Source organism: Streptomyces prunicolor, from assembly GCF_045162825.1.
Taxonomy (GTDB): Bacteria; Actinomycetota; Actinomycetes; order Streptomycetales; family Streptomycetaceae; genus Streptomyces; species Streptomyces prunicolor.
Window position 1 is genome coordinate 4894881 of the sequence record NZ_CP108676.1, and the last position, 226103, is coordinate 5120983.

Consider the following 226103-nt stretch of genomic DNA (forward strand, 5'->3'; position numbering starts at 1 on the left):
ACGGCGGCCTCGGGGGGCAGGCCGCGGCCGGCGCGCACGCCGGGGTAGAGGGCGAGTTCCATCAGGCTCCTTCAGCGGGGGGATGCGGCAGGCGGTCAGGCCGGGAGCAGGGTCACCGCGCCGCAGCGGGCGGCGCGCAGCAGGTCGGCGGGGGCGCCGACGGCGTCCGGCAGGTCGGCGAGGGGGATCTCGCCGATGGGCAGCGGGTCCTGGCCGAGGAAGGCCGTGGTCGCGCCGAGCAGCATGTCGGCGCCGGGCAGGAAGCGCCGCCGGACCGGGTCGCCGACGGGCTCCACGGTGAGGGTCGGCGGGTGTCCTTCACCGGCGACGGCGTGGACCTCGGTGAGCAGGGCGGTCAGGGCGGGGGCCAGCGGGCCGGCGTCCTTGCCGGCGAGCGCCTCGGAGACGGGGGCGCGCAGCGCGTCCACTGCGGCCACCACCGGCTCGCTGCCGTGCAGTTGACGGAAACGGGTCCACCGCAGCAGGAACCACTTGCGGTTGGAGTACACGTCGAGGTGGTGCGAGAGCACGGCGTCCATCAGGTGCAGCAGCGCGTTGACCGCGTACCCCACCCGCCCGCGCCGCTCACCGGCCGCCTCCGCCAGCCACAGGAACAGCACCTGCTCGGTGGCGGTGTGCAGCGCGGACCACTTCCACAGCCGGGCCAGCTCGGGCAGCCGGTCCAGATACGGCAGACTCCGGTCCAGGGCAACGCCGTTGACGATCCGCTCCAGATGCTTGCGGCGCAGCTCGTGCCCCTTGTCCCAACCCCGGTACGCGAGGACGGCCTGCTGCGGATCGGCGTCCGCCAGCGCCCGTAGGTCGGCGAGTGCCGCGCGGACCTCGTCCTCGGCGAAGGAGATGGCTTCGAGGTGGTTGGGCCCCTCGAAGAGCTGGGTCGCCATGCGGGCGCCCGTCATCGGTTCGGACTGGATCCGGATGAAGTCGACGTCGCTGGTGGCGTTGGCGAGTCCGTGCACGGGTGAGCTGGTGAGCAGGAAGTGCCGTGCGGGGCCGGTCCGTTGGGTCAGCAGGCGTTCGATCGCGTCGGGGGTGAGTCCGCGCGCGGCCAGGAAGGTGTCGACGTTGCCGACGCGGGTCTCAGGCGTGATGGCCATCGGGCTCCCTGTTCGGTGTGGTGGTGGCGTACTTCAGCGCGCGGGCCTCGGCGACGTGCCGCAGCACGCTGGCAGGCCCGAAGAGGTACGACTTCGAGATGCGGGCGCGGTCGCGTACGGCCTGGTGCTGCATGAGCCGGCGGTGCAGGTCGGCGAGGTTGTAGCAGGGGACGCTGGGGTAAAGGTGGTGCGCCAGGTGGTAGTTGATCCGGCACGGGGAGAACAGGGCGCGCTCCACGGCCCCGGCGAGCACAGACCGCGTCCCGCCGATCCCGGCGTCCTCCTCGCACCCCACGTGTTCGGCCATGTCCCGCAGCCGCAGGATCATGCTCAGCGCGGTGATCATCGGCACGATCCACAGCAGCAGATACGCCAGCCACCACCCGGTCGCCACCAGGACCACCGCGAGCGCCGCGAGCCCGCCGAGGAACAGCGCGCACCGCGCCCGGCCCATCGCCCGCGCCACGGTGCGGTCCCCGCGCAACACCGGGAGCAGCGAGAACTGGTCCAGGGTGCCGACGGTCTTGACGATGTTCAGGGCGACCGCGTCGGCGGCGAACAGCCGGACCCAGTCGCGGGTGGTGTTGTCGATCGCGGTGGGGTCGTAGTCGGGGTCGCGCGCGGTGTTGAGATAGCGGTGGTGTTCCAGGTGGTGGCGTCGGTACAGGGTGGTGCTGATGAACAGCGGGAAGGCCAACAGGAGGTCGCTGACCAGGTCGTTGACCCTGCGGTCGGCGAACAGCAGCCGGTGTGCGCCGTCGTGCATCAGTACGGCCAGCGCGTGCTGCCGGGTGGCGATGACGACGATGGCGAGCGGATAGCCGTACCAGTGGCCCCAGTACACCGCGCCCGTCGCGGCGGCGAGGATGACCGCCCACTGCCGGGCGATGGCGAGTGCGGCCCGGCCGGGCCTGCGGCGGGAGAGTTCGCGCAGTTCGTCGATGCGCAGCAGACGCCCCGGGATGCTCGCGCCTGACGCCATGTCAGCTGCCTCCCGTCGAGGGAAGGGTGGCGAGATCCTCGCTGAGCCGGGAGGCGACGGCAGCGGTCGATCCCGTGTACTTGCCCTCGTAGAGGAGTGGTTCGCCCTGCATGGCCCAGAAGGCGAGCTTGCCTATGCACATCCCGGGGTAGAGGCGGACCGGGTTGGCGACGGTGATCTCCAGGGTCCAGGGGAAGAGCGCGCCGCTGTGTCCGAGCGGGGCGGAGAACTGGATCCACACGCCGAGGGTGGAGACCGAGCGGCAGGCATAGAGGGTGGCCGCGTAGTGCGGGCTGCCCATGACCTCCATGGTGGAGCCCAGATAGAACCGGCCGGGCTCCAGCACATGTCCGGCCGGGTCCATGGTGATGCCGGTGCAGTCGGGTGCGTGCCGGCTGTCGAGCATCTCCCGGTCGTACGACAGGAGTTGGGGGGCGAGGCGGAAGCCGTAGGAGTTGGGTTCGAGCCGGGTCGGGTCGAAGTCGTCGATGTGGATCTCGCCCTCGGCGACGGCGCGGGCGATCTCGGGACCGGTGAGGATCACAGCGCCCAACTCCCTTGCAGCGAGCGGACGGTGGCATGGATCGCGGCCCGATAGGCGGTCAGGTCCCCGCTGTTGTCGAGGACGGCGTCCGGCTCGATCAGGTCGAGGTCGCGGGTGGAGGCGTCGGCGCGGGTGAGGTCGGAGCGCGCGGTCAGCCGGGCCAGGCGCAGTCGTTCGTCGCAGGTGATCCGCAGGATCGTGAAGCCCAGGGCGCGCAGTGCGGGGGCGTCGATCAGGGGGTCGCGCAGGTCGTCGTTGACGACGAGGTCGGCCGGGCAGTCCGCGAGCCGGGTCGCGAAGTCGTCCGCCAGGGCACGGGGGTTGAGGCGGCGGAGGTGGCCGGCGAGGTCCTCCATCAGCACCTGGTCCTGGGCGCCGGACCGGAGGGGGGCGCCGGCGGTGGCGTAGACGCGGTCCTGGAGTTCGTAGAGCGGACGCGCCAGGGCGATGCGGGCGAAGGTGAGTCCCTGGTCAGCCGCGTAGGTGCGCAGCGCGCTCGCGCAGGTGGACTTGCCGCTGCCGGAGTGGCCGATCACCGCGATCCGCAGCTGGGGCGCGCTCATGAGCCGGCCGCCAGGGCCGCGTCGAGGTCGACGTCGAGGGTGCCGGTGAGGCGGAGCATCGCGAGTCCGGCGAGGTGGGGCCGCATCGCGGACAAGGTGGCGTAGAAGGCCGCGTAGTCCGGTACAAGGTAGTGCTGCCAGCCGAAGAAGGTGGTGTCGATGGAGCGGTCGACGATGCGGTTCAGTTCCATCCAGCGGGCCGGTTCCTCCGTCACCGGTTCGACGGCGTACGGGTCTCCGGGGCGGACCTCGGGGAGCAGGATCCCGGCGAGGCGCAGCGGCTCGGGGCTGAACTCCGAGCCCAGCCAGGCCTCGAAGGCGTCGGCGTCCAGCAACAGCTTGGTGCGGTCGGGGAGTTCGGCGGGGTCCAGGCCCGTGTTCGCGCGCACCCAGTCGACAAGTGCCGGGTGTCCGCGCAGCGTTCCGGCTCCTACGTAGGGGTAGTCGCGCCAGGGCGTGGCGGTGATGCCGCCGTCCGCCGCGATCCGGCAGAACAGTTTGTCGCCGGTGAAGTACTCCCAGCCGGGCCTGCTGAGGACCGAGACCAGGGTGGTGGTCTTGCCGGCGCCCTTGGGCCCTGCGATGGCGTAGGCGCGTCCGTCGCGGCGGACGCCGGAGGCGTGCAGGACGACGGTGCCCCGCGTCTCCTCGGTGCGGATGATCAAGTCCCGGAGGAAGTCCATCAGTTGGCAGACGGATCCGTCGGTGATGCCGACCTCGAAACGCCGGTCCGTCGAGGCGTCGACGGGGACGTCGAGGCGGGTGTTCTCGTTGGCGTAGACGAGGCGGTCGCCGTGCCGGGACAGCAGCGCGTCGAAGGTGAACTCGGGGGCCGTGCTCCGGCGGATCACGGCGGGCCGGCCGGCCGGGGGCTGCGCGGCGGGGTCGTAGGGGACGAACGTGATGTGGAAGGCGGGTTCGTTCGTCGGCTCTTCGGCGATGGTGTGCCGGAAGAAGCGGGCCACCGGTGCGAAGGACTTCTCCACCTCGGTATCGATGTCGAGGTGCAGGGTGGTGTCGAGGAAGTTCAGGTAGCGGTGCACACACGCCTCGCAGGGGTGTCGGGGAGTAACGGACGGGCACGGTCGGCGGGGCCCAACCCGAGCTGGTGCAGGGCGACTTGGGCCGGAACGGTGTTGTCGACGGTGCCGAGGTCGGCGCCGGGCGTCAGGCCGGGGCCGCGGGCGGCGAAGATCGCGTGCAGTCGGGGGTCGCCGTTGTTGGTGATGTGGGCGCCGGGTTTACGGGAGGGCGCGATCACCGCGTGGTCGGGACGGAGCTGGGCCGTCGGCAGGAAGTCGGGGTCGAACAGCACATGGCGGACGACAGCCGGATCGCCGCCCGGTGAGGGGGCGAAGCCGGCCGTGGCCAGGCGGCCGCCGCCCGGTTCGGTCATGGCGCGCAGCACGGACTCGGCGCGGTCCAGGAGTGCTCCGGCGTCCGAGCGTGGGACACAACCCCCGGGCAGATCCTGGTGGTTGACCCACAGCGAGCCGTTGTCCGCCGGGTGGTAGAGCACCGAGGAGCGCGCGGGGTCCAGGGCTCCGTCGGGGGTGCGGGCGGCGAGTCCGGCCGAGATCAGTACCTCGTTGGGGTGCACCGTCCAGGCCGTACCCGCGATTCCGTGGTCCGCGCCGAGCAGGACCGTGTCCTGCCCGCGTGCGCGGTCGAGTACCGCTCCCAGCAGCCGGTCGGCCCAGCCGTAGACGGTTCTGACGTGCCGCCAGATCCGGTCCGCCACGTCGGGGCGGTGGGCGGCGCTCTTCGGGTCGCACCAGCCGATCAGTTCGTGGCCGAGGTCGTCGGTGGTGGGCAGGTAGATCACCACCAGGTCGGCGGTGTGCCGCGCGAGGACCGTGCGGGCCGGGGCCTCGAAGGAGCGGTGCACACAGGCCATGGAGGAGACGAACAGGTCCTCCGCCGAGCCGTCGCCGCCGTCCACGAGCCGGGGTCCGAGCCCCCCTGTCCGGTAGGTGGGGCCGATGCCCTCCCCGGCGAACACGGGAAGCGTCTCGGCGACCGCGTCGGTCAGCGCTCGGTCGTGACCCACCACGCGCGGGCGCCAGGCGCCGGTCCGCAGCAGGAACCGTCGGCCGCCCGACACGACCGTACGCAGCCAGACCCCGCTGTCCGTGCCGAACCTCAACTGGCGCCAGTCGGCGTCCTGTTCGCCCAGGGCCACGGACCGGGCCCCGCTGCGGACCCGGATCCGGTCGCCCTCCGGTGTCACGTCGAGCGGGTGCGGTCCGACGGCGAAGTGTTGCGGTCCCCCGTCGAGCGGCAGGGCGGCCTGGCGGTCGATGCGGTCGCTGTAGGCCTCGACCGCCACGTCGAGTCCCGGTTCGGCCTCTCCGTCGGCGCCGATCGTCCAGGGGACGTGCACGGCCGCCGTACGCAGTCCGGCCTCGGCCGCCGTGCGCCACACGGGCGGTGCGGCGCAGCGGCCCGGTGCGAAGGCCGCCGCCGACTCCTCGACCCGGCCGCCGGTGCCGGGGATACGGAAGCCGGTGACGCCGTGCCGCTCCGGCCAGGTGCCGGTGAACAGGGTGGCGAGGGAGGGCGGGGTCTGGCAGTTGGGGGCCGGTGGGCGGGCCGCCGCGGTGATGCCGGCGGCCCGGAGGCGGGCCGTGTGGGGCAGGGCGCCCTCGGCGGTCAGCCGTTCCACGATCCAGTGCGCCGCCGCGTCCCAGACCAGCCAGTACACGGTCACCGGCCCGGCTCCAACTCGGGCCGGGCGGCGAGGACATCGCGCAGGAAGGTGCGCTTGGAGTAGAAGGTGCGCTCCTTGGCCCAGCCCCGGTCGGCGAGGAATCCGCGTACCCACGCGTCGACGCGGTCCATCTCGGCCACCACCTCGCCCTCCTCCGCGTCGAGGAGGTTGCGGGAGCGGAGGTACTCGATCTCGCACTGGGACAGCACCACGTCGGGTGCGTCGAGGAGTTGGCAGTGGTCGAAGAAGACGCCGTAGATGTGTCCGGTGCGCAGCGACTCGCACTGGACGTCGTAGCGGACGCGTCGGAAGGGTGGCATCGCCCTTACGGTCAGGCCGAGTTCGGCGGTGAGGTGGTCGGCGTAGCCGTCGGGGGTGACGTCGACGCCGTGGGTGAGTTCCTCTCGGCGGGCGAAGGAGTCCTCGGCGAACCACTTGCGCTTGAGGATGTTCTTGCCGTCGGTGGAGGGGATGAAGGAGGCGTAGCCGCGCTGCGACTCGGGGCCGAGGACGTCGAAGAGGTGGTTGTCGTAGTACCAGATCTGGAAGTCCTCGCGGTACTCCGGCCGGCAGCCCGGGAGTTCACCGGCACGCAGTGCCCGCAGCACCTCCATGCCGGCCTCCCAGATGTCGGGGGCCGGGTCGAGGGTGTACTTGTACTCCAGCTCGGTGCCCTTGAAGTGGTTGCGGAAGTAGAGGTGGTGATTGCCGAGCGGCAGCACGTATTTCTGATGTGCCGTCAGCACACCCTCCAGCCAAAGGAGTTGGTCCACTTCCCCATGGCCGACGGGTTCCGCCGTGCTGCGGACGAAGCAGGCGTCCTCGGCGTGGGCGCGGATCTGGGCGTAGCCGTGGTAGCCGCCGCCGGGGTGTTCGGAGAGGTAACACAGCGGTACGAGAGCGGAGTTGGCCGAGCCGACCAGGGGGCGTAGCGCGGGACCGGCGAAGCCGTCCTCGAAGAGCTGGTCGCCCTGGACCAGGACCCGGCCGAGGAGTCGTCCGCCGGTGGTGAGGGCCACCGCCTCGCAGGTGCCGAGGTCCGCCCAGCGCACGACCACCGTGGTGCTGGGCCGGACCTCCTCCAGCGGGGGCACGCGCACCAGGACCAGTGGGTCGTCTTCCGTCCGGGTGCGGGTGCCGTTGATCAGGTGGACTCCGCCGAGGACGACCCAGGCGCCCCGTCGTTCGTCACTCATTCCCGACGCTCCTTCCGGCGACGGTGATGGTGCCGTCGCTGATGACGGCCTCGCCGCCGTCCGGCAGCGCGCCCAGGGCCGCGACCAGGGCCGGAACCTTGGCCTCGCGCAGGAGGATGGCGAGGTGGCAGAGGACGGAGCCCTCTTCGAAGACGAAGCCGGCCACCGCCCCGATCAGGATGGAGAGGACCGCGTAGGGGCGGGCGACCCGCACCAGCGGCGGGGCGGGCATGGCCTGGATCTTCTCCAACAGGCGGGTGATCTCGGTGTGTTCGGTGACGTCCTTGCTGCGGTCCACGCTCACCGCGGGGCCGACCGAGAGCCGGCCGAGCAGGGCGTCGTCGGTCAGCGACAGCAGCGGCCCCCGGGCGGACCCGGCGGAGACGAGCGTGCCGCGCTCACCGGACAGCATGTCTCCCGCGAGCAGCGAGTAGTCGACGAAGTAGGGCACTCCGTCGGCGAACACCCACTCCACCGTGGCGTCCCCGTACCGGTCGTGCATACGGCCGGTGAAGGCCGCCATCCGTTCCAGGTGGGGGGCGAGGCCCGGTGGAACGTCGCCTTCCGTGCCGTCGGGGTTCCAGACGAACGAACGGGCGCCTGCCGTACCGCGGTTGAGGGCGAGCAGTCCGTCGGGGGTGTGCTCGACGAGCAGGTCGGTGCCCGACCGGCGGGTGATCAGGCCGAGTTCGCCTCGGATGAAGTCCCTTACGACCACGGCCTGTTGGCGGTCGGGGGCGGCGGCGCCCCGGGTGATCTCCGCCAGCCGGTCCGGGACCTGCTCCTTGGGGAGGACGATCTGGCGCAGGGTGGCGCCGAAGTCCAGGACACATTCGGTGCCGGTACCGGTCGCCAGCAACTCCCTTACACGGTCCCGGCCTTCGGGAGTCGCCAGGTCCTGTGCGGTGAAGCCGATCAGCCAGCCCGCGCCGACGGCGAGGCCGAGTTCCTCCGCCAGCCGGTGCGCGGGACCGCGCTTGGCGGTGTATCCGGCGTAGACCTCGGCGACGTCCCCGAGGTGGGCCCCGGACGGCGAGTCCTCGAAGTAGAGGCGGCTGGACCAGATCCCTGCGGGCACGCCGTCCGGGTCGGCCGAGCGGTGGGCGGTGACCGGGCGCACCTGGACGATGTGCACTCCGTCCGCGTCGGCGGCCCACTCCACGTCCACGTCGTGACCGCGCAGGGCACGCAACTCCCGGCAGGAGTCGGCCACTTCGAGCAGAACCGATTCGTCGGGGCGGGCTCCGGGCAGGGCCGGTTCGCCGGGGCCGGCTCCAGAAAGAAGCTGCTCGCCGGTGAGAAGCCGTTCGTCGAGGCTCGCGCCGGGGAGGACCGAGGCCCGGCGGGGCACCGCGACTCCCGCGACCAGTTCCTCCGCCAGCCCCTCCGTGTACTCGATTTCCACCGCGTCCGAAGCACTGTCGAGCCCGGTGAACGCGACTCCGGCCAGCGTCGGCCGGACCAGCCGCTGGACGATCACCGCGAGCCGGGGTTCCGGGTCGAAGTCCCCCGCCCGTACCCGGGCGGCGACCGCCGAGCCCGCGTAGTAGGCGCGCCAGCACTCCTCGACGGCCGCGATCACGCCGTCGGTCCCGCGCACGCCGAGGACACTGACGTGGATCCCGGCGAGGCTGCTGCTCGTGCCGTCCTCGGCGAGTCCGGAGGAACGGACCGCGAACTCACCCTCCATCGGGTCGCCGAACACGTCGGCCAGCCGGGCGGCGAGCAGATCCCGCAGGTCAGGGGGCATGGCCAGGTCTGCCACCGCCGTCTCGATCCCGGCCGTGACCTCGGTGAAGAAGGCGCCGACCGTGGCCCGCATCTCCTCGAAGAGGGCGGCGAGCGTGGCGCGGGCCTCGGGGGCGAGGGCCCGGGTGAACTCCCCCGCCGGTACGGCGAACGCGGTCGGCACCCGGAACGCCCGGGAGACCGCGGCGAGGGAGGCGAACTTGTGGCCGACCTCCGCCGGGTCCGCGCCGGTGCCGAGGCCTGGCAGGCGCTGCCGGGACAGTTGCCGGTCGAAGTCCTTGTGGATGTCACTGGAGCGGGGGCCTACCGCGCCCTGGTACTTGCCGTCGTACAGCTCGATCTCGCCCTGCGGGCGCCACCACATCATCTGGCCGATGGTCATGCCGGGGTACACCCGGACCCGGTTCATCGTGTAGAGCTGGAGGGTCCACTGACCCTCGTAACCGATGTCCCCGAGGCTGGCGGAGAGGTTGATGAACAGCCCGAGTCGGGCGACGGAGGAGCGTGCGGCGAAGGTCGGCGCGTAGTGGCGGCTGCCCAACACCTCCTGGGTGTGGGCGAGATAGAGCCGGCCCGGCTCCAGGACATAGCCCTCGGCGCTCATCTCGATGTCGACGCAGGCGTTCTCCCGGCGCGGGTCGAGCGGCATCTCGGAGTAGACCCGGAGCCGGCTGCCGAGCCGGAAGTTGTAGCTGTTCGGGTTCACCTGCTCGGGGGTGAACGGCTCGATGGTGATGCGGTCGTTCGTGCGTTCCCGCGCGATCTCGCTTCCGGTAAGGATCATCAACGCTCCTTGCTGGAGGTGGTGGGGGGGCGGCACAGGGCCGGACCGGGACTCGGAAGAGGCCGGACGATCAGAAGAGGAACCGGTACAGACGTGGGGCCGGTTCAGAACATGAAGCAGTGCTGGAGCATGGGGAGTTCAGCGCAGCGGAGCACGGTGAACTCCTTACGTGCGGAGTTCAGCGCAGCGGAGCACGGTGAACTCCTTACGTGCGCAAGCGCCCGGCGCGTGGGCGGCAGTTCGGGCGCTACGTCGTCCCGGGTGGCCCGGGTGACGAAGTTCAGCGAGCCGACGGCGGGCACGCGGCCCTGGACGCCGAACACGGGCCAGGGCACGTCCGGTTGGCGGGCCGGGACGGAGGCCTTGCCGTCGCTGGTCCGCACCCAGGCGATCTGACCGCTCTTGAGCAGCAGGTGGGGCCTGATGCCGAAGAACTCCGGGTTCCACACCACCGGTTGGGCGAGCTTGCTGACGGTGGTCGCCTTGCCGCCATCGGCCGGTCCGGTGCTGCCGACGATGATGGTGGCGCCGATCCTGTGGCCGGGGCCCGGGTCGCGCTCCGCAGGCAAGCGAAGTGGATGTGCGCGATGGTCAACGCACGCCCATCACAGAAGTCCCGATCGTCCATCGTTGGCCGCATCGCCCCCTGCTCCGTCATCGACGCCCCCCTTCGCCTCGCGCACAGTCCCAGCACCTCGCGGCGCCCGCCCAGCGGGACGAGCTCGCTCCTGCCGAAGGACAGGCCCGGGTTCACTTCCGCGAAGTGCCCGTGCGCCCCGGCCCGTGCCGGCCGCTCCGCCACCGCTCGGCCAGGGCTCAGTTCCCTGCCTCCCTCACCGATCACGATCCCGCCCGGCACCACCAGCCCACCGCCCGCGCTCACCCGACAGGCCAGTGCAGGATGACGAGCTGCACGTCGACCGGAAGGTGCGCTCCGGCCGGGTGTCGTGACGCGTCTCCGCACTGCCCTGCCTCACATTCACCCTGGTCAGCGCCGTGCTGCTGGACTTCATCAGTTCGCCCACCGTCCATCCGCCGCTCACGCAGGAGCGCCACCTCGGTGGCGGTGCGGGTGAGCGGATGTTCCCGCTCGTGTGCGGTCAGTCGCATAGGTGCACACCCGTCCTCGATCAGGAGTACTTCCCCCAGAAAGTATTTGTCCGTCCGAAATAATGTCAACGATTCAAGGGGACTCTCAGCAAACGTAACTTCCTGGAAACTTGAAGCTTGTTGACAGTCGCCCCCCATCGAGAAAATAGTTCCCCCAGGAAATATCTCTCCCTCGCCAGCCCAGGGCCAACCGAGAGGCACACATGGCGCACATCGCATTCCTGGAGACCAACACCACCGGAAGCGGCTACGAGGCGATCGCCGCCGCCAAGCGCGCCGGACACCGCGTCACCTTCGTCACCCGCGACATCGAGGCGTACCTCCTGCCGGGCCAACTCCAGCTGGACACCGCCCTGATCGACGACGTGGTCAGCACCGAGACCAACGACCCGGACCAGGTGGTCGCCGCGCTGCAGCCGCTGCTCCCCGGCCTCGCGGCGCTCATCTCGATCGGCGAGTGGCACATGATCAGCGGCGCCGAGTCGGCGTATCGCCTCGGTCTGCCGGGGCAGGCGCCCGACTCGGTGCGCGCCGCCCGGATCAAGTCCCTGCAACGCGCGGCCTGTTCGCGCGCGGGCGTGCCGGTGCCGGCCTTCGCCGTGGCCCTGACCCCGGAGACGGCCGCCGCCGCTGCCGAGGCCCAGGGCTTCCCGTGCATCGTCAAGCCCGTCGACTACGGCGGGAGTTACGGCGTGCGGCTGTGTACCAGCGCCGACGAGGTGGCGGAGCACGCCGTCTGGCTGCACTCGGTCACGCACAACCAGCGCGACCAGCGGATGTCCGAGGAGATCCTGGTCGAGGAGTACCTGGAGGGCCCGGAGATCAGCCTGGAGACCCTCACGTTCGACGGGGTCACCCGTTTCCTGGCCATCACGCAGAAGCAGACGGTGCCGCCGCCCTCGTTCTACGAGACCGGGCACGCGCTGCCCGCCGTACTGGATCCGGCACTTGAGCAGGAGTGCCGCCGGATCGCCACCGACGCCCTGGACGCCATCGGGTACGTCTTCGGGGCAGGGCACATCGAGCTGAAACTCACCACTGACGGGCCCAAGTTGATCGAGGTGAACTGTCGTCCGGCGGGCGACCGGATCACCCATCTCCTCAACCGCGCGCTCGATATCGACCCGACCGAGCTGCTGATCGAGATGTACCTCGGCATCGCCCCGGACCGGATTCCGGAGCCGGCCCGGGGCGCCGCCATCGTCTTCCTGCCGAGCCCCGGCGGGCGCGTGGTCGCGGTGGAGGGCGTCGAACTTGCCCGTTCCGTAACGGGAGTCGAGGAGGTCGAGCTGTACGTCGGTCCGGGTGACGTCCTGGCGCCGCCGACCAACAACAACGACCGGCTCGGCTATGTCACCGCGACCGGCCCCGACAGCGTCGCCGCGCTGGCCGCCGCCACCACGGCCGCCGGGTCGATCCTGGTCAAGCTGGAAACGGAGTGAAACTCGGCGACTACACCGAGGGGATGACCCGGCCGATCGCGCTGGTCTGTCTCGGCATCTTCGTGAGCCGGCTGGGCGGTTTCTTCGTCCTGTTCCTCACCCTCGTCCTGGCCGAACGCGGTTACGGAACACGGCAGATCACCCTCGCGCTGATCGTCGTAGCGACCGCGGGGGTGCTCGGTGCCGCGGCCGCCGGGCCAGTCGCCGCGCGGCTCGGGGTGCGTACGGCGCTGCTGCTGGCCGGTTCGACGACCGCGGTCTGCGCGTTCGCCTGCTCGGGACTCCAGGGCTTCGGCCCGACCGTCGCGCTGGCCGCCGTGGTCTCCGCCGGGGTGCAGGCCTACTCGCCGCTCGCGCAGACGGTGGTGGGCACCTCGGCGACCGCCGAGCGCAGGGTCGCGATGTTCGCGATCTACCGGCTGTGTCTCAACGTGGGCGCGGCGGTCGGTCCCGTGTTCGGCGCGCTGCTGCTGTCCTGGTCCCCCGCCGCCGTCCTGATCGGCAACGGTCTCGCCGCGACGGTGGCGACCCTGCTGGTCCTGCCCCTGCCGCGCAAGGCGCCGAGCCCGGTCCAGGGACCGAGGACGGCGATCGCCCGGGCGCGGGTGGGCCGCGACTTCGCCGCGGCGGCCGTCGTACTGAGCGTGGCCTCCCTGGTCTACGCCCAGCAGACCGGCGTCCTGGCCCTCGCCGTCCGCCAGGCCGGGTATACCACCGATGTCTACGGCTGGCTGCTGACCCTCAACGCGGTGCTGGTGATCCTGGTCGAGGTGCCGCTCTCCCGGTACACCGCCCGCTGGCCGCGCCGCACCCCGCTGATCCTCGGCACGGTCTGCGTCTGCGCCGGGTACGCGGTCAACCTCGCCGGGATCTCGCTGCCCGTCCTGGTCGTCGGGGTGCTGGCCTGGACCCTGGGTGAGGTGCTGATGTCCCCGGTCGCCGCGGCCTTCGCCACCGAGGCGGCGCCGCCCTCCCAGGAACCCGTCTACCTGTCGTTCCTCAGCATGTGCCAGACCGTCGGGTACGCCGTCGGCCCGGCCGCGGGCGTGTACGTCTACGGCCAGAACCGGACGCTTCCCTGGCTGCTGTGCGCCGTCCTGCTGGTCCTCAGCGCACCGGCTCTGTACTACCTGTTGCCCCGGGCTCAGCGGGCCGGACAAACCTCCGATGATTGTCAAGTTCCGTGTGCCGGTCTAGGCTCCGTCGACGCGGGAGATCCTCTGCAAGGGCGCCGGGGCTGAACGCGACGTCACTCATGAAGACCCCCGGAGGCGCCTGTGCACTCGCCGACAGCACGACCGCGTTCGGACCGACGGGACGCACTGCTCGTCGCACTCGTGATCCCCCTGTGCGGCCCGGCCGGCATCTTCGGCCCCTCCTGCGAGCTCTCGGCACAGCTCGCCGTGGAGGAACTCAACGCCGCGGGCGGGGTGTTGGACCGGGAGTTACGCCTGGTCGTCGTGGACGGCGGGGCCGAGCCGTGCCGGGTCGCGGACGAGGTGGCGGGGCTGGTCGAGCTGGGCGCGGTCGACGCGGTCGTCGGCTGGCACACCTCCGCCGTACGCCAGGCCCTGGCACCCCGGATCGCGCACCGGGTGCCGTACATCTACACCGCGCAGTACGAGGGCGGCGAGGAGACACCCGGGCTGTTCCTCACCGGGGAGACGGACATCCAGCAACTGGCCCCGGCGATGCGGCTGCTGGCCGAGGCCACGGGCGCCCGCCGCTGGTGCACCGTGGGCAGCGACTACGTCTGGCCACGGGTCACCGCGCGCACGGCCCGGCGGTTCGCCCAGGACTGCCGGGGCCGGGTCGTGGACGAACTGTTCGTCCCGCTGAACACCGAGGAGTTCGGCCCCGCTCTGCGCAGGATCGAGGCCAGCGGGGCGAACGCGGTGCTGATGCTGCTGCTCGGGGACGACGCGGTGCGCTTCAACCGCGCGTTCACGGCGGCGGGCCTGCATCAGCGCTGCGTCCGGCTGAGCAGCCACATGGACGAGAACCTGCTGCTCGCGACCGGTGCGGAGGCGACCGAGGGACTCTGGGCGACGGCCGGGTACTTCGACTCCCTGATGACCTCGGAGAGCCTGTCCTTCACCGACCGGTACCTGCGGAGGTTCGGGCCCGCCGCGCCGCTCGCCGGGAGCCTGGGCGAGTCCTGCTTCGAGGGCATCCTGCTGCTCGAAGCGCTCGCGGCCCACCATCGGTCGGTGACCGCGCCGACTCCACCGGGGCCGGAGGACACGATCGTCTACGAGGGTCCCCGTGGCGCACTGCGGTTACGCGGCAACCATCTCGAACAACGGCTCTACCTCGCCCGGGCCGACAACCTGGACTTCGACATCATCGCTCAGCTCTGAACCGGCTCCGGTGCCCGCGTCAGCTGGAGCTTGAGCCGTGCCAGTCCGTCCGCCAGGTCCCGCGCGCCGACCAGCCCCGCCCACATCTGCTCCTCGGCCCGCTGCACCGGCACGGCGAGAGCCCGGTGCCGGCTGCGGCCGCGGGAGGAGAGATAGACCAGGACCCGCCGTCCGTCGCCGGGGTCCTTGCGGCGGTAGGCCAGGGCGCCCGAGACCAGCCGGTCGACCAGCTTGGTGAGGCTCGGCGCGGGCATCAAGGCGTACTCGGCGACATCGGACATGGTGTGTCCACGTCCGTCCGAGAGCAGCGAGAGCACCCGCCACTCCTCGACGGAACAGCCCTCGGCCTCCAGTTCGGCGGCCAGTCGGCGGGTCATCGATCGCTCCACGCTGCTGAGCAGTTGTGGGAGATCGCGGGGCAACTCCGGAGACACGGTCATCCTCTCCTCCACACGCAACTCACAGCGGCGACACTACCTCCCCCGCACAGTACTTTCCAGGGAAAGGTCTAACTACGGGCGCCTCGAACCGCCCCAGCACACGGTCAACCGGGTCCCGCACCCACCCTGTCGGGAAATTTCCTTCCCTCAGGAAGCATTTAACGAGCCGTTCACAGGCCGAAAGACTTCCGGGAAACATGCGATTTCTAGCGTGCGACCTCTGAAAAGCCGCACCCGCACCCGCACCCGCATCCCCGGAAGGGCCGCCGATGAGCACCACCGAGTCCCCACAGACAGCCGCAGAGCCGGACTCACCGACGAGTGAGGCGACCAGCCAGGCGACCAAGGAGACGCTGGAGGACTACACCCTCCGCTTCGCGCCCCGCAGTTACCGCCGCTGGACCCCCATGGTCGTCGCCACCACCGCCCTCGGCGGCATCGCCTACATGGCCGACTTCTCCATCGGCGCCGGCATCGGCCTGGCCCACGGCACCGGCAACGCGCTCGTGGCGATCGCCGTGGCCGCCGTCGTCATCTTCATCACCGGCTTCCCCCTCGCCTACTACGGCGCCCGCTACAACATCGACCTGGACCTGATCACCCGCGGCTCCGGCTTCGGCTACTACGGCTCGGTGCTGACCAGCGTCATCTTCGCCAGCTTCACCTTCATCTTCTTCGCCCTCGAAGGCTCGATCATGGCCCAGGGCCTCAAACTGGGCCTCGGACTCCCGCTCTGGATCGGCTACCTGGTCTCCACGCTGATGGTGATCCCGCTGGTGATCTACGGCATGAAGGCGCTCAGCAAGCTCCAGGTGTGGACCACCCCGGTCTGGCTGGTGCTGATGATCGCCCCGCTGGTCTACCTCATCTCCAACGACCCCGGCACGGTCGACCGCTTCCTCGACTACGCGGGCACCGACGGCGACGGCGGCGTCAACACCGCCTCCGTGCTCCTCGGCGCGGGCGTGTGCCTGTCCCTCATCGCGCAGATCGGCGAGCAGATCGACTACCTGCGCTTCATGCCGCCCAAGACCGAGGCGAACAAGCGCACTTGGTGGACCGCGGTCGTCATGGCCGGACCCGGCTGGGTCGTGCTCGGCGCGCTCAAGCAGGCCATCGGCGTCTTCCTCGCCGTCTACATCCTCGCCAAGGTCGGCCCGGACGTCGCGCCCGAGCCGATCCAGCAGTTCAAGGGCGCCTTCGACGCGATGATGCCGTCCTGGCTGGTCCTCCCGCTGGCCGTCGCCCTCGTCGTGATCAGCCAGATCAAGATCAACGTCACGAACGCGTACTCCGGCTCCCTCGCCTGGACCAACTCCTTCACCCGCGTCACCAGGCACTACCCCGGCCGCATGGTCTTCGTCCTGGTCAACCTCGGCTTCGCGCTCGCCCTGATGGAAGCCGACATGTTCAGCTTCCTCAACAACATCCTCGGCTTCTACTCGAACTGCGCCATCGCCTGGATCGTCACCGTCGCCACCGACATCGGCGTCAACAAGTACCTGCTGAAGCTCTCCCCGCTCCAGCCCGAGTTCCGCCGCGGCATGCTCTACGCCGTCAACCCGGTCGGCGTCGTCGCGTTCGTCGCCGCCTCCGGCCTCTCGATCGCGATGTACTTCCACGCGCTCGGCGACACCCTCCAGCCGTACTCCCCCGTCGCCGCGGCCGTCATCGCCTTCGCCCTCACCCCGCTGATGGCAATCGTCACCAAGGGCAAGTACTACCTGCGCCGCACCGACGACGGCATCGACGAGCCGCTGCTCGACACGGACGGCAACCCCAGCGCGACGACGTACGACTGCCACGTCTGCCACCAGCCCTACGAGCGCCCGGACCTGGCCGCCTGCCGGACCCACGACGCGCACGTCTGCTCCCTGTGCCTGAGCACCGACAAGATCGGCGACCACGTACTGCCCGCACAGCCGTCCGCCGCCTGAACCGGCCGCCCCCGCCGCCCACCGTCGTTCAGGGCCGGTGGACCGTCTCCCCTGCCGGGGCTTGGCAGAGGCGAGCGGTCGGGACCGCAACACGCCCGGAAATCGGCGGACGACCACCATGGTCCTCAGGTGTCCGGGATCCCTGTCCCTGAGATGACAGCACCGCTGCGATGTCAGCGAGGTTGAATCACCCGCCGCTTACCGGCAAGTCCTGGCCGGGCCAAGCCGGGGCGGGTGACATGGCGAAGTTCTACCAGCAGCTCGGGCGGCGCCCGGCGTACAGCGACGACACATGGATGGTGCCGACCGGCACCATCCATGTGTGCAAAGGAAGTACCCGAGGACCGATCGGACCACCCACTCCGGGACGAGCCTCTCCATGATCGGTGTCCTGTCACCCCAGCGCTTCGGCCAGCTCTTCTCCATCCGCGAAGAAGACGGTGAGGTCCGCCTCCGTGGCGAGACAGGCCGCCTCCTTTCCAGGCTCTCGATCAAAACGCTCCGAGCGGCCGAGAGCTCACGGAACCGCTCTGCGGACGGCGTCCCCGCGATGCAGTAGTCCGTCTCCAGCGGTTCGCGTCGTCCCTTCGCCGCATCAAGTCCGGCCATCAGATCCCTGCGCTGGGCGTCTCGCTCCGGATCGTAGAACCGGATCGGCGGCAGCGAGTCGTCGCCGCACACCACGTTGATCTTCCTCCCGCAGCAGGTCCCCGACCGTGTCCGCACTCATCTTGTGCCCCTGACGGGTGAGCTCTGCGGCGAGCCTCCTCGTCGACTTGGTCGTCCAGCGCAGCGGCGATATCGGATCCCCACGTGTGTCCGGCGCGACCAGTGCGAGCAGGGCCGGCCGCAGCCCGGGTCCACCTCGGCGGCCTTCTTGCGCCCGCCGCCGGGACGGCGAACCCGCCCCAGCGGTCCCTCGCCCGCCTCCCACTCGTCCACGCCCTCGCGAACTGTGGTCTCGCTGACCTGAGCCGCCTGCGCGACCATCCGGACACCACCGTGCCCCGGGACCCGGGCCTCGGCCCCCATCAGCAGCCGACGCTGCCGCTCCTCCGGATGCGGGAACAACACCCCTAACTTGACAGCCAGTTGCGTCGCGTCAGGGATGCCCGTACCAGGTGAACGAGCCCGGATGCGGGAAGCAGCACGTTGATTCTCTGCGAGCCCTCAGCGGCAGACGACCCCCAATCCATCCGTCAGCCGCCCGAACGGGTTCGCGGCCGTCAGCTCCGCCGAACCGCTCGTCACGCCGAAGAACGCCCGGCGTACGCGGAGTCCGGCCTCGGCCGGGAGGGTGAAGCTGGCGCGGACGGCCTCGTCGACGTCCATGACCAGCTTGGCGTCCATGTCGATGGTGTCGCCGTTGCCCAGGACCGCCTGGCACCAGAAGTCGCCGACCAGTTCGCGGAGCCGGGCCGCGTACGGCGTGTCCCGCGCCCGGCTGCCGTCGAGTGCCGCGTCGAACACCGCCTGCCAGTCCGCTGCCAGGGACAGCAGCGTTTCGCGGCCGGCTGCCGCGTCGCATGCCGTCAGGACCGCCAGGGCCGCCGTCGTGCACGGCTCCGGGTCGGTCGGGGCGACGAGCGCCCGGCGGGCGATACGGGCCGCTCGGTCCGCCGCCTCACGCTGGGGTGCCGCGTGCCAGAGCGGAGTCCAGTCCGGGGCATACAGGTCCGCGCCCGGCAGCAGTCTGCACGTCGTACCGGTCGTGCCCAGGGCGTACGCCGACCGCATGGCCTCGTCGCCCCCGGGGCCGGTGAGCGCGGCCAACTGGCGCCGGACCTGGTAGCGCGGCGTCAGCAGATACCACAGGCAGGCGCCCATCGACAGTTCGGCCGCCTCGTGGTGGCCGGTTTCGCCGCAACCGCATTCCAGTACCGCGTCGGTGACCTCCGCGAGCGCGGCACCGTACCCGGTGGCTGTCTCGGAGCCGCGTACGGACAGGGCCAACAGGAGCTGGTTGAAGCACTCATGGGCCGAGTAGTCCGCCACGGCGTCGGTCACATCGTTGTACCGCATGATGTTGTCGATCGCGCGCTGGATCGCATCGCACTTCGCCGCCGAGGTCAACTCGCCCTGATCGTCGGCCACATGGCGGTAGTGCGCGGAGGCGAGCATCACCCGGTAGTACGGGGCGATCGCACCGTCCCACGAACGGGCGCCCATGTACTCGTCGGGAGTGACGGAACCCATGTCGCCTTCCACCGAGGCCAGTTCGGCGGCCATGGCGTCCTTCACCACCATCAGACCACCGACAGCCACCATCTCCCGTACCGCGAGCGCCGCCGCCTCACCCGACAGGTACTCCAGTCCCTCGCTGGCGGCGGCCATGTAGAGGACGTGGCCACCCGCGCCTGAGTCGTCGAGGGCGTCGCAGAAGTCCACCGCGGACGTCAGCGACAGCATCGACGCGCACAGGTCGTGCAGGCGGGCGTCGTCGCCACGGATGAACTGCCAGGTGTAGACGCTGCCCCACAGATCGCGCATGGCCACGATGGGGTCGGTCGCTCCCGGTACCCGGCGCTGGTACTCGGCCCACAACTCCCGTGTCTCGCCGCCCTTTCGGGGCACCACCCGGGCCAGCCGGGCGAGCCCGTTCGCGGCGGGCGTGGCGTCCGTACGCCAGAGCCGGTCCGCCTGTACGGCGGTGATCCGGCGGGCGATCCCGGCCAGCGGGCTCGCTTCGACGCTGCGGATCACCTCGGGGTCGTACACCGTCCGCATGACCTGCTCGGCCATCCGGTAACCGTCGCTGGGACAGGGCATCTTGAGGGTTCCGTAGGGGACGTACGACGGCGTGCCGACCAGGTACGTCGTCGCGCCGTCGGGGGCGGTGGGGCCGTCGGTGACCGTACCGACGGCAGCCGCCAGGCCGAGCGCGGCGCCGGTGAGCAGCCCGCAGCGCTCGGCATCCCAGATGTCGGGCTTGCCGACGGCCGTGGGGGCTGTGGCATCAACTGTCATGGTCAGCTGCTCCGTTCGGCCTTCTCGACCCGAACGAGGGTGCGCGGCGGGATGAGCAGCGCGGTGACCGACGGCTTGTCGTTCTCCGATCCGGGGCGGTGGTGCAGCTTCCAGCGGCTGAGCACGGTGGTGAGGGCGATGGTCGACTCGACCGTGCCGTAGACGTCACCGATGCACTTGCGACGGCCCGCGCCCAGGCTGAAGTAGGACTGCCGCTGCGCGGTGGTGACCCGGTCGGGACCCCACCGGTCGGGGTCGAAGGCCTCCGGGTCCGGGAAGACCTCCGGGTCCCGGTGGGCGATGTACGGGCTGAAGAACACGCCCGCGCCCTCGGGTATGTGCCCCTCCTCCCAGGCGACATCGGTGGTCGCGACCCGGCTGACGATCCAGGCCGGCGGGAACAGCCGCAGCGCCTCGGTGAGGACGTTCTGGGTGAAGCGCAGCTTGCCCACGTCCTGGTAACCGGGCAGCCGCAGTTCGCCGTCCGCACCGCCCTCGCCGTCGCCGAGCACCTCCTCGATCTCGGCGAGAACCCGGGCGGTGATCTCCGGGTGCTGGTCCAGCAGCCGCAGCGTGTAGACGAGGGAGGACGCCACCGACTCCAGACCCGCGGTGAGGAAGGTGACGACCTGGTCGTAGACCGCCTTGTGCGGGTCGGGTTCGTTCTCGCAGGCCGCGACAACCATCGACATCAGGTCACCGTGGTCGATGCCGTCGGCGCGGTAGGTGTCGACGACGTCGTTCACGACCTTGCGAACCCGCGCGTCGACCTCCTCGTAGCGGCGGTTGACCGGGATCGGCAGCTTGGGAAAGAAGCGACCCGGGATGACCATCCGCCAGTACACGCCGCTCATGATGTCGGGCACCGACTCCGCGATGCTCTCGGCGGCGGGACCCGCCACCTCCGCCGAGATCAGCGTGCGGCTGATGACGAGCGTGGTGAGCCGGTGCATCTGCTGGTAGAGGTCGACCTCCTCGCCCGCCTTCCACGAGTCGGCGACCTCCGCCGCGGCCACCGTCATCACCTCGGCGTAACGCTCGATCCGGCTGCGCTGGAAGGCCGGTTGGAGCGCGGGCCGCTGTCGGGCGTGGTCGTGGGCCGGGCAACTGGCGAGACCGTTGCCGACGTAGTGGCGGACCTTCTCGAAGAGCGGACCGCCCTTGTCGAAGGAGTCCAGCTCGGAGACGTGCAGCCGGCGCACCAGCTCCGGACTGGACACGACGTACGCCGGCCTGCTGCCGATCCGGATCCGGACCACGGGGCCGAGTTCGGCCAGCTTCTTGAAGAACTCCAGCGGGGAGCGCGCCATCTGGGGGATGTGGCCGACCAGGGGCAGGGCGCCGGGGGCTTCCGGAACCGTCGCGGGCAGCGGGGCGGGCGGGCGAATGGCCTCGGTGGTCATGATGTCCTCTCGGTGCTGGATAAGGCGATCTCGCGCAGGGTGTCGGTCGCGACGGGCGGCAGCGCGGCTCGGTCGAGGGCGCGACGGGCCTGCTCGTAGCGGGTGCTGATGAGTCGTTCGATCGTGGCGCGGGCGCCGGTGTCGTCGAGCACCGCGCGCAGCCGGACGGCCTGTTCCTCGTCGAGTCCGGGACTGCCGAAGAGGGTGCTCAGCGTGTGCCGTTGGGCTTCGTCGGCGCGGCTCATGGCGAGGGCGACCAGCAAGGTTCCCTTACCGTCCCGCAGATCGTCCAGGCACGGTTTGCCGGTGGTCCGCGGGTCGCCGAAGGTGCCCAGCAGGTCGTCGCGGAGCTGGAAGGCCTCGCCGAGCGGCAACGCGTAGGCGGAGAGGGCCGCTTGGAGTCCAGGACCGGCCCCGGCGAGGGCGGCTCCGAGGTGCAGCGGGCGTTCGACGGTGTACATCGCGGTCTTGTAGCGGGCGATACGCAGCGCCTGCACCTCGTCGTTCGCGGGGTCGCCGGTGGCGACGAGGTCCAGGTACTGCCCGAACATCACCTCCCACCGCATGGCGTCCACGACCTCGCGCACTGCGGCGAGGCGGGAGTGCGGGAACTCTGCCGTGCAGAGCAGCTCGTCCGACCAGGAGTGCGCCAGGTCGCCGAGCAGGATGGCGGCATGCTCGCCGAGCCGGTCGGCATTGCGGCGCCCGGCGTGGTGCGCGGCCAGCGCCCGGTGCACGGTCGGCGCGCCGCGGCGCAGGAGGGTGCCGTCCATCACGTCGTCGTGGATCAACGCGAACGCGTGGAACATCTCCAGCGACGCGGCGACCTGCACCACCCCAGCCGGGGGTACGCCCTGACCGCCGGCCGCGTACCAGCCGACCACGCACAGCAGGGGGCGCAGCCGTTTTCCGCCGGAGAGCACGAACTCGCGAAGGAGACAGGTGACTTCGGCAGGGAGTTCACGGTCGGCGGCGGCGCGGGCCTTGGCGTCCAGGAAGACGGCGAGAGTCCGGTCCACGTCGTGGCGTATGGCGGTGAGGTCGATGCCTTGCGGCTGGGGCACGTCGCGCACCGTGAGCTCGGGCGCCGTCGCCGGGGGAAGCGACAGCGGTACAGGCGGGGCGGCGAACAGTCGGGGGTCGGTTCTCATCCGCTCCTCCAAGTGGCTTACGTGAGAGTGGCTTCGGTGGGGATGGGCATGGGAATGGGGCGCCAGTGGGCGGCACGGGGGCAACTCATGCGATGCCGTGCCTGAGGACGGCACGGGCAGGTGCGGAAGCGCATACGGAATGACGTGCAGGCAGGCCGAAGGGGCCGCGGGCGCGTGGGGTGGGGTGGGGGAATGCGGCCGGAGTCGAGGGTTCGATGAGAGAGCGTGGGGGCTCACATTGGGGTCTGCCCGGCGGGGTTGCCCGAGATGTCGGGTGACCGGGTCATGGCCACTGATAGCCGGTCGTAGTGGTCTTGTGACTGGATGAGACCATAATGGCGCCTTGATCTATGCGACAAGAGGACTTCCGTTGAGCAATTCTGTGAACGCGGCAGATCGCGACGTCCCCATATGTGACTAGTTGCGACTGGTCCGCGATGAAAAAGTGGATGCAACTTCACACCTCGCACGCCTTTCCATATCCTTCTCTTCATATATGTGAAGATTGATTCTCCCTCGCTTCACGAAATAAGTACGTATGTTCGACATTTCGGACACCTTCAATTCGCGCACAGCTAGTCGTGGCGATCGGGATGCCCCGGGACGCCGGCAGCGGGCCTGGACTGAAGGCGCAGGTCGCGGGGCTGGGGTGCTCGTGGATGCGTAGTCCCGCGGAGCTGCTGGACATCGAGTGGCCCATTCAGCCCTCGCACCCGAACTGACGTCGGCTACAACAAGGGCACGTTGGCGTCGAAGCCAGCCGTACAGTGCGGTTTCTCGGCACAGCCGAGCGCCGATACAGCTGGCCTGGCGGGAGTCCGCTCGGGACTGACGCGAGATCAGGCCACAGGCAGGCAATGAGTGATCTTGTGTCAGGTGGACTGCTGGGCCCTCGCCGCGTCGTACGCGCTGTGCCGATGCTCGATGGACGCGTGCGCGGCGAAGGCGAGAGTCCTGCGGCTGGAGTCCGCTGAATGACGTCAGGGCAGCGGGGATGTCGCCTTCGCAGCTGTTCCGGTTGGGCGCCCTCGGGAACAGGTGACGCCCTGCCCCGGCAGTCGGGGCAGGGCGTCACAGGTGGGCCGTACGGTCAGGTGGTGGCCGTGGCCGTCGAGCCCGGTCAGGCCATGTCGAGCTGGAACCTGCAGGTGAGGGTCTGGTGGTAGGTCCGTCCGGCCCGGGTGTAGTCCGCCTCGCAGCCCGTAATGGGCTTGGTCACCTTTCCGGTGACCTTGAGCCGTACCACCGCGTACTTGTCGCTGAGCACCCCCGGCTTGATGGTGTACGGGTGCCCCGCATAGTTCGGGTACTTGTCGAGGTCCACGTCGCCGGCGGTGGGATGTGAGGTCTCCTGGTAGCCCAGCCGGTAGCCGGGCGTGTCCTTCACCGAGTAGACGGAGTAACCGAGCACCTTGCCGCCCGCCGGGATGCTCAGGAGCCTGACCCCGGTGACGGAGACGGCCTGCTTGGAGATGTTCCTCGTCAGGGGGAAGGCCATGCGGTAGATGCCACCGACCTTCACGTCCGAGAAGCCGATGGCCCCGGTCGTAGTCGGCCCCTCCCCCTGCAGCGCCGTCCCCGTGGCAACCCCGCCGCCCGTCGAGCCCGCGCAGCCTGTCGCAAAGGCCAGCAGGGACGCTACGGCGAAAGAGCGGGCGCGAACGCGGCCGCTAGTACGAGTAGATGACACCGGGGTTCCCCGAAATCTTGCCCTTGGCGCCCCAGATGTCGTGCTCCTGGCCACCCGATCCGGCAGAGATCTTCTGGTAGTGCGACGCGCCGTACTCCGTGTCGAGGCTGAGCGACACCCCGAACGCCTTGACCGCGACACCGTAGGTGATCGAGTTTCCGGAGGTGATGGTCGCGTACGTCTTCTTTGCGAGAACCGCGCGGTAGGCCGGGTTGGAATTCCGGTAGGGGGTCGGTCCGTCCTTGTAACTGACATCGTCTCCGTACCTCGCGACAGCGCCCCCGGACGGAATGTCGTACTTCACCGGAACGATGGAGTACGTATGCGTGGTCTTGTAGGGACAGGCGACCTGGTGGTCGACGTCCTGGTATTCGATGGGAATCTGGAAGCGCTTGGCCCAGCGCGGCCCTTGGTTCGAGAAGCCGACCGCATGGCCGGTGGTGTTCTTGCGGGAGATCTTTCCGGTGACCGACCAGTGCGCCCCGTCGACGCTGGTCGCGATGCCCCACGTGCTGGACAGTGTGTTGTTGTACTCGAAGGAGGCGGTGGTGTCGTAGAAGGCGTGCCCCTCACCGATGGTGGTGTAGTAGTCGTGCTGCTTGATGATGTGTTTGGTGGGTATGCAGCCACCGCCCAGATCGGGTTTCACGGCGCTGTAGTCGACGCCGTCCACCTTGTCCGGGTTGAAGTCGGCGGTCGACGCGCCGTCCGCCGACTGCCAGGTGTTCGCGGATGTGTCGGAAGCACTGTCCTCGCTGTCGACCAGAGTCGAGTCCGCGGGTGTCACCTGCTTCTCGTCCACGTCGGGGTGGATCGCCACGGTCTGCGGCGTCTCGGTGCGGGCCGCGACCGACCCTTCCGTCGTGGCGGAGCCGGTGGCCACGCCCGCGTCCACGTAGTCGGTACCGGTCAGCAGTGTGCCGTCCGGGGCCTGGCCGTAGAAGGACGCCTCCAGGGAGAGCACACCTCCGTTGTCGTCCGCATAGGTCTGCAGCTTGCTCGACAGGGTCGAGGGCAGCGTGAACGACCAGCTGCCGTCCGACGCCGTCTTCGCCGTGCCCACGGTCGTCGGTGTGATCGTGCTGCCGTCCTCCGGCACCTCGTCGACCGGCGTCAGGGTCACGGTGGCGCCGGCCAGCGGTGAGCCGTTGCCCAGGGTGAAGACCCCCTTGACCGTGGCGGCGCCGGACACCGGAGTCAGGGTGCCCGGGCTGGGCGCCGCGGTGATCGTCGGCCCGCTGGAGGGCAGCGCTGCCCCGTCCGTCGGCTTGACGTCGGTGGGTGTGGGCGAAGGGCTGCTGGTGCTGCCGCAGCCCGGTGAGTCGCTGGTGCTCTGCGTACAGACGGCGTGGGCCGGTGCCGAAAGCCCCAGGCCGATCACTGCCGATGTGGCAACGACGCTCAAAGCAGTGGCCAGAGTCAGACGTCTGCCAGAAGTCTTGGTCATGAAAGGAAAACCCCGTTTCCCCGATTTTACCGGCGTTCCCCGATTTCCCGGGTCGCTCGGCGGGTCCAGTGAAGCCGCATGAAGTGCGGCTGTGGAATTCGGCGGGGACATGGCAGATCGCCTTTGATTTCGCCCCCCGCTTGCACCGCGCTGGTCTGGTCGTTTGCGGCGTGAGTGGAAGCTAGCGCGGCGAAACTTGAAAGGTCAATGATCTTGAAGATTGCTTTACCATCCAGCTCAACTCGCATAGACGCAGAGCTCAAGTCGGGCTCAAGTCTTACGAAAGCCGCCGATTTTCGGGGCGGCCTCAGGAGTCCTCCGGGGGGAGTTGCGCAGGGGTTTTCCGGTGACCCCCCTCCCGTGTCCCGCCAACATTTGGACCGTCAATTGATAATCGCCGCAAGGGCGTTGGCCGTCCTGGCCCGGAAGCCGAACCCCACCACCGGCGCCCGGCTCCCGCACGGGTGGCGGGGCGAGCAATGCTGCCGATCCCGCAACCGCAGCGAGATTCCCGACGAGGCCGCCTTGGCCGGCAACTACCGCAAGATCCCGGTGATCGTGCGGTCCGCCGACGGCCCGGTGCAGGCCAGGGGCGTCGGCGAGGAGCCGGGCCTGGAAGTGACGGCGCGCGGCGAGTTGGAGCCCTTGCGCGCGAAACTGACGAAACTCGCCGACCGCCGCTGGCTGCAGCACACCCGTAGCCGCGTGATGGGTGCAACGCGCCGTAACCGGCGGGTCCCCAGCGGCAGTTGAGTTTGGTGTGAAGAAAAACAACCACGCCGTCGAGGGTCCTGACTGGCTTGGACCGGGTCTAAGGGCAATGCCGTTGCTTTACTGGGCTGTTTGTCTCGGTGGGCGGAGGGTGACGGCGTCGTCGGGTGTTCTGGTGGGCTGGGGCCAGGCACGGTGCTCGGCCCGTTTGAGCAGGTAGTTGGACATCTTGCGCTTGACGACACGGGGCTGGCTGCGGAGCCGGCGCGGTGGCAGCAGCGTGGTCAGCAGGTCGTCGCGGATCCGGACCAGCGTCGTGATCAGGTGCTCAGGGGGAAAAGATGCCGGGCGCGACGGTGACGCTGCGGCGGGCGGCACGCAGGGTGTCGGTGAACGAAAGCCGGTCCGGGTCGATGCCGTGGACGGCAGCGGTTCTGGACATCAGGGACCTCAGGGCGTGGTGGACCAGCAGGTGGGCCCAGATCTGCTGGCGCACGCCGTCGGGGGTCTTGCCGGCCAGGACGGTGCGGGGGCCGCGCTGATGGGTCTTGATCTCGTCGAAGACCGACTCGATCTCCCACCGCCGGGCATACAGGGCCGCGAGTTCGGCCGCGGGGAGGCGTTCCGGATCGAGGAGGTCGGTGACCAGGCGGTAGTGCGTGTTCTGGGTGCTCGCTCCGCCGCCGGACAGCTGATAGGCAAGCACCCTCACGCGCACCGGATCGCGCTTCTTGCCGTCGGTGCCTGCGTGCAGGCGACTGAGCCAGGAGCCGTCGGGAAGGAGTTCCTGCACGGGCAGGACCCGGTTGGCCGACACCGCCACAGCAGGTGGGCGCCGGTGGCGGTGAACGCTCTCCACAACGGCACCCCCAGGAACTCCCGGTCGGCCAGGACCAGCATGTCCGGCCCGGTGGAGCGGACCAGGCAGGCGGCGAGGGTGAGTTCACCGACCCGGCAGCCGGCCAGTTCCGCATCCAGCACGGCATGGGTGCCGCACTCGACCAGAGCGGCCATCCGCACCTGCGGGAACGCTGACCTGTCCGGGCCGCGGGTGTTGCCGGGACGGCCGAACTCCTGGTCGTTCGCGGCAGTGTCGGCGGCATCCCAGCAGGTGCCGTCCACCGCCGTCAGCCGCAGTCCCCGCCAGAACGCACCCGGTGTCTCCTCATCCGCCAATGGACGGACGGTGGCCGCGAACAGCACCCGCAGGGGCTCGGATCCCAGTCGGCCACGGGCCCTGAACAGGGAGGACTTTGCCGGGATCCGCCAGTTGCCCCACAGCCCGCCCGCACGCAGCCCGTCGGTCAGATGCCGCGGCACCTCCAGATACGGAGCGGGAGAGAACAGGGCCAGACCGAGGACGAAGTACACCACCACCCGAGCGGGAAGCAGCCGTCTGCGCTGCTCGGTCCGGCCGCACGCAGCGACCACCCTATCCACCAGACCCGGCGGATACACCCAGGTCAACAATCCAAGACCGGATAACTCCGGGACACTCTCCGCCACCGGCACCACCCCCGACGTCCTGCCAGCAGGCTACGCCGCCAACTAAAGCAACGGCATTGCCCTTAGGGCTTGCAGAAGAACAACACGCTGATGTCCGATTCGCGTGCGCCGTCATGTGGTATCCGGCTCGCTGAGCTGCAGGATCTGCCTGACCGCCCTCACGGACGCCACGCTCTGCAGCGACGACTGACGCCGCATCCTCCCTGGTCGCCGAGGCCTACCACACGGTCGGCCCCAGGATCGAAATCAGCGTGTTGTTCTTCTGCAAACCCTTACTCTCGGACGTCCGACTTCAGCACCCTCCGACCAGAGTGGCGGCTATCGGTGCGTGACCTCCCGCGGCCAGTCGGTCGAGACATCGAGGCTTGCGGACATCCTGAAGTGGCGCCAAGGACGGCTTGCGTCGGGACCACGTGAGGCGTCCTACCGCTGTGGCTGCCAGCGGAATCCCTCGTCGTCTCGACAGACCAAGAACGCGGCGCTTGCCAGCAGGACACGACCGTTGACGGTCGCGGGATTCCGCAGTCGGACAGCCACTTGAGCCTGAGCAGGGTGCGCCGGGCCGCCGAGGTCGCCCCGGTCAACCGGCGCACTGTCACCGTCACCGCGGCCCTCACCCAGTACACCTGTTGCGGGTCAGGACGTTGGTGACGGCGCGGCCCTGTCGAGAAACCGATCTGCGATGAACTGAGCGCGCAGCGGATCTCCCGGAAGCAACACCCTGGGCGCCACCGCGCCGGGTTCGGCATCGATGTGGAGGCTCATAGCCGAACGCTAACCATACGCCGATCAACCTCCAAACACTTTTCACCTCACGGAAACTCCACTCATCACCCACACCTCACCATGTGCTAAAGTCTGGAAAGTTTGTCACGACATAGAAGAGGTGGTTGAGCTGAAGTCATCGGGAATTTCCGCAGGCCGAGTCGGCGACGAGGACAAGGCGGCACTGGGAAAGAAAATCGTCGACGTCGCTCTCTTGCGCGGAGACTTCGTACTCAGTTCGGGCGAGCCAAGCAACTTCTATTTCGACAAGTACCTCTTCGAAACCCGCCCTGAGCTTCTGGCGCACATCGCGGACTTTCTGGCGGAACGCGTTCCGGAGAATGTCAACATGCTGGCCGGCCCCGAGCTCGGCGGCGTCGCGCTGGCCACCGCTCTGTCACTCCGTACGGGACTGCCGTTCGTGATCGTGCGCAAGCAGTCGAAGGACTACGCCACGGGCCGGATCATCGAGGGGCGCCTTGAGAAGACGGACCGGGTCCTGGTGGTCGAGGATGTGGTGAGCACCGGCGCGGAGTCCATTCGCTCGGCCCGCAGGATCGCCGAATTCGGCGCCACCGTCATCGGCGTACTCGCCGTGCTCGACCGTGAACAGGGCGGGGCGCAGAACGTCAAGGACGCGGGATTCTCTTTCGACGCGGTGTATCGCCGCAGTGAACTCAATATGTGACGGTCGGCCACCGTGTTCGCGGCAGCCATCCGAAAAGTCATGAGAGGTGAACGGTGTGCGACTCCCATTCCAGGAGAAGGACTATCCGGGACTGCTGATAGTGAGGGAAGGGACCTCACGGTCGCGGTGCAACAGCAACTTCAAGCGCGAGGAATATCCATGTGACGATGAAACTGGCGAATGTCTCCTGATCGATCCAAGCGTGGACGATCCGGCTGACCACCTCGAACTACTCGTCGCCGTCGGCGAGTATGAGGCCAGAACCCGCAAAGGCAAGGAGAGCATTAGGATCTTCGGCCTCAACCGAGAGGATCTGATCCAAGGGCGCTTCGACGCATATGTCACTTCGTGCGATGTCCTAAATTCCTGGCATCGCAAAGTAGGCAGAGGCGACCTGGCAGGAGCAGCGCAGTCCGCGGCCGCTCTTCGCCGTGAGCCCTTCGGTGACTTACTGCGCGCCCTGGAGAAGCTAGGAGGCTCTTACGCAGCAGCGGCGCTCGGCGAAGAGCTGGCCGAATCCCTGGCGGCGTGGATCCACCCCGCGCATTGCGGTCGCGAAACCGCGTGAAGGATAGCCATCGGTTCTGTGCTCACCGGCAGCCGTCCAGCGAGACTTGTTGCCCACTATCCAAGTAGTGGTGAATCGCCCTACGAGCTCGTAACAGAATCTTGCTGAACGGTCCTGGTCGGGCGTGGCTATTTGTGACGATCTGATCGTTCGGGTGGGTGTGACGACTCGGCCGCGGATCGTGGACGACGGCTTGTGGGCAGTGATCGAGCCGCTGCTGCCGCCCTGGCTCAAGCAGTCGCCGGGGCCGAAACCTGTGCCAGACCGGTTGTCCCTGCAGGGCATCCTGTACGTCCTGCACCAGGACATCGCGTGCCAGTTGCTGCCTCTGAAGCTAGGGTTCGGTTTTGGACAGACCTGCTGGTGGCGTCTGGACCGCTGGCAACAGGCAGGGGTTTTCGACCAGTTGCACCGCGTCTTCCTCTCGGAGCTGAACGCGGCCGACGAACTCGACTGGTCCCGCGCGTGCATGGACGGCTCCCACGTCCGCGCGAAAAGGGGGAGCCGCGACCGGCCTATCGCCGGTCGACCGGCGCAAGACAGGCAGCAAGCATCACTTGATCTGCGATGGGAAGGGCGCCCCGCTCAAAGTGGTCACTACCGCGGCAAACGTCAACGACGTCACGCAGGCGATCGCCCTCGTCGATGGCATCCCGCGGGTGGCTGGCCGTCCGGGCCATCCCCGCCGACGCCCCGACGCCGTGCTGGGCGACAAGGCGTACGACTCCCGGACCGTCCGTCGTGAACTGCGCAAACGCCGGATCATGCCGGTGATCTCATGCAAGGGCACTCCGAACATCAAGGGCCTGGGCAAGCTCCGCTACGTCGTCGAGCAGACCTTCGCCCTGCTCCACCGGTTCAAGCGCCTCGCCGTCCGATGGGAACGGCGCCTCGAACTCCACGACGCATTCGTCTCGTTGGCCTGCGGCCTGATCTGCTGGAGGCGCCTCAAGAAGGCTCACTCGTGATCCCGTCACGAGCTCGTAGGTTGTTTCATGAACGCTCGTTACCAGGCCGCTCGGGTGTCCTTTCCGCCTCATTCCGCCAGTGGGCGAGGTTGTGCCGGATCAACGACACGTGCGGGTGTTCTTCGCCCAGCAACTGCACCATGTGCTCCAACAGTTGCTCGGTCACGGTGATGGCCCCCGCAACGTCCCCTGCTTCTCCCCGCCAATGAGCGAGGCTGCCCCATGCTGCAAGTGTTTCTGGGTGATCCTCTCCCAAGAAAATTCGGCGAACCTTGAAGAGATGCTCATACGCTTCCGCGGCTCCAGAGGCGTCTCCAGCCTCTCCCCGCCAGAAGGCGAGGCTGTCCTGTGTGTCGAGTGTTTCGGGGTGATCGGTACCGAAGACTCGGATTTGGTCTGCCAGCACGTCGGCCAGGGCATCCGCTGTTCCTGACGCGTCATCCGCCTGCGCCCGCCACAAAGCGAGGCCGACTCGGGCGCCAGTCACGTGGGGATGGTGGGCGCCCAACGATCGAACCTCGTCATCCACCAACTCGGCGTAGGCCTCTGCGGCCCCAGACGCATCTCCCGCCTCTCCGCGCAAATCGGCTATGCGACTCCGTGTCTCGAAGGTGTCGGGGTGTTCCTTGCCCAACACTCGGATCTGGTCAGCCAGCAACTCGGCGAAGGCGTCCGTGGCCCCGGGTGTGTCCCCCGACTCTCCCCGCCAGAAGGCAAGGTCACTCCTTGTGCTGAGGGTGTCGAGGTGGCTATTGCCGAGCACCCGCGCCATGTGCGTCACCAGGTCGGTGAGGGCGTCTACAGCCCCGGATGCATCCCCTGACTTGCCCCTCCATAAGTAGCTGTTGTCGTTCCGATCTTGAGGGGTGTGCGTCGAACGGGAGTCTCGATCGGGTGGTTGACGCCGGCTGCGGGCATGAAGACAGGGCCTCCTGGTAGCTCGGGGTTGCGAAGCCAACCGAGATCCAGGAGACCCTGTTGCCGCAGTTGTATGTGCTTACGCCGGTGGAGTTCAACTCGGCTGCACCGACGTGTGATTGTGTCGCTCACCGGTTCGGAAACGCGGCCGATCACCCGGAACGTGTTCGACGGTATCCCTCGGACATGACGGACGCGGAGTGGGCCGTGGTCCGGCCGCTGCTGCCGGTGCCCGGCTGGCTGCGCGGCCGGGGCGGACAGCCGGAGGCGTACTGCCACCGGGCAATACTCGATGCGATCCGCTACCTCGTCGACAACGGCATCAAGTGGCGGGCCATGCCCGGCGACTTCCCACCGTGGGACCGCGTCTACGCGTTCTTCCGCCGCTGGCGCGACCACCTGCTGGTCAAGGAGTTCCACGACCGGCTGCGCGCCAGGGTCCGCGAGAAGTCGGGCCGTGACGTGGAGCCGACAGCCGGGGTGATCGACTCACAGTCCGTCAAGGCGGACGCCGTCGTCGGATCGGACAGCCGCGGCTTCGACGGCGGCAAACTGGTCAACGGCCGCAAGCGGCACGTCGTGGTCGACACCCTCGGTCTGCTGCTGGGGGTGATGGTCACCGCCGCGGACACCGGCGACCGCGCCGCCGCCCAGGTCCTGCTCGGGCAGGTTGCCGACGCACACCACCGGTTGGAGCTGGTCTGGGCCGACGGCGGCTACACCGGCCCCCTCGTCGAGCACTGCCTCACCGCGCTCGCGCTGGTCCTGGCGATCGTCAAGCGCAGCGACGACATGCGTGGCTTCGTGGTTCTGCCCAAGCGGTGGATCGTCGAGCGTCTCTTCGCCCACCTGATGCGCACCCGCCGCCTGGCACGCGACTTTGAGCGCGGCACCACCAGCGCCGAGGCGATGATCTATTGGTCGATGACACTGCTCATGACCCGCCGCCTGGCCCGGCCACACCCGCAGCGAGCATGAACCGGCCCGGCTGCCGCTCGGCCAGCCAGCCAGCCCCGCGCGACCAGACGTTTCGCCTTCGACCGCAACGCCTCCACCTTGGACGGCACCGCGTCCAGACCGAACAGCACGGCCAACTCCTGGCAGGCCAGTGGCCCTTGATGGAGCCGGTCCCGGTCCGCGAGCACGGTGAGGATGCGCTGATAATCCACCGACAGCACCGACCAGGCCAGCCCCTCACGCCACACCGGCACCTGGGACTTCGACTTCGCCGCGGTCGGTGCTGACGATGTCTCCTCGGCCTGGGCGTGGCTTTGCCCTGGCTCGTCCACGGGGGCCAGTACCTCACCGACCCGCGAGCGGGCGATGGCCCACTCCCGCCATTCCCGCTCGGCCACGGCCAACTCGGCCTGGACGCGGTCGGCTTCTTCCCTCAGCCCATCCACGCGACGGCGGGCGGCGACCTCGCGCTGTTCCAGCAGCCCCACAACCGACGGCATCCACGACCTCCACCGGAGCGACGACACGACACGCCATCACTCCCAACGAATCATCGGCCCTATGCCTGACCAGCGAAAACGCAGTCCTCAAGTCCGGAAAGACAACAGCTTCTCAGCGAGATGTTCACCGCCATCACCGACGCCAACGCCGAGATCCTGGAGCAGAACGCCCAACGGCGTGCAGCCGTAGAGGAGTTGGCGGCCGTGCCGTGGAAGGGCGTGGAGAGCCGGGCCCGCCGCAAGGCCATGAGGACGGCGATCGACGCGATGCCGCCCTTCCGTCGCGTCACCGGGCCGTCCACGCGCCAGCACGTCAAGGCCACTCTGCGCGCCGCTCTGAACGAGGCGATCGGCCAGCAGATCATCACGTTCAACCCGGCGGCCCACGTCAAGATCGACCCCGTCCGCAAGCCGAAGGCCCTCGTCTGGACGGACGAGCGGGTCGCGCGATGGCAGCAGACCGGCGAGAAGCCCTCCCCCGTCATGGTCTGGACGCCCGAACAGACCGGCGCCTTCCTCGACTTCGTCGCCGCGGACCGGCTGTACGCCATGTGGCACGTGATCGCCTTCCGCGGCCTGCGTCGGGGCGAGGCGTGCGGCCAGCCTTGGTCGGAGACCAACCTCGACCGGCACTCCCTCACCGTCACCGGCCAACTCGTCCAGGACGGTTGGGACGTCGAAGCGTCCAAACCGAAGACCGACAGCGGCTTCCGCGTCGTGGCCCTGGACGACGACACGGTCAACGTCCTGGAGCGGCACCGCAAGCAGCAGGAAGCGGACCGCGAGGAATGGGGACCGCCCTGGGTCGAGACCGGCCTCCTCTTCACTCAAGAAGACGGCTCCTGGCTGCACCCCGGCAAGGTCACCGATCTCTTCGAGCGACTCGTCGCCGCCTCCGGCCTCCCGCCGATCCGGCTGCACGACCTGCGCCACGGCGCGGCAACCCTCATGCTGGCCGCCGGCATCGACGTGAAGATCGTCTCGGACACTCTCGGGCACAGCGACACCCGCATCACGCGGGACATCTACCAGAGCGTCCTCCCCCACGTCGGCAAGAGCTCAGCCGAGGCCACCGCCAAGCTGGTCCCGCTCCAGCGCAAGTCCGAGGCGGAGAAGGCCCGCAAGGCCGCCCACAAGGCCGCTCAGAAGGCGAAAGCCCAGGCCAAGGCGAAGAAGAACAAGGCGCGGAAGAAGCCCAAGAAGTAGGCCACCGAGCCGCTCCGCTCACGCATCGCTCACGCAAGCCGTCCCACGGCACCCCAGCCGTGTGACACGTCATGCCCCGAGCAACACAAAAGGCCAGGTCACGGGCTATGTGACCTGGCCTTCGCCGGAGCCCCCTGTCGGATTCGAACCGACGACCTACGCATTACAAGACCACGAGGGATCATGCTCTCTGGTGCCGCGCCGTGCCGCTGAGTGACGTTCGGCCTGATCAGAGCATGTGCGGCCGGTTGTCCTGTGCTGCCTCGTCTCACGTCGTCCAAAGGCGTCCGGCCACCGGGCGGCCACCGCGAGCGCGACTGGCACGAGCGGTGCCGCCTTCAGGTGCCCGCCACACAGGTTGTTGCAGCTCTATAAGTCTCCGACGATCCGCGCTCCGGCGCGCCCTACGAAACCTGCGGCAAGCGGCACCGACGGGCACTCACCGAACGTCGACGTAGTCGGTGACCCGGGCGCTCTTCAGGTACCGGCTTCCGGTCTGGCGGTTGAAGGCGACGGCCCAGGTGCCGTCCTGTTTGGCGGTCACCATGCCAATGATGTGGCCGTGCTTGTCGGTGTCCAGGTCGGCGACGAAGTGGTAAGTAGTGGAGCCGCGGGGTCGGAAGTAGAGGGCGGGTGATTCGCCGCTGAGCGGCTTCCAGGTGGTGCCGTTCTCGTACTGGAGCGTGCCGGCGAACCGGATCGGCTGATTCTTGCGGACCGGGTCGGGTGAGGCGTGGAAGCCGGTGATGCGGGTGGCGTAGCGGACCAGGTGAACGGGCTTGGTGGTGCTGGTCGCCAGGTCGGGGTTGCCGTTGAACTGGGCACGCCAGTAGGCGTTGGTGTTCGGTTTGGTGAAGGTGTGGGCGAACACCTCCTGGAACTGGGGCTTGTTGTAGCGGACCTTGACGGGGATGGTGGTGGCGTTCTTCCAGCCGCTCTTGCCGTCCTTGGAGTACTGCAGGGTGACGGTGGGCTTGGTGGGCCAGTGCGCGCGTGCGTCTTCGTAGTAGACGTAGCCGGAGACCTTGAGGGACGAGTCGTCGTTGAGCTGCGCGCTCGTCTCGATGTGGGTGGTGTAGGCGACGTGGAGGCCGAAGGGTTCGGTCGCGAACTGTTGGAAGGGCATGTCGGTGGTGCCGACCATGAGTTGGGCTGTCGGTGCGGCATTGTCCGAGGAGACGTGCAGCGTGTAGGAGCCCTGGCTGTCGGTGGTGGTCTGACCGGCGACAACGTCCGAACCGGTGGGTGTGGTGCCGAAGAGACCGATGCTGGTGTGCGGCAGCGGTTGCCAGCCCGAGGCGGTCTGGATCTCGGCGCGGCCGGTGACAGTGCCGGTGGTGCCCTGCTTGAGGTTCAGGGCGTGGGTGCTCGCCGTGAAGCGGACCGGTGCCTGGGTGGTGTGCAGGTGCTGCTTGGGCGTCAGCAGGTCGATCGCACCCGGGTAGGTACTGGAGGCCTCGGGTGCGGCGGTCAGGTCGATGGACGTCCGGGTGGGGACGAAGGCGGCGGTGAAGCGGCCGTCGGCCGTGGTGGTCGCGGGCACCCGACCGCGCCCGGTCTCGATGTCGACGGGTACGCCGGCGGCGGGGGTGGGGGTGTTCGGGTGGCGGGGGTCCGTGGCGAGGGCGGTGCCGCTGACGGAGACCTGCTGGTGGAGGTAGTTCGGCGCGGCGGGCGTGGCGGTCAGGTCCGGGATCGTGACAAGGGTCTGGTACCGCAGGGTGTGCGGGGAGAGGGCACCGGTGACGGTGGCCCCGGAAGCGTCCTCAAGGTCGACGGTCACCCGGTAGTCGCCGAGGTCGGCCAGGTGGACCGGTGCCCGCCAAGTGCCGGATGTGGCGTCCTGTCCTGAGTACTGGGTGAAATCCTCGGTCGATCCGGCTTCCGGTCCGGCTTCCGGTCCGCCTGCCGGCGCGTCCAGCGGATAGAAGTGCGCCGTGATGTGGGTCAGAGGACGGTCGGAGTGCGCGGTCACGAAGATCAGCCCCGGCTCGTACCAGCCGTCCGCGTCGGACAGGACAGGGCCGCCGGTGGCGTTGTCCGCATGGGCCGGGGAAAGGCCCGTGAACAAGGTGGCGGACAGGGCGGTTGCCGTGGCTGCCGCCAAGAAAGTGCTGCGTCTCAAGATGGTTCCCCCAGGGAATCGGACGACTTCGAGCGTGAGCTTGAGGATCGAAAACTTAGTGACGTGCTCTGACAGGGCGGCACTTGGGAGCGCTGCGGGGTCGGTTGGGCGATCTGACAGCCCATCAACGCAAGGCGCTCGCCCGGAATGTGCTTGAGCGAGCGCCTGAACGCCCTTTGTGGATCAGCCGAGTTGGCTGACAACAGGGTTGTCGCCCTTCGCTGCGGCGTCAGCCGTAGGCAGGGCTGTGTCGTAGACGTGAACGTCGCTGACCTTGCCGTTGGCGTACTCGCCGTAGGTGCCCTGGTAGAGGCGACGGCCGATCTGGACGGGACCGGCGGCGTTCCAGGAGGTGCCGCTGTAGGTCTTGGTGCCGGACTGGCGGCCGTTGACGTAGAGGGTGAGTTGGTTGGTGGAGGCGTCGTAGACGCCGACCAGGTGGGCCCATTGGCCGACGGTCGGGGTGCCGCCGTAGACGGCCGTGAAGGACGTACTGGTGGTGTCGTCGTTGTGGCGGCTGAAGGCCCAGGCCTGTTTGGCGGAGGAGTAGTACAGCTGGAGTCCGTTGGCCTTGCCCGCGCTGTCGGACTGGGAGACGAAGGTCGAGTTGGCCGTGAGAGAGGCGGGGTTGACCCACGCCGAGACGGTGAAGCTCTTGGACGTGTCGACGGCCGGCCCACTCGTGGCGGCGTATCCGGTGGTGCCCGTGAGGTTGAGGACCTTGCCGCGAGTGGTGTCGGTGGCCCAGGAATAGGCGCCGATCAGGGTGCCGTCGAGGGTGCCGACGCTGTCCTTTGTGCCGGTGCCGGTGCCGTCGTCGAGAGTCCATCCGTGAGTGGCGGTGTTGGTGACCGTGCCCAGGGAGACCGGGTCGCCGAAGAGGTACTGGGGCGGGGAGACCAGGACCTTGCTCCGGATGTACGGGTATTCCGTGAGCTCGCCGTGGGTGTCCACGGCGTACAGGTCGGGGTTGCCGTCGGGTCCGCCGGTCGGGCTGTTCAGGTCACCCGGCGAGGCCACGACGGGGTAGGTGCTCGGCGACAGGGTCAGCGGCAGCGTGGTGTGTATGGAGGGGTGCAGGAGTGCGGGCAGCCCGTTGGCGTCGACAGTGAGTGAGTAGCTGTAGAGCGCCCCGGTGGAGTTGTCCCGTGCCCACAGGGTGGGCGTGCCCTGGAACTTGCCGGGCGCGATCAGCGTGAGGCCTGACCAGTCGCCGTCACCGAGAAGGATCGGGTCGGTGAGGTGTTTGCCGTTGTCGGACTGGTAGATCCACAGCTTGCCGTTCTCCACCGTGATGACGGCGGGGTGGTGCTGCTGGTTTCCGTAGACGTCGCCGGGTGCGATGAGTTGGGTGATGTTCCAGGGCGTGGTCGGGTCGTATCCGGCGCCCGCGCAGCGGCTGTCGGGAACTGTCGGCTGGCAGGGATCCTTCGACACGGGGTCGCTGGCACGCTTGCCGATGTAGCCCGGGAAGCTGGACCAGGGGACGAGTTGGGCGGCGCTGTCGTCCGCGGGATCGAGGTCGTTCGGGACGACGTACAGTTGGGATGTCTTGCGGTTGTAGGCGAAGAGGTCGTCGACGTCCGCGCCGTGCAGATTGCCGCGGTGGGCGACGAGGTAGTTGTTCCAGCTGGTTCCGTCGGGCGAGTCGGCCGGGGTGGAGACGAGCGCCGGGCCGTTGATCGCGGGAGTCGTGCCGGTGACCTGTCCTGTCTGGGCGGGGGTGACGCTCTGGGCGGGATCGGTGTCGCCGGGAATCAGTTCGAGGTCGCCGCTCTTGGTGGTGGCGAGCAGGTCGGGTACGCCGTCGCCGCTGATGTCACCGGGGGTGATTCTGGTGTCGGGGTTCCACGGCACGGTGAAGGTGTAACTGGCCGGGGCCTGCGAGATGTTGCCGGCCGCGTCGACGGCTGCGACGTACAGGGTGTGCACTCCCCAGGTGGGCAGGGTGACGGGGATCTTGCCGGTCGCGGTGCCCTGGCTGTCGGTGCTGGTGAGCGCCGCCGGTGTGCCGGTGGTGGCGGTGGGCTGGCTGTCGAGAAGCCACAGGAAGTGATCGACGCCGCTGGACAGGCATGCGGTGGGCGTGCAGCTGCTGTCGGAGGGGGCGCCGTCCGCCGCGGTGACGGTGAAGGTGGTCTGGCTGCCGGTGTAGATACCGCTGGCTGTGGAGCCTGTACCGACAGACGGAACGTCGGAGTTGTCAGCGACCGCAGGAGTGTCCGGTGGGGTGAAGTCGGTTTTGAACCAGCAGTGGTCGCTCTTGTCGGAGGCCAGACTCAGGGTGGAGTTGTTGTCCTGCGCGTAGGCGTCCCAGCCGTACTCGTGGCCGTCTTTGAGGGTGAAGCCGATGGGCAGGTTGACGTCTCTGGCGGTGTCGGCCGCCACGTAGGCGGTGGCGGGGCTTCCGTCATCCTGCGCGTTGCCGCTGGAGTCGAGCACTGTCCGGTCCCAGACATGGAAGATCGCCTTGACGTTCTCGCCGGAGACGTTCGACTTGACGGTGGAGTGCAGTTGGACGTTGCTTCCGGCGTTGGAGTAGGTGACGGCGCCGATCCAACCGTCTCCGCTCGTGACGCAGGCGCCGTCGGCTCCGGTGGCGCCCGGCACGGTGTGCAGGCTGGTCGGGACGTCCGGCGGGACGTCGAATTTCACGGTCATCGTGAGGGCACTGGACATCCGCAGATAGTCGTCGTTGCTGGAAGATGTGCTCTCGTTGCCGTAGAGGGCGACGGTCCAGTAATCGCCGCTCGCGCTGTGGTACTTCGCTATCCGCTGGGCCTGGTCGGGGACCTTGAAGGACGCGGTGTGGTTGCTGCAACTGCTGCCGGAGTTGGCCGCGCTCGGGATCGTGGTACTGACGGCCGCGTAGCTGTCGTCCACAGTCCCGGGTTTGTTGTTCCAGTCGGTGCCCGAGTCGATCGCCCCGGTGGTGTGCAGGGTGATCGGCTGGTCCTGTGAGCAGTCCCAGCTGGCCGCATACGTGGAGCTCACCGTGATGAGCGCGTCGTAGACCTGCATGGAGGGATCGAGGCTGCTGGTGGGGATGGCGTAGTAGGAGCGTTCCAGACCGGTGCCGCAGATGCCGCCCCAGCGCTGGTAGCCCACGCCCTCGCCATCGGGCTGCGGCTTGTCGTACTGCGGGCTGTCGGAGCAGGTGGAGCTGGAGTAGACCTCGTCGTAGTGACCGGAAGTCTTGGTGTCCGGATTGTCGAACGGGTCGATGAACACCGGGTAGGTGGTGCCCGGATCATTGAGCACAGTTGTGTCCGGTGCCAGCGTGAGGCCGCCGGATGTGGTGGTCATGGGGACGGTGACCACATTGGCTCCCACGCCGGGCCCGTCGGCGGAGGACGTCGTAAGCGGGTCGCCGGTCGTGGTGCTGTCTGTCGCGGGCGCGTTTTCCGTCAGTGCGTCCGGAAGGGTGCTGGAGTCCCACATCAGCGGGCGGGGGCTGGTGTAGGCGACGGTGCCGTCGGCGGCGGTGGCATTCATACCGCCCGAATCCGTGGAGGAGAGCGTGAGGCCCTGGGTGGCGGCTGCCTCGGTCAGCTTCTTGACGTGCGGATCAGCTGCGGCGGTCGCGTCATGGAGGATCAGTACGTCGCTGACGCCGCCCTGATCCGTGACCGACACGGACAGATCCACGCCAGGCAGCACCGACTTGTACACGGCCGTGTCATCGCCGACTGTGGGCGCGGGCAGGGTGAAAGGCATGGTCAGGGCCATGCTGTGCCCGTCCTCGTTGGTGAGGGTGACCAAGGGACCGTTGCCGCCACTGGACAGAGCGACGTCGTTCGGCGTGGCCTTGGGCGACAGTGTGCCGTCCGAATTTTCGGCGAGGGTGGCGTCCACTGGCGTCCAGACGCCGTCCTTGAGGACCCGTACCGGCATGACGTTGGTGGTGGAGGTGAACATGCCGTCGGGGTTGGCCGTGACGGTGGAGGTCTCCGTCGTCAGCGACTCGACGGACACGTCCTGGCCACTGGCGACGGCCTCGGTCTGGGCGGCCAGCATGGGATCGCTCGGAGCCGGATCGTCGGCACTTGCCGAAACGGCGGGAACGGTGAGCAACAGGCCTGCCAGCGCGGGTATCAGCGCCAGCCGCCGTATCAGTTCTCTTCGCTTACCCGGCTTTCGGGCGTATCCGGACAACACGAAACAGCTCCCCCTCTATTTGCCAACACTTTGCATTCGTGATCTTCGTCACGTTTACGGGTGTTGAGGATGTGACGGGCAATGCACGTGGTGTCTGGTTTGTCGCTAGGTGATGATGTTCGCCCCTTCATGGAAAGGGCACACCAGGCACTCAGTTGGCATACGTGATCGCCACATGGTCGGCACAGGGTATTGAGTTGCCCCCTTCCCATCAATAGCCTCCCGTCGATCACGCTTCCCGTGTGATCGGGGTGGGGACGGTCTGTCAAGGCCGCTGGTCATGGGGGAAATGAGTGAGCGGCAAGCGGCGTTGGTTCGCGAGCGTCCAGTACCGGATCTGGGGCAGAGCACTGACTCTTGCCACGGCGACCGTCGCGCTGACGGCGCTGTTGGTGCCCATAGCTGTGGCCCAGGGCGCTGTAGTGGGGCCCTACCGTTTCAAGGGCACGGTGTGGAACCCGAAGGCCCTTCCGAAGACTCCGGCGGTCGGCAGCCATGCCTTGCACCAGCCAACTGCCGCTCACCCCAAGGGCTACAAGGCCGTCAGCAAGTATCAGGCCGTCAAGCCGACGTGGCCGACGGCCGGCACGAAGACGGTGTCCCTGACGCACACCACCCAGTCCGGCAACACCGCGTCCACCACCGCTGCGTCGCCCAGTTCGTCATCCAGCCCCGCCGATGCTTCCACCGCGGCCACCAAGTCGGCATCCACTCCTCCGTCGAGCACGCGCGTCGTCCCGGTGACGAAGCCCGTCAAGGCAGGCGCCCTGCCGGTGTGGATTGGGCCCGCGCCGGCATCCGGCCAAAAGTCCGGCTCCGGCACGGCAGTTGGCCCGGCTTCGGTACAGGTGAAGGTGGCATCACACACCCAGGCGCTGAAAGCCGGCGCCGACGGAATGCTGCTCGCTTTCACCCGCGCCGACGCGAAGTCCGGCAATGGCCGGGTGCGGGTGGTCATCGACTACGCGTCGCTGGCCAAGGCGTATGGCGGCGGCTTCGGTTCACGGCTGCGGCTGTACCAGGTCCCGGCCTGTGCGATGACCACGCCTCAGCTGAAGCAGTGCGGGACGCGGACCCCCATCCCCTTCACCAACCGGGCGACCGCGGACCAGTTGGCCGCGACGCTCACGCTCGGCTCGTCCACCGCCCCGGCATCGCGTGCCGCGAGCGGCACGGCGGGTGCGACGGCGATGTCCGCGGCCACCACGGCAGTGGAGGTCACCTCGGGCAGTTCCGGCTCGCAGGGCAGCTACGCCGCGACTTCACTGAACCCGGCGGGAACTTGGCAAGCCTCCGGGACGGGCGCCTTCACCTACTCCTACCCGATCGATGTCCCGTCCACGATCGGCGGCAACGCCCCGTCGGTGGCCTTCTCCTACGACTCACAGTCTGAGGACGGGGAGACCTCGGCCCGTAACTCCCAGGCGTCCTCGATCGGCGACGGCTGGAGCTACCAGCCCGGCTTCGTCGAGCGGACGTATCGTTCCTGCAGCGGTCTCCTGGACAGCAGCGGGGACAAGATCCTCAAGGGATCTGGGGACGAGTGCTGGGCCGGTGACAACGCCACGATCTCCTTCGGCTCGCACTCCGGGCAACTGGTGCCCGACGGCGTGGACTCCAGTGTGCCGGGCGAGATCAAGCAGTGGCGGCTGACGGGCGACGACGGGACGCTGGTCCAGGAGCTGTCCGGCGCCGCCAACGGCCTGCAGGACGGCGTCTATTTCCGGGTCCTGACCACGGACGGCACCGCCGCGTACTTCGGTGCCGACCACTCCCCGACCGGCCCCGGCCCGTCCGGCGCGATGCAGTCCGGCACACCCGGCGACTCCTCGACCGATGCCGCCTGGGGCGTACCCGTGCTGCATCCGGAGTCGGATGACCCGTGCTACGACTCGGCCAAGGGCAAGGCGTCCCAGTGCGACAAGCACGAGGGCTGGCGCTGGAATCTGGACTTCGTCGTCGCACCGAGCGGGTTCGTGCAGCGCTACGACTACACGACCCAGAGCAACTACTACGACCTGGGCGGCGGACAGGCCGCGACCGGTGACTCGGGCACCCTGACCTCGTACGTCCGCGGCGGAAAGCTCGACAGCGTCTCCTACGGCTACAAGCTCGCCGACGAGCAGACGGGGCGCACCCCCGCCGGTCAGGTCACCTTCACGTCCAAGCAGCGCTGCCAGACCACGGCCACCTTCACCGACTGCTCGGCCGGAAACCTCGACGACAACACGGCCCCGCACTGGCCCGATGTGCCATGGGACCTGCACTGCGACTCCACCGACAGCACCACCCTGCCGTCCGGGTCGACCTCGGTGCCGACCGACGTCTGTATCACCGAGGGACCAACGTTCTGGTCCACCACCCGCCTGGACAGCATCACCACGAAGATCCACGTCAAGGACTCGTCGACGGACACTCTGGTCGACGTCGACAGCTATCAACTCGGGCAGGTGTACTCGGATTCCGGCGGCACGGTCGACCCGGTCACCGGAACCACCGTCGACCCCAAGGACGCGGGCTCCCTCCAGGCCGTGATGTGGCTGCAGTCGATCCAGCACACCGGCAAGGACACCTACGGCAACGGCAACAGCGACGCCAAGCTGAACCAGGTCTCCTTCACCGGTACGGAGATCGACAACCGGGTCAACGACACCTCCCCCTCCGCGCCACCGCTGTACCGGCCGAGGATCTCCTCGATCCAGACCGAGACCGGCGAGTCGATCGCCGTCGACTACAACGCCACCCCGTGCGCGAACAAGACGCTGTCGATCTCGGCCGCGGACGCGAACACCAACTCCTGCTATCCGGTCTACTGGACGGTGCCGGGGGCTTCGAAGCCGATCGCGGACTGGTTCAACAAGACCACCGTGCACACGGTCACCGCGTCCGACCTGACGATCGCGTCCCAGTACAAGCCGAACTCCCAGAACATACCGGCGGGTTCGGAGATACAGGTCTCCACCTACAGCTACTCCGGCCCCGCCTGGCACCGGGACGACTCGGCACAGACGGACGACCAGTACCGCACCTGGGACCAGTTCCGCGGCTTCCGCACCGTCACGGTGCAGACCGGGCAAGCCCCCGAGCCGGTCACCCAGCAGACCACCACCTACCTGCAGGGCATGGACGGCGACTACAAGTCCGACGGCACCCGCCGCTCGGTCAGTGTGGACGCCAAGGTTGGCGGCTCCACCGTCCAAAGCGTCACCGACGCCGACCAACTCACCGGCACAGCCCTTCAGAGCGACACCTACACGGCGGTCGGCGGCACCATCGACGCCGTAACCGTCAACGGCCCGTTCACCTACACCACCACCGCGCACGCCAACCAGACCCCGTGGACGGACTGGACCCAGGAGGACAACCCCGGCGACACGAAGCCAACTCTGTCGACGCTGCCCGACCTGACCGCCTACCGCATCAAGACCGCCCAGTCGCACGGCTACTCGCTGCTTGCGAACGGGACTTGGCGCCACACCCGGACCGACACCGCCTACGACAGCCAGGGCCGGGTCTCCACCGTCGACGCACACGGCGACGTCACCGTGGCCGCGCAGGAGAAGTGCGCCACCACCACCTACGCGACACCGTCGTCCAGCAACACCATGACTCTGTCCTACCCGGACCAGGTCACCTCCGTCAGCGGACCGTGCGGCACCGCGACCTCCGCAGGCACACTGCTGGCGGACAAGAAGATCTACTACGACGGCGACGGCACCCTCGCCAACCTGGGCACCTTCGGTCAGCTCGACCAGACCGCCAGCACCGCCATCGGCCAGGCCAGCGCCGTACGCACCGCCACCGGCTACACCGGCACCACCGAGAACTGGCAGACCAGCTCGGCCATGACGTACGACGGCGCCGGCCGCATCACCGACGCCCTCGACGCCACGGGCCAGAACACCCACACGGCGTTCACCCCCGCGTGGTCCCTCCTGGGCGGAAACACCAACCCGACCAGCATTACGACCACCAACTCCCAGAGCTGGAAGGTCACTTCCACCCTCGACGCACTGCGCGGCCTGCCCACCGAGAACGTCGACGCCAACAACCGCAAGACCGACATCACCTACGACGCGCTCGGGCGACGCACGGCGGTCTGGCTGCCAGGCCGCGACAAGGCCTCGGGCCAGAGCGCGGACGAGACCTTCGCCTACTCCATCAATCCCGGTGCGGTCGCTGCCCCGGGCGGCACCGTCACCTCACCCGGCGCCCCCTCCGCGGTGACCACGAAGACGCTCCGCGAGGACGGCACGTACGCCTCGTCGATCACCATCTACGACGGGATGCTGCAACCGCGCCAGACCCAGGCCACAGCCAACGGCGACACCAACTCCGGCCGGATCATCTCCGACACCTTCTACGACTCGCACGGCTGGCAGACGGCATCGTTCGCGCCGTACTCCGAGCCGGACAACAACCCGTCCACCACCCTGTACGCGGCGAACGAGAACCAGATCCCGTCGGAGACGACGACCGCCTACGACGGCCAGGGCCGCCCAGCCACCAGCACGCTGTGGCACCAGGCGGTCCAGCAGTGGCACACCACCACCAGCTACCCCGGCGCCGACGAGACCGACAGCACCGCTCCGGCCGGGGGCCGTTCCACCGCGACCTACACCAACGCGCTGGGACAAGCCACCAAGAGCGTCGTCAAGAACACCGGCAGCACGGTCAAACTCACCCAGGGCCAGGTCATCCCGTCGGGCACGTCACTGACCTCGGACAGCGTGCGGCTTGCCATGCAGGCCGACGGCAACCTGGTGCTGTCCTCCCTCTCGACCGGTAAAACCCTGTGGTCCACCAGCACTTCGGGCAATCCGGGGGCCTTCGCCACCCTGCGGAGCGACGGCAACTTCGTCGTCTACAACGCCGGTGCCACCACAGCCCTCTGGTCGACCGGAACCACCACCGGCACGACGTTGCAGATCCAGAACGACGCCAACACGGTGCTCTACGACAGCACCGGCGCCACCATCTGGAAGACCGACACCCTGAACCAGGCCGGCGAAGCCGACGCCACCACCGCGTACACCTACACGACCGCCGGCCAGGTCGACACCATCAAGGACAGTGCCGGCAACACCTGGTCGTACCACTACAACCTGCTGGGCCAGAAGACCTCCCAGACCGACCCGAACACCGGCACCACCAGCTACGACAAGTACGACACCGTCGGCAACCTGCTGCAGACCACCGACGCGCGCGGCCAGGTCCTCTCCTACGCCTACGACTGGGACAACCGCCCCACCGCCGAGTACAACAGCGCGTGGTCGGCCACACCCGACACCTCCAAAGAGCTCTCCTCCTGGACGTACGACACCCTGGCCAAGGGCTACCCGACCTCGTCCACCCGCTACGTCGGCGGAACGACCGGATCGGCGTACACCCAGGCGGTCACCGGCTACAACACGGCCTACCAGCCGACCGGCACCACCCTGACCGTCCCGGCCACCGACGGCTTCGCCGCGGCCGGCCAGTCCACCGCACCCACCAGCGGCACGGTCACCTACACCGCGTCCGCGTTCTACACCCCGACCGTCGGACTGATGTCCACGCTCCGCTACCAGGCGGACGGCAACCTGCCCGCCGAGGACATCGACTACGGCTACACCCAGCAGGGCAACCTCGACGGCATCGGCGGTTTCATCACCGCGGCCAACACCCCCGACTACCTGGACACCGCCGTCCACGACCCCTTCGGCCGGGTCCTGCAGACCAACTACGGGACCACCGGCAAGGAACTGGCCACCTTCGCCCAGTACGACGCCACCACCGGCCGGGTCACCCAGACGTCCAGCATGCTGCAGACGTCCACCACCGCCCTGGACGTGGCCAACTACCGCTACAACCAGGCCGGCGAGATCACCGCGATCGACGACCTGCAGAACAACACCACCCACGACACCCAGTGCTACACCTACGACTCCTTCCAGCGCCTGACCGCCGCCTGGACGGACACCGCAGGCATCACCAACTCCTCCAGCGCCCCGGTCGGAAGCGTCGGCGGCTGCAACACGGGCTCCGTGCAGACCACCACCACGGCCCTCGTCACGACCGGCACGGTCGGCGGCCCGGCACCGTACTGGCAGACGTACACCTACGACCTGCTCGGCGACCGCACGGGCATGGTCAACCACGACACCACCGGCACCGCGGCCAACAACACCACGCAGACCACCGCCTACACCGGCACCGACGGCACCACCACTGCGACCCTGCCCGACCAGTCAGGCACCACGACCAGCAGCAACCCAACCACCGGCACCGCCACTTGGACACCGACCTACACCGACCCGGCGTACAGCAACAAGAACGCCGGCGACACCATGACCCGCAAGGTGTCCACCACCGGCCCCGTCAACACCGGCTTCACCCTCTCCGGCGGCGGCAAACTCTGCATCGACGACGCAGGCGCCTCCACCACCCCCGGCGCCGTGGTCCGCACCTACACCTGCAACGCCTCCGCCGCCCAGAACTGGACGATCGGCACCGACGGCACCATCAAGGTCCTGGGCACCATGTGCCTGGACACCACCGGCAACGCCACCACCACCGGCACCCTCCTGGTGCTCGACACCTGCAACAGCGACGCCACCCAGAAGTGGAAGGCCACCAGCACCGGCACCCTGGTCAGCAACGCCAACAGCACGATGTGCGTGACCGACCCCGGCGCCAGCGCCACCATCCGCACCCAGCTCACCCTCGCCACCTGCGGCAGCGCCGGCCAGACCTGGACCACCGCCGGCACCGGAGCCCTCCCGTCCGGCCAGACCCAGACCCTCACCTACGACGCCGAGGGCCGCACCGCCACCGTCGCCACCGGCTCTGGCACACACACCAACACCAGCAAGTACCTCTACGGCGCCGACGGCAACCTGCTGGAACAGACCAGCGCCGTCGACGGCACCGACAAGACCCGCATCCTCTATCTCTTCGGCGGCACCGAACAGATCACCCTGAACGTCTCCGCGAAGACCTGGACCGGCCTGCGCAACATCACCGGCCCGGACGGCACCACCATCACCCGCTCCAGCAGCGGCACCGTCACCTACCAGGTCGCCAACGCCCAGGGCACCGCCACCACCGCCATCGATGCCAGCACTCTGGCGGTCACCCGCCGCTACTACGACCCCTACGGCAACTCCCGCGGCACCAAGCCCACTTCATGGGTCGCCGCCGACGAGAACCACGGCTACCTCGGCCAGCCCACCGACACCACCACCGGCCTCGACCTTCTCGGCGCCCGCAACTACGACCCCGCCCAGGGCCGATTCCTCACCCCCGACCCCCTCTTCGAGGCGGGTGACCCGAACCAGATGGGCGGCTACACGTACGCGGGAGACAACCCGGCTTCGGGAAGCGACCCCACTGGCCTGGCCCTCGACGGCAGCGGGTCCGGTGGTAACCAAAAGGAAATCAACAACTACTGCAATCAGTTCCCCGGCTCCGACATGTGCGGCGGCGGAACGAAGACATCCAGTCATGGCGGCACCGACAACTCCAACGGCGGCACCAGCGCCTCCCCCGCACCGTCCACCACCCCCACGCCCCCCATGGGCAACACGCCCGCCTCAACGCAGACCCCCACCCCGACTCTCGGTGAAGTCCCCTGCCAGCCAGCCGACTTCGGCACGAACCGGTGCGGAAGCTGGGGCGGCCTCAAGGCTCTGGAAGTCGAGGCGGGCGCCATCGTGGCGGTGCCCTTGCTCTACGGGTGCCTGGCGAGCGGCGTCGTGGACTGTGTTTCTGGTCTGGTACTGGGAGCCGCGGACGCCGAGGCGGGCGGGAGCCTGCTCCTCGGCAGCCGCATCATCGTGGGACTCGGCGGTGCTGCGGCCGAGGCAACCGAAGAGTACGCCGACGAGTTGGCGGCCGAGAGCGGAGCAGCCAAGCAAGCCAACGAAGATGCCTCAGCCGCCAAGGCTGCCGGAGCCAAGAAGGCCGACCCACAGGCCGAAGCCGGACACGCCAACGCCGCTGCGGCCAAACCGGACAAGCCGTCATCCGGTACTTCCAACGGCGGAACAAACTCTCCGAGTCGCTGCAGCTTCTCCCCCGGCACCCCCATCCTGCTGAGCGGCGGCAAGACCAAACCGATCGGCAAGATCAAGACCGGCGACAAGGTCGAAGCCGCCAACCCCAAGACCGGCAAGCACCAAGGCGCCCGCACCGTCCAACACGTGTGGATCAACCACGACCACGACCTGCTCGACCTCACCATCCTCACCGAGGACGGCCACACGGCCACCCTCCACACCACCGCCAACCACCCCTTCTGGAACGACACCACCCACACTTGGGTCGCCGCCGGCAAACTCCACAACGGGGACGCCCTCAACACCGCTACCAACGACCACGTCTTCGTCGTCTCCACCCGGCCCACGCCCGGTGCGGCAAACCGCTGGAACCTCACCGTCCAGCAACTCCACACGTACTACGTTGTGGCAGGCACCACACCGATCTTGGTTCATAACACCGGGTTCGGGAATAATCTATGCAAAGTCTCTGGCCCCGCGCACGTACAGTCACGCGTCGAAGACTTGACGGATGCTGCTGGCAGCGGGGCTGGTTGGCGGACAATGGGAGGACTCCATGCAGATGTCCCTGGTACAGGTGGCGGAATCGACTTGTATGCAGCTGGCGCGCGCTCTGACCTGACTCCAGGCCAATTCGGAGAGCTGACAGACCTCGGCAATACAGAATTCGGCTTCCGCATTCCGCAGCCGGCCAAGCTCGTCACTAAAGAAGATCTCTGGCACACCGAAGTGAAGCTCTTCAATGAGGGGGCCGGGGTACTTCAGTTGCAGCCTAGATTCCTCGCTGTGAGTCGACCCATATGTCCGGAGTGCGAAGATTTCCTCACTCGGAGGGGTGCTACGTTGACGTCAGCGACCACGGCCGAGTGGTAGCAGGTTTCGTTGTCCTCTTTACACCTCGGAGGTCGCGATGTCGGAGTCATCGCTCAGTGGCGCATTCGACAGCCTCTCCTCGAAGGCACTGTGCTGCGCTACGGCGCTCCGGCTCGGCGGCGGCCTGTACATCCTGGCCGACGCCGCCGAGAAGGGCGATCTCTACTACCAGGTCGACGCGGGGGTGCGAGCTGGCCTTCGGGCATGTGAGGGCAGACGCCTAAACGCCGACGTGATGCGAATTGCGATTAAGGCATCTCGTCGACTGGAGAGTGAATACACCGACCAATCGCAAGCCATCCAGTTTGCACAGTCGGGCTTTCGGCTTCTCGCAGATGTCCTTGAGGTGATTGCAGCAGATGAGGCGGAAGTATCGGATGCTCACATCGAGATCTTCACGAAGGCGCTGTCGACAACTGAGTCGTGGCCCGCATCCGTCGACCTGAGCGGGTTCAGCCACTTGCCCGACTTTGAGCGGTTCTGTCAACAGGAATCGATCGATAGCCTGCGCACTGGCGGAGTTGCTGAAGTTCGGGATTCTCTAGGGCGCAGGGAGCTCGATTATCGCGGCATTGCGCGAAGGTTCAGGCAGCGCTGATCTCGTAACACAATCTTGTTGAGGTGCTCTGGTTGGACGTGACCGGTGTGACGCTTCGGCCGTTCGGGAGAGTGTGAGCGTTCGGCCGTGGATCGTGGATAACAACTTGTGGATGCTGATCGAGCCCCTGTTGCCGCCCTGGCCGGAGCGATCACCGGGCCCGCAGCCAGTGGCGGGCAAGCTGTGCCTGCAGGAGCAGATTGTCAGATGCGGCCATCGCGCTGATCTTCTTCGAGGCTTCGACACTTCAGAAGATCAGCCGGTGGCCGTTCCTCCATGCGGGCACCATCTCGATGTTGGAGCAAACCTCGGCCCACGCCAAACCTGTACACCATCCCCATGGACGCAACCCCCGCGGTTATCAACACCCGGCGGCAGGGTCCCTATCCGCTCCCACGCCGCGTCCCTCAGCTCGCCTCGCGCCACCACGAAATCAACTTTCCGGGCACGCTCGGTCCGGCACGAACAGGCTCGGTCGGCCGTGTCAGCCAGCCGTAGAACGTGTCCATGCGAGCCGTTGACCAGTCGATCTGCTCGCCTACCGTCTGCCGCCTGCTACTGGCGGAGGTAGGCACCCCATTCCGACTCGCCCTGAGCCTCGAAGACGACTTCCCAGCGGCCGACTTCAGACACGCGCCGAGCGGCTACTCGCTGCCTGTCATCCCGGTTCCTGACCCTCAGTTGCTGCGCCACCGACCCGGCATCGTTGTCCTGCCCAGCCGCAGCAAGGCGGAGACGGCTCCCCCAAACCGGCGGCACACTGATCATTCGTCAGACACAACCTTGACCTAGCCTCAGGCGTCCTGCTCCAGGTGAGTAAGGGAGGTGTGGGTGCCAGGCAGGGCCTGGACCGTCGTTCTTAGCGGTGGGAGTGCCGGGCACGTCGTGATCACGGACGTGCCGTGGGATGGCCAGACACCGGCGAGATGAGCGATGAACCTCTTCCAGCGATGGTCTGTCCCAGGCGGAGACAACAGGCGACATATCACGGAGGGGAAGGCGATCTTGTGGGACGAGGGCGGCCCGCGACATCGTCGAGTCCTGCGTCCTCGTCGACAACCCGAACCTCGCCGAGGCTGTCAAGTACCAACTGGTGATGGACTGGAGTCGCTCTACGAGAGGGTTGCCGATCGCGCCCCAGGCGGAGCGCGTTGATCGCGGGATTGTCCGGACGCCACAACCCCGCGGCCCCAAGTACGCCTGTGACCGCACGGCAGATCGGGACCCACCTGCACGATCGCTGCACACTCGGCCACCGTACGGCCACCACACCGAACTCGACAGACCCGAGCCGACCGGCAGCACGGAGCGAAAAGCCAGGTCACAGCCCTGCCAACGAAAACGGCCACTGACAGTCAATTCCAGACCTACGCATTGCGATGCGTAGGTCACAGGCACCTGATGAGCCCGGATTCCAAGGTCACCCAAAACAAGAAACCCCAGGTCAGAGCGCTGACCCGGGGTTTTCCATGGAGCCCCCTGTCGGATTCGAACCGACGACCTACGCATTACAAGACCGAGAGCAGTCCTGACAGGGGGGTTCATTAGCTGTCACGGAATGCCGATACATGCAGGTCAGAGGCATACAGCGTTCCATCGAAGTACAGGCGCTGACAGCCGGTCCTAGGCAATCCGGCCACACATCGGCCACACCGAACAGCCCCTCGGCCAGCCCGTTTACGGCTGACCGAGGGAGGCGAACCCGGGTGCCGGGCGGTCGGCCCCGCGAGGCCGCCGACAGACAAAGAGGGCCGCGCGGCATCCGCCGCGTGGCCCTCGCCGTTGTTCAGCCCTGGCGCTAGTCCTCGGAGTCGTCACGATCGGTACGGGGGGCGGCAAGTCCGTTCAGAGCCTGTTCGAGACCGGCCGCACCCGCAGGGGTGATGTGGCGCCGGTCCATGTCGATGGTCAGCTCGTCGCCGGTCGCACGAACGACTGCAATCGCCCCTGTGTCGAGTTGAGTGCGGGTTACGCGGATCAACTGGTGCCCCCCTCATGGCATCACTAGGCTCATGACTCGAACATATGCCCGAGTCAAGAGCCCGGATCAGCCTACTCCGCAGTACACGCGAGGTCACGCGCGAACTCCACGGAGTGACCGGACCACCCGCACAGCGTCAACGCCTAGGCATCGTCGGTTAGTTCCGGTGGGAGATCGCCGGCCGCATACCTTCTGAGCAGAGCCTCGACCTTGGGCATGTCCCGAGCCCCCATGCCCGGCGCATGGACGACAACGACGGTCGCCTCGTTACCGCTCGCGCCGAGCGGATCGCCGGCCACGGCCCCGCAGTACTGCATCGCCGCAGCAAGGCGCACTCTGCGCTCGTCACCCCCTATGGCTCTTGAGACGGCGCCGGCAATCCCCGGAAGCATGTGTATCGGCTGATCATGAGCGATCCGGTGCAGGGTCGTGTACCCGACCCTCGTCTGCGTCGCCGGGTCGACGGCACGCTCAGCGAGCTTGCGGTACGAGAGTCCCGTCTCTTCCTTCGCCGCGCGCAAGAGGTCCCCGAAGGGGGTGCCGTAAGGCCAACGCTCGTCCGTGTCGGTCAGCGACACGCTCTCACTCCCACTCCGTTGCAGAATTCGAACACTTCTCATCTAAGCAGCCATCGCCCGGAATCGCGGCAGCCAAAGTTCGTTGACGTGCGTCTCACCAGACTCTTACGGTTGCAGTGTTCGAATTCTGCAACAGCAGGGGTCAAGCGCCACAGGCACTCTAGGGCCCCGACTGTTCGAAATGTGGGACAACGGGGGAAGAGTGATCGCGCACAGCGAAATCACAGGATCGACGGTTTTCGGGCAGCCCGGCGCCGTTCGATACGCCCTCGCCCCACAGCTACGGAGCGCGCCGAGCGCGCCAAGCCGCAGTGTGAGGAGAGACAAGCACGTGAGCCCTGTCGAGTTCGTCGGTCCGCCGCCCAAGCAGCGCAACACCAAGCACACCCGGATCGCGAACAGCCTGCGCCAGCACCCCAAAGAGTGGGGAGTAGTCCGGACCCCGGCCACCTCCGTGCGGGCGGCATCCGCCGCTCAGGCCATCCGTAGCGCGCGGCTTCCGGCGTACGAACCTGCGGGTTCGTACGAGGCGGTCGCCCGGACGGTCGTGCAGAAGAACGGAGACGTCGAACACCGCGTCTACGCGCGTTATGTCGGGGGCGAGCAGTGACCATGCGCCCGCCAACAGCGGTGACACCTACGGACCTTGTCGCCGCATCGCCCGGCCTCGACCGCGAGCAGTGGCTGTCGAACGCCACTGACGGGAAGTGAGCGGTACGGACGGCCTGCGGATCGGCTCCCTGTGCTCCGGCTACGGCGGTCTCGACCTCGGTGTGCAGGACGTACTCGGCGGATCGGTCGTGTGGCACTGCGAGATCGACGCGAACGCCGCCGCCATCCTGGCTCACCACTGGCCCGGCGTGCCCAACCTCGGTGACCTGTCCGCCGTCGACTTCGACCAGGTCGAACCCGTCGACGTCGTGACCGCCGGTTTCCCCTGCCAAGACGTCAGCCTCGCCGGCCGCCGCGCCGGACTCACTGAAGGCACCCGCTCGGGTCTGTGGCTGCACGTCACCCGAGCGATCCAATCCCTACGCCCCCGATTGGTGGTGATCGAGAATGTCCGCGGTCTCCTCTCGGCGACGGCGCATAGCCACGTGGAATCGTGCTCGTGGTGTGTGGGAGACGCAAGCGCTGAGCCTCCTTTGCGAGCACTCGGCGCCGTACTCGGCGACCTGGCCAGCCTCGGGTACGACGCGGAATGGGCGTGCGTACGCGCGTCAGAGATCGGCGCTGCCCACCGCCGCGAGCGGGTATTCATCGCCGCGCGACCTATCGCCGACGCCAACGGCGACATTCGTGCAGGACGTGATCGATCCCAAGGTAAGGCGCGCGCGGCGTGAGCGGATGAAGCCCCGCCACCCCGGCATGGGCGACATGGGAATGCCCCTCGGCCTCGTCCGCCTGCTGCCGACCCCCCGCACCTCGGACACGAGCGGGACGGGAGCGCATGGCGATGGGGGGCCGGATCTGCGGACGGCAGTCGCCTTGTTGCCCGCCCACGCGCAGCCGCCAAGTAGCGAAGGCGCCACGAGCTCATGGGGGCCGTACGCCGCCGCTGTCGAGCGGTGGGAGGCGCTCACCCGCCCCGCTCCACAGCCTGTGGACGAACGGGATCGCCTGAACCCCGCGTTCGTCGAATGGCTCATGGGCTTGGCCGAGCACCACGTGACCGGCGTCGACGGCCTCTCCCGCGCCGCGCAGCTCAAAGCCCTGGGGAACGGGGTCGTTCCTCAACAAGCCGCCGCCGCCCTGCGGTTGCTGCTCGACCGATTCGACCAGCCACACGCCGTGAGCTGCGGTCATTGGGCCGGCGCCACCCGCCACTACTGCCACGCCATCGATGGCGTGCGCCGCTACCTCACCGGCTATCGGTGCCCCGCCCACACTCCCGCCGCCCTCGCCGGACGGCCCGAAGCCCCCGGATCACCAACACCGCTTAGGAGAAGGACCGTTGAGCCTCGACGCCATGGATTGGGTGTGGACTAAGTCCACGGCCAAGGGCATTGCCCGCATGGTGTTGCTCGCCATCGCCGACAAGTGCCCCGATGACACCTGCACCGCCTACGCCGGTACGACGATGCTCGTACGGCGGACGAACGGCGCCCGCTCGTCCGTCGTGGCCGCCGTCGACAAGCTGCTCGACAGCGACGAACTGCGCGTCATCGAGGGCTCCAAGGGGCCCAGGGGCGAGACGGTCTACCACCTCCCGCGCGCCGTCGGACACCTCCGCGCCGCGCCCGACGAGACCCGTTTCGGGGATCCGGAAACCGGACCCATACAGAATCCGGGCTGGTCCGAGAACCGGACCCCTGGGGGTACGGAAACCGGACCGGAGGGGTCCGGAGACCGGACCCCCACCGGTCCGGAGACCGGACCCCAGAACGCATATGAACGCAAGCACCAAGCAGAACAGCAGCAGCCGCGCGCGACCCGGTCGGCGCTGATTCCCGAACTCGGTCCGCTCGACAGCGCGCTCGCCGCCGCCGGCGTCCCGGTGCGCTGGTCGCTCGGCCTCGGTGAACAGCGCAACGTGTGGCGCCTCGTCCAGGCGCACGGCGCCGAGTCCCTCGTCGCGCGCGCCGCCGCCCGGACGACTCCGGGCGCCGAGCCGAAGTCCGCGCGCTACTGGCTGCGCGTGTGGGGCGACCTCGACAGCGCCCCGGCCACGCGCCCAGGACCGGCCACCGCCGCCGCGTACACGGACAACCTCGCCGCCGGCCTCGCGCTGCTGCACGCCCAGAAGGAGGGCACCCCATGATCGACCAGCACATCGCCGCCCTGCTCGCCTATGCCAGCCGCCTCGACTCCCGAGTGCGCCGCTCCCTCGCCGACCCTCAGCAGTCCGCCCGCACCATCGCCGATTGGACCGCCGCCCTCGCCGACGTGCCGGCCACCCTGCCCGAGACGGGTTGGGACGCCTCGCAGGCCGTGCGCCGCTACTACGAGCAGCGTGGCGGCGACCGCTCCGCGCAGTTCCGCCCCGTCGAGCCGCACGACGTGCTCGCCGCATGGGCGCCGCACCGCGCCGAACTGATGAACCGGCACACCGACCCCGTGCCGTCCGCCGACCCCGACAACCCGGCGGCATGGCGCGAGGAACTACTCGGCACCCGAGCCGCGGTCGCCACCGGCCACACACCGCCCGCCCAGTACCGCACCGAGATCAACGTCGCAGGGCAGAAACGTCTCGCCGCCCTCGTCTCCGGAGTCGGCCGCGGCCCGCGCCGGTACATGCCGGCCGAGGTCGCCGCACAGCTCGCCGAGCACCGTCCGGCCCGTGCCGCACGCGAGGCCGCCGTCGCCGCCGGACAGCCCGACGCCTACGCGCACAAGTGCAGTTGGTGCGGCGCCGAGCCCGAGCAGCCGTGCCGGACCGGCTACCGCCGCCAGGGAAAGGGCCGCAGCACCCGCTCGGCCCCGCACCCCTGCCGCATCGAGGCCGCCCTCGCCGCCGAGCAGGACGAGGACGAGCACGACCGCCTCGCCCGCCTCATGTCCACCCCGCCCGCACCGCGCGAAGTCCGCGCGCGCCACACCGCCGGAGGATTCCGCCGATGACCCCGCCCGCAGCCCGAGCCGCAGTCTCCGCCCACCTGACCGACGCCCTCGGACTGCCGCCGCACCTCGCCACGCATACCGCGTCCGAACTGCTCGACCGCCTCGCCGTCGAGGGCTGGCAGATCACCACCACCCCGGTCGTGTGCGACATGTCGGTGTTCACGAACACGACGAACACGACCGCGCGACCGGTCGCGCCTCGCGCGCGGGAGACCCGGCGCGCTCGGCGCCTCGTCGCCCGCCTGCTTCCCCGCCGCGTACGCCCGAACGGAGAGACCGAACGATGAACACCCGTACCCGTACCGACTCCCGCCGAGGACGCAGCCAGGCACGCGAGACCGAGCGCGACGCCCGCCGTGCGCGCTTCCGCCTCGTCCTCGCCCGCGCCGACCGCAGCGTGCTCATGCCCGAGGACTGCGCGCAGCTCCGCGCCGACGTCGAGGCCGAGGTCGCCGAGAACGACACCCACCGGCGCAGCTCCGGCGGACAGCAGGCCGCGGCCCTGCGCCTGCACAAGCGGATCGAGGCCGCCGAGGAGTGCATCACCGAGACCGAGGCAGACCGCGACGCGCACGCCGACCGGCTCGCCACCGCCGCCAAGCTCGCTGGCGCCCTCGGCGACTACCTGCCCGGCGACGGATGGCACCTCGCCGACACGATCCGGCGCCTGTGCGAGGGCGAGATCACGCCCGAACAGGCCCTCGACGACACCGCCCACTGACCACCCCGAGGGAGGGAACACCAGAGATGACGTCCGACGCCATTGCCCGACGCGAGACCGCCGACGCGCTGCGCACCGTACGGGAGTTGTGGGGCGAGCTGCTGCTCGCCATTGAGACCCCGCCCGCCGACGTGTGGCCGCCGAGGCAACTCGCGCACACCCTTCGCGCCGCCGACGACAAGCAGCTCGTCGCCGACCGCGCGCCCCTGGTCCTACGCGAGCACCCCGCACCGCTCAACATGACCGCGCTCGACACCGGCCTCGCCATCGAGCGGATGCTGTTCGGCCTCGCCGACACCCTCGCCGCCGCGGTCCAGCGCGCCGAGGCCGACGACCCCCGCCGTTGGGAGTTCCAGCAGCCAGGCGCGGCCGACGCCCGGCACGCGGCCGGATCGCGGGCGCACGGGCTGCACTTCGCTTCCGTGTGGATCGAGGGGCGCGTGCTCGACGAGGACACCGCCCCCGAGCAGCAGCTCGACGGCACCCCGACCGCCCCGCCGTTCGAGCCCCTGCCCCCGCACCTGCTGCACGAGGCCCGGCGTACGGTGCGCGTCGCTGAGGGCCGGCTGCTGCGGACCCTCGGCCTCGACCAGCGCACCATGCCCGTACCCGACCGGCCGTGCCCTTGGTGCGGCGGCGAGCTCACCCTGCACACCGACCCGGACGAGGCGCCGAGGGTGACCTGCTCGACCGGCGACGACTGCACGGCTCCCGTGCCGTTCGACGACCGCGGGCGGCGCGTGTGGGGGTGGAATGACCTCGTCGGCCTGGTCGTCGCACTCGCCGAGGCCGACCCGCTGCGCACTTCATAGGTACCGCCCAGACTGCACAGCTCTAACGGTCAGTGCGCCACCCAGTAGACGACGGCCGTCACGAGGGCGCTGCCTGCCGCTGCGGCAGCGCCCCTGACTGCCGCGAAAGCGGCTGCCCGCATGAACCGGCGTGCACCGCGTCGTCCACTGCTCCCCATTGGTTTCCTCCATTGCGTCGTCAGGACCACCCTTGTTGGGCGGCTTCAACCACTCTCGCCGGCGAAGGTGTTGGGTCGGACGTCATGCAACGGATGCCAATGTCATCGAACGTCTCGCGATGACTCCGAACGGTTGCGATGATGCCCGGACGGTTTCGAACGGTTTCAAACGGTGGGGGCACGGGTGGGGCGAGCGGGTCGTCTTCGCAAGCCGGAGTTGCACGGGAACCACAGGGAGCTCAACAGGGCTTTGCACGAGTTGCACAAGGGGGCAGGGTTGCCGTCGCTGGCGACGGTGGCGACGGAGCTGAAAGGCGCTGGGATCTCGCGCAGCACGATCTACGATGCGTTCTCCAGTACGCGACTTCCGAACTGGCACGTCGTTGATGCCCTGGTGGAAGTCCTCGCTACTCGACATCCTCGAACTGCGCCTGAGCAAGAAGTCGAGACCTTCCACGCCCTGTGGCTCCTGGCAGTTGACGAGGAGGACGACGGCGCAGACCATGATCCACGCAACGCGCCCGAGGAACCTTACGACGACACCGGGGACCGCCTAACCTTCCGCTTGACGGGCGGTAAGTCGACGATCGTGAAGCCAGTGAGCGACGTCGACATACTCGCAAGCGCAGGTACCTCCGCTCTTGTGTCGTCCGTGACGGTTGCGGCGTGGCCCCGATTGAGAGAGCAAATCGGCGCGATCTTCCACCGCCGTTACGAGGGGCGGATCTGGCTGCATGTGCCGTACGAGTTCAAAGACCGAGCCAAGGAGTTCGGCGCGCGTTGGGATGCCGACTACAAACTCTGGTTCATCGAGGAGCCGGTACCCGAGCTCATGGAATATCAGGTGCCCGGCCCTCACCCGCCCGAGATTCAGCTAGGGGAGACCAACAAGGGCTGATCCCCGAACCCTCTTGCGTCGTTATCAGTTCGTGACCTAATGTTGGTCGTGCCTCCGGCGTGCCCGGAAACGCGGGCGCCTCACTGGTCGAGCCGTTCGGCCCCTCCGACGAAGCGAAGCAACTCCGTAAGGTCCAACTGGACTTGGTTGTACTTGTCCTCGTCGAGCATGTCGTCGGCGAAGGCTCGAAGGCTGCCGCTCATCTCCAACTCCAGCTCTTGGATTTCCTCGATGTGGGCTACCTGCACGCCCTGCCAGACCTCACCGTCGTTGGCTGCGTGAAACCGCTCGTCCTTCAGGGGGGTCATCGCCAACTCTTCGGCCGCGCGCACATCCAACTCGCCGAAGATCTCGACGAGATGGCGGCGAACCGCCTTCCTGCGATGCGGCGAAAGCTGCCACGCGTGCACGACCATGTCGCAGACGAACCGCCCGCGGGCCGAGGACTGAAGGAACGTGCCCGGGTAGGACTTCTCGACCTTGGCGCGGTGCCAGTGCCACGACAGGTGAGCCCGTAGCTTCACCACCTCAACGCGCAGAGCCAACAGCGCCGCAGCACGGGCCTTGCCGATCTCCTGCTGATGACTCACATGAGGCGCCAGCCAGAAGGCAGCGCCGGCGCCACCCAGCGCGCCGGTTCCGATCTTGATAACAAGATCCAACAATGTGCTCACTGGGGAAGTATGCCGCTTGCCTGCCGGTTGATCCCAATCCGCCGAGGGGGTGCGCCTCCATGGCCGAGCCGATCACCGAGCGGGATCACAAGCAGGTGCGCCGGCTGCACGCCGAGGGCAAGTCCCGCAACGCTATCGCTCGGGCCATCGGGCGCAGCGCCGCCACCGTGAGCAAGATCGCCGGGTTGGAGGGGCTCACGTTCGCCGGGGGCGCACGCGTCGCCGCCGCGACCGAGGCCCGGCGGGCCGATGCCGCCGCGCGGCGCGAGCTGCTCGCCGACGAGTCCCTCGACGGCGCCCTGCGCCAGGTCGAGCGCGTCGGGGGCGCCGACTCCGCCCGTGATGCCCGCGACCACGCCACCGCCGCCCGCGCGCTCACCGAAGTTCACGCCCGGGTCTCCGAGCTCGCCCGCCAGACCGGCACCGGCAGCACCGGCGGCTCGATGCTCGACCGCCTCGCCGACGCCCTGCTCGGACCGGCCGGAGGTGACAGCGAGGGGGAGTGATGCCCGCACCCCTCCCCCTCTCCGACAAGCAACTGCGGTCCGTGCGCGAGTCGTTCACCTCTCGCATCTCCGTGTGGCACGGCAGCGTCCGGTCGGGCAAGACGGTCGCGAGCCTGCTCGCGTTCCTGCTGTCGATCCGGCGCGCGCCTGCTACGGGCTTGATCCTGCTGTGCGGCCGGTCGTTGCAGACGATCGAGCGCAACATCATCGAACCCCTGCAAGATCCCGCGCTGTTCGGCTCGGACGTCGCCGCCGAGGTCCGGCACACCAGGGGCGCCACCGTGGCGAGCATCCTGGGCCGCACGGTCCACCTGATCGGCGCGGCCGACGCGCGCGCCGAGGGCCGGCTGCGCGGTGCGACTGCCTGCCTGGCCTACGTCGACGAGGCAACCCTCGTTCCCGAGGGCTTCTTTGTGCAGTTGCTCGCCCGGCTGTCCGTGCCGGGGGCGAGGCTGCTGTGCACCACGAACCCCGACTCGCCTCGGCACTGGCTCAAGCGGCAGTACCTCGACCGGTCCGGCGAACTCGACCTCGGCGCCTGGCACTTCCGCCTCGCCGACAACCCGAGCTTGGCGCCGGCGTACGTCGCCGCCCTGTCGGCGGAGTACACCGGCCTGTGGCGCCGACGGATGATCGACGGTGCTTGGGTGGTCGCCGAGGGCGCGATCTTCGACATGTACGACGAGGCCGCACATGTCGTCGACACGCTGCCGACGATGCGCCGGTACTGGCTCGGCGTCGACTACGGCACGACGAACCCGTTCTCGGCGGTGCTGCTCGGCCTCGGCGACGACGACCGCCTGTATGCGGCGGCCGAGTGGCGCTACGACTCCCGCGCCCGACACCGGCAGATGACCGACGCGCAGTACAGCGCCGCCGTGCGCACGTGGCTCGCCGGGCTCGGCATCGAGCCCGAGTGGACGTTCGTCGACCCGAGCGCCGCCTCGTACTCCGCACAGCTCTGGGCCGACGGGCACCCCGGCATCGCGCGCGCCGACAACACGGTGCTCGACGGCATCCGATCCGTCTCGAACGTGCTAGACGCTGGCCTGCTGCGCATCCATCGCTCGTGCGAGGGGCTGCTCGGCGAACTGCCCGGCTACGCATGGTCGGACGAGGCCGCCGCCCGCGGTGAGGACCAGCCGATCAAGGCGAACGATCACTCGGTCGACGCCCTGCGCTACGCCGTGCACTCCACCGCGCACGAGTGGCGCCACCTTCTCTCGCTCGCCGCATAACCCCTGCCCGCCTCAGCCCCGGCCGCCGCACGGTGTCCGGGGCTCCGTCACGTCGAGGGGGTGTTCATGCCGCGCGAGTGGACCGACCGTTTCCTCGCCTACGTCACCGACGGCCCCGGCAGTTGCTGGCAGTGGACCGGCTACCTCATGCCCAACGGGTACGCCCGTTTCTCCGTGGCCGGCGAGCGCCGGTACGCGCACCGCGTCGCGTACGAGACGTTCCGCGGGCCGATTCCCGACGGCCTCGTGATCGACCACCTGTGCCGCAACCGCGGTTGCGTCAACCCCGACCACCTCGAAGCGGTCACGCAGCGAACCAACGTGCTGCGCGGCGTCTCGTTCGCCGCCACCCGCGCGCGGCAGGTCCGTTGCCTGCGTGGTCATCGCTTCACCAGGGCCAACACCTACGTTGCGCGCAACGGAACCCGTAAGTGCCGTACCTGCCGGGCAGCGTCACGCGCCCGCTCGCGCTGCCCGCGGCAGGGGGTGAGCCGTGCCACTGCCTGACAACAACGTCCCTTGGCCGCCGCCCCAACTCGCCCGGCTGTACGGCGAGTTGCGGCTCGATGCCGCGTGGTACTCCGGTGACCGCAAGCGGCTCGCCGAGGTCTACCGGGGGCAGCAGCACCGCGAGGACGGCCGACGCCGGCTGTGGGCGCGGCCCCGCCACCGGCCAGACGACAAGCGCGACGGACGCGTGCACATCCCGCTCGCCGGCGACATCGCCACGACAAGCGCCGACCTGCTGTTCTCCGAGCCGCCGACGTTCACCGTCGACACCACCGGCACGCAGGACCGGCTCAGCGAACTCGCCGAGGCCGACGGGATCGCGAACACGCTCCTCGAAGCGGCCGAGGTCGCCGCCGCCCTGGGAGGCGTGTACCTGCGCGCGACGTGGGACACCTCCCTTGCTCCGCGCCCGCTGCTCACCGCCGTGCACGCCGACGCCGCCGTACCCGACTTCCGTTGGGGGCAACTCGCCGCCGTCACGTTCTGGCGCGAACTCGCCTCGGACGCCGGGACCGTGTGGCGCCACCTCGAACGGCACGAACCGGGGCGCGTCCTGCACGGCCTCTACCAAGGGGGCAGGGACCGGCTCGGCACCCGCGTGCCGCTCACCGAGCACCCCGAGGTCGCCGCGCTCACCGACTCCCTCGGCCCCGAGGGCGACGCGATCGAGACCGGAATCGCCGAACTCACCGCCGCCTACGTCCCCAACATCAAGCCCAACCGGCGCCACCGCGGCAGCCCGTTCGGACGCTCCGACTACGCGGCCCCGCTCTATGACCTCATGGACGGACTCGACGAGACATGGTCGAGCTGGCTGCGCGACATCCGCCTCGCCCGCGCACGGCTGATCGTCCCCGACGCCTACCTGCGCGACCACGGGCCCGGCCGCGGCGCCTCGTTCGACGACGACCGCGAAATCTGGCAGTCGCTCAACATCCCGCCCACCGAGAACGCCGGAATCACCCTCTCGCAGTTCGCAATCAGGGTCGCCGAGCACCAGGCGACCACCGACTCGATCGTGCAGCAGGCCGTGCGCTCCGCCGGCTACTCCGCGCAGAATTTCGGTCTCGGCGACCAGGGCGCCGCCGTCACCGCGACCGAGGTCACCGCACGCGAGCGCCGCTCGATGATCACCCGTGACAAGAAGTCGCGTTACTGGGGACCGGCGCTCTCCCACATCCTGTTCGTCATGCTGCGGCTCGACCGCGCCCTGTTCACCCCTGGCCTCGTGCCCGAGCGGCCCCGGATCACGTTCGGCGACTCCGTCAGCGAGGACCCGACCAGCACCGCACAGACCCTGTCCCTGCTCCAGCAGGCGCAGGCCGTCAGCACCGACACCAAAGTGCGCTGGCTGCACCCCGATTGGGACGACACCGCCGTGCAGGCCGAGGTCGACCGTATCCTCACCGAGACCGGCCAGGCGGTACCTGACCCCATGCAGGCTGGCGCCCTGAGCCGACATCAGGAAGGAAGGGAACCCGCCTAACTGAACTACGCAGTCTCCTGGCGCCGTTGCGTACGAGCGAGTACAACGTCGCACACCTGCCCTGTGACACCGAGTACGACAAGTGCCCACATGGGTCCGGCCTGTTGCACGCGACCTGTAGCAATTGTGACCGCGATTCCGGTACCACTCACCGTGCTCCACCGGATGCCGAACTGAGGCAACCGGACAACCAGGTCACGTCGGCCATTTCCCACTAGACTGCTCCTGACTGAGACCGCGACGGTCCATGCGCACACACAGGAAATGCGCCGAGCTGCCACCAGCAACCCGCCTTACCAGCGTGTGGCATAGCGCTGCCCCGAACCTAGCAATCTAAGGAATTTGATCGCAAGAGCCTTAGAATAGTTGGCTAGCAGCCAGTCAATCCCATGCCTCATAGGCTCGGTCAGTGCATGGGGGTGGCGGTGATCCACCCTGGCATGGTCGAGGACCTCTCAACCGGCGTACGTGTCCTGTACGACGATGCCGAGCAGCGGCTGCTCGGCATCGTCGCCCGGCAGTTGGCCGATGGGTTCGACGCTCCGGGGTGGGCCGTCAACAAGCTGCGCGACATTCAGCCCCTGCGCCGCGCCGCGCAGGCTGTCGTCGACGCGCTCGGCTCCGCCATGCAGTTGGAAGTCTTCGACGCCGTCGCCGAGGCGTACGACGTCGGCGCCCGCGCCGGGCTCGCCGAACTCGGCGCGCTGCACGACGCCGACGTACGGCGCATCGCCGAGACCACCCCGAACACGAGGGCGGTCGACCGGCTCGCCGCCGAAACCGTCGACCTCGTCACTCAGACCCACCGCGGGATTCTGCGCGGGGTCGAGGACGGATACCGGCAGGTGATCGCCGAGGTAGCCGGAACACCGCTGCTCGGCATCGACACCCGCCGACAGGCGACGCAGCGCGCCATGGAACGGTTCGCCGACCGCGGGCTGCGCACGTTCGTCGACAAGGGCGGGCGCGCGTGGCAGATGACCTCTTACGCCGAGATGGCGACGAGGACGGCGGTCGGCCGCGCCGCGGTCGAGGCCCACGGCGACCGGCTGCGCGCCGCCGGCCTCGCCCTGGTGATCGTCTCCAACGCCCCGCACGAGTGCCCGCTCTGCGCCCCGTTCGAGGGCAAGGTGCTCGCCCTCGACGGCCCCGACGGCACGCACACGGTCGAGGCAGAGCACGCCACCGCCGACGGCGAGACCGTGCGCGTGCACGTCTTCGGCAGCGTCGACGAGGCACGGCGACGGGGCTTCCAGCATCCCAACTGCCGCCACTCCCTGAGTGCTTACCTGCCCGGTGTCCCCCGGCCGCCGGTCGGGCAGTCCGAGGACCCCGACGGTTACGAGGCGTCGCAGCGGCAGCGCGCAATCGAGCGGAACATCAGGAAGTGGAAGAAGCGGGCCGCCGCCTCGCCGACGCCCGAGGGCAGGCGCGCGGCCGAGGTACGCGTGCGGCAGTGGCAGGGCAGGATGCGCGACCACCTTGCCGCGCACCCCGAACTCATCCGCCGGCGCGAGCGCGAGAAGCTCGGCGCCGGCAACCTCGCCCCGGACGGTGGCACCGCCGGCCGCCCCGGTACTCCGAGCGGTCCGGGCACCGACCCGTTCGAGGCCGCGCGCGTCCGTGCCGGCGACGACCGCACGCTGCCCGAGATGAGCGACGAGCAGCTCGGCGCCGCCATCCGCCCCAACGTGCTAGACGAACGCGACCGCGACCGGATCGCCCGCGAGGCCGACCGGCGAGACGAGCAGGACCTGCTCGACCGCATCCGCCCGAACGGCCGCCTCACAGACAGCCTCGCCGAGTTCAGCGACGACGAACTCGCCCGCGTCTCCCTCCACTTAGACGACGACGGCATGCTGCGCGTCATGGCGGAGATGGACCGCCGAGACATCGACGCAGCCTTGCCCGGCGCACGACGTGACCTCGTCGGCATGTCCGAGCGCGAACTCGCCGACCGCGCCCGCAACGTGGCCGACGACCGCCCCGCCATCGGCGCCGAGATGAACCGCCGCGGACTGCTCGCCGAGGTGTTCCCCGGCGGGCGCCTGGCCGACGACCTGTCCGCCGTCGGCGACGACGTCCTCGGGTGGGCCGTGCGCTACGCCGTCCCCGACGACGCCGTGCGCATCGCCGACGAACTCGACAGCCGGTACCCGCCCGCCGAACTCCCCCACGCACAAGGGACGTTCAGCGTCGAGGGGCAGCTCGCCGACCGGGGCGCCCTCGATGAGATCCTCGCCCCGGCCGCCGACGCCGACACCTGGAACGGCCTTTCCGTCGACTGGTACGCGGGCATGTCCGCCACCGAGCGATGGATCGCCGAACGTGAGTACGCCGACTTGCAGATGCGTACCGCCTACACGCGCGCCGAGATACGTGAGATGTACCGCGAGCACGTGTGGTCACAGATGCTCGCCGCCGAGGACGCGACCAACGGCTACATGCTCAGCAAGGCCGCCCAGGCTGCGGGCGTCGACCCGGTCTCGCTGTTCAGCGGCCCCGCGCACGTCGCCTACGCCCGCGCCTCGGAGGAACTCAGGCGCTGGTGGCAGGACCACCCCCGCATGACACTCGCGGAGTACGAGGAGATGGTCACCGGCCTGCGCAGTGGCGCGGCCGACACCGCCCGCGCCGCCCGCAGCACCCAGAACAACCGGCTTTAGGGGGGTGGCAGTGGGACGTCGAGGCGCCCTCGTGCGCGCCCTGCTCGCCGGCATCGAGGCTGGCCGCAGCGCCACCCCCGTCACCTCGTGTCCGTATCCGCGCGGCGATCTGCGCCGCTCGACATGGGTCCGCGGATACGCCAAGGCACGCGCCCTGCCCAGTGGGCATTAGCCGACCACCGCCAACGGGCACCGAGACCCCGTCGGCACCCACTCCCCAGCACCAACCCCACATCTGGGCAACGCGTGAACGCAGCCAAGCAGACAGCACAGCAGGCATGTCATGCCAAATTCGACCAACACCGCAAGGCATGAGCAACTGGTCTGACCTGCACGTTTATTGACGCTCCCTCAACTTATTATGTGACGTCCATCACGCCTCGGCGTGGCGAATGGGGGGCTAGTGGGTGGGGGTGGGTAGGTTCGCCCTCCTCCGTACGGAGGAGGGCGAACCTACCCACCCCCACCCACTTAGAGGTCTCCGCGACCTGCGAAAACGCGGTTTGCGATCTTGATTTCCGGGTCGTGATTCTTGAGCTGTGCCGAGGCGCCCGGCACACTCACATCACGACAACGAGACGGAAAATCCACCGTGTTCACGAATCTCGGAGAGCTCACTCAGATCGTGCCCGCCTTGCTCGGACTCCTCTGGCTCGTCGCTCTCGCGTCGAGTCCGATGGCCCCGTGCGGTCCGGCCAGCAAGCACCCGGCGAAGACCATCACCGACCACCTGCGCGCTATGGCCAACCACGCCCGCGCTGTCGCGGTACTGCTCGCCCGGAAGTCCGGCGCGGGCGGCGACAAGTAGGTCATGTCCCGGCGGTAGGCGGCGCAATCCGCTGGGGCACCTCCGGCAAAGACGAAGAGCCCCACTCCACGGAGTAGGGCTCTTCGTTCGTTGGCTCAGGTGAGGAGGAGACCACCCACTACACCTACCACGCTTGCCAAGGTCACCTTAAGTACTGCGATAACCCAGAGACGCTTTCTACTCATAAAACCACCTCGTCTTTCCGAACTCATATCAGGAACCTGGCTTTGCATTGCTGTCTAGGACCAGTAGAACGAACTGAATTGAGACGGCGACCAAGGCGAGCAGAAGTAGGAGAGCCCACAGAATCGGACTGTGACTTCTCACCCCTAGCCTCAACCAACGACAAGCCGCAGTGTAGCGACTGCTGAGGCGCCTGTACTCCAGATGTTCCGAAGGGGCCCGTTAGTTGGCGGGCCCCTTCCTCATGCCCCCACACACCGCCCCGGAGGGCCGATCACGTATGACCGAACCCAACCCATCCCCTGCCCCGAGCACCGACCCAGGCACGAGCACCGGCACCCCGCCGACCCCGGGAACCACCCCGCCGACTCCCACACCCCCGGCACCGCCGCCAACTCCAGCCCCGCCCACAGTTGACCCGGCGGCCGAGCAACGCGCGACCGCGGCCGAGCAAGCTGCGCAGCAGGCCAAGACCGAGCGCGACGACCTGCTCGGCGCGCTGCGCAAGGTACTCGACCCGAGCGGCGCGGCCAGCGAGCAGGACCCGGCCAAGCTCGCCGAGCAGGCCACCAGCGAGCGCGACCAAGCCCTCTCCGAGGCTCGCCGACTGCGCGTCGAACTCGCCGCCCACCAGGCGGCCCACAAGGGCGGCGCCGACCCTGCACGGCTGCTCGACTCCCGCTCGGTGGCCACGCAGCTCGAAGCGCTCGACCCGACCGACGCAAAGTTCGGCGAGCAGCTCGACGCCGTGATCGCCGCCGCGGTCGAGGCAAACCCGCTGCTGCGCGCCGACGGCACCCTGCCGGCCGGACCACCCAAGGGCGGCGCCGACTTCACCCCGGGTGCCCCGCAGACGGTCACGCCCGAGCAGTTCGCGCGCCTGAGCTACGCCGACCGCGTCGAGCTCCACCAGTCCGACCCCGACCTGTACCGGCAGCTCTCTGCCGCAAGCGAGTAAGGAGGCTGCCGCATGGCGAAGACGACCGCGGCACAGATGATCGTCCCGGACGTCTGGGCCGACATGGTGCAAAACAAGTTCAAGGGCAAGCTAGTCATCGGCGCAATGGCGCTCAACGACTCCACCCTCGAAGGCAAGCCCGGCGACTCCGTGAACTTCCCCAAGTGGAAGGGGCTCACGGAGGCCGAGGACCTCACCGAGGGAACCCCGATGACCCCCGAGCAGCTCGGCACCGACCCGGGCAACACGGCCACGATCAAGGAGGCCGGTAAGGCGGTCGAGATCACCGACAAGGCTCGCCTTGTCGCATTCGGCGACCCGTTCGCAGAGACGCAGCGACAGCTCGGCGTACTGATCGCCCGGAAGATCGACAAGGACCTTACGGCCGCAGCCGAGGCCGCCGGCGTCATCATGGTCAACGCCGCGACCGACCCCCTGTCGTGGGATGTGATGGTGGACGGCATCGCCAAGTTCGGCGACGAGTGGGAGCCGGAGAACATGGCCGGCATCATCATTCACTCGCTCCAGCGGGCGAGCATCTACAAGGACCCGAACTTCATCAGCGCCGACAAGTTCGGCACGGGCGCCGTGATCCCGCGGGGCGTGATCGGCCAGATCGGCGGCGTCAACATCTTCGTGTCCGACCGCGTCACCACCACCGCGGCAGACGACACCAACCCGGCCACGTACAACGCGCTGATGGTGCGCCGAGGCTCCCTCGGGCTGCTCTACAAGCGCCGGCCGCTCGTCGAGACCGACCGCGACATCCTCGCCCGCACGACCGTGGTCACCACGAACGTGCACTACGCCACGCACCGGCTCGACGACGAGGGAATCGTCGTACTCAAAACCCGGGGGGCGGCTGCCTGATGCTGCTGCGCCGCTACCACTCCCGCCCGGAGGATTCTCCGGGCGACGAGGACGAGCAGACAACGGAAGGCGATCAGCAGGCCAACGGGCCGCCGGCGAAGAAGCCGACGGCCCGTTCCGCTGCCGGCACCGCGCCGAGGGGGTGATCGCTGTTCGGCAGCCATACGCCACTCCTGAGCAGCTCACCGCGTGGACCGGCCAGCCTGCCCCCGCCGACGCCGAGCGGCTGCTCGCGCGGGCCGGCGAGGACATCGACTCGGCTCTGCTCACCGCGGTCTATCCCGTCGACGACGACGGCGACCCGCTCGACACCGCGATTCAGATCGCGTTGCGCGAGGCCACCTGTGCACAGGTCGAGTACCAACTCGCCGCCGGCGACGACGGAACCGGCGCGGCCGGACAGTGGGACTCGGTCTCGATCGGCCCCGTCTCCCTGTCCGGCCGCAGCTCGCGCATCTCGACGGCGACCGGTGTCGAACTCGCCCCGCGCGCCGACCGCATCCTGCGCCGCGCCGGTCTCACCCCCGGTTGCGTGAGGCCATGGTGACCCGGGTTCCCGCGGTCCTGCTGCGCCACCGCATCCGTATCGAGCCCTACCTCGGCGAGAGCGCTTACGGGCCGCGCTACGCCGACGAGGTCGAGGGCGTGCCCGCACTCGTCTCCGAAGCGGTGCGCATAGTGCGCGCCGCGGACGGGCGCGAGGTCATCTCGACCGCGCAGGTCATCGCCGCCCCCGATCTCGACTGTCCAGCCGGATCGCGCCTGACCCTCCCCGACGGGCGCCTCACGACCGCGATCAACATCGCCCACCACACCGCACCAGGGCTTCCCGTTCCGGCCTGTACGGAGGTGAGTTGCGAATGAGTCCACAGCGCGCCCATGTTCGCTGGAACGGCCAGGCGGCAACCCGGGCGATCCGGCAGGCCGCTGCCCGTGGTCTGCTGCTCGCCGCCGAGCACACCCTCGCCGCATCGAGGCAGCGTGTGCCGGTCGCCGAGGGCACCCTCGAACGCTCCGGCGCCGCGACCGTCGACGAGGGAAACCTGACCGCCGCCGTCTCCTACGACACCCCGTACGCCGTCCGCGTGCACGAGGACATGAACGCCCGGCACCTGCCCGGACGTTCGGCGAAGTACCTCGAAAGCGTGCTGCCCGAGGTCGCCGACGAAGTGCAGGCGCTGATCGCCGCGCAGGTCCGGCGGGCTCTGCGGTGAGCTTCCTTACCGACGTCGTCGACGGCCTCGCGAAGCTGCTCGACGCCGCCGACATCGCTACCTACCGGCCCGACGGCATGTACGGGGCCGACGAGACGGCGATCACCGACACGGTCATGCCGGACAGCCCGGACCGCGCCGTCGTGCTCACCGCCTACGACACGGCCAACTCGCAGAACCTCACCGACACCACCGTCTACGTACAGGCCCGTACCCGCGCCGGACCCGATCCGCGCGAGGTGGCCGCCCTCGACGACGCCCTGTTCGACGTGCTGCACAACTCCGGCCCGTTCCTGTTCGGCACGGCCCGCGTCGTGCTGATCACCCGCCAGTCCGCCGCACCGCTCGGCGCCGACACCCTCGGCCGGTTCGAGCGGACCAGCAACTACGCGTTGCGCGCTCACCGGCCGCACCCCCGACTTGAGTAGGAGGACCGTCCCTTGTCCACCCCCGTACAGCCGACGGAGACCGAGACCGCGCTCGCGCGCCGGTACCGCCTCGAACTCGACACGAGCGCGACGAGCACCCCGTCGTGGGTGATCGTGCCCGGCATCCAGGAGTTCGACCCGGCGGTCGACCCGACGCAGCAGGATTCCACCACCTACGAGGACGGCGGTTGGGCCGACAACACCGTCACGCAACTCGCGTGGTCCGTCGAACTGACGATGCTGCACCGCTACCACCCGACGACGAAGGCGTTCAACGCGGCGCAGGAAAAGCTGAGGCTCGCGGCCGAGAGCTTCGGCAGCGGCGCGACCGTGCACGTGCGTTGGTACGACCGCGAGGGCCGCGCCGACGCGTACGAGGGCCGCGCCCTGGTGACGTGGGACCCCGACGGGGGCGCCACCGATGACCTGGATTCGGTGGGCGTCACGCTCACCGGCAAGGGCGCGAAGACCGCGATCACCAACCCGCTCGCGGGGAGTGGTTCGTAGTGGCCTTTCAGGAACTCGGCAACCTGCTCGACGACTCCCTCGTACTCCCGATCAAGGGCAAGACCTACCGGGTTCCGGCGCCGTCCGCGGCGACCGGTCTACGGGTGCAGGCCATCATGCAGGCCGCCGCCACGGCCGCCGACGGCGGACAGGCCGACCGCGAAGTCCTCGCCGACGCGGCCGAGCGCGACATGTACGCCGACGTCCTCGGCAGCGCGCACGCCGAGATGGTTGCCGACGGCGTCGAGTGGCCGATGCTCAAGCACGCCGCCGTGACCGCCATGGTGTGGATCATCCAGAGCAAGGACCGCGCAGAGGCGTACTGGAACACCGGCGGCGACCCTTCTCAACTGGCCCCGAACCGGGAACAGCGCCGCAAGGCCCCATCGGGCACGGCGAGTTCGACCCGGTCTCGGGGCTCTTCGAGTGGTACGAGGCCCCGCCCGGCCAACCGGCCCGGCGGAAAGGGCAGCAGCGGCGCGCACCACAGGTGACGTGGGCCCAACTCCTCGACGAGTGGCCGCTCGTCGAGGCAGACCTGCACGAGTTCTACGGCATCGACGCCAGCGCGCCCGGCCTGCTCGACGAGCGGTCGTGGCGATGGCTGCGCGTGCGCATCTTCGGCCTGCTCTCCGCCGACTCCCGCATTCAACGCCTGTTCAACCTCCCACCGGAGCCGAAGAAGCCCCGGCGGTCGTAACACCGCGCGCCACGCGCGGCCCCCTTGAGAGGAGGCCCGCGTATGGCGCTCACTGTCGGCGAACTCGCCGCGACGATCACCGTCGACGACAGCGAGGCCGAGCAGGGCCTCGACAGCTTCCAAAGCCGGCTACGGGCAGCCCTGGCCCGGATCACCCAGCGCGCCCGCGCGGGAGGCGAGGACGCCGGCAGCGCGCTCGGCGACGGCCTCGACGACGCCGCCGGCGACGGCGCCGAGGAAGCCGGCGACACCCTCACGGGCAAGCTCAAGGGGCTTGCCATGGGCGTGATCGGGGGCGCGCTCGGCGCCGCCCTCATGGCCGGCCTGTCCGAGGCCATCGGCCAAGGGCAGATCACGGCCAAGCTCGGCGCGCAGCTCGGCGCGACGCCGGCCGAGGCGAAGCGGTACGGCGAGGTCGCCGGCGAGTTGTACTCGTCCGCGGTCACGGAGGATTTTCAGGGCGCCGCCGAGGCGATCAAGGCGACCATGGGCGCCGGCCTGCTCCCGCCGGACGCGACGAACGCACAGATCGAATCGATATCGACGAAGGTCGCCGACCTCTCCAACACCTTCGACCAGGACCTCGGCGGGGTCACGAACGCGGTCGCGCAGATGCTGCGGACCGGTCTCGTCTCGTCCGCCGACGAGGCATTCGACGTCCTCACCAAGGGATTCCAGTCGTCCGCAAATAAAGCCGACGACCTGGTCGACACATTCAACGAATACGGGACGCAATTCCGTAAGGCGGGACTGGACGGCGCCACGGCCGTTGGCCTGATGAACCAGGCCATTCAGGCAGGCGCCCGAGATTCCGATATCGCTGCGGACGCCATTAAAGAGTTCAGCATCCGGGCCATTGATGGCTCGGCGAGCACTGCGGCAGGTTTTCAGGCTCTCGGCCTGAATGCCGACGATATGGCCGCCAAGTTCAGCAAGGGCGGCACCTCGGCGACGGCAGCACTCGACACCACCCTCGACCGGCTCCGCGCGATAAAGGACCCGATCAAGCAGTCGCAAGCGGCTACCGCACTTTTTGGCACTCAGGCCGAAGACCTCGGAAAAGCGCTTTATGCGATGGACCCGAGTACCGCCGCGAAGGGTCTCGGCGAGGTCGGCGGCGCGGCCGACGCACTCGGCAACACACTGCGCGACAATGCCGGGGCGCAGCTAACGGCTTTCAAGAATTCGATGCAACAGAACCTTGTCGAATTTCTCGGCGACAATGTCGTACCGGTCCTTACCGCGTTCTTCGGATTCGTCGGCAAGCACCGAGCCGAGTTCACCGCCGCCGCGGTGGTCATTGGCGCGGCGTTCGCCGCGATCGGTGTTGCGGCGACGATCGCGGGCGCGGAGATGGCCGCCGCCTGGATCGCCGGCCTCGGGCCGGTCGGCTGGGTGGGAATGGCTATCGCCGCCCTGGTCGTGCTCGTCATCACATATTGGGACGAGATCAAGGGGTGGACGCTCGCTGTCTGGGACTGGATCGTCGGGAAACTGATCTGGGCCAAAGACATGATGGTTCAGGCGTTCATGAACTTCACCCTGATCGGTCTACTCATAAGCCATTGGTCTTCGATCCGGGATACCGTCGTGTCGTGGTGGAACGGAATCGTGGGTTGGCTCAAGGGAGTTCCCGGGCGCCTGTACAACCTGTTCCTTAACTGGACGCTGCTCGGCCTGTTCGTCAAAAACTGGACCGCGATCAAAAACGCGACCGTCGGCAAGGCAACCGAAATGGTCGACTGGATTCGCGGACTTCCCGGTCGCCTCTCGTCCGCAATCGGCAACAACCTGTCCGGGCTGCTCGTCGGCAAGGGCAAGAACATCGTTCAGGGCCTGTGGAACGGCATCGTGTCCATGGGCAGTTGGCTCAGAAACAAGATCACTGGTTGGGCCAAGGAAGTCATTCCGGGGCCGGTCGCGAAGGCACTCGGTATCGCTTCGCCGTCCAAGGTCATGGCGCGCGAGGTCGGTCGGTGGATTCCCGCCGGCGTCGTCGACGGCATCGAATCCGGCTCCGGCGCGGTCGACCGTGCCATGTCCAACCTCGTGTCCGTACCCACCGCCGGACAGGCCACCGCGGCGAACATCGCCGCACAGACCGCAAGCGCCACGAGCGGCGGAGGCACACAGCCGGTCGTCACCTTCACCTCGGACGGCAGCCGCGTCGGCGACTTCCTGCTCTCGGTGTTCCGGGACGCGGTCAACGTCCGCGGCGGAAACGTCCAATTCGCCGTCACCGGAAGGAGTGCGTAACCGTGGCCTTCCCCGACCAGCCGCTCGGCCTCAAGGGCGAGTTGCGCATGGGTTCCGCCTGGCAGGACATCACCGGCGACCTGTACACCCGTGACCCGATCACCCACACGCGCGGGCGCCCGTACAAGTCGAACGCCGCCGATCCCGCCGCGTGCGCGGCCACCATCCGCAACCTCGACGGGACGTACACGCCCCGCAACCCCGAGGGCCCGTACTACGGCCTGTTCAACCGCAACACCCCCTTCCGCTACACGCTCCCCGGCGGCCCGCTCCACCTGGAAATGCCCGGCACCGCCGACCGCGCCACCACCCCCGACGTAACAGCCCTCGACATCACCGGGGACCTTGATATCCGGTGGGAGGGCGAGGCGAACTGGTTCTCGTCCGCCAGTCAGTTCCTGATCGGCAAGTGGGGCGCGGCCGGTAACCGCTCGTACTACCTGATCGTGCGAGCAGGGGTGCTGTACCTGAACACCACCAGCGGCGGGACCACCGTCGACGGGGGCGGGTTCGCAACGCTCCCCGCAGCTCTGCCGCGCCACGCTGCCGTGCGCGGGACCCTCGACGTCGACAACGGGGCCGGCGGGTTCACCCTGCGCCTGTACTGGGCACCCACCCTCGCCGGCCCCTGGACGCAGTTCAGCGGCGACCTGACCAGTTCGGCCCCGGTGACCATCTTCAGCGGCACAGCCCCGTTGTCCATCGCACCGGAACAGACCGACGTCACCCCGCCCCGCCGCGCGGTCACCGGCACCGTCTACCGGGCCGAGGTCCGCAGCGGCATCGACGGCACACTCGTTGCCGCGCCCGACTTCACCGCGCAGCCGATCGGCACCACCTCGTTCACGGACTCCGCCGGCCGCGTGTGGACGCTCGCCGCGGGCTCCGCGGTCACGGACCGCATCGTGCGGTTCGAGGGCGAGGTGCCCGAGTGGCCGCCGAAGTGGTCCACCTCGGAAAAGGACGCGTGGACGCCGATCACGGCCGCGGGCATCCTGCGCCGTCTCGGCCAGGGCGCAAAGCCCCTCGCGTCCGCGCTGCGCCGCCGTATCCCCTCCTACAAGCCGCTCGCGTACTGGCCGATGGAGGAAGGAGCGAGTTCGGCTCAGGCGTCCTCACCGATCGCCGGCGTAGGCCCACTGCGCCTGTCGAATGTGACGTGGGCGCAGGCCAACACCCTTGCCTCGTCCGGCCCGTTGCCCGTCCTCGCGTCCAGCGCCGGACAGTTGCCCGTCATGATGGGCCGCGTTCCGGCGCCGAGCACCGCGCTTACGTCGTGGTCGGTGCAGTGGATGTACCGGCTCGACACGCTGCCCACCACCCGGTGGACCTTCATGCGCGTACTGAGCACCGGCGGCACCGTGCGGGAATGGCTGATCCAGTTCGGTTCGACGACCAACGGGCTCAGTAGCCGGATCATCGCCAAGGACGACGACGGCAACACCCTGTCCACGCAGGACATCGCCACCGGGGCGGACATCTTCAACCGGTGGCAGCGCGTCAACTTCACCGTCGCCCAGCAAGGCGCCAACGTGAAGTTCGGCATCGTGTGGACCGACGTCGGCGGCGACCCTGGAGGCGTCTACTTCACCCTCGCCGGCACCATCGGCCGGCCGACCGCCGTCGCCTCCCCCGCCGACGGCTACGCCTCGGCCCTCAACGGTCTCACCCTCGGTCACCTCTCGGTCTGGCCCACCGACTCAACAGCCGCCTACGTCAACGCAGTTGACGCGTGGTCCGGCGAGACCGCCGGCGCCCGCATGCGCCGACTGGCCCAGGAAGAGGGCGTCTTGCTCACCATCGTGGGTGACCCGGACGACACGGTGCCCGTGGGCGCGCAGAGTCCCGCTCCGCTGCTCGACCTGCTGCGCGAGTGCGCCGAGGCCGACGGCGGCATCTTCGGCGAGACCATGGCCGGACGCGAACTGAAGTACCGCACCCGCGCCGCCCTCTACAACCAACAGCCGGCCCTCGTCCTCGACTACGCCGCCGGTCACCTCGCGCCGCCGTTCGAGCCGATCGAGGACGACACCGTACGCAACGAATGGGCCGTGCAACGCAAGGGAGGATCTACCGGTACCGCGGTCCTCGACGACGGCCCGCTCTCCGTCCAAGACCCGCCAGACGGTATCGGCCTGGTCGACGACTCCAAAACGCTGAACCTCGCCACCGACGAGCAGACCGACCCGGTCGCGAACTGGCTTCTCCACCTCTCCACATGGGACGAGAACCGCTACCCCTCGATCACCCTGCTGTTGCACAAGTTCCCCGAACTCATCCCGGCCGTCCTCGCACTCAGCGAGGGCGACAAGATCCGCATCATCAACCTGCCCAAGCGGTTCACCGGCTCGGGCGTCGTCGAGCTGCTGGTCGACGGCTGGACCGAAACCGTCCTCCCCCGCACGTGGACGATCACGTTCACCTGCTCGCCCGCCGGCCCCTGGTCGGTGGGCGTGGTCGACGAGATCCCGCTCCGGTGGTGCGACACCAGCGGCGCCCAGCTCGCCACCGCGGCGACCGACACCGCCGCCACGGTGAACGTGCTCACCAGCGCCGGGCAGACCTGGACGAGCAACGCGTACGACTACCCATGGGATGTGCGGGTCGGCGGGGAGGTGATGACCGTCGCCGCGCCCGGCCGGCTGCTGAACACCAACCCGTTCTTCGAGACGGACGCAAGCGGCTGGAGCGGGCAGGCCGCCACCGTCGGCCGCTCGACCGCGGTCCTGCACCCGCAGGCCCTCGGCTCCCTGCTGATCACCCCCGACGGGGTCGGCACCTCCGGCGGCGCGGTCGCCGCCCGCAGCGATGTGGGCGCCATCGTTCCCGGTGCGACCTACGTTGCGTCCATGTGGGCGTACTCCCCGAAGGGGTGGAGCGACGTCCGGCCGGTCATCGACTGGTACGACGCCACAAACACGTTCCTCAGCACGGGACTTGGCAGCGCGGTCGCCGTGCCCGCCGGGCAATGGACGTTTCTTCAGCAGTCGTTGACGGCCCCGGCCAACGCCTCGCGGGCGAGCGTCCGCGCCCGCCACGGAGCAACCCCGACCGCCGGCGACGTCTGGTACGTGTGGGGCGTCCGCCTCACCCAGCCCAAGGCATCGTTCCTGCTGGACAGCTTCGGCCGTACCGTCACCGGGAGTTGGGGCGTGTCCGACTCGGGCCCGTCCTGGTCCACCGTCGGCGGCGGGTCGACGTCGGACTACTCGGTTGGTTCCGGCTACGGGGTGCACACCCTGTCGACGACCGAGACCTCGCGCCGTACCGCGGTCACCGCGGCGCACGCCGACTTCGACGTCTACGCGGACATCACGACGTCGGCACTGGCCACGGGCGACAGCCTGTACGGCGCGGTCACGGCCCGGATGCTGGACTCCTCGACCATGTACATGGTCCGAGTGCAGTTCAGCACGACCAACACGGTCGTCCTGTCCCTGCGCAAGGTCGTCGCGGACGTGACCACGGAACTCGGCACGTACACCGTGCCGATCACACACGTGGCGGGGCAGTTCGTCAGGGTGCGGTTCCAGGGCCGCGGGACGACGCTCCGGGTCAAGGGGTGGCTCGCGTCGAGCGCGGAGCCGAGCGACTGGCGCATCGAGGTCACCGACGCGGCGATCAGCGGGGCGAACCAGATCGGTACCCGCTCGATCCGTACCGCCAGCAACACCAACGCGGCCACCGTGCAGATCCGGTACGACAACGTCGACGTGATCAACCCGCAGGTGTTCACGGTCGTCCGCAGCCGCAACAACATCGTCAAGGCGCAGGCCGCGGGCGCCGACGTGCGGCTCGCGTATCCCGCCATCGTCGCCCTGTAAGGAGGCATCCCCCTCGTGACCCTGTGGCAGCCCGGTATGCGGATCACCGACGACCGGCTCAACGACGGCCCGCCAACTCTCACCACCGCAACGGGACTTGTGGCCGCGACCGGGTTCACGGTCAGCGACTTCCGCGGCTACCGCACCGGCCACAACGTCGAGTTGAACATGTACCTGTTCCGGTCCGGGGCGACGATCGCCGTCTCGGGCGCCGGCAACCTCGCCGACACAGCGTGCTGCACCGTCCCCGCCGGGTGGCGGCCCACCAGCGGCACCATCAACGGAAATTGGGACGACGGCACCGCCGAGGGCGGGTTCGTCATCGGCACCGACGGCATCGCCACGCTGCGCACCACCAACGGCGAACCGATCGTCGGCGAGGCCACCACCGCCGGCAGCGGCCGGAATTTGCGCCTACACATCACGTTCATTCAGGACTAGCCCCGCCCACCACGTACGCCCGAGCGCACCGCGCCGGGCGTTTTTTCATGCCCAGGAGGCACCCCGTATGACCAGCACCTCGCACGGCCTCGACGTGTCCGCGTACCAGTCCGCACAGAACTGGACCGCGCTCAAGGCCGACGGCCTCACCTTCGCGTTCGCCAAGGCGAGCGAGGGACAGAGCACGCACGACCCCAAGTTCGGAACCCACATCAAGGGAATCAAGGGCGCCGGCCTGGTCGCCGGCGCGTACCACTTCGCGTGGCCGAACCAGTCCGCCGCCGCCGAGGCCGCCAACTACATCAGCGCCGTGAAGCCGTACGCGGGCGCTGGGTTCCTGCACTGGCTCGACCTTGAGCGCTACAGCGACGGCCGCAACTACAAGGGCCGGACCGCCGCCCAGATCAAGGCGTACGCCTCGGCGTGGATCGCCGCAGTGAAGAAGGCATTCCCCGGACAGGTCGTCGGCATCTACACGTCCGCATCGGACATCGCCGCCGGACACGTCCCGTCGGGCGTTCCCCTGTGGTACCCCGCTTACCCGTGGGGCGCCGCAACCTACGCCCGCGCCGAGGCCGCCGCGCGTCCCAAGCCGTCCAACCGCACGGTGACTATCTGGCAGTTCACGTCGACCCCCCTCGACCGGAACATCGCCTACATGTCCCCCTCGGCACTGCGCGAGTGGGCGAAGGGCGATGCCGGCGACGACGAGCCGAAGACGTACACCCCGCCGAAGTTCCCGACCGGCCTCGCCCCGGGCAAGGCCAAGCCGTCGGCCGTCACGCTTCAGCGCGCGCTCAAGGCCGCCGGCTACATGGCCAAGTCCGTTGCCGAGGCGCCGAATTACGGACCCAAGACTCAGGCCGGCGTCGTCAAGTTCCACAACGCCCACCCGACCTACCGCGCCAAGGGCAAGGCGTCCGACCCGGCCATCGGGCCGAAGGGGTGGGCCGCCCTGTTCCGCCTCGCCTACGGCAAGTAGCAGCCCTGACCCGCCCTCATCCCGAGGGCGGGCACCGTTATCCCCACCCTGTGGAAAGAGGTATTGCCCCCAATGACCAACGCAACTCGCCGCACCATCCGCACCGTTGTGCAGACCCTGCTCGGCTTCGCCGCTGGCCTCCCCCTCATCATCGACGCCGCTGGCGTGCCACAGACCGCGACCGGCGTCGGCCTCGCGCTCGCCGTCGCTGGCGGCATCACGCGCGTGATGGCACTGCCCGTCGTCGAGAGCCTGCTGCCCGCGTGGCTGCGCACCGCCCCGGACACGGACTACGAGCTGCTCGCCCTGTATCGCAAGGGGGACCGTACCGAGTGATCCTTGCCACGACCGGCGTCGACCGGGTCGACGCCCTTGTGATCTGGTGCGGCGCCGTCGTCGCGATCACCGGCACGCTCGCCATCGCGTGGCGCGCGACCCGATCCCTGCGACGGATCGGCGGGAAGGTCGAGGACTTCGTCGATGACTGGCAGGGAACCGAGACTCGCCCCGGCGTACCCGCCCTCCCTGGCGTAATGAGCCGACTCGGCGGCATCGAGAGCCGCCTCGCCAACGTCGAGCACGAACTGCACCCCAACAGCGGCGTATCGCTGCGCGATGCCGTCGACCGCGTCGACCAGCGCACCCGACGAATCACCCCCGACGACACATAGACACACCTGCGCCCCCGTTCACCGGCACGTGCCGGTGAACGGGGGCGTTCCCTTGCGTCTACTACTTCGACGAGGCGGCGCGGCTGATCGTAGTCTCAACCCATGAGTAGCGACCGTGAGCGGGTTACCGACAAGATCATCAGTGGGCTTGACGTTCTGTCGATGCGCCAGCTTGAGACCGTGGCATCAATCGTCAAGAGCCTTCACATTCCTGTTCAGTTCCTCTCAGGTTCCGGCGTCGGAATCGTAGATGCAGCGTTCGCCGAAGAAATGTCTAACCTCCTGAGTCTGCACCACTCGAATCACGAGGCGCCCCTCAACAAAAAGCCTTTTGAGTACGTAATGAAGCGTTGTCTCATTGCTCAAGGGCACGCAGAGGCTGACCTCAACCCGGCACCCGGCGAGTCCGCCTATGACGTTTTTGGAAACGGCGAGCGATGGTCGCTGAAGACGGAAGCCGCCAAGGGTCTCAGTCCTACCCAAGTGAAGATCGAGAAATTCTCTGAGGCTCGTTGGGTCAGGGAGGCGACCACACCGGAGCTATGCGCAGCCGAGATCCGCGAGCGTCTTCCACGACACATGGACGGGTACGACCGCATCTTGATGCTGCGTGCGGAGACGCGACCTGACAGCTTCGTCTACACCCTGGAGGAGGTGCCGAAAAAAATCCTGCTCGATTGCTTCACCTCGGCCACGCCCGAGATGTTCACCAAGAAGGACCGAGGAGGGAAGCCGGGGATCAGCTTCGGCGCGGACTTCCTGCACCCGACCAACGGAGACAAGGTATTCAGGATGCTCTTGGACTCCAGCGTGGAAAAAGTTCGACTCTGGTATCAGACGAAGTATTGCATTCGTCACGGCTCATGGGTCGTATCGAGGCCGGATACCGACGAGTTGACGCTCTTCACACCAGCGTGAGTTGAGCCGACTCCGTAACGACGAAGTCATCTACGCGCAGCGATGTCTTCGGTAGAACCACCTGCTCCAGGTCCGGCTTCTCACCAGTCAGGATCCAGTGAGCAACCCATGCAAGTTGGTAAGAAACCAAAGGAGGAACCGCATCTCCGATCTGGCGATACAGGTTTTTACGGCTGCCGCCGGTGAACGTGTAGTCAGACGGGAACCCCTGCAAGATACCGAGCTCGCGGACCGTGCATTGACGATCTTGCTCGGGGTGGGAGTACCGCCCGTTCCCAACATGCGAACATTCGCGCTTGATGGTGGGAGCGGGCTTGTCCCAAGCCATGCGGCCGTAGACGTCACAGTAGGAGTTCAGGCGCCCCCGCTCGACAGCCTTCCGCATGGACGGGATCAGGTACTTCTCCGTATTCGGGTTCCCCAAGAGGTCGGGCCAGCTCCCACCATCGTGAGGCATCGCCGCGATCCTTTCGAGCGACTCGCCCTTAAGCATCGTGCTCGAATGGTTGGGGTCGTCCGGGTGTGTCTCACCTGCGGCAACCTTGGGAAGGCCAGCGATGGCCCGCCGCACCGTAACGGCCTCGGGCTTAATTTTATAACCACGCCAGAGATCTTCGAGAGTGTAGAGCGGGAGATCGGAAGCCACTGCGATAACGAGAGCTCGCTCCCTCTGCTGCGGCAACCCAAAGCGTGACAGGGCATGGGAAGTTGCATAAACCTTATAGCCCATGCCCTGAAGGTTTTCCCGGAGGGCCGCGAAGTGATGGCGGAAGTTTCCGTTGAGCAGCTGAGGGACGTTCTCCATCATGAACACCCGAGGCTTCATGCGCGCCACGTGATCCGCCACGCGAGCAACAAGGGAGTTCCGGGGGTCGTCTTCTTCCCAATTCTTCGAGATAGCCCGAGAGAAACCGGTACATGGAGGGCACGCCAAAAGAACTTCAAGGTCGTCAACGTTTGCCGGCAGCTTCTCCGCCAACTCGTCTGCCGAGATGACCGACAGGTCCACGGCCAGCGGCTGCACCTTGAGGTTGGCCTCATAGGTGTCATTGCAGCCGATCGCGCCATGGCCTGTGCTCGGCTTCCCGACCTCAACGTCTGCGGCGCCGACGAGATTGAACGCGGGGTGCGCGTAGTAGCCGCAGCTCATACCTCCGCCGCCGGAAAAAAGGTCCACGACGCGGCTTGCCTGAAGGCCCACCAACATCTCCTCGCACTCGCCCCTCGACCGTACCCCCGAACTTCCACGAGAGTACGGCAACGGAAGAACTCAAGTCAAGTCAAGTCAAGGAAGGCAAGGAAGGTCATGGATCAACCGCCTGGTAGCTTCAGGTGGGTGAATGGGGTGGAAGCTCTGCGGTCGCGACTGGCTGAGGTCAGGCGCGAGATCGCGGCCACCTCCGAGCAGCTCCAGCGACTACGGGACGAAGAGTACGGTTTGTCTCTTTCGTTGGCACGCATGACAGGCGACCCTAGCCCGAGTCCGCCGGACGTCGAGTCCAGCAGGACCACTCCCACCTCAGGCAAGGCTCGCATCACACCTGCCGTGCGCGCCCTCCTAGCCGAGAGCTCTTCTCCTCTCACGCGCATGGAGATCGTCGGTCAGCTCGGGGAAGACGGGATTTCCACATCACCGGATGCCGTGAGCGCGAGCCTGTCCTATCTCCGGAAACAGGGCACAGCCATCAACGCTGGCGGACGCTGGTATCTATCCCATCAACCAACGGGTTCCCATCCAGGCGCACAAACTGGACCAGTTTGAGGCGTCGAAGCGCTCCCGTCCCGCAACTCAATGCCGGCGGACGGGGGCGCCTCCTTTGTCTGCGCATGGATGACCCCCGCCGGCCGTGGCCGGCGGGGGTCGTGGTTGGGGGTCACCGTGCAGGCGTACCTATGCGGCCACCGTCACGGGAACGGTCCCCCTCCCTCCGCCATCCGCCCCCGCGCGGGAGACGTGGTGTGGGCGGATGCGGTGGTCCTGCGGCGGTTGATCGGTGCGGGCATGACGTCCGTGCCGGGCGGCACGGCTCGACTTGGGCGCAAGGATCTTCACCCGTACCGGCTCGTAGTAGCAGTAACAGGTGTAGGTGTAGCCCGGTCGATCGACCGGCGCAGGGGCCACCGCTCGGCGCGGACTCGGCATCGACCAATAGATCGCAAGGAGCGTGCCCCCGCCGAGGCTGATGCACAGGCAGACCACACCAATCACCATGCGATCAAGTTCTGTTCCGGTCACTTGGGCACCTCCACACCGCGGAGTCGGCGCCAGGAGCCACGGACCGCAGCGCGGATCGTGGGCCAGGAACCACGGTTTGAGTGGTCGGTCCGGACGCCGGCGAACATCCCGACCTGCTCGGCAAGGTCGACGACCAGCGTCCGCGCGAGGTCGGGTTTGATCTCGACGAGCAAGTTCGCGTCGAAGTAGAGCCACACGTCGACGTCGTCACCAGAACCGCAGTTGACGGACACGTTTACTTTCTCGGGTCGGATCACACGGCCCCCCTGCCACCCTCGTCCAGGCGGAACCACACGGCCTTTGAAGTGGGGATCAACCCGCCGTAGAGCGCGGCTCCCCAGTGATCGGCGAGTTGGTCGACGATGCAGAGTCCGAGGCCGCCCTCGCGCTCCAACCCTTCGGGAGGACCGGGCAGTTCCTTCGGCAGGTCGTCGTGCACCCACACGGACACGTAACCCTCGGCAACGATCACATCGACGTGAACAAGACGGGCGGCCGTGTGGCGGTAGACATTCGTGACAATTTCGCTCGCACAGAGCTGAGCATTTCCTGCGAGTGCACCGTGACCAGTCGAGCGGCACAGAGCCACGACCAGATCACGAAGCACAGCCGGCGCAGTCGGTGTGTTCGCCGCCGAAAGGCGATACGACAACGCCGACGTTGGTGTTGGTGGTGCAGGAGGTGCTAACGCAGTTCCCATTTCATCGTCTCCCAACGCGGTTGTAGCTCGCGCTGCTCGCCACCGTGGCTCGATCCGCTCCCGGGCGACGGCGCCGGTACATGGGCGCGCGTCAGCGGCTGCACTGCGGTTTTACCGGCGCACTGCGCGGTGCTGCTGAAGACGGTAGCGGATGCGTCTCACTAGTTGTACCCGAATGGCTCAACAGTAGAACGAGGTGGATCCTTGTTGGGACACGGGCCACACTGGGAGCCGACAGGAGGGGAGCCGATGCCACCAAGGAAGGCGCCGACCGCACGTCAGCGCCGATTGGGCGTTGAACTGCGAAAGATCCGGGAACATGCCGGTCTCACGCTCGCCGACGCCGCAACCCAACTCGGCACCGACCGGACGAGCATCAGCAACACCGAGTCGGGCCGCTTCGGCGTGAGCGGTGAGCGCGTTCGCACATGGGCCGCTCACTACGGCTGCCCCGACGCTGAATACGTCGACGCCCTCGCCGCCATGGCTGAAGAACGCGGCAAGGGATGGTGGGAGGACTACCGCGGCGAACTCTCCGCCGGCGCGCTCGACCTATCCGAACTTGAGTACCACGCCACGGCCCTACGTGCCGTGCAGATCATGCACATGCCCGGCCTGCTGCAAACCGAGGACTACGCCCGCGCCGTGTTCGAGGAGGCCGTGCCACCCCTCAGTGACGTAGACCTCCGGCGCCGACTTTCGCATCGTCTGAAGCGTCGAGATGTGCTCGACCGACCGAGCGCACCCACGTGCACGTTCTTGATCCATGAGGCCGCCCTGCGCATGGAGTTCGGCGGCCGAAAGATCGCTCGCACGCAACTCGACTACCTTTTGAAGGAGTCCAGCCGGGACAACGTGACCGTGCGCGTCGTTCCGTTCTCCGTCGGCGGTTTCCCCAACGCCGGAAGTTCGACACTCTACGCATACGGGTCGGTTCCGCAGCTCGACACGGTCCAGACGGACACCCCACACGGCCCCGCGTTCCTTGACGCAGAGACGCGCCTCGCCAACTACCGGGCCGTCCTGGACCGAACCGAAGAGAGGTCACTCGACGCCGTGCAGTCGCGTGACTTCATCTACGAAATAGCACAACAAGTCTGAAGGCGTGGGAATAGTGGAAATACAGTGGCAAAAGTCCTCGTTCTCGACGGACTCAGAGGGCAACTGCCTTGAGCTCGCGACGCAGGGCGACGAGATCCTCGTACGCGAGAGCGACAACCCCAACGTGATCGTCAAGACCACCCAAGCGAAGCTGGCGGCGTTCCTCTCCGGCGCCAAGGCGGGAGAGTTCGACCACCTCATCTAGTTGGCCCACGCGACAGAGTGACCCCTCGCCCTCGGCGGGGGGTCACTTTTGCTTGCGTATCAATCATTGGCATATGCCGTATCACCCATTAGACGTCAAACAGTTGATACGGATCTGTAGCTAGCGCTACGGTCCCCATGTGACGCCGAACCGGGCCAATGCACGGCACGACGGTTCCCGGAACGGCGCCAACTCTCCCTGTTTCCACGCTTGTTGGGGAGAGCCCCCGAGGGGTGCCCCCTCCTGGCTTACACGCCTTCGCCGGGAGGGGAGTACCGGCAACACCGCGGCAGGAGGGCATACATGCGCGCGCCATCCGAGTCGGTAGAGCAGCGCGAGGGAGCAACACCACCCACGCAGCGCCCCGCCGTTGAGGTCAGACGCGCGTTCTGGTGCGAGCACACGGTGTCCGAGGCAGACCTCAAGATCAAAGGCCGTCCTGAGCGCGACATCGTCAGCACCCCGGGCGAGGCCATTCGCAAGATCCGCATGAGCGTGCGCAGATTGGCGCCCGCCCTCCCGTCATTCGAGCAAGACCGCGCACTCAACTGGACCGACAGCGGTGGCTCGTTGCAAGCCATCGGCGCCCTTCACCGCGGCGACCCCTGCGGATTCTCGATCAGCAGCCACGGAACTTGGCATGAGTGGACCGTACGGCCATTCGCCCAATTCCTCGTCCCCGACGAGCTGTTGATACACGTCGTACCGGTCCGCCCAGCATCCCGCCCTTGCAACACCGCGCACTGAGTTGTTGGAGGCTGCATGCACCAACTGATCGCAAGTCCGTTCCTCGACGAGTACCTCGTCTTACGCCCCGGGCACGACACCGGTGTGCAAATCCCGCTCGCTCGGTACCTCGAACTCAGCAAGGCGGCAAGTACCGACGATGACGCGCCGCAGTGGCTCGTCGACGCCGCGCATCAGGCATGGTCCCTCGAACTGCCCGCACACCGTCCCCTGCGCGACACCGTCCTCGTACGCGCCCTGTCCCCGTACGGCATGGCCCGCGCGTCGTACGAGATCAACAAAGGCTGTGACTACGACTGTCCACACTGCTACCTCGGGTTGAAGCGGTTCGAGGGTATGCACTGGGACGACAAAGTGCGGCTGCTCGACATCATGCGCGACGCCGGCGTGCTCTGGCTTCAGATCACGGGGGGCGAGCCGCTGATCGACCGCGAGTTCCCCGAGGCGTACGCGTACGCCTACGACCTCGGCATCATGCTGACCATCTCCACGAACGGATCACAACTCCACAAACCGAAGATCCTGGAGACGCTCGCCAGTCGGCCGCCGCATCACCTGTCCCTGAGTCTCTACGGCGCAACCGCGGAGACGTACGACGGTTTCACCGGCAACCGAGGAGCGTTCGACCGCTTCACCCGCGGGCTCGACGCCGCCCGCGAGGCTGGCCTGCGCCTGCGCATGAACGTCATCGTCGCAGCCGACAACGCCGACGAGGTCGACGCCATGGTGACCCTCGCCGAGAGGTACGGCGAGTGCTCTGTCTTCACCAACATGTCGCCCACCATCGCCGGCGACGCAACGCCCCTGCCCGAGCAGGCCGCCAAGTACCTACGCCCACGCAAGGTATTCACCGGCTGCAACGCCGGCCACACCTTCTTTCACGCCGACCCGTTCGGCCACGCGTCCATATGCAAGATCGGTCGCGATCCTCACATCCCGTTGATGCGGGAAGGCATCGAGGGACTCAAACGCCTCGGCGGCATCGCCGACGGCCTCCAACTTCGCACCGGTGGCTGCGCAGGCTGCACGTTCGGCCAGAAAGACGCCGACGGCAACCCGGGAGGCTGCACCACATGCCGCCCCATGGCCAGGCTCTACCAGGAGGCGAAGGCACCGCGAAACATGTACTGCCAGCATCCCGACCCCGAACCAGTGAGGTGACCCATGGCAACTGCCACCGAGCCCCGTACCACCGGACCCGTGCCGGTCGAGATAACGCCGCGCCCGACCACAGCCGGCCCGCTCCCCGTCACGATCACGTCCCGTCCGATCGCTGACGACGAGATCCAGATCACCAAGAATATCGGCGAGTTCACCGAAGGTGCCGACTGCTCCTGCACGGCAAGCGACGACCAGGTGTACTAAGCCGACACGCGCCAGCAAGCCGCCCCCACCCGTCATAGGGTCGGGGGCGGCTCGTCCGTCCACCCCCAGGAACCCCACATGCCCGTAGACCGCATCCACTGGGACGACCTCCCCCTCGACGCGCGCCGCGCCGTGGAGGAACAGACCGGCCCCATCCACCACACCGAGACAGTCGCAGCCGGCAGAAACTCAGGCATCGCCGTCACGGTCCGCACCGCTGGCCCCGTCCAGTTCGTCAAAGGCGTTCCCCTCGACCACCCACAGGCCCGTACACAGCAGCGTGAAGCCGCGGTCAACCCCTATCTACCGCCGTCCTGCCCCCGGCTACTGTGGCGTGTCCAGACCGCCGGATGGGACCTGCTCGGCTACGAGTACCTCGTCGGCCGGCACGCCGACTACTCCCCCGGCTCGGGCGACCTAGCACTGCTCACGCACGCGTTGACCGAGCTACAGAACACCCCGTGCCCCGACCTCGACGACCTGAAGATCGCCGAGGACCGCTGGAGCAAGTACGCCGGCCCCAACGGCGTCGAACAGCTCGCCGGCGACACGCTGCTGCACACCGACCTCGCGCCGCACAACCTGCTCATCAACGACCGAGCACACTTCATCGACTGGGCATGGCCCACCCGCGGCGCCGCCTGGATCGACCCCGCGGTGCTCATCCTGCGACTCATGGAAGCTGGCCACACAGCGGAGGCCGCAGACGAATGGGCACGCGAACAGTTCCCGTCGTGGGCAGCAGCACCACACACGTCGGTCGCCTCGTTCTCCGAGGCGAACGCCAATGTATGGGACGAGATCGCCCGCCACGACTCGGCAGAGTGGAAGAAGCGCATGGGCCGCAACGCCCATGACTGGGTGACCTACTGGCGGGCGCGAGCGTCCTAACGGTCGACGCACTAAAATAGAACGTGTGAACGATGGCTCGCTGTCCCGGCTCGACGTGCTGCGCTTCCTAGAGCGCGTACAGGCACGAGACCTCGCTCGCACCCGCCGGTGGATCGCCGACGAGGAGCGGCGCGAGGTCGAGCGGCAGCGGGGCCTCGCCGCACGCGCGCCGGATCCTGATTGGCTGATCGAGCGCGGACTCTCGGGGCGTACCGCCGTGTACATACACAAAGGGGGCTGCTACATGGTCGGATCCAGATCGAATGGTGTCGAGCTGGACCAGGCGCTCCGAGCCCTGGCCGAGGGGATCGCCCCTTGCCCACACTGCCGCCCCGACAACGCGCTCGGATTCTTCGACTGACCTCAGGCGGCCTCGACTCCATCCTCGCCTGAACCGACCCCGAGGTGCCGAAGCAGGTCGTACCGCGAGATCCGGTAACCGCGGTTGGCCGGCAGCAGTCGCACCGGGTACCGCCCTCCGCTGGCCAGGCTGTACCCCGTCGTCCGCCCGAGGCCCAATGCCCGGTTGGCCGTTTCAAGGTCGACGGTCACCGGCAGATTCATCAACTCGTCGTGCGTCATCGCTCGCTCGTCGCTGGTCACGAACTCCCCTCCAAGGTGGTCAACACGCCCTCCTAGCCGGGGCGTTCATCGAACATAACGTATCGATAACGCTAGTGACTACGCAATACGCACTGCTAACGTGTCGATATGCACAGTCACCAAACGGCAAGCGACACCATCGCCGGGCAGGTTCGCAAGCACCGAGCCCGGCTCGGCCTCAACCGGCAGCAACTTGCAGACGAGTGCGCCCGGTTGGGTGCCGTCGACCTCACGTACGCCGCGATCACGAATATTGAGACCGGCCGCAGGAACAAGGAGGGCAAGCGACGCCGCGAGGTGACCGTCGACGAGCTGCTCGTGCTCGGCCTCGCCCTCGCAGTGCCCCCGCTCCTCCTGGTGCTTCCCCTGGGGGACGAGCAGATCGTGCCCACTGTGCCCGCGGCCGATCCGCGAGACCCCTACACCGTGTGGAAGTGGTGCACGGGCGAGGAAACGCCGACGCTCGCCGGCCCCCTCGACGGGCGCCATTACGTCGACCCCCGGCCCATCGCCGGCGACGGCCCCAAGTGGTCCGCAGCATGGGGCACGGCCGCCTATCCCGCCTCGCTGTACCCCGAGTTCGAGCGGCGGCGCGAGGCAGTCCACAGGGCGTATCTGCGCACCGAGACCGCGCAGGCAACGCGCCGCACAGACAAGGAAGGTCACAGCGCAGCAGAGACCGACTATCTGCACCGACTCGAAGAACTCGCGCGCCACATCAACGACATGAGCCGCGCGGGGCTCACGATCCCCGATCTACGACCTGACTTGATCGAGGACATGCAGGGGCTCGACATGCTCGACGACCCCGACGTCATCAACCCGAGAGGGACTGAGTGAACGGCACGATCACTAAGCGTTGCGGCTGCCGTGACGCCGACGGCAAGCAGCTCAACGGCTCTTGCACCAAGCTGAGTCAGCGCAGCCACGGCCTGTTCAGCCTCACGCAGGAACTGCCGCCCAAGAAGGGCAACGAGCGCCGCCGCTTCCGCCGCAGCGGCTACGACACCAAGACCAAGGCGCAGGCCGACCTCGACAAGGTGCGCGCGCTGCTCAACATCGCCGACGAGAGCGACATCGAGGGCCGCGCGCGTCTGGCCGACATGCTCGAAACGGTGGGGGCGAGCAAAGACCCGATCCCCGACCACGAAGAGACCCGCCGCAAGTTCGCGACCGGTCAGTCGCTCACGCAGCACATGACCGTCGGCGAGTGGCTCGAACAGTGGCTCGCCGGAAAGAAGGGGCTCCGCACCAGCGGAAAGAACCGGTACGACATCGATATTCGGGTGCACCTCAAACCGCGGATCGGGCACATCCGGCTCGACCGGCTCACCGTGGCGCACCTCGACGAGATGTTCGCCGGCATCGCCGAGACGAACATCGAGATCAACGACGCGAACATTCTGCGCCGCACCGCGCTGGACGAGCTGAAGCTGATCCCGTGGAAGGGAGTTGAGAGCCGGCGCCGCCGTAAGGCGCTGCAAGAGACCATCGACGCGATGGACCCGTTCCGCCGGATCACGGGGGTGGCGACGCAGCACCACATCAAGGCGACGCTGCGGGCCGCCCTGAACGTCGCTATCGGGCGCGGGCTGGTCATCTTCAACGCAGCCGCGCACGTCGAACTCGAAGCCGCCAAGCGGCCCAAGGCACTTGTCTGGACCGACGAGAGAATCGCCGAGTGGCTGCGGACCGGCATCAAGCCGTCCGCCTGCATGGTGTGGACCCCGGAGCACGCCGGACAGTTCCTCGACTTCCTCGCCGACACCGGCGAGCGCCTGTACGGCCTGTTCCACCTGATCACCTTCCGCGGACTGCGTCGGGGCGAGTCGGTCGGCCTGCGCCGTACCGACCGGAGCCGTGCAGCGGGAACGCTCACCGTCGCGACGCAGCTCGTGCAGGACGGTTGGGAGGTCATCGAGAACGCACCGAAGACCGACAGCGGCGAGCGCGTGGTCGACCTCGACGAGTACAGCGGGCAGGTTCTCGACGAGCAGGAACTGCGGCAAGAGGCCGAGCGCCTCGAATACGGCGAGGCATGGGTCGAGTCGGGGCGCATGTTCACCATGCCCGACGGGTCGTTCATCCACCCCGGATGGCTGACGGACTACTTCGAGCGGCTCGTCGAACTCTCCGGCCTGCCGCCGATCCGGCTGCACGACCTGCGGCACGTCGCGGCCTCGCTCATGCTCGCCGCCGGCGTCGACATCAAGATCGTGTCCGAGACCCTCGGCCACAGTGACACCCGGATCACCCGGGACATCTATCAGTCGGTCATGCCGAAGGCTGCTCGCGACGCTGCCGAGGCGACGGCCGCCATCGTTCCGCGCGGCGCGGCCCGCCTTCCTGATGAGGCGCCCGCCGAGTCGGCCGCCGATCCGCGCGTCGAGCAGGTCGCGCAGCTCGCCCTCGATCACCTCGTCGCGCAGCTCGCCGCAGTCGCCGAGCGGGACGGCCGCACGGTCGAGCAGTTGGTGCTCGACCACCTCGCCGGACGGACCGGCGAGACGGCGGCCGAGCAGGATGGCCACACCACGGCCACACACGAGGGCGCGAAGATCATCGAGTTCCGCCCCCGCAGCGCCCGGACACAGGAAAACCCCAGTTCAGACGCTGTCCAAACTGGGGTTTCGTGGAGCCCCCTGTCGGATTCGAACCGACGACCTACGCATTACAAGGTCTTTCGAGGTGCCTGCTGGACCTGCGAACCATCCCGGACAGCGTCCTGACCTGCACGTTTTTCATATCCAGCTATCTCCGAGTAGCTCTTTCTGTATCCACCTCATGTGTACGGCGTGTGTACTGGACTGCATCCGGACACGTTCTCACTATCTCGTGTGAGGTATTCATTCTGGATACTTCGCGTGCTACGCTGACGTCAGTTCAGCCCGACAGCTGAACGGCCCCAACTCGGTGTCTCACCACCGTGAAGGGGCCTAACGGATCACCTGCGACTACAGGAGACCGCCATGGCACAGTCTGCCATCGCCAAGCCCACGCTGTCCGTCGACCACCTCATGGACGCGCCCCTGCCGCAGCTCATCGCCGAGCTGCACGTCGAACTCACCGAGGCTGGCATCACCGACGCGGGGTTCACCGGCTACGCCTACGTCAGCCGCGACGAGGTAGTCGTCGCCCTCCCGCCGAACCGCTCCGAGTTCGAACACGACTGCATCGCCCGGTACTTGATCGGGTCCGTGTTCCACGTCGACGGCATGCCGCCGCTCCCCGAGGCCTTCCAGATCACGGACATGACGGCGGACGTCAACCGGGCCCACCGCGACCAGGCCGCCGAGGTCGTGCGTCAGTCCCGCGAGGGTGGTGCCGTCTGATGCCGCGCCGCAACGGAAACGTCGACCGGACCCGCGACATCTGGTCGCCGGAGTGGCTGTCGAAGCGTGACTCCCGTCGTCTCGCCACCAAGGCTCGTCGCCGGCGGTGGACGGCATGAGCGACGAGCAGGAGCGCGCACAGCGCTCGGTAGAGCGGATGTTCCCGGAGGTCGCCCGGTTCCTGGGCCAGCTGCGTCACGAGCTGCCCATGTTCGGCCCGACGGACCTGTTCGACGACGAGGGCATCACACCGGACGTGATCGTGCGCGTCGACTACGCCCTGTCCCGCGAGCAGCTGCACGCGGCGCTGATGGTCGCCTTCACGGAGATCGCCGAGGGCCGCAGCCCGGAAGACATGTCGGTCGTCGAGGTGCGCACGGAGGTCGAGGGCTACCTCGCCGGGCACGGCATCGTCGCCGTCGACAACCAGATGGCGGACGACGAGCACCACGACTTCACGGCCGAGCAGCAGCGCATCATGCAGCTGCTCGCCGAGGCCATCGAGCGCGCCTACCCGCCGCGCCGTGAACCGGACCGCGTCCAGCAGCCCGTGTACGGGGACGGCACGGTGACGGTCGAGACCCAGGATCACGGCGAGATCGTCATCGACGAGCCCAGTTGGTGCCTCGGTCACGACGACGAGCCGATCGGGTACCGGGCCGACGTCACCCATCGCGGCCCGTGGGAGGCCGCGGAGTTCGCGGGTGTGGAGTTCCTGCCAGCCGGTATCTCGTGGGCGCCGTTCTCCGAGCTGCACCCCGAGCCGTACCCGGTCGCGGACGTCTGGGAGTTCCCGCCGATGGAGCCCGAGCAGCTGCGCGACCTGGCCGCGCTCGTCGGCTCGCAGGCCGGCCGCCTGTACCGCCTCGCCAACCAGGTGGACCGACTGCGGAGGGACCAGCCGTGAAGCGGTACGTGTCCGTCCCCCGCCCGACCGAGCGCGCCGCGATCCGTGCGGCGTGCCGGTCGGCACGGCCCCTTCCCCCGGTTCCGGCGATCCTCGCCGACCTGATCACCGCCAACCGTCTCGGCGACCGGCGCGGCGTGAACCTCTGCGCCCACCTGGTCGCCCGTGTCTCTGGAGAGGTTCGGGAATGATCCCCGCGAAGTGGCTTGCCCACGTGTCGCTGGCGGCCGGCGTCGTCTTCACCGCGACCGCCGAGTACAGCCTCGCCCGTCGGCTCGGCGCCCAGGAGCCGGTGGCGGTCATGCTGCCGGTGGCCATCGACGCCTACGCCATCGCCGCATTGAAGCGGTTCCGGGCGTTCGACATCGCCCTGTCGCTGCTGCTGATGTGTGCGGCGCAGGTGTCGGCGCATCTGCTCGACTCGCACGTGATGCCCGTCAACGGCTGGCTCGTCGTCATCGTGTCGCTGCTCGTACCCGTGGCGATCTGGCGTACCCACGCGCTCGCCCGCGGCGAGGACGACGTACCAGCCGATCCGATCAAGCTGGATGACATCCAGGATGCTCCGGTCGCCACGGTCGAGCGTGTACCCGAGATGGTGCCCGTGCTCGCCCCGGCTGTACTCGCCGCCGAGGAGCCCCGTACTCGCGTATCCGTCTCTGTACCCGAGGACGACGACGAGCTTCTCGCGAACGTCCGGACCGACTTCCACGGCCAGATCCCGACGTACCGCGAACTCAAGGAGAAGTACGGCATCGGGCAAGCACGCGCCCGCCGTATCCGGTCCGTACTCGAAGGGGCGACGTCATGAAGTACCTGATCCTCGGCGCCCTGTTGGGCCTGCTGCTGGTCTTCCCGCAGCTGCTCGCCCTGGTGGGTGTCATCGTCGCAGCGATCCTCTCCAAGCCCGTTCTGGTGGCGTTCGGCCTCGGCTTGGCCGTCCGGGCTCGCCTGCCCCGCGTGCGGAGGTGGGCGCCGTGAGTGAGGCCCTCGACAAGGCCGAGGCTGCGGTGACCGAGGCGTCCGTGAACACTGCGGCCGTACAAGTCGCCCTCGCTGCGGTCGAGTTGGCGAAGCTGGCCAGCGCTCAGCACCAGGCGCCGGCCTGCCAGCACCAGGCGCCCAAGTCCACGTTCGACACCCGGAAGTGGCTGACGATCGGCGGTCTCGCCATCGTCGGCGGGTGCGTCGCCTGCGCCATGGCCCTCGCGTTCGCCCTGGCCTCCGTCGCCATCGCCATCGGCGCGACCTGCGCCACCGCCTGCCTGATCGTGCTCCGCAGCATGTGGCGCGACCTCACCAAGACCCGCTGACCAGGAGGAATCCCATGCGGAATCAGTCGACCAAAGAGCAGTTCATCCAGCTGGCGTGGAACGCCGTCAGCACCGCGGAGCGCCTGGCCGAGGACGCCCAGAAGTGGGCCCGCGGCGACGAGCGGCACAAGGCCGAGCCGATCGCCGCGACCGGCGCCCTGTTCGCAGACATCGCCCGCAGTTATGCCGCCATCGCGGCCGTGCTCCCCGAGCCGCTCCCCGAACTCCCCACCGACGGAACGGAGTACTGACCCATGGCCGAAGGCATCAAGTTCTCCGACTTCACCACCGGCGAGAAGATCCACATGGCCAGCCTGGTCCTCCGCATGGGGAAGCGCGGAATGGCCGGCCCGACCGTCGACATCTCCGACCTGAAGAAGAAGGCCGAGCGCATCGAGAAGCGCGCGGAGCGCCGCAAGAACAAGCAGTAGGTACGCCACGGGGCGCCCGTACCCGGCACAGGTACATCCGGGCGCCCCGTGTTCCGTCCGCTCAGCAGAACGACCGGAGGACACAGCATGACGGATCTTCACGTACCCGCCAACGTCGAGGAGTCAGGTGCACCCGTACCCGTCGTACTCGACAAGGAGGAGAAGCCGAGTACGCCCGCACCCGAGCCCACCGTCGAGGTACGGCCGCGTCGCCGAGTCCGTATCGACGCGCTGCGTCGCGTCGTCGTTGAGACCCGCCAGAACCCCGTGTACCGGATCGCCGTCCGCCACGGCGCCTATACCTGGGGTGGCTTCCGCATTCTGACCCGCCGTACCTGGGAGGCCCGCACCACCGCCGTGCACCACCGGTTCATGCGCATCGCCGAGGCCGCGGGCAACGAGGAGATGGTGCAGAAGTGGGAGCAGCGCGCATACGCGTACAGGTTCGCCAGGCACAAGCGGCGGATGGACCTGCTACAGCTGGCCCTCAACCTGCCGAAGGCTCTGTTCACGACGGTCGTGTCCGGCGCCGGGGTGCTGCTCGTGCTGGGCATCCTCATCGCCTGGCACAACCAGAACGTCTCCGACGTGCTCGGTCCGCTCGACGCTGTGATTCAGCTGGTGGCGTGGCTGGGGTTCCTGGTCTCCGTGATCTGGGACCCGTTCCTCTACTCGATGCCGTTCCTCGCCATGGCCGGAGCCTGGGCGGTCGGCAAGAACCAGAGGACCGCGCCCATGTGGGCCCTACCCGCCGAGGGCGACGAGCGGGACGTCGTGCCTGATGAGAACGCAATCATGCGGGCGCTCGGCAAGCTGGGCATCGCCCCGCTGAACGCCTCCATCAAGGAGGGCTGGCGGCCCCGTTGGGTGCAGCCGTCGACCCGGTCGGGGAACGGGTGGCACGCGCAGTTGCAGCTGCCTGAAGGCGTTCCCGTCGAGATGATCGCCGACAAGAAGCAGATCCTCGCGCACAACTTGATGCGCCTGCCGATCGAGGTGTGGCCGACCGAGCCGCGCGACCAGGCCGGCGTGCTCGACCTGTGGGTTGCCGACCCCGGTGTCCTCACCAAGCCGGTACCGGCCTGGCCGCTCCTGACGGAGGGCACGACCGACTTCTTCAAGGGCGTCCCTGCGGCACTCAACGCCCGCGGTGAGCAGGTCATCGGCAAGTTGATGGCCGCGAACTACTTGATCGCCGGGATCATGGGTTCGGGTAAGTCGTCGCTGGTCGTCGCCCTGCTGCTCGGCGCGATGCTCGACCCGCTGGTCGAGATCGACGTGCACGTCCTGGCGTACAACAACGACTACGACGCGATGCGGCCCCGGCTGCGGAGCCTGGTCAAGGGCGATGACGATGAGCACGTCGTTGCGGCCATGGACACGCTGCGCGCCCTGGCCGGGGAGGTGTCCCGACGGGGGCAGGAGCTGGAACGCCTCGGCACGGACACCAAGGTCACTCGCGAGATGGCGGAACGCGACCCGTCGATGCGGCCGCGGATCGTCGTGTTTGACGAGGTCCACGAGCTGTTCACGCACCGGGAGTACGGCAAGGAGGCCAAGGAACTGGCGTTGAAGGTCACCAAGAAGGCCAGGAAGACGGCCATCATGCTGATGTGGATCACCCCGGACGCTGATGCGGCGAGCCTGCCGCGCGGGATCGCCAAGACCGTGTCCCACAAAGTCGCGTTCGCGATCAACGACCACCAGGGCAACGACGCGATCCTCGGCACCGGCATGCACAAGAACGGGTACTCGGCGACCACCCTCGTCGCAGGTGAAGACCTCGGCACCGCCATGGCCGCGGGCTTCGGGAAGACTCCCGGGCTGATCCGCTCCTACTTCGTGCGGAAGGAAGCGGGCATCGACGAGGTCACCCCGGTCGTCGAGCGCGCCATGAAGGCATACAAGAACGACGAGGGCGTGTGGGAGGTGCCCACCTTCGACGTAGCCGACCCGCTCACCGACATCGCGGCCGTCCTCGGACACCAGACGAAGATGCTCACCCTGGACGTGCTGCACGGCCTCAAGGACCGCAACCCCGTCGAGTACGGCAACTGGTCGCCGCAGGACCTCAAGCGCGTTCTCGACGACGCCGGACACGGCACCTACAAGACCAACGGCGGCAAGATGCACGTCGCCCTCGACCGCATCCTCGACGCCATCGCAGCCCGCGACGACGACATCGACGACGAGGGAGGCGACGAAGACTGAGGGAGTTCTCCCTACCCGCCTCCCTACCCGCCTCCCTGTACATGACCTGCGGAAATGGCCAGTCAGGGAGGCAAGGGAGGCGGGGCCGAAGGATTGCTTAGACCCCTGGAAACGGGGTGTTGGCCTCCCCTTGGCAGCCTCCCTCCCCGCACGACAAAGCCCCCGCCTCGACTCTTGAGGACGGGGGCCTTTTTGCGTTCAGGGTCAGCTGTCGAGCGCCTCGGCACCGTGCGCCGCGGCAATGCCGTCGATACGGCGTGCGAGGTCGAAGTCCGCCTCGGTCAGCTTGTGGCCGGCGTCGTGCGTGGTGATCCCGAACCGGACCTTCCCCCACCGCAGATCGATGTCCGCATGGTGACTGATGAGCCGCTCGACGTCCGCGACGTGCACGATCATCGCTACGCCCCCGTGATACCGGATCCCGTAGCTGCGAGTGATCTCGTCACCGTCCCGCCGCCAGCCCGGCACGCCCTCCAGCGCGATCACGATCTCGTCCTCGGTCAGCGGCACCGGTACGTCAGCCACGCGTCAGCTCCCCTCGGTCACGGGTGCCAGAACCCCCTCAAGGTCCCGGCCGACCGGGGCATCCTGCCACGGCCGCATCGCCCGCTGAAGAGTCACCAACTCCCGCCGCATACGCGCCGAACGGGTCTCTACCGCGATGTCGGCCACCGTGCGGGCAATCTCCAAGGCCTGGTCCGGTTCGCCCGCCCACGCCGCCGCTGTGGCGTGCCTGGCCATGTAGACGCCGCGGTCCCGCCGTGCGGTCTCGGGGACGATGTCGAGGACCTGATCCCACAGCGACACCGCCTCGGCGCCGAGCCCGAGCCGCCCGTAGCAGGTGGCCCGCTGCACTTCGAGGTAACCGGGCGTCCGCCGGCAGGCGTTGCCCCACGGAAGGTCATCGTCGACCCGCGCGAGCAGTCCGTCCGCCTGGTCGATGAGTAGGTCGACCGCGTCACGGTCACCGGTGAGACTCGCACCGTGGGCCTGCTGCTGCATGGCCATGATCCGCACCTTCGGCACCAGGCGCCCGGCATCGTCGAGGGCGGCCTCGCACAGGTCGATGACCGCGTGCCCGTCGCCCAAGTCGGTGCGCACCTGCGCCTGGTTGACAAGCGAGTAGCCGATCAGGTGCGGGTCCCGGGAACGCATCGCGATCTCCTGAGTGACGCCCCGCCAGAAGTGCGCGCCGTCCATGTCGCCTGCGTCCTGGTAAAGCCAGCCGACGAGGGCCGCGTAGGCGGCACCGACCCGGAGCAGGCCGCGGCGGGTCTCGCCCTTCGCCGAGCGGATCAGCTTATCGATCAGCTGGTACTGCGCCGACACGGTGCCGATCAGGTCGTGCGGGCCGAGGAACATGTCGGCCCGGTAGTGGCCTTCCAGCTGCTGTTGGAAGTAGTCGATCAGGGCGGGGTCGACGTGCTGCGGGGCGACCGGTCCGGCGACGAGCGCGGCGGCAGTGACGGACACGAAAGCTCGGCGCTTCACATCAGCCTCTTCGTGGTGCTCGGGCCGGATCCACCCGGGCGGAATGGTGAATCCGAGATCTTCGGGCCATCGGTCGAGCGCGTCGTGCAGAACAATCGCGGTCTCTTCCGCCGGCCAGCCGGGGCGGTCGCCCTCCCATCGCCGCCAGGTGCGAGCGGACACGGTGAACTGGCGGTCATCGAGGAGGTGTTGCCCGTGCTCGGTCAGCTTGGCTGCGGCCTGCTCGACGGTTCGCCAGCCAGCCCGGAGCCGTGCGGCCCTCAAGGCGTCGTTGCGGCCCATGCGCCCAGTCTGAGGTGTCATCGCGCCCGTTCCCGGCCATGGCCGCAACGTGGCCACGGATGGCCACAGCACGGCCTAGTTGCGTCTCAGCGTGCCCAACCATCATCGCGGTGTGAATACGGGACGTGCACGGAACGCGACAGAAGACGGTGCGGCAGAGGTCGAGAAACTCCCGCCGGACGTAGAGACCATGCGCGCCACCGGGCACCGGGCACTCGCCCTTGCCGCCCCGTCCACCGCGATGGACGTCACGCTGCTCATCTCGCAGCTGCGCGGGCACGTCGAGCTGATGGTGACCGAGGTCGAACCCCTCGCCGCCGAACATGCCGCCAGCCTGCCGGGCGCGCTCGCCGCGGCCTGCCTGGGCGAGGCTCGCCGCAAACTCGACGCCGGCGCAGAGATCCGCCCCCTCGCCTCCGCACGGCTCGCCTACGCCCGCCGCCTGGCCCGCGTCCTCGGCGCGCTGTGCGACCACCACCGCAACCTCGGCGGCACGGCATGACGGAACGCCCACACATCTGCCGCTACTGCGACGAGCCGATCGCCGACCCTGACGACGCCGTGCACCTCTGGCACGAGGAGGGCATGAGTGGACCGGGGCGGGACGTGTGGGCACACCGCGAGCACGCCGACCTCATCGAGCCGGACACCGCGCTGGTCCGGATTCTGGCCCGCGTTCTGATCGCGAAGGCCGCGCGGTCGGGCGACTGAGCCGGCGGCCGTCCCGCCTCCCCCGACGGGACGGCCGCCTCACGAACTCCCGCCCCTGTACCCCGTGAGCACGTCGGGGCGGGAAGGACGAAGCCCCGACCAGTTGGTGCATCCCGGTCGGGGCTTCGCTACGTCGAGGGGCGGGTGCAGGTACCGCTCGCCGGAAGTCGGTCCGGGTCATGGTGGTCCTTGCGCGGTGGTTGAAGCCGCGTTTCACACCCGCCCAGAGCGCCGGTGACCGGCGAGGTACCGGCGCCGTCTGGGGGCGCCGGCCGGGGACCCCGCCCTGGAGGGAAAGGGGATCCCCAGCCGGCACACGGCCGCGGCCAGGACACGCGGCCATACGGGCAGGTGCTGCCGCCGGTCCCGGAAAACGGGTAGCACTCCAGCGGCTCGGGGTCATCACTCCCCGACACACAAACCCGCAGGTCGGAGGCTTAGAAGACAGGTGCCGAGAGGCCGGTCCCGCCCAGCTCGACGACACTCGCGGGGTATCGGGCCGCCGTGAACGCGAGGTAGCCGTACACCTGGAGGCGGACCGTGAGCGTGCCCGAACCGACTTCCGGCATGACCCGGGAGCGGATGCCCGACTCGTACAGGATCAGATCCGACGCCCGGAGCACGTGGATCACGTCCTCGTTCGTGCCCGCGCCGAGCGTGGTCGGCAGACTCGGATCCGTGACTACGGGAAGCCCGTGCATCTGGCCCACCACCTGCTCGGCAGCCACGGCCCCCAGCGTGGCAACCGCGTTCTGCGGGTTACCGGCCTGCGGCACCACCAGGGGGCGGCCGGCCGAGTCGGATGCTGCGAGGAACCACGCCCAGCGCCGCGGGTGCATCACGATCACCGTGGGGGCCATGAAACGCAGCGTGTGCACGCGCTGGACCGCGTCGGCGAGCTTCGAGTAGATCCCGGCCACGGTCGGCGAACCCGTCGTGTAGGCGATCGTCGTGATCCCGGACGTGCCGCGGACACCGGTCACCTGGCCCGAGGAACCCGAACCGGAGATGACCTGCAGATCCAGCTTCGTCGCATAGTCGGCGACCAGGTCACGGAAGATGACCTCGTCGAACGACACCGGGGACTGGTCGAGCAACTGCACGGCCACGTCCTGCTGGCCAGCGATCGTGCGCACCGGGGCGTTGATGAACGTGTCGGTCGCGTCGGTCTCCTGGACCGCCGCATTGTCCGCGGTCTGGACGGCGGTCGCCGAACCCGTCGCCACCTTCGGGATGTTGATGGAGTCGGTGCCGGCTGGCATCGGCTGGTTGTTGACGACGTTCGCATACGCCCGACCGGCACGGGCCAGCGTGAGGAAGTCGTTCATCAGCCACAGCGGCGGGACCGCGTACCCGCCGTTTCCGTCCGTGCGGTTGAGGTCGCGATACTCGGGGCCCTCGTTGACGTCCTGGGCGTGCCGGCGCAGACGGTCGATGGCGGAGCCGTCGTCATCCTGGCCCAGACGCACCCGCGCCAGGTCCTGAAAGTACGAGGCTCGCGCGCCTCGCCCGTAGGTGCGCGGCTCGTTCACGGAAAGACCGGAGCTGGCCCGACGGACCGCAGCGGCACCGTCCGTGGCGCTGTCGCTCCTGGTCTGCTCGTCCTCAAGCTCCTCGATGCGCTCGTCGATGCCGCTGATGCGGCCCGACAGTTGCTCGTACCTGATGGTCTCGGCTGCCGTGAGACTGGCGTCGCCGCGCGACTCGACAGCCGACACGAGCGCAGACCGCTGGTCGACGTACTCCCGGCGCCGTTCGCGCAGACGGGAAAGGCTGGATACAGCCATGGAAAACCCCTGGTGGGTGTGCGCATCGGCGTACCCAGTGCCAGGGCTTCGGCGGTGCTGGATTGACGTGGTGTCGTCCAGTGCCAGGACTCGCTCAGTACATCTGCGCGGCCAGTGCCAGGCCTGCCAGCAACCCCCAGTGCCAGGGGTATTGCTCAGATGGAGCTGCGATCAAGAGTACGACCCAACCCCCCTCGCCCACAACGCCCGAATTCGGGGCCGCCCAGAGACATCGCGCCGTAATTTGAGGCCATTCAATGATCTTGAGCCCCTGTGGATTCGGGCCCGGGGGGAGAGGGGATTCAGGTGGGGGCGGGGTCAAACCATGATCAAATCAAAAAACGGACATCTCGGTCACGCAGGCCTCTGACCTGCGATTTCACCGCTTTTCGAGGAGATCGCAGCCCGTTCGGTGCTCGACGCGCTGGTCGATGGTTCCTGCGGTGCCCAGGCGCAGCTCGGCAGGCCCTCCGCACCGTGGACAGGTGGGGTCGATGGCGTATTGGGCGACGAGGGCGAGGAGGGCGGCGAGTTGGCAGGACTGCGCCATGGGTGCCCCGACGCGTCGGGGCTCGCCGGCCTGCCTGGCTTCGGTCTTGCGGACGCGTCGCGGCCGGGCCCCGGTGGCACCGATCCATCGGGAACGCGCCATGAGTTCGGCGTTTCTACGCTGCTTTGCTGCTTGCTGCTGCTCGTGCCTTGCCAGCCGTCCACTGTCGGTGGTGGTGGTGGTGGTGTGGGTGGTAGTGGTGGTGGTCTGTTCGCTCATGCTGCTGTCTCCTCGTCGGGTAGTACGAGGTGGGCGCACTGCCCACCGTGTACGTCGTTGCACTGGGGTAGGCGTGGTGCTCGGCAGAGCCAGGCGCCGCACCCGCGCACGCAGGGCCTGCCCTTGCCTGCCTTGAGTGGGGCGTCGCACACGGCGCACCGCCGCTGTATGCGCCTCACGCCTGCGCCTCGTCACTCGTGTCCGTCTGCGCCGTACCTGCGTTGCCGTCTGCCCCATGCAGGTCGGTAGGTTCCTGCTGCCGGGAGGCTTGGTTGCGGAGCTTCTGTGCGTGCCTGGCTGCGAGCCCTCGTCGTCGTGCTGCTGCCAGTTCGGCGCGCTGTCTCAGCATGTTCTCCGTGCGCCGCTTGGCCGCCTGTATGCGGGCCCTGACCGCTTCCTCAACGTGGGACGTCACGGTTCCTCCGGGTGGGTGGCTGGGGTGGGTTGACGTACATCTACGGGGCGGGGATGGACGTGGCCTGAGGCCCGGTTGCCGGGTGGCGGGTGGTGGGTTGTGGTGGGTTATCTGAAACTCCCACACGCACACACATGGAAGGTTTTAAGCAGACCCACCACAACCCACCACTCTCTAGGCGTTGTTGCAGGTCAGGCAGCATCGTCTTCCTCCTCGCCTGCGAGCATGAGCCCGAGCCAGACGGCCCCGATGTTGCGTGACTTCTTTTCGAAGCCGCGGGCTTTCATGGAGGCTGCGAACGCGACCTCCGTTCCGACTTCGTCGGCCTTGATTCCGGCGTGGTGGCACCAGGTGGACCATGCGCTGTACAGCTCGCGTGAGCGCACGACGGCGTGCTGATTGGTGAGGGTCCGCTCGGCCAGGAAGCGGCCGAGTGTGTCGCTGTCGGCCTTGTACTGCTCGGTTCGGATCCGCACCGCGTCCGGCGGGTTGAGCCCCTGCTGCTGGTACTGCAACCATCCGTCGTAGGCCCAGGCGAGTACGGCCGGCGCCGCCTGCTTCAACCTCTCGGGCAGTTCGCCGTCCCGGTCCTCCTCCGGGATGACGACGTCGAACGGCACGACGAGGATGCGCCGCCACACGGCCGGATCGTCGCCGCTGACAGCTGGCAGATGGTTCGTCAGCATGACCAGCGTGTGCGACGGGTCGAAGGTGATCGGGTTCTTGTGCATGTAGTTGGCTTCGATCGGGTCGCCGCCGACGAGGCGCTTCATGGTGGCCTCGGCGAACTTGCGGCCCTTCTCCGTCTCGGAGCAGAAGGCCAGACGGGCGCCACGCAGCCGCATCTTGAACGAGCCGTGCCGCTCGTTCTTGGACTCCATCAACAGGGCTGGGTCGACCTCGATGCAGTAGTCCCCGAACGCGGCGATCATGGCGTCTCGGATGGTGCCTTTGCCGTTGGCGCCGGTGCCGGTAAAGATCGGCATGACATGCTCGGTCTGCTTGCCGAGCATGGCGTAGCCGAAGAGCCGCTGCACGAACGCGCGGACTTCCTCGTCGGGCAGGATGCGCTTGAGGAACGTCTCCCACTCCTCGTTCGGCGCATCGCCGATCTCGGCCCCTGCAACCTTCGTGATCAGGTCGTTGCGGTCGTTCTCCTTGATGGATCCCTCGTGCAGATCGACGGTCCCGACGGGGGTGTTGAAGAAGTACGGGTCGGCGTCCAGTGCGCGCGATGCTGTTGAGATGGGCTTCAGTGCGCTGGCCAGCTCAAGCATGCCCTTGACGCCTGAGGCACTCTCGGACTTCTTCACGTCGGAGTACAGGGCGTCGCGCTCGGGACCCTTGGCCAGGCCGAGGACTTCGGTGAGCGCCCGTTTCGTGGTGGCGATGGCCGCCTCGACGTCGATGCGCTCCTCGTCGAGCTTCCAGCGGGCGCCGTCCCAGTGGTGCCAGCCGATGCCGTGGACGAACCGCAGCGCGTTGGCGTGCTGTTCCAGGAAGCGCTCAGCCATGCCGAGGTGACCACCGTGGGAGTTCCGTGGCAGTGGCACGACGCGCAGCCGGGGAGTTGCGGCCGGCTGACTGTATGGCTCGGTCACGCAGCCACCCCCCGTCCGGCTGAGGCCACGGTGCGCATGGCCTCGCCCTCGTTCAATCCGACTTGGACAGCCGCCGAGATCAGCTCGGCCTCGACGTCCGCGGCGGCGAGATGCCCGTCTCCTACGTGCGCCCATGCCTTGCTGGCGGCCCAGTACAGCTTCGAGTTCCGCTCGCCCTGGGGGGCCGAGAGAACGACGTTGACGAGCCCTTCGAGCGCACGGCTCGACTGTCCCTCGCGGGGTTCGTACCGGTGCTGCTGACGTACGGGCGGAGCCGGGGGGAGCATCAGCTGCAGCAGTTCGTCAGGGGCGGGCTGAGGGTCGACGTACCCGACCTTGGGGTGAAACGCGTACTCACCGGCACGCCCCGTGCTGCCCGGTCCGACGACGTACCCACCGGTTCCGCGAATGTCGACGCCGGGCCCGAGGCGACCGGCCGAGTTCGGCACAGCGATTCCGTCGGGGACGGTCAGCCACAGGTGGAAGCCACCGGAGGGCGTGCAGATGGTGACAGTCTGCGGGATCTCGAAGCCGTGCTCGAAGGCGAGCCGGTTGACGGTGGCGACTCCGTCGACGCCGTTCTTCCGGTCTAGGTCGAGACCGACGAGGCGCCCGCGGCAGGCGATCAGGTAGCCGACTGCTTTCGGGGCGAGCAGGAACAGGCGACGTACATCAGCCGCGTTGGTGGTGGCGTCGTACACGCCGTGTCCGGGCTGGCCGCACTCGCCTTTGCAGCTGTGCCCCTTGTCGTGCGGGGAGGGGATGGCGGGCGTCTTGTTGATGGTGGTGGGCGCTACGGCGTAGCCCTGGGCTGCGGCCCGGAGGGCGTTGTCGAGCGCCTTGTCGTGGTTGCTCATGCCTGCACCTCTCGGTGTGCGGGCCAGCCGGGGCCGGGCGGGAATTCGGGCAGGCCTTTCAGGGCGCGCGGAGTGTGGGCCGGGCAGCGGAAGCCAGGCAGGTAGCGGCGGATTCCGTTCTCGTCTCGGCAGTACCGGGACTCGATTCCGACCCAGTGGCCGCACTGCGTCGACGAGGGCTGTGCGCTGTCGCTCATGCCGCCCCCTTGAATTCAAGGCGGTAGGTGACTCCGCATGGGGCGCGGCGTTCGCCGAGGCCGACGTGCCTGTGCCAGTCACGGCAGCTCGGACAGCGCGCGGCGAACTCCAGCCGGCCGGATGTCTGGACGGGTACGGGTCGGGCGACGGGCAGTGCGTTGTCCGAGGGCTGCGGTACGGTGGCAACAGACCTGCCGCCGCCCGCTGCTTGGTCTTCGCGATCCCCGGGAGTTAGGGCCTCTCGGGGATCGTTGCTGTTCCGGGTCATCTCAGGCCGCCTCGCCGCCGGTCTGCACGGTGTGGGCTTCGAGGAACCTCTCGATGCTGCTCCGCCGGTACTTGATGCGGCCCCCCTTGCCGGCGGACTGCTTGATGTAGTCGGGCCCCATGTCCATCCATCGCCATTTGGCGAGCGTCTGGGTGCTGAATCCGTACTCGGCGTGCACCTCTTTCGGTGTGAGCAGTTCGTCCGTGTTGCCCACCTGTGCGACTTTCCCTGCCATCACTTTCCTCTGCTAGGTATTCAACTTAACTACCAAAGTAGCTACAGTGATCCCATGACAGAGACGACAGTAGCACCCAGGAAGTCGGAGTGGACACCCCCGGCTAATACCCTGTGGGACATGAGCGATGAGCAGCGCAAGGCCAGGCCAGCGACCCAGTACGGCCCGACTGCGGGAACGGTCGCCGAGAACGTTCAGCGGCTCAGGAAGCGGCGGGAGCTGTCCATCTATCAGTTGTCGGCGCTGCTCCGGAAGGCTGGTCGTGCGATCACTCCCGCAGCTGTGGGCAAGATCGAGCGGCAGCAACGGCAGGTGACTGTCGACGACCTGATGGCACTCGCTACCGTCCTGGGCGCTTCGCCTCAGGCTCTGCTGCTGCCGCTGCGGGACGACCCGGCAGAGACCATCGAACTGACGGGCGCCGGAACAGTTCCTGCGGATGCGGCGTGGGTGTGGATGCCGCCGGCCGAACAGCCGCTTCGGATGCCTGCGGGCATCGACCCGAATACGGCGCTGCTTGAGTTCGTCCTGGCGAACTGGCCGCCGAACGCATACCGACGGATGCGGGATGTCCTCCTCGGCCGCCTGGACGCGCTGGCTTACGAGGATGCGGACGGAGCCCGCCGACGGGATTCCGCGCGCCGGCTGGCCGCCAGCCGCCAAGACCCGCCGATCGGTGAGTTCGTGATGCGCGACGAGGGCGAGGGGGACACTGATGGCCCGGGTATGGATTGAGGACCGCGCCACCCACGCCGACTACCAGGAGGCGTTGGAGAAGTGGCAGGCCGCCAAGCGAGAGGGCAGCAAGCGGCAGCCCCCGGGGCGGTGGCGAGTCCGCTGGTACGGCCCGGACGGTAAGGGCAAGGCGAAGACGTTCCAGAAGCTGCCGCAGGCCGAGGCGGAAGTGCACGCCATCACGGCTCGGCTCGACAAGGGCTCGTACCGTGACCCGAAGTCGGGGAAGGCTGCCGTCAAGGTCGTTGCCGAAGAGTGGTTCTCGTCGAAGCGGAAGATCGGCCGGACGACGCGCCACGACTATCGGGAGCTGCTCGACAACTACGTGATCCCGAAGTGGGGTGACTGGCAGGTCGCGGCCATCCAGTGGGAAGACGTCTCCGCCTGGCTGACCGAGCTGTGCACCCAGCCGGGGAAGTCCGGTCGAATACTCGGGCCGCAGCGCGTCATCAAGACCTACCGGGTGTTCTCGATGGTCATGAAGCACGCCGTGTTCTCGAAGCGGATTTCCACCAGCCCGTGCCACGACCACGACCTGCCGCGGCCGGACGACGAGGACGAGCACGTCTACCTCACTTACGACCAGCTGGAGCGCCTGGCGCTCGCGGCCGGCGAGTACCGGCTCCTGGTCCTCACCCTGGGGTACTGCGGCATCCGTTGGGCCGAGGCGTCCGCCATCAAGGTCGGCCGCCTGCTGGTCCCGAAGCGCCGGATACGGATCGTGCAGAACTACACCGACGTCAAGGGCGAGTTGGCGCTCGGGCCGGTGAAGAACCACGAGAAGCGGTCGGTGCCGCTCCCCCGGTCGTTCGCCGACGAACTCGGCACACTGGCCCGGCCTCGGCGTGCGGATGACCTACTGTTCACGGCCCCGGAGGGCGGGCCGCTGCGGTACGCCAACTTCCGGGCCCGGATCTTTGATCCCGCCGTTAAGGCGGCCGGCCTGGAAGGCATGGGGGTAACGCCCCACAAGCTGCGGCACACCGCGGCCTCGCTCGCCATCGCGGCCGGCGCCGACGTCAAGGTCGTGCAGACCATGCTCGGGCACAAGGATGCGGCGATGACGTTGAACGTCTACGGCCACCTGTTCCCGGATCGCCTCGACGAGGTGGCGGACGCGCTCGACGCGGGCCGAAAGGCCGCACTGGCGTTGGCGGATGCGTCGCTCGCTCTGGCGTAGCGATCAAAGCAGCATGTACAAAATGTGTATGGGCCCCGGTCTGGATCTTGACCGGGGCCCATCGCGTTTCTGCCTTTGACCTGCAACTTTCCCTCTGAGCCCCCTGTCGGATTCGAACCGACGACCTACGCATTACAAGTGCGTTGCTCTGGCCAACTGAGCTAAGGAGGCCTGCGTGTGCGCGGCGGCGCGCGCGATCACGTGCCCGTGCAGTGTACCCAGGTCCCCGGCGCCCCCTGTCGAAAATTTCCTCGAAGTTCACATGGGCTCAGGTACTGACAGACCAGGCAAACGCCAGGTACCGTCCTGACCCAGTTCACTCGCGTGGACTACACCACCACCTTCCTACAACGGATCGTCCGGCACGTTCCTGCCGGTAGAAGGGGGCCCTTCATCATGGCCACTGTTTCGTTCGACAAGGCGACCCGGATCTACCCGGGCACCGAGAAGCCCGCCGTAGACGGTCTGGAGATCGAGGTCGGGGACGGCGAGTTCCTCGTCCTCGTCGGTCCCTCCGGCTGTGGCAAGTCCACCTCGCTCCGGATGCTCGCGGGGCTCGAGGACGTCAACGCCGGCGCCATCCGCATCGGTGACCGCGACGTCACGCACCTGCCGCCGAAGGACCGGGACATCGCCATGGTGTTCCAGAACTACGCGCTGTACCCGCACATGACGGTCGCCGACAACATGGGCTTCGCGCTCAAGATCGCCGGCGTCAACAAGGCCGAGATCCGCCAGAAGGTGGAGGACGCGGCGAAGATCCTCGACCTGACCGACTACCTGGGCCGTAAGCCGAAGGCGCTCTCCGGCGGTCAGCGCCAGCGTGTCGCGATGGGCCGCGCCATCGTGCGTGAGCCGCAGGTCTTCCTCATGGACGAGCCGCTGTCGAACCTCGACGCCAAGCTTCGCGTCTCGACCCGTACGCAGATCGCCTCGCTCCAGCGCCGCCTCGGCATCACCACCGTCTACGTCACCCACGACCAGGTCGAGGCCATGACGATGGGCGACCGGGTGGCCGTACTGAAGGACGGTCTGCTCCAGCAGGTCGACTCGCCCCGCAACATGTACGACCGCCCCAAGAACCTCTTCGTCGCCGGCTTCATCGGCTCCCCCGCCATGAACCTGATCGAGGTCCCGATCACCGACGGCGGCGTGAAGTTCGGCAACTCGGTCGTCCCGGTCAACCGCGAGGCCCTCAAGGCCGCCTCCGACAAGGGCGACCGCACGGTCACCGTCGGCGTCCGCCCCGAGCACTTCGACATCGAGGAGCACAACGGCGAGGCCGCGAAGTCCCTCACGAAGGACTCCGAGGACGCCCCGGCCGGTCTCGCCGTCTCCGTGAACGTCGTCGAGGAACTGGGCGCCGACGGGTACGTCTACGGCAGCGCCAAGGTCGACGACGTCCTCAAGGACCTGGTCGTCCGCGTCAGCGGCCGCTCGGTGCCGGAGAAGGGTTCCACGCTCCACGTGGTCCCGCGTCCGGGCGAGATCCACGTCTTCTCGACCTCCACGGGCGAGCGCCTCACCGACTGATCAGAACTCACCGACTGATCAGAACTCACCGACTGGTCAGATCCCACTGACGGATCAGGTCTCACCGGCTGATCAAGTCTCATCCGCCGATCAGATCTCACCGACTGATCAAACGTTCGAGGAAAGGGCCCCGCGGTTCGCCGCGGGGCCCTTTCCGTTGCGCATCGCCCCCGGACCACGCCCGGCCCTGTCGACAAATACCCCGGCAGACCCGTCATTTCGAGCAGTGTTCGTCAACGCCCTACCCAATTCGAGGCACCGATCCATCCCCCGAATTGGTGACTAAATGTCGCCAAATCATTACCGGACGCTACCCTCACACGCGTGAAGCACTCCAATAACCAACAGCCGCGACGCGGCCGGGGCCCCGCCCGCCGGGTCGGCCGCACGCTCGCCCTCGTCCTGCCCGTCGTCATGGTGCTCTCCGGAACCCTCGCGGTCACCCGGGTCAACTGGTCGGGGAGCCCCTCCAGCTCGATGCTCACCGCGACGGACGTCACGGCGGCCGGAGCCTCCTCACGGGCCGCCGCACGCGCCCCGCAGGACATCCTGCGCGACCAGCTCATGACCGAGCTCCAGGACAAGAACCCCGGCGTCGTCCTGACGCACCTCCAGGAGGCGGTGAACGGCCACCCGTCGCTCGCCACCCACTGCACCTCCATCGCCCGCGCACTGGGCCGCGCCGCGGTCCGTATCTACGGCGCCGCCCGCGCCCAGTCCTACGCCCGCCCCGTGTGCGACACCGCGTTCGCCTCCGGGGTCATGGCCGCGCACAGCTGACCGGAGCCGGTGCCCGCAGGAGCAGGTCGGAGTAGGAGGTCGGTAACGGCTGATTAAGGAACGGTTGCAGCCGAAAGACACGGTGGGGCCGCCACGTACAGTTCGGGTCATGAGCGATCCGAACGCCACGTCGCGCCCCACCCAAGCCGTGATCCTGGCCGGTGGCCAGGGATCCCGGCTGCGCCCGTACACCGACGACCGGCCCAAGCCGATGGTCGAGATCCCCGGCACGGGGACGCCGATCATCGGCCATCAGCTCGTCTGGCTCGCCGAGGAAGGCGTGACCGACGTCGTCGTCAGCTGCGGGCATCTCGCCGAGGTGCTGCAGGACTGGCTGAAAACAGCCGATCTGCCCGTCGATGTGACCACGGTCGTCGAGACGGAGCCGCTGGGCCGCGGCGGCGGCCTCAAGTACGCCGCCGCGCACCTGCCCCGGCCGGACAGCGCCTGGTACGCCACCAACGGGGACATCTGGACCCGGTTCTCGCTGCGCGACATGGCCGACTTCCACACCGAGCGCGATGCCGTCGCCACGATCGCGCTGGCTCGGCCGCGGATTCCCTGGGGGGCCGTGCAGACGGACGGCTTCGGGCGGGTCACGGACTTCATCGAGTCGCCGCCGACGCAGTACGCGATCAATGCGGGGGTGTACGTCTTCTCGCCCGAGTTCGCCGGGTTGTTGCCGGAGCGGGGGGATCACGAGCGGACGACGTTCCCTCACCTTGCTCGTGAGCGGCGGTTGGCCGGGTTCCCGATTCCTCAAGGGGCTTACTGGCGGGCCATCGATACCGCGAAGGATCTGCGGGAAGCCGCCAAGGAGCTTGCTGCGCTGGGGCGTTGACGGTCAGTCAGGTTGTGTTGCGGGTGCCGGTCCGCTGTGGCTGGTCGCGCCCCGCGGCGGAGCCGCTAATGTCACAGCCCCGCGCCCCTAGAGACAAAAGGCAAAACCGTGGGCCCGCACTCGACAAGTGCGGGCCCACTTCCTGCTCCTCGGAGGTCAGCCGGTGGGCGACCGCGTCAACAAGCCCCCCACCGGCCCAGCTACCCCAACAGGCCGCCCACCAGGCCCGGCTGGCCGGAGGAGGATGAACCCCCGGTGCTGGAGCCGCCGTTGGAGCCGGTGCCGCCGCTGGTGCCGCCGCTGGACGTGGGTCCGGAGGTGGTGCTCGGGGCCTGCCCGGCCGGGGAGGACTGCTGGGGCTGGGTGCGGCCCGCGGTGCCCTGGGTCTGGCTGGGGGCGCCGCTGGTGGCCGTACCGGAGGAGGAGCGGGTCGCGCCCGGGGTCGTCGCGGCGCCCGACGGCTTGGCCGAAGTCGCGTGCTGGGACGGGGACTTGGACGCCTTCGGGCTGCTGCTGCGACCCTTGGTCGGTTCGCCGGGGAGCGGGGTGCCCGGCAGTTCGTTGCGCGGGGCCTCGCCGGGGCCGGGGACGACCACGCGGCTGGAGTCGCGGACCGCGCCGCCGAGCAGCGAGCCGACCAGCAGGGTGAGGCCGATGGAGACGGCCGTGATGAGGGCGCCGCGGCGCAGGACGTAGCGGCGCAACTCCCAGATGTCCACGCGGGGTCCGAGGCGGCGCCAGGCGCTGCCCGCGAGGCGGCCGTCGATGGAGTACACGGGGGCGCCCGCGATGATCAGCGGGGACCAGGCGGCGAGATAGATGATGTCGGGCGCGTCGTAGGCCGGGACGGTCTTCCAGCTGACCGTGACGATCAGGGCCGCCGAGAGCAGCGCGCCGAAGATCGCGGCGACCCGCTGCCACAGGCCGAGGATCGTGAGGACGCCCACGATGACCTGGGCGAAGGCGATGACGAGTCCGGAGCCGACCGGGTGCTGGAGCGCGAACTGCCGTAGTGGCTCGGCGACTTCCCACGGGTGCAGGGTGTTGAGCCACTTGACCATGGAGCCGCGCTTGCCGCCGTCGAAGTAGACGGGGTCGCACAGCTTGCCCATGCCGGCGTAGATGGAGATGAAGCCGAGGAAGATGCGGAGCGGGAGGAGGACGACCCCGAGGTTCATCCGGCGGCCCGGGTAATAGGCGTGCCGTACGGGCTCGTTGGGGTTGCGTCTGGTGCGGCGCTCGCTTTCCGTGCCCTCGAAGTCCTCGAACTCCCCGTCCCCGTAGGCGGGTTCGTCGTAGACGCTGCCCACCGTCCGCATGGGCGGCAGGAGTCGGGTCTCGCCGGTGTCGTGATCGCCGCCGCGCTGGGCGCCGACGAGCGGGGTCTCGATGGTCTGCGCGGTCAGGTCGCCGTCGTAACCGCCGCCGTCGATACGGGGGATGACCTGCGTGGCTCCGGCGTCGCCGACCGGTTCGTCGCCGTGGCGGACGCCCGTGCCGCGCACGGCCTGGAGCAGCCGGTGGGCGCCGGTGTCGTCCGGTGCGGACTTGCCGCTCCAGACGACGGGCCGGCGACGCGCGCCGCCGGCGGGGATCCGGCCGGGGGCCTCGGTGGCGCTCAGGTGCCGTGCGATCCGCGGCGACGGGGGACGCGACGAGGCGCCCAACTGCACGCGGAAGCTCGCATGATTGACGATGATCTGCGCCGGATCGCTCGGCACCTTCACCATGCTCAGCGCGGGAGCGTCGTCGAAGCCCGACGGGCCGTCCCCCGTGGGTGTGCGGGGTGTTCTGGTGTCCACACTCATCTAACCGAGTGACGTGTGTTTAGGACACTGCTTTGACTCGCCGGAAGTGTCCGGACCGCGTCAAGCGGGTGCCCGGCGCCCAGATTGCCCCGAGTGGGGGACGGTGCCGAACGCCCGTTCAGGAGCGCTTGCGTGCCGCCTCGTAGAGCACAATGCCCGCCGCCACACCGGCGTTGAGGGATTCCCCGCCGCCGGGCATCGGGATGCGGACCCTGAAGTCGCAGGTCTCGCCCACGAGTCGGGACAGGCCCTTGCCCTCGCTGCCGACCACGATGACCACCGGGCCTTCCAGCGCGGCGAGTTCACCGACCTCGGTGTCACCGTCGGCCGCGAGACCGACGATCGCGAGGCCCGCCTTCTTGTACGCCTCCAGGGCGCGCGTCAGGTTGGTGGCGCGGGCGACGGGCGTACGGGCGGCGGCGCCGGCGGACGTCTTCCAGGCACCGGCCGTCATGCCGGCCGCGCGCCGCTCGGGCACGAGGACGCCGTGCCCGCCGAAGGCGGAGGCCGAGCGGACGATCGCGCCGAGGTTGCGCGGGTCGGTGACCCCGTCGAGGGCGACGATCAGCGGGTCCTCGCCCTTGTCGTAGGCCGCGTTGGCGAGGTCCTCGGCGTGCGCGTACTCGTAGGCCGGGACCTGGAGGACCATGCCCTGGTGGTTGAGGCCGTTCGTCATGCGGTCCAGCTCGGGGCGGGGGGCCTCCATGAGGTGGATGCCGCCGCGCTCGGCGACGAGCTGGAGCGCCTCGCGCACCCGCTCGTCGTTGTCGATGAACTGCTGGACGTAGAGCGTGACCGCCGGGACGCCCTCGCGCAGCGCCTCCACGACCGGGTTGCGTCCGACGACCATCTCGGACGTGCCCTTGCCGCCACGGCCGCGCGGCGCGGGACGGCGCTGGACCTGCTTGGCCTTGGCGTTGGCGACGCGGTTCTTCTTGTGGCCCTTGCGCGCCTCGGCGGGCGGGGTGGGGCCCTTGCCTTCGAGACCCCTGCGCCGCTGGCCGCCACTGCCGACCTGCGCGCCCTTCTTGCCGGACATGCGGCGGTTGTTGGCTGCCATGACCTACCTGTCTGTGTGACCCGTCTGGGGGTGTGGTGCGTACGTACGTCTATGCAGTGTGCCGCCCGGAGGGCCGGGCGGCACAGTCGATCTTCGTTGACCGGGTGCGATCGGGGTGGGTTCAGCGGGGGCCGAGGGTCCAGCGCGGGCCTTGCGGGCCGTCCTCGATGGTGAGTCCGGACTGGTTGAGCTGGTCCCGGATGCCGTCGGCGGTCGCCCAGTCCTTACGGCCCCGGGCGGCCTCGCGCTGGTCGAGAACCATCCGGACCAGGGTGTCCACGACACCGTGCAGGTCCTCGCCGCGGTCGCCGCCCTCGCCGACCCAGTGCGGGTCCAGCGGGTCTAGCCCGAGCACCCCGAGCATGGCCCGCACCTCGGCGAGCCGCGCCACGGCGGCTTCCTTGTCGTCGGCGGCGAGGGCGGAATTCCCCTGCCGGACCGTGGTGTGTACGACGGCGAGCGCCTGCGGGACGCCCAGGTCGTCGTCCATCGCCTCGGCGAAGGCCGGCGGCACCTCGGCGGCGGGCTCGACGACTCCCCCGGCCTTTTCTACGACCCTTTGCACGAAGCCCTCGATCCGCGCGAACGCGGACTCGGCCTCGCGCAGGGCCTCCTCGCTGTACTCGATCATCGAGCGGTAGTGCGGGGTGCCCAGGTAGTAGCGCAGGACGATCGGCCGCCAGCGCTTGACCATCTCGGAGACGAGGACGCTGTTGCCGAGCGACTTGGCCATCTTCTCGCCGGCGATGGTCACCCAGGCGTTGTGCAGCCAGTACTGCGCGAAGTCGTCGCCGTAGGCCTTGGCCTGGGCGATCTCGTTCTCGTGGTGCGGGAAGATCAGGTCGAGGCCGCCGCCGTGGATGTCGAAGGCGGGGCCCAGGTACTTGTGCGCCATCGCCGAGCACTCCAGGTGCCAGCCGGGGCGCCCGCGGCCCCACGGGGTCTCCCAGTCGGGCTCGCCCGGCTTGGTCGCCTTCCACATCGCGAAGTCACGCGGGTCGCGTTTCCCGGTGATGCCGTCCTCCGTGGGCTGGCGCAGGTCGTCGATGTCCTGGTTCGACAGCTGGAGATAGTCCGGGTACGACCGCACGTCGAAGTAGACGCTGCCGTCGGCCTCGTACGCGTGACCGCGCTCGATCAGCCCGCGCATCATCTCGATCATCTCGGGGACGTGGCCGGTCGCCCGCGGTTCGTACGTCGGCGGGAGGCAGCCGAGTGCGCTGTAACCGTCGTTGAACGCGCGCTCGTTCTCGTAGCCGATCGACCACCAAGGGCGGCCCTGTTCACGGGACTTGGTGATGATCTTGTCGTCGATGTCCGTGACGTTGCGGATGAACGTGACGTCGTAGCCGCGGTGTTCGAACCAGCGGCGGAGGATGTCGAAGTTCAGGCCTGAGCGGATGTGGCCGATGTGGGGGGCGGCCTGCACGGTGGCGCCACAGAGGTAGATCGAGACACAGCCCGCTGTGAGCGGGGTGAAGTCGCGAATCTGCCGGGCGCTGGTGTCGTACAGGCGAATGGTCACGGTACAAGGGTAGTGGGCGTGGGGCTGTGCCTCAGACGGTTGGGTTGATTGTTGTCTGCGGGCCCGGTGGGGGCTGGTCGCGCAGTTCCCCGCGCCCCTTGAGTAGGACCACTTACCCGTGTTTGACCACCAGCGCAGTCGCCACAGCCATCAAGCCCTCACCCCTGCCCGGGAAACCCAGACCGTCCGTTGTCGCGCCCGACACCGAGACCGGGGCGCCCGCCGCCTCCGACAGCAGCTTCTGGGCTTCGTCCCTTCGCTTGCCGATCTTTGGGCGCGGGCCAATCACCTGTACGGCCACGTTGCCGATGGTGAAGCCCGCCTCGCGGACGATCCTCGCCGCCTCTGTCAGGAGGGTGACCCCGGATGCGCCCGACCACTCGGGGCGGCCCGTACCGAAGTGCTGACCGAGATCACCCAGCCCAGCCGCCGAGAACAGGGCGTTGCAGGCCGCGTGGGCGACGACGTCCGCGTCGGAGTGGCCGGCCAGGCCCGGGCCCTCGCCCTCCCACTTCAGGCCGGCGCACCACAGGTCGCGGCCCTCCTCGAAGGCGTGGATGTCGGTGCCGATGCCGACCTGCGGCAGGGGGTAAGGCATCGAGGGCGTCTCAGAAGCCATCGTTCAGCCTCCTGCGGGCCAGGACCGCCTCCGCGAGGACCAGGTCCAGGGGGCGGGTCACCTTGAAGGCCTCCTCGTGGCCGGGGACGACCACGACCGTGAGGCCGAGCTGCTCGACCATGCTCGCGTCGTCGGTGACGTTGTCGGTGACCGTCTCGTGGGCGCGGACGAGCGTCGCGCGGTCGAAGCCCTGCGGTGTCTGTACGGCGCGGAGGCGGGCGCGCTCGGGGGTGGCGACCACCGGTTCCGGGTCGCCGGGGTGCGCGGCCGGCTCGACTTCCTTGACGGTGTCGGCGAGGGGCAGGGCCGGTACTACGGCGGGTGCTCCGTCCCGTACGGCCTCGATGACCGCGTCGACCGTGTCGACCGGGACGAGCGGGCGGGCCGCGTCGTGGACGAGGACGATGTCGTGGCCGGGGGGCAGCGCGTCCAGGCCGAGCTTCACCGATTCCTGGCGGGAGTCGCCGCCGGGGACGACGAGGAAGTCGGTGCGGTCGGGGAGCGCGTGGGCGTCCAGGAGGGTCTTGACCTCGGCCGCGCCGTCGGGCGGGGCCACTACGACGACCAGGGAGACCGCGCGGGACGCGGCCAGGGCGCGGATCGCGTGGATCAGCATGGGGGTGCCGTTCAGCGCGCGGAGCGCTTTGGGGGCGCCCGGGCCTAGGCGTACGCCCCGTCCGGCGGCCGGGATCACGGCGGCGACGGAGGACTGCGCCTGCGAAGAGCGCGAATCGTCAGACATCGGTTCCTGTCAGGTTTGTGTGCTCGACCTACGTGGGTATGGCCTCAGGAGTGCCGGGCGCGACGCCTTGACCGGACCCTTCCGTGACACCGGTCGAGCCAGCTGCCCGGGCCCGGCACACCATTATCGGGGGATGTCTCTCCGACGTTCGACAGAGTCACCGAGTCGGAGTCCCTGACCTCGACGGAGTCGCTCGCAGTCGGCATCTGCGTCGGAAAATTTCCCCGAACATGCCGAAGCGCCCGGCGACAAGGGAGCTGTCATCGGGCACCACGGCATTTCAGTGTGCTGAGCAGGGCGTACCAGTCGCCTGCGTCAGGACGCGAGAACCTCGTCGAGCAGGGCCTCGGCCTTGTCCTCGTTCGTGTTCTCCGCGAGCGCGAGCTCACTCACCAGGATCTGGCGAGCCTTGGCGAGCATGCGCTTCTCACCTGCGGACAGTCCGCGCTCGCGCTCACGACGCCACAGGTCACGGACGACTTCCGCGACCTTGATGACATCGCCGGAGGCGAGCTTCTCGAGATTTGCCTTGTAACGACGCGACCAGTTCGTGGGCTCCTCGGCATACGGAGCGCGCAGCACCTCGAAGACCCGGTCCAGCCCGTCCTGACCGACCACATCACGTACGCCGACGAACTCCGCATTGTCCGCTGGCACACGCACCGTCAGGTCACCCTGAGCGACCTTCAGCACCAAATAGGTCTTGTCCACGCCTTTGATCTGGCGAGTTTCGATAGCCTCGATCAGCGCGGCCCCGTGATGGGGATAGACCACGGTGTCGCCAACCTTGAACGTCATGTGACAGGTACCCCTTCCGTGGCTATCCAGGGTAACACGGAAACCGCGGGTTCTGAATGGCGTTTTCGCAGGTCAGAGCGCATCTCGGGGCTTGACAACAACAACAGGAACGTGCTGCGGAGGCCCGGCGGAAGAGGGTATTCGCAGGTCGGAGCAGCTCTCCGGGCGAGGTGAAACGCGTACGTTACACACATCCGGAGGCGCCCCCAAGCGGACGAACGTCCCCAAATGTCTGGTTCCAAGTGCTCGACTTCCGCTACTCCGTTCGGTGGGCGGAGCCCGGTGCGAGACGAATCCGGAATTGATCAACGAAGGCCGTCGAGATGCCGGTGATCAATTATCCGAGGCGCCGTGCATTCTTCACCGAAAATCCGCCGACGGACGTCTGAGCTGCTTATGTGAATGCCGGACGAGTGTCGGGCACAAGTGACCCGCGAGTCACTTGAGGCACACGGGTACCCGGTTGAGGGAGGGTCGGGTGCGGTGGTGCGGGAACGGCTCGGTAACCTAAGGCCGCTGACAGACACTTAGGGCGGCTTTATTCGGGAGTCGCCCTGCTCCGCCCACGTTCAAGGAGTAGCCGCCGCCGTGAGCAGCAGCCTTCGACGCGGCGCCCTCGCCGCCGCCACCATCGCGTTCTCGATCGCCTCCCTCGCCGCGTGCGGTGCCGGCAACGACGCACAGACGCTGGAGGTCAAGCCGGACAACGCGGCTGTCTCCGTCGGCACCATCAAGGTGCAGAACGCACTCGTCATCACCCAGCCCCTCACCGAGTCCGGCTCCGAGGCCGCGGGCCCGGCGGTGATCTCCGCGACCCTGTTCAACTCCGACATCCGCCACGCCCAGACCCTGGACTCCATCACCGTCGACGGCGTGGGTACCGCCAAGCTCACCCCCGCGAAGGGCAAGGGCAAGCTGGTGATCCCGGCCGGCGGCTCGCTCGTCCTGGGCGGCAAGGGCAACGCCTCCGCGGCGCTGACCGACCCCGCCGGCATCACGGACGGCAACGCCCAGAAGGTCACCTTCACCCTCAGCAGGACCGGCGGCGTGAGCCTGAGCGCCTTCGTCGTCCCGGCCGACAGCTACTTCACCAAGTGGGGCCCGACCTCGATCCCCTCGACGCCGGCCGCGGGCTCCACCGCGACCGGCTCCGCCTCCCCGAAGCCGGGCAAGAGCACGTCGGCCACCCCGACCGACGCGGCCTCCGCGAGCGCGACGGCCACGGAGACGGGCACCACCACCGGCTGAGCAGCAGTCGTACGGCTACGACGACGGGCGGGACCTCACGGAGAGGTCCCGCCCGTCGTCGTAGAGCCGGTGATCCTTGTGGAGCCGGTCAGACAGCGCTCGCGGTTTACGGCTCGAACTTGTAGCCCAGGCCGCGCACCGTCACCAGGTAACGCGGCGCGCCCGGGTCCGGCTCGATCTTGGCTCGGAGGCGTTTGACGTGGACGTCCAGGGTCTTGGTGTCGCCCACGTAGTCGGCGCCCCAGACTCTGTCGATGAGCTGCATGCGGGTCAGTACGCGGCCCGCGTTGCGCAGGAGCATCTCCAGCAGGTCGAACTCCTTGAGGGGCAGGTCGACCTTGGAGCCGGAGACCGTGACCACGTGGCGATCCACGTCCATGCGGACCGGACCTGCCTCGAGGGCGGCGGGGGTGACTTCCTCGGGCTCGCCGCGGCGGCGCAGGACGGCCCGGATACGGGCGACGAGCTCGCGGGACGAGAAGGGCTTGGTGACGTAGTCATCGGCTCCTATTTCCAGGCCTACGACCTTGTCGATCTCGCTGTCCTTGGCGGTCACCATGATGACGGGGACGTTGGAGCGGCCGCGCAGCTGGCGGCAGACCTCCGTGCCGGGGAGGCCCGGCAGCATCAGGTCGAGCAGGACGAGGTCGGCGCCGTTGCGCTCGAACTCGTCGAGTCCGTCGGGCCCGGTGGTCGCGATGGCGACCTCGAAGCCCTCCTTGCGGAGCATGTACGACAGGGCGTCGGAGAAGGACTCCTCGTCCTCGACGACGAGCACTCGGGTCACGGAAGGACCTCCGGGGCGGGAAGCGGTTCGTACGGGGATGGTTCAGGGGACTCCTCGACCTCGTCGTCGAGGTCGGGGTGCTGGTGGGCGCGGTCGCGGGCCGCACCCGCCTCCGGCAGTCGCAGGGTGAACGTGGAACCCTGTCCCTCGGAGCTCCACACCGTGACCTCCCCGCCGTGCGAGGCGGCCACGTGCTTGACGATCGCCAGCCCGAGACCCGTACCGCCGGTGGCCCGCGAACGGGCCGGGTCGACACGGTAGAAGCGCTCGAACACGCGCTCCTTGTCCTTCTCGGAGATGCCGATGCCCTGGTCGGTGACGGCGACCTCGATGTGGTCGCCGCCGGCCGCGTTGACCCGGCGGGCTGCTATGCCGACGCGGGTGCGGGCGGGCGAGTAGTTGACAGCGTTCTCGACCAGGTTGCCCAGGGCGGCGGCCAGCTGGCCGCGGTTCCCGTAGACGTGCAGGTCGGCGGTGCCGCCGGCGGCCATCGTGATCTGCTTGGTGCCGGCCTGGTGCCGGCAGCGGTCGATGGCCTCGGCGACGAGTTCGTCGACGCCGACGGGTTCGGCGTCTTCGAGCGGGTCGTCGTTCTGGACCCGTGACAGGTCGATGAGCTCCTGCACGAGATTGGTCAGGCGGGTGGCCTCGATCTGCATCCGGCCGGCGAAACGCTCCACCGCCTCAGGATCGTCGGAGGCGTCCATGACCGCCTCCGAGAGGAGGGACAGCGCGCCGACGGGGGTCTTCAGTTCGTGGCTGACATTCGCCACGAAGTCACGTCGTACGGCCTCGATACGGCGGGCCTCGGTGAGGTCCTCCACGAGGAGCAGGACGAGCCGGGAGCCGAGCGGCGCCACCCGGGCGGAGACCGCGAGGGCCTCCCCGCGGCCGGTGCCGCGCCGGGGCAGATCCAGCTCGACCTGGCGTATCTCGCCGTCGCGCCGGGTGTCCCGGGCCATCTTGAGCATGGGGTCGACGGAGAGTTTCCCGCCGCGGACGAGTCCGAGGGCGTACGCCGCCGAGCTCGCCTTGACCACGGCGTCCGCTTCGTCGAGGACGACGGCCGAGGAACGGAGCACCGACAGGACGGTGTCCACGCCCGGCGGAAGCACCGGGTCCGTGTGCAGGGACGTCCTCGTCGGTCGTTTCTGGTCGCGTTCGCTCCAGCGGAACGCCAGCATGGCGATGACGCCGGTAAGCACCCCGGCGATCGCTGCCGCTGCGGCGACCGCCGCGTTCACGTCCATGTCACCAGGTTAGGCATGGGATACCTCCTGGCCACAGCCATCGGAGTGCGACCTCGAACACTCGTCGCCCAGAGTTCACCTTGGAGCCAGTATTGGTTCATTTGGGTTGGCGGAAACCGTCGCGTAGGAGGGGGAACGTGGGAGCGTGGGGTGGAAGGGCCGGTTTTTAGTCACACCGACGGGCCCGGGGCCCCTGGCCCCCGAAGCAACGTAGGAGAGGGAAACCTGATGCGGGACGCGTACCACGAGGAACTTGACTCGATCGGTGACGGTCTGGTGGAGATGGCCCGGCTGACCGGGTCGGCGATCGGACGCGCCACGACGGCCATCCTGGACTCCGACCTGAAGCTGGCCGAGAGCGTCATCGAGGCCGACAAGAAGGTCGACGACCTCCAGCACGACCTCGAAGCCCGGGCCATAGCCCTGCTGGCCCGGCAGCAGCCGGTGGCGACGGACCTGCGCATCGTCGTCACGTCCCTGCGCATGTCGGCCGACCTGGAGCGCTCCGGCGACCTCGCCCAGCACGTGGCGAAGCTCGCCCGACTCCGCTTCCCGGAGCGCGCCGTACCGCACGACCTGCACGCGACCATCCTGGAGATGGGCCAGCTCGCCCAGCGCCTGATGGCGAAGGCGGCCGAGGTCATCATCACGAAGGACGTCGACCTCGCCCTCCAGCTGGAGCAGGACGACGACGCGATGGACCTCCTGCACCGCACGCTCTTCCAGCACCTGCTGGACGACAAGTGGAAGCACGGCATCGAGACGGCGGTCGACGTGACCCTGCTCGGCCGCTACTACGAGCGCTTCGCCGACCACGCGGTGTCGGTCGCGAAGCGCGTGGTGTTCCTGGTGACGGGCGAGCACGCGGACGAACTGCAGCCGGACATCCAGCCGGTGACGGGGGCGGAGGGGGCGTAGGCCACCGGGCAGGGGTCCGGGCACGGGTCCGGACGGGGGCTCCGAGCCGGGGGCTTGCCGGGAAGCCTCAATGCGCCGTTGATGCGCCCGGCGAAACGGGCATCCAATGGGCACAGGCACCAGCCTCTAGGAGGACCCATGGCCGAATCCCCCGCCACGACGCCGGACCCGACGCAGGAGCGCGAGACGCAGCAGCCCGCCGAGATCAAGAGCCTCCCGCTCTTCGGCGCCTGCGGCTGTGGCTCGGGCTGCGGGTGCGGGTGCCAGTCCGGCAATCCGTGCCAGTGCGGCTGACCGCGAACGACGTACAGAGCCGTTGATTCCGTCGAAGGGGCTCCGGGTGCCGCACGGCACCGGGAGCCCCTTCGACGTGCTCAGGGGTTGTTTCCGGCCGCGGTGAGCAGGACGTCCGTCATGGTGGGGATCTTGCCGTAGCCGTCGGGCAGCGCGACGGCGAAGTCGAACACCTGCCCCTGCGGGCTCCCGTCCAGCGCGTTCCGCCGCTTGTCGATGTACACGGAGGGCGCCACGATCTGCTTCTCCCCTCCGCACAGCCCCAGGGTCGCCGGATCCGAGCCCACGTCACCGGTCGCGTAGGGCCCGTTGGTGAGCCAGTCGACTCCGGCGGGCACGATCCCGGTCTTCCGCAGATAGCGGTCCAGGGTCTTCCCGGAGACCCGGAAGGCGACCGTCAGCGTCACCGTCCGCATGGGCTTGGACGCGTGCGTCACGTAGTGCACGTCCTTCGCTCCGGCCGGCAGCGGCAGCCGTAGGACGTCCAGGGCCACCTGCAACGGTATGTCGCTGCCCTCGCAGGCCCGGGCGTCCCCGAACGGATGCCCCTCCTCCGCGAACGCCTCCCAGAGCCAGGCCCCCGCCGCGAGCAGCCCGGCGACGACACCGACGCCGATCCCGATCCGTACCCCGCGTCGCATTCCCTCGCCCCTCCCCTTGATCGTTGCGCACGGTAGCCGAGGGCGCCGTACGGGCGCAGCATGGAAGGGGAAGTCGGAAGGGCCGAAAGGGAAGGAGGTGCGCGGTCATGGCTCAGTACATGGACGTACACCACGGGATGAAGGGCATCACGGCCGACCAGTTGATGGCGGCCCACAAGGCGGATCTCGCCGTGGAGAAGGACGAGGGTGTCCACTTCGAGCGGGCCTGGGCGGATCCGGAGACCGGGACCGTCTACTGCCTGTCGGAGGCGCCGTCGCCCGAGGCGGTCCAGCGCGTGCACGAGCGCGCGGGGCACCGGGCGGACGAGGTGCACGCGGTGCCGTACTCGATCTGACGTCCACCTGTTGGACGTCAACAGGTCGGATCGGCAGGGGTGTTCGAGTCTTTGGTGCTGTTTGGGCAAAGGGTTCGGCATCGACAGTTCAACAGTCTTGTCCTGTGCATGTCTCACTCGATGAGATGCGCGGAGACCTCTTCGTCCGGCTGAACGCCGGGCGGACTCCGCAGCACTCAGGGGGGATTCATGCGCATAGCCCGCACGAGACTGAACATGGCCGCTGCCACGGCCGCCACCGCCGGCCTCGCCGTCGCCGCGCTGGCGACCGCGCCGCTGGGCGGTGTCGCCGGCGCCGCGCCCGCCGCCGTACCGCAGACGAAGGCGATCCCGGCGATCACCGGACACACCCTGGCCCGGGACGTGCCCAGCCCGCTGACCAGCGCGCAGTGCGAGGCCAAGTGGCAGATCGCCTGCTACAACCCGCTCCAGTACCGCACCGCGTACAACCTCAACTCGCTGTACAAGAAGGGCATTACGGGCAAGGGGCGGACGATCGTCATCGTCGACTCGTTCGGCTCGCCGACGATCCAGCACGATCTCGACACGTACAGCAAGCAGTTCGGCATGAAGAGCACCAAGGTGAATGTCGTCAAGTGGGGCAAGGTCCCGGTCTTCGACCCGACGAACGCCGACATGACCGGCTGGGCCGGCGAGACCACCCTGGACGTCGAGATGGCGCACGCGGTCGCGCCCGACGCGAAGATCGTGCTGGTGGAGACGGCGGTCGCCGAGACCGAGGGCGTCACCGGGCTGCCGGAGATGATGAACGCCGAGAAGTACCTGATCGACCACGGTGTCGGTGACGTCATCACGCAGAGCTTCGGCGCCACCGAGAACACCTTCCCCGGCTTCGACCAGGGGAACTTCTCCAGCATCAAGAAGCTGCGCTACGCCTTCGAGGCCGCCAACCGCAAGCACGTGACCGTCCTCGCCTCCTCCGGCGACGGCGGCGCCACCGACTACAACGCGGACGGCTCGGCCTTCTACGACAAGCCCGTCAACTCCTGGCCCTCCTCGGACCCGCTGGTCACGTCGATCGGTGGCACGCAGCTGCACCTGAACGACAAGGGCGACCGCGTCACCCCGGACAGCGTCTACAACGACTACGGCGCGGGCGGCGGCGGCCAGTCCCACGTGTTCGCCCGCCCGTCGTTCCAGAACGGCGTGAAGAGCATCGTCGGCACCCAACGCGCCACCCCCGACGTCTCGATGGCGGCGGCGGTCAACGGCGGCGCCTGGGTCTACTCCAGCTACGACCCGACCGCGATCGGCTGGGACGTCTACGGCGGCACGAGCGAGGCCGGCCCGCTCTTCTCGGGCATCATCGCGCTCGCGGACCAGGCGGCGGGACACCGGGTGGGCAACATCAACTCGGCGCTGTACGCGCTCGCGAAGCACGGCGCCAAGGGCAACGGCATCGTCGACGTGAACGACGGCACGAACAACACGTACGCGGGCGTGACCGGTTACACCGCGGTCAACGGCTACGACATGGCGACGGGCGTGGGCACGGTGGACGCTCTGCGGTTCGTCCCGGCGCTGGCGCGGGCCAGCCGGCACTGACCCGTCCCGAGACGGCCCGGGTGCGACGCGCCCGGGCCGTCCGCTACGACGAGGACGGCGCCGTCGCTTTCCGGCCCCGATACCGGACGAACCGTCGCCCGGCCGTGCAGAGGGTGCCCAGGAGCAGCACCGCTCCCCCGACGGGCCGGCCGATGGAGCCCCCGTCGCGGTACATCTGGATCCCCTCCACGAGCGGCAGCACGCTGACCGGCGGGCCCACCAGGTCCGGTCAGCTTCCCTGCTCAAGAGCGACCGGCCCGTCCATCGGCCTAGGAACTGATGGGCAACTCCCGTGCTCGCAGACGCGCTTGGGCCCGCAGCCCCTTCAACTGGCCGTGGAAGGCGTTGTGTCGGTTCTGGTCGAGGTTCAGCGGGAGGTCGAGTCGGGAGATGAACTGTGCCTCCAGGTTCCACGGTTCGCTCCGCTCGATCCAGCACACCCGCGCGTTGTCCGCCATCCACTGGCTCAGGGTGGCTTCGCCGGCCTTGCCGAAGGTCATCCGCTTGCCGCTGCCCACGCGGCGCAGCTCAAGTCCGAGCAGGCTCCCGAGGGTGAGCCGCAGGGTCGAGCCGGCCGCGTTGCCTCGGTAGTGATAGCGCACCCGCTTGCGCAGGTTCTGCGTGCTGGTCCGGTTCGCCATGTACCGCGGGGCGATGCCGACGTAGAGCAGGCGCCCGGCGTCCAGGTCCGGGTGGGGCGACTGTTCGAAGTGCCAGCCGTAGACCCCTGCCACCGCTGGGACAGGACTCGGGCGCGCCAAGACCTCCTGCGCCGACCACAACCGGACCGGACTGACGAGAGCGACAGCTTCCACGAAGCCTCCAGACGCACCACGGCTGATCGTCGCAGGCTACTGGGCGACGCCGACGCGGCTGGCCGCGGACTGAAGCCAGGGCCTCTTGGCGGCGAGTTCAACTCGGCTGCTCCGTCGGGCGATTAACGCGCCAGCTTCTTGAGAGTCCAGTCAAGCGTCATTGCCGACCTGCTCGTAGTGGAGGCGGTGAACATGGTGCCGCCGGAATCGGTCTGCACCTCGGAAGTGCCGCCGCACTGTATGTCCGTGGCCTTTCCCCCGGTGGGCTGGACATGCACCAGTCCCTGACCCCGGCAGGTCAGAACGAGCTCCCCGGCCACCCCCGGTGTGCCATCGGCACCGAAGTGGACGGGCGTCCCGGCGACAAGGCGCAGCCCTGTCCCGGAGGCGGTCACATGCAGAGCCGATGCCGTACGGGACGGGCTGGCCGTCGCGGAAGGGTGAGCGCCGGCGGTGGCTCGATCTGCCGGATGACCGCCGCATCCCGCCAATGCCACACCGGCGGCCAGAGCCGCCCAAGCGGCAGGCGCACGCTTCATGAACTGGTCTCCCAGTACTTGATACGGATGGAGTAGGAAGGCGCGGTCAGAGTACCCGAGGCAATGGTTTTGACATTGCACGGGGCGACGATCTCGGTCTTCTTCCAGGGTATTTTGTATCCGTCCGATCCCGGCTTGGCGTTCCCGATCTTGTGCGGGCTGACCGAGTAAGTTCCGGTCAACGTCGTCGAAGCCGTGATGGAGCCCTGGAGCGTGACGGACAGGCTTGCCTCGGCTTTGGCGATCAGCCCGTTGATCTCGCTTTTCGCCGTACCGGTCACGGACGCGCCGACGGTGGCACCCGCTTGGAAAGAGACGCTCATCGTGCCGCCCTTGGGGCCGTACGGGCCGGAGCGGAAGACAGGGACGGGCGCGCCGATGAAGTAGGCCTTCTTGGCCCCGAAGCTGGTGGAGACCTCGCCCACTTCGGGGCAGACCTGCGGGCGGGCGGTCACCGCGTCAGCGGCTTGGGCGGCCGGCGCGGTAACCACACCTGCCGATGCGATGGTCGCGAGCGCGGCTATTGAAGCCCGGAGCATAAATCCCCCTGGTCAGGCATGGTGCATGGTGATCTTGGTCGACCAGGAACGTAGCCCACCCATGGATAATCGATCAACAGTTTTGAGACGAATTTGAGGCGCCTCATTTTTTGACGTTCCATCAGAGGGCATTCAATTCAGGCAGAGATCGCTCTGCGATCCAGGAAACCCTGTTGCCGCAGTTGTGCACGCTCGCGCCGATGGATTTCAACTCGGCTGCCCTGTGGGGCAATTGGGTAGTTCGCCGGTTCGGGAATGCGGCCGATCGCCCGGAGGCGTACTGCCACCGCGCAATGAAAACGCCCCCGATCCGCGCCGTGTGCGCAGTTCGGGGGCGTGATCGCGGGATCTACTTCTTCTTGCCCTGGTTCTTGACCGCCTCGATCGCAGCCGCAGCCGCATCCGGGTCCAGGTAGGTCCCCCCGGCCTTGACCGGCTTGAAGTCCGCGTCCAGTTCGTACGCCAGCGGAATGCCCGTCGGGATGTTCAGGCCCGCGATGTCCGCGTCCGAGATGCCGTCGAGGTGCTTGACCAGGGCGCGGAGGCTGTTGCCGTGGGCGGCGACCAGGACCGTGCGGCCGGCGAGGAGGTCGGGGACGATGCCGTCGTACCAGTACGGGAGCATGCGGACGACGACGTCCTTCAGGCACTCCGTGCGGGGGCGCAGCTCCGGGGGGATCGTCGCGTAGCGCGGGTCGGCGGACTGGGAGAACTCCGTGCCGTCCTCGAGGGGCGGCGGCGGGGTGTCGTAGGAACGGCGCCACAGCATGAACTGCTCCTCGCCGAACTCCGCGAGGGTCTGCGCCTTGTCCTTGCCCTGGAGGGCGCCGTAGTGGCGCTCGTTCAGGCGCCAGCTGCGGTGGACCGGGATCCAGTGGCGGTCCGCGGACTCCAGCGCGAGCTGCGCCGTGCGGATCGCGCGCTTCTGGAGGGACGTGTGGAGCACGTCGGGGAGGAGATCGGCGTCCTTCAGGAGCTCGCCACCGCGGACTGCCTCCTTCTCGCCCTTCTCGTTCAGGTTGACGTCCACCCAGCCGGTGAACAGGTTCTTCGCGTTCCACTCGCTCTCGCCGTGGCGGAGGAGGATCAGCTTGTACGGTGCGTCGGCCATGCCTCAGAGCGTAATCCACGCATTCGGGCCCCCGCCTGGCGCCTGCCTCCCAGCCCCACAGTTGACGGCTTCTGTTAATTGAGTGGTCCCCCGGGCCGTCCCGTTCGTAAGTTGTGCTCGCGGCCGTAGCCGCTTACCGGCCACCTGTCCGACCGTGGGGGATCCATCCATGTCACTCGCCGCCCTGAGACGTGCCGCCCGGGAAACCGTCTCCGGTCTGCCCCGCGAGTTCTGGTGGCTGTGGACCAGCACCCTCGTCAACCGGCTCGGGGCGTTCGTCTCGACCTTCATGGCCCTGTACCTCACCCTCGACCGCGGCTACTCCGCCACCTACGCCGGTCTCGTCGCCTCCCTCTACGGCCTCGGCGGGGTAGTCTCCTCCATCGGCTCGGGCGTGCTGACCGACCGCATCGGCCGCCGCCCCACCCTCCTCATCGCGCAGTCGTCGACCGCCGCGTCCGTGGCGCTGCTCGGTTTCATGCACGACCCCGTCGCCATCGCCGCCGTAGCGTGCCTCGTCGGGGCGGCGAGCAACGCGTCCCGCCCGGCGGTGCAGGCGATGATGGCCGACATCGTGCGCCCCGAGGACCGGGTCCGCGCGTTCTCGCTCAACTACTGGGCCATCAACCTCGGCTTCGCCATCTCCTCCATGGCCGCCGGTTTCATCGCCGAGGTCAGCTACCGCGCCGGGTTCCTGCTGGAGGCGGGGATGACGGCGGTCTGCGCGGTCGTCGTGTTCCTACGGCTGCCCGAGTCCCGGCCCACCGTCGCCGCGGACGACAGCAAGGGGGCGGCCGACGCGGTCGGGCTCGGGACCGTACTGCGCGACGGCCGTTTCATGAGCGTCGTAGGACTCTCCTTCCTCGTCGCGCTCGTCTTCCAGCAGGGCTCGGTCGGGCTGCCGGTCGCGATGGGCGAGGCCGGTTTCACGCCCGCCGACTACGGCACCGCGATCGCCGTCAACGGCTTCCTCATCGTCGCCCTCCAGATCCCGGTCACCCGCCTCATCGAACACCGCGACGCCAAGCGCCTGTTGGTCGTCTCCTCGATCCTCGCGGGCTACGGCTTCGGGCTCACCGCGTTCGCCGGCTCGGTCGGCGTCTTCGCCCTCACGGTGTGCGTGTGGACGCTGGGCGAGATGATCAACGCCCCGACCCAGACGGGTCTCGTCGTACGGCTGTCCCCCGTCCAGGGCCGCGGCCGCTACCAGGGCATGTACACCCTGTCCTGGGCGGTCGCCGCGCTCGTCGCTCCGCTCATGTCCGGTTTCGTCATCGACCGGTTCGGGGCGGAGTGGCTGTGGGGGATGTGCGCGGTCGTGGGGACAGGGGCGGCGGTGGGGTACGGGGTGTTGATGCGGGGGCTTTCGGCGAGCGGACCGGCGACCACCGAGACACCGGCTGCGGTGAAGCCTGAGGTCAGTGCGGCCTGAAGGGTGGGGTGGGGTGGGGTGCGAAAGCGTGACACTTTCCCGAGAAGTGTCACGCTCCGCGAAGTAGGGTGCGGCCTGTCGGCGTCGGCGCAGCGCGGTTCACCGAGGAAGCCGGCGTCCCCTCCGACGCTCGGCCCGCCCGGGACGGCGACCGCCGCCACCTCCCGACCGGGCCGGACCCGACCGAACCGCCGTTCACGCAGCCGAGGCCGCCTCGGCGAGGGTGAACCATACGCGTTTGTGCACGCACCCCTCCCCCGCGGCCGGCCATGTCACCACTCCCCACCCGGCAGAGAGCAGGGCGGCCAGGAGCAGGAAGCCTCGACCCCGCCCCTCATCGAGTCGAACCCCACGCGACGTCAAGGCAGAGCCTTCGGCCCACTCGTCGTCCCGGACCGCAACGCAGACATGCCCCGGACGCACCGAGACATCGACATACAGCCGAGCCGTACGCGCGTGCAGATACGAGTGCGTGATCACCTCGCTCACACACAGGCGTGCGGCGTCGATGAACGGGTGATGCCCCGTGATCGCCAGAAGCGTGGCGATCAGGTCCCGTCCGATCTTCGGAGCGAGTTCGGAGTTCGGTACGACGAACTGGTACGCCGTTCGTTTCCCTGCGGGTTCGGACGGGGCGCCCTCACCGGAGATCTCACCACACGACCCGGCACCTCGACCTGTCGGACGTCCGCTCCGTCTACTGGCGCCGCCCGAGCCCCTTCAACGCCACACAGGTCAGCAGCCGGCAGGCGGGCCGAACTCCCGCGCAGCGGTTCGGAGTCGAGCAGTCCCGCCACGGTTACACCGGCGCACTGACCGCGCTCCCTGGAGTCCTCTACGTCAACCACCCCGTGCAGAGCGGTGCCGCCGAGAACAAGGTGCTGCAGCTCGCCACCACCGCCCGACTCGGCTTCACACTCCCCGGCACCCTGATCACGAACGTACCGACGGACGCCCGGAAGTTCGCCGCCGACCACGGGACCGTGATCTACAAACCGGTTCACCGCGTGCATCTCGCCTGCGAGGACAGCCGGAACCGGACTGTCTGGGTACGCGCCGTCGAGGCCGACGAGCTCGACGACTCGATCGCACTGTGCCCTCATCTCTTCCAGGCCTGTGTACCGAAGGTCGCAGACGTCCGCGTCGCCGTCGTCGGGGAGGACGCGTTCGCGACCCGGATCGACACCGACGGCGATCATCTCGACTGGCGCCGGGACCAGAGCCTGATCACCTGCTCACCGATCTCCGTCCCCCGTTCCGTCCGCGAGGCGTTACGCGCCTACCTCCACGCGTTCGGGCTCACCTACGGCGCCTTCGATTTCGCCCTCGACCCGGACGGGCGATGGTGGTTCCTCGAATGCAACCCAGCCGGCCAGTGGGCGTTCGTCGACGAGGACACGACCCGTGCCATCGCGAACGCACTCGCCGACACCCTCCAGAAGGGCGCTCCGCATGACCGATGACCTCGCCGCCGTCCTGCGCCACCGACTCGTCGAACAGCTGGTCGCCGACGACGAGTTGCGCGACCCCGAGGTGCGGCGTGCGGCCGAGACGGTCCCCCGCGAGGTTTTCCTCGGCCCTGCGATCTACCAGCCGAGCAGCCCTCCGGGTGTCACGGTCTGGACCCCCACCCGCCGCGACGACACCCCCGTCGACGCGTGGCTGCGCCTCACCTATCAGAACCAGACATGGGTGACACAGCTCGACGGCGTGCTCGCCGAGGAAGCCGTGGGCCCCGTCACCGGAGGGAGCCCGACCTCGTCCTCGACCCTGCCCAGCGTCATCCTCGGAATGATCGAGCAAGCGGGCGTCGCCCGAGGAAAACGCGTGCTGATCATCGGCACCGGAACGGGTCTGTCGACCGCCTACGTCTGCGAGGTGGCCGGCCAGGAGAACGTGACCTCGATCGAGGCCGACGCCGCTGCGGCAGAACGCGCGCGCAGAGCCCTCGCCGAGGCCGACTACACCCCGACGCTCATCACTGCCGACGGCCTGCGCGGCCACCGCGACCGGGCTCCGTACGACATCGTGATCGCGTTCTGCTCGATGCGGTACATCCCCTACGGCCTGCTCCAGCAGATCAAGGCCGGAGGAACCCTCCTCGTCACCCTCGCCGGGTGGGGGTTCGGACACGGCCTCGTTCGCCTCACGGTCGAGGACGACGGCACCGCGGAAGGCCGGTTCCTGCCCGGATACACCTCGTTCATGATCGCCCGTTCCCATGACCGGCCACCGCACGGACCACTCGAACTACTGCCCGGAGACGAACGCCCGAGCGTGATCGACCCCGCCCTGCTCGACGACTGGAGCGGCCGGTTCGTCGCACAGCTCGCCGCGCCCTCCGCCGAACGACTCGGCACCGGAGCCGAACAGATCCTGCTCGACGTGGCCACCGGCTCCCAGGCCCGGACCCGCACAGCGGACAACGGCGAAGGCTGGACTGTCGTCCGGCGCGGACCGCTCGACCTGTGGACCGCGATCGAGAACTCGATCACCCAGTGGCAGAGCCACGGCTCACCGCACGTGTCCAGCTTCAGGATGGCGATCACCCCGCACACGCAAAAGGTCTCGCTCGACGAACCGCACGGTCCGAGCTGGACGCTCCCCATCTAACCCACCGCAAAGGGGCGCCCTCACGGATGCATCCGCGCCCCCTTCACCACCTTGTCCACCCCGTTCCGCGGCCCGTACACGGCCAGCCCCACCACATCCAGCTCAGCCGTGGCAACGGCCCGTACCGCCGCCCGGTTGTCCCGGTCGTTGCCGGTGGTGAAGAGGTCGGACGTGAAGACGGACCGGGGCAGGGCACGGGACAGTGCCCGTCCGTGGGCCGCCACCAGGACCTCCTTCGTGGCCTCGAAGACCATCACCGGCTGCCGGAACATCGGCAGATATCCCACCCCGTCGGCGTCCTCGTACGGCTCCCCGATCACCTCGGGGACCTGTGATCCCAGGCCGCTGACCAGGAACGACGTGACGTTCAGCCGCTGCCAGGGCTCAAGGTCGTCCCGCAGCAGGACGGCGATCTTGGTGTCGAAACGGATCGGTTCAGCAGTGGTATCAGTGCTCATACGTCGAGACTGCCGACCGCCCCACGCCCCCGTCTTGTACGTTCTTTGCATGGCCCCGCAGCACGGCCCGGCCCGCTCCCAGCCGGAAGTCTCCGCCTGGCGCCCCCGCATCCCCGGTGTCGTCGAGGTCTTCCACGCCCACTTCACCGAGTACGCGTACCCGATGCACGTGCACGACGCGTGGACGCTGCTGATCGTGGACGACGGCGCCGTACGGTACGACCTCGACCGGCACGAGCACGGCACCCCGCACGACACGGTGTCGCTGCTGCCGCCGCACGTCCCGCACAACGGCTCCCCCGCCACCCCGCACGGCTTCCGCAAGCGCGTCCTCTATCTCGACGGCACGCATCTCGCGGACGATCTGATCGGTTCCGCCGTCGACCAGCCGGACCTCCGCGACCCCGAACTCCGGTTGCGCGTGGGCCAGTTGCACACCGCGCTCGACCACCCCGGCGACGAACTGGAGGCGGAGAGCCGGCTCACGCTCATCGCCGAACGGCTGCACGCCCACCTGCGGCCGTCCAACAGCCCCACCACCTCGGCCCCCACGCTCGCCCGCGACCTCCGCGAACTCCTCGACGAGAACGTCACCGAAGGCATCGCCCTCGACGAGGCCGCCCGGCTCGTGCACGCCCATCCCGCCCATCTGGTACGGGCGTTCAGCGGGGCGTACGGCATCGCACCGCACCAGTACCTGATGTCCCGCCGCGTCGACCGCGCCCGCCGGCTCCTCCTCGACGGCCGCCCGCCGGGCGAGGTCGCCGCGGTGACCGGGTTCTACGACCAGTCCCATCTCACCCGGCATTTCCGGAAGTTGGTGGGGGTCACACCGGGGCGTTATTCACGCGACAGTGATCGACGCCGTAGCTAGATTCCGCGCATGGACTGGCACCAATGGCACGACGCCTACGATTCCCCCGACTCCTACCTCAGCCATCGCCTGGCCCTCATCCAGGAGCGCATCCGCCTCGCCCTCGACACCGCCCCGCCGGGCCCGCTCACCGCGATCAGCATCTGCGCCGGACAGGGCCGTGACCTGATCGGCGTGCTGGCCGAGCATCCCCGAGGTCCCGAAGTCCGCGCCCGGCTGGTCGAGTTGGACGAGCGGAACGTGGACGTCGCGACACGGGCGGCCCGCGCCGCTGGCCTCACCGGGGTCGAAGTCGTCCCCGGAGACGCCGCGTTGACGGACCAGTACGCCGAACTCGCCCCCGCCGACCTCGTCCTGGTGTGCGGCCTCCTCGGCAACATCTCCGACGCCGATGTCGAGCGCGTCCTCGACCACTGCACCGCGCTGTGCCGGACGGGCGGCACCCTCGTCTGGACCCGCAGCCGCGACCTCGCCCCCGACCTCGTCCCCCAGGTCTGCGCCTGGCTGGAGGAGCGCGGCTTCGAGCGCCTGTGGGTGTCGGACCCCTCGATCCCCCAGTCCGTCGGCGCCCACCGCTTCACCGGCGAACCCCGCCAACTCCCCACCGCCACCCGCATGTTCGACTTCATCGGCTACGACGTCCTGCGGCGCGCATGAACTCACGCGTGAGTCACAGCTCGCGCTGCGCCTCGTACAGATTCCGCGGCCGTACGACCCCCGTCGTGCCGTAGAGCTCCAGCCGCGCGTGCAGATCACCGGCAAAGTCGGGGACGTCGATCTGGTCGAACTCGGTGACCGTGTCGAGGCCCACCGTGGCGCTGTACGGGGCGAGTTGGTCGATCTTCATCAGGCCCGCGCGGCCGTTCGTGACGCGGATGTTCCAGTGGGTGAAGCGGGCGCCGAACAGCGGACCGGCGTTCGCGTCACCGCCGTGGCGGCCGTCGTTGTCGACCGTGATGTCGGTGCGGACGTTGGCGAAGGGCAGGCCGCGGTGGCTGTCGAAGGTGCCCATGCGCATGTCGCCGCGCGACCAGACGTTGTACGACGACAGGCCCTCGACGTTGATGCCGTGGAGCTGGGTGTTGGCGGGGGCCGGGACCGTGCGCTCCTCGATCGTGAAGTCCTCGATGAGGTTGTCGTGCGAACCCTCGCGGCAGAAGTAGGGGTGGTGGGAGCCGCGGCCCGCCACCGTCGTACCGCGCAGCGTGCACGCCGACGCCGCCACCAGGCCGAAGCCGTTGTCCACATGACGGACCGTCACGTCGTCCAGCCAGCAGTCGTAGGCGCACTGGAGGACGACGCCGTTGTAGCCCTTGTCGAGGAGGTGCGGTTGTTGCGGGGTCTCCATCGCCTCCAGGGTCAGGCCTTCCACCCCCGAACCCGTCAACTCCTCCACGTGCGTGGTGAATTGGGGGTTCCACTCGGGGCGGAGGTCGAGGGGCAGGGGGCGTTCGAGAGTCACCTTGCGGCCGTGGACGTGGGCGATGCGGACGGGCCATTCGTAGGGGACGTACGACAGGAGCTTCGTCTTGTCGTCCCAGTAGTACGCCTCGGGGCCGGGGCCGCCGCCCGCCATGTGCTGGAGGAGGGTGTGGGCGGTGTCGTCGGTCAGGCGGAGCAACACCAGTTCGCCCGGCTTGAGTTGAGAGGCGTCCGCCACCGTCACCGTCCACGCGCCCTGCCGGGCCGGTTCGACGGTCGTCAACTGGCACCATTCGTCACGCTTGTTGCCGGTCCAGCCCTCGAAGGGCCAGGCCTTCGCGCGGATCGCGGCGACCAGTGAGTCCCAACGAGCGCTCGGGGCAAGCCAGATGAGGCCGCCGGCCCAGGACCAGGACGACTTGTCGCCGCCGTAACGGGAGCCGTAGACGCCGATCAGTTCGGTGAGGTTCTTGGTCGCGTAGAGCTTCGTACGGTCGCTGCCGGCGCCCCTGACCACCACGTTCGAGTGGCCTACGCGGATCACGTCGTCGATGCGGAAGGTGCCGGGCGGGATGAGAACCGTGCCACCGCCGGCCCGACCGGCAGCGGCGATGGCACGGTTGATCGCGGGGGCGGAGTCGGCCGTGCCGTCCGCGACGGCGCCGTAGCGACGGACGTCGAGGACGAGGGGGTGGCCTCCCCTGTGCCGGGTGCGGCAGCCCGCCCTGCCGATGTACGGGATCTGCGGGTGGGTGAAGGGGGTGCGGGTGAACTCCCGCCAGAGGGACGGGACTTGGGCGGTGGTGGCCGCTCTTGCCGTTCCGGTCGCCGCGCCCAGCGCCACGGCTGTCGCGGTGCCGAGCAGGGTTCGTCTGGTGAAGCGGGTGGGGTGGGGGTTGCTCATGTCCGTACGCCCTCCATGCGGCTCTTCATGGATGTGAACGACGTTCATATCTGCGTCAGCCGTGAGCATGCCACGGAGCCGGGAAGCTGCGGAAGATGCCGAACAGAGGTAAGTCGGCCGGGATCAGTCAGTCGGCTGGGTCGGCCGCTGGGTCAGATTCGTGAACGCGTCGAGATTCCGCGTCGACTCCCCGCGCGACACCCGCCACGCGTACTCCTTGCGGATCGCGGAGGCGAAGCCCAGTTCCAGCAGGGTGTTGAAGCTGCCGTCGGCGGCCTCCAGGACCTGGCCGAGGAGGCGGTCGATCTCGGTCTCGGTGACGGCGGACAGCGGCAGCCGGCCGGTGACGTACACGTCGCCGAGCTGGTCGACGGCGTAACTCACGCCGTACAGCTTGAGGTTGCGCTCCAGGAGCCAGCGGTGGACGCCGGTCTCGTTCTCGTCGGGGTGGCGGATGACGAAGGCGTTGAGCGAGAGGGAGTGGCGGCCGACGAGGAGGGAGAGGGTCGTCGACAGCTTGCGGGTGCCGGGGAGTTTGACGACGAACGTGCCGAACTCCGGGCTCTCCCAGTCGAGTTCGGCACCCTTGAGGAAACCCTCGATGACCTGCGCCGCCCGGTCCTGATCCGCCGCTGCCTCACCCATGGTGCGAGCGTACGTGACGGCGGTGGGCCTGTGCCGCGGCCGCGTACACGTCGGCCGTGGCCGCGGCGGCCGTGTCCCAGCCGAAGCACTGCGCGTGCCGGGCGGCGGCCTCGCCCATGCGGGGCGCGAGGTGCGGGTCGTCGGCGAGGGTGCGCAGCACGTGCGCGTAGGCGACGGGGTCGTGGCCCTGCACCAGGAAGCCGGTCTCGCCGTCGCGGACGGCGACCGGGAGGCCGCCGACCGAGGCCGCGAGCACCGGCGTACCGGCCGCCTGCGCCTCTATGGCGACCAGCCCGAAGGACTCGCTGTACGACGGCATGACCAGCACGGACGCGGCCCGGAACCAGTCCGCGAGCTGCTCCTGCCCGACCGGCGGGCAGAACCGTACGACATCCGCGATGCCCAGCCGCGCGGCGAGCTTCTGCAGGCCCTCGGGCTTGGCGAGGCCGCTGCCGCTGGGGCCGCCGACGACGGGCACGACGATGTTCGAGCGCAGCTCGGGCCGCTCGTCGAGCAGCACGGCCACCGCGCGCAGCAGCACGTCCGGCGCCTTCAGGGGCTGGATGCGGCCCGCGAAGAGCGGGATCAGGGCGTCCTGCGGGAGGCCGAGGCGGGCGCGGGCGGCGGCGCGGCCGTCCGCCGGGCGGAAGCGTTCGAGATTGACGCCCGGGTGCACCACGGCGACCTTGGCGGGGTCGGCCGCATAGTGCCGTACGAGTTCGTCGGCCTCCTCCGCCGTGTTGGCGATGAGGCGGTCGGCGGCGGAGACGATCTGGGTCTCGCCGATGACGCGGGCGGCGGGTTCGGGGGTGTCGCCGTCGGCCAGGCTGGCGTTCTTGACCTTGGCCATGGTGTGCATGGCGTGCACGAGGGGCACGCCCCAGCGCTGGGCGGCGAGCCAGCCGACGTGGCCGGAGAGCCAGTAGTGCGAGTGGACGAGGTCGTAGTACCCGGGGCGGTGGCCGGCCCACGCCTGCATCACTCCGTGCGTGAACGCGCAGAGCTGGGCGGGGAGTTCCTCCTTGGCGAGACCTTCGTACGGCCCCGCGTCGACGTGCCGGACGAGCACGCCGGGCGCCAGCTCGACGGTCGGGGGGAGGGCGGCGGCGGTCGCGCGCGTGAAGATCTCCACCTCGATGTTGATCGCGGCGAGGCGCTGCGCGAGCTCCACGATGTAGACGTTCATGCCGCCGGCGTCGCCGGTGCCGGGCTGGTGCAGCGGTGACGTGTGCACGGAGAGCATGGCCACCCGGCGAGGCTTGCGGTGCAGCCGCAGCCGCGCGGACGAGGCCGCGGAACGCCGCCCGAGCCTGCTGCCGTACTGGCTCACGTGGCGTTCCTCCTCGCTGCGGGCATGCCTGAGGGAGGGCGTGCGGGTCCCTCCAAGGACGCCAACATCGGGAGGCCGGATTCTCATTCCGGCGCATGGGGATTTTACCCAGCCATTGCCCGCGGTCGCTCAACCGTTCGATGGGACGGTGCGTTGACCTCCTTCCGTACGTCCACTCCCGTCCGGCGGTGCGCCGGCTCCCGTCTGCCGGTCAGCGTCTGCTGGTCAACGTCTGCCGGTCAGCCCACCGGCGACGTCGCGAAGGCGTGCCAGTTCGCGGCCGTGCGGCCGGTCTGCTTGAGCAGGCGGGCCGGTTCGGGCGCGGCGGGCCATATCTGGAGCAGGTACCGGTCGTCGGTCGGCGGCTCGTCGTCCTCCCGGACGTCCTTGCTGCGGCCCGCGTCCATACCGATGGCGGAGTACCGCACGCGGTAGTCACGCTCCTCCAGCTCCAGCTCCCACCGGTTCTTCCCGTTCCACTGCCGCAGCGCCGTCTCCTTCGACACCGGCCGGAACGGGACCTCGACGATCTCCTCCCACGTCTCGTCCAGCTCGGGCCGGCTGTCGTGCAGCTCGGCGGTGAAGTCGACGCCGCCGATGCGCAGACCGGTCAGAAGTAACAGCATCCCCGCCTGCCCGCCCCCGCAGAGCCCGACGCCCTCCTGCCCGGCGAAGGCATCGTGCAGGTCGCAGTCGTCCTCGCCGCTCTCCACGAATATCTGGCCGTAGTCGACCTGCACTTCGTCGCTGACAAGCACCTTCATCGGTCCCGCCTCCCCCTCGGTCGACTTGATCTCCGATCCTGCCAGGCGGCACTGACAACGGGACGGGAGAAGGCCGAGGACAGCCACGGCCGATGCCCGTGCGGCGCCCCTCGTCCCGCGCCGCCTACCCTCGTAGGCATGACAGCCCGCGCCACGACCCGCCCCGTAGGAACGGTGACGCGCGGCACCACCAACCCCAACCGGCTGCGTCGCATGGACCGCTGGATCGCCGCGACGCACGGCGCCGAGCTGCGGCGGGCCGTCGACCCCGTCGCCGTCGACCTCGGCTACGGCGCCGCCCCCTGGACGGCCGTAGAACTGCTGGCGCGCCTCCGTACCGTCGCCCCGCACGCGCGCGTGGTCGGTGTCGAGATCGAACCGGCGCGGGTCGCGGCGGCGAAACCGTACGAGCGGGAGGGGCTCGCGTTCCGGCACGGGGGGTTCGAGATCCCGGTGCCGCAGCGGCCGTCGCTGATCCGCGCGGCGAACGTGCTGCGGCAGTACGACGAGGCGCGGGTCGCCGAGGTGTGGGCGCGGCTGTGCGGGCGGCTCGCGCCGGCGGGCGAGGGCTCCCGGGGCGGGCTGCTCGTCGAGGGGACCTGTGACGAGATCGGACGGCGGCACGTGTGGGTCGCGCTCGGGCCCGAGGGGCCGCGCACGGTGACCTTCGCGACGCGGCTCGGTTCCCTGGAGCGGCCGTCCGACCTCGCCGAACGCCTCCCGAAGGCCCTCATCCACCGCAACGTTCCCGGCGAACCGGTGCACACCTTCCTCCGCGACTTCGACCGCGCGTGGGCCGCCGCCGCGCCCTACGCCTCCTACGGCGCCCGCCAACGCTGGATCCGCGCGGTGCGGGACCTCACCGCCGACTGGCCGGTGACGGACGGACCGGCGCGCTGGCGGCAGGGCGAAGTGACCGTGGCCTGGGGGGCGTTGGCCCCACGCGGGTGAATCCCGGTGCGGGTGTCGGCTGCGGGGAACGATCTCCGGCGGCCGTTCGTCACATCCCATGACCTGGAAGGAAAGGAGAGAGGTACAGGAAGTACTGCCTCTGTCGTTTTCTGTACGGACATGGCACGATCCCCCAGGCGTCCGTAAGTTACTGACGGTCAATCAGATGTGGGGGCAGGGGTATGGGAGCGGGCAGGCGAGCCCTGATCACGACGGCCATCACGGTCGTCTGCGCGGTCACCGTACTCGCGGCACCCGGAACCGCGTTCGCGAGCCCCACACCGACCCCTTCAGCGACCCCGTCCGCGTCCGCATCCTCAACTCCCGTGACCAACAAGGACCTTGAGGCCGTACGCGAGAAGCTCGACGCTCTCTACCACGACGCCGCCGTCGCCACGGACGCCTACAACGCGGCCGAGGAGCAGACGCAGAAGCAGTCCGCGGAGATCGTCGAGCTGGCCAAGAAGATCGTCAAGGGCCAGGAGAAGCTGGACGAGTTGAAGGACCGCGCGGGCGCCGCGGCCCGCTCCCAGTACCGCACGAACGGGCTCCCGGACGAGGCGCAGTTGCTGCTGAGCGACAACCCGCAGGCGTTCCTGGACGGTACCGGCCGGGTGCTCCAGGGCCAGCGCGCCACCAAGGGCCTGATCTCCGATCTGACGCGCACCCAGCAGGACTTGAAGCAGTACACCGCCGACGCCTCCGCCCAGTGGGCGCAGTTGGAGAAGAACCGCCAGGCCAAGGCCGCCGCCAAGAAGAAGGTCACGACCCAGATCGCGGCGGCCGAGAAGCTCGAGTCCCAGCTGGAGAAGCAGGAGAAGGCACGGCTCGCCGAGCTGGAGCGGCAGGCCGCGCTGAAGGCACAGACGACATGGCTCGACTCCGGTGTCCTCAAGGACGTCGACACCAAGGCCTCCGCGGCGGGCAAGGCGGCCGTGGCCTACGCCACCGCCGCCCTCGGCAAGCCGTACGTATGGGGCGCAGAGGGCCCGTCGTCGTACGACTGCTCGGGGCTGACCTCGCAGGCCTGGGCGAGCGCCGGCGACCCGATCCCGCGCACCTCGCAGGAACAGTGGAAGCAGCTGAAGCACATCGCCGTGAAGGACATGCGCCCCGGCGACCTCATCATCTACTTCGACGACGCCAGCCATGTCGCGATGTACATCGGCGACGGCGCGATCATCCACGCCCCGCGACCTGGGCGGACGGTGACGGTCGCGGGGGCGGGCTCGATGAAGATACTGGGCGTTGTGCGCCCGGATGCGTGATGCGCCCACCCTGCTTGTTCAGCCCGCTTGCCCATCGTGCTGCGTGAGGCGTCCGTACGGCACCGGTGACCCGGGCCACGTGACCTGGCACACGCTCCCTCGGCGCCAAACGCCCGCCCGGCGTGACCTTCGTCATCCCCAGGTGGGGGCCGCCGTGCCCAACTGCGGTACAGAACACGGCATATGACAGTGGCCGCCTGCCAGGCGACCTGCCTCACACCATTCCTTTACGGCGCCCACTACCGCTATGGTCCCGGTCGGTGGGTCGAGGTCCCTCGCCCCGCCGTGCCCTCGGGGGGAGGGAAGGAACCAGGACGATGCCCGCACCCATACCGCGGCAGAGAGCGATCCCGGCCGCGGAAAGCGGTCAGGCGCAGACCGGGCCCACGATCGGCGGCCCCTCCGGAGACAGTTCCGGAGCCGTGGAGGCCCCACGCACGCAGGACACGGTCACCGACGACACGGTCACCGACGCCAAGGCCGACAGCGGCGACGGCACGGTCGACGCCGCACCCAGCGCTGCCCACACCCAGGCCCCTGTCCACGGCACCCCGACCGGTCACCTCACCCTGCTGATGATCGAGGACGACCCCGGCGGCTCCCCCGTCGTGCCCGAGCTGCTCGACCCGACCGGCAAACCGATCCGGGTCCGCACCGCCCGCAACCTCACCGAGGCCGAGCGGCTGCTCACCGACGACGTCCACTGCATCCTGCTGGACCTCGCGCTGCCCGCCCCCGGCCGCGCCGCCGACGGCACCGACGACGAGCTGGCCGTACTCAAGCACGTGCTGCGGATCGCGCCGCACCACGCCGTCCTCGCCCTCACCGCGTCCGGCGACACCGAGCGCGGCGCCGAGGCGGTCCGCGTGGGCGCCCAGGACTATCTCTTCCGCGACGAGCTGGACGGCCGGCTGCTGAGCCGCGCGATCTGCTACGCGGTGGCGCGGAAACGTTCCGACCGCGCGGAGCGCAAGCTCACCGAGTCCAAACTCCGCGCCCAGGAGAACGCCCGCCTCGAACGCGGCCTGCTGCCCACCCCCCTCCTGGAGGGCTCCCCGCTGCACTTCGCCGCCCGCTACCGCCCCGGCCGCTCCCGCGCGCTGCTCGGCGGCGACTTCTACGACACCGTGCGCACCCCCGACGGCACCGTGCACGCGATGATCGGCGACGTCTGCGGCCACGGCCCCGACGAGGCCGCGCTCGGTGTGGAACTCCGCATCGCCTGGCGCGCGTTGACCCTGGCGGGCCTCTGCGGCGACCAGCTCCTCGGCACGCTGCAACAGGTCCTGGAGCACGAGCGCTCCGACGACGAGATCTTCGCGACGCTCTGCACGGTCGACATCGCCCCCGACGGCCGCCGCGCGGGCCTGTGCCTGGCCGGCCACCCGTCCCCGCTGCTGGCCCGCCCCGGCCGCCCCGCCGAACTCCTCCCCTACGACAACAACGGCCCCGCCCTCGGCCTGCTCCCCGGCGCCCGCTGGCCGCGGATGCAGGTGGAACTGGGCGCGGAGTGGAGCCTGATGCTCTACACCGACGGCCTGATCGAGGGCCGGATCGGGGAGGGCCGCCGCGAACGGCTCGGCCAGGACGGCATGGTGGCGATGGTCCGCCGCCAGCTCGCCGAGGGCCTACGCGGCGAGGAACTGCTCCGCGCGGCGGTCAACGAGGTCCGCGACCTCAACGGCGGTGAGCTGACGGACGACGTGGCGGTGGTGATGCTGGACCGGACGCCGTGACGCCGTAACCCCAGCTTCTCGGCCTGAGTGCTTCAGCGGCCGCCGTTGTACGGGCCGTAGGGGCCGTCGCTGCTGGAGCCGCCTCTGCGGCTGCGGCCGCCGCCGGGGAGGCCGCGGAGGGCCGGGCGTACGTCGACCATGTACACGATCGTCGCGACGAGGCCGATGATCGGCAGGAACGACAGGATGTTGAAGATGAGGTTCACCACGAAGGCGAGCCCCAGGACGATCAGCCAGAACGGCTTGGTCTTCTTGTCCGCCGCGCGATAGGCGTCCTCGCGACGCGTGGCGGCGTCGACCAGCGCGAAGCCACTGAAAACGATCAGGGCGGTACTCAACAGCCACATGAACCCTGTGAAGCCCTGCATCAGCACTACGTCCACCACCCGAATCGACTCGTCCGTACGCGGTCACCGTACCCGCAACCCGATTCCCGCTACCCGAAGAACGGGCCGGGCACTCGTGGAGTGCCCGACCCGTTACTGATCACCCGTTCGTGTTACTTCGCGGGCGGAGTCGTCTTCTTGGCGGTGGTCTTGCGGGCCGCCGGGGCCTTCTTCGCGACGGGCTTCTTCGCCGGGGCGGCCGGGGCCGGGGTCTCGGCCTTCACCACGACGGGCTCGGACACGGGCGCGACGGGCGCGGGGTCGGGCTCGACCGCGACGGCGAGCTCCTCGATCTCGTCGGCGGCCTCGCCACGCCAGGTCTTCACGGCCTGCTCGCCGTGCTCGGCGACCTTCTCGTACGCCTCGCGGGCCTTGACGGCGTACTCGGCGGCGACGCCGACACCGCGCAGCGCGAAGTCCTGGGCGGACTCGCCGAACTTCTTCAGGTCGGCGTCGAACGTGCTGCTGAGCTTCTTGAGGTCACCGTCGAGGCTGGTGATGAACTCGTTGACCTTGGTCTGGAGGGTCTCCTGCGCCTCCTTGGCCTTGGCGCCGGCTTCCTTGGCCTTGGCACCGGCCTCCTTGGCACGGGCGGCGGCCTTCTCCTGCACGGCCTTCGGGTCGGTGCCGCGCACGGCGTCGATCCGGGCCGGCGCCTCGGCACGCAGCTGCTCGACCAGGCCGGGAACCTTCTTGGCCTGCTGGAGCGCGAGGTCGGCGGTGCCGGCGGCGAAGTAGAGGGGGGTGGGGTCGCTCAGGGTCTTGCGCAGGTCATCGGTGATGGCCATGGTGATGGTCCTCCCGGTTGCTATCAGCTGAGGGTTGTGTGGCGTACATCCGCTTTATGTTGTTACGTCCCGCTGGTCAGCCGGCGGTCTCGTGCGGCGCGGCACCGTCGCCGCCGTCGCCGCCGACATCGACCACGCTGGGGATACTGCTACTGCTGCTACCGCTACTGCCCTCGCCCCCGTCGGCGATCTCGAACCCGTTCTCCTTGCGGAAGGACTCGTAGATCTGAAGCAGCACCTGCTTCTGCCGTTCGGTGAGCGTGGGATCGGCGAGGATGACGGCACGCGTCTCGACCTCGTCCCGGTCCCGCTCGGCGTCGAGGATGCCGGCGCGCACGTACAGCGTCTCGGCGGAGATCCGCAGCGCCTTGGCGACCTGCTGCAACACCTCCGCGCTCGGCTTGCGCAGCCCGCGCTCGATCTGGCTCAGATACGGATTCGACACCCCGGCGGCATCGGCGAGCTGCCGCAGAGACAGCTGCGCGTTGCGCCGCTGCTCACGCAGATACTCACCGAGATTGCCGACGTTGAGCGTTGCCATGCCCCTACCTTGCATCACCTCCGCTAACTATTGCAAGCACCTGCTTGCAAAAGTGCGCCATGCCACTCGTCGTGAGGGGTTTCGCGGAAGGAACCGTTGTCGATTCCCAGCGAAGGTGACCAGACCCTCTGGATCTGATCAGCAATGTGAGCAAGTTCCGCCAAAGCTGAGAGATGACACCCAAGGACCCCTTGAACCCTGGCTACGCTCTCGCCATGAGCGCAGACGAACAGGCGAGACGCGAGGAGTTCGAGCGTCGACAGAAGATCGAATCCGCTGCGTACCACGACATGATCACGCTTGTCGGGCGGGCGGCGCAGGCTAGCTCCCTGGTGGAACTTCACCTCCGCCAGCTCATGACCGCGCTGCTAGATTCCAAATACGCGGAGTTGGTCGCGGCTGGCCTCAGCGCAAGCGATCTCATTGAGACCTGCACCGTCCTGCTCAAGGTGAACAAGGAGATTAACGACGACCAGAGAACCGAAGGATTGGCGCTGCTGTCAGGCCTGAGGGACCTCCTTAATGCGCGAAACCACCTCGTGCACGGCATCATCGCGACCATGCGTGGCGATACCGATAGTGGCGAAACGGCCCCCGAGCCCGTGATCCAGACCATGGCTTTGGTCAGCAAGAGGCGCAAGCCCGATACGCTTCTCACCATCACCAAAGACGAGGCAGAGAAGACGATCGAGGACCTCCGCGAACGTGGAACGGGCATCCTGCAATGGCTCGGCGCGACTCTCCCCGCCCAGCTTCGTCGGAACCAAGTCACCAGCTGACGTTTCATCCCAGAGGCTGTTTGTAAGTACCCCCATCACTGTGCACCGTCGGCGATGCCGCGCATGCCGTGTGAGGAGCCCGGAACCATGAGGGACGCAGAGCGCGTTCCTTGTAGACGAAGATGTGGCGAGACCGTACGGATGGGCGGGTCGCCGTTCTGGCGGCCCAGTGGGAGGACCGGCATGACGCAGGGGCGGAAGATCACGGTCATCGTGCTGGCGGCGGTAGGGATTGTCTCCACGCCGCTGATCTGGCTGCTAAACAACCCCGACGCGGGAGCGCTGGCCGGCGCCTCCATCCAAGCCGCCGTCGGCATCGTGGCCCTGGTTTGGGCCCTGTTGCAGCACCCGTCCCCGGCTGGCCCCACAGACAAGGCCAGCCGAACCGGGAAGGCCACCGGCGGCGGCGTCACCGGTATCAGACGACCGGGTGGCCGGGGGCGCGGCGCGGCCACAGCCGAGCGTACGGGAGAGGCCAGCGGCACGGACTCCGTCTCTGGCATCGACTACTCGAACTAGGACCCGCGCACCCATGGCGAAAGCATCATCAGGCAAAGCGCGGGACGAGGCGCCCGAGCCATCGGTAACCGTGGCGGACACCGGCAACGCCCAGGCCACGAGCGGAGGCACGGCCGTGACTGGTTACCGCGGTCCGGCCCCGGTAACCGACGACACTCCTCATGCCCCCGTACACCTGTCCTACACCGGGCAAGCAACTGCCAGCGGGGGCGGAATCGCCAACACCGGCTACATGCACATTGACACGCTGGTACAGGGGACCGCGGAGCCGGATCCCTGGATGAAATCTGACGACTACCTCCGCCAGGTGAACAAGGGCTCGGTCTACACGCACCGTTGGCGACTCGTCGGACGCACGCCGACAATGGCCAGCCTCGTACCGTTCGCCAGGAACGAGCAAGGACGCGTCGCGCTCCTCGTCGGCCGGGGCGGAGCCGGGAAGACGAAGATCGTGACGGCCCTGTGTGAAGCAATGGGCGACGCAGAGCCCACTGTCGAAGTACGGGTGCTCGGCCCTGGTTCCTCCATCGGCCCGGGCGCGTTCAGGGAACTGCCGAGCACCGGCAAGCTGCTGGTGATCGTCGACGATGCACACGACGACACCCTCCCTCTGGAAAAGATCGTCTCCGGGGTCCGCAGCGTCAACACGTCCGCCAATGTGCTGCTCTCCCTGCGGCCCTACGGCATGATCCATGCCCGCCGCGCGCTTGCCCGGGCTGGCCTGCACGTGAGCGAGGCCACTGTGGTCGAGATCGGGGACCTGGAGTTCGACGACGCACTCTCCCTGGCCAGCGAGATTCTGGATGAAGCAGTACGGCTCCACGCACCGAGGCTCGCCGCAGCGGCACGGGACTGTCCGCTGCTGATCGTCACCGGCGCGGCGCTGATCAACAGCGGCGCTGTGGATCCGCAGAGATTCGAAGGCGACGAGCAACTCCACTTGGAACTTACGGACCGGCTTGCTGAAGCTCTGACCGCCGACCCGGCTTCCGGCCAGGTACCCCAGGAACTGCTCTCCGCCCTCGCCGCGTTCCAGCCTGTGCGCCTCGCGGAACCGGAGGTCCGCACATCGCTGGAAGCCCTGACCAGGTTGCCGTACGATCTCTGCGCGCAGCACCTGGCGACCCTTGAGGATGCCGGGGTGGCGCTGAGCCACGGCACCGCAGTGCGCTTGGTGCCGGACCTGTTGGGCGACGCCCTGCTCATCAAGGCGGCGCGGCACTCAGGCACGGGCCTCCCCACGGGCTACCTCGCCAGAGCCATGGAAGCCAGCCAGGGCAGCGCGCTGGCCAACCTGGTGGTGAACACCGGCCGTGTGGACTGGCAACAGCAGCAACAGGGCACCGGCACCGACGGACTAATCGAGCCCCTGTGGGAGCAGATCACGGGAGCGTTCCGCGCCGCGGACACACGGGGGCGGGTGAGCCTACTGGAGGTCGTGGCGAAGCTCGCTTTCTTCCAACCACGACGCGCCCTCGACCTAGCCACGTGGGCCGTAGACAACCCCTGCGATCCCGTCACGGCAGAAGTCGGGCCCGGATTCACCCACACGTGGACTGACACAGAAGTGCGCTACGCCCTGGCCCCTGTACTCCAAGCCATCGTCCATCATCTGGAGTTCCTGCCGCAGGCGGCCACCCTTCTTTGGAATCTAGGGCGCGACGACCAACGCGGCCTGCCTCAACACCCCTCGCACCCCCTGCGGATTCTCGCGGAACGGGCCGATTACACCCGCTGGGGCCCCACCAAGTATCAGGAGATACTCATCAGCCAGGTCGAGCGCTGGCTGACCCGTACACCCGCCACTCCGTCCGTCCACCAGCCACTGAGCGTGCTCGCCCCATTGCTGGCCATAGATGGCCACGATGAGGTGTGGACACCCGCCACCTGGACCCTGACCTTCCGCCCCTACGTGCTACCCCCCACCAGGGAAGTCCTGGACATGCGAGGCGCGGTGCTGGATCTGGCGTTCGAGGAGCTGGGACACCCGCAACTCGAACGAGCCTCGGAGGCCCGCTCGTTGATCGGCAAGGCCCTCAGCCTGCCACTTGGCGGTTTCGGCTTGACGGTGACAGACGCCATGCGGCAGCCGTGGATCCCGCACCTCGCAAGCACCGTCGATCGGCTGCACCAATACATCGTCCAGCACACCCTGCCGCCGGCGATCCTGGTCGCCGTGCGCACCGAGTTGCGCTGGCTCGCACAGTACGGACCCGACGGCCTTCGCCGCCCCGCTGAGGACCTGTTGAGCGCGATTCCCACCTCGCTGGACAACGAACTCGCCCGAGCGCTGCATGGCGGACCTGCCGACCCTGCGGTTTACTCCGACATCTCGGATTGGCGCGTCGCGCAAGACTCTCTGTTCAGAGAAGTGATGGCCACTCTCGCCGACTGGACAGACGATACGATCGCCGCGCGTGTCGATGCCTTGCTCAGCGAGAACGACAGAGTCTTCGACACGGACATCGGACGGGCCCGGCCATTCATCTTGACGCTGGTCACCCACCGCCCGCCCGTCGGCGAAGCCATCTGCGAACAGGCCATGGCCGCGCCCGAGAGTTCGTTGACGTCCCTGGCGTCGGTCGCTCTCGCGGCGATGGGGCATGCCGCCGGCGACCGCGCGGTCCACTGGGGTCGGACGCTCATGGGCTCGGGGAACACCGAACTGACCCGCGAAGTGGCACACGCCTTCGGTATCCAGCGCGGTCGCGGCGATCTACTGGATGGTGAGGGGGACCTGCTCCGGGAACTCGCTGCCCACGAGGACAACGTCGCGCGAAGGGCCGTTCTCGGGGCCGTGCACGCCATCGCCGCGCAGCACAAGGACTTGGCCGTCGAACTGCTCACCGCATCGCTCGCCGTAGAGAGGGAGGACTTCGCCGCGTTCGCCCTGGCTGTAGCAGGTCCCCCGTACAGTCAGTTGTCCTGGTCGGATCTCTCCAAGGATCAGCAGAGGGCATTCCTCGCCGCCTTGGCCGCGGCACCGTCCATCAACGGCTACAAGATCGGCCAGTTCCTCGCAGAACTCGCCCGCACCGACCCCCTCGCCGTCATCGAACTACTCGAAGCCAGGGTGGAAAGCCCACTACACCAAGTGACAGGCATGCACTCCCCCCTGCCCTTCCGCTGGGACGTGACACCGCCGTTCCGCGATCACGACGACTTCCCACACCTGCTGCGACAGATTCGCGACTGGATCGCCGCCGACCCGGAGTCCATCCGCAGGCGCTACCTGGGAGTCCACATCTTTGAGCTTGTAGCTGGGCCCTACGACGGTCGAGTCACTGACGTGATCGACGAGTATCTCGATGGCAGCGACCCAGTGAAGATCAAAGTCGCCGCGACGATGCTGTCCAAGGCCCCTCGGACGCTCGTTTGGGACGTCGGGTTCGTACGCCGCTGCCTGCGTGCCGCGGACCGCCATGGAGACGCCAGCCTGAGGAGAATGAGGGGCGCTCTTTACAACGCCAGCAACAGCGGAATGCGCTCCGGGACACCCGGCCAGCCCTACCCTGAGGATGTCGAGGAACACGCGAAGGCCACTGAGCTGGCTGACGGATGTGCCAAGGGGAGCGTCGAGGAACAGTTCTACCGCGACCTCGCGGACTCCGCCCTGGAGCGTATTCAGGACGTGAAAGACGAGCTTCCTCCGGACGGCCGCGACTGGTGAGGGGCATCGGGTCGTCGCGGCTCTACCAGCCCAGCTTCGGGGACAGGCCACCAGCTGACGCTTTATCCCCCAGAAGCCGAGCGGCCTCACTGCCACAGCGCTGAGCTGGCCGACGTGCTCCGGATGTTCACTCGGATGATGGGGTTTGGTGCCGTTCGGTCCTCTCAGTCCCTATGAAACTGCACAGTGGCCGCCATGAGGCTGCGTGTGCTGGAAGGGGCGACGCCGTCGCGAGTGGACGGTTTCGAGGTCGGGTGGCGGGATGACAAGGGTGAGCATCGGCGGCCATTGGCTGATGCAGTCTCGGTGGAGTTCGAGACGGGGTTGCCGGTGCGCGGGTTCCCCTCATATCGGGGGCAGCGGCACTTCCCGGGCTTGTACTGGGCCGTGACGACCAGCGGGCACGTGGGGTTCGAGTCATGGCTGGAGCGGGATCACGCGATGCTGCTCGACTTCACGCCTCAGGTCACGGGGCTGCTGTCGCAGCCGCTGTGGCTGTTCTGGGAAGACGAGCGGGGCAAGCGGATCTCGCACGCTCCGGACTACTTCGCTCGGTTCGAGGACGGGCGGGGGCTGGTGGTCGACTGCCGACCGCTGGATCGGATCGACGCACGGTCGGCGGCCAAGTTCGCGGCGGCACGGACAGCGTGCGAGGCGGTGGGGTGGGGCTACAGGGTTGTCGGAGATGTGGATCCGGTGCGGATGGTGAACGTCCGCTGGTTGGCGGGATACCGGCATCCACGGTACGGGGCGGATGAGGGAGTCGTGACCCGGTTGTTGGCACTGTTTTCGGTGCCGTCGCCGCTGGTTGTACAGACTGCATTGCTCGGTGATCCGATCGCGGTGTTGCCGACCGTGTTCCATCTGCTCTGGCTGGGGCGGCTGACAGCGGATCTGTCGCGGCCTCTTTCGGATGCCACGCTGGTATCTCGGCCAGAGGCCCTGTGAACGGGCACCCAGGGCCACGGGCGGCGTTGAGGGTCGGCGATCGGGTGCACCTGGATGACCGACTGCACACGGTCGTCGGCCTGTCCGGGACGACGGTGCGGCTCCTCGACGAAGCAGGGGCGACGAGCCTGGTGTTGTTGTCGCATCTACTGACCTCGGAAGGCTTTGAACTCATCGGCCAGGCTGCCGATCAGGGGCGTATGCCGCCGTTCGCACTGTTGGACATCGTGCCGGCGCGGGAAGCGGAGAAGGCGGCGGCCTGGGAACGGCATGTGACCGAGGTGGAGTTCGGCAAGCCTCTGGACGCGGATCCCACGATCCCGCCGCGTCATGAATACGACCCGGCCTGCCACACGATGGAGGAGCGGGTGGCGGCCAAAGTGGCGGAACTGCGTGCTATCGGCTGGCAGGCGAGTACGGGAACCGTTCAGCGGATGCGTAGGCGCTACCGCGAGCAGGGGCTGTGGGGGCTGGTCGATCACCGAAAGACTCGGCTGTCTTCGCCGACGGGGCGGGCCGATGACCGGGTTGTGTCCGCCATCGCGGAGATCTTGGCCGCGACGACGAACGAGTCCACCGGCACCCGCGGCCGACTGCGTCGGCGAGTGGAGGCGCTGCTGGCTGAGCGCCACGGCCCGGGAACGGTGGCGATGCCGTCGAAGTCGGCGTTCTACCGGCTCGTCGAGGCGATGAGCGAGGGCACGCATGCCTTCGGCGAGGCTACGTCCCGCAGGTCAGCGGCTCGCCGCCCGCAAGGAGCGTTCACCCCTTCCTCGGCCTGCCGCCCCGGCGAGATGGTGCAGATCGACACGACACCGCTGGACGTGCTGGTGGTCCTGGAGGACGGGGTGAGCGGACGCCCAGAACTCACGATTGCCGTCGACGTAGCAACCAGGACGATCTGTGCTGCGGTGCTGCGACCAGCAGGTACCAAAGCCGTAGACGCCGCCCTGCTACTGGCCAAGATGCTGGTCCCGGAGCCTCTGCGGCCCGGCTGGTCGGACGCGCTGGCAATGTCGACGACGCTTATTCCCCATCGGAGGCTGTTGGAGATCGACGCGCGCCTGGAGCAAGCGGCCGCCAAGCCGGTGATCGTGCCAGAGAGTATCGGCATCGATCACGGGAAAGTGTTCGTCTCCAACACCTTCCTGACCGCCTGCCGGTCGCTGGGCGTCTCCGTCCAGCCGTCCCGCCCTGCGACCCCGACTGACAAGGGAATCGTTGAGCGGACGTTCTCCTCGATCAACACGCTGTTCTGTCAGCACATCCCTGGCTACACCGGTTCGAACACGACCCGCCGGGGAGCCGAGGTCGAGGCCGTCTGGATGCTCGCGGAACTGGACGACCTGCTGCAGGAATGGATCGTGGCCTGCTGGCAGCAGCGGCCACACGAAGGACTGCGCAGTCCGTTCTTACCGGGCCGATCGATGTCTCCCAACGACGCATATGCCCTGCTGGTCTCCCGCACCGGCTACCTGCCGATGCCGCTGAGCGGCCGCGACTACCTGGAGCTGCTGCCGGCACTCTGGCGTTCGGTCAACGACTACGGCATCCGCATCGACCACCGCACGTACAACTGCCCCGGACTGAACCCGCTGCGGCGCCGCTCCTCGGGGGTGACGGCCAAGGGTGGGCTCTGGGAGGTCCACTACGACCCCTACGACCTGTCCCAGATCTGGGTACGCGACGCGCGTACGGGAGAGTGGATCACTGTTCCGTGGACACACCGGCACCTGGTCTCCGCGCCGTTCGCGGACTTCACCTGGCGCCGGGCCCGGGACCTGCTCGCGATGCGGGGCCAGGACGACACCAGCCAAGCCGCCGTGGCCGCCGCGGTCGACCAGTTGCTGACGCGGGCAGAAAGCGGGCCGGACCACCGAATCGCGGCCCGCACCCGCGCCGCCCTGGAGCCCGCTCGGTCCGTCCCTGCGCTGCCGCAGGCACCGGCTCCGGAAGACGCCGAGGACGAGGACGAAACCACCGTCCTGGAGCAGCCGTCGAACGTCATTCCCTTCGGCGTCTTCGACGCCTTCACCGACGGGAGCCGCCTGTGAGCGAGGCTCCGCCACAGGACATCGCCAACCCGCAGATGTCACTGACCACGAAGGAAGGCTGGCGGGCGTTCGTCGACGAGAATCCGGATCCCCCGCCGTCGATCCCGTCCGGCACCGTCCTGGACGAGGGCGAGCTGGAGTCCTACAGGGAAGCACGGATCGACTACCACACACGATCAGTCATCGTGAACACCCCCACGATCCGTGGCGTTGTCACCACAGGCCGCAAACGCATCGTGCTCAACCGGCACCAGGTCTCCGCCCGCCGCGGCCTGATCGTGTCCGGATCAGCCGGCACCGGCAAGACCACAGCAATCACCCAGTTGGGCAAGAACGTTGAACAGATCACCCGGCGCCGCAACCCCGCTGCTGTCGGCGGACTGCCAGTCGTCTTCGTCACCGTTCCCCCGGCCGCCACCCCGAAGATGCTCGCAGGCGAGTTCGCCCGATTCCTCGGTGTCCCGCTGGAGCACCGCATGAGCCAGGTCCAGATCACCAACGCCGTCTGTGACCTGCTCGGCAAGCTCGGCACCACGCTCGTCTTGGTCGACGAGATCCACAACCTCGACTTGACGACCCGCCACGGAGCCGAGGCATCCGATCAACTGAAGTACCTCTCGGAACGGATCGCGGCCACCTTCGTACTTGCTGGTCTCGACGTCGAGACCAGCAGCCTGTTCCAGGGCACCCGCGGACAGCAGATCGCCGGCCGCTACACGGTCATCCCCTCCCGGCCCTTCGGCCACAAGAACCGCACGGACAAGGAGAGCTGGCAGGCCCTGGTGGTGACCATGGAGGACTCCCTACGACTACACGCCCATCGTCCCGGCACCTTGGTCGCCATGACCGATTACCTCCACGAGCGCACCGGCGGGCTGATCGGCAGCCTTTCCCAGCTCATCCGAGAAGCCGCAGTCGATGCCATCGACACCGGTACAGAAAAGATCACCAAGCGCATGCTCGACGAGATCGAGCTCGACCACGCCGTCCAGCAGTCGCAGCCTGATCACCGCCGCGCCAAGCGTGCCCGCAGACAGAGGGCGGCCTGAGCGATGGAGCCCTGGGAAGCCCCTGTCCGACTCCTGCCACTTCCTCTGCCACCAGTTCACGGGGAGGTCTTCGGCTGGTATCTGCACCGCCTCGCCGCCGCCAACCAAGTGACGCCGGGCCAACTGGCCAAAACTCTGACACCGTTCAAAAACGCGCAGGTCGGAAAGCGGACGGACACACTATGGCGCTGGACTCCGACGGTGCTGCCACGGCTGGCCACAATGACGGGCCTTACGCACGAGACCCTCCGGATGCTGCTACCGGCGATCGCCCGGATTGAGGCGCGCACCGCTGGTGAGGTCGTCCGCTACCGTCGGCGTCTCTACGTCGCCTGCTCACACTGCATGCACCGCCGCGGGATCACCAGGCCCGTCCTCGCCCATCGCCCGACCGATCTCCAGCTCTGCCGCCGACACGGCATCTGGGTAGACGGCAACCGCCACTACCGCGTCGGCCACCTCCCAGAGCTCGTTACCGCTGAGCACCGACACCGACGGATCGCCCGCCGCTTCCCCGACACCCTGGAAGCAGCGACGAGGGAAGCGCAGCACTTGGTCCGCTCCTGGCTCCTGAACAAGAACCAACCTCACCTGCTCTCACGCTGGAACGACCGCCTCGCCCAGCTCCCTCCCAAGGAAGCCATCTACGGGAACATCATCAGGCGACGCGTCGATGAGCGGGAGTACATCGCCACCTATCCAGAATTCGTCACGATGCTGGGCATGGTGGCCGATCCTGCTTGGCGGGCACGACGGGCGCCTCGCCGATGGGCGAACCTCAGCCAGCAACGGCACACGATCAACGCCACCTACGCAGAGGCCGAGCACAGGCTCAACGTCCCGACACTCCGCGAAAAGCTTCACTCCTGGACCTTCTCCAACGACGCGCTCTTCCGCTGGACCGACCCTTTGGGGAGATCACTGATGCTGGTGATAACGCCGGACGATCACGACGCCTTTCAGGAATCGTCGGGCGAGTCCCAACCAGCGTCCAGACGCCCTACGCAAGCCGAGTCTCCAGAACCCGCCGCTGATCGCGCCGCACGGGACGCCTGACGCAGAAACCCAAGATCCGGCTGATCAGGCCCAGGGCACGTTAGCCACGTCGCCCACCCAGCCACGGATTCGTGTGAGGTCCCTGTAACTGCCGTTGTACCCAAGTGATTTCAGAATCAGCAGCACTAGGTAATGGCGAGCGAGGAGCCATGCGTCCCTTGTCAAGCCGTCCAATCGATAAACCGGCTCCTGCGACTCTTGCGGATGCACCAGTCGATTCCTGACCCAGGTCACGACATCAGCCCCGTCAATGTCCTTGTTCTCGTTCACCTTTACATCAGCGGCATACTGTGCAGCCGCCGACAGGAGGTGAGGGTTGATGTCGACGGGGATTTGAGCGCTCAGCAGCACCTTGCGCAGCAAATCATGGGCCGGGCGTTGCTTGTACTGCTGCTTGGTCAAAACGCCGTTGAGGACGAGACTCTCCCACATGATGTGTTCCAGGCCTGCTGTACCCATGATGATCCGAGGCTCGACAAAGTCACGACTCCGCATGGCGGAGATGGCGTACATCATCTGAAAGCGCAGCGGCACGAGTCGGTCAGGGTCAGCAAAGGCGTCGATCACAAGGCTCAAGAAGTCGCCCAGCGATTGGTGATCTTGGTCGTACCACCAACCATCACTGCTCCTGCGCGCCGGGTCACAGTGGGAGGCTCCCCACTGTTCCCACGCCACGCGACCGCCGCTGTCCTCGCCGACTGACAGCATGGGAGCAGCCCATCGGCCGAGCGCGAACGAGACCCCGACGTGCAACGCTGTCAGCACGGAATCTACCTCGTCGGCTGTAAAGAGCGAGCCGTCGGTACGACGCACCTCCATTACGTGCGTCATCACGTACACATCAGTCTTGTGGAGATCGCCCCAAACCCTCTGGTAGTCGGGGCGAACATCGAGCGTGATCTCCCAGCCGCTCGATTGATGCACCCAACGGCCTGACCACTCCTGCTCTCCGTCTGCCGTCTTCGCCACCAGCCCCAGCGGGCCATGCCAATTGGGCAGGTTGAACCAATGAACCACGAGTCGAGTCAATGGGGCCCCGGGGTTCCCGAACGAGGCCCCGTTCGACCATCCTCCGTCGATGTTCCGTGGCACCCCAGGCATGATCATGTCGCCCATCGGACGATAGAGAGTCAGGGCAACCTCGTCGCGGTTCGCGAAGTCCGGCGATGCCCCATCTCCGACCTTCCACTCAAAGTTGAAGCCGTTTGCACAGATCAACTCGACGCGGCCAGGAACGTCGGTTGCTCCTAGCCCGCCGATCGGGCCGTCGTGCAGAAGGACGGCCTGGCTCGGCTCGTTGTACGGATAGATCGGCGCAAGTGGTTGGCCCGCTACGGGCATGTTCGTCGTGGCCACACAGCCACCGTAGTGATGCAGCATCCGACCGCGCCTGGATTTTGAAGCGGTTTCTCGGGAGACCTACTTACTTTGAATGAGTGATGCCGTCGTCATGGTGCGGATGGGGACATCAGGCATTTCAGTCCTGCGTACGATCTCCGTCCCGCGGGGGTTGAAGGAGCACGTGGCCGGGTCCGGGGGGTGTCACCTGCGAGGGGCCAATTGCGGGTGTGCTCGATGTACCCAGGGTTCGAGGGATCACCACCCGGTTCTCGCCGAAGTACCGCCGGATGGAATCCTGACGCGTCGTACGCATCCACAGCGGAGCCCCGATGAGGATGCGGCGGACGCCGTCCAGCTCCGGCTCCACCCGGAAGTCCCAGCGCCCCGGAGTAAGGACCACGTCCCTGTATACGAGAGCGACGTACTCGGTCGCGTCGAACCCCAGCACTGTGTAGGCACGGGTCTCGGGACGGCCCAGATGGGCAGCGGGTTCGGTGTAAATGCCCTGTGACATTGCGACCTTGAGGATCTCCACGGCAAGCTGCTCATCGTCAAACGGAAACTCGTGTCCCGTTCGCGTGCTCACCTCTGCACCCCGGAGGGCGATGAACTCCTCGATCATCGGGGCGGCCGACGAAGTCCACCCACCGACAGAGTCCTGCTCCGGAACTGCGAAACCCCTCAGGTTCTTCAGGCTCCCGAACAGGCAGAGATCGACGCGTCCCTCCCGCGTGATTGCCTGTGTGTGAATCACGGCGGTGCGCTGCTGTAGGCGGTGCTGCGGGTGCCCCCATGTCTGGAACTCCGCCACCTCGGCATGGCCTGCCCCCTGAACGAGTTGCCCAGAAGCCGGGGTGCTGAAGTCCGTGATGATGGACTTGCGGAGCTTCTTCTTGAGCTTCTCGGCGATGTCGAAGGTGGTGTTCTCCTGGTCCCTGCCGGCGAGGCTGACGCCGTTGCCCGCCAGGCCGAGATTGAGAGCGGGCTTGATGCGGGGATCCAGCCGGACCCCATTGTCGTCGATCACCTCGGTGACAAGGCGCTGGGACCAGTACACGTACCGGCCTACGGGTTGGCTCAACGCCTGCCTCCATCACGAATCGAGGCCGGTTCGGATGCCGCGGCCGCTCAGGTAGAGAAAGACGAACGGAGCTTGGCATGAGGTTCCCAAGACTCCCGTCGGTTGCCAGCCCTTATGCACGGCCTTCGGGCTAGTCCGGCTCCGCGCTGGATCTGACCGAGCAGAACGCGACGCTTCTCCCCTTCGTCTTTCGTGTGCCGCGCGGGAACAGCAGCGCCGTGCCCAGGGAACTGAACAGGGCCAGGTCACGACCGTCGCCAAATATCAGAACGTACGGGACTCCTGAGAACGAAGCAGAAGATCAGAATCGTCCCGACAACTCCGCTGGGACGCCTCCGCCGGAGACCGTCCCAGCGAAATCGACAACTCCCTGATCAGAACGGGTCCGTCTGCTCACCTCTACTGGGAATGGACAGAACCGGAAGGAACCGGACGGCGGCGGAGGAAGCACTCACGCAAGCGGTCAGGACGGCTGGACCCCGTCGAAGAGGGCGAGGGCTTCGGTGGGGTCCGGGCTCACGAGGCGTTCCAGGCCGGCCGCCGTGATCTTCGCCCACTTGCCGGCCCGTGCCCACATCCGCTCCTCGAAGGCGCGGACGGCCTCGTCCAGATCTCCATGACCGGCGGCGGCGATGGACTCGGCGAGTTCGGCGCCCTCCAGCAGTGCGAGGTTCGCGCCCACCCCCAGTGGGGGCATCAGGTGGGCGGCGTCGCCCAGCAGCGTCACCCCGGGGACGTGGGTCCAGGTGTGGGACACGGGCAGGACGTAGAGGGGGCGGTGGACGAAAGCGGTGCCGTGGCGGAGGAGGTCGAGGACGGGAGCGGCCCAGCCGTCGAACAGGGCCAGCAGGCTCGATCGCACGGCCTCGACGTCGGCCGGGTCCAGGTTCGTGCACCAGTCCAGCGGTGCGCGGAACTTGGTGTTCACCTTCACGTGGCCGCCGCTGTTGCGCTGGGCGACGAGGGAGCGGTTGGCGCCGTACACGGCCACGGAACCGTCGCCGATCAGCCGGGCGAGGTCGGGGTGGCGGGTGTCGATGTCGTCGAGGGAGGTCTCGATCGAGGTGACGCCGGTGTAGTGCGGTGTCACCGGCGAGACCGCCGGGCGGACCCGGGACCGGGCGCCGTCCGCGCCGACCACGAGGTCGAAGGTCTCCTGTCGCCCGTCCGCGAACTGGACCCGTACGCCGTCCCCGGTCCCCGGCACCACCCGCGTCACGCCCCGGCCCCACTGGACGTCGAGGGGGCCGAGCAGCAGGTCACGGAGTTGCCTGCGGTCGATCTCGGGATTGGCCCGGTCGTCCGGACGGGGTCGCCAGTCGCGCAGGACGGTCCCGTCCGTGTCCAGGATGCGCATGGCCTGCCCCTCGGGACGGGACAGCGCATGGAACTCCGCCAGCAGCCCCGCCTTGTCCAGCGCGAGCTGGCCCAGCCCTTCGTGCAGGTCCAGCGTGCCGCCCGGGGGGCGGGCGTCGGGGGCGGGATCGCGTTCGAGGACAGTGACGGGGTGGTCGTAGCGGTGCAGGACGCGGGCGAAGGCGAGGCCGGCGGGACCGCCCCCGACTACTGCGATGCGATGTCTCATGTCGATACACTGTATTGACCTCATACGACGTATCGCAACGGTACGGTGTGAGCATGACTGTGTGGGACCGGCCGGAGCCGCCGACTCGCCCCGTGACGCTCGACCGGGAGCGGATCGTCGCCGCCGCCATCGCGCTGGCCGACGAGGGCGGGCTGGAGGCGGTGTCCTTGCGCAAGGTCGCGGCCCGCCTGGACGCCGGTCCGATGCGGCTGTACAGGTACATCTCCACCAAGGAGGAGCTGTTCGACCTCATGGTGGACGAGGTCCAGGCCGAGATCCTCCCCGCGGAACAGCCCGGCGACTGGCGGGAGGCGCTGCGCACCCTCGCCCATCGCACCAGGCAGGCCGCGCTCCGCCACGAATGGCTGGCCGACCTGCTCGGCGGCCGCCCGGCCCTGGGCCCGAACGGCCTCGCCGTGACCGAGGCCACGCTGGCCGCCCTCGACGGCCTCACCGACGTCGACACCGTGATGCGCGCCGTGGAGACCGTCAGCGCCTACTTCATCGGCGCGATCAGGCGCGAGATCGCGAACCTGCGGGCCGAGCGCGCCACGGGCCTGTCCAAGCACGACTGGCAGCGCGCCCACGGCCCGCATGTGACGAACATGCTGGCCACGGGCCGCTTCCCGGCGCTGGCCAAGGCCGTGCACGAGGGCACGGACGTGGACGCCGAGACCTCCTTCGCGACCGGCCTGGACTGGGTCCTCGACGCCGTGGCCGCCAGACTCGCCCGAAGGCCGCCGGCGACCGGAGCGCCTCGGTGACGGCCGACATCCGCATCACCTGGACGCTGGGGACACATGGGTGGGCCGACTGCGTCATCGAGGACCACCGGGCGAAGGCGGAGCTGACCGCGTCCTACATCAGCGACGCGCCCGAGGAGTTCCTGACGGCGGTGGCCCGGCTCGTCGCGGGCGCGACGGAAGCCCGCGTCCAGTTCGAAGCCGAGCCGACCGCCTACCGGTGGCTCTTCCACCGCGAAACCGCGGATGTCCGGATCCGCTTGCTGGAACTACGTAGCGGCAGCGACCACGACAACAGAGGCACCGAGATCTGGTCGTCCCACCTTCCCGTCGACGCACTCGCCCGGGCCGTGCTCCGCTGTTTCGACGAGGTGGCGCGGACCTACGGCGAGAGCGGCTACCGAGGCAAATGGGGCGAGCATTTCCCCCGGACAGAACTCGAAGCCCTGAGACGTCTTCGGCACGCTCACCGCCACGACGACGGCACACGGCCACCGGCGCCGGCTGCTCAGGCTGAGTGAGCCGGAACAGCCGGACACCAGGAGACCCGCGGCGAGCGCGAGTACCGCCCGCCGCCGGGTCGTCCGTCGGTCGTTCACCCGCCCGCCCTGTTCCATCAGTGCCAGTTCGGTGGAGCGACGCGGCTAGAGCGGTTCCAGTTCGTTTCGTTCGCTGTCGAGGATCAGGTGGTCGCCGGGGTACGGCACCCACACGCCGATGCCGTTCGGCCAGGAGACGACCTCCACGGAGCCCACCGTGGCGAGGGGGGTCCGTAGGTAAATCGACTGGCCGTCGAACAGCGAGAAGGTGGTTCCGACCGGCTCGAAGCAGACTTCGACGGTCTCGCCCCGGGCCGCCGTGAACTTCAGATCCACTGTCTGCGGGCCGAGGGGACCGGTGGGACCGGTGGGTCCGATGGGTCCGATGGGTCCGATGGGACCGGTGGGTCCAGGGGCGCCGCTAGCTCCAGGCATCGATGATCTCCTGCGTCAGTGTCACGCGCCGGCGCGGTTCTGCCTCCCCGGCCCGCCAGTTGGGCGCCGCGGTAGAAGTCCTGCAGCTTCTCCGCATCCGGCTTGCTGGTGAGGCCTCGGAGCGCCGACTTCCGTGAGGGAGCCGCCGTCGAGCTTGGGGAGAGGGAGCTTGCCGCTGGGGTTGTAGGTTCCCCGGCCTACGAGAGCAGGGAGACGTCGGATGCCAGGGCCCGGGCGGAGTCGGCGAAGTACTGCTCGTCGGCGTCGGGGGCGAGGCCGAGGGTGACGCCCTGAGTGAGGCCGACGAACAGCGCTCTGAGCGCGGTGACCAGACGCCGGGCCTGATGTGGCGTCACGGTGCCGCCGTCGTACGACCTGCCGGTGAACAGCGCGATCAGGTGCTCCTCCTGCGACCGGACGGACGCGGCGAGTTGAGCCCCCAGATCCGGGTCGTGCAGAGCCATGTCCAGCAAGGTGATCTGGAGCGACAGGCGCGCTAGCGCGTCGGGGCCGTCGCAACTACGCCGGTAGTGCCGGGCGAAGGCGTCGACCGCCGCCGACAGATCCAGCCCGGCCGGTACCTCCCGCTCGATCTCTTCGTAGTACGGCCGCAGTTGATCGGCGACGACGGCGACCACCAGGCCGTTCTTGCTCCCGAACAGCGAGTAGACGGCACCGGTGGTCAGGTCGGCGCGTTCGGCGATCTCGTCGAGCCGGGCCCGGTACCCGTCCCGGGAGACGACGTGGAACGCGGCGTCCAGCAAGGCGCGGCGGTTGCGTTCCCGGGTCTCCGCTCTCGTCATTCTCATAGTTCGATTATTGCCGTAATCTCATTATGGAACCAGCCGAACGAACGATGAAACAGCTGACGAAACGTCGAACGAGCTTCGGGGAGGAACACTCATGGCCCGCGTCCCGGCACCTCCGGCACCTCCACCTCCGGTGACTCGCCTGACGGCGGGGATCATCGCCGACGGCGTCTTCAAGGTGGTGCTCGCCGCCGCCTACATCGCCGGAGCCGCCCCGCTCGGCCGCCTGCTCGGTGTGTCCGGCCTGCTGATGGTCGTCTCCGGCGTGGCCCTGCTGATCGGCGGCGGAATCGAGATCGGCTACGCACGCAGCCGACCGGTGCGCACCTGCCTACGGCTCATGGGTGCCTACGACAGCGGCTGGGGGCTGGCGGCCCTCGCCGGTCTGCTGATGGCGTGGCGGGGGAGCGGTGGCGGGGGTGAGGTGTGGATCGGGTACCAGACGGCCGCCCCGATCGTGTTCGCCGTACTGCTGGCCGCGGCCACCCCTACGCGGACGGCCTGACCTCGGGTACCCACCCCAATTGGCCACCGCCCTCCCGAACTGGCCACACTGATCACCGCAGTTGACCGTTTCGGGGCGAGGAAAGTCATGCGGGTTCGGGGTCAGGTACCGGGGCAGCGCGCGCACCGTTGGATCTTGTTCGGGGTGATCGCCTTCGGGGCGCTGTTCCTGGTCATAGGGGTGATCACGGCGGGGGTGTCGGTCTCGTTCCTGGCGGATGCGGAACGCGCCCCCGGCACTGTGGTGAGCCTGGAGTGGCGGAAGGACCACAGCAGTACGTCCCGCAAGAACCGGGCGAGCGACAAGCCCATGGCGTACCCGGTCGTCGAGTTCACATCGGCGGACGGTACGCGGCGGACGTTCCGGGACTCCACGGGGTCCAACCCGCCCGCGTACGACACGGGTGAGCGGGTCGAGGTGCTCTACCACTCGGACTCACCCGAGGACGCGCGGATCAACGGGTTCCTCTCCCTGTGGCTGTTGCCGTTGGTCTTCGGCGGGATCGGGCTGGTGATCGCGGCGATCGGGACGACGGTGGCAGTGCTGACCCGGAGGCGTTCGCGGGCCGCGAGTCCGCAAGCATCACCCCCTCGGCCCGACGCACTCCTCAAGGCGCCGTGACGACGGTCGCCGTAGTCTCCCCAGCCGCCGTAGTCGTGTCTCCGGCTCCGGGTCCGGGTCCGACTCCACGGGCACACCCCACGAGCAGGACGATCAACAGAGCCGGCGCGAGCAGCAGCGTGAACGCGGCGCCGTAGCCGGTCAGTTGGGAGGTGCCGGCGCCCAGGGCGGCGTTGAGCACGGCGGAGGACAGCGCCAGGATCGCGATCCGGCCGAGGTTCCGGTTGGTCCGCATCGCGCCGCTCGCCCGTCCCTGGTGACCGGGCGGGCTGTGCGAGAGGGACAGCACGGTCAGGGACGGGTTCAGCAGCACCGTGACCGGCAGACCTCGGGCCGCCCGCCGGGTGCCCAGTGGCAGCAGTCGCGGTGCGAGGGCCACGAGCAGACCGAGTCCACCGGCCAGGAACGGCAGATGCCGGACGTCCCAGCCCGATACGCCGTACTGACCGAGAGCGGCGCCCAGACTCACCCATCCCGCGAGCAGCGACGGGGGACGCGCCGGACGGTCGTCCACCGGCTCGACGGCACCAGCGCCGGCGCCAGCAGAAAACAGAAAACAGAAGCACCAACAGGACCTCGTAGTACGACCATCAGCGCGAGCGTCGGCAGCACGGTCAGCGCGGCCAGGCCGTAGAAGACCGCCCGCCAGGAACACCACGCGGACGCCAGCCCGGCCGGCGGAGGGCCCGCCAGTGACGGGACGATCCAGCGGGCGCTCATCAGGGCGAGTGCGCGGGGCCGCAGGCGTTCCGGATACGCCTGGCCGATGGCCGTGTTGACCGACACCGCGACCACCCCGGTCAGGAACGTCACCGCGACGAAACTGGAGGTGACGGCCGCCTACGTCCGGGACAACAGGCCCTCTTCGGCGGCTTCGACCCCCACGGGCCCGGGATCAACCATCGACGAGCACCGTCGGGTCAGTGTCCACGGCCGCACAAACTATGCGTCCGACGCACCCACGCACCACCCGTTCTCAAGCTGCACCACGCCTCACCCCCTCACCCCCTACGTCTCGCCATCGCCATACCCGTTCCACGCCCCCAACTTGTCCGGATTGACCACCAACCACAGATCGGTGATCAAACCGGCACCCCCCACCCCCACCGCGAGCACGGCGAACGTCGTACCGGCTATCCGTACCGCCACCCCGGGCGTCCCGTTCACGTCGTCCTCGACGAGTTCCATGTCGGGTTCCCGCCGCATGAGGCCGAGGAAGAGGCGGGACACCTTGTCGCGGCCGACGACCGGGCGCAGGGCCGCCCGTACCTTGCCGCCCCCGTCGCTGCGCGACTCGACCGCCGGGTCGAGCAACGCGACCAGCGCATCGAGATCCCCGGTCTCGCAGGCCTCGCGGAACGCGGAGACGACGCGCCCGTGTTCCGCCGCCGTACCACTGCCGGGCGGGCGGTGGGCCAGGCGTCGGCGGGCGGAGGAGGCGAGTTGGCGACAGGCCGCGGGCGTACGGCCCACCGTCTCGGCGATCTCGGTGAACGGCAGCCCGAAGACGTCGTGCAGGACGAACGCGACGCGCTCCGCGGGAGTCATCGAGTCGAGCAGCACCAGCATCCCCATGCTGACCGACTCGTCGAGGGTGATCCGGTCGGCGGGATCATCCGCGCCCGCACCACCCCCCGTACTGGCCCACCCCGCACCGTGCCGCACCGGCTCCGGCAGCCACTCACCGGTGTACCGCTCCCGCCGGGCCCGCGCCGAACCCAGCTGGTCGAGGCAGATCCGCGAGGCGACCCGGGTCAGCCACGCCATGGGCACGTCGATCGCCCGCTGCGCCTCCTCGGACAGGGCGTACCAACGGGCGTACGTCTCCTGTACGACATCCTCGGCGTCCTGCACCGAACCGAGCATCCGGTAACCGAGGTTGAGCAGTCGCCGCCGCTCGGCCATGAGGGAGCCGAGGGTGGGGTCCTGGGACGATGAACCGGGCGTAGATCCGGGTGAAGTGGACGACGAACCGGGTGAAGTGGACACAGCGGTGATCATCCTCCCCGTACGGACGGTCGGCCGGACGACCGACCGCCCCGCACCACATGCCGCGCGAGCCACTCGTCGAACGTCTCACTCCCCCGCGCCCCGGGTACATCGGCCGCGCCCGCGTCGGCGACCGGCAACTGCCCGTCCCCCGTCATCGCCGCCCCGACCGCACCCGGCATCCGCACCGGCACCACCAACCGCCGCTCCCCCCTCGCCCGCAGCAACCGCCGCACCATGTCGACGAGTTGCTCGACGCGCGGCCCGGCGAGATCCGGGGCCATGCCTTGCGCGGGCCCCGTCGCGAGCCTCACCAGTTGCCGCGCGACCTCCCGCGCGGCGATCGGCTGGGTCCGCATCCGCGGCACCACCGCGAACGGCCCCGGCACCCGGTCGAGGGTCTGCTCCGCGAACTCGTGGAACTGCGTCGCGCGCAGCACGGTCCACGGCAACGGACCGTCCTTCACCACACTCTCCTGGCGGAGTTTGCCCCGGTAGTAGCCGAGGCCGACCCGGTCGATACCGACGATCGACAGCACCACGTGATGCCGTACGCCGGCCCGCTCGCCCGCCTCCAGCAGATTGCGCCCGACGGCGTCGAAGAACGCGACCGACTTCCGCGCGCTCGTGGTGGTCACGTTGCTCACGTCGACGACGGCATCCACGCCATCGAGTGCGGCATCGAGCCCAGCACCACCCCCGCCCGAGACGAGGTCCACACCCCGCGACCGGCTCAGCACCACCGGTTCCCGCCCGGCCGCGACCAGCTCCTCGACCACGTACCGCCCGACCAGCCCGGTACCGCCCGCCACCGCAACCCGCATACCGACCCTCGCCTTCACTTGGTGTCACCCCGCCGTCCAGGAGACACCGGCACCAGCAGCACCGCCGCCAGCAGTACGAGCGCGGCGAGGAACACCACGTTCAGCACCTGGTCCCGCGTCCCGTACATGTCGAGATGCTGCACGTGATAGCTGAAGTGCAGCACGTTGAAGACCAGCCACACCGCGCCCGTCGTCTGCACCAGCCTGGTGTTCCGCACCTCGCGCAGCGCGACGATCGTGAGGAGGGCCAGCGCGAGGAACATCGCCCCCGCGTCCTTGACGAGGTGCTCGTTGTAGGGACCCAGCTGGGGCAACCAACTCAGCCCGAGCCCAGGGAAGTTCGCGTACCACCCCGTCGGCGAGAAATAGGCCCAGCCACCTGTGTACAGCCCGACCACGGCCAGCAGACCGAGGCTGACGTACCGGATTCGTGTGCTCATACCTGTCATACCCGTACGACGACGCAGCCCCCGCGAATGTCAGGGCGGAGGACAAAGCAACAGGTCAGGCGGCCGGTCCCCGCACCATGAACACATCCACCGCGTCCTCGGCGTCGACGACGAACCCGTACCGCTCGTACAACCGCCGAGCCGGACTCCCCTGCAACACATTCAGCCGTACGACGCCGATGCCGCCCCCGCCATCGATCCCGCCCCGATCACACCGCTCCAGCAGCTCCCCCAGCACACCGGAACCGATCCCACGCCCCTGATGTTGCGCGCCCACATAGAAATGCTCCAGCCAATGGCAACGGGCGTCCCCGTCCGGCCGTAGCGCCACGCACCCGGCGAACGCCCCGTCCACCTCGATCACCCAGGTCCACTCCGCCACGAACCCGTCCCGCAGCCGCTGCCGCACACGCCGCTCGTCGTACCGCCCGAGTCGTTCCAGATCGCCGCGCAGCACGACGGCACGCAGCTCGGCGATCGCGTCGACGTCGGCCGCCGACGCGGGCCGTATCTCCCAGTCAGCCATGATCGGCACGCTACCGCGCGTAAATCGATAGAACCCGGGCGGCCCCGCCTGCTGAAATGACCCGATGCGCGACGCCGACGACACATCGACGATCACGGACCGAGGCCGGCACGAGAACGCCAACACCCCCTGGGACCAGCCGACTTGGCGGAACGCGGCCCTCGACTGGGCCACCCGCGAACTCACGGCAAGGGGACTACGAGAGAGCGGAACGGCCGGACGGCGGGTACGCCTACGCCCCTGGTCCGTCCTGGTCCGCATCCCCGTCGAGGACGCCGACACCACCCACCACGCTACGGCCGCCTCCACCGTATGACTGAAGGCCAATCCCCCAGCCGGCGCCTTCGAGGCCCCCCTCGCCGCCGCACTCGCCCACTGGGTCCCGGAGTACGTCCTGAAACCCCTCGCCGTGGACGCCGACCGCGGCTGGTCCCTGCTCCCCGACGGCGGCGACCTCTTCTACCAGGTCCTCGACCGCAACCCCGCCGACCCCCACGCCTGGGAAGAACCGCTGCGCCAGTACGCGACGATGCAGCGCGCCCTCGTCCCGTACACCAAGGACCTCGAACAACTCGGCGTCCCCAGCGCCAGGACGACAGCACTCCCCCAAGTCTTCGACGAGACAGTGGAGTTCATCAGGTCGGTCACCGAGAAAACAGCGGCGCCGCTACGACACCCCGCCCCCGACGTTCCTGGTCCCGGCCGAGCAATTCACCGAACGCTACGGCCCCGAGTCACTGCCCCGCCTACGGGACGCCTACCTCGACCCCTGGACGTGAAACGGCCGTAGCAGCAGGGAACTTCGCCGCGCACTCACCCTGGCGGGACGGCTCGGTGTCATCGGACGTGCGGTCACCTGGGGCCGGATCTTCCCCGGCGCGTCCGACGAGACGCGGGCGACGGGCGCGGCGGGCGCGGCGGAGAGCACGAAGCGCCTGCTGCAACTGGCAACGGCCGAGCCCCCGTTCTGAGATCTGTACGTCAACTGCCCGCCGCCCGCTACCGGTTGGCGTCCAACCACGCCCGCACGGCAACGAGATCAGCGCCGGTGATCCCGTACCGGGGGTCAACTCGCTGCAACAGCGCCCGTTCCGGATGATGGGCGCTCACCCAGTCGCGGTCGGCGTCGCGGATCTCGTCGTCCACCCAGATGAAAGGCCGCCCGGCGGCCCAGGCGACGAGCGGCCGAGTCTTCCAGTGCAGGCCACTGACCGCGCTCCCACCCGCACCCGCACCCTCCTCGGCCGGGTCGGGCCAGTCCACCAGGGGGAGTTGGGGCAACCCGAGCCAGGGCGCGACGCACACGTTCGCATCGTCCATCCAGGTCGTCGCCCACACCAGTTCGCACCGCAACGCGGCGAGCCGGGGCCCGAGCGAGGGGTCGATCCGGGTCAGCAGGGGCGGGGCGGCGGCGACCGGCGGCGCGAACCCCGGCTCGTACACCGGGTAGGGCCGCGACGCACCGAAGGGGAGCAGGGTCCCGTCGACATCGAGGAAGAGAAGCATCGACACCAGGATCGGCCACTTCCCTCCCCGACGCCACGCGCATCACCCCCACTTCGCACTCCCAACTCCGCATTCCCCACTCCTACTCCGGACACGTCACCCCTCGAACCCACCCGCGCGCAGCAGCTCCTCGACCCGGGCCCGATGCGCCGCCTCCCACTCGTCAAGGCTCTCGTCGCCCTCCTGAACCAGCCGCGCCAACGCCCCCGCGAGCACCTCGGCCCGCCGCGCACCCGGCACGACCACGACCCCGTCCTCGTCGGCCACCACGACATCCCCGGCGTCGACGGCGACGCCCCCGCACCGCACCCGCTCGTTCAACGGCAGTACGGCCTTCTTGGCCCCCGGGATCGGCACGGTCCCTCGCCCGAACACGGGGAACCCAGCCGCCCGCACCTCCCCGACGTCCCGGATCACCCCGTCGACGACGAACCCGGCGATCCCGCGCCGCTGCGCGACGGCACAGACATTCCCCCCGGCGAGCGCGTACTCCACGTCACCCGACTCCACGACGACAACCGAACCGGGCTCGGCCCGGTAAATGGCCGCGTGCAGCATGAGGTTGTCGCCGGGAGGACACCGCACGGTGAAGGCCGGCCCGGTGAGACGCGGCATCGGCCCCCACAGCGCCCGGACCCCGAGGTCCAACACCTGCTCGTGGCCGAGCAGATCGGCGAGGGTGGTCGTGGGGATGTCCTCGAATTCGGTGGCATCAGTCATACGGCGGACGCTACCGGTCGTCGCCCGCCTTCAAGTCGCCGTCTCCCTACGCCAACGCCCGGGCGAGATAGGGGTTGACTCCTCGGCGGACGGTCAGGCCGAGGAAACCGAGGGCCTCCGTCAGGGTCATCGTGTACGAGTCCACGGCGCGGCGGACGTTGGGAGCGTCCAGGCTCGCGCGGGTGACGAGGCGATCCAGATCCACGTACGCGGACCGCACGATCTCGACCCACCGGTAGACGCGCCAGTCCTTCTGCCAGTCCTTCGTGCAAACGGCGGGCAGGTAGCTGTCCCAGCGTTGGAACAGGCGCTCACGGATCTCCGGCCGGGTCGGCGTGAGGTGCATGTGCCGGACCAGGTCGTACAGCGGATCGCCGACCACGGCCATGTCCCAGTCGATGATGGTCAGCGCCAGATCGTCGTCACGGCGGATCAGGTTCCACGGGTTGAGGTTCCCGTGCAGCAGCGCGGAAGCTCGGTCGCTCACTCTGTGCCGGGACAGGATCTCCCGAAGGCGTGGAGCGTCGGGGAGCCCCACGAACCGGGCCAGTTGCCACGACTCCTTCGGCAAGTTCCCCACCAGCTCGACGAGTTGTTCGGTCAGCCGGTGGAAAAACCCTCCGCCGTCGGCGACCGCGTCGATCGCGCGACAGTCCACCTCGGTCAACGCGTCGAGTTGGTCGACGAGCCCGTCCGCCTCGTGCGGCAGCAGCCCGTCCACCGGGTGGCTGGCCTGCTTGCCGAGGTCGACCGGACCCTCGTAGGTGTGGATGGCGAACGCGTCCTTGGAGTACGTCTGCGTGTCGACGGCGTAGTCGGCGTGGCTCTCGCCCAGTGCCAGCACCCTCGGTGCCGCCACCGCCACGTGCGACCGCTCGATGGCCCGCAGCACGACGTGCTCTCTGAGAAAGCCGTGCTCGCGCAGGTGGAGGTTCGCCACGCCGCGCCGCACCACGACCGGGAAGTCGGTGCCCGGTACCCGGACCACGGTATTGAGATGCGCGGTGCCTTTGAACACCCGCTCGGCGGGTGCCGCGCTCTCCAGGAAGAGGGCGTGCTTGACAGCGGAGTAGGGGAAGTCGGGATGTTCGGGCACGCGCGGGTCCGGTTCCCAGGCGATCGCCGAACCGCCGGCCGTACCGGGCCGTGCCGTCCCGCGGGCCGCGGACACCTGCCAGCGGAACAGGATCCGCTCGATCTCGCGCTCGCCCGGCACATGAGTGAGCCGTAGCGGCTCCGCCCCCGCCTCCAAGGCCCGCCGGACGACCGCCGTCGCGTCGTCCAGGCTCTTCTGGTCGAACCGTCCCTCCAGGGACTTCACAGCCCGCATGACGTCCGAGTAGACCGACTGCGCCCGCTCGAACTCGACGTAGTGCGGTAGATCCTCCGCCACACCGTTGGCGGCTGAAGGCCGGACGGCCTTCATGGCGTCCGCCCAGGAGTCGACGACCTCTGCCCACTGATGGTCGGGATACTGCATCCGGACGAGGTGGGTCGCCAGATCGTGCAACGGGTCACCGTATGTCGCCAGTTCCCAGTCGACGCAGATCAGCGGCGGATCACCAACGTACGACATGATCAGGTTGTCGCGGTGCAGGTCCGCGTGGAGCAGGCTGTACGGTCGCCGCGTCATGGCGGGTACCCGCTCGGCCAACCGGATCAGGGCGTCCTCGGCGATACCGAGGGACGCGAACAGGCCACCGAAACAAGGCCAGTTGGGTTGACGGATCTGGTCGTCCGCCAGCACGGCCAGGGTCTGCAGAAAGCCCTGGCTGTCCGTGTGGTCGGTGGGCCAGAGCGCCGGCCTGGGCGGCAACGCCCCATCGCGGACCTGGGTCATCCCGGCGAGGAGGTCCGCCAGCGCCGCGACGAGCAACGTGTCGACCGGCTTTCCGTTTCCGCAGACGCTGGAGAGCGGTACGCCTTCCACATAGCTGTGGACGGCGAAGCCGTGCCCTTCGACAAGGCACTGCGGCACATGAGGCAGCACGCTCTTGACGGCCCGCAGGATCTCCGCCTCGTTCTGCCAGGTCCTGATCACCACCGACAGGGCATCGGTGCGCGGTATCCGCACGGTCACGGACGTGCCGACTGGAAGGTCCACCAGCCGCGCCAGGTTCTCCGGCAGCGGCAGCACGTAGTTCTGGTTGTGGAAGCCACTCGTGGCCGCCTGTCCGGAATTCACCGCGCTCGTCTTCAGCGCCTCCAGACCTGCGAGGCGGGGATCACGAGGTATGCCCAACGACATGGCACTCCAAGCGTGTTCGTTCTGCCGACGAAACCACACACACATGGAAACAGGTGGTGATGCTAGCGGACGAGCGCCGCCGCGATCCGCGATCTGCTCGGAATCTCGATCAGCCCCAACGGACCCGCGGCGGCCGTGAGAACGGACTGCAGTTTGCCGACCACCGACGGAAGCTTGACCCAGTTGACTCTCGACCCGTCACGCAGGGAGAGCGACAGGCGAATGACGTCGGTGAACACCGACTGCGCTTTCTTGAAGCCGAGAAGGCGTTCCAGGTCCTGTTCCCAGCCCTGTGCGCTGCGGGGTCGTACCCTTTGGACGACTCTGAACCATTCCTCGACGACACGGCGTTCCTGATCCGCCGGATAGGACATCAGGTAGAGGTTGGTGGCCAAGTCGTAGAGCGGATCACCCAGCATCGCCAACTCCCAGTCGATGGCCCAGAGTTGGCCGAGTGGGTCGAGGACCAGATTCTCTCGGTGGAGGTCGCCGTGCAAAAGACAGAAGTCACGTTCCCTCAGCCCGGAAACGCTCTTTCTGAGCTGGGCGAACGCCTCATCGCCGATACCGAGATCTTCGAAGAGCCTCCCGAAATCCGGGCGGTTCCTCTCGTAGACCTGCTTCTCGACGAAGACGATCAGACGCTCCAGGAAGCCGTCGCAGTCACCGTCCTCGGCGCGGTCGTCGGGCTCGCAGCGCCGATTCACGTCGAGCATGTCCGGCGTGATCCGTGCCATCTCCTGGAAGAGGTCGACGATCTGGTCGAGGACCGCCTCAGGGATTCTCCGATCGCCCCAGGGGCGCGCCTTGAGGGTCCGGCCCTCGATGAACCCCTGTAGCGCCATGCCCGCGATGTCGTGAATGGCGGGGATGCGGGCGACCTTCCCGTGCAGAGCGCGGAGCAGATCCTCCTCGGAGCGGAAGCATCTGCGATCGAACCAGAGGATCTCCTCGCGCGGCTCGCGGAACTTCACGATGCGCGTCTCACCCGGGATGGTCAGGACGTACGTCTCGTGGTGGTAGCCCTTGAGAGGGCCTTTGACCACGCTGTTCACGCCGCCCAGTTCGTCGGCTCGCTGCCGGACGCCGGAGAGTTGGGATGTCATTCGCTGCGTTCAGCCCGTTCCGGTTGAGCCGATGAGGTAAGGGATGAGGCACGTTACTCCACGGACTTCGAGCGCCGGTGAAGAACCCGCCCATTGAACTGCCGCGGGCGACGGTACGTACGTTCGCTCGACGCGCCGACAGAGCCGACGGACTCGGGCGGGTACGTGCCCGGGCCGGACCCCGGTCGTTGGAACAGTGGAAAACACGCCTCTCTCCGGGACAGGCTGTCGCGACGACCTAGGAGCCCCATGATCGACGCGACCAACGCGACCGACGACCAGGACGCGTTGCCGCGCCTGCTCACCGGCGCCCGTGCCGTGCTGTTCGACTTCGACGGACCCGTCTGCGACCTCTTCCGCGGTGTACCCACGGACGATGTCGCGGAGCAGGTGAAGGAGGCGGCACGGCCGTACTGGGGCTGGCGCGATCCGGAGGGCCAGGGCCGGTTGGATCCGGAAGTCGAGTCCTGCTACGACTCGCACGGCATCCTCCGCCGCCTCAGGGACATGTACGAGCGGCCGGCCTCGAAGAAACTCTCGCCGGAGCCGCTGGTGCTGGCGGAAAAGATTGTCACCGGGCAGGAGACCGAGGCGCTCCGGACCGCCGTACGCGCCCCGCACATCGTCACTCTCGTGGACCTACTGCGCGAACTCGGCCTGCGTCTCGTGGTCGTGAGCAACAATGCCGAGGGCCCGATCAACACCTATCTCGAACACCCGGATTTCCACGACAAGTTCGAGGGCGTTTTCGGCCGCGACCCGAAGGACGCTCGCCACATGAAACCCCATCCCCATTGCGTGGGCCGGGCCCTCGAACACCTCGGTCTTCACGCTCCCTCGTGCATCCTGATCGGCGATCAGGTCACCGATCTGAAGGCGGCTCGGGCGGCCGGCACGCGCTTTGTCGGATACACCCGGGAAGAGACGCGGGCCCTCGAAATGAAACAAGGCGATGCGGACGCCGTGGTCTCCACACACCTTTCGATCGTCATCGCCGCCGAGAAGGTCCGGGCTAATCAGTGAGATGCCCCCATACGGAGTCGAACCACTCCTGCATGCCCGTCACGAACACCGTGCCCTGCGAAGGGAGTTCGGCGTCCATCACATGGTGGGTGAGACCGGCGCCCAGGCCCTCGACATCAAGGGCGCCTTCGATCACTTCACGGTCCTCCATTTCGATGGACCGCTTGTACACCTTGTACGGGCCGACCACCGCCTCTGTCCCGTTCAGAAGATAGAGCTTGAAGTGCGGCATCAGCCGGCTCCGGCGGATCTCGAGATCCACGGACGGCACGAGCCCCGTCGTCTGCAGGTCGCTCAGCGCGGTGCGCAACGACTCGGTGTAACGCCTCGTGATGTTCAGGAACCGCGCTTTCAGACGCTCGTCCTGAGCGGGCTGTCCGGTCCGCCAGTACGGGAGTTCAAGTGATTCGGAGGGCAGCATCATGCGCAGGGCGATGCGCTGCGGGGCGATCTCCTTGGCCCGTATCCGCTCCGCCTGCAGGCGGATGTGCGCGCCGAGAGACTCGGACGTCAACGTGAAGACGTCCAGGGTCACTTCACGCTGCCCGAAGGCGTGATCGATGAGCGGACGGAGCGTGACCATCCCGCTGCTCGTCGGGGAGTGGACCTGCTGGCCCTTGACGACCCTGGACCCGCTTCCCTGGCGCGTCTCGATCCAGCTCTCGCTCCGCAGCTCCCTGAGAACCTTCTGCACGGTGTCACGGGAGACCCCGAACTCGTCGGCCAGTTCACGCTGCGGAGGCAGGAACGAACCCTTGGGGTAGACGCCGTCGTTCATCCGCGCCCGCAGCTCACCCGCGACGCGCTCGAACTCCCTGCCGCCGCCATCGCCCGGGGTGCCGTCACTCACACGGCGACCGTACCTCTCATCGCCACCGAGCAAACCACTTCCAGTCAAATCACCCCACCAATCTTGACTGCCAGTTAAGGGATCAACAGTCCAGGGAACAACAGAATTACGTCAACCAGTCCAATTGGACGGGTAGTTGATCGCTTCTCGGGAAGCGGTGGTTTGGGGGAGTCGTGATCGTTCAACTGGTGTTTGAAGTCTTCACCGTGGGCCTCGGCCAACTGCTCCAGTCACGCTACGGCGCGCTCGGCATCCTGTGCCTGTTCCTCCTCGGAGTCGGCCTCCGGTCACGCGACACGACCTGCCTGTGCGCGGGAGCCGTGGTCTTCGTCCTGCTGATGACCCAGGCCTAGGAGAGCTAGTCGGTGAGCCACGTCCAGACGGACTCGAACCAGGTCGTCATGCCCTCCACGAAGACGGACCCCGGCGAGGTCGGATCGGCGTCCTTCACGTGATGGGTGAGGGTGGCACCGTAGCCCAGCACGTCGAGTGCCGTGATCTTGTCGCCGTCGTCCAGGACCACCGTGCGCTCGATGACCGTGTAGACGCCGTGCAGCACCTCGGCACCGTTGATCACGTACAGCTTGAAGGTCGGTATCAGTGGCGCATGCCGGATCTCCAACTCGACGGACGGGACCAGGCTTTCGGCCTCCAGCGCCGTCAGCACCTCGCGCAGGGACTCCGTGTGCCGCTTGGTGATGTGATGCAGACGGGCCTGCAGCCGCGGATCGTCCGGGTCGTCCTTGGCCCGCGGATACGGCAGGGTCATCGACTCGGTGGGCAGCAGCACACGCAGGGCGATGCACCGAGGAGCGATGTTCTTGGCGCGGATCCGTTCCGCCTGCGTGCGGATGTGCGCGTCCAGGGACTCCGACGTCAACGTGTAGACATCCAGGGTGACTTCGGGCTGTTCGAACGCCTCTCCTATGAGAGGCCCCAGCATCAGCGCCCGGCGTGACCTGCCGGCCCTGGGCGACCAGGACTGAATGCGCTGGTTCTTGATGACGCGGGAACCCTTGCCCTGCCGGGACTCGATCCAGCCTTCGCTGCGCAGTCCCTCAAGGACCCGCTGCACGGTGTTGCGGGAGACCCCGAACTCCGTCGCGAGCGCCGACTGCGCCGGCAGGTAGGAGCCCAGCGGATACACCCCGTCCGCCATCCGGACCCGAAGTTCCTCCGCGACCCGACGGAACTCCTTGCCGCCGGAGTCGGCCTTCCTTGTCCCCGTCACGCTCGGTATGTACCACCCGCAGGTGATCGGCGAACCGCATTCAGTCAGGCAAGAGGTCAGTCAACTCGCAGGTTAATGGGTCAGGTTGACCGAGCAATTCTGCAGGGCTGCTCACATCGCCGGCGGCATGGCTCCGCAGGCGCGGCAAGCGGTCCGGCAGGCAGAGCAGTCGTATCGCCCGGTCTATCCGCGGAGTATCCGCAGCAAGGGCTCAAGGGAGTCGACCACGTGCGCTGCTCCGCCTGCCCTCAAAAGCTTCGCCTTGCCTTCGTTACGCGCGTAGCCGAGGAACGGGACCCTGGCCTCCCGCGCGGCGTCGAAGTCCGTGGGGGAGTCGCCGATCATCAGGGCGGCGTCCGGCGCGGCCCCCATGGCGCTCAGGGCCCGGTTGAGGCAGTGCGGGTCGGGCTTGAGGCGGTGGAGGTCCTGGGTGCGGCCGTAGACGTGCGGGGCGAAGCAGGTGACGAGACCGCGGCTCGCCAGGTATGCGCGGGCCACCCGGGGGGAGTTGTTCGTGGCGATCGCCAGTCGGGAGCCCGCCGCTCTCCAGGTACGGATCAGCGGATCGGCGTAGGCGGTGGGCATCGCGGAGGCGGTGGCTCTCATCTCTTCCTGGGTGAGACGTTCTTCCAGCTCCGCCACCAGGTCGCTGCCGGGACGCCGGCGATCCACCGCGCGCAGCACTATGTGCGGGTCCAGGGACTTCCGTTCATCGTCCGTGAGCAGCCCGTGGAGACCTCGGCCCTCCAGCCACTCCACCAGTTCGCCGGCCACGCGCTCCGCCTTGTGTCCCGCGAAGAGCCGGCAGATCGGCCCGTCGAAGTCCCACAGCACCACGTGTGCACGCGTGATCAGTTCCCGCAGGTTCTCGGTCTCTTTCTCTGTCTCCGCTGTCACCGGTTCAGTCTGCGTCGTATCAGGAGTCACTAGGAGAGTGTCAGGTCCGTGGTGATGGTTTCCCAGAGGGCGTCGAACCACAGCTGCGATTGCTCCACGAACGCGGCGTCCCGCTCACCGGTCCGCCGCAGGAAAGAGAAGAGGACGGACTGGGAGCCGAGGGCGTCGTACATCTCCAGCGTCTGGGCGCCGTACTCCTCCTCCCGTCTCGTGAGCATGTAGTAACCGAGCAGCGCCTCCTGGCCGTTGAGCAGGTACAGCTTCACGGGAGGAGTGAAGGGGAGCGCCCGGAAGGTGACCTTGACGTCCATGCCGTGGGTGGCCCGCAGTGCCTGCAGGTTGTGCTGGAGAACCTGGCCCTGGGCATTGCGCATTCCCAGCCACCGCTTGTGGACCGAGTCGTCCTCGCCACTGTCTTCGACCGGCACCGGGAACGCGAGGGTGATCTCTCGGGAGGGAACCAGGATGCGGACCGCGATCGACTCGGGGCGCAGGCGGCCCTCGTGGATCTGGCGGAGGGGTTCGCCGATGGCCACCATCAGGGTCTCGGCAGTGTGGCATACGACATCCACGTGGACGTTCGGCGCCGAGAAAGCCTCTGTCAGGCGCGGTGCCAACCCCACCATCGTCGGCTGGGGTTCGCCGCGCAGCGGCGTCGGCGGCTCCGCGATCCGCGGTGGGCTCCCCTTGCTCACGTTCGTCAGGAGGCCCGCCTCCTGGAGCAGCCGCAGTGCCTGGCGTACGGCGCCGCGTTCGACCCCGAACTCCTCCGCCAGGTCGGCCTGGGTGGGCAGGCGGTCGCCTGCCTTGAGGTCGCCGGTGCGGATGCGGTCGCGTAGGGCGTCGGCGATCTCCTGGGGCGAGAAGCTTCTGCTGCCGTTCACTGCCACGTTCTCCTGGGTCACGACCAAACGGTATAACTCTGCCCCATCTAAGGGGAGTTGTTTGGAACCTGATTGTAAGTAGGTGTGAGTAGGTGCCAATCGGGAACAACTTAAGCAGAGTTGGCTGCCAACTTCTCCAAGTTGGTGGAAGTTTTGCTTCCACAGCCCGAAGGGGGAACCACCGTGCCTGCCATCGCCCTCCTCTCCGCCGTCCTCGTCGTCGGCTTCGAGCAGATCGTCCAGTGGAAGTACGGCGCCACCGGGATCATCGGTCTGCTGTTGCTCTCCATCGGCATCAAGGCCAAGAGCCCGGCCATCAGCTCCATCGGGGCCGTCGTCCTGGCCCTGCTGGTCACCGGTCCGGCCCTGTGACCCGTACGACCACCCGTACGACCCGAAGGCCGCCCCCAAGGTCACATCAGGTCAGCCACTGCGGGAGGCGATCAGCTCGTGGGTGTCAGCGTGAGCTCCGAACTGATCGTCTCCCACAGTGCGTTGAACCACAGTTGCGACTGTTCCACGAACGTCGTGTCCCGCAGCCCCGCGCCCTGCTCGAAGGCGAACAGCATCGACTGGGTGCCCTCCGCGTCGTACATCTCCACCTGCTCGTGGCCGATCTCCGCCTCGCGCTGGGTCAGCGTGTAGTAGGCGAAGAGCGCCTCCGAGCCGTTGAGCAGGTACAGCTTCACGGGTGGGGTGAAGGGCAGCGCGCGGAACGTGATGTGCACGTCGATGCCGTGCGTCGCGCGTAACGCGAGCAGGTTGTGCTTCAACACCTGGCCCTGGGCGTTGCGTTGGGCCAGCCATCGGCGTTGCAGCCGGCCGTCGGCCGAGGCGTCCACGCGGGAGGGGAAGGCGAGGTCGATGTCGCTGCTCGGCAGCAGCACCCGGACGTCGACCGTGGCCGGTTTCAGACGTCCGGCGTGGATCTGGCGCAGCGGTTCGCCGACGGCCAGCGTGAGCGAGACGGCGGTGAGGCAGAGCGCCTCGATCTCGACGTGCGGCTGCGCGAAGGCCTCCGATATGCGCGGCCCCAGTCCCACCATCGTGGGCTGCGGCGGGGCTCCGGGGCCGGTCAGGGCCAAGCCGAGGTCGGGGGCCACGGTCGCCGGGCTCCCCTTGGACATGTTGGTGAGCAGCCGCTCGGACTGCAGGATGCGCAGCGCCTGCCGTACGGCCCCGCGCTCCATGCCGAACTCGTCCGCCAGCTTGGCCTGGGTGGGCATGCGCTGGCCGGGCCGCAGTACACCGGACCTGATCCGGGTGCGCAGCTCGTCGGCCAGCTCGCGGTGTGACCACTGTGGCCGTATTGACCTCGTCCGTCCATTGACGGTGGCGTGTTCCGGGTCCACGACCAAACACTACAACTTCTCGCCATCTTTCGGCAGTTCAAGGAAAGGTGGTTATGAGACGCATCCAAGAGGAGATAACTAGAAGAGAGTTGGTCACCAACTTGGCTAACTTGGCCGCCTGGGTCTCTCTCCTGGAGGGGAGCCGAGAGCCCGGCGGCCGGCACCACCACAACTGAACAGCTACGGATGAGTCCATCGGTTCATCGGTTCCATCGGTTCCATCGGTTCCAGAAAAGATCAACCGGCCCCGCGGGAAGGAACGTTCAGAAGATGTCCGGGCACCAAGGCCGCCTGGACGTACGCAGCAGGGCGTCGGCCACACGGGCGGCGCCCGCTCGTTCTTCCCGGACCCGGCCGACCGCCGCGAGCCGTACGGCCGACTGGTCACCGAGCCACAGCGTGCCCAACTCCCCCACATCCAGCGTGAGTTCCGCGCTCTCCGTGGTCGGCACACACAACGCCCCCTGCGCCGAAGCCTCCAACCGGTAGCGCCCGCCCGCCAGTTGGGCCCCGTCGACCACCTCGAACACCAACGTGCCCTCCCCCTCGTACGACCGTGCCTCCATGGCCCGTACGACATCCAGGATCCGCACCCACAGCCAGTCCGCCTGGGTGGTGACGGTGGCCGCGCGCGGGTCCGGCAGGAGGAGGGGCAGCAGGTCGTCGGGGGCGCGTCTGCCCGACTTCACCTTCGCCACCCAGTCGATCGAGCAGAGGTGGTGCCACAGGGCGCGTTCGGCGGCCGGGGTGGTGGCGATCAGCCCCCGCACGGTGGCCGTGTCGAGCGGCTGCTTGGCGTCGGTCCAGGTGTCGTCGCAGTCGTACGTGGCCAGGCCCTGCACCTCGCCGTCGGCCGCACGGTACACGGCGTAGAACGGCTCGGTCCACGGTGCGCGCGTCAGGTGTACGGCGCCCGTGGTGACCTGCCACCAGCGGTCGTCCCGGTTGATCACGCCGGGCTGGGCGCGGCGCAGCCGCTCGTGCAGTTCCGGGCCGAGTCTGCGTACGTCCTCGCCGTCCACCAGGTCGATACGGCCGCCGTCCTCCGGGGCGGACCAGCGGGGGTCGAGGCCTGCGCGCTGGAGGTCGATCTCCCACTGGGTCATCGAGGTCGCGGGGCCGAAGCCGTAGCGGCCGTAGATCCGGTACTCGGCGGCGATGAGCGTGGCGACGACGTCACCGCGTTCCTTCGCGGCGGCCAGGTCCCGGTCCATCATCCGGGTCAGGAGGCCGCGGCGGCGGTGGGTGGCCGTGACGGTGACGTTCGTGATGGCGTCCGCGGGGACTGCCCTGCCGCCCACGGCGGTGATCTCCTGCGGGAAGGAGCGGAAGGTCGCCACGCAGCGGGGGCCGTCGAACGCGCCGAGGGTGCGGGACGGGTCGATGTAGCTGCTGCGGTCGGCGATCTCGTCGTCGGAGACGTAGGGAGTGCGCAGGAAACCGGTGTTCAGCGCGCGGATCCAGTCGGGGATCTCGGGCTCCGTGACGGGGCGTACGGCGAGGGCGTCATCGCGGGGGGTCATGGGGTCACGGTAGGTCGGTGGGGGGTGGGCGTCGCGGGGATTTTTTCGCCCCCGCCGCCCCTACCCGTCCCATCCCTGGGGGCTGCGCCCCCAGACCCCCCTTCGGCCTGGACGGCCTCGTCCTCAAACTCCCCCAGAGGGGGGACCCCCAACGGGCTGGGTGATGGCGGCCTCGCTGAAAAGGGGAACGGGTAGCCCCGCCCCTAGAACACCGCCCGGATCTCCCCCACTTCACGCCCCCCGCCCAGGACCACGGCCCTCCCGAGTTCGCCCACCGGCACCCCCATCAACCCCAACGCCCTCCCCAACACCGGCCCCAGCGCCCGCCCCGCCCCGTCCTCCACCTTGAACGCCAACGCCCGCCCGTCCGGAAGGGCGACCGCCTGGACCGCCTCCGCGCCCATCTTCGAGAGCGCGCCCGGTACCGCTCGCATCAGCAGCGTGTCGGGGCGGCGGGTGCCGGCGACGTACTCGGGGTGAGCCCTCATCGCGTCGGCGACTCGGCGTTCCGGGGAGCCGGGGTCGGACAGGACGAAGGTGTGGAACGCGCGGGCCAGGCCGGTCAGGCTGATCGCAAGGAGTGGGGCGCCGCAGCCGTCCGTGCCCACGGCTGCCACTCGCTCGCCCGACATTTCTTCCACAACCCTGTGGATAAGTTTTTGGAGCGGGTGGTCCGGGTCCAGGTAGGAGTCCAGCGGCCAGCCCCGTTGCGCGCTCGCCGCCAGCATCGCCGTGTGTTTGCCGGAGCAGTTCATGGCGATGCGGTCGCGTACGGCGCCCGAGGCCAGGTATGTCTCCTGTTCGACGGGGTCGAGGGGGAGGTCCGGCGGGCACTGCAACTGGCTTGCGTCCAGGCCGTGTTCGGAGAGAAGTCGGCGTACCAGATCGCGGTGGAAGAGTTCGCCGGAGTGGCTCGCGGCGGCGATCGCCAGGCGTTCGCCGGTGAGGTCCAGGCCTGCGCGCAACACGCCCGCCGCCTGCATCGGTTTGTTGGAGGAGCGGGGGAAGACCGGGGTCGTCACGTCACCCAGGGCCAGTTCCACCGAACCGTCCGCCGCCAACACCACCAGGCTGCCCCTGTGCCGGCTCTCCACGAAACCGGAGCGGACGACCTCGGCCAGTACCGGAGGGGGCACACCATCAGAAACCCGCGCAGAAACCCCCGTAAAACCTGCATCCTCAGTCGTCACGTCGGGCCCCTCACGTCACTCACGTCAGCAGGTCGTCCACCTGTGCCTCTCCCTCACGGTACCTGCGGGCGATCTCCGCGCTACAGCCGTCGGCCGTGTGCTGGAGGAGCTGACGGCGCCGGGACACCTGCTGTTCGTAGCGCACCAGGCGGCCCATCGCGCTGGTCAGCTCCAGGTCGGTGCGGGCCTCCAGGTCCGACAATTCGACCTCGGCCAGCATCTCCGCGGCCAGCAGCCGGTACTCCTCGCTGTGCGGGGTGCCGAGTGTGACGTGCCGGGCCGAGGAGCGGTGGCGGGCGGGGGCGTCGGTGAGGATCTCCGAGAGACGGTCCACCACCGAGGCCGCGCCTGCCGGGGAGCGGCGGGCCAGTTCGGCCCGCAGGATGTCGATCCGGCCCTGGAGGAGCCGTCGTACGTAGCTCAGGTCGGCCTCGTCGCGCTGGGCGTCGCGGCGCACCGCGCGCAGCTCCGGGAGGCGCAGTGCGGTCAGGTCGGGTGCGGGCGGTTCGGCGGGCAGCAGCGGGCTGTCGACGCGCTGCGCGGGCGGGCGGCGCGTGGCCGCTCCTCCCGCGCGGATCAGCGAGACAGGCCCATGGGGCTGCCCGGTACTCGGTGTGCTCATGTGCCTGAACCGTCCCCTCGACCGGCGTGTGGACAGCATCGTGCCACCCCCAGTGGCCGCTATGTAACCGAGTGCCCCCGAACGGCCCCAGATGGGGGGTTAAGGAGCAAAAATCGGCCCGCCGGAGGCCCCCGAAGGTCCTTCTCGCCCACACGGCATCATGGAACCCATGCGAGCAGTGGTGCAGCGAGTGGACAGCGCGAGTGTCGTGGTCGAAGGCGAGACGGTCGGGGCGATCGAGGGCGAGGGACTCTGCGTCCTCGTCGGGGTCACGCACGAGGACACCAAGGAGAAAGCGGCCCAACTGGCCCGCAAACTCTGGTCGATCCGCATGCTCCACGACGAGAAGTCATGCAGTGACATTGACGCGCCGCTGCTCGTCATCAGTCAGTTCACGCTCTACGGCGATGCCCGCAAAGGACGTCGGCCCACCTGGAACGCCGCCGCCCCCGGCGACATCGCCGAACCCCTCGTCGACGAGGTCGTGGCCCAACTCCGTGCCCTGGGCGCCACGGTGGCGACGGGCCGCTTCGGCGCCCAGATGCGCGTCTCGCTCACGAACGACGGCCCGTTCACCGTCGTCATCGACCTCTAAGACCCGACTAAGACCCGACTAAGACCCCACAACCAACTAGGGTTCTACGACTACTTCCTGGGCCGCCGCCGTCTTGTCCGCCAGCAGCGGCGCGTCCAACGGCACGTTCCGCTTCACCAGCGCGAGGGCGATCGGCCCCAGTTCGTGGTGGCGTACGGACGTCGTGATGAAGCCGATCTTGCGGCCCTCCGCGCCCTCCGCCGCGAGCCTCAACTCCGTGCCGTGGCCCGGGAGATGGACCTCGCTGCCGTCGAGGTGGAGGAAGACGAGGCGGCGCGGCGGCTTGCCCAGGTTCTCGACGCGGGCGACCGTCTCCTGACCCCGGTAGCAGCCCTTCTGGAGATGGACCGCCGTGCCGATCCAGCCCAGCTCGTGCGGGATCGTGCGGTGGTCGGTCTCGAAGCCGAGGCGGGGGCGGTGGTGCTCGACGCGCAGCGCCTCGTAGGCCAGGATCCCGGCCGGGGGGCCGGACTTCTCGGCGTACGACTCCAGGTCCTCGCGCGGGAGGAAGAGATCGCGGCCGTACGGCGTCTCGCGGACGACGGCGCCGGACGGGACCTCGGCGATGGAACCGGCGGGGACGTACACCACCGCGAACTCGCTTGTACGGTCGGTGACTTCGACCCGATAGAAGAACTTCATCGACTCCAGGTAGGCGATCAGCGCCTCCTGGGTGTCCGGTTCGGTGTGCATCCACACCGTGGTGCCGTCGTCGACGAGGTACAGGGCGTGCTCGATGTGACCGTGCGCCGAGAGGATCAGCGCCTCGGTGGCGACGCCGGTGGGGAGGTCGCTGACGTGCTGGGTGAGGAGCAGGTGCAGCCAGCTCAGGCGGTCGTCGCCGGTGACCGCGACGACGCCGCGGTGCGAGAGGTCCACGAAACCGGTGCCGTCGGCGAGGGTGCGCTGCTCACGGAACAGATCGCCGTAGTGGGCGGCGACGCCTTCGTCCACTCCTTCGGCGGAGACGGCGCCGGGCAGGGACAACAGGGGGCTCTTCATACGAGTAAGCCTACGACTCGGTAGTTGAAGACTCAGCCGACGTCTTACCGGTCGCGTTCTCGCCCGCGCCCGCGCCTGCGCAGTCCTTGCAGCGGCCGAAGATCGCGAAGTGCTTCATGTCGGTCTCGAAGCCGAAGGTGTCGCGCAGCTTGGCCCGGAACTCGGCGGCCACCTCGACATCGGCCTCGATGACGTTCGTGCAGTCACGGCAGACCAGGTGGATGTGGTGGTGCCGGTCCGCGAGGTGGTACGTCGGCGCCCCGTGCCCGAGGTGCGCGTGGCTGACCAGCTGGAGCTCTTCGAGGAGCTCCAGGGTCCGGTACACCGTGGAGATGTTCACCCCCGACGCCGTCTTCCTCACCTCGATGAGGATGTCGTCGGGGGTCGCGTGCTCCAGGGTGTCCACAGCTTCGAGCACGAGTTGCCGCTGCGGGGTCAGCCGGTAGCCGCGCTGCCGCAGATCACTTTTCCAGTCGGTGCTCACCACACTGGAAGTCTAGAGCTACTTGAAGAAAGCGATCCCGTCGTCCGGCATGTCGTCCGGGAGGGCCTTCGCCCAGCGTTCGACGTCGTCCGGGGTGACGATCTTCTTCAGGTGGGCCGACATGTAGGGGCGGAGTTCGACCTCGGGGGTCTGCTTCTCGCCGACCCACATGAGGTCGCTCTTGACGTAGCCGTAGAGGCGCTTGCCGCCGGTGTAGGGGCCGGAGGCTGCGGTGCGGGCGACCGCGTCCGTGACCAGGTCGATCTGGGGCTTCTGCTTGGCCAGCTCGCCGTACCAGATCTCGACGACTCCGTCGTCGCGGGTCATCGTGACCTCGACCTTGCGGTCGGCGTCGATGCGCCAGAAGCCGGACTCGGTCTCCAGGGGGCGGACCTTGTTGCCGTCGTTGTCCAGGACCCAGGTGTGGGAGCGGTACTCCAGGAAGTCGCGGCCGTCGTGCGTGAAGGAGACCTCCTGGCCGAAGTTGCACTTCTCGGAGCCCGGGAAGTCGTGCACACCCGCGCCGGCCCACTCGCCGAGCAGGAAGACGAGGGGGACCAGGTCCTTGTGGAGGTCGGACGGGATCTCGATCATGGCGTCAGCAGTTCCTCGATGGGGGTCAGCGCTGGCCCTGGTACAGCTTCTTCACGCTCAGTCCGGCGAAGGCGAGGACGCCGACGCAGACCAGGACCAGCAGGGTTTCGAAGAAGATCTCCAACACGGGTGCTCCTTGAGCGGTACGTACACAGGCCGGGCCCCAGCTTACGCGGCTGGGGCCCGGTGCTCACGGTGAGGTACGGCTACCCGGGCGTCAGCCCAGCAGCTGGCTCTGGAGGGTCAGCGTCTGCTTGAACGGGACCGCCTTCGCGACGCCCTTGCGGGACTGGACGATCAGGCCGAGGGTGTCGCCGGCCGAGAGGTAGGCCTGACGGACGTCCGCCGGGCCGACCGGCTTGTCCTCGACATACGCCGACGCCTTGACGTGAACGTCGAGGATCCCGGTCGAGACCGAGTCGTCGTAGGTGGTCGCCGGGGCGCCGTCCAGGGCGTAGACCGGGCTGTCGTAGGAGATGAGGCCGGGGGAGAACAGTTCGTCGGCGGCGACCGCGGTGCTGAACTGGAGCAGGTAGATCCGGGTCTGCGTGCCGTCCGGTGTGGTCCAGCCGCGGGCCGCGATGTGGCGGAGGCCGTCGTCGGTCAGTTTCTGGCCGAGTTCCTTGCGCTCGGCCGTGTCCGTGTACTGCGCGAGGAGCGTCTTCGTCGGCAGCCAGCCGTCCGTGCCGCGCAGCGACGCGTCGGCCTTCGCGCCCTTCGGCGCCGGCAGGAGCAGTGCGCGCAGGTCCGCGTAGTGGGCGTTCGTCTTGTTGTCCGTGGCGAACGGTCCCGGGCTGCCGGAGGGCAGCGGCGGCCGGGTGATCACCGGGTAGTCCCAGCGCCCGTCCGACGCGGTGGCGAGTCCGGGTACGTCGGTCCGCTTCATCTGCGTGATGCCGTACGCCGTTCCCGCACCGGCCGCCGCGAAGACCACGACGGCCGTCGTCCAGCGGAGGGCGGCGCGCAGCACCCGGCGGTCCTTGCGCACCCGGACCGGGACCGGGGGTTCCGATACCAGCGGGGGCGCCTCCGGCATCGGCGGGATCACGAACTGCTGTTGCTGCTCCTGCTCCTGCTGCTCCTGCTGCTGCTGCTGCTGCTGCTGCTGCTCGGTCATACCGCTTCCCCCGTTGTCTTGACGCGGTTGAGCTGACCGCTCAGGAACAACGCGATCTCCTTCGTGTCCATCGACTTGGTCCCGGACGCGCTGAGCGTGATCATGGCGTCGGCCTCGGACGCGAAGCAGAGCATCTCGGTGAGCTTCTCCCCGGCCACGTCCTTCGGCAGGAAGCATTTCGCGTCCTTGTGGCCCGGGACCGCGGGCCCCTTGCGGAAGATGCTCACCTGGCCCAGGAGTTCGTTCTCGTACGCGGTGAGGCTCCGCGCGGCCTTCGCGTCCATCCGGACCAGCTGGACCTTGACGGTGTAGGAGTTGATCTCCTGCGCGGCGGGATAGAGGTAGCTGCGCATGGCCAGGCCCTTGATCTGCTCCCGGTCGATCTGCTTCTCCAGCAGGAGCCGCTGCGAGCGGGGCAGCTCTCTGAAGTCCTCCTTGCGCAGGGCGGTGGCCTCGCGCCCGTTGAGCTCGGCCTCGGACCCGAACTCGTCGATGTCCGGCCCGCGGACGTACCCGTTGGCGGTGTACGGCTGGAGCACGGCACTCAGCCCCTTGGCCGCCGCGGCCTTGCGCTCCGCCGTGTCCTTGGGGAACTTCCACAAGGGGGCGCCCGCGTCCCGGTCTGCGCCGTTCACGGTCACTACGGTGTATCCGACCCCGCCGACGACGGCGAGGGCGAGCAGCGCGCTGCCGGCCACCGCGGCGATACGGCCCCGGCGTACGGGTTTCCTGGGGACGTCGGGGGTGGCTTCCGCTTCGGCGTCAGCTACGACTTCGGCTTCGGTTTCGGGTACGACTTCGGCTTCGGGAGCGGGAGTTGGCTCCACGGGGCCCACCTCGCCGACCTGGTTCTCGGTCACAGCCGCTCCATCTGACGCTCGGCAAGATCCATGATCTTCTTCTTCGGGATCGGCTTCGAGTCGTAGATCCAGATGTCCACGGCGATGTCGCCGCGCCAGGCGATGGCCTCGGCGCTGTACAGGCCCTCGTCGTCGGCGCCGTGGACGTACGCCATTCCGTCGCCCGTGCCGGGGATGGGCCAGCTGGTGGTGTCGGGCTCGCGCTCGGCCCAGTAGAAGGCGTCGGTACCGGACTCGGAGGCCCCGAGGCCGACCACCTGGCGGTACTGCACCAGGAGGACGTCGACGTCGCGCGTGCCTTCGCGCCACTGGGCGATGGCGGCGCGCCGGAACTCCTGGTCGACCTCGTAGGCGAAGGCTTCGTCCGGACCGTTGAACCTCTCGGCGTACGCGGCGAGGTCCAGCCAGCCGTCGATGCCGTCGGGGAGGACGGCGTCCTTCGCCCCGCTCGGCTTCTTGAGCAGGAGCTTGCGCAGGTCGCCGTCGACCTTGACCTGGCGGTCCTGCGCGGCGGACAGCGGCTCGGGCGCCGGGCCCTTCGCCTGCGTGAGGGTGCTCTGCGCGAGCGAGGGCAGCTTGTCGGGTGCGCGGTTCGCCTGGACGAGGAAACCGGTACAGGTACCGGCGACGACACCGAGTACGGCGGCGACGGCGATGAGGAGGGTGGTACGGCCGCGGCGACGCGGGCGGAGCGCGGGCGCCAACTCCGGCCCTGTCTCCGGCCCTGTCTCCGGGCCTGTCTCCGGGCCTGTCTCCGGGCCCAACTCCGACTCCGGCTCCAAGTCCGACTCCGGCGCGGGCTCCGGCTCCGGCGCGGGCGCAAGCTCCGGCTCCGACGCCAAGTCCGACTCCGTCTCCGGTGCCGACTCCGGCTCCAAGTCCGACTCCGGCGCGAGCTCGGGCTCCGGCTTCAGCTCCGGCTTCAGCTCGGGCTCCGGCTTCGATTCCGGCTCCGGCTCCGGTACTTCTGCGATGGTTTTTTCCGGTACTTCCAAGACGTCCCCCACGGAACATGACGTGCGCATTCCATATGCGCGCACAGGAGACTCACGGCCGACGCGGGGAGTTGTAAGGGAGTTGATTACGATTCGGTCATGTCGAAGAAGCTCGTGATCAAGGTGACCGCAGGTGCCGACGCCCCCGAACGCTGCTCACAGGCGTTCACGGTCGCCGCGGTCGCCGTCGCCAGCGGAGTGGACGTCTCCCTGTGGCTGACCGGCGAGTCCGCGTGGTTCGCCCTGCCGGGCCGCGCCGCCGAGTTCGAACTCCCGCACGCCGCGCCGCTGCCGGACCTGATCGACTCGGTGCTCGCAGCGGGCCGCGTCACGTTGTGCACGCAGTGTGCGGCCCGCCGGGACATCGCCGAGAAGGATGTCATCGAGGGGGTACGGATCGCCGGGGCGCAGGTGTTCGTGCAGGAGGTTATGGCGGACGGTACGCAGGCGCTCGTCTACTGAGCCTTAGCCGAGCGCACGAACTCCGACCAGGCCTCGACGCCGAAGATCAGGGTGCCGTGGGTGGGGTTCTTGCTGTCGCGGACGGGGACGAGGGGGAGGTTGGAGGCGACCTCGACGCAGTCCCCGCCGTCGGTGTTGCTGTAACTGCTCTTGTGCCAGTCGGCGGCGCTCAGCAAGTCGTCGGAGACCTCAATGCAGTTGCCGCCGTCCGGGTTGCTGTAGCTGCTCTTGCGCCACGTCACGTTGGTCAGGTCGATGGCTCGCACGGTACTTCCTCCAACATCCGCAGGATGAACATCCGCGACTCGGCCGGGGACAGCGCCTGGTCGCGTACCGCATCATATGCACGCTGCAGATGCTCAACCCGCTCGGTTTCCTCGATCAGTTCGCCGCGCACATCGTTCTCTGCGTAGGCCACGGTACGACCGTCCAGCAGCTTCAGGAACATGGTGTTGGTGTTCGCCAGACCGTGCACTCCGGAGCCGAACGGCAAGACGTGGATCGTGACGTTCGGGCGCTCAGCGACCTCCGCCAGGAACTCCAACTGCGCCCGCCACGCCTGCTTGTCGCGCAGCCCCATGCGCAACACCGCTTCGGAGATGATGGCGCGGAACGGGGGCGCGTCCTCCCCCTCCAGCAACTTCCGTCGGCTCACTCGTGCTTCGATTTGTTGCTCCAACTCCTCGCCCTTGGCGCTGCCAGCCGCGAGCGCTTCGCGCACGTACCCGTCCACTTGAAGCAGACCAGATGGCGCGGTCGCGGCGTAGTGCCACAGGCTCAACGCCTCGGCCTGCAACAGGAAGTACCGGCGGTACTGCTCCTTGAACTGCGTCGGATCCCCCAACGCCAGCTCCCACAAGGTCAGTAGGAACGACCCCGTCCCGTAGAACTGGTCCAGCGCCTGCACGACCTCGGGCCCACCCAGCGTGCTACTGCTCTCCATCTTCCCGAACAGCGACGGGTCCCACCCGACATCCCTCGACAAGTCCCGCAGGCTCAGGCCCCGTTCGGTCCTCAACCGGCGCAACTCCTCGGCAAACCGCTTCCTGGGCTCATGGCTCATCTCCGTGACCACCAGCCGTTGCGGCATCGCGACCTCCTGTGCTGTGGAATTTGTGGAATTTGGCGCGCCAGACGCGGAAGTTGAGCCCGTTGGCGCTGTTTTCGCCTCCGACCTGGGTCATCCTCGTAACGCACCCAGGAATGCACAGAGTAGTGCAACTGTCGCATTCTGTATGGAAGTTACATAAAAAGGAAGAGGAGGCGGGCGCCGATGGAACCCGGAACGCTGCTCTACGACCCCGCGACCAACACGGTCGGCGAGTACCAGGACAAGGCAGGGCCCTACGCGTTGTTGCGTCCCGTGGGCGGTGGGCGCGAATGGCAGGCCGACCCCGGGTCACTTCGCCCCGCCACGGACGCGGAACGCATCAGCGCCGGGGTGCGCGCGGCGAACTACCGGCCCCGTACCGACGCCCCGTTCCTCGTCGCGGCCCCGCCGCAGCCGGCCCCCGGGTGCGCGAGCTGCCGGGAACTGGTGGAACTCCGCGTAGCGGCCCGCACCGCACGGGACTACAGCGCCGAGACCGACGCGAACGTACTGCTCCGCAAACACCGCAGCGAGGTCCACCCCGTATGAAGCGTCCCCTCCCTCACCAGCTGATCCAGGCACCGTGGGTCCAGTCGATGCCGCCCCCGCTCATGCCGCCCGTGCCCTGGCCCGTCGTAGAACGGGTAGAACGGCAGGAGCCCCCGGCACCACCAGCCGCCGTACCCACTCCCCCACCTCCACCCGCCCGGCGCCGCCGACGGTTCCGCGCACCCCGAGCGCTGCGCGAGGACGCGTTCTGGACCGGCGTGCTCACCACCATGTGCATCGGCGGCCTGCTGATGGCGATCATCGCGACGACGTGAGTGCGCAGGCGTCCACATCAATAGCCGGAACGCCTCAGGACAGTTTCGCTTCAGGCGCGAACGCGGGCAGCTTCTCAAGGCTGCTGCGCACGGCCTCCGCGCCGTACTCGAACATCTGCCGCTCATAGTCGCCGACCGCGCCGAGCAGATCCCGGCGGCCTTCGTCGGCATCGATCAGGCAGCGGCGCAGCAGGTCCGCATCGCGCAGCGCGGTGTTCGCGCCGTTGCCCCCGGTCGGGGAGGTCGCGTGGATCGCGTCGCCGAGCAGCGTGACCGGGCCGGACGCCCAGCGCTCACCGGGCTTGACCACCCGGATGGACAGCAGCGTGCTGTTGTCCGGGTCGGCCTGCTCGATCAGCGCACGCAGCTCCGGGTGCCAGCCCTCCATCCTGGACAGCACGGCGTCCTGCGCGGTCAGCTCCTCCAGCGAGCCGTTCGACGGCAGGATCATGGCCCAGCGCACGTAGTCGCCGATGTCGGGCAGCGTGACGTCGGGGGCCAGCTGCTCGGCGGCATGCTTCGGCGGGGTACGGAAGCGCATCGCGCCGAGCAGCAGGCTGACGCCGTCGCCCGTGATCTTCGAGCCGTACGCCTTGGACAGGCCGGCGAACTCGTCGGTCAGCGGGGTGCGGCCGATGACGAACCGGACGCCGGTGTCGGTCGGCGTGGTCCGCGGCGACAGCACCCCGCGGACCGCGGAGGTGACGCCGTCCGCGCCGACGAGCAGGTCGGCGGTGGCCGGGTCGCGGTGGGCGAACCGGGCTTGGACAGTGCCGTCGGCCAGCACGTCGTAGCCGGTCAGCGCGGCATCGGTGTGCACGGTGAGACCCGTCAGCAACAGGTGTCGCAGCACCTGCCGGTCGACCACGATGCCGGTCCGGCCCGCGCCGAGCCTGCCGATCTCGTTCAGCCGCGGGTCAAGGATCAGCTGCTCGGCGGAGGCGTCCATGACGATCTCGTCCAGCAGCGGGTGCCAGCGCGTCGGCAGGCAGTCGCGCACCGCCCGGAAACCGGTCGGGTTCAGCACGAGCCGGTAGCCCTGGAACCGGGCGACGATCCCCGGGTCGCGCTCGAACACGTCGGCCTCGATGCCGGCACCACGCAGACCCTGCGCGAGAGCCAGACCTCCCAGACCGGCTCCGACTACGGAAACTCGCATCACACACCTCCGGGATATGGACGGCATCGTCGACATCGACGAGATCGACGACATCGACGCGAACCGAGTTCGCTTTGACGAACTAAGTTCGTTCTGACGATCTAAGTTCTACTCAACGAACTTAGTTCGTGTCAAGGTACAGTGACCGTCATGCCCGCCGATCCCCGCCAACGCCGCGCAGCCCGCAAGAAGCCGATCACCGTCGAGCGGATCACCGACGCCGCCCTGGAGGTCGTCGCCACCGAGGGATACGACGCGCTGACCATCCGCCGGGTCGCCGCCGTGCTCGGCACCGGTCCGTCGTCGCTGTACGCGCACATCGTCAACAAGGACGACATCGACGACCTGCTGATCGGCAGGCTCTACGCCGAGGTCGTGCTCCCCGAACCGGACCCGGCCGCCTGGCGCGAGCAACTGCTCGGGGTGTACACGCAGATCCGCGACCTGTACCTGAAGTACCCCGGAGTCTCGCGCGCCGCGTTGGCCATGGTGCCGACCAGCCTGGAGACGCTGCGGGTCGGCGAGGGAATCCTGGCGATCCTGCTCGCGGGCGGCATCGAACCGAGGACGGCCGGATGGGCCCGCGACGCGCTGTCCCTCTACGTCAGCGCCTACGCACTGGAACAGTCGCTGGTCCGGCAACGGCGCCGGCAGCAGGATCCGGAATGGGTGCTCAGCCACGAGGAGTTGCTGGACCGCTTCACGGCACTGCCTGCCGAGAAATTCCCGCAGACCCGACGCCATGCCGCCGAGCTGATCTCCGGCACCGGACCCGACCGCTTCGAGTTCACCCTCGGCCTGCTCATGAACAACCTGCGGCCCGCCTCTGATTGACCCGCGGCGTGCGGTGACCGCGTGACGCCCTGCGGCCGGACCGTGGATGTGGGGGTGTTGCCGGGACCACCGGGGGATCGGGCAAGCGGTCAGCTGGGGGCAGGGCCCTCCAGGAGTGCGAGCCGAGTGATCATCTCGTCCTCCAGCGGACCGGGGGGCGGCCACGGGAACCGGGGAATGCGGGCGCGGAGCAGGATGATGCCGTGCAGGGCCGCCCAGAGCGCGGTCGCAGTACCGAGAGCATCCTCCGCGCGGGACGTGCCGTCGTGCATCGCGTCGGCGACGTCGCGCAGCAGTATCGAGAACGCCTCGGCGGGCGCGAGCTGACTCGCGATGGACTCGCCGACGATGAGCGCGAGTTGGCGTACCGCCTGGTCGACGCGTTCTTCCGTGGTGGTGCTGCCCTTGGGGCGCGGCCGGGAGAACAGCAGGGCGTAGAGCTCGGGCTGCTCGGCACCGAAGACGAGGTAGGCGTGGCAGTCGGCCAGCAGCCGCTCACGCGCGCCTTCCGCTCCCGCGCGGGCGGTCTCGAGGTGACGCACCAGCAGTGAGCGGGTCTCGGTGACCACCGCCTCCACGACCTGGTCGGGCGTGTCGAAGTGCGCGTAGATCGACGGCGGCGCGATGCCGACCTTGCGCGCGATCGCTCGCAGGGTCACCGCGCTGTCCGATCCGGTTTCGATCAGCAGCTCGCGGGCCGCGGTCACGATCTCGTCGCGGAGTTGCCCTCCCTGACCTCGGGGATTGCGTCTCCGTGCTGGTGCTGGAGCCATGACGATGACTTTACGGCCGTAAGTTCTCATGCTCTACTTACGGCCGTAAGGTTACGTGGATAACGTGAGCGGCGTGAAGGAAGATGACCATGGACGTTTCCGTTCGAATACGCACCGTCCACAGGCGGTGCACCGCATGAGCGCCACGACCGCCACGACCGTCACGCCGCTCTCCATGGGCAACAGCAACGCCTACCTCCTGCGCGGCGAACAGGCGGTCCTCGTGGACGCGGGCGGACCGGAGGACGGCGACCGTCTGCGCGACGCGCTGTCGGCGCAGGGCCTTCAGCCTCGCGACATCGCCCTGGTCCTCCTGACCCACGGCCACAACGACCACAGCGGTACGGCGGCGTTGTTCGCGGAGGCCGGCGTTCCGATCGCGGTCGGCCTGGGTGACGAACAGCTCCTGCGTACCGGACGCATCGGCGTCCTCCCGATCAGTCATCCGGCCGGTGCGCTGTTGAAGCCCATGGTCCTGCGCGCGAAGGCCCGGCCGGTCGAGGCCGACATCCTGGTGGAGGACAAGCTCGACCTGAGTGCCTACGGCGTCGACGCGCACGCCGAGCGGTTCGGCGGCCACACCCCCGGCTCGCTCGTCGTCCGCGTCGGCGACGACACCCTCGTCGGCGACCTGGTCCGCGGTGGCGTACTGCGCCCCCGGAGCCCGAAGCGCCACTTCTTCACCGAGGACGCCGCGGGAGTGCGCAGGGCGCTCATGGGCGAGCTCGACCGCCGCCCGCAGCGCCTGCTCCCCGGCCATGGCGGACCCCTCGACGCGGACGAGACCCGACGACGCCTCGACAAGGTCGCTCCGGCCGCGTGACGTCCCTCGGTCACACCCCCTGCTCCTGGACCGGGGCCCTCACCGCGATGTGCGTCGGCGGTCCGCTGATGGCGATCATCGCGACGGCCTGAACGCCTGCGGCCAAGGCCTGCCCGGCGGATCATGGACGGAGCCATGATGGTCGGCCGTGCAGTTCGGGAGCGAGGGTCACATGTCGGGGATGGGGATAGGGACAGAGATCGACGCGGTCGTGTTCGACGTGCTCGGCACGCTCGTCGACGAACCCGCCGGTCTCCGCGCCGGTATGCGTGAACTCGCCCCGGCGCTCGACGAGTTCGGGGTCGAGCGGCTGCTGTCGCGGTGGCAGCGGCACATCGAGCGCGAGCAGCGTCGCGTCCTCGACGGTGACCGGCCCTACCTCACCAGCGACGTGCTCGACCTGGAGGCCGCCCGGGTCGTCGCCGACGCCGCCGGGGTCGACGACCCGGCCGCCGTAGCGGCACTGGCCCTGTCGGCGCGCAAGCTCCCGCCGTGGCACGACACCGTGGCGGGGCTCGCCCGGATCGCCGGACGGTTCCCGCTGATCGGGCTCTCCAACGCGAGCCGGACCGCGCTGCTGGGCATCAACGCGCACGCCGGACTGCGCTGGCACCAGGCCCTGTCCGCCGAGGACGCCCGCACCTACAAGCCGGACCCGGCGGTCTACCAGCTGGCCGTCACCGTCTCCGGACTGCCACCGGAGCGGCTCCTGATGGTCGCCGCGCACGCCTGGGACCTGCGGGGAGCACAGGCCCTCGGGCTGCGCACGGCCTACGTCGCCCGACCCGTCGGCGACCCGCCCACCTCCTCGGACAGGTTCGACCTGCACGCCGACGACCTGACGGGTCTGGCCGACCGGCTCGACCACGCCGAACGGTGAGACGTACGCGGAGCGCGATGATCGGGTCTGTGCCACACCGTCGTCCCACGAGGTCGGTCAGAGTTCGTCCTTGGGGTTGGGGTTGGAGCCGTCGTTGAGGGCGATGGCCAGCAGGGCGGCCGCCTGGCGGGCGTCGGAGATGCCGGCCCCGGCGACGCTCGTGCTGGCGCCGTCGTCCGTGCCGTTGACGTGGCCGACGTAGACGTGGCTGACGTTGGCCCAGTTCCGGATCAGGGCGATCTGCTGGGAGCTGTAACTGACCGAGTCCCCGCTGTCGAAGGAGGGCGCGACGCGGTCGGCCAGGGTACGGAAGCGGGCCGCCTCCGAGATGCCGAAGATGATGCTGAGCAGACCGCGGGCCTGGTTGAGCCGGGTCGAGCCGGCGTTGGCCAGGTCGTACAGGGCCTGCGAGAGGGGGCCGGGGCCGATGGTGACACCGGTCAGGGACTGGTTGGCGACCCGGGAGAGAGCGTCGTAGCCCTCCCGGCCGACGAAGAAGTTGTCGTCGGTGCTCGACTCGTTGGGGACGTTCCGGATGAGGTTGAGGACACGGTTGCCGGACGCGCCCACCGTGTAGACCCGCACCACGTACAGGTCGCTGAGGCGCACCACGGCGTGCACGGTGGGCGAGCCGAATCCCGGGGAGCTGATGACGACGTCGGCGAAGGTGTTCGTCCTCGTGTTGTCCAGGACGGTGACGGTGACGCGGTTGCCCCGGGTGTTGACCACCGGGCCGGTCAGGCGTGCGTTGGCCGTGCTGCGGGCCAGCGCTTCCAGGCCACTGAGCATGGTGCGGTAGCCGTCGGCACCGTCGTCGATGTCCCAGTGGACCTGCGGGAAGTTGGTCTGCGCCACCTCCTGCGCGTCGATCTTCACGCTGTGGGGCGCGGTGGCGGTGGCGGCCGGGGAGGACATGCCGGATACCGCGACCGCTCCCGCGAGGACGCACGGAAGGACCGCCGAGAGGCTGACACGTCGGACGACGCTGGCACGCATGAGTTGCTCCGATCGGTAGGAGGACGGGGAGGACCAGAGCCGTACATCCGGCTCGGCCCCACCGAGACTCACGCCGGCGGAGTTGATGCACACCCCCCTCCCACCAGGGGAATCAATCCCCCGACCATGAGCCCGGTCACGTCTCCTCTTGCTCCTGTCGCTCCTGCCGCCACAGGCAGAAGGGGTGCCCGGAGGGGTCCAGCAGGACCCGTACATCGTCCTGCGGCTGGTGTGCGTGGAGCGTGGCCCCTTCGCGTACGGCCCGCTCGACCTCGCCGTCCAGGTCGTCGACCTCGATGTCCAGGTGCAGCATCATCTGCTGCTCGCCGGGGGCGCGGGCGGGCCACACGGGCGGGACGTACTCCGGCTCGGTCTGGAAGGAGAGGCCGGTGCCGCCGTCGGGCGGGCCGATCAGGACCCAGTCGGGTTCCTCGGCCCGGACCACGTAACCGAGCAGGCGCAGGTAGAAGCCGGCCAGCTCATGCGCGTCCCGCGCGTCGAGCACCACGGTGGACAGTCTCGTAGGCGACATTCCCGCCCTCTACCCGCTCGCCGTGTGACTTACGGGCGGCGCTTCTTGCCGTCCAGTTCGTCCCACCACTCGTCGGACTTGGGGTCGCCGGACGGGTCGTCCCACCAACGGTCGTCGGGGCCGCGCCGGTTGGCGACCATCGCGGCGACCGGCGGGATCAACATCGCGACCACACACATCCCCACGGCCGCGGGCACCGACCAGATCCGCACGACTCCCCAGGCCAGAACGAAGAGCCCGATGCAGATGCCCATCATGACGAAGTACACGCGACGACGACGTGCCAGCATGGTTCCAGCGTAGGCCCGCAAGGATGCCGACTCCACAGATGCGAGCCCACCAGCGTCGGCCAACATCAAAGCCGCTTCGCAGACTCAGGCCCACCAGCGCCGACGCCCGGAGGCCGGCGCAGCGCTCCACAGCCTGCGAAGCAGTGCAAGGAGCGCATCGAAAAGGGGGCCACGCGACGACGACGTGCCAGCATGCGTCCAGCGTAGGCCCGCAAGGATGCCGACTCCACAGATGCGAGCCCACCAGCGTCGGCCAGCATCAAAGCCGCTTCGCAGACTCGGGCCCACCAGCGCCGACGCCCGGAGGCCGGCGCGCTGCTCCACAGCCTGCGAAGCAGTGCAAGGACCACAGATGCGGGCCCCCACCCCCACCTGAAAAAGTGTGACACTTTTCGCGAAAGTGTCACACTTTTTCAGGGTAGGTACCCGGGGCCCGCTGGATTCGCCAACAGCGTCAGACGGCGATCGCGACCTCCGCCAAGCCGCCCGTCTGGGCGACCACCGTGCGGTCGGCCGTGGCGCCCGGGACGAGGGCGCGGACGGTCCAGGTGCCTTCGGCCGCGTAGAAGCGGAACTGGCCCGTGGCGGAGGTCGGGACCTCCGCGGTGAACTCACCGGTCGAGTCCAGGAGACGGACGTAACCCGTCACCGGCTCGCCGTTGCGCGTCACCTGGCCCTGGATGGTGGTCTCACCGGGCTTGATCGTCGAGGCGTCGGGGCCGCCGGCCTTCGCTCCACACATGGTCTGTCCTTACGGGTTAGGGCTTGGGGCTGGGCTTGGGGCTTGGGCTGGGTCGGGGCTTACTTGTTGGCGCCGAGCTCGATCGGGACGCCGACCAGGCTGCCGTACTCGGTCCAGGAACCGTCGTAGTTCTTGACGTTCTCGACACCGAGCAGCTCGTGCAGCACGAACCAGGTCAGGGCCGAGCGCTCGCCGATACGGCAGTACGCGATGGTGTCCTTCGCCAGGTCGACCTGCTCGTCGGCGTAGAGCTCCTTGAGCTCGTCGTCCGACTTGAAGGTGCCGTCGTCGTTGGCGTTCTTCGACCACGGGATGTTCCGCGCGGACGGGACGTGACCCGGACGCTGCGACTGCTCCTGCGGAAGGTGCGCCGGCGCGAGCAGCTTGCCGCTGAACTCGTCGGGCGAACGGACGTCGACCAGGTTCTGCGCACCGATGGCGGCCACGACGTCGTCGCGGAACGCGCGGATCGCGGTGTTCTGCGGCTTCGCCTTGTACGAGGTCTCGGCGCGCGCGGGAACCTCCTCGACCAGCTCGCGGGCGTCCAGCTCCCACTTCTTGCGGCCACCGTCGAGCAGCTTGACGTTGTCGTGGCCGTAGAGCTTGAAGTACCAGTAGGCGTACGACGCGAACCAGTTGTTGTTGCCGCCGTAGAGGATCACCAGTGTGTCGTTGCCGATGCCCTTGCCGGACAGGAGCTTCTCGAAGCCCTCCTGGTCGACGAAGTCACGGCGTACCGGGTCCTGGAGGTCCTTCGTCCAGTCGATCCGGATCGCGTTCTTGATGTGGTTCTTCTCGTACGCGGACGTGTCCTCGTCGACCTCGACGATCGCCACGCTCGGGTTGTCGAGGTTGGCCTCGACCCAGTCGGCGTCGACCAGGACGTCACTGCGGCTCATGCTTTTCTCCTCCGGGGCAGTTACGGCGGTGCGGTGCGTGAGAGAAAGGGTGCGCGCTCGCGCGGGTGCCCTGATCAGGGTCAAGGGCACGGGGGAACGCGGAAGTCTGCGCTTCCGCTCAGAAAGTGCGACAGAGCATGGCGGCGACGCGGCACAGGTCCACTGCCCGCCGCTTCGTGAGATCCGCCTGTTGCCTCATAGGGTCGATCGTAGGGACGGATCGCCGGGCATGTCACCGGTGTGTCGTATTTTGAGACGCGATCGTCCGGGATGTGAGACGAGAGGGGTGTTGGGGCTCTGCTGCCGGGAATCCGGGGGCCGGAAGCCGTTAACAGCACTGCCGTACGGACACGGGCGTCTCGCCCCTCGGACGCCCGTCGGACGCCCGCAGCCCGCGCCCCGACCCGTCCTACCCGGCCAGGTCGACGTTCGAACCCTTCACCTTGATGTCCACACCACCCTGCGCGGCCTGCACACTGTCCAGCTTCACGCCGCCCGGCAGTTCGCTGATCGTCTGCTGGAAGTCGGTGATCGAGCGGACGCGGGAGTCGGCGAGGTTGACCACCAGCTTGGGCAGGTTGTCCGCGTGCACCTTCACCGTGTTGCCGTCGACGGTGACCGTGCTGAGCACCGGGTACGTGGTCGTCCCGATCCCCGTGACCGTGACCTTCATGTCGGCCTTGATCTTGCCGTCGCCGCCGTCGGAGAGGCCGACGATCTGGGCCGTGACGCCGGTGAAGACGGGCGTCGGCGCGGACTTGGCGGCCTTGAGCAGCTGGTCGTAGGAGATGCTCGCGGTGCCGGTCGCGCTGGTCGCCGTGGCCGACGAGGCGGTGTTGCCGCTGATCGACAGCTTCACGCCCTTCATGTGGGCCTTGAGGTCGTCGATGCGGATCGTGGTGGCACCGCCGGTCGTGTTGCCGGTGGGCGCCTCGTAGCTCTTGATGCCGATCTCGACGTCGTCCAGGTCACCGAAGGCGATCTGGGTGAGGAAGGGGAAGCCCTTGATGGAGACGTCCGGGGTGGTGGCCAGGTTCTCCGACGTCTTCACCCGGTCCGCCACCTCCTGCTCGGCGAAGTGCACCGCCACCCGGTCGGCGATGACGAAGAGCCCTCCCAGAATCACGACGACGATCAGAAGTATTCGCAGCGCACGCATGCGGTGTTCCCCACCTAGGCGGTCCTCGACGACAGCGGTACTACGACCGGGTGGCCGCTGATCGCGAGGTTAGTCCTGCCGGACGCGTGCGACGGGAAATTGTCGATCACCTGTGACAGTGCTCTTAACTGTCTCAGACAACTGCCGAGGAGCTTTTAACTACCGCCCGCAACACAGCAGTTGGCTACACCAGCGCCCGTCCCAGCAGGTACACCGCCGGGGCCGCCGCCGCGAGCGGGAGGGCCACACCGGCCGTGAAGTGGACGAAGCGGGACGGGTAGTCGTAGCTCGCCACCCGGTGGCCGATGAGCGCGCAGACCGCCGCGCCCGCGCCGAGCAGCGCGCCCTTCGCGCCCATGCCCGTCATCCCGCCGACCGCGATCCCCGCACCGGCGGCGGCGAGCAGCGAGACGATGACGGAAGCCACCGTCGGCAACGGGAGCGCGCGGGCCAGGATCGCCACCGCGACCGCCGCCGCGCCGACCGTCACCGCGTCCGGCTCGGCGGCGAGGTGACCGGCCGCGAGGATGGCAAGGGCGGCCGAGGCGACCGTCGCCATCAGGCTGGTGATCCGGGTGTCCGGGTCGGCGTGCGAGCGCAGTTGCATGACGAGGGAGAGCAGGACCCAGACACCCAGGGTGCCGAGGATCGCGGCGGGACCGTTCTCCCGCCCGGCCGCGAGCAGCGCCACGTCGGCGACGAGCGCCCCCGCGAAGGCCAGCGCGATGCCCTGCCGCGCGGGCCACATCCCGTTCAGCCGGAACCAGCCCGCGGCCGTCACCGCCTGGAGGACGACGAGCGGTACGACGAGGGCGTAGGACCCGACCTGTGCGGTGACGGAGAGGAGCAGCGCCAGTACGGCGGTGAGGGCGGCCGGCTGCATCCCGGGTTCGATGATCGGCGAACGGCCCTCAAGGCGGGCCCGCTGGGCGTCCGTGATGCGGGCGTTGCCGGCGAGGGAGGGCGGGCCGTAGCCGTCGCCGGCCTGTGCCTGTGCCTGTACCTCGGGGGCCTCGGGTCTGGGGGGCTGGGCATGGGGGTCGTGACTCTGCGCCGCCGCTTGGTAGTTCTGCGGCGGGAAGTACGCCAGGTCGGACGCGGCGGGCCTGGTCTGCTGGACCTGGGTGTCCCAGGTCTGGCCCTGCCACTGCTGGGTGTACTGCTGGGCGGCCTGCGGATCGTCGTACGCCTGCTGGTGCCCGGGCCACGCCTGCGCGGGTGCCTGCGGCTGCATCTGTGCGGGTGCCTGCTGGGGCTGCTGTTGCTGGGCGTAGGGGTCGTAGCCCTCGCCATAGCCCTCATACGGTTGGTTGCTCATCGCTTCGCTCATCCTCCTGCGAACGGCGGGAGCACCTCGACCGTGCCGCCCTCGGCCAGCCGTACCGTCTCATGTCCGCGGGTGCCCACGGGGTCACCGTCGACGAGGAACGAGCATCGCAGCAGTACGCGGGCGAGTTCCCCGGGGTGTCGCTCGCGGACGGCGGTGAGGGCCTCGGCGAGGGTGGCCGCGTCGTACGGCTCCTCGGCGATGCCGGCCGCGGCCTTCGCGGCGGCCCAGTAGCGCACCGTGACCTTTGGCATGTGCTTGCTTCCTCGGTAGACCGGTGTCGACGGATCGGGCGTCAACACCGTCAGGCTAGCTGTCCTGTGCATTGCCCCAGCGCCCGATACGGGCCAGCAGGTCGTCGGTGGCCGCGTGTTCGGCGTGGCCCATGCCCGGCTCCAGCCAGAGTTCGGCGTGGTCGGCGGCGGCTTCGGCCAGCATCCGGGGGTGATCGACGGGGAAGTAGCCGTCGCGGTCGCCGTGCACGATGAGGAGCGGGGTGGGCGCGATGCGCGGGACCGACTCCACCGGGGAGAGCGGGACCGGGTCCCAACCCCTGCGCTCGATACGGGTGTTGAGGCCGTAGCGGCCGACCAGGCGGCCCTCGGGGCGGGTCACGAGCCAGTGCAGCTTTCGCATCGGGGCTGTCCCCCTGTAGTACCAGCGGGCCGGCGCACTCACGGAAACCACCGCGTCCGTGTGCGCTTCTGTGCGCCCCTCGCGCCTCCGGCCGTCGGCGTGCGCCTGGGAGCCGTAGAGCGCCGCGTGCCGCAGCACCACCGAACCGCCCATCGAGAAGCCGACGGTGACCACGCGCGCGTGCCCCTGCTCGCGCGCCCAGGCGACCGCGGCGGCCAGATCGAGGACCTCGCGGTCGCCGACGGTGGAGCGTCCGCCGGAGGCGCCGTGGCCCCGGAAGGAGAAGGTGACCACGGCCCCGTACTGCGCGAACGCCTCGGCAACCCGCCGTACATGTGGCTTGTCCACATCGCCCGTGAAACCGTGCGCCACGACGAACACCGGATCACCGGAAGGTGACCGGGAGGCGTCGTATACGGGTGCCCCCGGTTCGTATACGGAATCGATCGTCACCCCGTCGTCGGTGTGCAGAAACGTCCGCAAAGGTGTACGTCTGATCGTCTCAGAGTTCGGACGAACGGTGGATCGTGCCACATGACCTGCCGTACCAGCGCTCATGTGGGCTATTCTGCTGGACAGAGGACTCGGGCAGCGAAGCCCCCGGGTCCTTTTGTGCTTCCGGGAGCGTTGTATACGAAGCGGTACGCCGCGGGAAACCGCAGGTGGCCGTCGGCGATACAGAGCCCCCGGGATCACAGAGCATCGCCGCAATGCCGCAGTGCCGCATACGTCCTCGCAGGGACCGAGGAGGAACCAGACATATGAGTTCTCTGCTGCTCCTGACCAATGCCCTCCAGCCTTCGACGGAGGTGCTTCCGGCCCTTGGCCTGCTGCTGCACAACGTGCGCGTGGCACCGGCGGAAGGCCCCGCTCTCGTCGACACCCCAGGTGCCGACGTCATCCTGATCGACGGCCGCCGTGACCTGCCTCAGGTCCGCAGCCTGTGTCAGCTCCTCCGGTCCACCGGTCCGGGCTGTCCGCTCATCCTCGTCGTCACCGAGGGCGGCCTCGCGGCCGTCACCGCCGACTGGGGCATCGACGACGTGCTGCTCGACACGGCCGGACCGGCCGAGGTCGAGGCGCGACTGCGGCTGGCCATGGGCCGCCAGCAGATCGTCAACGACGACTCCCCCATGGAGATCCGCAACGGCGATCTCTCCGTGGACGAGGCGACGTACTCCGCCAAGCTCAAGGGCCGGGTCCTCGACCTGACCTTCAAGGAGTTCGAGCTCCTCAAGTACCTCGCCCAGCACCCGGGCCGCGTCTTCACGCGCGCCCAGCTGCTCCAGGAGGTCTGGGGCTACGACTACTTCGGCGGTACGCGCACGGTCGACGTCCACGTACGACGGCTGCGCGCGAAGCTCGGCGTCGAGCACGAGTCGCTGATCGGGACCGTCCGCAACGTCGGTTATCGATTCGTCACCCCGGAGAAGGGCGACCGCGGCGGCGAGGAGGCGAAGCTCAAGGCGAGCACCGCTCTCGCCGAGGCAAAGCCGGAGGATGCGGACGGTACGGCCGATTCGGCCGCCCTGGACGCCGCCGAGATCCCGGCCGAGGCATAGTCCGCGTCTGGGCAGGGCAGCACTTGTGCACCGGAAGGTGTGCGGAAGCTGAGAGAAGCTTCGATACGCCCTGCCCAGAGCGGGTCCATCCGCGTAGACTCCGCGCGTGGCCAAGGTGACTCGGGATGATGTAGCGCGACTGGCAGGGACGTCGACTGCCGTCGTCAGCTATGTCATCAACAACGGACCCCGGCCGGTTGCCCCGGCCACGCGCGAGCGTGTCCTCGCCGCGATCAAGGAACTGGGGTACCGGCCCGACCGGGTGGCCCAGGCCATGGCGTCGCGGCGCACGGACCTCATAGGCCTGATCGTGCCGGACGCGCGTCAGCCCTTCTTCGGGGAGATGGCGCACGCGGTCGAACAGGCCGCGTCCGAGCGCGGAAAGATGGTGCTGGTCGGGAACTCCGACTACATCGCCGAGCGTGAGGTCCACTATCTGCGTGCCTTCCTCGGTATGCGAGTCTCCGGGCTGGTCCTCGTCAGCCACGCGCTGAACGACAACGCCGCCGCGGAGATCGAGGCGTGGGACGCCCGCGTCGTCCTCCTCCACGAACGCCCCGAGGCGATCGACGACGTGGCGGTCGTCACGGACGACCTGGGCGGCGCCCAGCTCGCCGTACGCCATCTCCTTGAGCACGGCTACGAATACGTCGCCTGTATGGGCGGTACGGCGGAGACGCCGTCCGTCGGCGACCCGGTCTCCGACCACGTCGAGGGTTGGCGGCGCGCGATGACCGAGGCAGGCCTCCCGACCGAGGGGCGTCTCTTCGAAGCGCCGTACAACCGCTACGACGCCTACCAGGTCGCCCTGGGGATCCTCTCCGGCCCGCGCCGGCCGCCCGCGATCTTCTGCTCCACCGACGACCAGGCGATCGGCCTGCTGCGGGCCGCGCGCGAGCTGCGGATCGACGTACCGCGCGAGCTGGGTGTCATCGGCTTCGACGACATCAAGGAAGCGGCCCTGGCCGACCCGAAGCTGACGACGATCGCCTCGGACCGCCCGGCCATGGCCCGCGCGGCCGTGGACCTCGTCCTGGACGACGGCCTGCGGGTCGCTGGGTCGCGGCGCGAGCGGCTGAAGGTGTTTCCGTCGCGGCTGGTGATACGGCAGTCCTGCGGGTGCGAGGGCTGAAGCCCTTCTTGAGCTGCGAGGGCTGAGCCCTTCGGCTGGGAGAGCTGGGCAGGACCGCCGTATCACTGCTACGGGGTTCGGTTCAGAACAGCAGGTTGTACTGGTTGTAGCCCGTGCCCAGCTTGATCCGCGTCCCGAAGAGGGCCGTCGTCGCCTTGTTGGTGCCCGGGTAGAGCCACAGCGTGCCGCCCGAGTCGCGGGTGATGACATCCGCGATGCCGTCTCCCGTGACGTCACCGTTGGCGACGTACGAGGTGAAGTTCCAGCCGGTGCGGGCCTGGACGCGGGTCTTCCACGGGGTGTGCTCGACCTGGGTGCCCGCGTAGAGGTAGAGGACACCGGAGGAGTTGCGGACCAGGAGGTCGGCGCGGCCGTCGCCGGTCAGGTCGCCGTGGCCGAAGACCTTGACGTTCTTCCACGCCTTGTCGACGACCTTGACCTTGCCGTAGAACTCGCCGTCGCCCTTGCCCGGGTAGAGGTAGACCGAGCCGTCGGCGTCCACCGCGACCAGGTCGGGGCGGGCGTCACCGGTCAGGTCGCCGGGGATCGCGTACGACTTGTAGCCGCCCCACACCGAGCTGATCTGCTTCCACGTGTACTCGCCCGTGGCGTGGTCCACGTAGTCGCGCCACAGCTTGCCGTCCGTCGCGTCGCGGACGATCAGGTCCTGGTAGTAGTCCCGGTCCAGGTCGGCCTGCAGGACCCAACTCGCCGTCTGCCAGCCGTTGCCCTGGTAGGCGCGCTGCGCGAGCGAGGTGCCCTTGCTGTCCTGCTGGAACAGGCCGCCCGAGGGCGTACGGCCGAGCAGGTCGGCGCGGCCGTCGTAGGACAGGTCGGTGTCGTCGATGCGCGGCTGGGCGGCCCAGGCGTACGAGCCGACCTTGGTGAAGACCGGGTAGGCGCCCTTGGCGGTGCAGCCGGCCACGCCCCAGGAGACAATGCCGATGACCTTGTTGTCGACGATCACCGGGCCGCCGGAGTCACCGTTGCAGGGGCTCGTGGTGCCCTCGTCGGCGCCGGAGGCGGGGGTGCCCGCGCAGAACATCGAGCCCTCGATGAACTCGTCGTCCCCGAGGACCGACTTCATCGCGCTGTCGCAGGTCGCGTCGTCGACGATCGGCAGCGTGGCCTTTTTCAGGTTCGCGGAGAGCTCGGTGCCGGTGCCGGAGGTCAGGCCCCAGCCGTACACCGTGGCCTGCGCGCCCGGGGTGACGTACCCGAGGTCGTTCAGGTAGGCCAGCCGCATCCACTGCTGGTCCAGGGGGCGGTCCAGGGTGAGGACCGCGATGTCGTTCTGGGCCGTGTCGGCGTTGAAGCGCGGGTGGTTCCACTGGTGCAGGACGCCCGCGGCCGTGCCGCTCGCGTCGTCGAGGCCGGTGGCGCCGGCCAGGACCGCGCCGTTCTTCGTCCAGTCCAGGCCCGCGACGCAGTGTGCGGCGGTGAGGACCTTGTTCGGGGCGACGAGGGTGCCGCCGCAGAAGTAGCCGTCGCCGGTCGTGTCGTCGTAGTAGGCGAGCTGGACCATCCAGGGCGCGCTGGAGATCGTGGTCTCGGTGCCGCCGATGATGTACGGGGACTTCGTCGCCGTCTTCTTGACTGTCGCCTGGGTGCGGGCGGCGTCGACGACTCGGGAGCGCAGTTCCTTGTCGGGCGCGGTGTGCTGCGGGAGCGCGGCCTGGGCGGCAGCGGTGGCGGAGGGCAGTCCGGGCGGGCTGTCGGCCGCGGTGGTGGACGCCGGTGGGGTCGGGCCGTCGGCCGCGGTGGCGGGCTGGGCCGCGAGAACGCCGGCGCAGCTCAGCGCCAGCGCGAGGGCGGCGGCCGGGAACGCCCTGGCGGGGCGTCTCAGCCGGCCGCGCAGGGCACGTATCCGTATCACTCGGGGCTCCTGGTGTGGGTGTCGTAGTGGGCCCGAGAAGGGCGTACGACGCGACCACGCAGGGCCGGTGACATGCTTTTGTCCAGTGGTGCATGGAGCGGTGCATGTACCGGCGCTGTTCGCGGAGCCCCCCTCCGGCTCGGAGAGCGTAGGCCTCACCTGTCACCGCACACACGTGCCGCACAGGGGTCACACAAGTATTCGTCCGGCGCGTGCCGTGCACTCACTCCCCCGCAACCTCCCGTTTCCCCGAGTTTCCGGGGATCCGGCGTCTTTATATCGGGCATACGAGGTTCTGTCGGGCTTCTCAGCGGGGACTCAGCTACCTCTCATGATCTCGCGACAGGCTCTGTTCCATGACCGAGAGCTTCCGCCGCAGCGGCGAGTACGAGACCCCCCAGGGCGACCAGCCGCAGGCGTACCCCCAGCAGCAGCACGCCTCTTCTCCCGTGAACCCGGAGTGGCCGCCCCCGCCGGCCTACCAGCCGGTGCAGCAGGCACAGCCCGTCCAGCAGGCTCAGCCCGTGCAGCAGGCTCAGCCGGTGCAGCAGGCCGAGCCTGTGTGGGCGGCCCAGACGCCCGCCCCCTCGCCCGCCCCGCAGGCCGCGTTCGGCGCCGACAGTGGCGCGTACGGCGGCGGCTACGGCGCCGGTGACGGCGGGGCTCTCGCCGCCGACGGCAGCGGCGGTCACGGGGGCGGCGACACCGCTCTCCTCACCCACGTACAGGGCGAGGCGCCCAAGCCGAAGAAGCGGCGGGGTCCGCTCGCGCTGCTCGCGGCGGTGGCGATCGTCGCGGCGGCCGTCGGCGGCGGCACGGCGTACGCCTTCCAGGAGCTGACCGGCAAGGACAGCGTCGCCACCTCCAGCACCACCACGGCCGTCGTGCCCTCCAGCAAGCGGGGCGACGTCGCCACGATCGCCGCGACCGTCAGCCCGAGCGTGGTCGAGGTCGAGGCCACCCTCAGCAACGGCTCCTCCACCGGCGCCGGCGTGATCATCACCGCCGGCGGCGAGGTCGTCACCAACAACCACGTGATCTCCGGCGCCACGTCCGTCAAGGTCAAGACGAGCGACGGCAAGTCGTACACCGCGAAGGTCGTCGGCACGGACAGCAAGAAGGACCTCGCGCTCCTCAAGCTGTCGGGCGCCTCCGGCCTGAAGGCGGCCACCCTCGGCAACTCCGCCGGCGTCCAGATCGGCGACACGGTCGTCGCGATCGGCTCCCCCGAGGGGCTGACCGGCACGGTCACCAGCGGCATCGTCTCCGCCCTGAACCGTGACGTGACGGTCTCGACGGACGAGAGCCAGAGTCAGAGCCAGGGTTCGGACTCGGGCGGCAGCGGTCAGTGGCCGTTCCAGTTCGGCGGCCAGCAGTTCAACGGCGACACCGGTTCGTCGACCACGACGTACAAGGCCATCCAGACCGACGCGTCCCTCAACCCCGGCAACTCCGGCGGCGCCCTGATCGACGCGAACGGCAACATCATCGGCATCAACTCCGCGATGTACTCGTCGAGTTCGGACTCCTCGTCCTCGTCGTCCGAGGCCGGAAGCATCGGCATCGGCTTCGCCATCCCGATCAACACCGTCAAGGCGGACCTGGCTTCGCTGCGGGCGGGCGGTTCCGACAGCTAGGTCCGTAGTCCAACGATCGGTTGTTCAGCGATCAGTGATCCGTAGTGGTCAGTAGGGAGTACGTCATGATCAAGCAGGTTTCGCACACGGTGACCGACACCGGAGCGGCCGGTCTCGGCCTGGCCCTCGGGGTGGCGTACGAACTGCACGCGCCGGCGGTGCGGGCGCCGGAGGTGGCACCCGTCCCGGAGCTGATGGGCCTGCGTACCAGCGCGGCCCGGACGCACCACCGCAAGGTGCCGCTGAACCGCCTCCAGACGATGCGGGGCTGAGTCGGAGACCGGGGGAAGCCGGTCTCACCACGAGGCGAGGCCGATCTCACCCTTTTTCTCACTTCCTCCCCTCTTCACGCACCGGCCGGGAAACATGCGAGGCTGATTGCGACCAGCCGATCGTTCAGCCGATCGTTGTCTCCCCGTCCCACCGCACCCGAGGAATCCAGCCCATGAGCCCCGCCGAAGGCGACCGTGACACCCAGCGCATCCTGATCGTGGACGACGAGCCGGCTGTGCGCGAAGCACTCCAGCGCAGCCTCGCGTTCGAGGGGTACGACACCGAGGTCGCCGTCGACGGCGCGGACGCGCTGGAGAAGGCGACCGCGTACCAGCCCGACCTGGTCGTCCTCGACATCCAGATGCCGCGCATGGACGGCCTCACGGCCGCCCGCCGGATGCGGGGTGCCGGTACGACGACGCCGATCCTGATGCTGACGGCCCGCGACACGGTCGGTGACCGCGTGACGGGACTGGACGCCGGCGCCGACGACTACCTCGTCAAGCCCTTCGAACTCGACGAACTCTTCGCGCGGGTACGGGCGTTGCTGCGCCGCAGTTCGTACGCGGCGGCGGCCGCCGCGGGGAACGCCCCCGAGGACGACTCCCTGACCTTCGCCGACCTCCGGATGGACCTCGCGACGCGCGAGGTCACCCGGAACGGACGCCAAGTCGAGCTGACCCGCACGGAGTTCACGCTGCTGGAGATGTTCCTGGCGCATCCCCGCCAGGTCCTCACCCGCGAGCAGATCCTGAAGGCGGTCTGGGGCTTCGACTTCGAGCCGTCCTCCAACTCCCTTGATGTGTATGTGATGTACCTGCGCCGGAAGACCGAGGCAGGGGGCGAGCCCCGGCTTGTGCACACGGTGCGGGGCGTGGGGTACGTGTTGCGACAGGGTGGAGCGGAGTGAAGAACGTCCTCGACCGGTTCCTGCACCGGTTCCGGACACTGCCGATCCGGTCGCGGCTGGCGATGCTGGTGGCGGCGGCGGTGGCTTTTGCGGTGGCGGCGGTTTCGGTCACCTGTTGGTTCATCGTGCAGGGGAAGTTGTACGACCAGATCAACAGCCAACTCAAGACACAGGCGAGTCAACCGCAGCAGCGCAGCGTCATGGACGCCATCAGCAACTGCGACCAGACCAACTCGTCCCCAGCGGAGACAAACGGCTTCCGCCCTCCCTCCGAGTACTACTTCCAGCTGGTGAGGTCGAACGGGAAGTCCTGCGTCCCTCATGACTCGCCCGGCACGGTGAAGGTCACCGGCTCCGACACCAACATCGCCAAGAACCCGACGCAAACCATCATCCACAACGGCACCGACACCGACGGAAAGCCCGTACGGGTCCTGACGGTGCCATTGGTCACCATCGACGCGAACAACAACCGTTCGGTGGTCCAGGGCGCCGCCCTGTTGTACGCCCTGCCCCTCAAAGGCACGGAGTCCACCCTCAACGAGCTGGCCCTGCTTCTGCTCCTCGCCTCCGGCATCGGAGTAGTCGGCGCCGGAGCAGCCGGCCTGGCGGTCGCCCGCGCCGGTCTCCGCCCCGTCGACAAACTCACCGAAGCCGTAGAACACGTAGCCCGTACCGAGGACTTGACCATCCGTATCCCGGTCGAGGAGGACAGCGACGACGAGATCGCCCGCCTCTCCCGCTCCTTCAACTCGATGACGACCTCCCTCGCCAACTCCCGCGAGCTGCAACAACAACTCATCGCGGACGCCGGTCACGAACTCCGCACCCCCCTCACCTCCCTCCGTACGAACGTCGAACTCCTCACCCGCAGCGAGGAGACGGGCCGCCCGATCCCCCCGGCGGACCGCAAGGCACTGCTCGCCTCGGTGAAGGCGCAGATGACCGAACTGGCGTCCCTGATCGGCGACTTGCAGGAACTGTCCCGCTCGGAGGGCCAGCGGGGTGAGCGCGTCCAGGTGGTCTCGCTCCAGGACACGGTCGAGGCCGCGCTCCGCCGAGCCCGGCTGCGCGGCCCGGAGTTGACGATCACGGCGGACGTCCAGCCGTGGTTCGTCCAGTCAGAGCCGTCCGCCCTGGAACGCGCGATCGTCAACATCCTCGACAACGCGGTGAAGTTCAGCCCCGAGGGCGGCACGATCGAGGTCCAGCTCACGCGCGGTGTCCTCACCGTCCGCGACCACGGCCCCGGCATCCCCGCCGACGAACTCCCGCACGTCTTCGACCGGTTCTGGCGTTCACCGTCAGCGCGCGCCCTCCCCGGTTCAGGCCTTGGCCTGTCGATCGTCGCCCGCACGGTGGAACAGGCCGGCGGCGAGGTGACGTTGGCGCGCGCGCCGGGGGGCGGGACGGTGGCGACGGTACGGATTCCGGGGACGCCGACCGCACCGCCGGAAAGCTCCGCCTCCCAGTAGGCAGGTCAGAAAAGTGTGACACTTCGGCGAAAAGTGTCACACTTTTTCAGGGAGACGTCGTCCGAGCCCGGATCCAACGGGGTCGGCAGCGCGAGATCAGCCGTCGGCATCCCGCGCCACGCGCTCCAGGCGGTCCCGGTGCCCCTCCCACCACGCCTGGTCCCCCGGTGGCATGTTGTCGTTGCCTTGCAGGTATCCGACGGAACCGTCGATGAGCTCGCGCACGATGTCGGCGTGACCGGCGTGCCGCTGGGTGTCGGAGATCACGCGCACCAGGATGTGGTTCAGCGTCACCTCCCGGCGTTCCTCCGGCCACCAGGGGACGTGACCGATCGCGTCGAGCGGCAGTGCCGCGATCGTGCTGTCGGAGTGCTCCCAGGCCTGGCGATACAGCCCGACGATGTCTTCGCGCGACTCGTCCACGGTGGCCCACATGTCCGAGTTGGGCTCCGACTCCTCGGTGTACCACCAGGACGGCGGCGGCTCCTCTTCGAAGAACGGTCGCCCGAACGTGTCGCCGAAGTACCCCAGTTCCACGCTGGCGATGTGCTTGACCAGCCCCAACAGGTTCGTGCCCGTGCGAGTCAGCGGACGGCGGATGTCGTACTCCGAGAGGCCGTCGAGCTTCCACACCAGGGCGTCACGACCGTCTTGCAGATACCGGAGAAGGTCCGCTTTCGGGTTCGGTTCGATCATGCCGGGCAGTCTCCCACCCGGCACTGACAGTCCCCGCCTGACGGACGTCTCCCGGCGTTCGAGGTCGACACCTCGGCCTGCGAGGAGATCGAGAAAGCCGCGATCACAGGACACCGCCGGTGGACCGCGACGGAACTGGTCACGACCTCGGATGTCCTGCGGGCGACTCAACTGCCGGAGCTGCTGCCGTCCTTGCTGAAGCACGGCCGGCCCACCGGACTCACCGATCGTGGTGAACGGCTGAGCGTCAGGGTCCTCGTATCCCCATCGCGTACGTGGATTAACCGGAAGCGGTCACGGAGCGCTCTGGATAGCATCCGTAGCCGTTGAACTCCCCCCGGCCCGCTGATGAAGGAGCCGCCCATGCCGCGCCGTCCGATCGCTCCGATCGCCGAATTCCCCGTGTCCGGCAGCGACGCCGGCCCCTACGGAATCACCTGCGGCCCCGACGGCGCTATGTGGTTCACCATGGTCCACCACGGACGGATCGGCCGGGTCACCACCGCCGGCGACGTCACCTCCTACCAGCTCGAATCCGCTTCCAGCGGACCGTCGATCATCACCACAGGGCCCGACGACGCTCTGTGGTTCACCGAATGGGGAGCCACCCGCATCGGCCGGATCACCCCCGACGGCAGAATCGACGAGCACGACCTCCCCAGCCCGTCCTCCGAACCACACGGCATCACCCTGGGACCGGACGGCGCGATCTGGACAGCCCTGGAGATCGGAACGGTCGCTCGACTCACACCTCGCTGAGCCCAACCCCCGGGCGGCCATAGCGACTCCCGTACCGAGAAGCTGTCGATCCACGAACTCACCCGCCGCTACCGGAGCGCGAACGAAGCCCGCCGCTGCCACCTTGTTCCGTCGTGGACGATCAGGTCGACCGACGACACGCGGGCAGTGACGGGAAGCCGGTTGCGAAGGTCGGCCTCAGCCTCCTCCAGCACGGCATCGTCCTGCCCCTGGGCGATGGTCAGATGCGGGACGATCTCGTCGAACTGCCCACCGAACGGCGGGGTCTCCGGCCACCGGTCCGCGATCGCCTCGGTGAGCCGACGGAACGGGATGTCCGGTTCGGGGACGAGATACAGGATCCCGGGGAATCGCCCGCAGTGCTCGAACCGGGTCTCGAAGGGCCGGTGGCGTCCGATCACTTCCGCGATGGCGGCGCAGGCACCGCTGTCGATGCGGCTCTCGTCGAGGAACGGGAAGAGGACGGTGACATGGGCCGGAACACCCGCACGGGCTGAGGGGTCCAGCCGGTCACGCCACGCTCGCACAGCGGGTTCTGCCTCGGGAACCCTCACGATGAGTCCCGACTGCCCTGCTTGAAACGCACCGGAGTCGTTGCCTGCCATCGCACATGTGTAGCAGCGAGCCCGGAACGGCAGCGACCCGATGACGATCGCGGGCGGACTCGTTCGAAGCCGAACGGCGGTTGTTCGGTGGCCAGTTGATCGACTAGACACCTCTGTCCTTGACTCCGTCCTTCGCCTGGCCGTCGGGGGCGGTTACGGCTCCGCCGGAGGTGGTGCGGGGAGATCGGTTCCCTGCCAGAAGACCTCGAAGACCAGGATCTGCGGATCCTCGGAACGCGGGACGAAGGTGTAGGTCAGCCAACCGTCGCCGTCGTCGAAGTACAGGATGCGTGGCCCCCTCGGATCGCTGGACCGCATCGGCTGGACGCGCACGGTCTCCGGGAGAACGGCATCGGCGTCGATCCCCCGGAAGTACGGATCCTTCGCGGTGACCAGTTCGGCACGAGCCTCGTCAACCATCTTCCGTACGTGCCCGGGTAGTGCGTCACGGCTGGCAAGAGCATCGAGCCGCCAATCCATCTGCCAAGGCGGCCCCATGAACGCGTCGGTCACTCGCCGGGTTCCAGCTTCCGCGTGCCGTAGCGGATCTTCGCCACCTCGTCTAGCAGAGCCTTGGCTTCGGCGATGTCGGTCGCCTCCGCGACGCGATGCTGGAGCTCCCTCACGTGGGCATCGAGCTGCGGATCGCGGGCGATCGCGTACTCGCACCACCAGCGCGCCATGAACGCGGGCACCGGGCCGAGGTTGTACGCGTCGGCGATCGCCCACTTCCAGTGGGCGTCGAAGTCCGGGAGGAGCACCGGCGCGTGCTCGGCGATGGCATCACGCAGCGCCCTCGGCGTCCGCTCGGGCATCGGCGGGACGGACGGCTCGGGTTCCGCAGCGTGAGCAGTCATGGCCGATGTCCTCCTTCGACGCGTCGTGTCTACGACCATAACCGGCTCGTACCTTCCCCATCAGTCGATCGTGATCCGGCCGTCCATTCGACCGGAAGGTCCACGATGAGGGAGTCACAACGCCGAACGTCAGGCCTTTCGACCCACGTCACCCGAACGTGTGCACGCCTACCTCAGCCTTGACTCCGTCCACGAACCCGGACCAGGCCGCGGCGGCAAGGATCAACGGGCGGGCGGTGGGGGTCTTGCTGTCCCGGACGGGGACGAGGCCGGTGTAGCCGTCGGCGACCTCGACGCAGTTGTTGTCTCCGCCCTGGCTGTAGCTCGACTTGCGCCAGGCGGCGGTGCTGAGGTCAGGGGTGTGCGTCATGACGTCGGTGCTCCTTCAGTACGGCCCGGATGAACGCCAGCGAGTCCGGTGGGGACAGCGCCAGGTCGCGAAGACGATCGTAGGACAGTCGGAGTCGCAGAACATCGCCCGGATCATCGTCGAGTTGGCTGCAGTCGTCGCCTTCCTCGTAGGCAACAGCACTGCCGTCCTTCTGCCAGAGCAGCGTCAGTGACCCCGTCATGTGGTGGTGAACACCCGCCGAGAACGGCAGCACTTGGAGAGTCACGTTGGGCAGCATCGCGACGGCCTCGATCTGAAGCAGCTGGTCATGCCAGGTCTTCGCGCGCGCTGCGGGGCGCCGGAACGCCACCTCGTCCATGATGATCCGGACGTCGGGCGCGGGCTTCTGCCGTAGGACGTACTGCCGCCCTAGCCGTGCCGCCACCTGTTCCTCGACCATTTCGTCAGCGTCAGCTGTTGTCCAGCCGCCAGACAACACCTCCCGAGCGAAGTCCTCGGTCTGCACGAGCCCAGGCACCGCAGGCGCGAACTTCCACATCACCCGAGCCGTGGCCTCCAGCGCCATGAACTGCTTGTACGGGTCCATGAACGCGTCCAGTCGCGCCACCCTCCAGTGACTGACGAGCAGGTCACCGGCCTCGTAATAGACGTCCAGGTCCTCCATGACCGTCACCTTGGACAGCCGCTCCCCCGACTCCAGTCGGCTCAGGTAGCTCTTGTCGTACCCGGTGTCCTCCGCCAGCTGCCCGAGTGACTTCCCCGCCTTCTCGCGCAGATACCGGAGCGTCCGTCCCAGCACCGCGCGCCCCGACTCGCCCTCCGCGTCAACCTGTTCGGTCACGTCACCCCTCCCCGTTGCCTGGGCCCGCAGACAACGCCAACCCTCTTCCGCAGCGTACGCCGCACCGGTGACCATCGAGGCACGAACGGTAATCACCGCTCGTCAACGCACCGTTGGAACAGAGGAGCGCGCCGGCATGAGTGAACGCATCGTAGGAATCTGGGAGTTACTGCTGATGGCACTCGTGCACGCCCTGCTCCCCTCACAGCGTCGCGCTCGACACAAACGGCGACTTCAACGCCGGCGGCGACATGCCCTCTGGCTCGCCGTGCACGGCATCGATGTCGGGCCCCGTCGTATCCACGGAGTGGTGGTGCGGGCATGAGCACCCCCAACGGCATCCCCAACAGCGGCCCCAGCTACATCCCCCACACCACCCTCGGCGAACGGCAGTTGAGGTTGCTTCCCTGGAACACCCCCGACGGCAAGCCCTGTTACCTCAGTGCCGACAGCCACGACAGCCGTCTCTCCCTCCTCGCCGATGACATCGAGGCGGCCCAACTCGACTCCGGGGAACAGGTGTTGGCCGGAGCCAAGGCCGTACTCGGCGACCCGAAGGCCGGCGAACGGGCCGTACGTTTCGCGCTCACCCGGGCGTCCGAGTCCCTGGAGGACGTGATCCGGATCGCGGTCAGCCGGGGTGGGCGGATCCCGGGGAGCGGACTGTGACACCCCCGTCCTGACGTGCACAGGTTGCTGCCATACGATCCCCTCTGCTGCTGACCGGGGGAGGGTCCATGAGCGGGGACAACGGGGAGTTCGGCGATGCGCGGGGGATCGAGCGGGAGTACGGACGGCGAAGAACCCTGTCCGTCTCCTGGTGGCAGATCGCCGTCACCGTGATCGTCGGCGGCAACATCGTCCTCCAGGTGACGACGAACCCCTACGCCTCCAGGCGCTGGTACGTGATCGCGCTGACAGTGATCGTGCTCGCCCGGGTCGTCCCGGTCATGATCTACCGACAGCGGGGACGCACGATCGTGGGCGCACAGGGGATCACCGCCCACGACGCCATCCAGACGAACACCCGGGCCTGGCACGACATCTACGACATCCGGGCCGAGCTGAACGCGAACGGCCGTATCGAGAAAGCCCAGTGGACGACCTACGTCTACGGCAACGACGGCCGCCGCACCCGCCTCCCCTACTTCGACGACTGGCAACTCCCCGACTTCCACGCCGAACTCGCCGACCTGCGGGCCGTATCCGCACTGCACCGGGGCATGGCCTGGGAGCTGCGGCCCGAGACGGAGGACCTGATACGGCGACGCACGCGGAACAGCAAGCTCTGGGGCGCGGTGTACGTCGCCGCCATCGTCGTCGTGTGCGTGGCGTTCGTGGTCATGGCGTAGCTCTGCGGACAACACAGGCTCTGGGGAGGGTCGATGGGCGGGGACATCGGGTACGAAAGCGACGGGCGTGGGCTCGAGCGGGAGTACCGCAGGTGGAGAAAGGCGTCCCGGGGGCGGATCCTCGCCCTGTGGATCGTCATGGGGAACTGTGTACTTCAGACAATCCTGCACAACGGCATTCCGGTGCCGTACAGACTGCTGATGCTGGCGCTCATCGCGGTGCTGAGCGGCTGGGCGTTTCTGGCCGCGCGCCGGGGGCTCACCTCCGTGGGCGCCGATGGGATCACGGTCCGCGGCGCCTTCCTCGTGCGCCGACGGGCCTGGCACGACATCTACGATCTGCGCGTCGAACGCCTGAACAACAAGAACGCCGACGCCCGCCTGTGGACCTGGCTCTACGGCAACGACGGCCGCAGGCTGCACCTTCCCAACGTCGACGACTGGCAACTCCCCGACATCCGGGCCGAGATCGACGCGTTGCGCACCAGCGCCGCCCAGCATCGGGGAATGGCCTGGGAGTTGAGGCCCGAGGTCGAGGACCTGATCGGGCTGCGGGCGGTGCGTCGTAAGGCTCGGGAGCGAGCGGCCGTCGGGGCCATGCTCGTCTTCTTCGCCGCCATCGGGTATCTGGTGTGGACGGTGTCCGTCGACGACGGTCACCGTCTCCTGGCCTTCCTCCTGCTCCCCGGGGCTCCGCTCGCCGCCTACGCCCTCCTCGTCATGTTCTTCCGCCTGTGCTCCTCCCGAACCCCAGCCCACGCATAACCCCCTGCCAGCCCCGGCACAGCCGCCCGTCACACCGTGTTCGGATGGCGCGGAAGATCCTGCTTGCCGACGACGACGTGGACATACGCGAAGGGCTCGGCCGGCTGCTCAGATTCGAGGGGTACGAGACCGTCCTCGCGGGAGACGGGCGTACCGTCCTCGATCTGGTCGGCCTGGTCGGCGTACCGGACGACGCCACCGCACCCGACCTCGTGCTGATGGACGTCACCATGCCGGAGTTGGACGGGCTCGCCGCCACGCGCCGCATCCGTGCCTCCGGGTCCACCGTGCCGATCCTGATGATCACCGGGCGGGACGCGGTCGGCGACCGGATCGTCGCCCTCGACAACGGTGCCGACGACTACCTCAGCAAACCGTTCGCCGTCGAGGAACTCCTCGCGCGCGTACGGGCGTTGCTGCGGCGCAGTGCCCCGCGGACCGCCGCCGACGAGCATCCGCCCGAGCTCGAACGGCTCGTCTTCGACGATCTCGTCATGGATCTGCGTACCCGGGTCGTCACCCGTGACGGGCGGCCCCTCGATCTCACCCGGACCGAATTCCTGTTGCTGGAGTACCTGTTGAGGCATCCGGCCACCGCGCTCACCCGGTCCCGGATCCACCGGCACGTCTGGGGCTTCGACTTCGAGCCCGCGTCCAACACGCTCGACGTCTACGTCATGTACCTGCGCCGCAAAATGGAGAGCCGCGGCGAACCGCGGCTCATCCACACCGTGCGGGGGCTCGGGTACAGCCTCCGCGCAACTCCCTCTACATGATCCCTACTTGAGGGGAAGCCGCAGGATCATCGTCTCGTCCGGTGCCTGCGGCGGGACCTGGCGCAGGGTCATCGTGTCCTCCGAACGATGCGAACGATGCCGTCCCGTTCCCGTTCCCGTGATCGCCATCTCGGGGAGCGGGCCCGCAAGTCGCGCGTATGCCCCACCCCTTGCCACCAGCTCCGCGTGCGTGCCCGTCTCCACCAGGCGTCCGCCCTCGACGACCAGGATGCGGTCCGCGTCGGGGGCGAGGCTCAGGTCGTGGGTGATCATGATGGTCGTACGGCCGGACATCAGGCGGCGCAGGGGCTGGATGACTTGCCGGGCCGCCACCGAGTCGAGGCCGGCCGTCGGTTCGTCCAGGACCAGGACCGGGGCCTCGCGGAGCATCGCCCGTGCGATCGCGATCCGTTGGAGCTGGCCGCCGGAGAGGGCCGCCGTGCCGGGGGCGATCTGGGTGTCGTAGCCCTCGGGGAGTGCGGCGATGAAGTCGTGGGCTGCTGCTGCACGTGCCGCGCGTTCGATCTCCTCGTCCGTCGCTCCGGGGCGGCCGCACTCGATGTTCTCGCGGACCGTGCCGTTGAGGATGAGGGTCTGCTGGGGCAGCAACGCGACGTTCTCCCGCAGGAATTCGAGGGGTACGTCGCGGAGGGGGACGCCGTCCAGGCAGATCACGCCCGCCGAGGGGTCGTAGAAGCGGGTGAGGAGTTTCGACAGGGTCGACTTGCCCGCTCCGCTCTCGCCGGTGATGATCACCAGCTCGCCCGGGTCCGCCCTGAAGGTGACTTCGTCGACCGAGTTCCGGGTCGCGCCGGGGTAGGCGAAGGTCACGCCGTGGAAGCTGACCCAGCCGTGGACCGGCCAGGCGGGGACCGGCTGGCTGGGGTCGCCGACGGACGGGGTGGCGTCCAGGATCTCGTTGATGCGGGCGGCACCGGCCGTGGCGGCGGTGAGGGTGAGGCCGAGTTGGCCGAGGCTGCGGACCGGCGGGTACAGGTAGCCGATGAACGCCGCGAAGGCGAGGAGTGCGCCCAGGGTCATGCGGTCGGCGGAGATCTCCCATACGCCGAGGCCGATCACCGCCAGGACGCAGAGGGTCTCCACGACCTCCACGAACTGCTCGTACATCTCGCTGAGGCGGGCGCCGCGCACCGAGGCCTTCATCCACGCGCGGGCTTCCACGTCCAGGCGCTTCTCCTCGTCCCGGCGGCGGTTGTACGCCTGGGTGAGGACCACGTTGCCGAGGGACTCCTCGACCACGGACGTGATCGCGCCGTCCGCGACCCGCTCGTCCGTCGAGGCCTGCTTGATACGGCCGGAGAAGCGGCGGGCGGCGATGAGGAAGAGGGGGGCGAGGACGAAGGTGGCCAGGGCCAGGTCCCAGCGGAGGTACAGGGCCGCGCAGGCGTAGAAGACCGCGGAGAAGGCTGCCGAGATCGTGCCGACCACTCCGGACACGACCATCTGCTCGATGGCCTCGACGTCTCCGGTGAGGCGTTCGACCAGGTCGCCCTGGCGGTGCTTCTGGAAGAAGTGGGGTGGGAGGTCCTGGACGTGCCGGAAGACGTTCGCGCGCAGGCGCAGGACGAAGCGTTCGGCGGTCCAGGTGGCCAGGGAGTTGCCGAAGTAGCCGACGAGCGCGCCGAGCGCGGCGACGCCGAGCCAGGCCGCGGCCGGGCCCCAGAAGTCGGACAGCGAACCGGACTTGAGGGCGTTGTCGGTGAGGTCCGCGAAGATCAGGATCGCGGCGGTCTCGGAGAGCGCCGACACGACGACGCACGCGATGATCACCGCGAGCCACTTGCGGTCACCGCGGGTCAGCGGCCAGAAACGGCGGAAGGCCTCACGGGCTTCCCTCATGGTCAACAACTCCCTTCAGAGCAGGCCGGGTTCAGTGGATGGCCGAGTTCAATAGGTGGCCGATGCGCGTCCATGGCCTGGACGTGGCCGAGGCGGGGCCACCGGAGCGAGTTCGCTCGCTAACCAGTGGCCCCGCCTCACGGTGTGCGGGATCAGCCCTTGTGGGCGACCGGGCGCTTCGGGGCGTGCTTCTTCGGCGCGGGCTTCTTGGGGGCCGGGGCCGGCTTGCGGTGCTTCTTGACGGGGACGATCTTGTGGAAGCTCATGACGGGTTCCCTCCCGGTAAGTGCCGCTGTGCTGCGGCGAGTTGTGAAGTCGTGCGAGTGGTGCGAGTACCGCGGGTGGTGCTGCGGGTGCTGCGGGTCTTCTACGGCCGGGTCTGCGGGTTACTTGTGACCCACGGGGCGACGCTTCGGGGCCGGAGCCGGCTTCTTCGGGGCCTTCTTGGGCGCCGGAGCGGGCTTGTGGTGCTTCTTGACCGGGGCGATCTTGTGGAAGCTCACGGTGGGGTCCCTCCCTGTAAGTGCCGCTCAGCTGCGGCGAGTTGTGGAGTGGTGCGAGTACTGCGGGTGGTGCTGCGGGTGCTCTGAGTGGTGCGGGTGGTGCGGGTCTTCTACGGCCTGCCCTGCGGCTTACTTGTGACCGACCGGGCGACGCTTCGGGGCGTGCGCGGGCTTCTTCGGCGCCGGCTTCTTGGGGGCCGGGGCGGGCTTGCGGGTCTTCTTCACCGGGGCGATCTTGTGGAAGCTCATGTCTGTGTCCCTCTCTGCTGCGGTTCTGCAACAGTTCCTCTACCGATCTGCTGCAACTGCCTTTGATTTACTTCTGAATTACGCCTGTAAATTCTTTGTCAGCCTTTGTTGGCGACCGGGCGGCGCTTCGGGGCGGGCTTCTTCGGGGCGGGCTTCTTGGCTCCCGGCGCGGGCTTGCAGGTCTTCTTGATGGGGTGAATCTTGTTGAAGCTCATGATTAATTCCCTCCCTGATCCGGAATGTTTACGTGCGACTTACTTGTGGCCGACCGGGCGGCGCTTGGGGGCGCCGAGCGGCTTGCCCAGGGGCTTCTTGGGCGCCTTCTTGGGGGCCGGGGCGGGCTTGTGGGCCTTCTTCACCGGGGCGATCTTGTGGAAGCTCATCGTGCTCTCCTTCGTCTCTTGCGTTCTCTTGCGTCTTCTTGTCGTTTGCGCTGTTCGCTTTCGACATGGAAAACACTACTGGACTTCTGACGCAGGAAAAGCCTTTTCTGCTTAGACCTTCCTGAGCAATCCCTGTGGAAGATTCTTATGGACTTTGCGGAACTGAACCCGTCCTTACACAGAATTTAAAACGGGAAAACGGAAGGGGCCCGGCGCCGACCTGCGGCTCCGGGCCCCTCGTCAGAGATGGGTCAGGGACGGGTTACTGCACGATGTTGATCCGGTTCGCCGTCGGGGGCACCAGCGGGCCGGTGGCCGACGAGTTCGCCGTCAGGTAGTCCGCCAGCGCGGTCAGGTCGTCCGTGCCGACCAGGTCACCGGTGCCCTGCCCCAGCGTCGTGAAGCCGTCACCGCCGCCCGCGAGGAAGCTGTTCGTCGCGACGCGGTACGTGGCCGCCGGGTCGATGGCGGAACCGTTGAGCTTGATCGAGTCGGTGACCACCCGGTCCGCGCCCGTCTTCGTCAGGTCCAGCGTGTAGGTCAGCCCGGACGACACCTGGAGCACCTTCGGCGCCGCCGTGTTCGTGCCGCTCACCTGCTCCTTGAGCGCCTGGATCACCTGGGCGCCGGTGAAGTCCTGGAGGTTCACCGTGTTCGCGAACGGCTGCACCGTGAAGCCCTCGGCATACGTCACCACGCCGTCGCCCTCCGCGCCGGTCGCCTTGTAGGTGAGGCCCGCCCGCACCCCGCCCGGGTTCATCAGCGCGAGGTCGGTCTCCGGGTCCAGCTTCTTGCCGTACGCGAGTTGGGCGTCGGCGATGAGGTCGCCCATCGGGGACTCGGTGCCGGTGTTGTTGACGTCCCCGGAGATGTAACCGATCGCGCGGTTGCCGATGGGGGCCGCGAGGGTGTTCCACTTGGCGATCAGCGAGGTCATGTCGGCGGCCTTGGGCACGGTCCGGGTGACCACGTGGTTCGCCGACTTGACCGCCGTACGCGCGATGTCGCCCGTCTTACGGTCGTACGTCAGCGTGGTGTCCGTGTAGAGGCGGCCGAAGGAGGCGGCCGAAGTGACCATACGGGGCTTGCCACTTGGGTCGTTGATCGTGCAGACGTACGCGTTGTGGGTGTGGCCCGTGATGAGCGCGTCGACCGCCGGGGTGACGTTCTTCGCGATGTCGACGATCGGGCCGGAGATGCCGGAGCCGCCGCCGGACGCGTCGCAGTCGTAGTTGTAGGACGCGGAGGCCGGGAAGCCGCCCTCGTGGATCAGCGCGACGATCGACTTGACGCCCTGCTTCTGGAGCTCCTTGGCGTACTTGTTGATCGTCTCGACCTCGTCCTTGAACTGGAGGCCCTTGACGCCGTCCGCGGAGACGATGCCCGGGGTGCCCTCCAGCGTGACGCCGATGAAGCCGACCTTGACGCCGTTCTTCTTCCACACCCAATAAGGCTTCAGGATCGGCTTCTTGGTCTTCTCGTCGAGGACGTTGGCCGCGAGGTAGGGGAAGTCGGCGCCCTTGAACTTCTTGTCCGTGTAGCAGCCCTCGGTGGGGTGACAGCCGCCGTTCTGGAGGCGGGCCAGCTCCTTCGCGCCCTCGTCGAACTCGTGGTTGCCGACCGAAGTGACGTCCAGGTCAAGCTTGTTGAGCGCCTCGATCGTCGGCTCGTCGTGGAACAGGCCCGAGATCAGCGGGGAGGCGCCGACCATGTCGCCGCCGGCCGCGGTGATCGAGTACGGGTTGTTCTTGCGGGCGTCGCGCAGATGCGTGGCGAGGTACTCGACACCACCCGCGTCGATCGTCTTCGTCGTGCCGTCCGCCTGGAGTTCGGTGACCCGGCCGGAGGAACCGGACGGCGGCTCCAGGTTGCCGTGCAGGTCGTTGAAGGACAGGAGCTGTACGTCCTGGTAGCGGCTGGGCTTGTGCCCCTGGCCGCCGGGGTTGCCGTGCGCGTCGGCGGGGAGCGCGGCGGCCAGCGCACCCGCCGTGGCGAGGCTCACGGTGGCGGCGAGGAGTGCCGCGGTACGGCGTCTGCGCGGGCGGTCGGGCTGGGTTGTGGCTGGCATGAGCCCCCCTGTGTGTCGGCTGAGAAGGTCACCACGTTCCGGCGCAGCCTAGGGTCAACGCGCGTAGCGTGACAGGGGGTTCTTGGTTACATCCTGGTTTCTTCTTTGCCGCCACTTTGCGGGGGGATCGGCTTACCCTCATACCCATGACCAGCGACGACACCGTACGGCCCGCGCCCGGCTCCCGTTCCATCGAGACCTACTCCGCGCTCTCCCCGGACCAGGGCGCGGCCGTTCTCGCGCTGATCTCGGAGGCCGCGCGGGCCGATGGGCAGCAGGCGGTGTCCGAGCAGGGGCGGTTGCGGATCCGGGGCGGTAAGCGGGACGGGGTCTCGCATCTGCTTCTCACCCTGGGCGAAGAGCTCGTGGGCTACGCGCAGTTGGAGGACACGGACCCGGTGGAGGCGCCGGCCGCCGAACTCGTCGTCCGTCCCTCGCACCGGGGACACGGTCACGGTCGGGCGCTCGGCGCCGCGCTGCTGGCCGCGTCCGGGAAACGGCTCCGGGTGTGGGCACACGGTGGGCATGCCGCGGCGCGTCATCTCGCGCAGGTGCTCGGGCTCACGATGTTCCGTGAACTCCGGCAGCTGCGACGGCCGTTGACCGACCTGGAGCTGCCGGAGCCGGTGCTCGCGGAGGGCGTGACCGTACGGACCTTCGTGCCCGGCGTCGACGACGCGGCGTGGCTCGCCGTGAACGCCGCGGCCTTCGCCCACCACCCCGAGCAGGGGTCCCTCACCCAGGGCGACCTGGACGACCGTAAGTCGGAGGCGTGGTTCGACCCCGAGGGGTTCTTCCTGGCGGAACGGGACGGCGAGCTGGTGGGCTTCCACTGGACCAAGGTCCACGCGGCGGAGGGGCTGGGCGAGGTGTACGTGGTGGGGGTGTTGCCGGGTGCGCAGGGTGGCGGGCTCGGCAAGGCGCTGACGACGATCGGTCTACGGCACCTCGCCGCGCGGGGGTTGCCCACGGCGATGTTGTACGTCGACGCGGACAACAAGGCAGCGGTGTCGGTGTATGAGCGGTTGGGATTCACGACGTACGAGACGGACCTGATGTACCGGTCGGAGTCGTGAGGCGCGGGTCGGGCCGCTGAGCTCGCTTGAGCCGCGTGTGCCGGTGGTCGACGCCGGTGCGGGTCGCCCTGGCTGGGGCAGGTTACGCGGTTTCCCGTTCCGTCAACCGTGATCGCTTGCCCGTCCGCCCCTCGCTCGGGAGCATCGACTCGGAAGCGGGGTGCTGGCAGCGCCACGGCGGAGGGGAACGCGGACCATGAAGGTCACCAAGCTGGTCAGCACGTGCGACATCAAGGACTGCCCGACGATCTACGCGACGGACCGCGGCACCTTCCTGGTGCAGGGCGGGACGCCGACCGATCACGGGCTTGAGATTCCCGCTCATGAAACCCTGGTCGAGATCCCGATGGAACTGATCCGGAAGGCCATCCGTGGCAACCTCGTCCAGGACTCTCGGGGACCTCTTCGACACGTTCGAGCGGGAGGCGTTCCGCCTCGAAACCCTCGACGACTACAACGCGGGCTGGATCGAAGAGCTCCGATCGCACACGGCGAAGCGTAAGCGGATCCATCGGGTGCACATTCTGCGCCGCCCGCTCTCGGACTATCTCAGGTTCGAACTCGGGTGGGGATATCAGAGGAACATGTCAGGGGGCGAAGAGTTCTTCATTCTCGACGGGACCGGGACGTTCCTGGGCGCGGAAGTCCTGTCGCCCGAACGAACGGCGGAATTCGCGCGGTTCCGCGACGTGGCACTCGCTCAGGCGGAGCCGTTCACCGAATGGTGGGCCAAGTACAGGGCGTGAACAGAGCACAGCTTGGAGCCGTGCTGCGGGCGCTGCGGATTGCGCATCCTGACTGCCATCGGAGTATCTGACGAGGTCAGCGGATGGGAGTCCACAAGGGGCAGCAGGCCGCCAGGGCTCTGGAGACTCGGATGTCGACGCTGCGGCTGTTCCAGTCGGCCCTGGTTCCCGGTCTGCTCCAGACACCGGAATACATCCGGGCCGTTCTGCGACGCCACCACCTCAGCGAGGACGCACTCACCCGCACGATCAACGGCCGACTTGAACGTCAGGCGGTCCTCTACGACAGCAAGAAGTCACTGCGTTTCATCATCACAGGGCCTGTCCTGCGGTGGCGCATCGTCCCGCCGCAGATGATGGCTGCGCAGCTCGACCGCCTCGTTTCTGTTTCACGATTCCCTCACGTGAACATCCGGGTAGTTCCCCTGCGGGTGCAGCAGCTCGATATCGCGAATCACGCATTCGTCATTCGCGACGACCGAATGGTCACGATAGAAACGGTCCACGCCGAGGTGGTCGTCACGGACCCCAGAGATGTAGAACTCTACGTCGAAAAGTTCGAGGGTTTCGAGCGAATAGCGTTGTCCGGTGACGACATGCGGAGCTTCGTCGAGAGCACCCGCGACGAATTCTTGCGGGAACAGGAAACAGGCTAGAGAAGCCTCTGCGGCGCGCCGAAGATGGCGACATGGAGAGCGAAGAAAGAACGTCCGCCTGTCCTTGTCGACGGCCCGCGAGAACGCCCGTTCCACAGGAGACTCCAGCGCCGTGATCGACGCCAACGTGAGGATTCGCCGACACCAGGCGAAGGCGCATGCGGCATGAAATCCGGCTCGGACCTCTTCGCCGACCGCCCCTTGATGACCATGCGGGTCTCGCGTGACTCCGGACGTTCCTGGGAGCCCGGCGCGCTTCGGCCTGAACGTCTGATCCGTCCCCCTCTGTCGGCCGGACCGGGCCCATCGCCTGCCCTTGGACCCGGCCCGGCCGGCTCTTCTCGAAACGGGAACGACTGGTGCACCACCACGGCTATCTGTGGACCGGCCCGAAAGACCGTTTCGACCAGGAGTCGCTACGGCGGATCTTCCGCCGCTCGAAACGGCGTACTGGCTCATCAAGCCGCGTTCGTTGGTCCGTGCCACGTGGGACGAGGCGAAGGAAGCGGCGTCATGGCTCGGGGAACAACTCGCGGAGTACGCACCCCGGTTCGTGTCCGAGGCCCCGCGCGACACCACCCGACTGGCCCGGCTGGTGAACTCCGCCGCCGAGCGGCTGGGGTCGGGGGCTGACGTCTCGCTCGGCTTCTGTCTCGAACGCCCCTCGTATCTGTCCCTGGCGCTGGTGACGTGCTCCCCGAGCCGGTCGAAGCCCGAACTGCCCTGCCCTGTGCGTTAGTCCCGGCAGAACATCACCTCAAGCCGGGTCTTCGAACGTGAGCGGTGCGGCCCTTTGCCCGTCCCCGCCGAAGGGGACCCTCCCCGCGAAAGTGTGACACTTTCCGCTGGAGTGTCACACTTCTGCGACTCGCCCCCCCTGACGCTGGGCGCCCCGCCCGCCACTCAACGTCGAAGACCCCTCAAGCCGCAGCGAGCTCGCACCACAGAGCTTCCCCCGCCTGCCGTTCGGGACACCGAGCCGCAGCACCCCCGCCGACCAGCCCACCCGCAGAGCGGCGGGCCCCTTCGCATGCCGTACGGCGTTGGCGACCAGCTCCGTCGCGAGGAGTTCGGCGGTGTCGGCCAGCCGGATCAGTCCGTGCACGGTGAGGATCAGGCGGAGGGTGCGGCGGCTGACGGTGACGGCACGCGGGTCGTTCGGGATGTAGAGGAGCACTCCCAGGGTGCGGGCGAGTTTTCGGGCATGCGTCAACTCCGGTTCGGCGGTGAGAGGTTCGGAGGTCTGCGGAAGGCTCGGGCGGTGGCAGTGCCACAGCCGCCCTGGCAGGACGGAGTGATGCGCCTGGGGATTGAGCTGCGCAGGCTCCGCGAGGCGGCGGGGCTCACCGCCGTCGAGGCAGCGGCGTTGCTCGGGGCGAACCGCGTTCAGATGAGCCACATCAAATCCGGACTCGTGGGCGTGAGTGAGGAACGGGTACGCCGTCTCGCTGCCCACGTCATTCCTGGACCTTGCCGAACTGGACCACCACGCCACGTTTCTGCAGGAGGTCGCGATCCTGCATGTGCCGGGTCTGCTGCAGGCGGAAGTCGTCCTACTCGGGCCCGGACGACGGGAGCAACTGCGTGGAGATCGCCAACCACCCCACCCACATAGCCATACGCGACTCCAAAACCCCGGCCCGAGCCACGCTCACCTTCCCCACCCCCACCTTCACCGCCTTCGTAGAGGCACTGAAGGAGAACCCCGGACCCTGAACCGCCTCGTCCTCAGACGCCGGACAGGCCGGACCCTGCCGACCGGGTGGGAATCAGCCGCCTGCGCCTGACCGGCTCCGGCCCACAAGCCGCCCACACCAGCCCCGCCCCCACCAGCACCATCGCCCAGTGATCGTGCCCCACCCCCCACTGCTTCTCCACCGGGGAGACGTACATCCCCCAGTCATTGGGCAGGCCGAGGGGGGACACCAGGGCGACGACCAGGAACCCGGCGGCGACCCGTTGGCCCGGTTCGGGTTCGGCCGTGAAGCGGAGGGCCGCTGCCGCCGCCGCGAGGGAAAGGACCGCCGCCGCTGCCGCCTCCAGGGTCATGTCGCCCACCGGAGGGCGGATCTTCGACGGGATCAGCAGGACCGCCGCGGTCCACCAGGCCGCGGCGAACGGGGCCACCAGCGCCACCCGCAGGGTCGTGCGGAGGGCGCGGCGGGTCGGTACCGAGGCGGTCAGGTCGCGGGTCGGGTCGTCCAGGACGAAGGCCAGGCCCAGGGCGAAGGTGAGGGCGGCGGCGCGCAGCGCGATGAGCGCGGACCACTGGTCCGGTTCGTCCGAGAGCAGGCGGGGCAGGGCCGCGATCAGCAACGCCACCGCTGCGGTCGCGGCCAGCGCCCTTACCGGCAGGGCGCGCAGGACGGGGCGGATCAGCTGCCCCAACACCCTTGCCGTAGAAGGGGGTTGGGCTCCCGCCTGCTCGGTCTCCGCCCCCTCTTCCCTCCCCCTCGTCATCACTCGCACTTGTCAGCCCCACCGGGAGCCTTGACGCCCAGCAGCTGGGCGACCTTTGCCGTCGTCACCTTCGGAGCAGTCAGTTCCGCCCAGTGCGCCTTCACCTTCGGGGTGACCGTGGACGGGCCCGCGGCCAGCAACTCCCTTACGACGCTGGTCTGTCCGGCCGTCATGGTCATTCCGTTGGTCGGCGACAGGACGATGGAGGAGCCGGTCACGGTGTCGCTCAGGCGGACCGCGCGGAGCTCGGTCACCGGGTCGGACGTCCAGCCCAGGGCCAGCCACATGATGGTGACCATGCGGCCGTCGCACACGTCACCGCCGGCCTTCTCGTTGCCGAGGACCAGTACGGAGGCGACCGCGGCCGAGAACTCCGGCGTCCGGGGTCCGCCCCACATCGTGCGGACGGTGACCTTGTCCGGTGTGGTGGACGGTTCGATCGCGCCGTCGGCCTCCATGCCGTAGCGGGCCTCGACGCGTTGCTGCACGAGCAGCTTCCGGGTCTGTGCGGTGCCGCCCGCGAGGGACTGGACGTGGTCCGTGACGTCGGCCCATGTCGCCGTCCTGGGGACCCACTCGGGGAACGCGCAGTACGTCGAGCGGCCGTGGCGGACGCAGGACTGGACCTTCTGCGGGTTGAGCGTGGCCACTGTGCGGGCCGCGACCGTCTCCGACGAGACGCCTGCCGCCTGGCCGACTCCGCCGACGACGCCGAGGGCGACCGCTCCGGCCAGGGAGCCCGCCAGGACCGCCGTCGCCGTCTTCGTGCGGCCCTTGCTGATCAGTACCGCGAGCAGCGCGAGGGCCAGCGCCAGGCCCGTCAGGTACAGGGCGTGCGAGACGGCCGGGCGGCCGATCAGGTCGGAGGGGATCGTCTTGCTGCTCCCCTCGCCGACGATCGGGGTCAGCCAGGCCGTGGCACCGCCGCCGCCGATCGAGACCGGCGCGAGGACGGAGAACACGAGGAGCAGCACCGCGGCCACCGGGATCGCGAACGGCTTCGGCACCAGCCTCGCCATCAGCAGGCCGATCGCCCCGCACAGCAGCACGCACAGCGGGCCCACCAGCAGTTCGCCCACCGAACCGTGGCCCACCGCCGTCGACTTGACCGCCTGCCGGCCGAACTGGGCCGCCACGCCCAGCACGACGAGTGCGGTCACCGGCAGGATCGACAGCGCGTGCGCTGCCGTACGGCGCCACGGTTCGAGGACCAGGACCCCGAACAGCCGCTCCGTGTCGTGCCGTTGGGAACGCAGCACGGCCTGGTTGACGCAGAGCAGGACCGCGAAGCCGACCAGCAGCGGGCCCATCT

The 226103-nt window shown here is 68.5% G+C and carries 229 protein-coding genes, 1 tRNA gene and 8 pseudogenes (2 of these 238 cut by a window edge); 123 read left to right on the forward strand and 115 right to left on the reverse strand.

The genetic code is table 11. The features are described 5' to 3' along the window. The 10 genes from OG588_RS22230 to OG588_RS22275 all read right to left on the reverse strand — a co-directional run. Positions 1 to 62: the 5' portion of a DUF6031 family protein gene (locus OG588_RS22230; RefSeq protein ID WP_405948827.1), read on the reverse strand. 469 nt of this gene lie to the left of the window's left edge; the window shows 62 of its 531 coding nt (coding positions 1-62); its start codon is at positions 60 to 62; the stop codon falls past the left edge of the window. Positions 63 to 95: 33 nt separating this feature from the next. Continuing rightward, positions 96 to 1118 (reverse strand): DUF6001 family protein, encoded by a 1023-nt coding sequence (locus OG588_RS22235; protein ID WP_405948828.1) that lies wholly within the window; start codon positions 1116 to 1118, stop codon positions 96 to 98. Then, positions 1102 to 2100, reverse strand: a complete 999-nt coding sequence (locus tag OG588_RS22240) for a fatty acid desaturase family protein (RefSeq protein WP_405948829.1) — start codon at positions 2098 to 2100, stop codon at positions 1102 to 1104. The genes OG588_RS22235 and OG588_RS22240 overlap by 17 nt, the downstream gene beginning before the upstream one ends. 1 nt (position 2101) lies before the next feature. Further along, positions 2102 to 2644: a dCTP deaminase domain-containing protein gene (locus tag OG588_RS22245; protein ID WP_405948830.1), complete on the reverse strand. Its 543-nt coding sequence runs from the start codon at positions 2642 to 2644 to the stop codon at positions 2102 to 2104. Continuing rightward, positions 2641 to 3207, reverse strand: a complete 567-nt coding sequence (locus OG588_RS22250) for a hypothetical protein (protein ID WP_405948831.1) — start codon at positions 3205 to 3207, stop codon at positions 2641 to 2643. Before OG588_RS22250 ends, OG588_RS22245 begins: the two co-directional genes overlap by 4 nt. Further along, on the reverse strand, positions 3204 to 4250 hold the full coding sequence (locus OG588_RS22255) for a hypothetical protein (RefSeq protein WP_405948832.1): 1047 nt from the start codon (positions 4248 to 4250) through the stop codon (positions 3204 to 3206). The genes OG588_RS22250 and OG588_RS22255 overlap by 4 nt, the downstream gene beginning before the upstream one ends. Next, positions 4235 to 5917 (reverse strand): alkaline phosphatase family protein, encoded by a 1683-nt coding sequence (locus tag OG588_RS22260; RefSeq protein ID WP_405948833.1) that lies wholly within the window; start codon positions 5915 to 5917, stop codon positions 4235 to 4237. Before OG588_RS22260 ends, OG588_RS22255 begins: the two co-directional genes overlap by 16 nt. Beyond that, on the reverse strand, positions 5914 to 7113 hold the full coding sequence (locus tag OG588_RS22265; protein ID WP_405948834.1) for a hypothetical protein: 1200 nt from the start codon (positions 7111 to 7113) through the stop codon (positions 5914 to 5916). Before OG588_RS22265 ends, OG588_RS22260 begins: the two co-directional genes overlap by 4 nt. Next, positions 7106 to 9646 (reverse strand): dCTP deaminase domain-containing protein, encoded by a 2541-nt coding sequence (locus tag OG588_RS22270; protein ID WP_405948835.1) that lies wholly within the window; start codon positions 9644 to 9646, stop codon positions 7106 to 7108. Before OG588_RS22270 ends, OG588_RS22265 begins: the two co-directional genes overlap by 8 nt. Positions 9647 to 9750: 104 nt before the next feature. Further along, positions 9751 to 10215, reverse strand: a complete 465-nt coding sequence (locus OG588_RS22275) for a hypothetical protein (RefSeq protein ID WP_405948836.1) — start codon at positions 10213 to 10215, stop codon at positions 9751 to 9753. 744 nt (positions 10216 to 10959) lie between these two features. On the opposite strand from OG588_RS22275, the gene OG588_RS22280 reads away from it, so the two are divergent. Genes OG588_RS22280 through OG588_RS22290 form a run of 3 tightly spaced genes read left to right on the forward strand, consistent with a single transcriptional unit; the run spans position 10960 to position 14558 of the window. Next, positions 10960 to 12198: an ATP-grasp domain-containing protein gene (locus OG588_RS22280; protein ID WP_405948837.1), complete on the forward strand. Its 1239-nt coding sequence runs from the start codon at positions 10960 to 10962 to the stop codon at positions 12196 to 12198. 23 nt (positions 12199 to 12221) lie between these two features. Next, positions 12222 to 13439 carry an MFS transporter gene (locus OG588_RS22285; RefSeq protein ID WP_405948838.1) on the forward strand — a complete coding sequence of 406 codons (1218 nt, stop codon included), beginning with the start codon at positions 12222 to 12224 and terminating at the stop codon, positions 13437 to 13439. A 36-nt stretch (positions 13440 to 13475) separates the two neighbouring features. After that, the gene (locus OG588_RS22290) at positions 13476 to 14558 is read left to right on the forward strand and encodes a substrate-binding domain-containing protein (protein WP_405948839.1); all 1083 of its coding nucleotides are present in this window, start codon (positions 13476 to 13478) and stop codon (positions 14556 to 14558) included. On the opposite strand, the gene OG588_RS22295 is transcribed toward OG588_RS22290, so the two are convergent. Next, positions 14549 to 14998 carry a MarR family winged helix-turn-helix transcriptional regulator gene (locus OG588_RS22295; RefSeq protein ID WP_405948840.1) on the reverse strand — a complete coding sequence of 150 codons (450 nt, stop codon included), beginning with the start codon at positions 14996 to 14998 and terminating at the stop codon, positions 14549 to 14551. The genes OG588_RS22290 and OG588_RS22295 overlap by 10 nt on opposite strands. A gap of 269 nt (positions 14999 to 15267) precedes the next feature. Here OG588_RS22295 and OG588_RS22300 point away from each other — a divergent pair, with 269 nt between their 5' ends. Further along, complete coding sequence (locus OG588_RS22300; protein WP_405948841.1) at positions 15268 to 16935, forward strand: purine-cytosine permease family protein; 1668 nt, start codon at positions 15268 to 15270, stop codon at positions 16933 to 16935. Positions 16936 to 17626: 691 nt separating this feature from the next. On the opposite strand, the pseudogene OG588_RS22305 reads toward OG588_RS22300, so the two are convergent. The 6 genes and pseudogenes from OG588_RS22305 to OG588_RS22330 all read right to left on the reverse strand — a co-directional run. After that, positions 17627 to 17967, reverse strand: a pseudogene (locus OG588_RS22305) (ISAzo13-like element transposase-related protein); the annotation flags it as partial. Positions 17968 to 18105: 138 nt separating this feature from the next. Beyond that, positions 18106 to 19902 (reverse strand): hypothetical protein, encoded by a 1797-nt coding sequence (locus OG588_RS22310; protein ID WP_405948842.1) that lies wholly within the window; start codon positions 19900 to 19902, stop codon positions 18106 to 18108. A gap of 2 nt (positions 19903 to 19904) precedes the next feature. Then, a complete protein-coding gene (locus OG588_RS22315; protein ID WP_405948843.1) occupies positions 19905 to 21305 on the reverse strand; it encodes a cytochrome P450 in 1401 nt (466 codons plus the stop codon). Next, on the reverse strand, positions 21302 to 22456 hold the full coding sequence (locus tag OG588_RS22320) for a polyprenyl synthetase family protein (protein ID WP_405948844.1): 1155 nt from the start codon (positions 22454 to 22456) through the stop codon (positions 21302 to 21304). The genes OG588_RS22315 and OG588_RS22320 overlap by 4 nt, the downstream gene beginning before the upstream one ends. A gap of 1120 nt (positions 22457 to 23576) precedes the next feature. Next, positions 23577 to 23954: a hypothetical protein gene (locus tag OG588_RS22325; RefSeq protein WP_405948845.1), complete on the reverse strand. Its 378-nt coding sequence runs from the start codon at positions 23952 to 23954 to the stop codon at positions 23577 to 23579. Positions 23955 to 24126: 172 nt separating this feature from the next. After that, positions 24127 to 25593, reverse strand: coding sequence for a hypothetical protein (locus OG588_RS22330; protein ID WP_405948846.1), 1467 nt, complete (start codon positions 25591 to 25593; stop codon positions 24127 to 24129). Between the two features lie 387 nt (positions 25594 to 25980). On the opposite strand from OG588_RS22330, the gene OG588_RS22335 reads away from it, so the two are divergent. Then, positions 25981 to 26346, forward strand: a complete 366-nt coding sequence (locus OG588_RS22335) for a hypothetical protein (protein WP_405948847.1) — start codon at positions 25981 to 25983, stop codon at positions 26344 to 26346. Positions 26347 to 26632: 286 nt separating this feature from the next. Here OG588_RS22335 and OG588_RS22340 read toward each other — a convergent pair. Next, positions 26633 to 27819: pseudogene (locus OG588_RS22340) on the reverse strand (IS4 family transposase). A gap of 877 nt (positions 27820 to 28696) precedes the next feature. On the opposite strand from OG588_RS22340, the gene pyrE reads away from it, so the two are divergent. The 3 genes from pyrE (at position 28697) to OG588_RS22355 (ending at position 30799) form a co-directional block, all read left to right on the forward strand. Next, entirely contained in the window at positions 28697 to 29263 is a 567-nt protein-coding gene (gene pyrE / locus OG588_RS22345) for an orotate phosphoribosyltransferase (RefSeq protein WP_405948848.1), read from the forward strand. A 55-nt stretch (positions 29264 to 29318) separates the two neighbouring features. After that, positions 29319 to 29831: a hypothetical protein gene (locus tag OG588_RS22350; RefSeq protein WP_405948849.1), complete on the forward strand. Its 513-nt coding sequence runs from the start codon at positions 29319 to 29321 to the stop codon at positions 29829 to 29831. A 160-nt stretch (positions 29832 to 29991) separates the two neighbouring features. Next, positions 29992 to 30799 (forward strand): IS5 family transposase gene (locus OG588_RS22355; protein ID WP_405953185.1). Its coding sequence is split into 2 segments (ribosomal slippage): positions 29992 to 30326 and positions 30325 to 30799, totalling 810 coding nucleotides; the frame shifts between segments, so codons are not numbered across the junction. A gap of 25 nt (positions 30800 to 30824) precedes the next feature. Here OG588_RS22355 and OG588_RS22360 read toward each other — a convergent pair. Further along, positions 30825 to 31571, reverse strand: coding sequence for a tetratricopeptide repeat protein (locus OG588_RS22360; protein WP_405948850.1), 747 nt, complete (start codon positions 31569 to 31571; stop codon positions 30825 to 30827). Between the two features lie 332 nt (positions 31572 to 31903). Here OG588_RS22360 and OG588_RS22365 point away from each other — a divergent pair, with 332 nt between their 5' ends. Further along, positions 31904 to 32695: an IS5 family transposase gene (locus tag OG588_RS22365; protein ID WP_405948851.1), complete on the forward strand. Its 792-nt coding sequence runs from the start codon at positions 31904 to 31906 to the stop codon at positions 32693 to 32695. Here the strand turns inward: OG588_RS22365 and OG588_RS22370 are convergent. Further along, positions 32652 to 33174 (reverse strand): annotated as a pseudogene (locus OG588_RS22370) (hypothetical protein). The gene OG588_RS22365 and the pseudogene OG588_RS22370 overlap by 44 nt on opposite strands. A 111-nt stretch (positions 33175 to 33285) precedes the next feature. On the opposite strand from OG588_RS22370, the pseudogene OG588_RS22375 reads away from it, so the two are divergent. Beyond that, positions 33286 to 34380: pseudogene (locus tag OG588_RS22375) on the forward strand (tyrosine-type recombinase/integrase); the annotation flags it as partial. 439 nt (positions 34381 to 34819) lie between these two features. On the opposite strand, the gene OG588_RS22380 reads toward OG588_RS22375, so the two are convergent. Together OG588_RS22380 and OG588_RS22385 are read right to left on the reverse strand one after the other, a co-directional pair. After that, positions 34820 to 36505 carry a hypothetical protein gene (locus tag OG588_RS22380; RefSeq protein WP_405948852.1) on the reverse strand — a complete coding sequence of 562 codons (1686 nt, stop codon included), beginning with the start codon at positions 36503 to 36505 and terminating at the stop codon, positions 34820 to 34822. 183 nt (positions 36506 to 36688) lie between these two features. Then, on the reverse strand, positions 36689 to 40663 hold the full coding sequence (locus tag OG588_RS22385; protein WP_405948853.1) for a LamG domain-containing protein: 3975 nt from the start codon (positions 40661 to 40663) through the stop codon (positions 36689 to 36691). A 293-nt stretch (positions 40664 to 40956) separates the two neighbouring features. Here OG588_RS22385 and OG588_RS22390 point away from each other — a divergent pair, with 293 nt between their 5' ends. Further along, positions 40957 to 49575, forward strand: coding sequence for a ricin-type beta-trefoil lectin domain protein (locus OG588_RS22390; protein WP_405948854.1), 8619 nt, complete (start codon positions 40957 to 40959; stop codon positions 49573 to 49575). A gap of 37 nt (positions 49576 to 49612) precedes the next feature. Next, positions 49613 to 50173, forward strand: coding sequence for a hypothetical protein (locus OG588_RS22395; RefSeq protein WP_405948855.1), 561 nt, complete (start codon positions 49613 to 49615; stop codon positions 50171 to 50173). Between the two features lie 1798 nt (positions 50174 to 51971). Here the strand turns inward: OG588_RS22395 and OG588_RS22400 are convergent. Further along, complete coding sequence (locus OG588_RS22400; RefSeq protein WP_405948856.1) at positions 51972 to 52154, reverse strand: hypothetical protein; 183 nt, start codon at positions 52152 to 52154, stop codon at positions 51972 to 51974. 143 nt (positions 52155 to 52297) lie between these two features. After that, positions 52298 to 52732 carry a hypothetical protein gene (locus OG588_RS22405; RefSeq protein ID WP_405948857.1) on the reverse strand — a complete coding sequence of 145 codons (435 nt, stop codon included), beginning with the start codon at positions 52730 to 52732 and terminating at the stop codon, positions 52298 to 52300. A 331-nt stretch (positions 52733 to 53063) separates the two neighbouring features. Between OG588_RS22405 and OG588_RS22410 the strand changes: the two genes are divergently transcribed. Next, positions 53064 to 53342 carry a hypothetical protein gene (locus OG588_RS22410; RefSeq protein WP_201050629.1) on the forward strand — a complete coding sequence of 93 codons (279 nt, stop codon included), beginning with the start codon at positions 53064 to 53066 and terminating at the stop codon, positions 53340 to 53342. 97 nt (positions 53343 to 53439) lie between these two features. Then, on the forward strand, positions 53440 to 54075 hold the full coding sequence (locus OG588_RS22415; protein ID WP_405948858.1) for a DNA cytosine methyltransferase: 636 nt from the start codon (positions 53440 to 53442) through the stop codon (positions 54073 to 54075). 193 nt (positions 54076 to 54268) lie between these two features. On the opposite strand, the gene OG588_RS22420 is transcribed toward OG588_RS22415, so the two are convergent. Further along, positions 54269 to 54538 (reverse strand): hypothetical protein, encoded by a 270-nt coding sequence (locus OG588_RS22420; RefSeq protein WP_405948859.1) that lies wholly within the window; start codon positions 54536 to 54538, stop codon positions 54269 to 54271. A gap of 148 nt (positions 54539 to 54686) precedes the next feature. Between OG588_RS22420 and OG588_RS22425 the strand changes: the two genes are divergently transcribed. From OG588_RS22425 to OG588_RS22450, 6 genes are all read left to right on the forward strand, one after another. Continuing rightward, positions 54687 to 55493: a hypothetical protein gene (locus OG588_RS22425; protein ID WP_405948860.1), complete on the forward strand. Its 807-nt coding sequence runs from the start codon at positions 54687 to 54689 to the stop codon at positions 55491 to 55493. Continuing rightward, the gene (locus tag OG588_RS22430) at positions 55490 to 56293 is read left to right on the forward strand and encodes a hypothetical protein (protein WP_405948861.1); all 804 of its coding nucleotides are present in this window, start codon (positions 55490 to 55492) and stop codon (positions 56291 to 56293) included. The genes OG588_RS22425 and OG588_RS22430 overlap by 4 nt, the downstream gene beginning before the upstream one ends. After that, positions 56290 to 56580 (forward strand): hypothetical protein, encoded by a 291-nt coding sequence (locus OG588_RS22435; RefSeq protein WP_405948862.1) that lies wholly within the window; start codon positions 56290 to 56292, stop codon positions 56578 to 56580. Before OG588_RS22430 ends, OG588_RS22435 begins: the two co-directional genes overlap by 4 nt. Continuing rightward, positions 56577 to 57014: a hypothetical protein gene (locus tag OG588_RS22440; RefSeq protein WP_405948863.1), complete on the forward strand. Its 438-nt coding sequence runs from the start codon at positions 56577 to 56579 to the stop codon at positions 57012 to 57014. The genes OG588_RS22435 and OG588_RS22440 overlap by 4 nt, the downstream gene beginning before the upstream one ends. Before the next feature lie 26 nt (positions 57015 to 57040). Beyond that, positions 57041 to 57826 carry a hypothetical protein gene (locus OG588_RS22445; protein WP_405948864.1) on the forward strand — a complete coding sequence of 262 codons (786 nt, stop codon included), beginning with the start codon at positions 57041 to 57043 and terminating at the stop codon, positions 57824 to 57826. 435 nt (positions 57827 to 58261) lie between these two features. After that, positions 58262 to 58882: a DUF5710 domain-containing protein gene (locus tag OG588_RS22450; RefSeq protein ID WP_405948865.1), complete on the forward strand. Its 621-nt coding sequence runs from the start codon at positions 58262 to 58264 to the stop codon at positions 58880 to 58882. Positions 58883 to 58962: 80 nt separating this feature from the next. Here the strand turns inward: OG588_RS22450 and OG588_RS22455 are convergent, their stop codons facing one another. Then, a complete protein-coding gene (locus OG588_RS22455; RefSeq protein ID WP_405948866.1) occupies positions 58963 to 59556 on the reverse strand; it encodes a hypothetical protein in 594 nt (197 codons plus the stop codon). Between the two features lie 59 nt (positions 59557 to 59615). On the opposite strand from OG588_RS22455, the gene OG588_RS22460 reads away from it, so the two are divergent. The 23 genes from OG588_RS22460 (at position 59616) to OG588_RS22570 (ending at position 80722) form a co-directional block, all read left to right on the forward strand. Next, entirely contained in the window at positions 59616 to 60062 is a 447-nt protein-coding gene (locus OG588_RS22460) for a helix-turn-helix domain-containing protein (RefSeq protein WP_405948867.1), read from the forward strand. Then, positions 60062 to 61300: a PBSX family phage terminase large subunit gene (locus OG588_RS22465; protein WP_405948868.1), complete on the forward strand. Its 1239-nt coding sequence runs from the start codon at positions 60062 to 60064 to the stop codon at positions 61298 to 61300. The genes OG588_RS22460 and OG588_RS22465 overlap by 1 nt, the downstream gene beginning before the upstream one ends. Positions 61301 to 61366: 66 nt before the next feature. Beyond that, positions 61367 to 61807: an HNH endonuclease signature motif containing protein gene (locus tag OG588_RS22470; RefSeq protein WP_405948869.1), complete on the forward strand. Its 441-nt coding sequence runs from the start codon at positions 61367 to 61369 to the stop codon at positions 61805 to 61807. Beyond that, positions 61794 to 63296 carry a phage portal protein gene (locus OG588_RS22475; RefSeq protein ID WP_405948870.1) on the forward strand — a complete coding sequence of 501 codons (1503 nt, stop codon included), beginning with the start codon at positions 61794 to 61796 and terminating at the stop codon, positions 63294 to 63296. Before OG588_RS22470 ends, OG588_RS22475 begins: the two co-directional genes overlap by 14 nt. A 425-nt stretch (positions 63297 to 63721) precedes the next feature. After that, complete coding sequence (locus tag OG588_RS22480) at positions 63722 to 65962, forward strand: phage minor capsid protein (RefSeq protein WP_405948871.1); 2241 nt, start codon at positions 63722 to 63724, stop codon at positions 65960 to 65962. A 10-nt stretch (positions 65963 to 65972) separates the two neighbouring features. Then, entirely contained in the window at positions 65973 to 66134 is a 162-nt protein-coding gene (locus OG588_RS22485) for an Rmf/CrpP fold protein (protein WP_405948872.1), read from the forward strand. A gap of 420 nt (positions 66135 to 66554) precedes the next feature. Continuing rightward, a complete protein-coding gene (locus OG588_RS22490) occupies positions 66555 to 66770 on the forward strand; it encodes a hypothetical protein (RefSeq protein WP_405948873.1) in 216 nt (71 codons plus the stop codon). Positions 66771 to 67233: 463 nt separating this feature from the next. Next, entirely contained in the window at positions 67234 to 67911 is a 678-nt protein-coding gene (locus OG588_RS22495) for a hypothetical protein (protein ID WP_405948874.1), read from the forward strand. 12 nt (positions 67912 to 67923) lie between these two features. Beyond that, the gene (locus tag OG588_RS22500; protein WP_405948875.1) at positions 67924 to 68781 is read left to right on the forward strand and encodes a N4-gp56 family major capsid protein; all 858 of its coding nucleotides are present in this window, start codon (positions 67924 to 67926) and stop codon (positions 68779 to 68781) included. 142 nt (positions 68782 to 68923) lie between these two features. Beyond that, positions 68924 to 69328, forward strand: a complete 405-nt coding sequence (locus OG588_RS22505; RefSeq protein ID WP_405948876.1) for a hypothetical protein — start codon at positions 68924 to 68926, stop codon at positions 69326 to 69328. Then, the gene (locus OG588_RS22510; protein WP_405948877.1) at positions 69322 to 69645 is read left to right on the forward strand and encodes a hypothetical protein; all 324 of its coding nucleotides are present in this window, start codon (positions 69322 to 69324) and stop codon (positions 69643 to 69645) included. The genes OG588_RS22505 and OG588_RS22510 overlap by 7 nt, the downstream gene beginning before the upstream one ends. Beyond that, on the forward strand, positions 69642 to 69995 hold the full coding sequence (locus OG588_RS22515; RefSeq protein WP_405948878.1) for a hypothetical protein: 354 nt from the start codon (positions 69642 to 69644) through the stop codon (positions 69993 to 69995). Before OG588_RS22510 ends, OG588_RS22515 begins: the two co-directional genes overlap by 4 nt. Further along, positions 69992 to 70423: a minor capsid protein gene (locus tag OG588_RS22520; protein ID WP_405948879.1), complete on the forward strand. Its 432-nt coding sequence runs from the start codon at positions 69992 to 69994 to the stop codon at positions 70421 to 70423. Before OG588_RS22515 ends, OG588_RS22520 begins: the two co-directional genes overlap by 4 nt. 12 nt (positions 70424 to 70435) lie before the next feature. Beyond that, positions 70436 to 70930, forward strand: a complete 495-nt coding sequence (locus tag OG588_RS22525; protein ID WP_405948880.1) for a phage tail tube protein — start codon at positions 70436 to 70438, stop codon at positions 70928 to 70930. Continuing rightward, positions 70930 to 71424: a hypothetical protein gene (locus OG588_RS22530; protein WP_405948881.1), complete on the forward strand. Its 495-nt coding sequence runs from the start codon at positions 70930 to 70932 to the stop codon at positions 71422 to 71424. The genes OG588_RS22525 and OG588_RS22530 overlap by 1 nt, the downstream gene beginning before the upstream one ends. Continuing rightward, positions 71421 to 71630, forward strand: a complete 210-nt coding sequence (locus tag OG588_RS22535) for a hypothetical protein (protein ID WP_405948882.1) — start codon at positions 71421 to 71423, stop codon at positions 71628 to 71630. Before OG588_RS22530 ends, OG588_RS22535 begins: the two co-directional genes overlap by 4 nt. 42 nt (positions 71631 to 71672) lie before the next feature. Then, a complete protein-coding gene (locus tag OG588_RS22540) occupies positions 71673 to 73886 on the forward strand; it encodes a phage tail tape measure protein (protein ID WP_405948883.1) in 2214 nt (737 codons plus the stop codon). A gap of 2 nt (positions 73887 to 73888) precedes the next feature. Then, positions 73889 to 77710 carry a hypothetical protein gene (locus OG588_RS22545; protein ID WP_405948884.1) on the forward strand — a complete coding sequence of 1274 codons (3822 nt, stop codon included), beginning with the start codon at positions 73889 to 73891 and terminating at the stop codon, positions 77708 to 77710. Positions 77711 to 77725: 15 nt separating this feature from the next. Beyond that, the gene (locus tag OG588_RS22550; RefSeq protein WP_405948885.1) at positions 77726 to 78151 is read left to right on the forward strand and encodes a hypothetical protein; all 426 of its coding nucleotides are present in this window, start codon (positions 77726 to 77728) and stop codon (positions 78149 to 78151) included. Positions 78152 to 78218: 67 nt separating this feature from the next. Continuing rightward, positions 78219 to 79133, forward strand: coding sequence for a GH25 family lysozyme (locus tag OG588_RS22555; RefSeq protein ID WP_405948886.1), 915 nt, complete (start codon positions 78219 to 78221; stop codon positions 79131 to 79133). Positions 79134 to 79205: 72 nt separating this feature from the next. Then, complete coding sequence (locus OG588_RS22560) at positions 79206 to 79469, forward strand: hypothetical protein (RefSeq protein WP_405948887.1); 264 nt, start codon at positions 79206 to 79208, stop codon at positions 79467 to 79469. Next, a complete protein-coding gene (locus tag OG588_RS22565) occupies positions 79466 to 79804 on the forward strand; it encodes a hypothetical protein (protein ID WP_405948888.1) in 339 nt (112 codons plus the stop codon). Before OG588_RS22560 ends, OG588_RS22565 begins: the two co-directional genes overlap by 4 nt. A 102-nt stretch (positions 79805 to 79906) precedes the next feature. Then, positions 79907 to 80722: a hypothetical protein gene (locus tag OG588_RS22570; RefSeq protein ID WP_405948889.1), complete on the forward strand. Its 816-nt coding sequence runs from the start codon at positions 79907 to 79909 to the stop codon at positions 80720 to 80722. Here the strand turns inward: OG588_RS22570 and OG588_RS22575 are convergent. From OG588_RS22575 to OG588_RS22585, 3 genes are all read right to left on the reverse strand, one after another. Further along, the gene (locus OG588_RS22575; RefSeq protein WP_405948890.1) at positions 80709 to 81923 is read right to left on the reverse strand and encodes a DNA cytosine methyltransferase; all 1215 of its coding nucleotides are present in this window, start codon (positions 81921 to 81923) and stop codon (positions 80709 to 80711) included. The genes OG588_RS22570 and OG588_RS22575 overlap by 14 nt on opposite strands. 1031 nt (positions 81924 to 82954) lie before the next feature. Next, positions 82955 to 83215: a hypothetical protein gene (locus OG588_RS22580; protein WP_405948891.1), complete on the reverse strand. Its 261-nt coding sequence runs from the start codon at positions 83213 to 83215 to the stop codon at positions 82955 to 82957. Next, positions 83212 to 83658 carry an ATP-binding protein gene (locus OG588_RS22585; protein ID WP_405948892.1) on the reverse strand — a complete coding sequence of 149 codons (447 nt, stop codon included), beginning with the start codon at positions 83656 to 83658 and terminating at the stop codon, positions 83212 to 83214. The genes OG588_RS22580 and OG588_RS22585 overlap by 4 nt, the downstream gene beginning before the upstream one ends. A gap of 249 nt (positions 83659 to 83907) precedes the next feature. On the opposite strand from OG588_RS22585, the gene OG588_RS22590 reads away from it, so the two are divergent. From OG588_RS22590 to OG588_RS22620, 7 genes are all read left to right on the forward strand, one after another. Then, positions 83908 to 84759: a Scr1 family TA system antitoxin-like transcriptional regulator gene (locus tag OG588_RS22590; protein WP_405948893.1), complete on the forward strand. Its 852-nt coding sequence runs from the start codon at positions 83908 to 83910 to the stop codon at positions 84757 to 84759. 13 nt (positions 84760 to 84772) lie between these two features. Further along, positions 84773 to 84964, forward strand: a complete 192-nt coding sequence (locus tag OG588_RS22595) for a DUF397 domain-containing protein (protein WP_366093183.1) — start codon at positions 84773 to 84775, stop codon at positions 84962 to 84964. 303 nt (positions 84965 to 85267) lie between these two features. Continuing rightward, positions 85268 to 85711, forward strand: coding sequence for a hypothetical protein (locus OG588_RS22600; RefSeq protein ID WP_405948894.1), 444 nt, complete (start codon positions 85268 to 85270; stop codon positions 85709 to 85711). Between the two features lie 15 nt (positions 85712 to 85726). Then, positions 85727 to 86872 carry a radical SAM protein gene (locus OG588_RS22605; RefSeq protein WP_405948895.1) on the forward strand — a complete coding sequence of 382 codons (1146 nt, stop codon included), beginning with the start codon at positions 85727 to 85729 and terminating at the stop codon, positions 86870 to 86872. A 3-nt stretch (positions 86873 to 86875) separates the two neighbouring features. Next, a complete protein-coding gene (locus OG588_RS22610; RefSeq protein WP_405948896.1) occupies positions 86876 to 87076 on the forward strand; it encodes a hypothetical protein in 201 nt (66 codons plus the stop codon). Between the two features lie 78 nt (positions 87077 to 87154). Further along, entirely contained in the window at positions 87155 to 87967 is an 813-nt protein-coding gene (locus tag OG588_RS22615; RefSeq protein WP_405948897.1) for an aminoglycoside phosphotransferase, read from the forward strand. 25 nt (positions 87968 to 87992) lie between these two features. Next, on the forward strand, positions 87993 to 88328 hold the full coding sequence (locus OG588_RS22620; protein ID WP_405948898.1) for a DUF6233 domain-containing protein: 336 nt from the start codon (positions 87993 to 87995) through the stop codon (positions 88326 to 88328). Between the two features lie 2 nt (positions 88329 to 88330). On the opposite strand, the gene OG588_RS22625 is transcribed toward OG588_RS22620, so the two are convergent. Next, positions 88331 to 88570 carry a hypothetical protein gene (locus tag OG588_RS22625; RefSeq protein ID WP_405948899.1) on the reverse strand — a complete coding sequence of 80 codons (240 nt, stop codon included), beginning with the start codon at positions 88568 to 88570 and terminating at the stop codon, positions 88331 to 88333. A 108-nt stretch (positions 88571 to 88678) separates the two neighbouring features. Here OG588_RS22625 and OG588_RS22630 point away from each other — a divergent pair, with 108 nt between their 5' ends. The 11 genes from OG588_RS22630 to OG588_RS22680 all read left to right on the forward strand — a co-directional run bounded on the left by OG588_RS22630 (position 88679) and on the right by OG588_RS22680 (position 96764). Beyond that, positions 88679 to 89410 (forward strand): hypothetical protein, encoded by a 732-nt coding sequence (locus tag OG588_RS22630; RefSeq protein ID WP_405948900.1) that lies wholly within the window; start codon positions 88679 to 88681, stop codon positions 89408 to 89410. Beyond that, the gene (locus OG588_RS22635) at positions 89407 to 91299 is read left to right on the forward strand and encodes a tyrosine-type recombinase/integrase (RefSeq protein WP_405948901.1); all 1893 of its coding nucleotides are present in this window, start codon (positions 89407 to 89409) and stop codon (positions 91297 to 91299) included. Before OG588_RS22630 ends, OG588_RS22635 begins: the two co-directional genes overlap by 4 nt. A gap of 240 nt (positions 91300 to 91539) precedes the next feature. Continuing rightward, positions 91540 to 91902 (forward strand): hypothetical protein, encoded by a 363-nt coding sequence (locus OG588_RS22640; RefSeq protein ID WP_405948902.1) that lies wholly within the window; start codon positions 91540 to 91542, stop codon positions 91900 to 91902. A 115-nt stretch (positions 91903 to 92017) separates the two neighbouring features. After that, positions 92018 to 92809 carry a DUF6907 domain-containing protein gene (locus tag OG588_RS22645; protein WP_405948903.1) on the forward strand — a complete coding sequence of 264 codons (792 nt, stop codon included), beginning with the start codon at positions 92018 to 92020 and terminating at the stop codon, positions 92807 to 92809. Beyond that, on the forward strand, positions 92806 to 93000 hold the full coding sequence (locus OG588_RS22650; protein WP_405948904.1) for a hypothetical protein: 195 nt from the start codon (positions 92806 to 92808) through the stop codon (positions 92998 to 93000). The genes OG588_RS22645 and OG588_RS22650 overlap by 4 nt, the downstream gene beginning before the upstream one ends. Next, a complete protein-coding gene (locus OG588_RS22655; RefSeq protein WP_405948905.1) occupies positions 92997 to 93620 on the forward strand; it encodes a hypothetical protein in 624 nt (207 codons plus the stop codon). The genes OG588_RS22650 and OG588_RS22655 overlap by 4 nt, the downstream gene beginning before the upstream one ends. After that, positions 93617 to 93790 carry a hypothetical protein gene (locus OG588_RS22660; RefSeq protein ID WP_405948906.1) on the forward strand — a complete coding sequence of 58 codons (174 nt, stop codon included), beginning with the start codon at positions 93617 to 93619 and terminating at the stop codon, positions 93788 to 93790. Before OG588_RS22655 ends, OG588_RS22660 begins: the two co-directional genes overlap by 4 nt. Then, positions 93787 to 94122 (forward strand): hypothetical protein, encoded by a 336-nt coding sequence (locus OG588_RS22665; protein ID WP_405948907.1) that lies wholly within the window; start codon positions 93787 to 93789, stop codon positions 94120 to 94122. The genes OG588_RS22660 and OG588_RS22665 overlap by 4 nt, the downstream gene beginning before the upstream one ends. Positions 94123 to 94136: 14 nt before the next feature. Next, positions 94137 to 94373, forward strand: a complete 237-nt coding sequence (locus OG588_RS22670) for a hypothetical protein (RefSeq protein ID WP_405948908.1) — start codon at positions 94137 to 94139, stop codon at positions 94371 to 94373. A 3-nt stretch (positions 94374 to 94376) separates the two neighbouring features. Further along, a complete protein-coding gene (locus OG588_RS22675) occupies positions 94377 to 94553 on the forward strand; it encodes a DUF6257 family protein (protein ID WP_405948909.1) in 177 nt (58 codons plus the stop codon). Between the two features lie 87 nt (positions 94554 to 94640). Continuing rightward, positions 94641 to 96764 (forward strand): cell division protein FtsK, encoded by a 2124-nt coding sequence (locus tag OG588_RS22680; RefSeq protein ID WP_405948910.1) that lies wholly within the window; start codon positions 94641 to 94643, stop codon positions 96762 to 96764. Positions 96765 to 96968: 204 nt separating this feature from the next. Here OG588_RS22680 and OG588_RS22685 read toward each other — a convergent pair whose 3' ends face one another. Both OG588_RS22685 and OG588_RS22690 read right to left on the reverse strand, forming a co-directional pair. Next, positions 96969 to 97289, reverse strand: a complete 321-nt coding sequence (locus OG588_RS22685) for a 4a-hydroxytetrahydrobiopterin dehydratase (RefSeq protein ID WP_405948911.1) — start codon at positions 97287 to 97289, stop codon at positions 96969 to 96971. 3 nt (positions 97290 to 97292) lie between these two features. Continuing rightward, positions 97293 to 98537: a Twin-arginine translocation pathway signal gene (locus tag OG588_RS22690; protein WP_405948912.1), complete on the reverse strand. Its 1245-nt coding sequence runs from the start codon at positions 98535 to 98537 to the stop codon at positions 97293 to 97295. 112 nt (positions 98538 to 98649) lie between these two features. Between OG588_RS22690 and OG588_RS22695 the strand changes: the two genes are divergently transcribed. Then, the gene (locus OG588_RS22695; RefSeq protein ID WP_405948913.1) at positions 98650 to 99039 is read left to right on the forward strand and encodes a DUF6415 family natural product biosynthesis protein; all 390 of its coding nucleotides are present in this window, start codon (positions 98650 to 98652) and stop codon (positions 99037 to 99039) included. Continuing rightward, complete coding sequence (locus tag OG588_RS22700) at positions 99036 to 99248, forward strand: hypothetical protein (protein ID WP_405948914.1); 213 nt, start codon at positions 99036 to 99038, stop codon at positions 99246 to 99248. Before OG588_RS22695 ends, OG588_RS22700 begins: the two co-directional genes overlap by 4 nt. Before the next feature lie 437 nt (positions 99249 to 99685). Here the strand turns inward: OG588_RS22700 and OG588_RS22705 are convergent, their stop codons facing one another. From OG588_RS22705 to OG588_RS22730, 6 genes are all read right to left on the reverse strand, one after another. Next, positions 99686 to 101035 carry a phage major capsid protein gene (locus OG588_RS22705; RefSeq protein WP_405948915.1) on the reverse strand — a complete coding sequence of 450 codons (1350 nt, stop codon included), beginning with the start codon at positions 101033 to 101035 and terminating at the stop codon, positions 99686 to 99688. A 379-nt stretch (positions 101036 to 101414) separates the two neighbouring features. Continuing rightward, on the reverse strand, positions 101415 to 101804 hold the full coding sequence (locus OG588_RS22710) for a hypothetical protein (RefSeq protein WP_405948916.1): 390 nt from the start codon (positions 101802 to 101804) through the stop codon (positions 101415 to 101417). Positions 101805 to 102410: 606 nt separating this feature from the next. Then, positions 102411 to 103733, reverse strand: a complete 1323-nt coding sequence (locus OG588_RS22715) for a phage/plasmid primase, P4 family (protein ID WP_405948917.1) — start codon at positions 103731 to 103733, stop codon at positions 102411 to 102413. Positions 103734 to 103816: 83 nt separating this feature from the next. Beyond that, complete coding sequence (locus OG588_RS22720; protein WP_405948918.1) at positions 103817 to 104677, reverse strand: bifunctional DNA primase/polymerase; 861 nt, start codon at positions 104675 to 104677, stop codon at positions 103817 to 103819. Next, positions 104674 to 104874: a hypothetical protein gene (locus tag OG588_RS22725; protein WP_405948919.1), complete on the reverse strand. Its 201-nt coding sequence runs from the start codon at positions 104872 to 104874 to the stop codon at positions 104674 to 104676. The genes OG588_RS22720 and OG588_RS22725 overlap by 4 nt, the downstream gene beginning before the upstream one ends. Before the next feature lie 270 nt (positions 104875 to 105144). After that, positions 105145 to 105378, reverse strand: a complete 234-nt coding sequence (locus tag OG588_RS22730) for a helix-turn-helix transcriptional regulator (RefSeq protein WP_405948920.1) — start codon at positions 105376 to 105378, stop codon at positions 105145 to 105147. 120 nt (positions 105379 to 105498) lie between these two features. Here OG588_RS22730 and OG588_RS22735 point away from each other — a divergent pair, with 120 nt between their 5' ends. Beyond that, positions 105499 to 106113 carry a helix-turn-helix domain-containing protein gene (locus tag OG588_RS22735; RefSeq protein ID WP_405948921.1) on the forward strand — a complete coding sequence of 205 codons (615 nt, stop codon included), beginning with the start codon at positions 105499 to 105501 and terminating at the stop codon, positions 106111 to 106113. Then, the gene (locus OG588_RS22740; RefSeq protein ID WP_405948922.1) at positions 106094 to 107293 is read left to right on the forward strand and encodes a tyrosine-type recombinase/integrase; all 1200 of its coding nucleotides are present in this window, start codon (positions 106094 to 106096) and stop codon (positions 107291 to 107293) included. The genes OG588_RS22735 and OG588_RS22740 overlap by 20 nt, the downstream gene beginning before the upstream one ends. A 97-nt stretch (positions 107294 to 107390) precedes the next feature. Here the strand turns inward: OG588_RS22740 and OG588_RS22745 are convergent. Continuing rightward, positions 107391 to 107464 (reverse strand) — tRNA-Thr (locus OG588_RS22745). 225 nt (positions 107465 to 107689) lie between these two features. On the opposite strand from OG588_RS22745, the gene OG588_RS22750 reads away from it, so the two are divergent. From OG588_RS22750 to OG588_RS22760, 3 genes are all read left to right on the forward strand, one after another. After that, complete coding sequence (locus tag OG588_RS22750) at positions 107690 to 108826, forward strand: sn-glycerol-3-phosphate ABC transporter ATP-binding protein UgpC (protein ID WP_366093243.1); 1137 nt, start codon at positions 107690 to 107692, stop codon at positions 108824 to 108826. A gap of 324 nt (positions 108827 to 109150) precedes the next feature. Next, positions 109151 to 109606 (forward strand): hypothetical protein, encoded by a 456-nt coding sequence (locus OG588_RS22755; protein ID WP_327403119.1) that lies wholly within the window; start codon positions 109151 to 109153, stop codon positions 109604 to 109606. Between the two features lie 109 nt (positions 109607 to 109715). After that, the gene (locus OG588_RS22760; RefSeq protein WP_405948923.1) at positions 109716 to 110447 is read left to right on the forward strand and encodes an NDP-sugar synthase; all 732 of its coding nucleotides are present in this window, start codon (positions 109716 to 109718) and stop codon (positions 110445 to 110447) included. 200 nt (positions 110448 to 110647) lie between these two features. Here OG588_RS22760 and OG588_RS22765 read toward each other — a convergent pair whose 3' ends face one another. The 6 genes from OG588_RS22765 to OG588_RS22790 all read right to left on the reverse strand — a co-directional run bounded on the left by OG588_RS22765 (position 110648) and on the right by OG588_RS22790 (position 116999). Next, positions 110648 to 112255: a DoxX family membrane protein gene (locus OG588_RS22765; RefSeq protein WP_405948924.1), complete on the reverse strand. Its 1608-nt coding sequence runs from the start codon at positions 112253 to 112255 to the stop codon at positions 110648 to 110650. Positions 112256 to 112373: 118 nt separating this feature from the next. Beyond that, positions 112374 to 113315 (reverse strand): 23S rRNA (guanosine(2251)-2'-O)-methyltransferase RlmB, encoded by a 942-nt coding sequence (gene rlmB / locus OG588_RS22770; protein WP_405948925.1) that lies wholly within the window; start codon positions 113313 to 113315, stop codon positions 112374 to 112376. A 121-nt stretch (positions 113316 to 113436) separates the two neighbouring features. Further along, entirely contained in the window at positions 113437 to 114840 is a 1404-nt protein-coding gene (gene cysS, locus OG588_RS22775) for a cysteine--tRNA ligase (RefSeq protein ID WP_398849796.1), read from the reverse strand. Positions 114841 to 114952: 112 nt separating this feature from the next. Continuing rightward, positions 114953 to 115459: a 2-C-methyl-D-erythritol 2,4-cyclodiphosphate synthase gene (gene ispF / locus OG588_RS22780; protein WP_405948926.1), complete on the reverse strand. Its 507-nt coding sequence runs from the start codon at positions 115457 to 115459 to the stop codon at positions 114953 to 114955. Then, positions 115449 to 116201, reverse strand: a complete 753-nt coding sequence (gene ispD, locus OG588_RS22785; RefSeq protein WP_266858544.1) for a 2-C-methyl-D-erythritol 4-phosphate cytidylyltransferase — start codon at positions 116199 to 116201, stop codon at positions 115449 to 115451. The genes ispF and ispD overlap by 11 nt, the downstream gene beginning before the upstream one ends. A 315-nt stretch (positions 116202 to 116516) precedes the next feature. Beyond that, positions 116517 to 116999, reverse strand: a complete 483-nt coding sequence (locus tag OG588_RS22790; RefSeq protein ID WP_003953493.1) for a CarD family transcriptional regulator — start codon at positions 116997 to 116999, stop codon at positions 116517 to 116519. Positions 117000 to 117587: 588 nt separating this feature from the next. Between OG588_RS22790 and OG588_RS22795 the strand changes: the two genes are divergently transcribed. Continuing rightward, a complete protein-coding gene (locus OG588_RS22795) occupies positions 117588 to 118247 on the forward strand; it encodes a DUF461 domain-containing protein (RefSeq protein WP_405948927.1) in 660 nt (219 codons plus the stop codon). 106 nt (positions 118248 to 118353) lie between these two features. On the opposite strand, the gene OG588_RS22800 is transcribed toward OG588_RS22795, so the two are convergent. Together OG588_RS22800 and OG588_RS22805 are read right to left on the reverse strand one after the other, a co-directional pair. Then, complete coding sequence (locus OG588_RS22800) at positions 118354 to 119034, reverse strand: response regulator transcription factor (RefSeq protein ID WP_009340348.1); 681 nt, start codon at positions 119032 to 119034, stop codon at positions 118354 to 118356. After that, complete coding sequence (locus OG588_RS22805) at positions 119031 to 120284, reverse strand: cell wall metabolism sensor histidine kinase WalK (RefSeq protein ID WP_266858547.1); 1254 nt, start codon at positions 120282 to 120284, stop codon at positions 119031 to 119033. Before OG588_RS22805 ends, OG588_RS22800 begins: the two co-directional genes overlap by 4 nt. Before the next feature lie 228 nt (positions 120285 to 120512). Between OG588_RS22805 and phoU the strand changes: the two genes are divergently transcribed. Next, the gene (phoU, locus tag OG588_RS22810) at positions 120513 to 121202 is read left to right on the forward strand and encodes a phosphate signaling complex protein PhoU (RefSeq protein ID WP_266858549.1); all 690 of its coding nucleotides are present in this window, start codon (positions 120513 to 120515) and stop codon (positions 121200 to 121202) included. Between the two features lie 138 nt (positions 121203 to 121340). Next, positions 121341 to 121496: a hypothetical protein gene (locus OG588_RS22815; protein WP_019062518.1), complete on the forward strand. Its 156-nt coding sequence runs from the start codon at positions 121341 to 121343 to the stop codon at positions 121494 to 121496. 80 nt (positions 121497 to 121576) lie between these two features. Here OG588_RS22815 and OG588_RS22820 read toward each other — a convergent pair whose 3' ends face one another. After that, the gene (locus OG588_RS22820; RefSeq protein ID WP_405948928.1) at positions 121577 to 122137 is read right to left on the reverse strand and encodes a hypothetical protein; all 561 of its coding nucleotides are present in this window, start codon (positions 122135 to 122137) and stop codon (positions 121577 to 121579) included. A gap of 107 nt (positions 122138 to 122244) precedes the next feature. Between OG588_RS22820 and OG588_RS22825 the strand changes: the two genes are divergently transcribed. Together OG588_RS22825 and OG588_RS22830 are read left to right on the forward strand one after the other, a co-directional pair. Then, positions 122245 to 122493: an SCO4226 family nickel-binding protein gene (locus tag OG588_RS22825; RefSeq protein ID WP_405948929.1), complete on the forward strand. Its 249-nt coding sequence runs from the start codon at positions 122245 to 122247 to the stop codon at positions 122491 to 122493. 189 nt (positions 122494 to 122682) lie between these two features. Then, positions 122683 to 124059, forward strand: a complete 1377-nt coding sequence (locus tag OG588_RS22830) for a protease (protein ID WP_405948930.1) — start codon at positions 122683 to 122685, stop codon at positions 124057 to 124059. Positions 124060 to 124328: 269 nt separating this feature from the next. Here the strand turns inward: OG588_RS22830 and OG588_RS22835 are convergent, their stop codons facing one another. The 3 genes from OG588_RS22835 to OG588_RS22845 form a co-directional block, all read right to left on the reverse strand. Beyond that, complete coding sequence (locus tag OG588_RS22835; protein WP_405948931.1) at positions 124329 to 124793, reverse strand: GIY-YIG nuclease family protein; 465 nt, start codon at positions 124791 to 124793, stop codon at positions 124329 to 124331. 616 nt (positions 124794 to 125409) lie between these two features. Continuing rightward, a complete protein-coding gene (locus tag OG588_RS22840) occupies positions 125410 to 125952 on the reverse strand; it encodes a hypothetical protein (RefSeq protein WP_405948932.1) in 543 nt (180 codons plus the stop codon). Positions 125953 to 126301: 349 nt separating this feature from the next. Beyond that, positions 126302 to 127063, reverse strand: coding sequence for a phosphoglyceromutase (locus OG588_RS22845; RefSeq protein ID WP_366093229.1), 762 nt, complete (start codon positions 127061 to 127063; stop codon positions 126302 to 126304). Between the two features lie 169 nt (positions 127064 to 127232). Between OG588_RS22845 and OG588_RS22850 the strand changes: the two genes are divergently transcribed. The 3 genes from OG588_RS22850 to tgmC all read left to right on the forward strand — a co-directional run bounded on the left by OG588_RS22850 (position 127233) and on the right by tgmC (position 131108). Further along, entirely contained in the window at positions 127233 to 128495 is a 1263-nt protein-coding gene (locus OG588_RS22850) for an MDR family MFS transporter (RefSeq protein WP_405948933.1), read from the forward strand. An 851-nt stretch (positions 128496 to 129346) separates the two neighbouring features. Then, entirely contained in the window at positions 129347 to 129958 is a 612-nt protein-coding gene (locus OG588_RS22855) for a hypothetical protein (RefSeq protein ID WP_405948934.1), read from the forward strand. Continuing rightward, a complete protein-coding gene (gene tgmC / locus OG588_RS22860; protein ID WP_405948935.1) occupies positions 129948 to 131108 on the forward strand; it encodes an ATP-grasp peptide maturase system methyltransferase in 1161 nt (386 codons plus the stop codon). The genes OG588_RS22855 and tgmC overlap by 11 nt, the downstream gene beginning before the upstream one ends. 20 nt (positions 131109 to 131128) lie before the next feature. On the opposite strand, the gene OG588_RS22865 is transcribed toward tgmC, so the two are convergent. Beyond that, a complete protein-coding gene (locus tag OG588_RS22865; RefSeq protein WP_405948936.1) occupies positions 131129 to 131566 on the reverse strand; it encodes a DUF2000 family protein in 438 nt (145 codons plus the stop codon). Between the two features lie 49 nt (positions 131567 to 131615). Here OG588_RS22865 and OG588_RS22870 point away from each other — a divergent pair, with 49 nt between their 5' ends. Beyond that, on the forward strand, positions 131616 to 132440 hold the full coding sequence (locus tag OG588_RS22870; protein ID WP_405948937.1) for an AraC family transcriptional regulator: 825 nt from the start codon (positions 131616 to 131618) through the stop codon (positions 132438 to 132440). 9 nt (positions 132441 to 132449) lie between these two features. Then, positions 132450 to 133097 (forward strand): class I SAM-dependent methyltransferase, encoded by a 648-nt coding sequence (locus OG588_RS22875; protein WP_405948938.1) that lies wholly within the window; start codon positions 132450 to 132452, stop codon positions 133095 to 133097. 13 nt (positions 133098 to 133110) lie between these two features. Here OG588_RS22875 and OG588_RS22880 read toward each other — a convergent pair whose 3' ends face one another. The 4 genes from OG588_RS22880 to OG588_RS22895 form a co-directional block, all read right to left on the reverse strand. After that, positions 133111 to 134766 (reverse strand): glycosyl hydrolase family 28-related protein, encoded by a 1656-nt coding sequence (locus OG588_RS22880; protein WP_405948939.1) that lies wholly within the window; start codon positions 134764 to 134766, stop codon positions 133111 to 133113. A gap of 123 nt (positions 134767 to 134889) precedes the next feature. Next, positions 134890 to 135411, reverse strand: coding sequence for a YbjN domain-containing protein (locus tag OG588_RS22885; protein ID WP_405948940.1), 522 nt, complete (start codon positions 135409 to 135411; stop codon positions 134890 to 134892). After that, positions 135404 to 136741: a D-inositol-3-phosphate glycosyltransferase gene (gene mshA / locus OG588_RS22890; RefSeq protein ID WP_266858577.1), complete on the reverse strand. Its 1338-nt coding sequence runs from the start codon at positions 136739 to 136741 to the stop codon at positions 135404 to 135406. Before mshA ends, OG588_RS22885 begins: the two co-directional genes overlap by 8 nt. A 239-nt stretch (positions 136742 to 136980) precedes the next feature. Next, positions 136981 to 137505 carry a hypothetical protein gene (locus OG588_RS22895; protein WP_405948941.1) on the reverse strand — a complete coding sequence of 175 codons (525 nt, stop codon included), beginning with the start codon at positions 137503 to 137505 and terminating at the stop codon, positions 136981 to 136983. Positions 137506 to 137643: 138 nt separating this feature from the next. Here OG588_RS22895 and OG588_RS22900 point away from each other — a divergent pair, with 138 nt between their 5' ends. The 3 genes from OG588_RS22900 (at position 137644) to OG588_RS22910 (ending at position 141460) form a co-directional block, all read left to right on the forward strand. Further along, complete coding sequence (locus tag OG588_RS22900) at positions 137644 to 138456, forward strand: class I SAM-dependent methyltransferase (protein ID WP_405948942.1); 813 nt, start codon at positions 137644 to 137646, stop codon at positions 138454 to 138456. A 182-nt stretch (positions 138457 to 138638) separates the two neighbouring features. Then, positions 138639 to 139724 carry an NlpC/P60 family protein gene (locus tag OG588_RS22905; RefSeq protein ID WP_405948943.1) on the forward strand — a complete coding sequence of 362 codons (1086 nt, stop codon included), beginning with the start codon at positions 138639 to 138641 and terminating at the stop codon, positions 139722 to 139724. 317 nt (positions 139725 to 140041) lie between these two features. After that, entirely contained in the window at positions 140042 to 141460 is a 1419-nt protein-coding gene (locus OG588_RS22910) for a PP2C family protein-serine/threonine phosphatase (protein WP_405948944.1), read from the forward strand. Between the two features lie 32 nt (positions 141461 to 141492). Here the strand turns inward: OG588_RS22910 and OG588_RS22915 are convergent, their stop codons facing one another. From OG588_RS22915 to OG588_RS22925, 3 genes are all read right to left on the reverse strand, one after another. Continuing rightward, a complete protein-coding gene (locus OG588_RS22915) occupies positions 141493 to 141828 on the reverse strand; it encodes a DUF2516 family protein (protein WP_078651503.1) in 336 nt (111 codons plus the stop codon). A gap of 131 nt (positions 141829 to 141959) precedes the next feature. Further along, a complete protein-coding gene (locus OG588_RS22920) occupies positions 141960 to 142634 on the reverse strand; it encodes a hypothetical protein (RefSeq protein WP_405948945.1) in 675 nt (224 codons plus the stop codon). Between the two features lie 76 nt (positions 142635 to 142710). Next, on the reverse strand, positions 142711 to 143175 hold the full coding sequence (locus OG588_RS22925) for a helix-turn-helix domain-containing protein (RefSeq protein ID WP_405948946.1): 465 nt from the start codon (positions 143173 to 143175) through the stop codon (positions 142711 to 142713). Between the two features lie 215 nt (positions 143176 to 143390). Here OG588_RS22925 and OG588_RS22930 point away from each other — a divergent pair, with 215 nt between their 5' ends. From OG588_RS22930 to OG588_RS22960, 7 genes are all read left to right on the forward strand, one after another. Then, positions 143391 to 143954, forward strand: coding sequence for a hypothetical protein (locus tag OG588_RS22930; RefSeq protein WP_405948947.1), 564 nt, complete (start codon positions 143391 to 143393; stop codon positions 143952 to 143954). A gap of 183 nt (positions 143955 to 144137) precedes the next feature. Then, a complete protein-coding gene (locus tag OG588_RS22935; RefSeq protein WP_199862772.1) occupies positions 144138 to 144473 on the forward strand; it encodes a hypothetical protein in 336 nt (111 codons plus the stop codon). Positions 144474 to 144486: 13 nt separating this feature from the next. Continuing rightward, a complete protein-coding gene (locus tag OG588_RS22940) occupies positions 144487 to 148143 on the forward strand; it encodes a hypothetical protein (protein WP_405948948.1) in 3657 nt (1218 codons plus the stop codon). 195 nt (positions 148144 to 148338) lie between these two features. Then, positions 148339 to 149091, forward strand: coding sequence for a TnsA-like heteromeric transposase endonuclease subunit (locus tag OG588_RS22945; RefSeq protein ID WP_405948949.1), 753 nt, complete (start codon positions 148339 to 148341; stop codon positions 149089 to 149091). 44 nt (positions 149092 to 149135) lie between these two features. Beyond that, positions 149136 to 151145, forward strand: a complete 2010-nt coding sequence (locus tag OG588_RS22950; RefSeq protein ID WP_405948950.1) for a Mu transposase C-terminal domain-containing protein — start codon at positions 149136 to 149138, stop codon at positions 151143 to 151145. Further along, positions 151142 to 152194, forward strand: coding sequence for an AAA family ATPase (locus OG588_RS22955; RefSeq protein ID WP_405948951.1), 1053 nt, complete (start codon positions 151142 to 151144; stop codon positions 152192 to 152194). Before OG588_RS22950 ends, OG588_RS22955 begins: the two co-directional genes overlap by 4 nt. 3 nt (positions 152195 to 152197) lie before the next feature. Then, positions 152198 to 153250 (forward strand): TniQ family protein, encoded by a 1053-nt coding sequence (locus tag OG588_RS22960; RefSeq protein WP_405948952.1) that lies wholly within the window; start codon positions 152198 to 152200, stop codon positions 153248 to 153250. A 24-nt stretch (positions 153251 to 153274) separates the two neighbouring features. Here the strand turns inward: OG588_RS22960 and OG588_RS22965 are convergent, their stop codons facing one another. From OG588_RS22965 to OG588_RS22975, 3 genes are all read right to left on the reverse strand, one after another. Further along, entirely contained in the window at positions 153275 to 154606 is a 1332-nt protein-coding gene (locus tag OG588_RS22965) for a hypothetical protein (protein ID WP_405948953.1), read from the reverse strand. A 121-nt stretch (positions 154607 to 154727) separates the two neighbouring features. Beyond that, positions 154728 to 155672, reverse strand: coding sequence for a hypothetical protein (locus OG588_RS22970; protein ID WP_405948954.1), 945 nt, complete (start codon positions 155670 to 155672; stop codon positions 154728 to 154730). Positions 155673 to 156135: 463 nt separating this feature from the next. Beyond that, positions 156136 to 157257: an FAD-dependent oxidoreductase gene (locus OG588_RS22975; protein WP_405948955.1), complete on the reverse strand. Its 1122-nt coding sequence runs from the start codon at positions 157255 to 157257 to the stop codon at positions 156136 to 156138. A 53-nt stretch (positions 157258 to 157310) separates the two neighbouring features. Between OG588_RS22975 and OG588_RS22980 the strand changes: the two genes are divergently transcribed. Continuing rightward, the gene (locus OG588_RS22980; RefSeq protein ID WP_405948956.1) at positions 157311 to 158021 is read left to right on the forward strand and encodes a TetR/AcrR family transcriptional regulator; all 711 of its coding nucleotides are present in this window, start codon (positions 157311 to 157313) and stop codon (positions 158019 to 158021) included. Then, positions 158018 to 158521 carry a hypothetical protein gene (locus OG588_RS22985; RefSeq protein WP_405948957.1) on the forward strand — a complete coding sequence of 168 codons (504 nt, stop codon included), beginning with the start codon at positions 158018 to 158020 and terminating at the stop codon, positions 158519 to 158521. Before OG588_RS22980 ends, OG588_RS22985 begins: the two co-directional genes overlap by 4 nt. A 123-nt stretch (positions 158522 to 158644) precedes the next feature. Here the strand turns inward: OG588_RS22985 and OG588_RS22990 are convergent, their stop codons facing one another. Next, complete coding sequence (locus OG588_RS22990; protein ID WP_366093161.1) at positions 158645 to 158875, reverse strand: hypothetical protein; 231 nt, start codon at positions 158873 to 158875, stop codon at positions 158645 to 158647. A gap of 296 nt (positions 158876 to 159171) precedes the next feature. After that, positions 159172 to 159777, reverse strand: coding sequence for a TetR/AcrR family transcriptional regulator (locus OG588_RS22995; protein WP_405953186.1), 606 nt, complete (start codon positions 159775 to 159777; stop codon positions 159172 to 159174). A gap of 100 nt (positions 159778 to 159877) precedes the next feature. Here OG588_RS22995 and OG588_RS23000 point away from each other — a divergent pair, with 100 nt between their 5' ends. Further along, a complete protein-coding gene (locus OG588_RS23000) occupies positions 159878 to 160288 on the forward strand; it encodes a hypothetical protein (RefSeq protein ID WP_405948958.1) in 411 nt (136 codons plus the stop codon). 144 nt (positions 160289 to 160432) lie between these two features. Further along, positions 160433 to 160909 carry a DUF3592 domain-containing protein gene (locus OG588_RS23005; RefSeq protein ID WP_405953187.1) on the forward strand — a complete coding sequence of 159 codons (477 nt, stop codon included), beginning with the start codon at positions 160433 to 160435 and terminating at the stop codon, positions 160907 to 160909. On the opposite strand, the gene OG588_RS23010 is transcribed toward OG588_RS23005, so the two are convergent. From OG588_RS23010 to OG588_RS23035, 6 genes are all read right to left on the reverse strand, one after another. Further along, complete coding sequence (locus OG588_RS23010) at positions 160896 to 161423, reverse strand: hypothetical protein (RefSeq protein WP_405948959.1); 528 nt, start codon at positions 161421 to 161423, stop codon at positions 160896 to 160898. The genes OG588_RS23005 and OG588_RS23010 overlap by 14 nt on opposite strands. Further along, positions 161375 to 161722 carry a hypothetical protein gene (locus OG588_RS23015; protein WP_405948960.1) on the reverse strand — a complete coding sequence of 116 codons (348 nt, stop codon included), beginning with the start codon at positions 161720 to 161722 and terminating at the stop codon, positions 161375 to 161377. The genes OG588_RS23010 and OG588_RS23015 overlap by 49 nt, the downstream gene beginning before the upstream one ends. 195 nt (positions 161723 to 161917) lie before the next feature. Then, positions 161918 to 162814, reverse strand: coding sequence for an RNA polymerase sigma factor SigJ (sigJ, locus tag OG588_RS23020; RefSeq protein ID WP_405953188.1), 897 nt, complete (start codon positions 162812 to 162814; stop codon positions 161918 to 161920). Positions 162815 to 162906: 92 nt separating this feature from the next. Beyond that, positions 162907 to 163722 (reverse strand): SDR family oxidoreductase, encoded by an 816-nt coding sequence (locus tag OG588_RS23025; RefSeq protein ID WP_405948961.1) that lies wholly within the window; start codon positions 163720 to 163722, stop codon positions 162907 to 162909. Between the two features lie 14 nt (positions 163723 to 163736). Further along, on the reverse strand, positions 163737 to 164162 hold the full coding sequence (locus OG588_RS23030; RefSeq protein ID WP_398849771.1) for a hypothetical protein: 426 nt from the start codon (positions 164160 to 164162) through the stop codon (positions 163737 to 163739). Positions 164163 to 164226: 64 nt separating this feature from the next. Continuing rightward, on the reverse strand, positions 164227 to 164697 hold the full coding sequence (locus OG588_RS23035; RefSeq protein WP_405948962.1) for a GNAT family N-acetyltransferase: 471 nt from the start codon (positions 164695 to 164697) through the stop codon (positions 164227 to 164229). A gap of 64 nt (positions 164698 to 164761) precedes the next feature. Between OG588_RS23035 and OG588_RS23040 the strand changes: the two genes are divergently transcribed. Together OG588_RS23040 and OG588_RS23045 are read left to right on the forward strand one after the other, a co-directional pair. Continuing rightward, positions 164762 to 165013: a hypothetical protein gene (locus tag OG588_RS23040; RefSeq protein ID WP_405948963.1), complete on the forward strand. Its 252-nt coding sequence runs from the start codon at positions 164762 to 164764 to the stop codon at positions 165011 to 165013. 93 nt (positions 165014 to 165106) lie between these two features. Further along, positions 165107 to 165487 carry a hypothetical protein gene (locus OG588_RS23045; protein WP_405948964.1) on the forward strand — a complete coding sequence of 127 codons (381 nt, stop codon included), beginning with the start codon at positions 165107 to 165109 and terminating at the stop codon, positions 165485 to 165487. Positions 165488 to 165696: 209 nt separating this feature from the next. On the opposite strand, the gene OG588_RS23050 is transcribed toward OG588_RS23045, so the two are convergent. The 4 genes from OG588_RS23050 to OG588_RS23065 all read right to left on the reverse strand — a co-directional run bounded on the left by OG588_RS23050 (position 165697) and on the right by OG588_RS23065 (position 170277). After that, positions 165697 to 166203, reverse strand: coding sequence for an HAD domain-containing protein (locus OG588_RS23050; RefSeq protein ID WP_405948965.1), 507 nt, complete (start codon positions 166201 to 166203; stop codon positions 165697 to 165699). Between the two features lie 96 nt (positions 166204 to 166299). Next, complete coding sequence (locus OG588_RS23055; RefSeq protein WP_405948966.1) at positions 166300 to 166923, reverse strand: RraA family protein; 624 nt, start codon at positions 166921 to 166923, stop codon at positions 166300 to 166302. Between the two features lie 46 nt (positions 166924 to 166969). Next, on the reverse strand, positions 166970 to 169171 hold the full coding sequence (locus tag OG588_RS23060) for a phosphotransferase (protein WP_405948967.1): 2202 nt from the start codon (positions 169169 to 169171) through the stop codon (positions 166970 to 166972). A gap of 62 nt (positions 169172 to 169233) precedes the next feature. Continuing rightward, positions 169234 to 170277 carry a phosphotransferase gene (locus tag OG588_RS23065; RefSeq protein WP_405948968.1) on the reverse strand — a complete coding sequence of 348 codons (1044 nt, stop codon included), beginning with the start codon at positions 170275 to 170277 and terminating at the stop codon, positions 169234 to 169236. A gap of 165 nt (positions 170278 to 170442) precedes the next feature. Here OG588_RS23065 and OG588_RS23070 point away from each other — a divergent pair, with 165 nt between their 5' ends. Further along, positions 170443 to 171300 (forward strand): HAD family hydrolase, encoded by an 858-nt coding sequence (locus OG588_RS23070; protein WP_405948969.1) that lies wholly within the window; start codon positions 170443 to 170445, stop codon positions 171298 to 171300. Here the strand turns inward: OG588_RS23070 and OG588_RS23075 are convergent. Next, positions 171290 to 172150 (reverse strand): GntR family transcriptional regulator, encoded by an 861-nt coding sequence (locus OG588_RS23075; protein WP_405948970.1) that lies wholly within the window; start codon positions 172148 to 172150, stop codon positions 171290 to 171292. The two genes, OG588_RS23070 and OG588_RS23075, sit on opposite strands and share 11 nt — an antisense overlap. 173 nt (positions 172151 to 172323) lie before the next feature. Here OG588_RS23075 and OG588_RS23080 point away from each other — a divergent pair, with 173 nt between their 5' ends. Then, positions 172324 to 172503, forward strand: coding sequence for a hypothetical protein (locus OG588_RS23080; protein WP_366093146.1), 180 nt, complete (start codon positions 172324 to 172326; stop codon positions 172501 to 172503). Between the two features lie 5 nt (positions 172504 to 172508). On the opposite strand, the gene OG588_RS23085 is transcribed toward OG588_RS23080, so the two are convergent. The 3 genes from OG588_RS23085 to OG588_RS23095 form a co-directional block, all read right to left on the reverse strand. Then, positions 172509 to 173381, reverse strand: coding sequence for a GntR family transcriptional regulator (locus OG588_RS23085; protein WP_405948971.1), 873 nt, complete (start codon positions 173379 to 173381; stop codon positions 172509 to 172511). A 183-nt stretch (positions 173382 to 173564) separates the two neighbouring features. Continuing rightward, positions 173565 to 174278 (reverse strand): HAD family hydrolase, encoded by a 714-nt coding sequence (locus OG588_RS23090; RefSeq protein ID WP_405948972.1) that lies wholly within the window; start codon positions 174276 to 174278, stop codon positions 173565 to 173567. A gap of 29 nt (positions 174279 to 174307) precedes the next feature. After that, positions 174308 to 175189: a GntR family transcriptional regulator gene (locus tag OG588_RS23095; RefSeq protein ID WP_366093143.1), complete on the reverse strand. Its 882-nt coding sequence runs from the start codon at positions 175187 to 175189 to the stop codon at positions 174308 to 174310. A 156-nt stretch (positions 175190 to 175345) separates the two neighbouring features. Between OG588_RS23095 and OG588_RS23100 the strand changes: the two genes are divergently transcribed. Then, positions 175346 to 175534, forward strand: coding sequence for a hypothetical protein (locus OG588_RS23100; RefSeq protein WP_393048230.1), 189 nt, complete (start codon positions 175346 to 175348; stop codon positions 175532 to 175534). 71 nt (positions 175535 to 175605) lie between these two features. Here OG588_RS23100 and OG588_RS23105 read toward each other — a convergent pair whose 3' ends face one another. The 4 genes from OG588_RS23105 to OG588_RS23120 form a co-directional block, all read right to left on the reverse strand. Further along, positions 175606 to 176520 (reverse strand): winged helix-turn-helix domain-containing protein, encoded by a 915-nt coding sequence (locus tag OG588_RS23105; protein ID WP_405948973.1) that lies wholly within the window; start codon positions 176518 to 176520, stop codon positions 175606 to 175608. A 257-nt stretch (positions 176521 to 176777) separates the two neighbouring features. After that, the gene (locus tag OG588_RS23110; protein ID WP_405948974.1) at positions 176778 to 178037 is read right to left on the reverse strand and encodes a GNAT family N-acetyltransferase; all 1260 of its coding nucleotides are present in this window, start codon (positions 178035 to 178037) and stop codon (positions 176778 to 176780) included. 203 nt (positions 178038 to 178240) lie between these two features. After that, complete coding sequence (locus OG588_RS23115; RefSeq protein WP_405948975.1) at positions 178241 to 179173, reverse strand: asparaginase; 933 nt, start codon at positions 179171 to 179173, stop codon at positions 178241 to 178243. Positions 179174 to 179246: 73 nt separating this feature from the next. Next, positions 179247 to 179849 carry an aerial mycelium formation protein gene (locus OG588_RS23120; RefSeq protein ID WP_405948976.1) on the reverse strand — a complete coding sequence of 201 codons (603 nt, stop codon included), beginning with the start codon at positions 179847 to 179849 and terminating at the stop codon, positions 179247 to 179249. 169 nt (positions 179850 to 180018) lie between these two features. Here OG588_RS23120 and dtd point away from each other — a divergent pair, with 169 nt between their 5' ends. Beyond that, on the forward strand, positions 180019 to 180444 hold the full coding sequence (dtd, locus tag OG588_RS23125) for a D-aminoacyl-tRNA deacylase (protein ID WP_366093138.1): 426 nt from the start codon (positions 180019 to 180021) through the stop codon (positions 180442 to 180444). 36 nt (positions 180445 to 180480) lie between these two features. On the opposite strand, the gene OG588_RS23130 is transcribed toward dtd, so the two are convergent. The 6 genes from OG588_RS23130 to OG588_RS23155 form a co-directional block, all read right to left on the reverse strand. Beyond that, on the reverse strand, positions 180481 to 181446 hold the full coding sequence (locus tag OG588_RS23130; RefSeq protein ID WP_405948977.1) for a YgfZ/GcvT domain-containing protein: 966 nt from the start codon (positions 181444 to 181446) through the stop codon (positions 180481 to 180483). A 10-nt stretch (positions 181447 to 181456) separates the two neighbouring features. Continuing rightward, positions 181457 to 181933 (reverse strand): Fur family transcriptional regulator, encoded by a 477-nt coding sequence (locus OG588_RS23135; protein ID WP_405948978.1) that lies wholly within the window; start codon positions 181931 to 181933, stop codon positions 181457 to 181459. A gap of 15 nt (positions 181934 to 181948) precedes the next feature. Then, entirely contained in the window at positions 181949 to 182524 is a 576-nt protein-coding gene (locus OG588_RS23140; RefSeq protein ID WP_019062576.1) for an FABP family protein, read from the reverse strand. Positions 182525 to 182741: 217 nt separating this feature from the next. Then, a complete protein-coding gene (locus tag OG588_RS23145) occupies positions 182742 to 183641 on the reverse strand; it encodes a hypothetical protein (protein WP_405948979.1) in 900 nt (299 codons plus the stop codon). Next, positions 183638 to 184501, reverse strand: coding sequence for a hypothetical protein (locus tag OG588_RS23150; RefSeq protein ID WP_405948980.1), 864 nt, complete (start codon positions 184499 to 184501; stop codon positions 183638 to 183640). The genes OG588_RS23145 and OG588_RS23150 overlap by 4 nt, the downstream gene beginning before the upstream one ends. Next, positions 184498 to 185496: a hypothetical protein gene (locus tag OG588_RS23155; RefSeq protein WP_405948981.1), complete on the reverse strand. Its 999-nt coding sequence runs from the start codon at positions 185494 to 185496 to the stop codon at positions 184498 to 184500. The genes OG588_RS23150 and OG588_RS23155 overlap by 4 nt, the downstream gene beginning before the upstream one ends. A gap of 99 nt (positions 185497 to 185595) precedes the next feature. Between OG588_RS23155 and OG588_RS23160 the strand changes: the two genes are divergently transcribed. Further along, complete coding sequence (locus OG588_RS23160; protein ID WP_019064572.1) at positions 185596 to 185958, forward strand: DsrE family protein; 363 nt, start codon at positions 185596 to 185598, stop codon at positions 185956 to 185958. Here OG588_RS23160 and OG588_RS23165 read toward each other — a convergent pair. Together OG588_RS23165 and OG588_RS23170 are read right to left on the reverse strand one after the other, a co-directional pair. Next, entirely contained in the window at positions 185952 to 186224 is a 273-nt protein-coding gene (locus OG588_RS23165) for a DUF397 domain-containing protein (RefSeq protein WP_405948982.1), read from the reverse strand. The two genes, OG588_RS23160 and OG588_RS23165, sit on opposite strands and share 7 nt — an antisense overlap. Continuing rightward, positions 186206 to 187048, reverse strand: a complete 843-nt coding sequence (locus OG588_RS23170; protein WP_405948983.1) for a helix-turn-helix domain-containing protein — start codon at positions 187046 to 187048, stop codon at positions 186206 to 186208. Before OG588_RS23170 ends, OG588_RS23165 begins: the two co-directional genes overlap by 19 nt. 183 nt (positions 187049 to 187231) lie before the next feature. Between OG588_RS23170 and OG588_RS23175 the strand changes: the two genes are divergently transcribed. Continuing rightward, a complete protein-coding gene (locus OG588_RS23175; RefSeq protein ID WP_405948984.1) occupies positions 187232 to 187597 on the forward strand; it encodes a hypothetical protein in 366 nt (121 codons plus the stop codon). Then, positions 187594 to 187872: a hypothetical protein gene (locus OG588_RS23180; protein ID WP_405948985.1), complete on the forward strand. Its 279-nt coding sequence runs from the start codon at positions 187594 to 187596 to the stop codon at positions 187870 to 187872. The genes OG588_RS23175 and OG588_RS23180 overlap by 4 nt, the downstream gene beginning before the upstream one ends. 34 nt (positions 187873 to 187906) lie before the next feature. On the opposite strand, the gene OG588_RS23185 is transcribed toward OG588_RS23180, so the two are convergent. Further along, positions 187907 to 189031, reverse strand: coding sequence for an FAD-dependent oxidoreductase (locus OG588_RS23185; RefSeq protein WP_405948986.1), 1125 nt, complete (start codon positions 189029 to 189031; stop codon positions 187907 to 187909). 150 nt (positions 189032 to 189181) lie between these two features. Between OG588_RS23185 and OG588_RS23190 the strand changes: the two genes are divergently transcribed. Beyond that, entirely contained in the window at positions 189182 to 189865 is a 684-nt protein-coding gene (locus OG588_RS23190; RefSeq protein WP_405948987.1) for a TetR/AcrR family transcriptional regulator, read from the forward strand. Positions 189866 to 189954: 89 nt separating this feature from the next. Here the strand turns inward: OG588_RS23190 and OG588_RS23195 are convergent, their stop codons facing one another. Continuing rightward, entirely contained in the window at positions 189955 to 190638 is a 684-nt protein-coding gene (locus tag OG588_RS23195; RefSeq protein ID WP_405948988.1) for a TetR/AcrR family transcriptional regulator, read from the reverse strand. Between the two features lie 136 nt (positions 190639 to 190774). On the opposite strand from OG588_RS23195, the gene OG588_RS23200 reads away from it, so the two are divergent. Further along, positions 190775 to 191461 carry an MBL fold metallo-hydrolase gene (locus OG588_RS23200; protein ID WP_405948989.1) on the forward strand — a complete coding sequence of 229 codons (687 nt, stop codon included), beginning with the start codon at positions 190775 to 190777 and terminating at the stop codon, positions 191459 to 191461. Between the two features lie 181 nt (positions 191462 to 191642). Then, positions 191643 to 192341 (forward strand): haloacid dehalogenase type II, encoded by a 699-nt coding sequence (locus tag OG588_RS23205; protein ID WP_405948990.1) that lies wholly within the window; start codon positions 191643 to 191645, stop codon positions 192339 to 192341. Positions 192342 to 192398: 57 nt separating this feature from the next. Here the strand turns inward: OG588_RS23205 and OG588_RS23210 are convergent, their stop codons facing one another. From OG588_RS23210 to OG588_RS23255, 10 genes are all read right to left on the reverse strand, one after another. Continuing rightward, positions 192399 to 193337 carry a ribosome-inactivating family protein gene (locus OG588_RS23210; RefSeq protein WP_405948991.1) on the reverse strand — a complete coding sequence of 313 codons (939 nt, stop codon included), beginning with the start codon at positions 193335 to 193337 and terminating at the stop codon, positions 192399 to 192401. 136 nt (positions 193338 to 193473) lie between these two features. Further along, positions 193474 to 193869 carry a VOC family protein gene (locus OG588_RS23215; protein ID WP_405948992.1) on the reverse strand — a complete coding sequence of 132 codons (396 nt, stop codon included), beginning with the start codon at positions 193867 to 193869 and terminating at the stop codon, positions 193474 to 193476. Between the two features lie 29 nt (positions 193870 to 193898). Then, positions 193899 to 194159, reverse strand: coding sequence for a DUF3099 domain-containing protein (locus tag OG588_RS23220; RefSeq protein ID WP_366323801.1), 261 nt, complete (start codon positions 194157 to 194159; stop codon positions 193899 to 193901). Positions 194160 to 194613: 454 nt separating this feature from the next. Next, positions 194614 to 194901, reverse strand: a complete 288-nt coding sequence (locus OG588_RS23225) for a DUF1416 domain-containing protein (RefSeq protein ID WP_019064558.1) — start codon at positions 194899 to 194901, stop codon at positions 194614 to 194616. A 59-nt stretch (positions 194902 to 194960) separates the two neighbouring features. Further along, positions 194961 to 195800, reverse strand: coding sequence for a sulfurtransferase (locus OG588_RS23230; protein ID WP_366093114.1), 840 nt, complete (start codon positions 195798 to 195800; stop codon positions 194961 to 194963). A 118-nt stretch (positions 195801 to 195918) separates the two neighbouring features. Next, positions 195919 to 195999, reverse strand: coding sequence for a putative leader peptide (locus tag OG588_RS23235; RefSeq protein WP_353963781.1), 81 nt, complete (start codon positions 195997 to 195999; stop codon positions 195919 to 195921). A 210-nt stretch (positions 196000 to 196209) separates the two neighbouring features. Further along, complete coding sequence (locus tag OG588_RS23240) at positions 196210 to 196959, reverse strand: DUF2993 domain-containing protein (RefSeq protein WP_405948993.1); 750 nt, start codon at positions 196957 to 196959, stop codon at positions 196210 to 196212. Positions 196960 to 197143: 184 nt separating this feature from the next. Then, a complete protein-coding gene (locus OG588_RS23245; RefSeq protein ID WP_405948994.1) occupies positions 197144 to 198277 on the reverse strand; it encodes a hypothetical protein in 1134 nt (377 codons plus the stop codon). Positions 198278 to 198285: 8 nt separating this feature from the next. Beyond that, positions 198286 to 198540 (reverse strand): MoaD/ThiS family protein, encoded by a 255-nt coding sequence (locus OG588_RS23250; protein WP_019064554.1) that lies wholly within the window; start codon positions 198538 to 198540, stop codon positions 198286 to 198288. Between the two features lie 55 nt (positions 198541 to 198595). Continuing rightward, positions 198596 to 199480, reverse strand: a complete 885-nt coding sequence (locus OG588_RS23255) for an alpha/beta hydrolase (protein WP_405948995.1) — start codon at positions 199478 to 199480, stop codon at positions 198596 to 198598. Between the two features lie 203 nt (positions 199481 to 199683). On the opposite strand from OG588_RS23255, the gene OG588_RS23260 reads away from it, so the two are divergent. Both OG588_RS23260 and OG588_RS23265 read left to right on the forward strand, forming a co-directional pair. Further along, on the forward strand, positions 199684 to 200484 hold the full coding sequence (locus tag OG588_RS23260; RefSeq protein ID WP_019064552.1) for a response regulator transcription factor: 801 nt from the start codon (positions 199684 to 199686) through the stop codon (positions 200482 to 200484). 106 nt (positions 200485 to 200590) lie between these two features. Continuing rightward, entirely contained in the window at positions 200591 to 201616 is a 1026-nt protein-coding gene (locus OG588_RS23265) for a LacI family DNA-binding transcriptional regulator (RefSeq protein ID WP_405948996.1), read from the forward strand. Positions 201617 to 201698: 82 nt separating this feature from the next. Here OG588_RS23265 and OG588_RS23270 read toward each other — a convergent pair whose 3' ends face one another. Then, complete coding sequence (locus OG588_RS23270) at positions 201699 to 203492, reverse strand: trypsin-like serine protease (RefSeq protein ID WP_405948997.1); 1794 nt, start codon at positions 203490 to 203492, stop codon at positions 201699 to 201701. A 356-nt stretch (positions 203493 to 203848) separates the two neighbouring features. Between OG588_RS23270 and OG588_RS23275 the strand changes: the two genes are divergently transcribed. The 4 genes from OG588_RS23275 (at position 203849) to OG588_RS23290 (ending at position 207787) form a co-directional block, all read left to right on the forward strand. Then, positions 203849 to 205129, forward strand: a complete 1281-nt coding sequence (locus OG588_RS23275; RefSeq protein ID WP_405948998.1) for a S1C family serine protease — start codon at positions 203849 to 203851, stop codon at positions 205127 to 205129. 65 nt (positions 205130 to 205194) lie between these two features. Beyond that, positions 205195 to 205401 carry a hypothetical protein gene (locus OG588_RS23280; protein WP_405948999.1) on the forward strand — a complete coding sequence of 69 codons (207 nt, stop codon included), beginning with the start codon at positions 205195 to 205197 and terminating at the stop codon, positions 205399 to 205401. A gap of 173 nt (positions 205402 to 205574) precedes the next feature. After that, entirely contained in the window at positions 205575 to 206312 is a 738-nt protein-coding gene (locus OG588_RS23285; RefSeq protein WP_019064547.1) for a response regulator transcription factor, read from the forward strand. Positions 206313 to 206374: 62 nt separating this feature from the next. Next, positions 206375 to 207787 (forward strand): sensor histidine kinase, encoded by a 1413-nt coding sequence (locus tag OG588_RS23290; RefSeq protein WP_405953189.1) that lies wholly within the window; start codon positions 206375 to 206377, stop codon positions 207785 to 207787. A gap of 96 nt (positions 207788 to 207883) precedes the next feature. On the opposite strand, the gene OG588_RS23295 is transcribed toward OG588_RS23290, so the two are convergent. Further along, a complete protein-coding gene (locus OG588_RS23295) occupies positions 207884 to 208483 on the reverse strand; it encodes a DinB family protein (protein WP_405949000.1) in 600 nt (199 codons plus the stop codon). A gap of 363 nt (positions 208484 to 208846) precedes the next feature. Between OG588_RS23295 and OG588_RS23300 the strand changes: the two genes are divergently transcribed. Beyond that, entirely contained in the window at positions 208847 to 209242 is a 396-nt protein-coding gene (locus OG588_RS23300; protein ID WP_405949001.1) for a hypothetical protein, read from the forward strand. Positions 209243 to 209310: 68 nt separating this feature from the next. Here the strand turns inward: OG588_RS23300 and OG588_RS23305 are convergent, their stop codons facing one another. The 5 genes from OG588_RS23305 to OG588_RS23325 form a co-directional block, all read right to left on the reverse strand. Beyond that, positions 209311 to 209847 carry a 2'-5' RNA ligase family protein gene (locus OG588_RS23305; protein WP_405949002.1) on the reverse strand — a complete coding sequence of 179 codons (537 nt, stop codon included), beginning with the start codon at positions 209845 to 209847 and terminating at the stop codon, positions 209311 to 209313. Between the two features lie 153 nt (positions 209848 to 210000). Next, positions 210001 to 210267, reverse strand: a complete 267-nt coding sequence (locus tag OG588_RS23310) for a hypothetical protein (RefSeq protein ID WP_405949003.1) — start codon at positions 210265 to 210267, stop codon at positions 210001 to 210003. 89 nt (positions 210268 to 210356) lie between these two features. Beyond that, entirely contained in the window at positions 210357 to 210704 is a 348-nt protein-coding gene (locus OG588_RS23315) for a DUF6247 family protein (protein ID WP_405949004.1), read from the reverse strand. A gap of 148 nt (positions 210705 to 210852) precedes the next feature. Beyond that, a complete protein-coding gene (locus tag OG588_RS23320) occupies positions 210853 to 211074 on the reverse strand; it encodes a DUF397 domain-containing protein (RefSeq protein WP_405949005.1) in 222 nt (73 codons plus the stop codon). Beyond that, positions 211058 to 211897, reverse strand: a complete 840-nt coding sequence (locus OG588_RS23325; protein WP_266858714.1) for a helix-turn-helix transcriptional regulator — start codon at positions 211895 to 211897, stop codon at positions 211058 to 211060. The genes OG588_RS23320 and OG588_RS23325 overlap by 17 nt, the downstream gene beginning before the upstream one ends. A gap of 136 nt (positions 211898 to 212033) precedes the next feature. Here OG588_RS23325 and OG588_RS23330 point away from each other — a divergent pair, with 136 nt between their 5' ends. From OG588_RS23330 to OG588_RS23350, 5 genes are all read left to right on the forward strand, one after another. Beyond that, a complete protein-coding gene (locus tag OG588_RS23330) occupies positions 212034 to 212222 on the forward strand; it encodes a hypothetical protein (RefSeq protein WP_266858716.1) in 189 nt (62 codons plus the stop codon). Beyond that, positions 212219 to 212566: a hypothetical protein gene (locus OG588_RS23335; protein ID WP_405949006.1), complete on the forward strand. Its 348-nt coding sequence runs from the start codon at positions 212219 to 212221 to the stop codon at positions 212564 to 212566. Before OG588_RS23330 ends, OG588_RS23335 begins: the two co-directional genes overlap by 4 nt. Positions 212567 to 212634: 68 nt before the next feature. Continuing rightward, positions 212635 to 213249: a hypothetical protein gene (locus tag OG588_RS23340; protein ID WP_405949007.1), complete on the forward strand. Its 615-nt coding sequence runs from the start codon at positions 212635 to 212637 to the stop codon at positions 213247 to 213249. Positions 213250 to 213432: 183 nt separating this feature from the next. Next, complete coding sequence (locus OG588_RS23345; RefSeq protein ID WP_405949008.1) at positions 213433 to 214014, forward strand: hypothetical protein; 582 nt, start codon at positions 213433 to 213435, stop codon at positions 214012 to 214014. A gap of 44 nt (positions 214015 to 214058) precedes the next feature. Further along, on the forward strand, positions 214059 to 214790 hold the full coding sequence (locus OG588_RS23350; RefSeq protein WP_405949009.1) for a response regulator transcription factor: 732 nt from the start codon (positions 214059 to 214061) through the stop codon (positions 214788 to 214790). Between the two features lie 3 nt (positions 214791 to 214793). Here OG588_RS23350 and OG588_RS23355 read toward each other — a convergent pair whose 3' ends face one another. From OG588_RS23355 to OG588_RS23365, 3 genes are all read right to left on the reverse strand, one after another. Continuing rightward, entirely contained in the window at positions 214794 to 216650 is a 1857-nt protein-coding gene (locus OG588_RS23355; RefSeq protein ID WP_405949010.1) for an ABC transporter ATP-binding protein, read from the reverse strand. A 1006-nt stretch (positions 216651 to 217656) separates the two neighbouring features. Further along, positions 217657 to 217785: a hypothetical protein gene (locus tag OG588_RS23360; protein ID WP_267885204.1), complete on the reverse strand. Its 129-nt coding sequence runs from the start codon at positions 217783 to 217785 to the stop codon at positions 217657 to 217659. 262 nt (positions 217786 to 218047) lie between these two features. Continuing rightward, complete coding sequence (locus OG588_RS23365) at positions 218048 to 219853, reverse strand: bifunctional metallophosphatase/5'-nucleotidase (RefSeq protein WP_405949011.1); 1806 nt, start codon at positions 219851 to 219853, stop codon at positions 218048 to 218050. 146 nt (positions 219854 to 219999) lie between these two features. On the opposite strand from OG588_RS23365, the gene mshD reads away from it, so the two are divergent. The 5 genes and pseudogenes from mshD to OG588_RS23390 all read left to right on the forward strand — a co-directional run bounded on the left by mshD (position 220000) and on the right by OG588_RS23390 (position 223070). Next, positions 220000 to 220929 carry a mycothiol synthase gene (gene mshD / locus OG588_RS23370; protein ID WP_405949012.1) on the forward strand — a complete coding sequence of 310 codons (930 nt, stop codon included), beginning with the start codon at positions 220000 to 220002 and terminating at the stop codon, positions 220927 to 220929. A 196-nt stretch (positions 220930 to 221125) separates the two neighbouring features. After that, positions 221126 to 221314 (forward strand): annotated as a pseudogene (locus tag OG588_RS23375) (hypothetical protein); the annotation flags it as partial. After that, positions 221301 to 221675 carry a DUF6879 family protein gene (locus OG588_RS23380; protein WP_405949013.1) on the forward strand — a complete coding sequence of 125 codons (375 nt, stop codon included), beginning with the start codon at positions 221301 to 221303 and terminating at the stop codon, positions 221673 to 221675. The pseudogene OG588_RS23375 and the gene OG588_RS23380, both read left to right, overlap by 14 nt. Positions 221676 to 221758: 83 nt before the next feature. Further along, the gene (locus OG588_RS23385) at positions 221759 to 222331 is read left to right on the forward strand and encodes a DUF5753 domain-containing protein (RefSeq protein WP_405949014.1); all 573 of its coding nucleotides are present in this window, start codon (positions 221759 to 221761) and stop codon (positions 222329 to 222331) included. Between the two features lie 359 nt (positions 222332 to 222690). Beyond that, a pseudogene (locus tag OG588_RS23390) lies at positions 222691 to 223070 on the forward strand (hypothetical protein). A 114-nt stretch (positions 223071 to 223184) separates the two neighbouring features. On the opposite strand, the pseudogene OG588_RS23395 reads toward OG588_RS23390, so the two are convergent. Continuing rightward, positions 223185 to 223537 (reverse strand): annotated as a pseudogene (locus OG588_RS23395) (ATP-binding protein). Positions 223538 to 223628: 91 nt separating this feature from the next. Here OG588_RS23395 and OG588_RS23400 point away from each other — a divergent pair. Together OG588_RS23400 and OG588_RS23405 are read left to right on the forward strand one after the other, a co-directional pair. Beyond that, a pseudogene (locus OG588_RS23400) lies at positions 223629 to 223878 on the forward strand (helix-turn-helix domain-containing protein); the annotation flags it as partial. After that, complete coding sequence (locus OG588_RS23405; RefSeq protein WP_405949015.1) at positions 223853 to 224047, forward strand: DUF397 domain-containing protein; 195 nt, start codon at positions 223853 to 223855, stop codon at positions 224045 to 224047. The pseudogene OG588_RS23400 and the gene OG588_RS23405, both read left to right, overlap by 26 nt. 12 nt (positions 224048 to 224059) lie before the next feature. Here OG588_RS23405 and OG588_RS23410 read toward each other — a convergent pair whose 3' ends face one another. After that, entirely contained in the window at positions 224060 to 224722 is a 663-nt protein-coding gene (locus OG588_RS23410; RefSeq protein WP_405953190.1) for an ABC transporter, read from the reverse strand. 68 nt (positions 224723 to 224790) lie between these two features. Next, positions 224791 to 226103, reverse strand: partial view of an ABC transporter permease gene (locus OG588_RS23415; protein WP_405949016.1) — the 3' portion only. The gene runs 220 nt beyond the window's last position; 1313 of the gene's 1533 nt are visible here — the last part of the coding sequence; its start codon lies beyond the right edge, outside the window; the stop codon is at positions 224791 to 224793.

Excerpts from the sequence above, each read along its gene's own strand:
- OG588_RS22235 (WP_405948828.1), bottom strand. The coding sequence starts at position 1,118 with ATGGCCATCACGCCTGAGACCCGCGTCGGCAACGTCGACACCTTCCTG.
- OG588_RS22240 (WP_405948829.1), bottom strand. The coding sequence starts at position 2,100 with ATGGCGTCAGGCGCGAGCATCCCGGGGCGTCTGCTGCGCATCGACGAA.
- OG588_RS22250 (WP_405948831.1), bottom strand. The coding sequence starts at position 3,207 with ATGAGCGCGCCCCAGCTGCGGATCGCGGTGATCGGCCACTCCGGCAGC.
- OG588_RS22265 (WP_405948834.1), bottom strand. The coding sequence starts at position 7,113 with ATGAGTGACGAACGACGGGGCGCCTGGGTCGTCCTCGGCGGAGTCCAC.
- OG588_RS22270 (WP_405948835.1), bottom strand. The coding sequence starts at position 9,646 with ATGATCCTTACCGGAAGCGAGATCGCGCGGGAACGCACGAACGACCGC.
- OG588_RS22280 (WP_405948837.1), top strand. The coding sequence starts at position 10,960 with ATGGCGCACATCGCATTCCTGGAGACCAACACCACCGGAAGCGGCTAC.
- OG588_RS22285 (WP_405948838.1), top strand. The coding sequence starts at position 12,222 with ATGACCCGGCCGATCGCGCTGGTCTGTCTCGGCATCTTCGTGAGCCGG.
- OG588_RS22295 (WP_405948840.1), bottom strand. The coding sequence starts at position 14,998 with ATGACCGTGTCTCCGGAGTTGCCCCGCGATCTCCCACAACTGCTCAGC.
- OG588_RS22300 (WP_405948841.1), top strand. The coding sequence starts at position 15,268 with ATGAGCACCACCGAGTCCCCACAGACAGCCGCAGAGCCGGACTCACCG.
- OG588_RS22310 (WP_405948842.1), bottom strand. The coding sequence starts at position 19,902 with ATGACAGTTGATGCCACAGCCCCCACGGCCGTCGGCAAGCCCGACATC.
- OG588_RS22315 (WP_405948843.1), bottom strand. The coding sequence starts at position 21,305 with ATGACCACCGAGGCCATTCGCCCGCCCGCCCCGCTGCCCGCGACGGTT.
- OG588_RS22320 (WP_405948844.1), bottom strand. The coding sequence starts at position 22,456 with ATGAGAACCGACCCCCGACTGTTCGCCGCCCCGCCTGTACCGCTGTCG.
- OG588_RS22325 (WP_405948845.1), bottom strand. The coding sequence starts at position 23,954 with ATGGCCTTCCCCCTGACGAGGAACATCTCCAAGCAGGCCGTCTCCGTC.
- OG588_RS22330 (WP_405948846.1), bottom strand. The coding sequence starts at position 25,593 with ATGACCAAGACTTCTGGCAGACGTCTGACTCTGGCCACTGCTTTGAGC.
- OG588_RS22360 (WP_405948850.1), bottom strand. The coding sequence starts at position 31,571 with ATGGCGCGGGTGCTCGGCAATAGCCACCTCGACACCCTCAGCACAAGG.
- OG588_RS22365 (WP_405948851.1), top strand. The coding sequence starts at position 31,904 with ATGACGGACGCGGAGTGGGCCGTGGTCCGGCCGCTGCTGCCGGTGCCC.
- OG588_RS22395 (WP_405948855.1), top strand. The coding sequence starts at position 49,613 with ATGTCGGAGTCATCGCTCAGTGGCGCATTCGACAGCCTCTCCTCGAAG.
- OG588_RS22420 (WP_405948859.1), bottom strand. The coding sequence starts at position 54,538 with ATGACCGCAGCTCACGGCGTGTGGCTGGTCGAATCGGTCGAGCAGCAA.
- OG588_RS22430 (WP_405948861.1), top strand. The coding sequence starts at position 55,490 with ATGATCGACCAGCACATCGCCGCCCTGCTCGCCTATGCCAGCCGCCTC.
- OG588_RS22435 (WP_405948862.1), top strand. The coding sequence starts at position 56,290 with ATGACCCCGCCCGCAGCCCGAGCCGCAGTCTCCGCCCACCTGACCGAC.
- OG588_RS22440 (WP_405948863.1), top strand. The coding sequence starts at position 56,577 with ATGAACACCCGTACCCGTACCGACTCCCGCCGAGGACGCAGCCAGGCA.
- OG588_RS22445 (WP_405948864.1), top strand. The coding sequence starts at position 57,041 with ATGACGTCCGACGCCATTGCCCGACGCGAGACCGCCGACGCGCTGCGC.
- OG588_RS22460 (WP_405948867.1), top strand. The coding sequence starts at position 59,616 with ATGGCCGAGCCGATCACCGAGCGGGATCACAAGCAGGTGCGCCGGCTG.
- OG588_RS22465 (WP_405948868.1), top strand. The coding sequence starts at position 60,062 with ATGCCCGCACCCCTCCCCCTCTCCGACAAGCAACTGCGGTCCGTGCGC.
- OG588_RS22470 (WP_405948869.1), top strand. The coding sequence starts at position 61,367 with ATGCCGCGCGAGTGGACCGACCGTTTCCTCGCCTACGTCACCGACGGC.
- OG588_RS22495 (WP_405948874.1), top strand. The coding sequence starts at position 67,234 with ATGACCGAACCCAACCCATCCCCTGCCCCGAGCACCGACCCAGGCACG.
- OG588_RS22500 (WP_405948875.1), top strand. The coding sequence starts at position 67,924 with ATGGCGAAGACGACCGCGGCACAGATGATCGTCCCGGACGTCTGGGCC.
- OG588_RS22510 (WP_405948877.1), top strand. The coding sequence starts at position 69,322 with ATGGTGACCCGGGTTCCCGCGGTCCTGCTGCGCCACCGCATCCGTATC.
- OG588_RS22515 (WP_405948878.1), top strand. The coding sequence starts at position 69,642 with ATGAGTCCACAGCGCGCCCATGTTCGCTGGAACGGCCAGGCGGCAACC.
- OG588_RS22540 (WP_405948883.1), top strand. The coding sequence starts at position 71,673 with ATGGCGCTCACTGTCGGCGAACTCGCCGCGACGATCACCGTCGACGAC.
- OG588_RS22555 (WP_405948886.1), top strand. The coding sequence starts at position 78,219 with ATGACCAGCACCTCGCACGGCCTCGACGTGTCCGCGTACCAGTCCGCA.
- OG588_RS22560 (WP_405948887.1), top strand. The coding sequence starts at position 79,206 with ATGACCAACGCAACTCGCCGCACCATCCGCACCGTTGTGCAGACCCTG.
- OG588_RS22570 (WP_405948889.1), top strand. The coding sequence starts at position 79,907 with ATGAGTAGCGACCGTGAGCGGGTTACCGACAAGATCATCAGTGGGCTT.
- OG588_RS22585 (WP_405948892.1), bottom strand. The coding sequence starts at position 83,658 with ATGGGAACTGCGTTAGCACCTCCTGCACCACCAACACCAACGTCGGCG.
- OG588_RS22590 (WP_405948893.1), top strand. The coding sequence starts at position 83,908 with ATGCCACCAAGGAAGGCGCCGACCGCACGTCAGCGCCGATTGGGCGTT.
- OG588_RS22600 (WP_405948894.1), top strand. The coding sequence starts at position 85,268 with ATGCGCGCGCCATCCGAGTCGGTAGAGCAGCGCGAGGGAGCAACACCA.
- OG588_RS22605 (WP_405948895.1), top strand. The coding sequence starts at position 85,727 with ATGCACCAACTGATCGCAAGTCCGTTCCTCGACGAGTACCTCGTCTTA.
- OG588_RS22610 (WP_405948896.1), top strand. The coding sequence starts at position 86,876 with ATGGCAACTGCCACCGAGCCCCGTACCACCGGACCCGTGCCGGTCGAG.
- OG588_RS22615 (WP_405948897.1), top strand. The coding sequence starts at position 87,155 with ATGCCCGTAGACCGCATCCACTGGGACGACCTCCCCCTCGACGCGCGC.
- OG588_RS22630 (WP_405948900.1), top strand. The coding sequence starts at position 88,679 with ATGCACAGTCACCAAACGGCAAGCGACACCATCGCCGGGCAGGTTCGC.
- OG588_RS22640 (WP_405948902.1), top strand. The coding sequence starts at position 91,540 with ATGGCACAGTCTGCCATCGCCAAGCCCACGCTGTCCGTCGACCACCTC.
- OG588_RS22645 (WP_405948903.1), top strand. The coding sequence starts at position 92,018 with ATGAGCGACGAGCAGGAGCGCGCACAGCGCTCGGTAGAGCGGATGTTC.
- OG588_RS22655 (WP_405948905.1), top strand. The coding sequence starts at position 92,997 with ATGATCCCCGCGAAGTGGCTTGCCCACGTGTCGCTGGCGGCCGGCGTC.
- OG588_RS22660 (WP_405948906.1), top strand. The coding sequence starts at position 93,617 with ATGAAGTACCTGATCCTCGGCGCCCTGTTGGGCCTGCTGCTGGTCTTC.
- OG588_RS22670 (WP_405948908.1), top strand. The coding sequence starts at position 94,137 with ATGCGGAATCAGTCGACCAAAGAGCAGTTCATCCAGCTGGCGTGGAAC.
- OG588_RS22675 (WP_405948909.1), top strand. The coding sequence starts at position 94,377 with ATGGCCGAAGGCATCAAGTTCTCCGACTTCACCACCGGCGAGAAGATC.
- OG588_RS22680 (WP_405948910.1), top strand. The coding sequence starts at position 94,641 with ATGACGGATCTTCACGTACCCGCCAACGTCGAGGAGTCAGGTGCACCC.
- OG588_RS22690 (WP_405948912.1), bottom strand. The coding sequence starts at position 98,537 with ATGGGCCGCAACGACGCCTTGAGGGCCGCACGGCTCCGGGCTGGCTGG.
- OG588_RS22700 (WP_405948914.1), top strand. The coding sequence starts at position 99,036 with ATGACGGAACGCCCACACATCTGCCGCTACTGCGACGAGCCGATCGCC.
- OG588_RS22705 (WP_405948915.1), bottom strand. The coding sequence starts at position 101,035 with ATGGCTGTATCCAGCCTTTCCCGTCTGCGCGAACGGCGCCGGGAGTAC.
- OG588_RS22710 (WP_405948916.1), bottom strand. The coding sequence starts at position 101,804 with ATGAGCGAACAGACCACCACCACTACCACCCACACCACCACCACCACC.
- OG588_RS22715 (WP_405948917.1), bottom strand. The coding sequence starts at position 103,733 with ATGGCTGAGCGCTTCCTGGAACAGCACGCCAACGCGCTGCGGTTCGTC.
- OG588_RS22720 (WP_405948918.1), bottom strand. The coding sequence starts at position 104,677 with ATGAGCAACCACGACAAGGCGCTCGACAACGCCCTCCGGGCCGCAGCC.
- OG588_RS22725 (WP_405948919.1), bottom strand. The coding sequence starts at position 104,874 with ATGAGCGACAGCGCACAGCCCTCGTCGACGCAGTGCGGCCACTGGGTC.
- OG588_RS22730 (WP_405948920.1), bottom strand. The coding sequence starts at position 105,378 with ATGGCAGGGAAAGTCGCACAGGTGGGCAACACGGACGAACTGCTCACA.
- OG588_RS22735 (WP_405948921.1), top strand. The coding sequence starts at position 105,499 with ATGAGCGATGAGCAGCGCAAGGCCAGGCCAGCGACCCAGTACGGCCCG.
- OG588_RS22740 (WP_405948922.1), top strand. The coding sequence starts at position 106,094 with ATGGCCCGGGTATGGATTGAGGACCGCGCCACCCACGCCGACTACCAG.
- OG588_RS22750 (WP_366093243.1), top strand. The coding sequence starts at position 107,690 with ATGGCCACTGTTTCGTTCGACAAGGCGACCCGGATCTACCCGGGCACC.
- OG588_RS22760 (WP_405948923.1), top strand. The coding sequence starts at position 109,716 with ATGAGCGATCCGAACGCCACGTCGCGCCCCACCCAAGCCGTGATCCTG.
- OG588_RS22765 (WP_405948924.1), bottom strand. The coding sequence starts at position 112,255 with ATGAGTGTGGACACCAGAACACCCCGCACACCCACGGGGGACGGCCCG.
- rlmB (WP_405948925.1), bottom strand. The coding sequence starts at position 113,315 with ATGGCAGCCAACAACCGCCGCATGTCCGGCAAGAAGGGCGCGCAGGTC.
- ispF (WP_405948926.1), bottom strand. The coding sequence starts at position 115,459 with ATGGCTTCTGAGACGCCCTCGATGCCTTACCCCCTGCCGCAGGTCGGC.
- ispD (WP_266858544.1), bottom strand. The coding sequence starts at position 116,201 with ATGTCTGACGATTCGCGCTCTTCGCAGGCGCAGTCCTCCGTCGCCGCC.
- OG588_RS22790 (WP_003953493.1), bottom strand. The coding sequence starts at position 116,999 with ATGACGTTCAAGGTTGGCGACACCGTGGTCTATCCCCATCACGGGGCC.
- OG588_RS22805 (WP_266858547.1), bottom strand. The coding sequence starts at position 120,284 with ATGGACGTGAACGCGGCGGTCGCCGCAGCGGCAGCGATCGCCGGGGTG.
- phoU (WP_266858549.1), top strand. The coding sequence starts at position 120,513 with ATGCGGGACGCGTACCACGAGGAACTTGACTCGATCGGTGACGGTCTG.
- OG588_RS22815 (WP_019062518.1), top strand. The coding sequence starts at position 121,341 with ATGGCCGAATCCCCCGCCACGACGCCGGACCCGACGCAGGAGCGCGAG.
- OG588_RS22820 (WP_405948928.1), bottom strand. The coding sequence starts at position 122,137 with ATGCGACGCGGGGTACGGATCGGGATCGGCGTCGGTGTCGTCGCCGGG.
- OG588_RS22825 (WP_405948929.1), top strand. The coding sequence starts at position 122,245 with ATGGCTCAGTACATGGACGTACACCACGGGATGAAGGGCATCACGGCC.
- OG588_RS22830 (WP_405948930.1), top strand. The coding sequence starts at position 122,683 with ATGCGCATAGCCCGCACGAGACTGAACATGGCCGCTGCCACGGCCGCC.
- OG588_RS22840 (WP_405948932.1), bottom strand. The coding sequence starts at position 125,952 with ATGCTCCGGGCTTCAATAGCCGCGCTCGCGACCATCGCATCGGCAGGT.
- OG588_RS22845 (WP_366093229.1), bottom strand. The coding sequence starts at position 127,063 with ATGGCCGACGCACCGTACAAGCTGATCCTCCTCCGCCACGGCGAGAGC.
- OG588_RS22850 (WP_405948933.1), top strand. The coding sequence starts at position 127,233 with ATGTCACTCGCCGCCCTGAGACGTGCCGCCCGGGAAACCGTCTCCGGT.
- tgmC (WP_405948935.1), top strand. The coding sequence starts at position 129,948 with ATGACCGATGACCTCGCCGCCGTCCTGCGCCACCGACTCGTCGAACAG.
- OG588_RS22865 (WP_405948936.1), bottom strand. The coding sequence starts at position 131,566 with ATGAGCACTGATACCACTGCTGAACCGATCCGTTTCGACACCAAGATC.
- OG588_RS22870 (WP_405948937.1), top strand. The coding sequence starts at position 131,616 with ATGGCCCCGCAGCACGGCCCGGCCCGCTCCCAGCCGGAAGTCTCCGCC.
- OG588_RS22875 (WP_405948938.1), top strand. The coding sequence starts at position 132,450 with ATGGACTGGCACCAATGGCACGACGCCTACGATTCCCCCGACTCCTAC.
- OG588_RS22880 (WP_405948939.1), bottom strand. The coding sequence starts at position 134,766 with ATGAGCAACCCCCACCCCACCCGCTTCACCAGACGAACCCTGCTCGGC.
- OG588_RS22885 (WP_405948940.1), bottom strand. The coding sequence starts at position 135,411 with ATGGGTGAGGCAGCGGCGGATCAGGACCGGGCGGCGCAGGTCATCGAG.
- OG588_RS22895 (WP_405948941.1), bottom strand. The coding sequence starts at position 137,505 with ATGAAGGTGCTTGTCAGCGACGAAGTGCAGGTCGACTACGGCCAGATA.
- OG588_RS22900 (WP_405948942.1), top strand. The coding sequence starts at position 137,644 with ATGACAGCCCGCGCCACGACCCGCCCCGTAGGAACGGTGACGCGCGGC.
- OG588_RS22905 (WP_405948943.1), top strand. The coding sequence starts at position 138,639 with ATGGGAGCGGGCAGGCGAGCCCTGATCACGACGGCCATCACGGTCGTC.
- OG588_RS22910 (WP_405948944.1), top strand. The coding sequence starts at position 140,042 with ATGCCCGCACCCATACCGCGGCAGAGAGCGATCCCGGCCGCGGAAAGC.
- OG588_RS22915 (WP_078651503.1), bottom strand. The coding sequence starts at position 141,828 with ATGCAGGGCTTCACAGGGTTCATGTGGCTGTTGAGTACCGCCCTGATC.
- OG588_RS22920 (WP_405948945.1), bottom strand. The coding sequence starts at position 142,634 with ATGGCCATCACCGATGACCTGCGCAAGACCCTGAGCGACCCCACCCCC.
- OG588_RS22925 (WP_405948946.1), bottom strand. The coding sequence starts at position 143,175 with ATGGCAACGCTCAACGTCGGCAATCTCGGTGAGTATCTGCGTGAGCAG.
- OG588_RS22930 (WP_405948947.1), top strand. The coding sequence starts at position 143,391 with ATGAGCGCAGACGAACAGGCGAGACGCGAGGAGTTCGAGCGTCGACAG.
- OG588_RS22935 (WP_199862772.1), top strand. The coding sequence starts at position 144,138 with ATGACGCAGGGGCGGAAGATCACGGTCATCGTGCTGGCGGCGGTAGGG.
- OG588_RS22940 (WP_405948948.1), top strand. The coding sequence starts at position 144,487 with ATGGCGAAAGCATCATCAGGCAAAGCGCGGGACGAGGCGCCCGAGCCA.
- OG588_RS22945 (WP_405948949.1), top strand. The coding sequence starts at position 148,339 with ATGAGGCTGCGTGTGCTGGAAGGGGCGACGCCGTCGCGAGTGGACGGT.
- OG588_RS22960 (WP_405948952.1), top strand. The coding sequence starts at position 152,198 with ATGGAGCCCTGGGAAGCCCCTGTCCGACTCCTGCCACTTCCTCTGCCA.
- OG588_RS22975 (WP_405948955.1), bottom strand. The coding sequence starts at position 157,257 with ATGAGACATCGCATCGCAGTAGTCGGGGGCGGTCCCGCCGGCCTCGCC.
- OG588_RS22980 (WP_405948956.1), top strand. The coding sequence starts at position 157,311 with ATGACTGTGTGGGACCGGCCGGAGCCGCCGACTCGCCCCGTGACGCTC.
- OG588_RS22995 (WP_405953186.1), bottom strand. The coding sequence starts at position 159,777 with ATGACGAGAGCGGAGACCCGGGAACGCAACCGCCGCGCCTTGCTGGAC.
- OG588_RS23000 (WP_405948958.1), top strand. The coding sequence starts at position 159,878 with ATGGCCCGCGTCCCGGCACCTCCGGCACCTCCACCTCCGGTGACTCGC.
- sigJ (WP_405953188.1), bottom strand. The coding sequence starts at position 162,814 with ATGGCCGAGCGGCGGCGACTGCTCAACCTCGGTTACCGGATGCTCGGT.
- OG588_RS23025 (WP_405948961.1), bottom strand. The coding sequence starts at position 163,722 with ATGCGGGTTGCGGTGGCGGGCGGTACCGGGCTGGTCGGGCGGTACGTG.
- OG588_RS23030 (WP_398849771.1), bottom strand. The coding sequence starts at position 164,162 with ATGAGCACACGAATCCGGTACGTCAGCCTCGGTCTGCTGGCCGTGGTC.
- OG588_RS23035 (WP_405948962.1), bottom strand. The coding sequence starts at position 164,697 with ATGGCTGACTGGGAGATACGGCCCGCGTCGGCGGCCGACGTCGACGCG.
- OG588_RS23040 (WP_405948963.1), top strand. The coding sequence starts at position 164,762 with ATGCGCGACGCCGACGACACATCGACGATCACGGACCGAGGCCGGCAC.
- OG588_RS23050 (WP_405948965.1), bottom strand. The coding sequence starts at position 166,203 with ATGCTTCTCTTCCTCGATGTCGACGGGACCCTGCTCCCCTTCGGTGCG.
- OG588_RS23055 (WP_405948966.1), bottom strand. The coding sequence starts at position 166,923 with ATGACTGATGCCACCGAATTCGAGGACATCCCCACGACCACCCTCGCC.
- OG588_RS23060 (WP_405948967.1), bottom strand. The coding sequence starts at position 169,171 with ATGTCGTTGGGCATACCTCGTGATCCCCGCCTCGCAGGTCTGGAGGCG.
- OG588_RS23065 (WP_405948968.1), bottom strand. The coding sequence starts at position 170,277 with ATGACATCCCAACTCTCCGGCGTCCGGCAGCGAGCCGACGAACTGGGC.
- OG588_RS23110 (WP_405948974.1), bottom strand. The coding sequence starts at position 178,037 with ATGACCCCCCGCGATGACGCCCTCGCCGTACGCCCCGTCACGGAGCCC.
- OG588_RS23120 (WP_405948976.1), bottom strand. The coding sequence starts at position 179,849 with ATGAGCACACCGAGTACCGGGCAGCCCCATGGGCCTGTCTCGCTGATC.
- dtd (WP_366093138.1), top strand. The coding sequence starts at position 180,019 with ATGCGAGCAGTGGTGCAGCGAGTGGACAGCGCGAGTGTCGTGGTCGAA.
- OG588_RS23130 (WP_405948977.1), bottom strand. The coding sequence starts at position 181,446 with ATGAAGAGCCCCCTGTTGTCCCTGCCCGGCGCCGTCTCCGCCGAAGGA.
- OG588_RS23140 (WP_019062576.1), bottom strand. The coding sequence starts at position 182,524 with ATGATCGAGATCCCGTCCGACCTCCACAAGGACCTGGTCCCCCTCGTC.
- OG588_RS23145 (WP_405948979.1), bottom strand. The coding sequence starts at position 183,641 with ATGACCGAGCAGCAGCAGCAGCAGCAGCAGCAGCAGGAGCAGCAGGAG.
- OG588_RS23160 (WP_019064572.1), top strand. The coding sequence starts at position 185,596 with ATGTCGAAGAAGCTCGTGATCAAGGTGACCGCAGGTGCCGACGCCCCC.
- OG588_RS23170 (WP_405948983.1), bottom strand. The coding sequence starts at position 187,048 with ATGCCGCAACGGCTGGTGGTCACGGAGATGAGCCATGAGCCCAGGAAG.
- OG588_RS23175 (WP_405948984.1), top strand. The coding sequence starts at position 187,232 with ATGGAACCCGGAACGCTGCTCTACGACCCCGCGACCAACACGGTCGGC.
- OG588_RS23180 (WP_405948985.1), top strand. The coding sequence starts at position 187,594 with ATGAAGCGTCCCCTCCCTCACCAGCTGATCCAGGCACCGTGGGTCCAG.
- OG588_RS23185 (WP_405948986.1), bottom strand. The coding sequence starts at position 189,031 with ATGCGAGTTTCCGTAGTCGGAGCCGGTCTGGGAGGTCTGGCTCTCGCG.
- OG588_RS23190 (WP_405948987.1), top strand. The coding sequence starts at position 189,182 with ATGCCCGCCGATCCCCGCCAACGCCGCGCAGCCCGCAAGAAGCCGATC.
- OG588_RS23195 (WP_405948988.1), bottom strand. The coding sequence starts at position 190,638 with ATGGCTCCAGCACCAGCACGGAGACGCAATCCCCGAGGTCAGGGAGGG.
- OG588_RS23200 (WP_405948989.1), top strand. The coding sequence starts at position 190,775 with ATGAGCGCCACGACCGCCACGACCGTCACGCCGCTCTCCATGGGCAAC.
- OG588_RS23205 (WP_405948990.1), top strand. The coding sequence starts at position 191,643 with ATGGGGATAGGGACAGAGATCGACGCGGTCGTGTTCGACGTGCTCGGC.
- OG588_RS23210 (WP_405948991.1), bottom strand. The coding sequence starts at position 193,337 with ATGCGTGCCAGCGTCGTCCGACGTGTCAGCCTCTCGGCGGTCCTTCCG.
- OG588_RS23215 (WP_405948992.1), bottom strand. The coding sequence starts at position 193,869 with ATGTCGCCTACGAGACTGTCCACCGTGGTGCTCGACGCGCGGGACGCG.
- OG588_RS23220 (WP_366323801.1), bottom strand. The coding sequence starts at position 194,159 with ATGCTGGCACGTCGTCGTCGCGTGTACTTCGTCATGATGGGCATCTGC.
- OG588_RS23225 (WP_019064558.1), bottom strand. The coding sequence starts at position 194,901 with ATGTGTGGAGCGAAGGCCGGCGGCCCCGACGCCTCGACGATCAAGCCC.
- OG588_RS23230 (WP_366093114.1), bottom strand. The coding sequence starts at position 195,800 with ATGAGCCGCAGTGACGTCCTGGTCGACGCCGACTGGGTCGAGGCCAAC.
- OG588_RS23235 (WP_353963781.1), bottom strand. The coding sequence starts at position 195,999 with ATGAGGCAACAGGCGGATCTCACGAAGCGGCGGGCAGTGGACCTGTGC.
- OG588_RS23240 (WP_405948993.1), bottom strand. The coding sequence starts at position 196,959 with ATGCGTGCGCTGCGAATACTTCTGATCGTCGTCGTGATTCTGGGAGGG.
- OG588_RS23245 (WP_405948994.1), bottom strand. The coding sequence starts at position 198,277 with ATGAGCAACCAACCGTATGAGGGCTATGGCGAGGGCTACGACCCCTAC.
- OG588_RS23250 (WP_019064554.1), bottom strand. The coding sequence starts at position 198,540 with ATGCCAAAGGTCACGGTGCGCTACTGGGCCGCCGCGAAGGCCGCGGCC.
- OG588_RS23255 (WP_405948995.1), bottom strand. The coding sequence starts at position 199,480 with ATGAGCGCTGGTACGGCAGGTCATGTGGCACGATCCACCGTTCGTCCG.
- OG588_RS23260 (WP_019064552.1), top strand. The coding sequence starts at position 199,684 with ATGAGTTCTCTGCTGCTCCTGACCAATGCCCTCCAGCCTTCGACGGAG.
- OG588_RS23275 (WP_405948998.1), top strand. The coding sequence starts at position 203,849 with ATGACCGAGAGCTTCCGCCGCAGCGGCGAGTACGAGACCCCCCAGGGC.
- OG588_RS23280 (WP_405948999.1), top strand. The coding sequence starts at position 205,195 with ATGATCAAGCAGGTTTCGCACACGGTGACCGACACCGGAGCGGCCGGT.
- OG588_RS23285 (WP_019064547.1), top strand. The coding sequence starts at position 205,575 with ATGAGCCCCGCCGAAGGCGACCGTGACACCCAGCGCATCCTGATCGTG.
- OG588_RS23290 (WP_405953189.1), top strand. The coding sequence starts at position 206,375 with ATGCTGGTGGCGGCGGCGGTGGCTTTTGCGGTGGCGGCGGTTTCGGTC.
- OG588_RS23295 (WP_405949000.1), bottom strand. The coding sequence starts at position 208,483 with ATGATCGAACCGAACCCGAAAGCGGACCTTCTCCGGTATCTGCAAGAC.
- OG588_RS23300 (WP_405949001.1), top strand. The coding sequence starts at position 208,847 with ATGCCGCGCCGTCCGATCGCTCCGATCGCCGAATTCCCCGTGTCCGGC.
- OG588_RS23305 (WP_405949002.1), bottom strand. The coding sequence starts at position 209,847 with ATGGCAGGCAACGACTCCGGTGCGTTTCAAGCAGGGCAGTCGGGACTC.
- OG588_RS23310 (WP_405949003.1), bottom strand. The coding sequence starts at position 210,267 with ATGGTTGACGAGGCTCGTGCCGAACTGGTCACCGCGAAGGATCCGTAC.
- OG588_RS23315 (WP_405949004.1), bottom strand. The coding sequence starts at position 210,704 with ATGACTGCTCACGCTGCGGAACCCGAGCCGTCCGTCCCGCCGATGCCC.
- OG588_RS23320 (WP_405949005.1), bottom strand. The coding sequence starts at position 211,074 with ATGACGCACACCCCTGACCTCAGCACCGCCGCCTGGCGCAAGTCGAGC.
- OG588_RS23330 (WP_266858716.1), top strand. The coding sequence starts at position 212,034 with ATGAGTGAACGCATCGTAGGAATCTGGGAGTTACTGCTGATGGCACTC.
- OG588_RS23335 (WP_405949006.1), top strand. The coding sequence starts at position 212,219 with ATGAGCACCCCCAACGGCATCCCCAACAGCGGCCCCAGCTACATCCCC.
- OG588_RS23340 (WP_405949007.1), top strand. The coding sequence starts at position 212,635 with ATGAGCGGGGACAACGGGGAGTTCGGCGATGCGCGGGGGATCGAGCGG.
- OG588_RS23350 (WP_405949009.1), top strand. The coding sequence starts at position 214,059 with ATGGCGCGGAAGATCCTGCTTGCCGACGACGACGTGGACATACGCGAA.
- OG588_RS23355 (WP_405949010.1), bottom strand. The coding sequence starts at position 216,650 with ATGAGGGAAGCCCGTGAGGCCTTCCGCCGTTTCTGGCCGCTGACCCGC.
- OG588_RS23360 (WP_267885204.1), bottom strand. The coding sequence starts at position 217,785 with ATGAGCTTCCACAAGATCGCCCCGGTGAAGAAGGCCCACAAGCCCGCC.
- OG588_RS23365 (WP_405949011.1), bottom strand. The coding sequence starts at position 219,853 with ATGCCAGCCACAACCCAGCCCGACCGCCCGCGCAGACGCCGTACCGCG.
- mshD (WP_405949012.1), top strand. The coding sequence starts at position 220,000 with ATGACCAGCGACGACACCGTACGGCCCGCGCCCGGCTCCCGTTCCATC.
- OG588_RS23385 (WP_405949014.1), top strand. The coding sequence starts at position 221,759 with ATGGGAGTCCACAAGGGGCAGCAGGCCGCCAGGGCTCTGGAGACTCGG.
- OG588_RS23405 (WP_405949015.1), top strand. The coding sequence starts at position 223,853 with ATGTGCCGGGTCTGCTGCAGGCGGAAGTCGTCCTACTCGGGCCCGGAC.